Annotated in this window: 199 protein-coding genes, 1 tRNA gene and 3 pseudogenes (2 of these 203 running past the window's edge); 73 read left to right on the top strand and 130 right to left on the bottom strand. The window is 70.8% G+C overall.

Annotation, left to right across the window (positions count from 1 at the left end; translation table 11 throughout):
* Positions 1-518, bottom strand: partial view of a dihydroxyacetone kinase subunit DhaL gene (gene dhaL / locus HQQ85_RS02315; RefSeq protein WP_173180889.1) — the 5' portion only. 142 nt of this gene lie to the left of the window's left edge; 518 of the gene's 660 nt are visible here — the first part of the coding sequence; its start codon is at positions 516-518; the stop codon falls past the left edge of the window.
* A gap of 4 nt (positions 519-522) precedes the next feature.
* Positions 523-1,524 carry a dihydroxyacetone kinase subunit DhaK gene (dhaK, locus tag HQQ85_RS02310; RefSeq protein ID WP_173180888.1) on the bottom strand — a complete coding sequence of 334 codons (1,002 nt, stop codon included), beginning with the start codon at positions 1,522-1,524 and terminating at the stop codon, positions 523-525.
* A gap of 231 nt (positions 1,525-1,755) precedes the next feature.
* Here dhaK and HQQ85_RS02305 point away from each other — a divergent pair, with 231 nt between their 5' ends.
* Positions 1,756-2,526 carry an MIP/aquaporin family protein gene (locus HQQ85_RS02305; protein WP_371741729.1) on the top strand — a complete coding sequence of 257 codons (771 nt, stop codon included), beginning with the start codon at positions 1,756-1,758 and terminating at the stop codon, positions 2,524-2,526.
* A 112-nt stretch (positions 2,527-2,638) separates the two neighbouring features.
* Complete coding sequence (gene glpK / locus HQQ85_RS02300; protein WP_173180886.1) at positions 2,639-4,153, top strand: glycerol kinase GlpK; 1,515 nt, start codon at positions 2,639-2,641, stop codon at positions 4,151-4,153.
* Positions 4,154-4,166: 13 nt separating this feature from the next.
* Here the strand turns inward: glpK and trpD are convergent, their stop codons facing one another.
* Positions 4,167-5,219 (bottom strand): anthranilate phosphoribosyltransferase, encoded by a 1,053-nt coding sequence (gene trpD / locus HQQ85_RS02295; protein WP_173180885.1) that lies wholly within the window; start codon positions 5,217-5,219, stop codon positions 4,167-4,169.
* A gap of 141 nt (positions 5,220-5,360) precedes the next feature.
* On the opposite strand from trpD, the gene HQQ85_RS02290 reads away from it, so the two are divergent.
* The 7 genes from HQQ85_RS02290 (at position 5,361) to HQQ85_RS02260 (ending at position 12,934) form a co-directional block, all read left to right on the top strand.
* Positions 5,361-5,951, top strand: a complete 591-nt coding sequence (locus HQQ85_RS02290; protein ID WP_370545181.1) for a heme-copper oxidase subunit III — start codon at positions 5,361-5,363, stop codon at positions 5,949-5,951.
* A 57-nt stretch (positions 5,952-6,008) separates the two neighbouring features.
* A complete protein-coding gene (locus HQQ85_RS02285; protein WP_173180883.1) occupies positions 6,009-6,803 on the top strand; it encodes a c-type cytochrome in 795 nt (264 codons plus the stop codon).
* Positions 6,804-6,851: 48 nt separating this feature from the next.
* Complete coding sequence (locus HQQ85_RS02280) at positions 6,852-7,922, top strand: ubiquinol-cytochrome c reductase iron-sulfur subunit (RefSeq protein ID WP_173180882.1); 1,071 nt, start codon at positions 6,852-6,854, stop codon at positions 7,920-7,922.
* Positions 7,919-9,622, top strand: coding sequence for a ubiquinol-cytochrome c reductase cytochrome b subunit (locus HQQ85_RS02275; protein WP_173180881.1), 1,704 nt, complete (start codon positions 7,919-7,921; stop codon positions 9,620-9,622). Before HQQ85_RS02280 ends, HQQ85_RS02275 begins: the two co-directional genes overlap by 4 nt.
* 146 nt (positions 9,623-9,768) lie before the next feature.
* On the top strand, positions 9,769-11,076 hold the full coding sequence (locus HQQ85_RS02270; protein WP_173180880.1) for a cell wall-binding repeat-containing protein: 1,308 nt from the start codon (positions 9,769-9,771) through the stop codon (positions 11,074-11,076).
* A 128-nt stretch (positions 11,077-11,204) separates the two neighbouring features.
* Positions 11,205-11,456 carry a hypothetical protein gene (locus HQQ85_RS20720; protein ID WP_216851406.1) on the top strand — a complete coding sequence of 84 codons (252 nt, stop codon included), beginning with the start codon at positions 11,205-11,207 and terminating at the stop codon, positions 11,454-11,456.
* Between the two features lie 137 nt (positions 11,457-11,593).
* Positions 11,594-12,934 carry a cell wall-binding repeat-containing protein gene (locus HQQ85_RS02260; protein ID WP_173180879.1) on the top strand — a complete coding sequence of 447 codons (1,341 nt, stop codon included), beginning with the start codon at positions 11,594-11,596 and terminating at the stop codon, positions 12,932-12,934.
* A gap of 591 nt (positions 12,935-13,525) precedes the next feature.
* Here the strand turns inward: HQQ85_RS02260 and HQQ85_RS02255 are convergent.
* The 5 genes from HQQ85_RS02255 to HQQ85_RS02235 all read right to left on the bottom strand — a co-directional run bounded on the left by HQQ85_RS02255 (position 13,526) and on the right by HQQ85_RS02235 (position 18,644).
* Positions 13,526-13,945 carry a cytochrome c oxidase subunit 4 gene (locus tag HQQ85_RS02255; RefSeq protein ID WP_173180878.1) on the bottom strand — a complete coding sequence of 140 codons (420 nt, stop codon included), beginning with the start codon at positions 13,943-13,945 and terminating at the stop codon, positions 13,526-13,528.
* A gap of 4 nt (positions 13,946-13,949) precedes the next feature.
* Positions 13,950-15,698, bottom strand: a complete 1,749-nt coding sequence (ctaD, locus tag HQQ85_RS02250; protein WP_254069084.1) for a cytochrome c oxidase subunit I — start codon at positions 15,696-15,698, stop codon at positions 13,950-13,952.
* Between the two features lie 9 nt (positions 15,699-15,707).
* Entirely contained in the window at positions 15,708-16,580 is an 873-nt protein-coding gene (coxB, locus tag HQQ85_RS02245; RefSeq protein ID WP_271206570.1) for a cytochrome c oxidase subunit II, read from the bottom strand.
* 185 nt (positions 16,581-16,765) lie between these two features.
* A complete protein-coding gene (gene erpA / locus HQQ85_RS02240; protein WP_173180876.1) occupies positions 16,766-17,131 on the bottom strand; it encodes an iron-sulfur cluster insertion protein ErpA in 366 nt (121 codons plus the stop codon).
* Between the two features lie 61 nt (positions 17,132-17,192).
* A complete protein-coding gene (locus HQQ85_RS02235; protein WP_173180875.1) occupies positions 17,193-18,644 on the bottom strand; it encodes a dipeptidase in 1,452 nt (483 codons plus the stop codon).
* A 36-nt stretch (positions 18,645-18,680) separates the two neighbouring features.
* Between HQQ85_RS02235 and HQQ85_RS02230 the strand changes: the two genes are divergently transcribed.
* Positions 18,681-19,259 carry a DUF3043 domain-containing protein gene (locus HQQ85_RS02230; RefSeq protein ID WP_173180874.1) on the top strand — a complete coding sequence of 193 codons (579 nt, stop codon included), beginning with the start codon at positions 18,681-18,683 and terminating at the stop codon, positions 19,257-19,259.
* Between the two features lie 37 nt (positions 19,260-19,296).
* Here HQQ85_RS02230 and HQQ85_RS02225 read toward each other — a convergent pair whose 3' ends face one another.
* The 7 genes from HQQ85_RS02225 to dnaE all read right to left on the bottom strand — a co-directional run bounded on the left by HQQ85_RS02225 (position 19,297) and on the right by dnaE (position 28,040).
* Positions 19,297-20,328, bottom strand: a complete 1,032-nt coding sequence (locus HQQ85_RS02225) for a quinone-dependent dihydroorotate dehydrogenase (RefSeq protein WP_173180873.1) — start codon at positions 20,326-20,328, stop codon at positions 19,297-19,299.
* On the bottom strand, positions 20,325-20,816 hold the full coding sequence (gene nrdR / locus HQQ85_RS02220; RefSeq protein WP_173180872.1) for a transcriptional regulator NrdR: 492 nt from the start codon (positions 20,814-20,816) through the stop codon (positions 20,325-20,327). The genes HQQ85_RS02225 and nrdR overlap by 4 nt, the downstream gene beginning before the upstream one ends.
* A 148-nt stretch (positions 20,817-20,964) precedes the next feature.
* Entirely contained in the window at positions 20,965-22,272 is a 1,308-nt protein-coding gene (hisD, locus tag HQQ85_RS02215; protein ID WP_173180871.1) for a histidinol dehydrogenase, read from the bottom strand.
* Positions 22,273-22,338: 66 nt separating this feature from the next.
* Positions 22,339-22,602, bottom strand: a complete 264-nt coding sequence (locus HQQ85_RS02210; protein ID WP_173180870.1) for a hypothetical protein — start codon at positions 22,600-22,602, stop codon at positions 22,339-22,341.
* A 50-nt stretch (positions 22,603-22,652) separates the two neighbouring features.
* Positions 22,653-23,330, bottom strand: coding sequence for a hypothetical protein (locus HQQ85_RS02205; protein ID WP_173180869.1), 678 nt, complete (start codon positions 23,328-23,330; stop codon positions 22,653-22,655).
* Between the two features lie 76 nt (positions 23,331-23,406).
* Entirely contained in the window at positions 23,407-24,462 is a 1,056-nt protein-coding gene (locus HQQ85_RS02200; protein WP_173180868.1) for a hypothetical protein, read from the bottom strand.
* A gap of 116 nt (positions 24,463-24,578) precedes the next feature.
* Entirely contained in the window at positions 24,579-28,040 is a 3,462-nt protein-coding gene (gene dnaE, locus HQQ85_RS02195) for a DNA polymerase III subunit alpha (RefSeq protein WP_216851463.1), read from the bottom strand.
* Between the two features lie 232 nt (positions 28,041-28,272).
* On the opposite strand from dnaE, the gene HQQ85_RS02190 reads away from it, so the two are divergent.
* From HQQ85_RS02190 to HQQ85_RS02170, 5 genes are read left to right on the top strand one after another with little or no spacing between them, the layout of a single operon-like run.
* Positions 28,273-29,127, top strand: coding sequence for a MetQ/NlpA family ABC transporter substrate-binding protein (locus HQQ85_RS02190; RefSeq protein WP_173180866.1), 855 nt, complete (start codon positions 28,273-28,275; stop codon positions 29,125-29,127).
* Positions 29,115-30,197 carry a methionine ABC transporter ATP-binding protein gene (locus HQQ85_RS02185; RefSeq protein WP_173180865.1) on the top strand — a complete coding sequence of 361 codons (1,083 nt, stop codon included), beginning with the start codon at positions 29,115-29,117 and terminating at the stop codon, positions 30,195-30,197. The genes HQQ85_RS02190 and HQQ85_RS02185 overlap by 13 nt, the downstream gene beginning before the upstream one ends.
* On the top strand, positions 30,194-30,862 hold the full coding sequence (locus HQQ85_RS02180) for a methionine ABC transporter permease (RefSeq protein WP_216851405.1): 669 nt from the start codon (positions 30,194-30,196) through the stop codon (positions 30,860-30,862). Before HQQ85_RS02185 ends, HQQ85_RS02180 begins: the two co-directional genes overlap by 4 nt.
* Before the next feature lie 2 nt (positions 30,863-30,864).
* Positions 30,865-32,046 (top strand): aminotransferase class I/II-fold pyridoxal phosphate-dependent enzyme, encoded by a 1,182-nt coding sequence (locus HQQ85_RS02175; protein ID WP_173180864.1) that lies wholly within the window; start codon positions 30,865-30,867, stop codon positions 32,044-32,046.
* On the top strand, positions 32,046-32,519 hold the full coding sequence (locus HQQ85_RS02170; RefSeq protein ID WP_173180863.1) for an S-ribosylhomocysteine lyase: 474 nt from the start codon (positions 32,046-32,048) through the stop codon (positions 32,517-32,519). Before HQQ85_RS02175 ends, HQQ85_RS02170 begins: the two co-directional genes overlap by 1 nt.
* 19 nt (positions 32,520-32,538) lie before the next feature.
* Here HQQ85_RS02170 and HQQ85_RS02165 read toward each other — a convergent pair whose 3' ends face one another.
* Both HQQ85_RS02165 and HQQ85_RS02160 read right to left on the bottom strand, forming a co-directional pair.
* Positions 32,539-33,198, bottom strand: coding sequence for a VOC family protein (locus tag HQQ85_RS02165; protein WP_173180862.1), 660 nt, complete (start codon positions 33,196-33,198; stop codon positions 32,539-32,541).
* 115 nt (positions 33,199-33,313) lie between these two features.
* The gene (locus HQQ85_RS02160; protein ID WP_173180861.1) at positions 33,314-33,760 is read right to left on the bottom strand and encodes an Hsp20/alpha crystallin family protein; all 447 of its coding nucleotides are present in this window, start codon (positions 33,758-33,760) and stop codon (positions 33,314-33,316) included.
* A 179-nt stretch (positions 33,761-33,939) separates the two neighbouring features.
* Between HQQ85_RS02160 and HQQ85_RS02155 the strand changes: the two genes are divergently transcribed.
* Both HQQ85_RS02155 and HQQ85_RS02150 read left to right on the top strand, forming a co-directional pair.
* The gene (locus HQQ85_RS02155) at positions 33,940-35,034 is read left to right on the top strand and encodes an S-(hydroxymethyl)mycothiol dehydrogenase (RefSeq protein WP_173180860.1); all 1,095 of its coding nucleotides are present in this window, start codon (positions 33,940-33,942) and stop codon (positions 35,032-35,034) included.
* Positions 35,034-35,687, top strand: a complete 654-nt coding sequence (locus HQQ85_RS02150) for an MBL fold metallo-hydrolase (RefSeq protein WP_173180859.1) — start codon at positions 35,034-35,036, stop codon at positions 35,685-35,687. The genes HQQ85_RS02155 and HQQ85_RS02150 overlap by 1 nt, the downstream gene beginning before the upstream one ends.
* A 63-nt stretch (positions 35,688-35,750) precedes the next feature.
* On the opposite strand, the pseudogene HQQ85_RS02145 reads toward HQQ85_RS02150, so the two are convergent.
* Together HQQ85_RS02145 and HQQ85_RS02140 are read right to left on the bottom strand one after the other, a co-directional pair.
* Positions 35,751-36,521, bottom strand: a pseudogene (locus tag HQQ85_RS02145) (LLM class flavin-dependent oxidoreductase); the annotation flags it as partial.
* An 84-nt stretch (positions 36,522-36,605) separates the two neighbouring features.
* On the bottom strand, positions 36,606-36,779 hold the full coding sequence (locus tag HQQ85_RS02140; RefSeq protein WP_173180858.1) for a hypothetical protein: 174 nt from the start codon (positions 36,777-36,779) through the stop codon (positions 36,606-36,608).
* A 246-nt stretch (positions 36,780-37,025) separates the two neighbouring features.
* On the opposite strand from HQQ85_RS02140, the gene HQQ85_RS21545 reads away from it, so the two are divergent.
* From HQQ85_RS21545 to HQQ85_RS02125, 3 genes are all read left to right on the top strand, one after another.
* Complete coding sequence (locus HQQ85_RS21545; RefSeq protein WP_371741726.1) at positions 37,026-37,976, top strand: protein rep; 951 nt, start codon at positions 37,026-37,028, stop codon at positions 37,974-37,976.
* Between the two features lie 103 nt (positions 37,977-38,079).
* Entirely contained in the window at positions 38,080-38,658 is a 579-nt protein-coding gene (locus HQQ85_RS02130; protein ID WP_173180856.1) for a hypothetical protein, read from the top strand.
* Positions 38,655-39,125, top strand: coding sequence for a hypothetical protein (locus HQQ85_RS02125; protein ID WP_173180855.1), 471 nt, complete (start codon positions 38,655-38,657; stop codon positions 39,123-39,125). Before HQQ85_RS02130 ends, HQQ85_RS02125 begins: the two co-directional genes overlap by 4 nt.
* Before the next feature lie 956 nt (positions 39,126-40,081).
* Here HQQ85_RS02125 and HQQ85_RS21540 read toward each other — a convergent pair.
* Both HQQ85_RS21540 and HQQ85_RS02115 read right to left on the bottom strand, forming a co-directional pair.
* The gene (locus tag HQQ85_RS21540) at positions 40,082-40,699 is read right to left on the bottom strand and encodes a DUF4276 family protein (RefSeq protein ID WP_173180854.1); all 618 of its coding nucleotides are present in this window, start codon (positions 40,697-40,699) and stop codon (positions 40,082-40,084) included.
* Positions 40,696-42,021 (bottom strand): AAA family ATPase, encoded by a 1,326-nt coding sequence (locus tag HQQ85_RS02115; protein ID WP_173180853.1) that lies wholly within the window; start codon positions 42,019-42,021, stop codon positions 40,696-40,698. The genes HQQ85_RS21540 and HQQ85_RS02115 overlap by 4 nt, the downstream gene beginning before the upstream one ends.
* 215 nt (positions 42,022-42,236) lie before the next feature.
* Between HQQ85_RS02115 and HQQ85_RS02110 the strand changes: the two genes are divergently transcribed.
* Entirely contained in the window at positions 42,237-42,821 is a 585-nt protein-coding gene (locus tag HQQ85_RS02110) for a recombinase family protein (RefSeq protein ID WP_173180852.1), read from the top strand.
* Positions 42,822-42,899: 78 nt separating this feature from the next.
* Here HQQ85_RS02110 and HQQ85_RS02105 read toward each other — a convergent pair whose 3' ends face one another.
* From HQQ85_RS02105 to HQQ85_RS02090, 4 genes and pseudogenes are all read right to left on the bottom strand, one after another.
* The gene (locus tag HQQ85_RS02105; protein WP_173180851.1) at positions 42,900-43,337 is read right to left on the bottom strand and encodes a hypothetical protein; all 438 of its coding nucleotides are present in this window, start codon (positions 43,335-43,337) and stop codon (positions 42,900-42,902) included.
* The gene (locus HQQ85_RS02100) at positions 43,334-43,594 is read right to left on the bottom strand and encodes a hypothetical protein (RefSeq protein ID WP_173180850.1); all 261 of its coding nucleotides are present in this window, start codon (positions 43,592-43,594) and stop codon (positions 43,334-43,336) included. Before HQQ85_RS02100 ends, HQQ85_RS02105 begins: the two co-directional genes overlap by 4 nt.
* Positions 43,595-43,697: 103 nt before the next feature.
* Positions 43,698-45,371: a recombinase family protein gene (locus HQQ85_RS02095; RefSeq protein ID WP_173180849.1), complete on the bottom strand. Its 1,674-nt coding sequence runs from the start codon at positions 45,369-45,371 to the stop codon at positions 43,698-43,700.
* 19 nt (positions 45,372-45,390) lie between these two features.
* Positions 45,391-45,663: pseudogene (locus HQQ85_RS02090) on the bottom strand (LLM class flavin-dependent oxidoreductase); the annotation flags it as partial.
* Between the two features lie 130 nt (positions 45,664-45,793).
* On the opposite strand from HQQ85_RS02090, the gene HQQ85_RS02085 reads away from it, so the two are divergent.
* The 3 genes and pseudogenes from HQQ85_RS02085 (at position 45,794) to HQQ85_RS21530 (ending at position 46,917) form a co-directional block, all read left to right on the top strand.
* Positions 45,794-46,228, top strand: coding sequence for a VOC family protein (locus tag HQQ85_RS02085; protein WP_173180848.1), 435 nt, complete (start codon positions 45,794-45,796; stop codon positions 46,226-46,228).
* 52 nt (positions 46,229-46,280) lie between these two features.
* Positions 46,281-46,481 (top strand): annotated as a pseudogene (locus HQQ85_RS21535) (winged helix-turn-helix transcriptional regulator); the annotation flags it as partial.
* 271 nt (positions 46,482-46,752) lie between these two features.
* Entirely contained in the window at positions 46,753-46,917 is a 165-nt protein-coding gene (locus HQQ85_RS21530) for a hypothetical protein (protein WP_371741802.1), read from the top strand.
* 157 nt (positions 46,918-47,074) lie between these two features.
* Here HQQ85_RS21530 and HQQ85_RS02075 read toward each other — a convergent pair whose 3' ends face one another.
* Positions 47,075-47,374, bottom strand: a complete 300-nt coding sequence (locus tag HQQ85_RS02075; protein WP_173180847.1) for a helix-turn-helix transcriptional regulator — start codon at positions 47,372-47,374, stop codon at positions 47,075-47,077.
* A gap of 225 nt (positions 47,375-47,599) precedes the next feature.
* On the opposite strand from HQQ85_RS02075, the gene HQQ85_RS02070 reads away from it, so the two are divergent.
* Positions 47,600-48,568 (top strand): hypothetical protein, encoded by a 969-nt coding sequence (locus HQQ85_RS02070; RefSeq protein WP_173180846.1) that lies wholly within the window; start codon positions 47,600-47,602, stop codon positions 48,566-48,568.
* 34 nt (positions 48,569-48,602) lie between these two features.
* Here HQQ85_RS02070 and HQQ85_RS02065 read toward each other — a convergent pair whose 3' ends face one another.
* The gene (locus HQQ85_RS02065) at positions 48,603-48,851 is read right to left on the bottom strand and encodes a hypothetical protein (RefSeq protein ID WP_216851403.1); all 249 of its coding nucleotides are present in this window, start codon (positions 48,849-48,851) and stop codon (positions 48,603-48,605) included.
* A 151-nt stretch (positions 48,852-49,002) separates the two neighbouring features.
* On the opposite strand from HQQ85_RS02065, the gene HQQ85_RS02060 reads away from it, so the two are divergent.
* The gene (locus HQQ85_RS02060; protein ID WP_173180845.1) at positions 49,003-50,493 is read left to right on the top strand and encodes an FAD-dependent monooxygenase; all 1,491 of its coding nucleotides are present in this window, start codon (positions 49,003-49,005) and stop codon (positions 50,491-50,493) included.
* On the opposite strand, the gene HQQ85_RS02055 is transcribed toward HQQ85_RS02060, so the two are convergent.
* Positions 50,471-52,480, bottom strand: a complete 2,010-nt coding sequence (locus HQQ85_RS02055; protein ID WP_173180844.1) for an AarF/ABC1/UbiB kinase family protein — start codon at positions 52,478-52,480, stop codon at positions 50,471-50,473. The two genes, HQQ85_RS02060 and HQQ85_RS02055, sit on opposite strands and share 23 nt — an antisense overlap.
* Before the next feature lie 119 nt (positions 52,481-52,599).
* Here HQQ85_RS02055 and pnuC point away from each other — a divergent pair, with 119 nt between their 5' ends.
* Both pnuC and pgi read left to right on the top strand, forming a co-directional pair.
* Positions 52,600-53,268: a nicotinamide riboside transporter PnuC gene (gene pnuC / locus HQQ85_RS02050; RefSeq protein WP_173180843.1), complete on the top strand. Its 669-nt coding sequence runs from the start codon at positions 52,600-52,602 to the stop codon at positions 53,266-53,268.
* Between the two features lie 31 nt (positions 53,269-53,299).
* Positions 53,300-55,042, top strand: coding sequence for a glucose-6-phosphate isomerase (gene pgi, locus HQQ85_RS02045; protein ID WP_173180842.1), 1,743 nt, complete (start codon positions 53,300-53,302; stop codon positions 55,040-55,042).
* Between the two features lie 7 nt (positions 55,043-55,049).
* On the opposite strand, the gene HQQ85_RS02040 is transcribed toward pgi, so the two are convergent.
* Together HQQ85_RS02040 and HQQ85_RS02035 are read right to left on the bottom strand one after the other, a co-directional pair.
* Positions 55,050-55,982 (bottom strand): isoprenylcysteine carboxylmethyltransferase family protein, encoded by a 933-nt coding sequence (locus HQQ85_RS02040; RefSeq protein ID WP_173180841.1) that lies wholly within the window; start codon positions 55,980-55,982, stop codon positions 55,050-55,052.
* Positions 55,983-55,986: 4 nt separating this feature from the next.
* Positions 55,987-57,456, bottom strand: coding sequence for a GntP family permease (locus tag HQQ85_RS02035; RefSeq protein WP_173180840.1), 1,470 nt, complete (start codon positions 57,454-57,456; stop codon positions 55,987-55,989).
* 205 nt (positions 57,457-57,661) lie between these two features.
* On the opposite strand from HQQ85_RS02035, the gene HQQ85_RS02030 reads away from it, so the two are divergent.
* Both HQQ85_RS02030 and dacB read left to right on the top strand, forming a co-directional pair.
* Positions 57,662-58,858 (top strand): serine hydrolase, encoded by a 1,197-nt coding sequence (locus HQQ85_RS02030; protein ID WP_173180839.1) that lies wholly within the window; start codon positions 57,662-57,664, stop codon positions 58,856-58,858.
* Positions 58,855-60,447 (top strand): D-alanyl-D-alanine carboxypeptidase/D-alanyl-D-alanine-endopeptidase, encoded by a 1,593-nt coding sequence (gene dacB / locus HQQ85_RS02025; RefSeq protein ID WP_173180838.1) that lies wholly within the window; start codon positions 58,855-58,857, stop codon positions 60,445-60,447. Before HQQ85_RS02030 ends, dacB begins: the two co-directional genes overlap by 4 nt.
* On the opposite strand, the gene HQQ85_RS02020 is transcribed toward dacB, so the two are convergent.
* The 3 genes from HQQ85_RS02020 to HQQ85_RS02010 are packed head-to-tail and all read right to left on the bottom strand — an operon-like array spanning position 60,441 to position 64,005.
* Positions 60,441-61,103: a response regulator transcription factor gene (locus HQQ85_RS02020; protein WP_173180837.1), complete on the bottom strand. Its 663-nt coding sequence runs from the start codon at positions 61,101-61,103 to the stop codon at positions 60,441-60,443. The genes dacB and HQQ85_RS02020 overlap by 7 nt on opposite strands.
* The gene (locus HQQ85_RS02015; protein ID WP_173180836.1) at positions 61,091-62,815 is read right to left on the bottom strand and encodes a sensor histidine kinase; all 1,725 of its coding nucleotides are present in this window, start codon (positions 62,813-62,815) and stop codon (positions 61,091-61,093) included. The genes HQQ85_RS02020 and HQQ85_RS02015 overlap by 13 nt, the downstream gene beginning before the upstream one ends.
* A gap of 5 nt (positions 62,816-62,820) precedes the next feature.
* Positions 62,821-64,005, bottom strand: coding sequence for a hypothetical protein (locus HQQ85_RS02010; RefSeq protein ID WP_173180835.1), 1,185 nt, complete (start codon positions 64,003-64,005; stop codon positions 62,821-62,823).
* Between the two features lie 62 nt (positions 64,006-64,067).
* Here HQQ85_RS02010 and HQQ85_RS02005 point away from each other — a divergent pair, with 62 nt between their 5' ends.
* Together HQQ85_RS02005 and HQQ85_RS02000 are read left to right on the top strand one after the other, a co-directional pair.
* Positions 64,068-64,661 (top strand): TetR/AcrR family transcriptional regulator, encoded by a 594-nt coding sequence (locus HQQ85_RS02005; RefSeq protein ID WP_173180834.1) that lies wholly within the window; start codon positions 64,068-64,070, stop codon positions 64,659-64,661.
* 40 nt (positions 64,662-64,701) lie between these two features.
* Positions 64,702-65,727 (top strand): NADPH:quinone reductase, encoded by a 1,026-nt coding sequence (locus HQQ85_RS02000; protein WP_173180833.1) that lies wholly within the window; start codon positions 64,702-64,704, stop codon positions 65,725-65,727.
* 35 nt (positions 65,728-65,762) lie between these two features.
* Here HQQ85_RS02000 and HQQ85_RS01995 read toward each other — a convergent pair whose 3' ends face one another.
* Both HQQ85_RS01995 and HQQ85_RS01990 read right to left on the bottom strand, forming a co-directional pair.
* Entirely contained in the window at positions 65,763-70,598 is a 4,836-nt protein-coding gene (locus HQQ85_RS01995) for a glycoside hydrolase family 3 N-terminal domain-containing protein (RefSeq protein ID WP_173180832.1), read from the bottom strand.
* Positions 70,599-70,615: 17 nt separating this feature from the next.
* A complete protein-coding gene (locus HQQ85_RS01990) occupies positions 70,616-71,767 on the bottom strand; it encodes an ROK family transcriptional regulator (RefSeq protein WP_173180831.1) in 1,152 nt (383 codons plus the stop codon).
* 134 nt (positions 71,768-71,901) lie between these two features.
* Here HQQ85_RS01990 and HQQ85_RS01985 point away from each other — a divergent pair, with 134 nt between their 5' ends.
* Positions 71,902-72,552, top strand: coding sequence for an alpha/beta hydrolase (locus HQQ85_RS01985; protein WP_173180830.1), 651 nt, complete (start codon positions 71,902-71,904; stop codon positions 72,550-72,552).
* 74 nt (positions 72,553-72,626) lie between these two features.
* Here the strand turns inward: HQQ85_RS01985 and HQQ85_RS01980 are convergent, their stop codons facing one another.
* The 3 genes from HQQ85_RS01980 to HQQ85_RS01970 all read right to left on the bottom strand — a co-directional run bounded on the left by HQQ85_RS01980 (position 72,627) and on the right by HQQ85_RS01970 (position 74,105).
* Entirely contained in the window at positions 72,627-73,238 is a 612-nt protein-coding gene (locus tag HQQ85_RS01980; RefSeq protein ID WP_173180829.1) for a hypothetical protein, read from the bottom strand.
* A gap of 4 nt (positions 73,239-73,242) precedes the next feature.
* Positions 73,243-73,590: a DUF2200 domain-containing protein gene (locus HQQ85_RS01975; protein ID WP_173180828.1), complete on the bottom strand. Its 348-nt coding sequence runs from the start codon at positions 73,588-73,590 to the stop codon at positions 73,243-73,245.
* Positions 73,591-73,658: 68 nt separating this feature from the next.
* The gene (locus HQQ85_RS01970; protein ID WP_173180827.1) at positions 73,659-74,105 is read right to left on the bottom strand and encodes a DUF1801 domain-containing protein; all 447 of its coding nucleotides are present in this window, start codon (positions 74,103-74,105) and stop codon (positions 73,659-73,661) included.
* A 180-nt stretch (positions 74,106-74,285) separates the two neighbouring features.
* Between HQQ85_RS01970 and HQQ85_RS01965 the strand changes: the two genes are divergently transcribed.
* On the top strand, positions 74,286-75,002 hold the full coding sequence (locus tag HQQ85_RS01965; protein ID WP_173180826.1) for an RraA family protein: 717 nt from the start codon (positions 74,286-74,288) through the stop codon (positions 75,000-75,002).
* An 88-nt stretch (positions 75,003-75,090) separates the two neighbouring features.
* Here the strand turns inward: HQQ85_RS01965 and HQQ85_RS01960 are convergent, their stop codons facing one another.
* The 4 genes from HQQ85_RS01960 to HQQ85_RS01945 all read right to left on the bottom strand — a co-directional run bounded on the left by HQQ85_RS01960 (position 75,091) and on the right by HQQ85_RS01945 (position 79,580).
* Positions 75,091-76,125 carry a zinc-binding dehydrogenase gene (locus HQQ85_RS01960; protein WP_173180825.1) on the bottom strand — a complete coding sequence of 345 codons (1,035 nt, stop codon included), beginning with the start codon at positions 76,123-76,125 and terminating at the stop codon, positions 75,091-75,093.
* 63 nt (positions 76,126-76,188) lie between these two features.
* Positions 76,189-77,754, bottom strand: a complete 1,566-nt coding sequence (locus tag HQQ85_RS01955; protein ID WP_371741725.1) for a cryptochrome/photolyase family protein — start codon at positions 77,752-77,754, stop codon at positions 76,189-76,191.
* Entirely contained in the window at positions 77,730-78,806 is a 1,077-nt protein-coding gene (locus tag HQQ85_RS01950; protein ID WP_173180824.1) for a spore photoproduct lyase family protein, read from the bottom strand. The genes HQQ85_RS01955 and HQQ85_RS01950 overlap by 25 nt, the downstream gene beginning before the upstream one ends.
* Before the next feature lie 273 nt (positions 78,807-79,079).
* On the bottom strand, positions 79,080-79,580 hold the full coding sequence (locus tag HQQ85_RS01945; RefSeq protein WP_173180823.1) for an SRPBCC domain-containing protein: 501 nt from the start codon (positions 79,578-79,580) through the stop codon (positions 79,080-79,082).
* 142 nt (positions 79,581-79,722) lie between these two features.
* Between HQQ85_RS01945 and HQQ85_RS01940 the strand changes: the two genes are divergently transcribed.
* From HQQ85_RS01940 to HQQ85_RS01930, 3 genes are read left to right on the top strand one after another with little or no spacing between them, the layout of a single operon-like run.
* A complete protein-coding gene (locus HQQ85_RS01940; RefSeq protein WP_173180822.1) occupies positions 79,723-79,965 on the top strand; it encodes a DUF2188 domain-containing protein in 243 nt (80 codons plus the stop codon).
* Positions 79,962-81,107, top strand: coding sequence for an FAD-dependent monooxygenase (locus tag HQQ85_RS01935; RefSeq protein ID WP_173180821.1), 1,146 nt, complete (start codon positions 79,962-79,964; stop codon positions 81,105-81,107). Before HQQ85_RS01940 ends, HQQ85_RS01935 begins: the two co-directional genes overlap by 4 nt.
* Before the next feature lie 38 nt (positions 81,108-81,145).
* Positions 81,146-81,433 (top strand): hypothetical protein, encoded by a 288-nt coding sequence (locus HQQ85_RS01930; RefSeq protein WP_173180820.1) that lies wholly within the window; start codon positions 81,146-81,148, stop codon positions 81,431-81,433.
* Here HQQ85_RS01930 and HQQ85_RS01925 read toward each other — a convergent pair.
* On the bottom strand, positions 81,360-83,903 hold the full coding sequence (locus tag HQQ85_RS01925; protein WP_173180819.1) for a glycoside hydrolase family 3 C-terminal domain-containing protein: 2,544 nt from the start codon (positions 83,901-83,903) through the stop codon (positions 81,360-81,362). The genes HQQ85_RS01930 and HQQ85_RS01925 overlap by 74 nt on opposite strands.
* 144 nt (positions 83,904-84,047) lie before the next feature.
* On the opposite strand from HQQ85_RS01925, the gene HQQ85_RS01920 reads away from it, so the two are divergent.
* Positions 84,048-84,935, top strand: coding sequence for a glycosyltransferase family 2 protein (locus HQQ85_RS01920; RefSeq protein ID WP_173180818.1), 888 nt, complete (start codon positions 84,048-84,050; stop codon positions 84,933-84,935).
* Between the two features lie 9 nt (positions 84,936-84,944).
* Here the strand turns inward: HQQ85_RS01920 and HQQ85_RS01915 are convergent, their stop codons facing one another.
* The 3 genes from HQQ85_RS01915 to HQQ85_RS01905 all read right to left on the bottom strand — a co-directional run bounded on the left by HQQ85_RS01915 (position 84,945) and on the right by HQQ85_RS01905 (position 88,110).
* The gene (locus HQQ85_RS01915) at positions 84,945-86,189 is read right to left on the bottom strand and encodes an acyl-CoA dehydrogenase family protein (RefSeq protein WP_371741724.1); all 1,245 of its coding nucleotides are present in this window, start codon (positions 86,187-86,189) and stop codon (positions 84,945-84,947) included.
* Between the two features lie 90 nt (positions 86,190-86,279).
* Positions 86,280-87,395, bottom strand: coding sequence for a dimethylsulfone monooxygenase SfnG (sfnG, locus tag HQQ85_RS01910; protein ID WP_173180817.1), 1,116 nt, complete (start codon positions 87,393-87,395; stop codon positions 86,280-86,282).
* A 115-nt stretch (positions 87,396-87,510) separates the two neighbouring features.
* Positions 87,511-88,110: a TetR/AcrR family transcriptional regulator gene (locus HQQ85_RS01905; RefSeq protein WP_173180816.1), complete on the bottom strand. Its 600-nt coding sequence runs from the start codon at positions 88,108-88,110 to the stop codon at positions 87,511-87,513.
* A 92-nt stretch (positions 88,111-88,202) separates the two neighbouring features.
* On the opposite strand from HQQ85_RS01905, the gene HQQ85_RS01900 reads away from it, so the two are divergent.
* Positions 88,203-89,342, top strand: coding sequence for a zinc-binding alcohol dehydrogenase family protein (locus tag HQQ85_RS01900; RefSeq protein WP_173180815.1), 1,140 nt, complete (start codon positions 88,203-88,205; stop codon positions 89,340-89,342).
* A gap of 7 nt (positions 89,343-89,349) precedes the next feature.
* Here HQQ85_RS01900 and HQQ85_RS01895 read toward each other — a convergent pair whose 3' ends face one another.
* From HQQ85_RS01895 to HQQ85_RS01800, 20 genes are all read right to left on the bottom strand, one after another.
* On the bottom strand, positions 89,350-90,270 hold the full coding sequence (locus HQQ85_RS01895) for an RluA family pseudouridine synthase (RefSeq protein WP_173180814.1): 921 nt from the start codon (positions 90,268-90,270) through the stop codon (positions 89,350-89,352).
* A gap of 2 nt (positions 90,271-90,272) precedes the next feature.
* Positions 90,273-90,866, bottom strand: a complete 594-nt coding sequence (gene lspA / locus HQQ85_RS01890; RefSeq protein WP_254069080.1) for a signal peptidase II — start codon at positions 90,864-90,866, stop codon at positions 90,273-90,275.
* Entirely contained in the window at positions 90,856-91,500 is a 645-nt protein-coding gene (locus HQQ85_RS01885; RefSeq protein ID WP_173180813.1) for a DivIVA domain-containing protein, read from the bottom strand. The genes lspA and HQQ85_RS01885 overlap by 11 nt, the downstream gene beginning before the upstream one ends.
* Positions 91,501-91,650: 150 nt before the next feature.
* Positions 91,651-91,956: a YggT family protein gene (locus HQQ85_RS01880; protein WP_371741723.1), complete on the bottom strand. Its 306-nt coding sequence runs from the start codon at positions 91,954-91,956 to the stop codon at positions 91,651-91,653.
* Positions 91,957-91,963: 7 nt separating this feature from the next.
* The gene (locus HQQ85_RS01875; RefSeq protein ID WP_173180812.1) at positions 91,964-92,473 is read right to left on the bottom strand and encodes a cell division protein SepF; all 510 of its coding nucleotides are present in this window, start codon (positions 92,471-92,473) and stop codon (positions 91,964-91,966) included.
* Positions 92,474-92,513: 40 nt separating this feature from the next.
* Positions 92,514-93,200 carry a YggS family pyridoxal phosphate-dependent enzyme gene (locus HQQ85_RS01870; protein WP_173180811.1) on the bottom strand — a complete coding sequence of 229 codons (687 nt, stop codon included), beginning with the start codon at positions 93,198-93,200 and terminating at the stop codon, positions 92,514-92,516.
* Positions 93,201-93,216: 16 nt separating this feature from the next.
* Positions 93,217-94,440 (bottom strand): cell division protein FtsZ, encoded by a 1,224-nt coding sequence (gene ftsZ / locus HQQ85_RS01865; RefSeq protein ID WP_173180810.1) that lies wholly within the window; start codon positions 94,438-94,440, stop codon positions 93,217-93,219.
* Between the two features lie 148 nt (positions 94,441-94,588).
* Entirely contained in the window at positions 94,589-95,593 is a 1,005-nt protein-coding gene (locus HQQ85_RS01860; protein WP_173180809.1) for an FtsQ-type POTRA domain-containing protein, read from the bottom strand.
* Between the two features lie 107 nt (positions 95,594-95,700).
* Positions 95,701-97,116, bottom strand: a complete 1,416-nt coding sequence (gene murC / locus HQQ85_RS01855; RefSeq protein ID WP_173180808.1) for a UDP-N-acetylmuramate--L-alanine ligase — start codon at positions 97,114-97,116, stop codon at positions 95,701-95,703.
* 85 nt (positions 97,117-97,201) lie between these two features.
* Complete coding sequence (gene murG / locus HQQ85_RS01850) at positions 97,202-98,305, bottom strand: undecaprenyldiphospho-muramoylpentapeptide beta-N-acetylglucosaminyltransferase (RefSeq protein ID WP_173180807.1); 1,104 nt, start codon at positions 98,303-98,305, stop codon at positions 97,202-97,204.
* A complete protein-coding gene (ftsW, locus tag HQQ85_RS01845) occupies positions 98,302-99,516 on the bottom strand; it encodes a putative lipid II flippase FtsW (protein ID WP_371741722.1) in 1,215 nt (404 codons plus the stop codon). Before ftsW ends, murG begins: the two co-directional genes overlap by 4 nt.
* The gene (gene murD / locus HQQ85_RS01840; RefSeq protein WP_173180805.1) at positions 99,476-101,026 is read right to left on the bottom strand and encodes a UDP-N-acetylmuramoyl-L-alanine--D-glutamate ligase; all 1,551 of its coding nucleotides are present in this window, start codon (positions 101,024-101,026) and stop codon (positions 99,476-99,478) included. Before murD ends, ftsW begins: the two co-directional genes overlap by 41 nt.
* On the bottom strand, positions 101,023-102,117 hold the full coding sequence (gene mraY, locus HQQ85_RS01835) for a phospho-N-acetylmuramoyl-pentapeptide-transferase (RefSeq protein ID WP_173180804.1): 1,095 nt from the start codon (positions 102,115-102,117) through the stop codon (positions 101,023-101,025). The genes murD and mraY overlap by 4 nt, the downstream gene beginning before the upstream one ends.
* Positions 102,114-103,565, bottom strand: a complete 1,452-nt coding sequence (gene murF, locus HQQ85_RS01830; RefSeq protein WP_173180803.1) for a UDP-N-acetylmuramoyl-tripeptide--D-alanyl-D-alanine ligase — start codon at positions 103,563-103,565, stop codon at positions 102,114-102,116. Before murF ends, mraY begins: the two co-directional genes overlap by 4 nt.
* Before the next feature lie 4 nt (positions 103,566-103,569).
* On the bottom strand, positions 103,570-105,156 hold the full coding sequence (locus HQQ85_RS01825) for a UDP-N-acetylmuramoyl-L-alanyl-D-glutamate--2,6-diaminopimelate ligase (RefSeq protein WP_173180802.1): 1,587 nt from the start codon (positions 105,154-105,156) through the stop codon (positions 103,570-103,572).
* Between the two features lie 15 nt (positions 105,157-105,171).
* Positions 105,172-106,998, bottom strand: a complete 1,827-nt coding sequence (locus HQQ85_RS01820; protein WP_173180801.1) for a penicillin-binding protein 2 — start codon at positions 106,996-106,998, stop codon at positions 105,172-105,174.
* Between the two features lie 12 nt (positions 106,999-107,010).
* Positions 107,011-107,685, bottom strand: coding sequence for a hypothetical protein (locus HQQ85_RS01815; RefSeq protein ID WP_173180800.1), 675 nt, complete (start codon positions 107,683-107,685; stop codon positions 107,011-107,013).
* Positions 107,682-108,638 (bottom strand): 16S rRNA (cytosine(1402)-N(4))-methyltransferase RsmH, encoded by a 957-nt coding sequence (gene rsmH / locus HQQ85_RS01810; RefSeq protein WP_173180799.1) that lies wholly within the window; start codon positions 108,636-108,638, stop codon positions 107,682-107,684. The genes HQQ85_RS01815 and rsmH overlap by 4 nt, the downstream gene beginning before the upstream one ends.
* 137 nt (positions 108,639-108,775) lie before the next feature.
* Positions 108,776-109,207 (bottom strand): division/cell wall cluster transcriptional repressor MraZ, encoded by a 432-nt coding sequence (gene mraZ, locus HQQ85_RS01805; RefSeq protein WP_173180798.1) that lies wholly within the window; start codon positions 109,205-109,207, stop codon positions 108,776-108,778.
* Between the two features lie 281 nt (positions 109,208-109,488).
* Entirely contained in the window at positions 109,489-109,884 is a 396-nt protein-coding gene (locus tag HQQ85_RS01800; RefSeq protein WP_173180797.1) for a DUF3040 domain-containing protein, read from the bottom strand.
* A gap of 77 nt (positions 109,885-109,961) precedes the next feature.
* Between HQQ85_RS01800 and HQQ85_RS01795 the strand changes: the two genes are divergently transcribed.
* Positions 109,962-111,071 (top strand): polyprenyl synthetase family protein, encoded by a 1,110-nt coding sequence (locus tag HQQ85_RS01795; RefSeq protein ID WP_173180796.1) that lies wholly within the window; start codon positions 109,962-109,964, stop codon positions 111,069-111,071.
* A gap of 3 nt (positions 111,072-111,074) precedes the next feature.
* Here HQQ85_RS01795 and HQQ85_RS01790 read toward each other — a convergent pair whose 3' ends face one another.
* Positions 111,075-111,416: an Rv2175c family DNA-binding protein gene (locus tag HQQ85_RS01790; RefSeq protein WP_371741721.1), complete on the bottom strand. Its 342-nt coding sequence runs from the start codon at positions 111,414-111,416 to the stop codon at positions 111,075-111,077.
* A gap of 160 nt (positions 111,417-111,576) precedes the next feature.
* Here HQQ85_RS01790 and pknB point away from each other — a divergent pair, with 160 nt between their 5' ends.
* Positions 111,577-113,589, top strand: coding sequence for a Stk1 family PASTA domain-containing Ser/Thr kinase (gene pknB, locus HQQ85_RS01785; RefSeq protein ID WP_216851455.1), 2,013 nt, complete (start codon positions 111,577-111,579; stop codon positions 113,587-113,589).
* Between the two features lie 86 nt (positions 113,590-113,675).
* On the opposite strand, the gene HQQ85_RS01780 is transcribed toward pknB, so the two are convergent.
* The 3 genes from HQQ85_RS01780 to HQQ85_RS01770 form a co-directional block, all read right to left on the bottom strand.
* Entirely contained in the window at positions 113,676-115,019 is a 1,344-nt protein-coding gene (locus tag HQQ85_RS01780; protein ID WP_271206579.1) for a class II 3-deoxy-7-phosphoheptulonate synthase, read from the bottom strand.
* 61 nt (positions 115,020-115,080) lie between these two features.
* Positions 115,081-115,779, bottom strand: a complete 699-nt coding sequence (locus HQQ85_RS01775; RefSeq protein ID WP_173180792.1) for a lysophospholipid acyltransferase family protein — start codon at positions 115,777-115,779, stop codon at positions 115,081-115,083.
* 2 nt (positions 115,780-115,781) lie between these two features.
* A complete protein-coding gene (locus tag HQQ85_RS01770; protein WP_173180791.1) occupies positions 115,782-116,729 on the bottom strand; it encodes an ROK family glucokinase in 948 nt (315 codons plus the stop codon).
* Between the two features lie 103 nt (positions 116,730-116,832).
* Between HQQ85_RS01770 and HQQ85_RS01765 the strand changes: the two genes are divergently transcribed.
* A complete protein-coding gene (locus HQQ85_RS01765; protein ID WP_173180790.1) occupies positions 116,833-118,656 on the top strand; it encodes an AMP-dependent synthetase/ligase in 1,824 nt (607 codons plus the stop codon).
* Between the two features lie 63 nt (positions 118,657-118,719).
* Here HQQ85_RS01765 and def read toward each other — a convergent pair whose 3' ends face one another.
* Entirely contained in the window at positions 118,720-119,211 is a 492-nt protein-coding gene (gene def / locus HQQ85_RS01760; RefSeq protein ID WP_173180789.1) for a peptide deformylase, read from the bottom strand.
* 58 nt (positions 119,212-119,269) lie between these two features.
* Positions 119,270-122,683, bottom strand: coding sequence for a pyruvate carboxylase (locus HQQ85_RS01755; RefSeq protein ID WP_173180788.1), 3,414 nt, complete (start codon positions 122,681-122,683; stop codon positions 119,270-119,272).
* 76 nt (positions 122,684-122,759) lie between these two features.
* Here HQQ85_RS01755 and HQQ85_RS01750 point away from each other — a divergent pair, with 76 nt between their 5' ends.
* On the top strand, positions 122,760-123,569 hold the full coding sequence (locus HQQ85_RS01750) for a ParA family protein (protein WP_173180787.1): 810 nt from the start codon (positions 122,760-122,762) through the stop codon (positions 123,567-123,569).
* 16 nt (positions 123,570-123,585) lie between these two features.
* Here the strand turns inward: HQQ85_RS01750 and HQQ85_RS01745 are convergent, their stop codons facing one another.
* Complete coding sequence (locus tag HQQ85_RS01745) at positions 123,586-124,092, bottom strand: MarR family winged helix-turn-helix transcriptional regulator (RefSeq protein ID WP_173180786.1); 507 nt, start codon at positions 124,090-124,092, stop codon at positions 123,586-123,588.
* A gap of 80 nt (positions 124,093-124,172) precedes the next feature.
* Here HQQ85_RS01745 and HQQ85_RS01740 point away from each other — a divergent pair, with 80 nt between their 5' ends.
* On the top strand, positions 124,173-124,964 hold the full coding sequence (locus HQQ85_RS01740; RefSeq protein ID WP_173180785.1) for an SDR family NAD(P)-dependent oxidoreductase: 792 nt from the start codon (positions 124,173-124,175) through the stop codon (positions 124,962-124,964).
* A gap of 24 nt (positions 124,965-124,988) precedes the next feature.
* On the opposite strand, the gene HQQ85_RS01735 is transcribed toward HQQ85_RS01740, so the two are convergent.
* From HQQ85_RS01735 to HQQ85_RS01725, 3 genes are all read right to left on the bottom strand, one after another.
* Entirely contained in the window at positions 124,989-125,537 is a 549-nt protein-coding gene (locus HQQ85_RS01735; protein WP_173180784.1) for a MerR family transcriptional regulator, read from the bottom strand.
* Positions 125,538-125,676: 139 nt separating this feature from the next.
* Positions 125,677-126,378 carry a MerR family transcriptional regulator gene (locus HQQ85_RS01730; protein WP_173180783.1) on the bottom strand — a complete coding sequence of 234 codons (702 nt, stop codon included), beginning with the start codon at positions 126,376-126,378 and terminating at the stop codon, positions 125,677-125,679.
* Positions 126,378-126,860, bottom strand: coding sequence for an FHA domain-containing protein (locus HQQ85_RS01725; RefSeq protein WP_173180782.1), 483 nt, complete (start codon positions 126,858-126,860; stop codon positions 126,378-126,380). The genes HQQ85_RS01730 and HQQ85_RS01725 overlap by 1 nt, the downstream gene beginning before the upstream one ends.
* Before the next feature lie 100 nt (positions 126,861-126,960).
* Here HQQ85_RS01725 and HQQ85_RS01720 point away from each other — a divergent pair, with 100 nt between their 5' ends.
* A complete protein-coding gene (locus HQQ85_RS01720) occupies positions 126,961-127,776 on the top strand; it encodes a DUF1295 domain-containing protein (protein WP_216851400.1) in 816 nt (271 codons plus the stop codon).
* On the opposite strand, the gene HQQ85_RS01715 is transcribed toward HQQ85_RS01720, so the two are convergent.
* Together HQQ85_RS01715 and HQQ85_RS01710 are read right to left on the bottom strand one after the other, a co-directional pair.
* A complete protein-coding gene (locus HQQ85_RS01715; protein ID WP_173180781.1) occupies positions 127,769-128,599 on the bottom strand; it encodes an aldo/keto reductase in 831 nt (276 codons plus the stop codon). The two genes, HQQ85_RS01720 and HQQ85_RS01715, sit on opposite strands and share 8 nt — an antisense overlap.
* A gap of 9 nt (positions 128,600-128,608) precedes the next feature.
* Entirely contained in the window at positions 128,609-129,061 is a 453-nt protein-coding gene (locus tag HQQ85_RS01710) for a pilus assembly protein CpaE (protein WP_173180780.1), read from the bottom strand.
* Between the two features lie 75 nt (positions 129,062-129,136).
* Between HQQ85_RS01710 and HQQ85_RS01705 the strand changes: the two genes are divergently transcribed.
* The gene (locus HQQ85_RS01705; RefSeq protein WP_173180779.1) at positions 129,137-130,624 is read left to right on the top strand and encodes an FAD-dependent oxidoreductase; all 1,488 of its coding nucleotides are present in this window, start codon (positions 129,137-129,139) and stop codon (positions 130,622-130,624) included.
* Here the strand turns inward: HQQ85_RS01705 and HQQ85_RS01700 are convergent.
* Complete coding sequence (locus tag HQQ85_RS01700) at positions 130,563-131,234, bottom strand: Pr6Pr family membrane protein (protein WP_173180778.1); 672 nt, start codon at positions 131,232-131,234, stop codon at positions 130,563-130,565. The genes HQQ85_RS01705 and HQQ85_RS01700 overlap by 62 nt on opposite strands.
* A gap of 102 nt (positions 131,235-131,336) precedes the next feature.
* Here HQQ85_RS01700 and HQQ85_RS01695 point away from each other — a divergent pair, with 102 nt between their 5' ends.
* A complete protein-coding gene (locus HQQ85_RS01695) occupies positions 131,337-132,314 on the top strand; it encodes an alpha/beta fold hydrolase (RefSeq protein ID WP_173180777.1) in 978 nt (325 codons plus the stop codon).
* A 161-nt stretch (positions 132,315-132,475) separates the two neighbouring features.
* Here the strand turns inward: HQQ85_RS01695 and HQQ85_RS01690 are convergent, their stop codons facing one another.
* From HQQ85_RS01690 to HQQ85_RS01680, 3 genes are all read right to left on the bottom strand, one after another.
* Positions 132,476-135,394 carry an AAA family ATPase gene (locus tag HQQ85_RS01690; RefSeq protein ID WP_173180776.1) on the bottom strand — a complete coding sequence of 973 codons (2,919 nt, stop codon included), beginning with the start codon at positions 135,392-135,394 and terminating at the stop codon, positions 132,476-132,478.
* A gap of 2 nt (positions 135,395-135,396) precedes the next feature.
* Positions 135,397-135,597, bottom strand: a complete 201-nt coding sequence (locus HQQ85_RS01685) for a hypothetical protein (protein WP_173180775.1) — start codon at positions 135,595-135,597, stop codon at positions 135,397-135,399.
* 93 nt (positions 135,598-135,690) lie between these two features.
* Positions 135,691-136,272 (bottom strand): PadR family transcriptional regulator, encoded by a 582-nt coding sequence (locus tag HQQ85_RS01680; protein WP_173180774.1) that lies wholly within the window; start codon positions 136,270-136,272, stop codon positions 135,691-135,693.
* A gap of 102 nt (positions 136,273-136,374) precedes the next feature.
* Here HQQ85_RS01680 and HQQ85_RS01675 point away from each other — a divergent pair, with 102 nt between their 5' ends.
* Complete coding sequence (locus HQQ85_RS01675; protein WP_173180773.1) at positions 136,375-137,331, top strand: Dyp-type peroxidase; 957 nt, start codon at positions 136,375-136,377, stop codon at positions 137,329-137,331.
* Positions 137,332-137,348: 17 nt separating this feature from the next.
* Here the strand turns inward: HQQ85_RS01675 and HQQ85_RS01670 are convergent, their stop codons facing one another.
* The gene (locus HQQ85_RS01670) at positions 137,349-138,719 is read right to left on the bottom strand and encodes an NtaA/DmoA family FMN-dependent monooxygenase (RefSeq protein WP_173180772.1); all 1,371 of its coding nucleotides are present in this window, start codon (positions 138,717-138,719) and stop codon (positions 137,349-137,351) included.
* A 55-nt stretch (positions 138,720-138,774) separates the two neighbouring features.
* Between HQQ85_RS01670 and HQQ85_RS01665 the strand changes: the two genes are divergently transcribed.
* Positions 138,775-139,401 (top strand): helix-turn-helix domain-containing protein, encoded by a 627-nt coding sequence (locus HQQ85_RS01665; protein WP_173180771.1) that lies wholly within the window; start codon positions 138,775-138,777, stop codon positions 139,399-139,401.
* On the opposite strand, the gene HQQ85_RS01660 is transcribed toward HQQ85_RS01665, so the two are convergent.
* The 4 genes from HQQ85_RS01660 to HQQ85_RS01645 form a co-directional block, all read right to left on the bottom strand.
* Positions 139,376-141,136, bottom strand: coding sequence for a cell wall metabolism sensor histidine kinase WalK (locus tag HQQ85_RS01660; protein ID WP_173180770.1), 1,761 nt, complete (start codon positions 141,134-141,136; stop codon positions 139,376-139,378). The two genes, HQQ85_RS01665 and HQQ85_RS01660, sit on opposite strands and share 26 nt — an antisense overlap.
* 33 nt (positions 141,137-141,169) lie before the next feature.
* Positions 141,170-141,538, bottom strand: coding sequence for a response regulator (locus HQQ85_RS01655; protein WP_173180769.1), 369 nt, complete (start codon positions 141,536-141,538; stop codon positions 141,170-141,172).
* Positions 141,535-141,948 carry a response regulator gene (locus HQQ85_RS21275; RefSeq protein ID WP_173180768.1) on the bottom strand — a complete coding sequence of 138 codons (414 nt, stop codon included), beginning with the start codon at positions 141,946-141,948 and terminating at the stop codon, positions 141,535-141,537. Before HQQ85_RS21275 ends, HQQ85_RS01655 begins: the two co-directional genes overlap by 4 nt.
* A 192-nt stretch (positions 141,949-142,140) precedes the next feature.
* Positions 142,141-144,687, bottom strand: coding sequence for a cell wall-binding repeat-containing protein (locus HQQ85_RS01645; RefSeq protein ID WP_173180767.1), 2,547 nt, complete (start codon positions 144,685-144,687; stop codon positions 142,141-142,143).
* A 316-nt stretch (positions 144,688-145,003) separates the two neighbouring features.
* On the opposite strand from HQQ85_RS01645, the gene HQQ85_RS01640 reads away from it, so the two are divergent.
* Positions 145,004-147,640, top strand: a complete 2,637-nt coding sequence (locus HQQ85_RS01640) for a LuxR family transcriptional regulator (RefSeq protein ID WP_173180766.1) — start codon at positions 145,004-145,006, stop codon at positions 147,638-147,640.
* Positions 147,641-147,643: 3 nt separating this feature from the next.
* Here the strand turns inward: HQQ85_RS01640 and HQQ85_RS01635 are convergent, their stop codons facing one another.
* Positions 147,644-148,948, bottom strand: coding sequence for a glycosyltransferase family 2 protein (locus tag HQQ85_RS01635; RefSeq protein WP_173180765.1), 1,305 nt, complete (start codon positions 148,946-148,948; stop codon positions 147,644-147,646).
* A gap of 334 nt (positions 148,949-149,282) precedes the next feature.
* On the opposite strand from HQQ85_RS01635, the gene HQQ85_RS01630 reads away from it, so the two are divergent.
* The 4 genes from HQQ85_RS01630 to HQQ85_RS01615 are packed head-to-tail and all read left to right on the top strand — an operon-like array spanning position 149,283 to position 154,311.
* A complete protein-coding gene (locus HQQ85_RS01630) occupies positions 149,283-150,632 on the top strand; it encodes a nucleotide sugar dehydrogenase (protein WP_173180764.1) in 1,350 nt (449 codons plus the stop codon).
* A gap of 34 nt (positions 150,633-150,666) precedes the next feature.
* Positions 150,667-151,677: an NAD(P)-dependent oxidoreductase gene (locus tag HQQ85_RS01625; protein ID WP_173180763.1), complete on the top strand. Its 1,011-nt coding sequence runs from the start codon at positions 150,667-150,669 to the stop codon at positions 151,675-151,677.
* Positions 151,677-153,488, top strand: coding sequence for a glutamine--fructose-6-phosphate transaminase (isomerizing) (gene glmS, locus HQQ85_RS01620; RefSeq protein WP_173180762.1), 1,812 nt, complete (start codon positions 151,677-151,679; stop codon positions 153,486-153,488). The genes HQQ85_RS01625 and glmS overlap by 1 nt, the downstream gene beginning before the upstream one ends.
* A 7-nt stretch (positions 153,489-153,495) precedes the next feature.
* Entirely contained in the window at positions 153,496-154,311 is an 816-nt protein-coding gene (locus HQQ85_RS01615; protein ID WP_173180761.1) for a hypothetical protein, read from the top strand.
* Between the two features lie 71 nt (positions 154,312-154,382).
* On the opposite strand, the gene HQQ85_RS01610 is transcribed toward HQQ85_RS01615, so the two are convergent.
* From HQQ85_RS01610 to rplU, 10 genes are all read right to left on the bottom strand, one after another.
* Positions 154,383-154,455 (bottom strand) — tRNA-Ala (locus HQQ85_RS01610).
* A gap of 80 nt (positions 154,456-154,535) precedes the next feature.
* Positions 154,536-154,907: a ribosome silencing factor gene (gene rsfS, locus HQQ85_RS01605; RefSeq protein ID WP_173180760.1), complete on the bottom strand. Its 372-nt coding sequence runs from the start codon at positions 154,905-154,907 to the stop codon at positions 154,536-154,538.
* Positions 154,908-154,932: 25 nt separating this feature from the next.
* Positions 154,933-155,991 carry a hypothetical protein gene (locus HQQ85_RS01600; protein ID WP_173180759.1) on the bottom strand — a complete coding sequence of 353 codons (1,059 nt, stop codon included), beginning with the start codon at positions 155,989-155,991 and terminating at the stop codon, positions 154,933-154,935.
* The gene (gene nadD, locus HQQ85_RS01595) at positions 155,988-156,665 is read right to left on the bottom strand and encodes a nicotinate-nucleotide adenylyltransferase (RefSeq protein WP_256430624.1); all 678 of its coding nucleotides are present in this window, start codon (positions 156,663-156,665) and stop codon (positions 155,988-155,990) included. Before nadD ends, HQQ85_RS01600 begins: the two co-directional genes overlap by 4 nt.
* Before the next feature lie 9 nt (positions 156,666-156,674).
* Entirely contained in the window at positions 156,675-156,896 is a 222-nt protein-coding gene (locus HQQ85_RS01590) for a hypothetical protein (protein ID WP_173180758.1), read from the bottom strand.
* Between the two features lie 45 nt (positions 156,897-156,941).
* On the bottom strand, positions 156,942-158,192 hold the full coding sequence (locus HQQ85_RS01585; protein WP_173180757.1) for a glutamate-5-semialdehyde dehydrogenase: 1,251 nt from the start codon (positions 158,190-158,192) through the stop codon (positions 156,942-156,944).
* A 10-nt stretch (positions 158,193-158,202) separates the two neighbouring features.
* On the bottom strand, positions 158,203-159,009 hold the full coding sequence (gene proB / locus HQQ85_RS01580; RefSeq protein ID WP_173180756.1) for a glutamate 5-kinase: 807 nt from the start codon (positions 159,007-159,009) through the stop codon (positions 158,203-158,205).
* A complete protein-coding gene (obgE, locus tag HQQ85_RS01575; RefSeq protein ID WP_173180755.1) occupies positions 159,006-160,514 on the bottom strand; it encodes a GTPase ObgE in 1,509 nt (502 codons plus the stop codon). The genes proB and obgE overlap by 4 nt, the downstream gene beginning before the upstream one ends.
* Positions 160,515-160,608: 94 nt before the next feature.
* Positions 160,609-160,869, bottom strand: coding sequence for a 50S ribosomal protein L27 (rpmA, locus tag HQQ85_RS01570; protein WP_173180754.1), 261 nt, complete (start codon positions 160,867-160,869; stop codon positions 160,609-160,611).
* A 12-nt stretch (positions 160,870-160,881) separates the two neighbouring features.
* On the bottom strand, positions 160,882-161,190 hold the full coding sequence (gene rplU, locus HQQ85_RS01565) for a 50S ribosomal protein L21 (protein WP_173180753.1): 309 nt from the start codon (positions 161,188-161,190) through the stop codon (positions 160,882-160,884).
* Between the two features lie 157 nt (positions 161,191-161,347).
* Here rplU and HQQ85_RS01560 point away from each other — a divergent pair, with 157 nt between their 5' ends.
* Positions 161,348-161,650, top strand: coding sequence for a DUF4031 domain-containing protein (locus tag HQQ85_RS01560; RefSeq protein ID WP_173180752.1), 303 nt, complete (start codon positions 161,348-161,350; stop codon positions 161,648-161,650).
* A gap of 10 nt (positions 161,651-161,660) precedes the next feature.
* Here HQQ85_RS01560 and HQQ85_RS01555 read toward each other — a convergent pair whose 3' ends face one another.
* Positions 161,661-164,597: an Rne/Rng family ribonuclease gene (locus HQQ85_RS01555; RefSeq protein ID WP_173180751.1), complete on the bottom strand. Its 2,937-nt coding sequence runs from the start codon at positions 164,595-164,597 to the stop codon at positions 161,661-161,663.
* 307 nt (positions 164,598-164,904) lie between these two features.
* Between HQQ85_RS01555 and HQQ85_RS01550 the strand changes: the two genes are divergently transcribed.
* Positions 164,905-165,519, top strand: a complete 615-nt coding sequence (locus tag HQQ85_RS01550; RefSeq protein WP_370545174.1) for a vitamin K epoxide reductase family protein — start codon at positions 164,905-164,907, stop codon at positions 165,517-165,519.
* 1 nt (position 165,520) lies between these two features.
* On the opposite strand, the gene ndk is transcribed toward HQQ85_RS01550, so the two are convergent.
* From ndk to HQQ85_RS01525, 5 genes are all read right to left on the bottom strand, one after another.
* Complete coding sequence (ndk, locus tag HQQ85_RS01545) at positions 165,521-165,943, bottom strand: nucleoside-diphosphate kinase (protein ID WP_173180749.1); 423 nt, start codon at positions 165,941-165,943, stop codon at positions 165,521-165,523.
* A gap of 23 nt (positions 165,944-165,966) precedes the next feature.
* Entirely contained in the window at positions 165,967-166,365 is a 399-nt protein-coding gene (locus tag HQQ85_RS01540) for a DUF4233 domain-containing protein (RefSeq protein ID WP_371741719.1), read from the bottom strand.
* The gene (locus HQQ85_RS01535) at positions 166,362-167,837 is read right to left on the bottom strand and encodes a folylpolyglutamate synthase/dihydrofolate synthase family protein (RefSeq protein ID WP_173180748.1); all 1,476 of its coding nucleotides are present in this window, start codon (positions 167,835-167,837) and stop codon (positions 166,362-166,364) included. The genes HQQ85_RS01540 and HQQ85_RS01535 overlap by 4 nt, the downstream gene beginning before the upstream one ends.
* Positions 167,830-171,150 (bottom strand): isoleucine--tRNA ligase, encoded by a 3,321-nt coding sequence (gene ileS / locus HQQ85_RS01530; RefSeq protein ID WP_173180747.1) that lies wholly within the window; start codon positions 171,148-171,150, stop codon positions 167,830-167,832. The genes HQQ85_RS01535 and ileS overlap by 8 nt, the downstream gene beginning before the upstream one ends.
* A 231-nt stretch (positions 171,151-171,381) precedes the next feature.
* A complete protein-coding gene (locus HQQ85_RS01525) occupies positions 171,382-171,957 on the bottom strand; it encodes a TetR family transcriptional regulator (protein ID WP_173180746.1) in 576 nt (191 codons plus the stop codon).
* A 98-nt stretch (positions 171,958-172,055) separates the two neighbouring features.
* On the opposite strand from HQQ85_RS01525, the gene HQQ85_RS01520 reads away from it, so the two are divergent.
* From HQQ85_RS01520 to HQQ85_RS01500, 5 genes are all read left to right on the top strand, one after another.
* Entirely contained in the window at positions 172,056-173,711 is a 1,656-nt protein-coding gene (locus HQQ85_RS01520) for an ABC transporter substrate-binding protein (RefSeq protein WP_371741718.1), read from the top strand.
* Between the two features lie 7 nt (positions 173,712-173,718).
* Entirely contained in the window at positions 173,719-174,732 is a 1,014-nt protein-coding gene (locus HQQ85_RS01515) for an ABC transporter permease (protein WP_173180745.1), read from the top strand.
* On the top strand, positions 174,729-175,586 hold the full coding sequence (locus HQQ85_RS01510; protein WP_173180744.1) for an ABC transporter permease: 858 nt from the start codon (positions 174,729-174,731) through the stop codon (positions 175,584-175,586). The genes HQQ85_RS01515 and HQQ85_RS01510 overlap by 4 nt, the downstream gene beginning before the upstream one ends.
* Positions 175,583-177,256: an ABC transporter ATP-binding protein gene (locus HQQ85_RS01505; RefSeq protein ID WP_173180743.1), complete on the top strand. Its 1,674-nt coding sequence runs from the start codon at positions 175,583-175,585 to the stop codon at positions 177,254-177,256. Before HQQ85_RS01510 ends, HQQ85_RS01505 begins: the two co-directional genes overlap by 4 nt.
* A gap of 83 nt (positions 177,257-177,339) precedes the next feature.
* A complete protein-coding gene (locus HQQ85_RS01500; protein WP_173180742.1) occupies positions 177,340-178,725 on the top strand; it encodes a hypothetical protein in 1,386 nt (461 codons plus the stop codon).
* Positions 178,726-178,729: 4 nt separating this feature from the next.
* Here the strand turns inward: HQQ85_RS01500 and HQQ85_RS01495 are convergent, their stop codons facing one another.
* From HQQ85_RS01495 to HQQ85_RS01470, 6 genes are read right to left on the bottom strand one after another with little or no spacing between them, the layout of a single operon-like run.
* On the bottom strand, positions 178,730-180,094 hold the full coding sequence (locus HQQ85_RS01495; RefSeq protein ID WP_173180741.1) for an NtaA/DmoA family FMN-dependent monooxygenase: 1,365 nt from the start codon (positions 180,092-180,094) through the stop codon (positions 178,730-178,732).
* Positions 180,095-180,146: 52 nt separating this feature from the next.
* Positions 180,147-181,175: a LacI family DNA-binding transcriptional regulator gene (locus HQQ85_RS01490; RefSeq protein ID WP_173180740.1), complete on the bottom strand. Its 1,029-nt coding sequence runs from the start codon at positions 181,173-181,175 to the stop codon at positions 180,147-180,149.
* A gap of 9 nt (positions 181,176-181,184) precedes the next feature.
* Entirely contained in the window at positions 181,185-182,000 is an 816-nt protein-coding gene (locus tag HQQ85_RS01485) for an ABC transporter permease (RefSeq protein ID WP_216851398.1), read from the bottom strand.
* Positions 181,997-182,815 carry an ABC transporter ATP-binding protein gene (locus HQQ85_RS01480; RefSeq protein ID WP_173180739.1) on the bottom strand — a complete coding sequence of 273 codons (819 nt, stop codon included), beginning with the start codon at positions 182,813-182,815 and terminating at the stop codon, positions 181,997-181,999. The genes HQQ85_RS01485 and HQQ85_RS01480 overlap by 4 nt, the downstream gene beginning before the upstream one ends.
* Entirely contained in the window at positions 182,812-183,894 is a 1,083-nt protein-coding gene (locus HQQ85_RS01475) for a zinc-binding dehydrogenase (protein ID WP_173180738.1), read from the bottom strand. Before HQQ85_RS01475 ends, HQQ85_RS01480 begins: the two co-directional genes overlap by 4 nt.
* On the bottom strand, positions 183,891-185,027 hold the full coding sequence (locus HQQ85_RS01470; RefSeq protein WP_173180737.1) for an ABC transporter substrate-binding protein: 1,137 nt from the start codon (positions 185,025-185,027) through the stop codon (positions 183,891-183,893). Before HQQ85_RS01470 ends, HQQ85_RS01475 begins: the two co-directional genes overlap by 4 nt.
* 221 nt (positions 185,028-185,248) lie before the next feature.
* Between HQQ85_RS01470 and HQQ85_RS01465 the strand changes: the two genes are divergently transcribed.
* The 5 genes from HQQ85_RS01465 to HQQ85_RS01445 all read left to right on the top strand — a co-directional run bounded on the left by HQQ85_RS01465 (position 185,249) and on the right by HQQ85_RS01445 (position 189,839).
* Positions 185,249-185,671, top strand: a complete 423-nt coding sequence (locus tag HQQ85_RS01465; RefSeq protein ID WP_216851397.1) for a hypothetical protein — start codon at positions 185,249-185,251, stop codon at positions 185,669-185,671.
* A 133-nt stretch (positions 185,672-185,804) separates the two neighbouring features.
* Positions 185,805-186,917 (top strand): LLM class flavin-dependent oxidoreductase, encoded by a 1,113-nt coding sequence (locus HQQ85_RS01460; RefSeq protein WP_173180736.1) that lies wholly within the window; start codon positions 185,805-185,807, stop codon positions 186,915-186,917.
* Positions 186,914-187,561 (top strand): cysteine hydrolase family protein, encoded by a 648-nt coding sequence (locus tag HQQ85_RS01455; protein ID WP_173180735.1) that lies wholly within the window; start codon positions 186,914-186,916, stop codon positions 187,559-187,561. The genes HQQ85_RS01460 and HQQ85_RS01455 overlap by 4 nt, the downstream gene beginning before the upstream one ends.
* A complete protein-coding gene (locus HQQ85_RS01450) occupies positions 187,558-188,892 on the top strand; it encodes an NtaA/DmoA family FMN-dependent monooxygenase (protein ID WP_173180734.1) in 1,335 nt (444 codons plus the stop codon). Before HQQ85_RS01455 ends, HQQ85_RS01450 begins: the two co-directional genes overlap by 4 nt.
* 95 nt (positions 188,893-188,987) lie before the next feature.
* On the top strand, positions 188,988-189,839 hold the full coding sequence (locus HQQ85_RS01445; RefSeq protein ID WP_173180733.1) for an endonuclease domain-containing protein: 852 nt from the start codon (positions 188,988-188,990) through the stop codon (positions 189,837-189,839).
* 87 nt (positions 189,840-189,926) lie between these two features.
* On the opposite strand, the gene ispG is transcribed toward HQQ85_RS01445, so the two are convergent.
* The 5 genes from ispG to HQQ85_RS01420 all read right to left on the bottom strand — a co-directional run bounded on the left by ispG (position 189,927) and on the right by HQQ85_RS01420 (position 196,933).
* The gene (gene ispG / locus HQQ85_RS01440; RefSeq protein ID WP_173180732.1) at positions 189,927-191,078 is read right to left on the bottom strand and encodes a flavodoxin-dependent (E)-4-hydroxy-3-methylbut-2-enyl-diphosphate synthase; all 1,152 of its coding nucleotides are present in this window, start codon (positions 191,076-191,078) and stop codon (positions 189,927-189,929) included.
* A gap of 178 nt (positions 191,079-191,256) precedes the next feature.
* Positions 191,257-192,588 carry a site-2 protease family protein gene (locus HQQ85_RS01435; protein ID WP_173180731.1) on the bottom strand — a complete coding sequence of 444 codons (1,332 nt, stop codon included), beginning with the start codon at positions 192,586-192,588 and terminating at the stop codon, positions 191,257-191,259.
* A gap of 126 nt (positions 192,589-192,714) precedes the next feature.
* Positions 192,715-193,800, bottom strand: a complete 1,086-nt coding sequence (locus HQQ85_RS01430; protein ID WP_371741717.1) for a 1-deoxy-D-xylulose-5-phosphate reductoisomerase — start codon at positions 193,798-193,800, stop codon at positions 192,715-192,717.
* 410 nt (positions 193,801-194,210) lie between these two features.
* A complete protein-coding gene (locus HQQ85_RS01425) occupies positions 194,211-195,194 on the bottom strand; it encodes an FKBP-type peptidyl-prolyl cis-trans isomerase (RefSeq protein WP_173180729.1) in 984 nt (327 codons plus the stop codon).
* Positions 195,195-195,367: 173 nt separating this feature from the next.
* On the bottom strand, positions 195,368-196,933 hold the full coding sequence (locus HQQ85_RS01420; RefSeq protein WP_254069079.1) for a DHA2 family efflux MFS transporter permease subunit: 1,566 nt from the start codon (positions 196,931-196,933) through the stop codon (positions 195,368-195,370).
* A gap of 79 nt (positions 196,934-197,012) precedes the next feature.
* Between HQQ85_RS01420 and HQQ85_RS01415 the strand changes: the two genes are divergently transcribed.
* Positions 197,013-198,158: a glycoside hydrolase family 76 protein gene (locus HQQ85_RS01415; protein ID WP_173180728.1), complete on the top strand. Its 1,146-nt coding sequence runs from the start codon at positions 197,013-197,015 to the stop codon at positions 198,156-198,158.
* On the opposite strand, the gene HQQ85_RS01410 is transcribed toward HQQ85_RS01415, so the two are convergent.
* Together HQQ85_RS01410 and HQQ85_RS01405 are read right to left on the bottom strand one after the other, a co-directional pair.
* Positions 198,155-198,586, bottom strand: coding sequence for a hypothetical protein (locus HQQ85_RS01410; protein WP_173180727.1), 432 nt, complete (start codon positions 198,584-198,586; stop codon positions 198,155-198,157). The two genes, HQQ85_RS01415 and HQQ85_RS01410, sit on opposite strands and share 4 nt — an antisense overlap.
* A gap of 13 nt (positions 198,587-198,599) precedes the next feature.
* Positions 198,600-199,067, bottom strand: a complete 468-nt coding sequence (locus HQQ85_RS01405) for an OsmC family protein (RefSeq protein ID WP_173180726.1) — start codon at positions 199,065-199,067, stop codon at positions 198,600-198,602.
* A gap of 52 nt (positions 199,068-199,119) precedes the next feature.
* Here HQQ85_RS01405 and gabT point away from each other — a divergent pair, with 52 nt between their 5' ends.
* Together gabT and HQQ85_RS01395 are read left to right on the top strand one after the other, a co-directional pair.
* Positions 199,120-200,487, top strand: a complete 1,368-nt coding sequence (gene gabT, locus HQQ85_RS01400) for a 4-aminobutyrate--2-oxoglutarate transaminase (protein ID WP_173180725.1) — start codon at positions 199,120-199,122, stop codon at positions 200,485-200,487.
* Positions 200,488-200,528: 41 nt separating this feature from the next.
* Positions 200,529-201,533: an asparaginase gene (locus HQQ85_RS01395; RefSeq protein WP_173181671.1), complete on the top strand. Its 1,005-nt coding sequence runs from the start codon at positions 200,529-200,531 to the stop codon at positions 201,531-201,533.
* A gap of 105 nt (positions 201,534-201,638) precedes the next feature.
* On the opposite strand, the gene HQQ85_RS01390 is transcribed toward HQQ85_RS01395, so the two are convergent.
* From HQQ85_RS01390 to HQQ85_RS01340, 11 genes are all read right to left on the bottom strand, one after another.
* The gene (locus HQQ85_RS01390; RefSeq protein ID WP_173180724.1) at positions 201,639-202,442 is read right to left on the bottom strand and encodes an ABC transporter permease; all 804 of its coding nucleotides are present in this window, start codon (positions 202,440-202,442) and stop codon (positions 201,639-201,641) included.
* Positions 202,439-203,350 (bottom strand): ABC transporter permease, encoded by a 912-nt coding sequence (locus tag HQQ85_RS01385; RefSeq protein ID WP_173180723.1) that lies wholly within the window; start codon positions 203,348-203,350, stop codon positions 202,439-202,441. The genes HQQ85_RS01390 and HQQ85_RS01385 overlap by 4 nt, the downstream gene beginning before the upstream one ends.
* 9 nt (positions 203,351-203,359) lie before the next feature.
* Positions 203,360-204,559: an ABC transporter ATP-binding protein gene (locus HQQ85_RS01380; protein WP_173180722.1), complete on the bottom strand. Its 1,200-nt coding sequence runs from the start codon at positions 204,557-204,559 to the stop codon at positions 203,360-203,362.
* Entirely contained in the window at positions 204,559-205,785 is a 1,227-nt protein-coding gene (locus tag HQQ85_RS01375) for a PotD/PotF family extracellular solute-binding protein (RefSeq protein WP_216851396.1), read from the bottom strand. The genes HQQ85_RS01380 and HQQ85_RS01375 overlap by 1 nt, the downstream gene beginning before the upstream one ends.
* 166 nt (positions 205,786-205,951) lie before the next feature.
* Positions 205,952-206,566 carry an FHA domain-containing protein gene (locus HQQ85_RS01370; RefSeq protein WP_173180720.1) on the bottom strand — a complete coding sequence of 205 codons (615 nt, stop codon included), beginning with the start codon at positions 206,564-206,566 and terminating at the stop codon, positions 205,952-205,954.
* Positions 206,563-208,998, bottom strand: a complete 2,436-nt coding sequence (locus HQQ85_RS01365) for a transglutaminase domain-containing protein (protein WP_173180719.1) — start codon at positions 208,996-208,998, stop codon at positions 206,563-206,565. Before HQQ85_RS01365 ends, HQQ85_RS01370 begins: the two co-directional genes overlap by 4 nt.
* Positions 208,995-210,305, bottom strand: coding sequence for a DUF58 domain-containing protein (locus tag HQQ85_RS01360; RefSeq protein ID WP_173180718.1), 1,311 nt, complete (start codon positions 210,303-210,305; stop codon positions 208,995-208,997). Before HQQ85_RS01360 ends, HQQ85_RS01365 begins: the two co-directional genes overlap by 4 nt.
* A complete protein-coding gene (locus HQQ85_RS01355) occupies positions 210,302-211,273 on the bottom strand; it encodes a MoxR family ATPase (protein ID WP_173180717.1) in 972 nt (323 codons plus the stop codon). The genes HQQ85_RS01360 and HQQ85_RS01355 overlap by 4 nt, the downstream gene beginning before the upstream one ends.
* An 18-nt stretch (positions 211,274-211,291) precedes the next feature.
* Positions 211,292-217,546, bottom strand: a complete 6,255-nt coding sequence (locus HQQ85_RS01350; protein ID WP_173180716.1) for an Ig-like domain-containing protein — start codon at positions 217,544-217,546, stop codon at positions 211,292-211,294.
* A complete protein-coding gene (locus HQQ85_RS01345) occupies positions 217,543-218,910 on the bottom strand; it encodes a serine/threonine-protein kinase (protein ID WP_173180715.1) in 1,368 nt (455 codons plus the stop codon). Before HQQ85_RS01345 ends, HQQ85_RS01350 begins: the two co-directional genes overlap by 4 nt.
* A 23-nt stretch (positions 218,911-218,933) precedes the next feature.
* The gene (locus HQQ85_RS01340; protein ID WP_371741714.1) at positions 218,934-219,749 is read right to left on the bottom strand and encodes a PP2C family serine/threonine-protein phosphatase; all 816 of its coding nucleotides are present in this window, start codon (positions 219,747-219,749) and stop codon (positions 218,934-218,936) included.
* A 293-nt stretch (positions 219,750-220,042) separates the two neighbouring features.
* Here HQQ85_RS01340 and HQQ85_RS01335 point away from each other — a divergent pair, with 293 nt between their 5' ends.
* From HQQ85_RS01335 to HQQ85_RS01325, 3 genes are read left to right on the top strand one after another with little or no spacing between them, the layout of a single operon-like run.
* The gene (locus tag HQQ85_RS01335) at positions 220,043-220,510 is read left to right on the top strand and encodes an Lrp/AsnC family transcriptional regulator (RefSeq protein WP_173180713.1); all 468 of its coding nucleotides are present in this window, start codon (positions 220,043-220,045) and stop codon (positions 220,508-220,510) included.
* On the top strand, positions 220,507-221,946 hold the full coding sequence (locus HQQ85_RS01330; protein WP_173180712.1) for an aspartate aminotransferase family protein: 1,440 nt from the start codon (positions 220,507-220,509) through the stop codon (positions 221,944-221,946). The genes HQQ85_RS01335 and HQQ85_RS01330 overlap by 4 nt, the downstream gene beginning before the upstream one ends.
* Positions 221,947-221,961: 15 nt before the next feature.
* Entirely contained in the window at positions 221,962-223,428 is a 1,467-nt protein-coding gene (locus HQQ85_RS01325) for an FAD-binding oxidoreductase (RefSeq protein WP_173180711.1), read from the top strand.
* 59 nt (positions 223,429-223,487) lie between these two features.
* On the opposite strand, the gene HQQ85_RS01320 is transcribed toward HQQ85_RS01325, so the two are convergent.
* Positions 223,488-224,657 (bottom strand): DUF4192 family protein, encoded by a 1,170-nt coding sequence (locus HQQ85_RS01320; protein WP_173180710.1) that lies wholly within the window; start codon positions 224,655-224,657, stop codon positions 223,488-223,490.
* 425 nt (positions 224,658-225,082) lie between these two features.
* Positions 225,083-225,637 (bottom strand): YceI family protein, encoded by a 555-nt coding sequence (locus tag HQQ85_RS01315; protein WP_173180709.1) that lies wholly within the window; start codon positions 225,635-225,637, stop codon positions 225,083-225,085.
* A 187-nt stretch (positions 225,638-225,824) separates the two neighbouring features.
* On the opposite strand from HQQ85_RS01315, the gene HQQ85_RS01310 reads away from it, so the two are divergent.
* Positions 225,825-226,602, top strand: the 5' portion of a protein-coding gene (locus HQQ85_RS01310; RefSeq protein ID WP_173180708.1) for a hypothetical protein. Its footprint extends 467 nt past the window's final position; the window shows 778 of its 1,245 coding nt (coding positions 1-778); its start codon is at positions 225,825-225,827; its stop codon lies off the right edge, out of view.

Raw genomic sequence — 226,602 nt, 5'->3', positions numbered from 1 at the left:
TCGGTCGCCTCGGCGCCCTTCTCGGCGGCATCGGCGGCGGCGGCCAGGATCTCTGCCGGCGACCGCCCGTCGGCCTCGGCGGCGGCGGCCGCGTCGACCGCCGGGGTCCACGCGTCGATCATCGTCTTGTCGCCGCTCTCGGCCTTGCCGCGCAGCACGACGCCGTCGCGGGCCGCGGTGAGGAAGGCCACCACGGCCGCACCGTCGAGCTGCTCGTCCTTGCCCACGGCGGCCGCACCCTTGAGGTACGCGGTGCCGAGGAGCGGCCCCGAGGCGCCGCCGACCGTCGAGATCAGCGTGGTGGCGACGAGCTTCAGGGCGTCGCCCGGAACCGCGTCGTCGGCCAGTGTGTCGAGCTTCGCGATCACGGCGGTGAAGCCGCGGTCGAGGTTCTCGCCGTGGTCGCCGTCGCCGATCTCGCGGTCGAGCGTCACGAGCTCCACCCGGTGGTCGTGGATCACCTGCGCCGTGCGCCGGATCCAGTCCGTCGTCCAGTCGATGCCGAGAGCGTCAGCCATTCCTCTACCTTCCCCAGCGCAGTGCAGCCGTCTGCACCGGTGCGTCCCACAGTCCGGTCAGTTCCTCGTCGAGCTTCAGCACGCTGATCGACACGCCCTGCATCTCGAGCGACGTCACGAAGTTGCCCACGAGGGAGCGGGTCACCGTGATGCCCTTCTCAGCCAACACCTCCGCCGCGTGCTTGAACACGATGTAGAGCTCGACCTGCGGCGTGCCGCCCATGCCGTTCACGAGCAACAGCACCTCGTCGCCCGAGGCGAACGGCAGGTCCTCCAGGATGGGCCCGAGCAGGCGGTCGACGATCGCGTCGGCCGGCTCCAGCTTGATCCGCTCCCGGCCCGGCTCGCCGTGGATGCCGATGCCGATCTCGATCTCGTCGTCGGCGAGCACGAAGCTCGGCTCGCCCGCGTGCGGCACCACGCAGGGCGTCAGCGCGACGCCCATGGTGCGCACCTGGGCGTTGACCTTCGTGGCGACGGCGGCCACCGCGTCGAGGTCGTCGCCGCGCTCGGCGGCGGCCCCGGCGATCTTCTCCACCAGCACGGTGCCCGCGACGCCGCGTCGGCCGGCGGTGTAGAGCGAGTCCTTCACGGCGACGTCGTCGTCGACGATCACGGTGCGCACCTCGATGTCCTCGGCGGAGGCCAGGTCGGCGGCGGTCTCGAAGTTCAGCACGTCCCCGGTGTAGTTCTTCACGATGTGCAGCACGCCCTTGCCCGCGTCGACGGCCTTCGTCGCTGCCAGGATCGGGTCGGGGGTCGGGGAGGTGAAGACCGGTCCGGGAACGGCGGCATCGAGCATCCCGAAGCCCACGAAGCCGCCGTGCAGGGGCTCGTGCCCGCTGCCGCCTCCCGAGACCAGGCCGACCTTGCCGGCGACCGGAGCGTCTTTGCGCGCGATGTAGATGGGGTCGTGCGAGACGGTGACGAGGTCGCTGTGCGCGGCCCCGAAGCCGACGACCGCCTCGTCGACGACGTTCTTCGGATCGTTGATGAGCTTCTTCATTGAAATTCCCTCCGGTCACCGTTCGTCGGTGCGACGGGAGCCAGCGCCTGGCCGTCCGAGACGAATCTACGCCGTCGGCCGCGGGCACCGGTAGGTGCAGGACTGTCGGCGCCCGGGGCCGACACGGCGCGATCGGGCATGTACCTGGCAACTTCCTGGGGATACTGTTGGCTCAATCCGTTCACCCCGGAGGCCGCAGTCGGCGGCCGCTCAGTGCGAAGGAAGGTCATCGTGGACAATCTCGGTATCGATTTCTTGTCGGAGCTGGTGGGCACGGCGATGCTCGTGCTCCTCGGCTGCGGCGTCGTCGCGAACGTCGCCCTGGTGCGCACCAAGGGCTTCAACGGCGGATTCCTGATGGTGAACATCGGCTGGGGCCTCGCGGTCTTCGCCGGTGTGATCGTCTCGTACGCCTCAGGCGCCCACCTCAACCCCGCCGTGACGCTCGGCCTGCTGGCCAACGGCGCCACCTCGTTCGGTTCGGAGGCCACCGCGGTCGACGTGAACTTCCTGTCGGTCATCGCCTACATCGGCGCTCAGCTGATCGGTGCGATCATCGGCGCGGTGTTCGTCTGGCTGGCCTACAAGCAGCACTTCGACGAGGAGCCCGAGGCGGCCAACAAGCTCGGCGTGTTCTCGACCGGCCCTGCGATCCGCTCCTACGGCTGGAACCTCGTCACCGAGATCATCGGCACCTTCGTGCTGGTCTTCGTCGTGATCGGCTTCGGCGGCGGACGACAGGGAGACGGCGGCCTCGCGGCCCTCGGCGCCCTGCCCGTGGCGCTGCTCGTGATCGGCATCGGCGCCTCGCTCGGTGGCCCGACCGGCTACGCCATCAACCCGGCCCGTGACCTCGGCCCGCGCATCGCACACGCCCTGCTGCCCATCAAGGGCAAGGGCACGAGCGACTGGTCGTACGCGTGGGTGCCGGTCGTCGGACCGATCATCGGCGGTGTGCTCGCGGGCCTTCTGGCCATCCCCCTCCTGCCGATCCTCACCTAGCACCCAGCGGGCCGGTCCACGATGACGTGGACCGGCCCGCTCTCTCTTCCCGGCACCATCCCCGCCGATCCGGCGGAGGGCGTCAGCAGTCGTCTCACACAAAGGAGTTGTCATGACGGACTACATCATCGCGATCGACCAGGGCACGACGAGCACGAGGGCGATCGTCTTCGACCACTCGGGCTCAATCGTCTCCACCGGCCAGCTCGAGCACGACCAGATCTTCCCGAAGGCGGGTTGGGTCGAGCACGACCCGAAGCAGATCTGGGACAACACCCGCGAGGTGATCGGCCAGGCGCTCTCCAAGGCCAACATCACCCGGCACAACGTGAAGGCCGTCGGCATCACGAACCAGCGCGAGACCGCGGTCGTCTGGGACAAGAACACGGGCGAGCCCGTCTACAACGCCATCGTCTGGCAGGACACCCGCACCCAGGCGATCGTCGACCGCCTGTCGGAGGACGGCGGCGCCGAGCGCTTCAAGGACACCGTGGGCCTGCCCCTGTCGACCTACTTCGCCGGCACGAAGATCGTCTGGATCCTTGAGAACGTCGAGGGTGCACGCGAGCGCGCCGAAGCCGGAGACCTCCTCTTCGGCACCACCGACACCTGGGTGCTGTGGAACCTCACGGGCGGCGTCGACGGCGGCGTGCACGCGACCGACGTCACGAACGCCTCGCGCACCCTCTTCATGGACCTCGAGACGCTCGAGTGGCGCGACGACATCCTCGAGGTCTTCGGAGTGCCGAAGTCGATGCTACCGGCCATCAAGAGCTCCTCGGAGATCTACGGCACCGTTCACACCTCGTCGCTCCTGCGGGAAGTGCCCGTCGCGGGTATCCTGGGCGACCAGCAGGCCGCCACCTTCGGCCAGGCGGCGTTCGACGCCGGCGAGGCCAAGAACACCTACGGCACCGGCAACTTCCTCATCTTCAACACGGGCACCGAGATCGTGAAGTCCAAGAACGGACTGCTGACGACCCTCGGCTACAAGCTCGGCGACGCCGAACCGCACTACGCGCTCGAGGGCTCGATCGCGGTCACCGGCTCGCTCGTGCAGTGGCTGCGCGACAACCTCGGCCTGATCAAGTCGGCCCCGGAGATCGAGGAGCTCGCCGCCACGGTCGAGGACAACGGCGGCGCCTACTTCGTGCCGGCGTTCTCGGGCCTGTTCGCGCCCTACTGGCGATCGGATGCGCGGGGCGCCCTCGTGGGTCTGACCCGCTACGTCAACAAGGGCCACATCGCCCGCGCGGCACTCGAGGCCACCGCCTTCCAGACCAAGGAGGTGCTGGACGCGGTCAACGCCGACTCCGGGGTGCCGCTGACCGAGCTGAAGGTCGACGGCGGCATGATCGCCAACAACCTGCTGATGCAGTTCCAGGCGGACATCCTGGACGTGCCCGTCGTGCGACCCGTCGTCGCCGAGACCACCGCGCTCGGAGCGGCCTACGCGGCCGGCCTCGCGGTGGGCTACTGGGCCGACCTCGACGAGCTGCGCGCGAACTGGCAGGAGGACTCGCGCTGGACGCCCGACCTCGACTCGGCCGAGCGCGACCGGCTGTACCGCAACTGGAAGAAGGCCGTCACGAAGACCATGGACTGGGTCGACGAGGACGTGCAGTAGCCGTTCGGATCACCTACGCGCGGGTGGCCGCGATCCAGTCGTCGAGCTTCTGGGTAGCGGCCCCCGTGTCGATGGCGGTGGCTGCGATGGCCATCTTCTCCTCGAGGCGCTCCACCATGGCCCGGTCGACCTCCGCCGGGTCGGACGCCAGCTCGAACGCCACGAGCCCGGCCGCGGCGTTCAGCAGCACCATGTCGCGCACCGGCCCGGAGTCACCGGCGAGGGTGCGGCGCACGATCTCGGCGTTGTGCTCGGCGTCGCCGCCGCGCAGCTCGTCGATGGTCGAGGTGCGGATGCCCAGGTCGCGCGGGTTGAGGTCGTGCTCCTTGACCGACCCGCGTGAGACCTCCCAGATGTGGCTGTGGCCCGTCGTGGTCAGCTCGTCGAGCCCGTCGTCGCCGCGGAAGACCAGCGCCGTCGCGCCGCGGGTCTGGAACACGCCGGTGATCAGCGGCACCCGGTCGAGGTGGGCGACGCCGACCGCGGAGGCCTCGGCGCGGGCGGGGTTGCAGAGCGGGCCGAGGAAGTTGAACACCGTGGGCACGCCGAGCTCGGCCCGGACGGCCCCCGCGTTCTTGAAGCCGGGGTGGAACTTCGCCGCGTAGGCGAAGGAGATGCCGGTCTCCAGCAGCACGGCGGCCACGCGCTCGGGCTCGAGCTCGAGGTCGATGCCGAGGGCCCGCAGCACGTCGGAGGAGCCGGAGAGCGAACTCGCCGCCTTGTTGCCGTGCTTGATCACGGGGACACCGCTCGCCGCCGCCACGATGGACGCCATGGTCGAGACGTTGACCGTGCCGTAGCTGTCGCCGCCGGTGCCGACGATGTCGAGCGCGAAGGGATCGACATCCAGCGGGAGGGCGTGGTCGAGGATCGCGTCGCGGAAGCCGACGATCTCGTCGACCGTCTCGCCCTTGGCCCGGAGCGCCACCAGGAAACCGGCCAGCTGCGCCTCGGTCACCTCTCCCAGCATGATCCTGTCCATCGACCAGGTGGCCTGGGAGATCGACAGATCCCGCCCGGTCAGGAGTCGCGCGATCATCGAGGGCCAGGTGAGCGTTTCAGCCATGGGAGCGATCCTACGGGCCGCTCCGAACGGGACACGCCGGTGGTCGGCCCCAATGGTGCGCCGAATGCAAAACCACGCCCCGATATCGGACATAATGGAACAGTGACGAGCAGCTCATTGACCCATTCTCAGAGTGCCCCTGTGGTCCAGCGCCCCAACACCGTGGCGGTGGGCACCATCGTGTGGCTCGGCAGCGAGGTCATGTTCTTCGCGGGCCTCTTCGCCATCTACTTCACGCTGCGCTCCACGAACCCGGGTGCCTGGGCCGAGCAGGCCGGCGTGCTGAACGTGCCCTTCGCGGCCGTCAACACGATCATCCTCGTCATCTCGTCGTTCTGGTGCCAGTTCGCCGTCTGGGCCGCCGAGCGCGGCCAGGTCAAGCGCACCAGCTGGGCCCCGAAGGACTGGGGCCTGACCGAGTGGCTCTTCCTCACCTACGCCTTCGGCGCCGTCTTCGTCAGCGGTCAGGTGCTCGAGTACGCGACCCTCGTCTCCGAGGGCATCACCATCGACGGCAATGCCTACGGCTCGGCCTTCTACCTCACCACCGGCTTCCACGCCCTGCACGTCACCGGCGGCCTCATCGCGATGCTGCTCATGCTCGGCCGCGTGTTCGCGGTCAAGAACTTCGGTCACAAGGAGGCGACGTCGATCATCGTCGTCTCGTACTACTGGCACTTCGTCGACGTGGTCTGGATCGGCCTCTTCTTCGTCATCTACGTGCTGAAGTAGCGCTCCACCCCGATCAACCCGATGCAGCACCCGCAGTACCGAAAGAGAGTTGAGAGAATGGCCCGCAGGAGCAGGAAAGCAAACAGACGCCACCCCCTGGCGACTGTGCTGCTGATCGCTATCGGCCTCGTCGTCACGGGCGGCGGCTACGCCGCGTTCAGCAGCACCACCGCTGCGACCGCCGAGACGGACATGTCGAGCCAGCAGGTCATCGACGAGGGCGAGAAGCTCTTCGCCTCGAACTGCGCCACCTGCCACGGCATGAGCCTGCAGGGCACCGACGACGGCCCGAGCCTGATCGGCGTCGGCGCCGCCTCGGTCAACTTCCAGGTCGGCACCGGCCGCATGCCGCTCGCGATGCAGGGCCCGCAGGCCATGCAGAAGCCCGTGCAGTTCACCGACGAGCAGACGGCCGCGATGGCCGCCTACGTCGCCTCCATCTCCCCCGGCCCGGCCATCCCCGACGCCAGCCTCCTGCAGGCCGACGGCGACGCCGCGAACGGCGGCGAGCTGTTCCGCATCAACTGCGCCATGTGCCACAACGTCGCCGGCGCCGGCGGTGCGCTCACCGAGGGCAAGTACGCCCCCGAGCTCACCGGCGTGCTCGCCACGCACATCTACGAGGCCATGCTCACCGGCCCGCAGAACATGCCCGTCTTCAACGACGACAACCTCACGCCCGAGGACAAGCGCGACATCATCACCTACCTGAAGTACGTCGAGAACAACCCGTCGCCCGGTGGCTTCGAGCTCGGCAACCTCGGCCCGGTCGCCGAGGGCCTCTTCGCCTGGATCTTCGGCCTCGGCGCGATCATCGGACTGATGGTCTGGCTGACCGCCAAGTCCAACTGATCCGCGTGACCACAGCAATCACCAGCAGCAGCTCGAAAGGGATACACAATGGCACATGACGAGGTGAGCGGCATCGACTCAGCCGCCTCCGATTCGTCGGCCGTCGAGACGAGTCATCGCACTTCGGCGGGTACAGCGGTCATTGGCTCCGACGTGGAGAACCCGGGAGAGCCGCCGCACCGCGCGCGCGTCACCGATCTCGACCCGGCGAAGGCGAAGCACGCCGACCGCACGGTCTACACCCTGTTCTACCTCTCGATCGCGGGCAGCATCTTCGCCCTCGCGGCCTACATGGCCTTCCCGATCGAAGACGGCGACCCCGTCGCCCTGCGGCTGAACACCCTCTTCATCGGCCTCGGCTCGGCCCTCGCCCTCTTCGGCATCGGCCTCGCCGCCGTGCACTGGGGCAAGGCGCTCATGGTCGACAAGGAGGGCATCGACGTCCGCCACCCCGTGCGCGGCACCGACGAGACGCGTGCCAGGGCCGTCGAGATCTTCGACCAGGCCGACAAGGAGTCGGGCTTCGGACGACGCACCCTCATCCGGAACAGCCTGATCGGCGCCATCATCGCCTTCCCGCTGCCCGGTCTCGTGCTCTTCCGGGGCCTCGGTCCGCAGGATCAGGACCCGGTGGAGCTGCTCAGCCACACCATGTGGAAGAAGGGCTCGCGGCTCACGCTCGACCCGAGCGGCATCCCGGTGAAGGCGTCCGACATCACCATCGGATCGGTGTTCCACATCATCCCCGAGGGCCTGAACGAGCGCGAAGACCTGCTCGAGCAGAAGGCCAAGGCCGCGGTGCTGCTCATGCGCCTCGACCCGGCCGACCTGAACATCAGCCCGGAGCGCGAGGGCTGGTCGTACGACGGCATCGTCGCGTACTCCAAGATCTGCACGCACGTCGGATGCCCGGTGGCACTCTACGAGCAGCAGACCCATCACCTCCTCTGCCCCTGCCACCAGTCGACCTTCGACGTGGTGAACGAGGCCAAGGTGATCTTCGGGCCGGCCAAGCGGCCGCTGCCCCAGCTGCCCATCGAGGTCGACTCGGAGGGCTACCTCGTGGCGCAGAGCGACTTCCACGAGCCCGTCGGACCTAGCTTCTGGGAGCGTTCATGACCAGCACGATCGAGAGGACCGAGGCCGCAGAGGCCCCGGCGACTCCGAAGAAGGGCGGCGGCATCACCGGCGCCGCCGCGAACTACCTCGACGAGCGCACGAGCATCTCGGCGGTCGTCAAGGAGTTCGGCCGCAAGATCTTCCCCGACCACTGGTCGTTCATGCTCGGCGAGGTCGCGCTCTACAGCTTCGTCGTCATCATCCTGTCGGGTACCTTCCTGACGTTCTTCTTCCAGGCCTCGATGGTCGAGACGCACTACGACGGCGCGTTCGTGCCGCTCAAGGGCGTCGAGATGTCGGCCGCCATGGACTCGGCGCTGCACATCTCGTTCGACGTGCGCGGTGGCCTCCTGGTGCGTCAGATCCACCACTGGGCCGCTCTGCTGTTCATCGCCTCCATCGGCCTGCACATGCTGCGCGTGTTCTTCACGGGCGCGTTCCGCAAGCCTCGCGAGCTGAACTGGATGATCGGCTTCGTGCTGTTCGTCCTCGCCATGGCCGAGGGCTTCACCGGGTACTCGCTCCCCGACGACCTGCTCTCGGGCAACGGCCTCCGCATCATCGACGGCCTGATCAAGGGCATCCCGTTCATCGGCACCTGGACCTCGTTCCTGCTGTTCGGCGGCGAGTTCCCGGGCACCGCGATCGTGGGGCGCCTCTACACGCTGCACATCCTGCTGCTGCCGGCCATCCTGGTCGCCTTCCTGGCCCTGCACCTGGTGTTCGTGGTCGTGCACAAGCACACCCAGTTCGCCGGCCCCGGCCGCACCGAGAAGAACGTGATCGGCTACCCGATCCTCCCCGTGTACGCGGCGAAGGCGGGCGGCTTCTTCTTCCTGGTGTTCGGTGTCATCGCCCTGATGGCGTCGTTCTTCACGATCAACCCGATCTGGAACTACGGCCCCTACGACCCCTCCCCCGTCTCGGCCGGTACCCAGCCCGACTGGTACATCGGCTTCGCCGACGGCGCCCTGCGACTCATCCCGCCGGGCTGGGAGTTCGTCTGGCTGAACCACACCTGGTCGATCAACATCCTGGTGCCGGTCGTCGCGCTGGTGCTGCTGCTCCTGTTCGTCGCCATCTACCCGTTCGTCGAGAGCTGGGTCACGGGCGACAAGCGCGAGCACCACATCCTCGACCGCCCGCGGAACGCCCCGACCCGCACGGCCATCGGCGCGGCCGGTGTGACGTTCTACGCGGCGCTCTGGGCGGCGGCCTCGTCCGACCTCATGGCCACCCACTTCCAGCTCTCCATCGAGGGCGTCATCCACGTCGTCCAGGCGTGGGCGGTGCTCGGCCCGTTCGTGGCGTACTTCATCACGAAGCGCGTCTGCATCGGCCTGATGAAGAAGGACCGCGAGATCGTGCTGCACGGCTACGAGTCGGGCCGCATCGTCCGCCTCCCGGGCGGCGAGTACATCGAGGTGCACGAGCAGCTCGACGACTACGAGCGCTGGAAGCTGGTCGACTACGAGTCCTTCGAGCCGATCATGCTGCGCCCGAACGCCAACGGCAAGATCACCCCGGTGATGCGCCTGCGCTCGGCCATGTCGAACTGGTTCTTCGAGGACCGCATCGCCCCGGCCTCCCGCGCCGAGCTCGACGCGGCCCACGGCCACGGCCACGCCCCCGCGGTCGGCACCGGCTCCTCCGCCCGCGGCGAGCTCGAAGACCCCACCGGCGGCAACACGCACCACTGACCGGCTCACAGCCGATCCCGCTGAAGCGCTCGTCCCCCTCGGGGGCGGGCGCTTCGCCATTGGCTGAGTAGCAATTGCTCCTCACACCCTGTGCTTCCTAGGCATCAGTCTGAGATGACCGATATCACCGATCGAAGGACAGACCCGTGAAGATCTCCCCGCACCACCGACCTCGCAGTCGCGGTTCACTCATCGCCTCTCTGACACTCGCGGCCGTCGCCCTTTCGACATCTGCCGGAGCACCGCTCGCCGCCTCGGCGGCCGGTGGCCCGTGGCTGATGTGTCCGCCGGCAATCACCAAGATCGGCGCTGCGGTGCACTTCGAGATTGCAGACAACCATGAGGGATCGGGCTTCGACGCAAGCATCACGGCCGGCACACTCCCCGACGGTCTGACGATTGGCAAGAGCCCTCGTGGGGGTGCGCCGGAAATCACGGGCAATCCCACGAAGGTCGGCACCTTCCCATTCACCATGGAGGCGCGCAACAACGTCGGCAGCTTCAGCAGCAAGGCCTGCACGATCGACATCGTGCCCGCCACTTCGGTCGTGGAGCGGAAAGCCGGCGAAGACCGGTATGACACTGCCAGCCAGATCGCTGGGTATGAGAAGACTCCGCTGGTCTACATTGCGAGCGGCGAGAACTACCCCGATGCTCTGAGCGCAGCCGCCATCGCTGCGGAACGACAAGCTCCCCTTCTGCTGACCACGAAGAAGGAGCTGCCCTATTACATCCGAACCCAGCTCTCCGCCTACCTGAAGCCGGAGAACATCGTCGTCGTAGGTGGCGAAGCCGCCATCTCCGCCGACGTGATCACGGATCTCAACGGCCTGTCCATTCATCCGACTGTCACGCGCATCGCAGGCGTCGATCGTTTCGAGGTGTCACGCAACCTCATCACGCACCCGACCTTCGGAGCACCCTCCTCATCGTCGGTGTTCGTGGCGACCGGGCTAAAATTCCCGGATGCCCTGAGTGCGAGTCCGGCTGCGGCGCGGAATCAGGCTCCGGTGCTGCTCGTGAACGGACTCGCCGCTGGATTGACATCCCAAGAGAAGGCACTGTTGGTGGCCCGAGGGGTGACCAGCAGCACCTTGATCGGCGGCGACGACACAGTCTCGTCCGGAATTGCAGCAGATATCGCGACACTTGGGACCACGGTGACGCGGCTCGACGGTGACGATCGTTTCGCAACTTCAGCGAAGGTCGTGTCCGCAACCTTCACCTCGCCCGTTGATACCGTGTACTTCGCGACCGGCTCCGATTTCCCAGACGCCCTCGCGGGCGGAGTGCTCGCGGGAAGGAACAAGTCCCCCGTGCTGCTGGTCCGCAAGGATTGCGTCACCGCGGAGGTCGCCGCACAGGTTCGCGCTCTGGCGCCGAAGCACCTCGTCCTGCTCGGCGGACCCGCGGTCCTCGACGCGACGCTCGAGAACCTGCCACTATGCAGCTGATGGAGTGAGCAAGGCAAGGAGGAAGGCCCGTGCCCCCCAAGGGGCGCGGGCCTTAGGACCGCGAGATCGTACTGCACGGCTACGAGTCGGGCCGCATCGTCCGCCTCCCGGGCGGCGAGTATATCGAGGTGCACGAGCAGCTCGACGACTACGAGCGCTGGAAGCTGGTCGACTACGAGTCCTTCGAGCCGATCACGCTGCGCCCGAACGCCAACGGCAAGATCACCTCGGTGATGCGCCTGCGCTCGGCCATGTCGAACTGGTTCTTCGAGGACCGAATCGCCCCGGCCCACGGCCACGGCCACGCCCCCGCGGTCGGCACCGGCTCCTCCGCCCGCGGCGAGCTCGAAGACCCGACCGGCGGCAACACGCACCACTGACCGCGCGCGGACTCCCGCCCGCCGCCGCTCCGCCTAGCGCCCGTCCCCTCCCGGGGGCGGGCGCTTCGCGTTGCCCGTCGACTTTGAGTACCAACTGCTCATAACCGTCAGTCCGCTTGCGGCGCGAGCATGGCGTCATGACCCTAAAATCTCACCCTCGCCGCACGGCCAGCCTCCTGGCCTCGACCGTCGGCCTCGCGATTCTTACAGCAGGGGTTGTCGCCGGCCCCGCAGCCGCTGGAACGTCCATTTTCTGCATCCCCGACGGCGCACAAGCAGGGGTGGCGTTCTACAACCAGAGCGCCTACGACGCCGACGTCGGCAGCCCGAAGATCACACTCGTCGGCGGCGCACTCCCTGACGGCGTCTCACTGTTCGACGGAGGTTGGTACACCGACTACGTCGGTGCTCCGAAGACGCCAGGCGCGTACGACTACGTGCTGCAGGGGCAGGAGAAGAACGGCGGCGCGCCGTTCACCGAGGCCTGTCATGTGACGATCGTGGCCGATCTCCAGATCGTTCCTGGGATCACCGTCAGTCGGGTGCAGGGTCCCGATCGTTTCGCCGGATCGGTCGCGGCGTCTCGGGCGATGGTTCCGGGCACGGCGCCTCTCGTCTATCTCGCCAGCGGCGAGAACTTCGCCGACGCTCTGAGCGCCGGCAGCCCGGCTGCTGAACGGCAGGCGCCCCTGCTGCTCGCGACGAAAGCAGGGATCCCCTCAGTGGTCCTCGACGAACTGAAGCGCCTGCAGCCAGCGAACATCGTCCTCATGGGTGGCGAGGCCGCCCTCGGTGCGTCGGTTGAAGCTCAGTTGGCAGGTCTGCCCAGTCCCCCGGCTGTCACCCGCATCGGCGGAGCCGACCGCTTCGAGGTCTCGCGGAACCTTCTGACCAATACCTCGTTCGGTCCGACTGACCCGACGAAGATCCTGCTAGCTACCGGTCGGAACTTTCCCGACGCGCTCAGCGCTTCTCCGGCATTCGCACAAGATCGCATCAAAGGTGGTGTGCTGCTGGTCGACGGGGCGCAAGCCTCGCTTTCTGCGGGCGAGACCGCGGTACTCAGCGCCATCAAACCCACGTTCGTCGGCATCATGGGAGGGCCAGCGGCGGTCTCTGAGGGCATCGAGCAGTCAGTCACCGCTTTGACCCCCGTACCTCAGACCCACCGTCTGAACGGGTCAGATCGCTACTTCGTGTCGTCGCGGGTCGCGGAAGAGTACTTCACCCACCCGGGCTTCCCAGAGAGCAACCCCGACACCGTGTATCTGGCAACAGGAGCGAACTACCCGGATGCTCTGTCAGGAGTTCCGCTTGCGAAAGTAACGAACAGCCCGGTACTGCTCTCACGTCAGGACTGCATACCCGCTGATGCGGCATTCCGCATCAATCGTATGAACATCAAGAAGGTCGTGCTCCTCGGAGGCGACGACGTGCTCTCCCCAGACGTCGCCGCACTCACGGTCTGCCGCCCGTAGCGGCCCGTCGCTGGAGCGCCCGTCCCGCCTCGGGACGGGCGCTCTCTCGTCTCGCGGCGCGGGACCGAGCCACTCGAGGCGTGAGTGAACCCGTCCGACTTCCTGGGCCGGGGCCGCTCGGACCCCGCGCACCCTGGAGAGGTGCCACTCGCAAACTCACCGCACCGAAATCCTGCGTCACACTCACAACGGTAGACCCCGCGAAGTCGGCGCTGGGGTAGCGCATCGGTTATGGGCCATACCGGTGCCACCCTCCTCACGTGGTCACCGCCGCGGCATCGCACTCAGCCGGGGCAACCGACAATTCGCCTCCCGCCTTGGAAGCACGTGGCGCAGATTGGCGGCGAGGCTGTCGGCCTCGAATGGTGAACGGCGGGACCAAGACGACCTCGGCAGCTGGCGCACCTGAGCGAAGGCACCGCTACAAGACTCGCGCGGCGCCGGCCCTCACGTACGCAGGCCCGACGCGCTCGTGGCAAGGGCGCCAGGCGTGCGGGCCGGTGACCGCCCAGCCCATCGGCAGATGGAAGGCCGAAGGCCCGCTCCGGGTGGGAGCGGGCCTTTCGGGACGTGCGGGGTGGTGCGGCGGGATCAGCGGGCGAAGTAGCCGCGGTAGTACTCGTAGGTCCAGCCGACCACGGCCACGAGGACGAGGGCGCCGGCGAGGAAGCAGATCCAGAAGCCGACCGCGAGGCCGAGCATGAGGAGCGCGCCGCCACCCGCGAGGATGATGGGCCACCAGCTCCAGGGGCTGTAGAAGCCGATCTCGGGGTCACCGTCGTCGATGTTGGCGTCGAGGCGGTCTTCCGGGAGCTCCGCACCCTGCGCCTTGTGCACGCGGCTCAGGTAGAAGGCGAGGAACGCCGACAGCACCGCCGCGAGGCCGATGCCGACAGTTCCGACCCACTCGAGCTGGCCGTCGTACCAGATGAGCGACCACACGGTGTACGCCACGGCAGCCAGCACCATGAAGACGGTCAGGATCCAGAAGAGGTTGGTATTGGCTCTCATGGGGCTACTTCACCTTGTCGTTCACGATGTCGTACGTGGGTGCATCGGGGGCGTCCTTCGCCGGGCCCACTCCGACCGGGATGCCGGCCTCGGGGTGGTTCAGGTCGAACGCCGGCGACTCCGAACGGATGCGCGGGATCGAGGTGAAGTTGTGCCGCGGCGGCGGGCACGAGGTCGCCCACTCGAGCGAGCGGCCGTAGCCCCACGGGTCGTTCACCGTGACCTTCGGCGCCTTGCGGGCCGTGACGTACACGTTCAGGAAGAACGGGATCATCGAGGCCGCGAGGATGAACGATCCGATGGTGGAGAGCTGGTTCATCCAGGCGAAACCGTCTTCGGGCTGGTAGGTGGCGTACCGTCGCGGCATTCCCATGACGCCCAGCCAGTGCTGGATGAGGAACGTCGTGTGGAAGCCGATGAACAGCAGCCAGAAGTGCCAGTGGCCGAGACGCTCGTTGAGCATCTTGCCGGTCCACTTGGGCCACCAGAAGTAGAAGCCCGAGAACATCGCGAACACCACGGTGCCGAACACCACGTAGTGGAAGTGCGCCACCACGAAGTAGGTGTCGGAGACATGGAAGTCGAGCGGCGGCGACGCCAGGATGACACCGGTGAGGCCACCGAAGGTGAAGGTGATCAGGAAGCCGATCGCCCACACCATGGGGGTCTCGAAGGTCACCGAGCCGCGCCACATGGTGCCGACCCAGTTGAAGATCTTCACACCCGTCGGCACCGCGATGAGCATGGTCATCAGGGCGAAGAACGGCAGCAGCACCGAGCCGGTGACGTACATGTGGTGCGCCCAGACCGTGACCGACAGGGCGGCGATCGAGATCGTCGCGTAGATCAGGGTCTTGTAGCCGAAGATCGGCTTGCGACTGAACACCGGGAACACCTCGGAGACGATGCCGAAGAACGGCAGCGCGATGATGTACACCTCGGGGTGGCCGAAGAACCAGAACAGGTGCTGCCAGAGCAGCACGCCGCCGTTGGCCGCGTCGTAGATGTGGGCTCCGAAGACGCGGTCGGCGCCGAGGGCGAAGAGCGCGGCGGCGAGCACCGGGAAGGCCATCAGCACGAGGATCGACGTCACCAGGATGTTCCAGGTGAAGATGGGCATCCGGAACATGGTCATGCCGGGGGCGCGCATCGTGATGATCGTGGTGATGAAGTTCACGCCACCGAGGATCGTGCCGAAGCCCGAGAGGCCGAGGCCGAAGACCCAGAGGTTTCCGCCGTCACCGGGTGTGAACGTCGTCGACGACAGTGGCGCGTAGGCGAACCAGCCGAACGAGGCGGCGCCCTGGGGGGTGAGGAAGCCGGAGACCGCGATGAGCGAACCGAACAGGAACAGCCAGAAGGCGAAGGCGTTCAGACGCGGGAACGCCACGTCGGGCGCACCGATCTGCAGCGGCATGATCACGTTGGCGAAGCCCGCGAACAGCGGCGTCGCGAACATGAGCAGCATGATCGTGCCGTGCATGGTGAACAGCTGGTTGTACTGGTCCTTCGTCTGCAGCAGCTCGAGACCGGGCTCGAACAGCTGGGCACGGATGACCAGCGCCATCACTCCGCCCAGGCAGAAGAACAGGAACGACGCGATCAGGTACATGTACCCGATGGTCTTGTGGTCGGTGGAGGTGATCCACTTGACCAGGATGTTGCCCTTGCGTCCGACCGACTTGGAGGGGGTCGGAGTGGGCGCCGGGAGAGCTGCGCCGCTCGCGGGCGCAACGTCGACGGTTGCAGTCATGTCGCGTTCCTACTCTTCTTCGTGCGCGGGCTCGCCGATGCCCGGGAGGTTCTGGTTGCGGTCGTACTCGTGACCGAGCTGGCCCTCGTTGCCGGCGGCACGGAGGGTCTCGATGTAGCTGTCGTACTCCTGCTGCGAGACGACCTTGACGTTGAAGAGCATCATCGAGTGGTACTCGCCGCACAGCTCGGCGCACTTGCCGGTGTACGTGCCCTCCTTCTCGGGGGTGACGTACATGTAGTTCGTCTTGCCGGGCAGCATGTCCTTCTTGTAGAGGAAGTCGATGACCCAGAAGGAGTGGATGACGTCGCGCGACTCGAGCTGGATCTCGATCTGCTTGCCCACGGGCAGGTACAGGGTCGGGATCTCGGACTCGACGAGGTTGCCGTTGTCGTCGTCGGGGTCGTCCTGACCCTGGACACCGGCGTAGTAGACGTCGTCGTTCGTGTAGTTGAAGTCCCACGCCCACTGCTTGCCGAACACCTGGATGGTGTAATCGGGCTTCTCGTAGGCCTGCTCGATCGCGCTCTGGTCGCGGGCGGTGAAGGCGAAGAAGCCGAGCACGAGGATGAGAGGCACGACCGTGTAGAAGATCTCGATCGGCATGTTGTAGCGCAGCTGCGCCGGCAGGCCGGTCTGGCCCTTGCGGCGGCGGTAGACCACGATCGCCCAGATGGTGAGGCCCCAGGTGAGCACACCCACGATGAGCAGCACGATCCACGACGTGACCCAGAGGCCGATGACGCGGTCGACGTTGTTCGTGGTGCCGGGCTCGGTGGGAAGCCAGCCTTGGAGCTGGTCCTGCGTGCAGCCGGCGAGGACAACGGACATGAGCGCCGCGATAGGGATCGCGGCCCATCGGAGACGTCGGTTAGAGCGCACCAGAGACCTTTCGGGAAGCTACACCATCAGTGTATTTGACCTTCTCCTAGCCTACTGTGTCGATTTACCGGTCGGAGCCACAGCCACCCCGCATCCGAGGGTGGTAGCGCACGAAAAAAGGGGCCGTCCCGGTGTGGAACGGCCCCTTCTCGGATGCGCGTGGAGCTGCGCTGACGGCGTGGCGACTAGTGGAACGAGTCTCCGCACGCGCAGCTGCCCGAGGCGTTCGGGTTGTCGATCGTGAAGCCCTGCTTCTGAATCGTGTCTTCGAAGTCGATGGTGGCGCCCTCGAGGTAGGGGACGCTCATCTTGTCGACGATGACCTCCACGCCGTCGAAGTCGACCGCCGCGTCGCCGTCGAGCATGCGCTCGTCGAAGTACAGCTGGTAGATCAGGCCCGAGCAGCCACCGGGCTGGACGGCGACGCGCAGACGCAGGTCGTCACGGCCCTCCTGCTCGAGCAGGTTCTTGACCTTGGTGGCGGCGGTGTCGGTGAGACCCACCTTGTGCGCCGGCGCCTCGACGGCAGCCGTCAGGATCGTGTCGCTCATGTGCACTCCTTGTCGATCGGAAGTATGGAGGAAGTCTAACTCCGGAAACCCGGGACCCTGCTCAGGAATTCCCGACGCGCCCGTCGAGTCTCAGCAGCAGCAGCGCCTCGGTCTGGATGGCCCGCTTGAAGACCCCCAGGTGCAGCGACTCGTTGGGGCTGTGCGCCCTGGTGTTCGGGTCTTCGACCCCGGTCACCAGGATCTGCGCCTCGGGGAAGACTCGCGCCAGGTCGGAGATGAACGGGATGGACCCGCCGATGCCCGCCTCGACGGGCTCCGTGCCCCAGGCGTCTCGCATCGCGTCTTTCGCCGCGGTGACGGCCCAGCCCGAGGTGTCGACGAGGAAGGGGTCTCCGGTGTCGACGTCGTCGATGGCGACGTGAGCCCCGAACGGGACGTGGGCGCGGATGTGCCGCTCGATCGCCTCGAAGGCCTGCTGCGCGGGTTGCCCGGGGGCGATGCGGGCGCTGATGCGCACCGAGACGCTCGGGATGAGCGTGTTCGAGGCGTTGGCCACCGAGGGTGCGTCGATGCCCGTGACCGTGACGGTCGGCTTCGCCCACATGCGGGAGAGCACCGAGCCGGTGCCGAGCGGCGTGACGCCGTCGAGGAGGCCGGCGTCGTCGCGCAGGGAGTCTTCGCTGTAGGGCGGCGCGTCGATCTCGCGGCCCTCGAGCCCCGAGACTGCGACCGCGCCTGCGTCGTCGTGGAAGGAGGTGAGCAGGCGCACGGCGGCGACCATCGCATCCGGCGCCGCTCCCCCGAACATGCCCGAGTGCGAGGCGTGCGCGAGCGTCGACACGGTGAGGCGGAAGGTGACGTTGCCCCGGAGGCTGACGGTGAGGGAGGGCGTCTGAACATCCCAGTTGTCGGAGTCGGCCACCACGATGACGTCGGCCGCGAGCTTCTCGCGGTGCGCCTCGAGGAAGTTCGCGAAGGAGCGGGAGCCGAACTCCTCCTCCCCCTCGATGAAGAGCACGAGGCCGAGGTCGAAGTCGGGGCCCGCGACCTCGGTGAGCGCGCGGATGGCGGACAGGTGCGACTCCACGCCCGCCTTGTCGTCGGCGGCGCCGCGGCCGTAGAGCCGGTCGCCGCGGACGGTCGGCTCGAACGGCGGCGACTCCCACTCCTCGTCGCGCCCGGGGGGCTGAACGTCGTGGTGCGCGTAGAGCAGCACGGTGGGCCGCCCGTTGCGGGCCGCGCGGGTGGCGAGCACCGCCGGCTGGCCGAGCTCGCCCGGCTGCCCGTCGGCACCGGTCATGGGAGCACGGAGGATCTCGACCGACTCGAAGACGCCGAGCTCGCGAGCGTGGCCCGCGACGGCCTCGGCGCTGGCGGCCACGTGGGCCGGGTCGAACGCCGCCCACGACACCGAGGGGATGCGCACCAGCGCACTCAGTTCGGCGATGCTCGCGGGGAGCGCGAGCTGCACGGCCTCGACGAGAGCGGCCTCACGGTCGGTGAGACCAGCAGGAGCATTCTGAGGCAACGAGGAGTCTGGAGCGTCTGTCATGAAGGTAATCTTAAGAGACCGACGAACGAGGACACCGTGGCCAGAAAAAGCAGTGCAGCAGAACCCGTGATCGAGGCTCCTGTGGAGGAGCAGACCGGAACGGGCAAGGGGCACGCGACGCCGACCCGCAAGGAGCGCGAAGCAGCCAACAAGCGCCCTCTGGTTCCCAACGACCGCAAAGAGGCGACGAAAGACGCCCGCCGCCGCCAGCAGGAGCTGCGCGAGCGCGCTCGCGTCGGCATGGCGAACGGCGACGAGAAGTACCTGCCTCTCCGCGACAAGGGCCCCCAGCGCCGCTACGTGCGCGACTACATCGACGCCCGCTTCAACCTCGGCGAGTTCATCATCCCGGCGATGTTCGTCGTGATCCTGCTGACGCTCGTGCCCGCGCCCGAGCTGCAGGCCGGCGTCATGCTCGGCCTCTACGCCTTCGTGCTGATCGTGATCGCGGACTGCGTGTTCGTGAACTTCCGCTTGATGAAGAAGCTCCGCGTGAAGTTCGGCGCCGAAAACGTCGAGCGCGGCCTCCGCTGGTACGCGACGATGCGTGCCCTGCAGTTCCGTCGCCTGCGCCTGCCGAAGCCGCAGGTCAAGCGCGGCGAGTTCCCCAAGTAGGCGAACCCGCCCGCCGACGGCGGACTGTGGGTGCGGACTAGGCCCGCGACAGACCGCGGTTGATCTCTCGCGCCCAGAGCGGCCCGCGGTAGAGGAACGCCGTGTACCCCTGCACGAGCGTCGCCCCGGCGTCGAGCCGCGCCCGCACGTCGGCCGCGGTCTCCACTCCCCCGACCGAGATGACGCACATCGTCGAGGGCACGACCGAGCGGATGCTCCGCAGCACCTCGAGCGACCGCGCCGCCAACGGCGCCCCCGACAGCCCGCCCGCCCCGGCGGCCTCCACGACCGACGCCGGCGTGCGGAGCCCCTCGCGGGAGATGGTCGTATTGGTGGCGATGATGCCGTCGAGCCCGAGTTCGACCGCGAGCGACGCGATCTTCGCCACCTCGTCATCGGTCAGGTCGGGCGCGATCTTGACGAGGAGCGGTGTCGAGCCCGCCTCGCCCTTGACCGCCGCGAGCAGCGGCCGCAACCGGTCGAGCTCCTGCAGCCCGCGGAGGCCGGGCGTGTTCGGCGAGCTGACGTTCACGACCAGGTAGTCGGCCATCGGCGCCAGCGCCCGGGTGCTCTCTAGGTAGTCGTCGACCGCGTCGTCGACGTCGACGACCCGGCTCTTGCCGATGTTGACCCCGATGACGGGTCGCGGATGCTCGGCCGAGCGCACCCGCGCCAGCCGCAGCGCGGCCGAGGCCGCCCCGTGGTTGTTGAAGCCCATGCGGTTCACCACGGCACGGTCGGCGATCAGCCGGAACAGCCGCGGCTTCGGGTTGCCGGGCTGCGCCCGCGAGGTGATGGTGCCGACCTCGACGTGGCCGAAGCCGAGGGCGCCGAAGCCCCGGATGCCCTTCGCGTCCTTGTCGAACCCGGCCGCGAGGCCGAAGGGGGTGGGGAATCGGAGGCCGAGAGCCGTGACCGAGATGTCGGACGTCGGCCGGGTGAAGCGCGCGACCAGCTTCTCGAGGCCGATCCGCGGGATGCCCTCGATGACCGAGAAGGCGAGGTGGTGCGCCGCCTCCGGATCCATCTTCGACAGCACGTGCCGGAAGAGCAGGCCGTAGGCGCTCACTCGGCCGTGCGAGCGGTGTCGCCTCCGGCCGCGGCGGCCTGCTCGTGCTCGACGCGGAGCAGCGTGATGGCCGCCTCGAAGTCATCGAGTGAGTCGAAGCCCTGGTAGACGCTGGCGAAGCGGAGGTAGGCCACCTCGTCGAGTTCGCGAAGCGGCTGCAGGATGGCGAGGCCGATGTCGTTCGCCTCGATTTGCGCTGCTCCGCTCAGGCGCACCGTCTCCTCGACGCGCTGCGCGAGCACCGCGAGGTCGCTGTCGGTGACCGGGCGGCCCTGGCAGGCCTTGCGCACGCCGCTGACGATCTTCTCGCGGCTGAACGGCTCGACCACGCCGGAGCGCTTGATGACGTTGAGCGAGGCCGTCTCGGTGGTGCTGAAGCGGCGACCGCAGTCGGGGCACTGGCGTCGGCGGCGGATGGCGAGGCCGTCGTCGGTGGTGCGCGAGTCGACGACGCGGGAGTCGGGGTAGCGGCAGTAAGGGCAGAACATGGCCCCTCCAGGGTACCGGCTCGCACGGGTATCCCGGCCGCGCCGCACACGCCTGGGGAGAACACCGCCGCCCCGCGGCACGGTGCAGGACCAGAGCAGTGCCGGACCAGAGCAGTGCCGGAGCGGATGAGTGCCTGAGCGGCTGGGGCTACCGCGCGAACCGCGCCGTGACGGCCTCGCCGTGCGCCGGCAGGTTCTCGGCCTCGGACAGCGCGACGATGCGGTCGGCGACCTCCCGCAGGGCCGACGACGAGTAGCGGATGACCTGCTGCGGCCGCAGGAAGGTGTACGCCCCGAGCCCCGACGAGAAGCGCGACTGCCCGCCCGTGGGCAGCACGTGGTTCGAGCCGGCGAGGTAGTCGCCGAGGCTCACCGGCGAGTAGGCGCCCACGAAGATGGCGCCGGCGTTCGTCAGGAGGGTGAGCACCGCATCCGGATCTACGACCTGCACCTCGAGGTGCTCGGGGCCGTAGGCGTTGCTGAAGGCGGCGGCGAGCTCGATCGAGTCGACCAGCACCACAGCCGACTGCGGGCCATCGAGGGCGACGGCGACGCGGGCGGCGTGCTTGGTCGACGCTGCCACGGCGTCGAGCTGCGCGAGCACGGCCTCGGCCAGGGCGGGCGAGTCGGTGACGAGCACCGCGGCGGCGAGCTCGTCGTGCTCGGCCTGGCTGACCAGGTCGGCGGCGACGAAGGCGGGGTCGGCCGTGCCGTCGGCGACGATCAGGATCTCGGTGGGGCCGGCCTCGGAGTCGATGCCGACGACGCCGCGCACGACGCGCTTGGCGGCGGCCACGTAGACGTTGCCCGGGCCGGTGATGACCTGCACCGGGTCGAGTCCGATCTCGTCGACGCCGTGGGCGAGGGCGCCGATCGCGCCCGCTCCCCCGATGGCGTAGACCTCGGTGACGCCGAGGAGGCCGGCCGCCGCGAGGATCGTGGGGTGCACGCGGCCGTCGAACTCGCGCTGGGGCGGGGAGGCGATGGCGATCGATCCGACGCCGGCGAGCTGGGCGGGCACGGTGTTCATCACGACGCTGGAGGGGTAGACGGCCTTGCCGCCGGGCACGTAGAGTCCGACGCGATCGACCGGCTGCCAGCGCTGCTGGACCACGGCGCCGTCGGCCAGCTCGGTGGTGCGTGCATCCGGGATCTGGGCCGCGGTGGCCTGACGGACGCGCACGATCGCCTCGTCGAGGGCGGCCCGCACGGCGGGGTCGAGCCGGGCGACCGCCTCGTCGATGTGCTGCTGCGGCACCCGCACGTGCTCGGGCTCCACGCCGTCGAAGCGTCGCGCCTGGTCGCGGAGGGCGACGAGACCGTCGCTCCGCACCGCCTCGACCAGGGCGGCGGCGGCCTCGTGGGCCACCGAGACGTCGGTGTCGGCGCGCGGAACCAGCTGCACGAACTCGGATCGGGTGGGGGTCTGGCCGCGGAGGTCAATCGTTCGGATCATGGCCCTGCCAGCCTAGCGGCGGGCGGGTAGTGGTCGGCTCAGAACGGCGGGCGGGTGGTGGTCGGCTCAGAATGGCGGGCGGCCGTGCATCCGCTCGAACGCCCGGAACCAGCGCGCCCGCGCCCCGGCGATGACGAGGAGCATCACGCCGGCCCCGCCCGCCAGGATCAGCAGACCGACGCCGACCACGGCGGCGCCCGCGGACTCCTTGCCGATCGCCGACACCCCGAACAGGATGCCGACAACCAGCAGGAGCACACCCAGCAGCGCTTCGCTCAGCGGCTTCTTCAGCGTCATGCGGAAGCGTCCGGACGACGGGTTGGTGCTCATCCACGCGAACGGCTCCGGCGGGAGGCGGTCGGGACGGGGGCCCGGCGCGCTCATGCGGCCGGGAGCACGGTGAACGCGGCCAGCCGGTCGAGCAGTGCGGCGTCGCCGACGTCGTCGGTGCGGCCGTCGCCCGGCGCCTCGGCGTCGGCGAGATCCCAGCGGCGACCGAAGGGGTCGGGCTCCGCGCTCGGCCGGACGAAGAGGTGGTGCTTCGGCGAACCGAGCACCTCGGTGCCGAAGTACGCGGTGCCGAGCGGATGCCGGGCCGCGTTGTCGGTGACGAGTCGCGCGAGGAAATGGGCATCCGTGTAGGCCGGGGCCCGGACCACCATGGTCCACGTGCTCATCGCAGCCGGCGAGAGCAGCACCGACAGCTCGGGGGTCTGGAGGTAGACCGCCGCCTCGACGTCGCCCTCGTTCATCATCGCGATCTCGGTCCAGCGCACGGCCGTCTGAATCGCGACGATCAGCAGGCGGATGCCGCCGCGCGGCTCGAGCACGTCGCCGTCGACGGTCAGCTCGCCCCGGGCCACCAGACTCGACGCGCCGAGCGCCGCGGTCTGGTCGGTGACGAAGCCGGGCTTCACCTGCAGCACCTTCTCGGCCTGCGCGCGCGCCGGTCCCTCGGCCAGCGACAGGGCGTAGGCGAGCTCGCCGGCGCCGTAGCTGGGGGCGTCGACGGGCTGGGCGGCCGGCTCGGCGGCGTCCCGGGTGCGGGTGTCGGTCATCTCTGCTCCCTGATTGTGAGGCGGTCCCTGGTCATGAGGCGGGTGGACGGGGGAAAGCGGTCAGTCGCCGCGGCGCTCACCACGGCCACAGGTCCTCGGCCACGTCGGCGACGCCCTCGGCGAAGTCCTGGGCGCCCTCGGCGATGGCCTCCCCGGCGTCGCCGATGGCCTCGGCCGTGTTGTCGACCGCGTCGTGGAAGATCGGCACGTTGTCGTAGAGGAGGCCGCCGAGGGCCATTCCGCCCGAGACGGCGCCGAGCACGAGGTTCGCCGGCGGGGGCGTGAACAGGGCGACCGCACCGATGGTGGTGGCCACCCCGTCGTAGCCGGCGCGCACGTAGTCGCCGTTCTGGTAGCTGTTGTAGGCGCCGGCGTAGCCGAGCACGACACCCGCGGGGCCGAGCACCTTCCCGGCCGTGCCGAGGAACTCCGCCGCCGACCCGACCCGGCTGGCCAGGGCGCCGTCGCCCAGCACGTTGCTGAGGCCCTGGGTGAGCGAGCCCCAGTTCTCGCCGCCGAAGAAGTCGCTCGCCGTGTTGAAGCCGTTGGCGAAGGCCCGGAAGTCCAGCGCCGCGTCGAGGGAGGAGAAGGCTCCGCCGAGCCGCAGTTGCAGCAGATCGCTGATGCCGCCGACGACTCCGGACGCGTCGAGGTAGTCCTGCAGCGACCCGACCACGGGGCTGTTCAGAAGGTCGTCGAGCAGCGAGTCGTCATCGCCCGAGCCCGAGCCGGGGCCCGAGTCCGACCCGGGGCCCGAATCCGAGCCGCCCGGCTCCGAGCCGCTACCGCCAGGCCCCGACCCGCTCCCCCCAGGCCCAGTGCCACCAGGCCCCGATCCCCCGGGCCCGCCCTCGCCGTCCATCGCGCTGGCCTGCTCCTGCTGGTCCGCGTTCTTCACCAGAGCGGATGCCGCCGCGACGAGCGCCTGGTTTGCACTCGAGAGCGAGACCCGGTAGGTGCTGTTCCAGTCCTGCTTGAACAGCGCCGCATCCGGACCCGACCAGGCGCTGGTGCCGTTGATCGACGCGGTGAGCGTGCTCGCCATGCCCGACAGCTGCGTCGCCTTCTGGTCGAAGTCCTTCGCCAGTGCGCGGAGCTGGTCGGCGTCGGCCCCCCAGAACCCACCCGTCATCTCGGCCGTCCCCTCCCCCGGTGCATCGGGCCCTTCGAACCCACCCGAATCCTCGCACGCCCCGGCCGGGAGTGCAGCCTGCGAGCGTGGGGACTACTCCCCATTGCGCCGGGCGCTCAGACCAGGCAGTTGGGCCCGAGCAGTGACTTCAGCTCGCCGTACAGGTCGGCCGTGACGCGCACCTGGTAGGGCACCTCGAACACCCGCACGTTGTCGCTCTTCATCAGCCGGAGGCGCACCTCGGTGTCGCCCGCGTGCCGGATGAGCACGTCGTTCAGCGCCTGCACCGTGTCGGTCGTCGCGCGCGTCTCGGCCAGCGAGATGTGCAGCGGCCCCGAGCCGCCGACCTGCGAGAGCGCCGGCTGGAACAGGCTGTACGCGTGCAGGTTCATGCCGTCGTCGCGCATCGACACGCGCCCGCGCACCACCACGATGGCGTCGTTCGTGAGCGCCGGACCGAACTCCTGGTAGGTCTTGCCCATGAACATCGCCGTGATCTCGCCGCCGAAGTCTTCGACGGTGATCATGCCGTACTGGTTGCCCGACTGCTTGGCCACGCGGTGCTGCACGCTCGTGATCAGCCCGGCCACGGTGACCTGGTCGCCGTCGTTCACGTGGTCCGACTCGAGCAGGTCCAGGATGCTCGTGGACGCGTGCTTCGCCAGCTCCACCTCGAGGCCGGCCAACGGGTGGTCGCTGACGTAGAGGCCGAGCATGTCCCGCTCGAACGCGAGCTTGTCCCGCTTCGCCCACTCGGGGCGCGCCGGGATGTCGTGCACCTCCTCCGGCGCATCCCACAGGGAGTCGAAGTCGAAGCCCACCTGGCCGTTGGCCTCGTTGCGCTTCTGCGACACCGCGTTGTCGATCAGGCCCTCGTGCACCTCGATCAGCGAGCGGCGGGTGTTGCCGAGCGAGTCGAACGCGCCCGCCTTGATCAGCGACTCGATGGTGCGCTTGTTCGTGGCGCCGAGCGGGATCTTCTTCAGGAAGTCGCCGAAGGAGGTGAAGGCACCCTTCTCCTCCCGCGCCTGCTTGATCAGCTCGACGACGTTCATCCCGACGTTCCGCACCGCACCCATGCCGAAGCGGATGTCGGTGCCGACGGCGGTGAAGAAGCCGATCGACTCGTTGACGTCGGGCGGCAGCACCTTGATGCCCATGCGGCGGCACTCGGAGAGGTACATCGCCATCTTGTCCTTGGAGTCGCCGACGCTCGTGAGGAGGGCGGCCATGTACTCGGCCGGGTAGTGCGTCTTGAGGTAGGCGGTCCAGTAGGAGATGACCCCGTAGGCCGCGGAGTGCGCCTTGTTGAAGGCGTAGTCGGAGAAGGGCAGCAGGATGTCCCACAGCGTCTTGACGGCGGCCTCGGAGTAGCCGTTGTCGTGCATCCCCTTCGAGAAGCCCGCGTACTGCTTGTCGAGCTCGCTCTTCTTCTTCTTGCCCATCGCGCGGCGCAGCAGGTCGGCCTGGGCGAGCGTGAAGCCCGCGAGCTTCTGCGCGATCGACATCACCTGCTCCTGGTAGACGATCAGGCCGTAGGTGCCGCCGAGCACCTCACGCAGGGGCTCCTCGAGCTCGGGGTGGATGGGCGTGATCGGCTGGATGCCGTTCTTGCGGAGCGCGTAGTTGGTGTGCGAGTCGGCGCCCATGGGGCCCGGTCGGTAGAGCGCGAGCACCGCCGAGATGTCCTCGAAGTTGTCGGGCTTCATCAGCCGGAGGAGGCCGCGCATGGGCCCGCCGTCGAGCTGGAAGACGCCGAGCGTGTCGCCGCGGGCGAGCAGTTCGTAGGAGGGCTTGTCGTCCAGCGTCAGGTCTTCGAGCACCAGGTCTTTGCCGCGGTTCGCGCGGATGTTGTCGAGCGCGTCGTCGATGATCGTGAGGTTTCTGAGCCCCAGGAAGTCCATCTTGATCAGCCCGAGGGCCTCGGCGGCCGGGTAGTCGAACTGGGTGACGATCTGGCCGTCCTGCTCCCGCTTCATGATCGGGATGATGTCGATCAGCGGGTCGCTCGACATGATGACGCCGGCCGCGTGCACGCCCCACTGGCGCTTGAGGTTCTCGATGCCGAGCGCCGTGTCGAAGACCGTGCGGGCCTCCGGATCCATCTCGATGACGTTCCGGATGTCGACGGCCTCTTTGTAGCGCGGGTGCGCCTTGTCGAAGATGCCGGAGAGCGGGATGTCCTTGCCCATGATGGGCGGCGGCATCGCCTTGGTGAGCTTCTCGCCCATGCTGAACGGGAAGCCGAGCACGCGCCCGGAGTCCTTCAGGGCCTGCTTGGCCTTGATCGTGCCATACGTGACGATCTGCGCCACGCGCTCGTCGCCGTACTTCTCGGTGACGTACTTGATCACCTCGCCGCGGCGCCGGTCGTCGAAGTCGACGTCGAAGTCGGGCATCGAGACGCGGTCGGGGTTGAGGAACCGCTCGAAGATGAGACCGTGCACCAGCGGGTCGAGGTCGGTGATCTTCATGGCGTAGGCCGCCATCGAGCCGGCGCCGGAGCCACGGCCGGGGCCGACCCGGATGCCGTTGCGCTTGGACCAGTTGATGAAGTCGGCCACGACGAGGAAGTAGCCAGGGAAGCCCATGCCCTTGATGACGCCGACCTCGTAGTCGGCGCGCTCGCGCACCTCCTGGGTGACGCCGTCGGGGTAGCGCTCCTTCAGCCCCGCCTCGACCTCCTTCTCGAACCAGGTGGCCTCGGTCTCGCCCTCGGGCACCGGGTAGCGGGGCATGTAGTTGGCGTTGGTGTCGAAGGCGACCTCGCAGCGCTCCGCGATGAGCAGCGTGTTGTCGCAGGCGTCGGGGTAGTCGCGGAAGAGCTGCCGCATCTCGGCCGCGGACTTGAGGTAGAACTCGTCGGCGTCGAACTTGAAGCGGTTCGGATCGGACAGGGTCGAGCCCGACTGCACGCAGAGCAGGGCGGCGTGGCTCGTGGCGTCGTGGGCGTGCGTGTAGTGCAGGTCGTTGGTGGCGACGAGTTTCAGGTCGAGCTGCTTCGCGAGCCGGATCAGGTCGGGCATGATGCGCCGCTCGATCTCGAGGCCGTGGTCCATGATCTCGGCGAAGAAGTTCTCCTTGCCGAAGATGTCGCGGAAGTCCGACGCCGCCTTGACGGCCTCGTCGTACTGGCCGAGACGCAGCCGCGTCTGGATCTCGCCCGACGGGCAGCCGGTCGTGGCGATGAGGCCCTTGCCGTACTGGCTGAGGAGCTCGCGGTCCATGCGTGGCTTGAAGTAGTAGCCCTCGATCGACGCCTTGGAGGAGAGCCGGAAGAGGTTGTGCATGCCCTCGGTCGACTCGCTGAGCAGGGTCATGTGCGTGTAGGCGCCGGCACCCGAGACGTCGTCGCCCCCGCCGTTGCCCCAGCGGATGCGCGTCTTGTCGGTGCGGTGGGTGCCGGGGGTGAGGTACGCCTCGGTGCCGATGATGGGCTTGATGCCGGCCTCGGTGGCCGTCCTCCAGAAGTCGTAGGCTCCGAAGACATTGCCGTGGTCGGTCACCGCGACCGCGGGCATGCCCTGCTCTTTCGCGGCCTCGATCAGGGGTTTCACGCGGGCCGCGCCATCCAGCATCGAGTATTCGCTGTGGACGTGCAGGTGCACGAAGGAGTCGTTCGAGGGCACTGATTCTCCGGCTGTCTCGGCGTGGGGTCCAAGTCTAAACGCCGCCCGCACCGACCCGTCGGCGTGTCGCGGAGCAGGTCGCCGATGGACTGTTGCGATATGTGACCGGCCGAGTTCGGCAGGCGCTTACCCGCTGGCTAGCCTTGCTCCGCGGCTGCCGTACGCCGCAGAAGAGGTCATCATGAAAGCCGTTCGATTCGCACTCCTGGGGGCGGCCACCGCCGCACTGCTGATCGGCACGACCGCGTGCAGCAGCGGCTCGAGCGGCAGCGAGCCCGCCAAGAGCACCGGCGCCGCCGAGAAGACCGACATCGCGATCGGCTTCAACCCGGGCCCCTACAAGGAGATGTTCGACGGAGGCATCCTGCCCATCCTGGAGTCGGAGGGCTACAGCGTCCAGGAGCAGGACTTCACCGACGGGATCGTCACGAACGTGGCCGTCTCGGAGGGCGAGATCGACGCCAACATCATCCAGCACCCGGTCTACATGGACTTCGTCAACGCGCAGGAGGGTCTCAGCAACGTGGCGCTCGTGCAGGTGCCGACCCCGCGGATGGCCCTGTTCGGAGGCAAGTCGACGTCGCTCGACGACGTGAAGCAGGGCGCGACGGTCACGGTGCCGAACGCCCCGTCGAACCTGTACCGCGGCCTGCTCATCCTGCGCGACGCCGGGCTGATCGGCTTCGACGACGTCGACGACCCCAACACGGCCGACCTATCGATCATCACCGACAACCCGCACGACCTCCAGATCACCGCGATCGAGAACGCACAGCAGGTTCCGGCGCTGCAGGACGTCGACTACGCCACCATCCAGGGCAACTTCATCATCGCCGGCGGCCTCGACTACGACGACGCCCTGGCTGTCGAGGACCAGCCGATCGAGTTCTCGAACGTGGTGACGGTGCGGGATTCCGACGTCGACACCGACTGGGCGCAGGCGATCAAGAAGGCCTACGAGTCGCCGGAGTTCATCGACTTCGTCACCTCCGACCCGCAGTACGACGGGTACAACCTGCCCGAATGGTTCAATTGAGCGGATCGCCGGCGGGCGCCGGGGCCGTCGGGCTCGAGGCCGGCGGCCTCGGGGGCGGAATCGTCTTCGAGGGCGTCTCGAAGAGCTTCTCCCCCGACCGGAAGACGACGACCTCCGCGCTCCGCGACGTGCAGTTGGAGGTGCCGCCCGGCACCGTGTTCGGCGTGATCGGCTACAGCGGTGCCGGCAAGTCGACGCTCATCCGTCTCGTCAACGGCCTGGAACGGCCGAGCTCAGGCCGGGTGCTCGTCGACGGCGTCGACATGGGCGCCTTGCGCGGCCGGCAGCTGCGCACCGCCCAGAAGCGCACCGGGATGATCTTCCAGCAGTTCAACCTGCTCGACACCGTGCGGGTGCGCGACAACGTCGCCATGCCGCTGCGGCTCGACGGCGTCACAGCCGACCAGGCCCGCGCCCGGGCCGAGGAGGTGCTCGACTTCGTCGGACTCTCCGGCAAGGCCGGGAGCTTCGCGGGCGAGCTCTCGGGCGGACAGAAGCAGCGGGTGGGCATCGCCCGTGCCCTCGTGCGGAACCCGCGCATCCTGCTCTCGGACGAGGCGACGAGCGCCCTCGACCCGACGACGACCGCGCAGATCATCGAGCTGCTGCGGAACGTCAACCGCGAGTACGGAACGACGGTGCTCGTGGTCACCCATGAGATGGACGTCATCAAGGACCTCGCCGACCAGGTGGCCGTGATGGCCGACGGCGAGATCGTCGAGCAGGGGCCGGTGCTCGACACCTTCCTGCGGCCGCGCTCGCCGATCACCCGCGACTTCGTCACCACCGTCGTGCCGCAGGGACTGCCGGCGCGCGTGGTCGAGCACCTCGGCTCGGAGGGACTGTGGCGGATGCTCCTCGTCGACGACGAGGTGACCCAGCCGCTGCTCTCGGACCTCATCACCGGCTTCGGTGTCGCGGTGAACATGCTGCACGCCGACATGACCTCCATCCAGGAGCACACCGTCGGTCAGATGATCGTCAAGGTGACCGGCCCCGCCGAGAAGGTCGCGGCCGCCCGCGCCTTCCTCGCCGAGCGGGTCGTGCAGATCGAGGAGGTGCGCGCGTGAACGACGAGAAGTGGACCCTGATCACCCCCGAGCTGTTCCTCAAGGCGCTCGGCGAAACCCTGCAGATGCTGGGCGTCTCGCTCGTGCTCGGCTCGGTGCTCGGCGTGATCATCGGGGCCGTGCTCGCGCTCACCCGCGCAGGCGGGGTGCTCGAGAACCGGCCGATCAGCCTCGGGCTCGCGGTCGTGGTGAACCTCATCCGCTCGCTTCCGTTCATCATCCTGCTCGTCGCCATCCTCCCGTTCACGCGCCTGCTGGTGGGCACCAGCATCGGCGTCTGGGCAGCCATCGTGCCCCTCACAGTGATGATCGCGCCCTACATCGGACGACTTGTGGAGAACTCGCTGCTCGAGGTCCCCCGTGGAGTGATCGAGGCCGCCCGCTCGATGGGTGCCTCACCGCTGCAGGTGTTCTGGCGGTTCATGCTGCCCGAGGCCCGCGGATCGCTCATCCTGGCGGTCACGATCGCGTCGGTCGGGCTGCTCGACGCGACGGCGATGGCCGGCACCGTCGGCGCGGGCGGCATCGGCGACCTGGCCCTCTCCTACGGCTACCAGCGCTACGACGGCTTCGCGATGGTGATCACGGTGGTGACCCTGATCGTGCTGGTGCAGGGCATCCAGCTGCTCGGCACGGTCGTCGCCCGCCGCTACCGGAGGCGCTGAGCATGGTCCACTTCGAGCCGGCGGCACGGGTCAGGGCGCTGCCCGCCAACTTCTGGGGCGAGATGGACCGGGAGATCCTCCGGCTGTCCGCCGAACCCGGGCCGCGGATGATCGACGTCTCCAAGGGCAACCCCGACCTCCCGACACCCGAGCACATCGTCGCCGCGATGCAGCGCGAGGTCGCGCGGCCGATGAACCACCGCTACCCCGCGTACCGGGCGCGGGAGTCCTTCCGGCACGCCGTGGCGCGGCGCTACCTCGACGACCACGGCGTGAGGATCGACCCGGAGGCGGAGGTCGCGGTGTTCCACGGGTCGCACGAGGCCGTCATGGCGGCCGTGCTCTCCCGCGTCGACCCCGGGGAGACGCTCGTGCTGCCCGACCCCGGGTACCCGATGTACGCCTCCGCGGCTGAGCTCGCGGGCGGGCGGATCGTGCCGCTGCCGCTGGTCGAGCCGGCCTACCAGCCCGACTTCCGGGCGGTCGCCGATCTCGAGCACGCGGCGCTGCTGATGCTGAACTACCCGAACAACCCCACGGGCGCTCTCGCGACCCGGGGCGCGTTCGAGGAGGCCGTCGCGTTCTCGCTGCGCACCGGCGCCGCCTTCGTGCACGACTTCGCCTACGCCTCACTCGGCTACGACGGCCGGCGGCCCCTCTCGGCGCTCGCCGTCGATGTCGGGCACACGGTCACGGTCGAGACCCAGACGCTCTCGAAGACCTACAGCATGGCGGGCTGGCGGGTGGGTTTCGCAGCCGGGAACGCCTCACTGATCGCGGCCATGCGGCACTACCAGGCCGCCGCCTTCAGCACGATGTTCGGGGCCTCGCAGGAGGCGGCCGCCGCCGCGCTCGACGGCTCGCAGGACGCGGCCCGGGAGTTGATCGGCGTGTACCAGCGGCGACGCGACCTCGTCGTCGAGGGCCTCCGGCGGATCGGCTGGAACGTGGAGGCTCCGGAGGGTACGTTCTTCGTGTGGGTGCGCCTCCCGGCGACCACGGGTGAGGCTCCCGACGCGGTCGCCTTCGCCGACCGGCTCCGCACCGAGGCGCGGATCGCCGTCGCCCCGGGTGACGGCTTCGGCCCCCGGGGCGCCGGGCACATCCGCATCGGACTCGTCACCGACGACCGGACACTGCACGAGATGATCGAACGCCTCGACGCGTTCACGAGGAGGACCTGATGGCCGAGATCGAGAGCTTCACCCTGGACCACACCGCCGTGCTGGCGCCGTACGTGCGCCGCATCGGCGTCGAGCACGGTCCGGGCGGCGGAACCATCACGAACTTCGACGTGCGGCTGACGCAGCCGAACATGCAGGAGATCCCGACCGCGGGCATCCACACCCTCGAGCACATGCTCGCCGGGCTGCTGCGCGACCGCATCGACGGGGTGATCGACATCTCCCCGTTCGGCTGCCGCACCGGCTTCCACCTGCTGATGTGGGGCGAGCCCGAGGTGGCCGACGTGGTCGCGGCGCTGACCTCGAGCCTGCGGTTCATCGCCGACGAGGCCGTCGAGTCGGACATCCCGGCGGTGTCGGCCCTGGAGTGCGGCAACTACCGCGACCACTCGCTGCACACGGCGCGGGAGTGGGCGAAGGTCGTGCTGGACGCGGGCATCAGCCTCGACGCCTTCCGCCGCGTCGGGGTCTAGCCACCCGTCACCTCGGCCCCTACGACCAGGGGCTGTCGTCGCGCCAGGGGGCGAGGTCGACCTCGTTCCCCTCGGGGTCGGCGAGCGTCCACCACTCCGGAGCGTTCTCGTCGTTGACGACGCGGCCTCCCGCGGCGAGGGCGGCCGCGAGGCGTTCCTCGACGACGTCGGTGGGCACGTAGAGGTCGAGGTGCACCGTGTTGCGCTCGGGGCGCACGGCGTCGATCTGCTGGATCCAGACGTTGGGGAGGACCCCCAGTGGATCGCTGAGATCGGCGTCGTCGACCGGATCGTGGCCGAGCACCGCCTGCCAGAACCGCCGCACCGCCGCCACGTCGACGGCGTCGATCGCGATCTGCAGGCTCTGCACGGCCGTGGGGTCGGCTCCGACGCCCTGTTCCGCGGCCGCGGCCGAGATCGCGCGGGCCAGCGCCAGATCGCGCCGGCTGATGTCTCCGACGTCGTGGCTGATCAGCCGCACCGCGACGGCGCCGTAGCGCAGGTCGACGTCGGGGTGGTGATCGGCCGCGTCGGCCAGCTCGGCGATCGCGGCCACCAGGGCGGCACCGGTCGCGAACGAGCCGGTGCGGAACAGGGCCCGGGCGCCGTCGCCGACCACCCGCCAGTCCCCCGTGCCCTCGGACTGCCGGAACTCCCGCGGAGAGATCGCATCGCTCATCGTCCCGTTCTACCGCGCCGGCGGCACGGAGCGGAAGGATTTTCCGTGTGGGAGCAGCGGACGGGGCCGCCCGATCGAGTCGGACGGCCCCGTGACGATTCGGCGCCGGGAGCGCTCAGCTGGTGAGCGTCTTCTGCGGCTCGTCGGCGGAACGCGCATCCGCCCCCGAGCTCTGCACCGCGATCTTGCGCGGCTTCGCGCGCTCGCTGACCGGGATGACGACGCTCAGCACCCCGTTGTCGTAGCTCGCCGAGATGCCGGCTGTGTCCACGCCCTCCCCGATGCTGAACTGGCGCAGGTAGCTGCCGGCCGGTCGCTCCTGGGCGAGCCACTTGGCCCCCTCGGCGGTGCCGGCGGTACGCTGCGCCCGGATGGTCAGCAGCTGCCCGTCGACGTCGACGTCGACCGAACCCGGGTCGACGCCCGGCAGGTCGGCGTTCAGCACGTAGCGATCGGCGTCGCGGTAGAGGTCGACGGGCATCACGCGCGGCCCGGGACGCGACTGCAGCAGGTTCGAGGCGAGTCGGTCGAACTCGCTGAAAGGGTCAAAGGTCATAGCCATAACGATCAATCTCCTCTCGAATCATGGAGTTGAGCCGCATCGACTCAACTACGAACAATTATGCAGATCCGAGCCTCCTTGCCAAGTCAATCCAGCTCAGAGGAGGCTGAGAATCACGAGGCCGACCGGGGCGCGGGTAGGGTGAGAGCCGATCCGCCCGCCGACCCGAAGGAGCCTCCGTGCCCACCACCGTGACCGGCGTCATCGCCCGGAGCAAGGGCGCGCCCGTCGAGCTCACGCGCATCGTCGTGCCCGACCCCGGCCCCGGCGAGGCCGTCGTCGACATCGAGACCTGCGGCGTCTGCCACACCGATTACCACTACCGCGAGGGCGGCATCGGCGACGACTTCCCCTACCTCCTCGGACACGAGGCCGCCGGCCGCGTGAGCGCGATCGGCGAGGGCGTGACCCACGTCGCGGTCGGCGACTTCGTGGTACTGAACTGGCGGGCCGTCTGCGGCGAGTGCCGCGCCTGCGTGCGCGCCGAGCCCTGGTACTGCTTCAACACCTTCAACGCGACGCAGAAGATGTCCCTCGAGGACGGCACCGAGCTGAGCCCCGCGCTCGGCATCGGCGCCTTCGCCGAGAAGACCCTGGTGCACGCGAAGCAGTGCACGAAGGTCGACCCGGCCGCCGACCCCGCCGCCGAGGGCCTGCTGGGCTGCGGCATCATGGCGGGACTCGGGGCCGCGATGAACACCGGCAACGTCGGGCGCGGCGACTCGGTGGCCGTGATCGGCTGCGGGGGCGTCGGCACCGCCGCCGTCGTCGGTTCGGCCCTCGCGGGCGCCGGCACGATCATCGCGATCGACCGCGACCCCAAGAAGCTGACGGCGGCCGAGCGGCTCGGGGCGACGCACAGCATCGACTCCAGCGGCCTCGACGAGGACGGCGTGGTCGCCGCCGTGCAGGCGCTGACCGGCGGGTTCGGCGCCGACGTCGTCATCGACGCGGTGGGCCGGCCCGAGACCTGGCGGCAGGCGTTCTACGCCCGCGACCTCGCGGGCACGGTCGTGCTCGTCGGGGTGCCGACGCCCGAGATGACCCTGTCGATCCCGCTGCTCGACGTCTTCGGGCGCGGCGGATCGCTGAAGTCGAGCTGGTACGGCGACTGCCTCCCCGAGCGCGACTTCCCGATGCTGACCGATCTCTTCCTGCAGGGGCGACTCCCGCTCGACGAGTTCGTCAGCGAGCGCATCCGCATCGATGAGATCGAGCAGGCCTTCGATCGGATGGCGACCGGCGACGTACTGCGCTCGGTGGTGGTGCTCTGATGGGCGCCCTCGGCTCGGCCGGCCCCGCCGCTCGCATCGACCGGGTCGTCACCCACGGCACCTTCAGCCTCGACGGCGGGACGTGGGAGGTCGACAACAACGTCTGGATCGTCGGCGACGACTCCGAGTGCGTCATCATCGACGCCGCCCACGACGCCGGCGCCATCCTCGAGGCCGTCGGGCGGCGCACCGTGCGCGCGATCCTACTGACCCACGGCCACGACGACCACATCGACGCCGCGGCCGAGCTGCAGGCGGCGACCGGCGCGTCGCTCCACCTGCACGAGGGCGACCGGATGCTCTGGGCCGCCGTCCACGCAGACGCCGACGCACCCCTCCCCCTCGCCGACGGCCAGACCTTCAGCGTGGCCGGGGTCGAGCTCGAGGTGCGGCACACCCCCGGCCACTCCCCCGGCGCCGTGTGCATCTCGGTCCCCGCCCTCGGCACGGTCTTCACCGGGGACACGCTCTTCCAGGGTGGGCCGGGCGCGACCGGCCGCTCCTTCAGCGACTTCCCGACGATCATCGACTCGATCACGACGAAGCTGCTCGTGCTCCCGGCGGACACCGTCGTGCGCACCGGCCACGGCGACGCCACGACGATCGGCGCGGAGGCCCCGCACCGCGAGGAGTGGATCGCGCGCGGGCACTAGGCCGAGCATCCGTCGCCGACCCGGGCCTCGACGACGGGCCCGGGGTTCCTCACCGCCGCCGGATCAGCGCCAGCCGAGGGCCGGAGCCACCTCCGTGAGAATCGCGTCGATCACGTGAGCGTTGTACTCGACGCCGAGCTGGTTCGGCACCGTGAGCAGCAGGGTGTCGGCCTCGGCGATCGCCTCGTCCTTCGCGAGCTGCTCGACGAGGCGCTCGGGCTCGGCGGCGTAGCTGCGGCCGAAGATGGCGCGCATGCTCGCGTCGATGTTGCCGATCTGGTCCTCGCTGTCGCCGCCGCCCCCGAAGTAGGCGCGGTCGAGGTCGTTCGTGATCGCGAAGATGCTGCGGCTGACCGAGACCCGCGGCTGGAAGTCGTGGCCCGCCTCCGCCCACGCCGCCCGGAACTCGCGGATCTGCTCGGCCTGCTGCACGTGGAACGGCTGCCCCGTCTCGTCGACCTTGAGGGTCGAGGACTGCAGGTTCATGCCGAGCTCGGCCGCCCAGCGCGCGGTCGCGTTCGACGCCGCGCCCCACCAGATGCGCTCACGGAGACCCTCGGAGTGCGGCTCGAGGCGCAGCAGCCCCGGCGGGTTCGGGAACATCGGCCGCGGGTTCGGCTGGGCGAAGCCCTCCCCCTTCAGCAGTTCGAGGAAGACCCTGGTGTGCTCGCGGGCGAGGTCGGCGTCGTCCTGTCCCTCACCGGGCTGGTAGCCGAAGTAGCGGTAGCCCTCGATGACCTGCTCGGGTGATCCCCGGCTGATGCCGAGCTGCAGTCGGCCGCCCGAGATGAGGTCGGCGGAGCCCGCGTCCTCCGCCATGTAGAACGGGTTCTCGCTTTATCAATTACGCAACGGCCACCGACACCCCTTCTCGCCCGCAATCCCGGCAAATATGGGCATACGGATTCAGATCATTTCTCAGGCGCTCAGATCGGCGCTCAGCGCTTCCCGCTCGATCTTGCGCTGATTGATCTTGCTGGCCGCACTCAGAATCTCGATGGTCATTTCCGCGTCTTGCTCGAACGCCTTTACAGCCCGGTCAATGACGGCCTGGAATTCGGCCCGGTGCTCGTGCAGGTAATTGAGACTCAACGGCGCTCCAAAGACTAGGAAAGCCCCGGCTCACGGATCGGAACAGAGGCGGCACCGGCCACACCCTAGGAATGAACTGTCTTAGAACCGGCGCTGTACCTAGTTTAAGCTACGAAAGCTTGACAAATTTCGTATCCTGTGATTCGGGTACACTAGAACTAGCTCTACACAAAGGAAACCCCAGTCATCGTCGTGACTCGATGCTGGGGTGTGCGGCTACTTCGGACATTGAAAGCGCAGTAACCAATGAGTACTACTCTACCAGAGGAGAACACACTCTCCCACGAAGACACTAGTTCAAATCTAGAATCTTCGCAAAATCTAGAATCTTCTTCCCCTCCGGCGAGCGCCGATGCTCACCAAGGGACTGTTCATATACATCAAGAGGAAGCATCTTCATCACGTACAACGTCTCTGACGGCTTCTCTGAAGAGTTATCTCTTCGAGAACACCAGTAACAAGAACGTTAGAGACTGCCGTTACATCTACAGACCTCTACATGCTCTAGACACCTTCAACACCAAGCCGTGTCACAACAGCTTCTTGTGTGTGTCTTGCTCCAAGAGGGAACTACGACCCTGGCGTATACGACTACAGCGCGTAGCGCAGATCGTAGAGTCAGCCTCCTTCGTGACTCTCTCTGTCCCTACAGACAGTGATCTTGATACCGCATGGAGAAACCTAGAACTCGTCTGGTCAAAGCTCTCTAAGTCGTCATCGTTCTCACGACAGAAGAAGAGTCATGGTCTCCTACACAACGTACGAGCGGCTGAGGTCACCTACAACGAGAGCACCGGCCAATGGCACCCGCACCTCCACATCTTTCTTCTTTTTTCCACCGATGACCAGGACGCTACCCATGTCAGTGAAGACCTTCTACGACGATGGAAGATCGCGGCTGAGGCAATCGGGGTACCTGTATCAAGTAGTTCCCAGCACTGGAAGCTCGTACCTTACGAAGACCGTTACGACACCGCTGGCTATCTTGTGAAGCAAGGCCCTTGGCCTACCTCGATCAAGGCCGGGACACTGTTGGTCGGAGACATACTCCGGCAGGCGGCCACCGGCTCCCTAGAGCATAAGAAGCTCTGGACAGAGTACGAGAGAGCAGCATTCGGGAGGACGGCTGTACGCGGCTCCCAAGGATTCGACACATGGGCCGACAGCATAGCCAGCGAACTCGTACTAGCCGCATGAGCACTTGCGCCACGAAAATCCCAGTGACCACCACAGGCCTAAGGACAGCTATGGCCGGGATGGTAGCGCTCGTAGCGGTTTCGTCAACAAAGGACGATAGTATATGTATGAAACCTACAACGCTAGCTTGGCTTCTAGGCGCATGACAGGCCAGGTGTATCTCAGCACGCACCCTGATCGGGAGAAGATCGAGAACTCGCTAATCGAGGGTGCCAATGTCATGCAAATACATGCCAGTACTGGCATCAGTACAGATGCTTTGTATCGCCGTCGTCGTCAACTTCTAGCTGACAAGAAGTCTGAGAAGGACGTACAGGAAGACCTGTCCCGTCAGGGTGTAGTTCGTCGTCTACAGGCACTAGCAGCGAGTCACCGCACCATTCGTCTTCAGGCGGAAGAAACCGGATCAGCCCGTATCGCCACCGACGCCGGGGTAGCTGAAAGACGGGTGCTTGGCGACCTGTTGGCACTGGCACCAGATCACGAGCTTGAAAAGAAGTTGCGGGAATCTGACAAGCAAGCCGACGCCCTAGCAAGCGCACTAATGGCGGTGCTGAAGACCGTAAAGACCTCCACCGCCTACCAAACCGCGATAGCGCAGCTACTTGAAGACGGCTTCACGGAAGAGGACGTTCTACCGCTATCCAGAGCAGCCGAAAGCCTAGGAAAGGCAAGCGCATGACCACAAACACCGCAGTTGACACCGAGATAGACCAGCAGCAACTCAAGCCAGGCGATTGGGTGCATTTTCTTGTGAGCATGGCGATTCAGTCATCCGCCCTCGCATTCAGCACGCCGATCTACACAAGCTATGGTTCTGAACTTCAGTTGACGCAGAGCATCTTGGATGCGTACGAATATCCGGCGCATGAAAGCTGGCTCACGAAGCTGGGGGAGGCTGGCCGAAACGGCGTCGTCAAGGCCGACCGTGGCCGCTGGCCCGATGACGCCCTACGTACACTTCCAGGGTCACCAGAACGACAGGAAGAGCGTCACAAGGCACTGTCCGCAATCTGGGAAGAGTTTGGCCCTGAGTACAGCAAGGAGAAGGCCGACGCCCTGAAGACGCTTGACCACGTTTACGGCGAGCAACGCGATAGCTGGTCTGCCGTCAACGAAGCGTGGGCCGCGAACGGGGCACGTCGATGAGCGCCGGGGTTGTGTTGAACAACGAGACTCCCCAGAGCGTCACAGTTCGTTTCAAGAACAGCGTCAGCGGCTTTCTCACCGGAGCCTTGGGCCGAGAGATTCCCCTGGTAGATCGTGACGAGCGCGGCTCAGTCGGCAGTCACCTGAAGATTCCTGGCACGGCGACAAGGGTAACCGCTGGCCGGGGTCAGTCCATCCTCAGGGGATTGGAACAAGCCGAGGCCGCCGCAGAGGCAGAGGGTACGCCTTTGCAACTTGTGATCAGCGCTCGCCAGGGGAGAAGCGTGGCCGATGCATTGGCAGTCATGCCGCTGGCATCGTACGCACACTTGCTATCCCTCGCGCTTTCAAAGAAGCCAGACGATGCGTAAGGAAACTCTGCAAGGTCTTCTAGGCGCAACCGTTCGTGTGTCTCAGGAACCTAACCTTCCCGATACGTTCTACTGCCTTAGCGCCTCTGGTGACCTGTTCACGTACTCTGCCGGTCATCGTCGCTCTGTACCGGAATCGCTTATACCTCAACTGAAGCGAAATCACTTTCCCGAGCCACCAGCGCCAGCAGCACCAAAGCCGATCACCAGACCTACAATAATCGCTGAACTGGATTTCGAGACACGCGAGCGTTACGAAAGTTGCTCCGATGTGCTGGCAGGACTGAAGCCCGGTAGTACGAGAGAAGACCGTAGACGAGCCTCAACCTTCATGGGTTTAGTTCATGATCGGCTAGCGGCCAACAAGAACTCCAACGTGAGTTAGCTCCGCTGGATGGTGGGAAGCTCAGCAGCTCCCGCCCGGTGTTCCCTGGAATCTCATTTCGTCATGCGCCCAGGGAACACCAAACAAGAATTCTGATGCCGTCGTCGCGTCAGATGAGCGGGAGTTGTGACCCGTTGGCCCCGCACACTCTGGGTTCTGGTCAGCCCCTTCGCCCGGCGTGTGCGGGGGAACCTTCGTCGTCAGGCTGGCTGACGACACTGGTGCTGGAATTCAGAGTCCCCTAATACGTGTAGGAAGTGCCGAAAGCTCCGACTGTGCAGGGCCGCTCGACCCACGTCGAACTTCTCCAAAATGCGCTTGCTGTCCGTAGTCTTCTCGTATTGGCCGTCCTTCACTGCCCTATTGAGTATGTTGATTGCCTTAGTATGGTCGGCCTTATCGGGCTGGACTAGCCGTTCCATAGCCGGGGTTACCTCGAACCGCGCTCGCTGACTGGATAGTGCCTTAAGGTCTGCCACAAGCCAGTTCTCAAACATCTGATCCTTCAGGACTACCCGGACGGATGGCGAACTAATTTCCTGCCGAATACCCGCTTCAATGTCGCCAGCCAACTGACCAGGCCGGGTCTGCCGCCCCTCGCGATCTAGCACGATGACAACTAGGTCCGCGTTCTTTGATTGCACGATGCGAACGGCTTTGACACACGCCCTCACCATGACTGCAACGGATGCCTCCGGAGGAATTGGTGCGTATATCGGGGCAAGAACGACGTTGCCCGTTCTCGTTCTCAGCTGCGGGATGATCTTGGGGATACTCCCGACCTCGCTTCGTCCCTCAGTGACGATTGCTACCCTCATTCGAGAAGTTCTTCCCAGTCATCGTCCCTGAAACCCTGCGGAATAGCTTGCGGGAGCACGCCGCTGTCGTACACATCAAACAAGCTCAACTCACCCGCAACGATTTGTTGTTGAACCCCAGGAGAGAGGTCGATGAGGCGACTGAGGTAGCTTCTACCTTCGTTCATCCAGATCAGGCTGACTGAGGGAGCAGCTACATGATTGAGGAGTACAGGAGAGTGCGTCGTTAGGAGTACCTGTCGGTCCGTCATTGACAAACATAAGTCGAGGTACTGCCGAAGTATCCAGGGGTGGACGGCGTTCTCTGGCTCCTCAATGATGAGGATCGAATTCCGACTGTCAAATAGCGCTACGAGAAGCGCGACAGTCTGAATCGTTCCGTCTGAAACTTCGTTCGCGTTCCAGGCTCTGCCAACGCCGCGCTCCTTAAACTGCAAGGCCAAGCGGCGGTCTTCCGTCTGAACGATCCCAATCTCCGTGAGATGCGGAAGGATCGCACGCATCGCAGAATTGACCTGAAGCCAGGCGTCTTCGTCCCGCCGGCGCAAGTTATCGGCAGCGCCGGGCAGGTTCTCACCATGGGTAGAGAGCGCCGCGTTCGGAGTTGCCACTCCTGAACTCCTCGATAGGTGGGGTGACAGCTGAAAGACCGTGATGCGGGAAAGCTGGGACGTTACCAACCAAATGACGTTAGCAAAGTAGAGGCCCGAAACCATGAGGTTTGTGGGGGTCATGCCGCGCATCACCATCGATTCCTCGAACTTCATATCCCCGAAGGGCCGAATCAAGGAGTTAATTTCGTCTTCCGGAAATGCGCCGCTTGTCCCTCGAAGAGAGTGAACCTGGTTCTCTACGCGGTCGATGCGGAAGATGACTTCTCCGCGCTGATCGAGTACAAGGACTGACTCATGGGCTATCTCGAAGTCATCGAGCAGCTTCTGCGTAGCGGTCTTGATTGAAAAATCATGCTTGAAGATGACCCCAGGTCGTCCGGTGGTCATATGCTCACGCCCCTCGACGTGCATCTGATAGTCGTTCAGCAACCGATCAACGTCTTCGCCAGAAACAGAAACTTCGATGCTAAAGCGGATGGCTTTTTTCGCTCTGCGGGTCCGTCTATGCGCGATGTTCTCGAAACCACCCGAGTGACTTACCGCGAACTCAAGTCCATGACGGTAAACGTCTCCCAGAAATGACAGAGCGTCTACGAAGTTGCTCTTCCCCGACCCGTTTGGACCAGTGATCACCGAAAAATGGTCCAATCGGCACTCGAAGTTGTAGAGCGATTTGAACGCTTCGACGCGCAATCCCACAATTTGCATAGGTCAACCATGGCAGAGTCAACAAGCTCAGCTTGGGTTTCTCCAACACCTGTCACACCTGTTCTCTACATGTGCATCAAAAACGATGGTCTAGTGAGAAAAGCGGAGAGTACCGAAATGCCCTCCACAGAGTACTTATCTGACCTCATTCGCTCTCTCAAAACTCGTCGCGTATTGAGTTGCATAAACGTCCGGGTTAATGAGAGACTTGAGCCATGACGACGACCACCGGCACCCGCATAGGCTACCTAAGAATTTCGATGGGGAAGCAAGACGAGACGTTGCAGCACGACGCCTTGGACAAGGCCGGGGTTAAGAAGAAGGATCGCTACACCGACAAGGGTGTTAGTGGCTCTAAGACCTCACGCCCGGCCTTGGACAGCATGCTCTCCGACCTTGAGGAGGGAGACACCATCGTCGTGTACAAGCTCGACAGGTTGGGCCGTAGCACGGCTCACGTAGCCTCACTGATTGCCGACCTCACGGCTAAGGGTATTTTCATCGAGAGCATTTCGGATGGTCTGAACTCGTCCACTCCCACCGGCAGGGCAATGCTTCAGATGTTGAGCATTTTTGCTGAAATGGAACGGTCATTCATCATCGAGCGCACGACAGCCGGTCTTGCCTCTGCAAAGGCTCAGGGCCGTGTTGGTGGCCGTCCCAAGGTGACCGACAGCAAGAAGGCCAAGCAAGCTCAGGCACTCCGTGATTCTGGCGAGAGCGTGCCCGACATTGCTAAGGCTCTCGGCATCAGCATTGCCACGGTCTACAGGATCACCAGGGCACCGGCCAAGGCCTAAGCTGTAGTTCCCCCTTTAGCCCCTCAGTAGCCCGTACAAGGCCGCTGGGGGTCTTTCACTGTCTACGGCGGCGAGCGCCTAGGGAATCAAGTTGATGCCCAGAGCGGGAATCTGAAGCAGCATGTCGTTTACCCGAAAGCGGTCAAGCGATATGGAGTCTGCGTTCACATCGTAGGGGTGCTCTTGATCCCACTTCGTGTAGTAGTTCATTGCCCTTCTCAGGACTACGGGTGCCGGGTCGTTATCTGTCGGTGGCCCGATAACAACAGTCGTGAGTATGTGGTCTTCGGCGTCTCCAACGTCAACCATGAGGCTGGTACGCCAGTGGCCCTCCCTCTTCCAAAGGTGCACAACCGCGATCGGAAGTAGATGGAAGCCAACTGAGATAGGCGGTATTGACTCGGGAGAGGAAGAGGCGGCGTCAGACTCGTACACAGCCGGTAGAAGCCAGGGGCAGAGCTTATCGAATCTCTTCTGTAGCGTCTTGAACTCCCGCCGTTCTGATCTGAGGCTCATGAGGACTCGGCCTCTGGTGATTTCGCGTACGCGGCGAGCGCCTTCTCTGAAGATTCAAAAAGATCAACGTAGATCGGGCGTACCTTCCTATCTGGTGCTGGTTCGAGCGGTCGCAGCGTCCAGGTGTCCCCCGCCATTTTCTCGATAACCACGCCAGTGCTTGCAAACGCGCCCTGGGGCTTAGTCGGCTCCACGATGAGGAAGCTCTCTCCCCAAACTCCATCGTTGACTAGTGCGTAGAACTTCTTCTTCGTCATGTGACGACAGTACCCAACAAGGAGCTACGCGAGCTTGCTCCCCTTTCCGTAGGGTCTTGCTACCAAAATCGTTGTGTTTACTGGGCAAGAAGAATTCTGACCCTCAAAATCCGAGTGAAGCTAGGTATTCGTTTTGCTCGTCTGTGTTGAGGGTACGCACTACCCGGTGCAGAATGATCACCCGTCGTTCGGGGTCTACCTTCACACCTTGGCCCGGCATCACTTCTACGTATAGGAGCGACTTCACAAGCTCCCTACGCTGGTGCAGGGGTAGCTCATCGAACTTTTCCTTCAGAGCCGTCAGAGCCTTGCCAGCTTCTTTGAAACCAACCCGCTTGCCCTTGCCGAACATCTTTGTTCGGGCGTCAACCGCCATGGCTGCATGAGCACTCTTGGAAACGGCATCCACCCGTATGGCTTCAATCTCGTCCAAGCGCTTGTGAATCTCAAGAATGAGCTTCTTGGCTTTCGTAGCGGATGCGCCCCCGAGGAGCGCCACGTCAGAGGCGTTGTCTTCTGCCTCGCGTAGTTCCTTCGCCTCTGCCTCAAGCTCGCTCAAGTCGATTGCATCCGTGGGCGTCATCTTCGTTGGCCCAAACAGGAATGCTCTCGCTACCTCAGCCCTCAGCATGGGGTCTAGAACGTCGGAGCGCATGGATACGTGTTGCTTCACAGCAACGCGACTAGGGGCTTGGTTACGGTTCACGTCGCACCGCAGACCAGCTAGCTTGACCGGGGGGCTATCAGGCTCCCCCAACGGCTTTCCCTTAATCGTGGTGGCCCTCAGGGGTAGACCGCAGACACAGAGCACCAGACCAGAACCGAGGCTGTGTGGCTTCCTCCCGGCGTTAGTTCGTCGGCTGGGATCGTCCAGCTTGTCTACTACGTCTTGCCACTCCTTGGGGGTGACGATGGGCGGCCACTTGCCCTTGAGGGGATTACCCTCCGCGTCGACCTGCACCACACCCCCAACGGCTACCAGACCAGCAATCCGGGGGTTTCGTAGGATGCTACGCACAGAAGCGTTCGTCCAGTCACCAGTGAACTTGAGGTTCCCGGCAACAGGGGTCTTGCGTGCATACCCGGCCGCAGTGGACTTGACCTTGAACTCTTCGTTCCACTCTTTGATCACGCCGTAGATGGTGCTGCCGTTCTTGGGGAAGTACTCAACCGCCCACCTGATCGCAGCAGCTTCCTTCTCGTTCAAGATCATTGGTCGCTTGCTGGTCTTGCCATTCTTCGGACTCTTGGTCTCCTCGAAATCCCAGCCAAAGGGACGCCGACCCCAGAGGGGCATTCCCTCAAGGCGCTCCCCCACGTACCGGCGACGTTGAGCAAGCGACCTCTTACGAATCTCCTTGCGACCACCAGTGAAGAGATTCATGGCCTGGTCTTCACCTACAGGGGTGCGGGGGTCTATCGCTCCCTCGTCGGCCGTGAGGAGGGTAACGTCACCGTCCACACAGGCACTCACAATGTCTAGACCGTCAGGGTAGTTACGCGCGAGCCTGTCACCTGCTACCACGATGATCGTGGAGAACTCACCCTTCTCAGCAGCGAGCAAGAGTGCGTTGAAGTCTGGCCGCTTGCTACGGGTTCCCTCGCGGATCGTCTTGCCTGTAGCCGGGATGCCGTTGTCAACATAGACATGCTTGTCGGCCACGGTGAGCTTGTGCTCATCTGCCAGCACACGGCACGCAGCCTCTTGTGTCTCCACCTTTGGAACTGCCTCGTCTTCGAGGCTGATTCGGCAGTAAATTGCCGCCTGATTGGTCATTGCGTAATAGTAACTGCTAGTTCTCGTAGCGCATGTCGATCACGCCGGTGCCGATCTCGATCGTCGACGTGCGGGCGCCGACCGCGGCGAGCAGCGGGAACGGCGAGGCGAGCTGGCGCGCGAAGTGGTGCACGCGGAAGTAGGCGCCGTCGGCCCCCAGCTCCTCGGCCGCGACGGCCAGGTCGATCGACTGCAGCAGCACGTCGGCGGCGCTACGTGTCTTCGACTGGGGCGACGGCGTCCAGTGCCCGAAGGAGAGGAAGCCGATGTTCTTGGGGTTCTGTGCGGTCACGGGGTGTGCAACAGCGACGAGCGGATGCGCATTCCGCCCGGCCCCGACGGGTTACGCCTCAGGTCCAGCAAGGTGAGCCGCGGAGAATCGATTGTTGACCGCGCACTTGTTTTTTACAAGTATCGACGTCATGACCTCTCTTTTCGTGAACCTGCCCGTCACCGATCTCGAGCGCGCGAAGGCGTTCTACACCGCGATCGGCGGCACCGTGAATCCGCTCTTCAGCGACCACAACGCCGCCTGCGTCGTGATCGAGAAAGACCACAGCGCCTTCATGCTGCTCACCCGCGACTATTTCCAGACCTTCACCGAGCTGCCCATCGGCGACCCCTCGGTGAGCCCCTCGGTCTCGACCGCGATCTTCTTCGACACGCGCGACGAGGTGGATGCGCGGGCCGAGGCCGGTCTCGCGACGGGCGGCACCGAGGCGCAGGCCCCGTCCGACTACGGCTTCATGTACCAGCGCCAGCTCACCGACCCCGACGGCAACATCCTCGAGTTCGGCTGGATGGAGCCGGTGGCGGCCGAGAAGGGGCCCGAGGCGTTCCTCGGCCAGCAGGCCTGAGGCGATCGTGGCCGCGCGCGACTACGGGCAGTACTCCGGCATCACGCGGGCCATGGAGCTCGTCGTTGAGCGCTGGGCACTGCTGATCGTGCGCGATCTGCTCGTGGGACCGCGCCGGTACGGGGAGCTGGCGGCGGGGCTGCACCGCATCCCGAGCAATATCCTCGCCGCGCGGCTGAAGGAGCTGCAGGCCGCGGGCGTCATCCGCCGGGCACCTCGGTCGCGGGTCATCGTGTACGAGCTGACGCCCTACGGGCGCGAGCTCGAGCCGGTGGTGCTCGCGCTGGGGGCCTGGGGGTTCAAGGCGATGGACGAGCCGCGGGAGGAGCAGCTCATCACGGCCGAGTCGATGACGATGGATCTGCGGAGCGCCTTCCGGCCGCGAACGGCCCTCGAGCTGCCGACGACGTCCTACGCGGGGCGGTTCGGGGCGGTTCGGGGCGGTCGACCTGCTCATCCGGGTCGATGGGGACGCACTCGACGTGACGCCGGGCGGCGACGCGTCAGGGGGTGGACACCGTGGGGTGGGGCCGGTCGATCTCGCCTTCGCGGCGGGCCCGGGCATCCGGCGGCTGATCACGGGAGAGCTCGAGGCAGGCCGCGCCATCGAGACCGGCGTGGTCGAGGTGCTGGGTGGTCGCGGCGAGCTGCTCCACCGCTTCGCGAGCACGTTCCGCGTGGCGGCATGACCCACGCACCCGGGGCGGCGGCCACTTCGCCAGCACGTTCCGCGTGGCGGCATGACCCGCAGCACCCGGGGCGGCGTCCGCGACGTGCCGTGGAGCAAGGCGGGCCCTCGGTCGCGCGATGATCGGGCCGGCCGACCACCGGGCGGCCGGTGCCTGCTCAGATGCCGAAGCGGTCGATGTGGCGCCAGAGGGAGTGGAACATGGCCTCGATGGCGGTGGCGTCGGCCGTGAAGAGCCGCTCCCCCGCATCGGTGGTCTCGCGCACGAGGCCGGCGGCCACCAGCTCGTCGACGTCGCGCTGCAGGGCCGCACCGTCGCTGAGGCCCGCCGCAGCGGCGGCCGACTCCACTGTCGTCGGCCCGAGTGCGAGCAGCGTGCGCAGGAGCTCGGGACGCGCCGGGTCGATGCCGAGCACGCTGTAGACCACTTCGACGTCGCACACCGGTAGTCCGCCCATGGGTTGAGCCTTCCACCGCTCGGGTCGGCCGGGCGGAGCCTGTCGCGATGCGAACGGAACCGGTCGCCCCGGCGTCGGATGGGTGGCGTTCCCGGCGGAGGATGTCCGGAAACGGGCATCCGCACCCTGCTCGGCTTGCGCCCGTGGCCGCTGGAGGCCACGATGAGCCGACGGCGCCCGACACGCGGGTCACCGTCGGAGTGCACCGGGGCCACGAGGGGCGGCATGGACGACGAGACACTGCTGGCCGTGATCCTGCGGGGCCGCCCGACCACGATCGAGGAGGTGGCGGAGCTCGCGCACCTGCCCGTCGAGGAGGCACGCGCCCGCGTCGATTTGTTCCGTGCACGGGGGCTGCTCGGCGGTCGGGGGTCGGAGCTGGCCGTCGTGAACCCGGCGTCGTGGGCCGCGGAGACCGTGGCCGACCAGTCGGCCGAACTGCGCCGACGCGCGGAGACCGCCCTCGCCGACATGGAGGCGGTCGTCGCGGAGTTGCCCTCCCTGCTGCGGCACTGGGCCGTCGGCGAGGCGTCGGGCGACCCGGTACCGGTCGGGATCCGGCACGGCAAGCACGCGTCGGAGGACCTCTGGTACGACACGGCGCGGCATGACTCTGGGACCCTGAACGCGCTGCTGCCCGAGGTGGACCGCTTCCTGAAGCCCGACCCCGAGCGCGCGGCGCGCTTCGGCCGGGCGATGGCGGGCAAGGACCGGGTGCGCGTGATCATGCCGACCTGGGCCGGCGACGATCCGCTCGCCCAGCAGCGCATGGTCGCCTACCGCAGTGTGGGCGTCGAGTACCGCCTGCTCGACGCACCGCCGAGCTGGTTCTGGGTCGACGGCGATCAGCTCGCCCTGCCGTTCGAGTGGGGCGAGGGCCGGCCGACGAGCGTGCTCGGCGTGCGGAACGCGGCGCTCGCCGGCATGGCGGAGCAGTACTACGAGCTGCTCTGGCAGCGCGCGACCCCGGCCGAGCCCGCCGAGAACCCGTGGGCGCCGCTGCTCGTGCTGATGCGCCAGGGCGTCACCCTCGAGACGGCCTCCCGCCAGCTCGGCATCAACCCCCGCACGGGCCGCCGCCGCGTCGCCGCCGCGATGGAGCACTACGGGGTCTCGACCCTCTTCGCCCTCGGCGTCGCCTTCGGCGCCGACACCCCCCCGCTGACGCGCCCCAGCCCTCAGCCGAACCGCTGAGGAGCGCGCGAGGCGGGCCGCCGGAGGGGCGGGGTCAGTGGGAGACGTCGTTCTCGATGTCGTCGGCGATGTCGTCGATGGTCTCGGGGCGCAGGTGCACGCCGACCTCCTCGAGTCGCTCCTCGAGCACGTCGGAGATGTCGTCCTCCACCTCGCCGTGGCGGATGGCGTCGCGCACCTCCTCGGCGACCTCGTCGACGCTCGCCGCCGTCTCGATCTCGTCGAGCTGCGTGTCGTCGTCGGTGCCGTGGGCGGGGTTCTGGAACGGGGTGTCATCGGTCATGGGCCCAGCATGCGACGAGTGCGCCCGCCGGCCAACCCCTTGCCGCGCCCGCATCTCCAGGATAACGGAGGGCACCGGGCTTGCCGCAAGACCCTTCCGACCAGGCAGAATGGCGGGCCGCCCAGGCAAGGGGCGGCAGGAGGAGGAGCGGATGCACGACGTGATCATCAGCGGAGGAGGGCCCACGGGGCTGATGCTGGCCGCCGAGCTGCGGCTGCACGGGGTCGACGTGGTGGTGCTCGAGAGGGAGGCACAGCCGAACCCGGCCGTGCGCTCGCTCGGCCTGCACGCCCGGAGCGTCGAGGTGCTCGCGCTCCGCGGGCTGCTCGACCGGTTCCTGGCCCACGGGCAGCGCTACCCCGGCGCTGGCCGCGGTCTCGCGGGGCTCGAGGGCGCCGCCGTGGAGCTCGACTCCGACCACGACTACGTGCTGGGCATCCCGCAGCCCACGACCGACCGGCTGCTCGCCGAGCGGGCGGCCGAGCTGGGCGCCGAGCTCCGCCGCGGCGCCGTGCTCGACGCCTTCGAGCAGGATGCGGACGGCGTCGACGTGCTCCTCGCCCACGGCGAGAGGCTGCGCGCCCGCTGGCTGGTGGGCTGCGACGGCGGGCGCAGCACGGTGCGGCGCCTGGCCGGCATCGGCTTCCCGGGCGAGGCCGCCTCGACCGAGTGGCTGCTCGGCGAGGTCGAGCTCGACGGCTCGGTCGGGCCCGAGGAGGTCGCCCGCATCTCCGCCGAGGTGCGCCGCACCTACCGCGGCTTCGGAATCGGCCCCGCGGGCGACGGCCTGCACCGCGCGGTCGTGCCCGCCGCCTCGGTCGCCGAGGACCGCACCGTGCCGCCGACGCTCGAGGAGTTCCGCAACCAGCTGCGCGCCTACGCCGGCACCGACTTCGGGGTGCGCGAGCCGCGTTCGCTGACCCGCTTCACCGACGCCACGCGCCTCGCGGAGCGCTACCGGGCGGGCCGGGTGCTTCTGGCGGGAGACGCGGCGCACGTGCATCCGCCGCTCGGGGGCCAGGGCCTGAACCTCGGCCTGCAGGACGCCTTCGACCTCGGCTGGAGGCTCGCCGCCGAGGTCGCCGGCTGGGCGCCGGCCGGGCTGCTCGACGGCTACGAGGCCGAACGGCGCCCGGTCGCCGAGGGGGTGCTGACCCTCACGCGGGCGCAGAGCGAGCTGCTCTCCCCCGATCCGGGGCCGCAGGCGGTGCGGCAGCTGCTGGGCGAGCTGCTGCAGCTCGACGACGTCGCGCGGCTGGTCGCCGGGCGGGTCAGCGGCCTCGGCATCCGGTACGACCCGGGCGAAGGCGACGACGACCCGTTCGACCTGGTGGGGCGACGGATGCGCGACCTCCCGCTGGGTGAGAACCGACGCCTCTACGACCTCACGCACGCCGGCCGCGCCCTGCTGCTCGACGGCACGGGCACCCTCACGCTCGAGGGCTGGACCGACCGGGCCGACCTCGTTGCGCTGCCCGGAGACGACGAAGCGGCACTGCCCGCCCCCGCCCTGCTGCTGCGCCCCGACGGCCGGGTCGCGTGGGCGGGCGACGACGAGGCGGCGCTCGGACGCGCGCTCGGGCGGTGGTTCGGCGAGCCGCGGCCGGCGAGCGGGCCGGTCAGCGCCGGCGGCGGACGATGATCTGCCGCACGACCCGCAGCAGCCCCAGGAACCCGAGGAACCCGATGAACGCCCCGAACAGGTCGAACAGCCGCAGCCCCTCGGTGAGCAGCGGTCCCGAGTCGGTGACGATCAGCACGAGGGCGATGACGACGGCCGCGATCGAGATGAGCGTGCCCACCAGCTCCGAGGCGATCGACTGCACGAAGCCCTGACCGGCGTCGTCGCTGAACGCCTTGAGCTTGAGTGAGAAGGTGCCGTTCTCGACGCCGGAGAGCAGCGCGTCGAGGCGCCCGGGCAGGGTGCGCAGCCGCGCGGCGCCGACGGCGGCCTGCGCCTGCACGCTGGTGACGGTGCGGCGGAGCGACTGGTCGCGGCGCAGCAGCTTCGGCACCATCGGCAGCGCCTGCTCGAACATGTCGAAGCCGGGGTCGAGCACCTTGAGACAGCCTTCGAGGGTCGCGAAGCTGCGGAACGCCGAGGCGAGGTCCCCGGGCAGCGCGATGTGGTGCTGGCGGATGACGTCGAGCAGGCGGGTGAAGATCGACTGGCTGCCCTTCGGCCGGAACCGCTCGGTCGTGATCACCACGCCCACGTCGTGCCGCAGAGCGTCGAGGTCGGCGTCGGCGGGAACGTCGACGATGAGCAGCAGCGCCTCGGTCGCGGCGATGTCGTCCTCGCTGACGGCCGCGAGCATGAGCGCGGTGAGGTAGCTGCGCTGACTGCGCTCGATGATGCCGACGGCGCCGAAGTCGATCAGCCCGAGCGCTCCGTCGGGGGTGAGGATCACGTTGCCCGGGTGCAGGTCGGCGTGGAAGACGCCGTGCACCAGGATCTGCTCGAGCACGGTCATCATCAGCCCGTTCGCGAGGGCCTGCCTGGCCTCCGTCGAGAGCGACGAGAGCTCGTCGGCGGCGCTGCTGAGCGGGACGCCGGCCACCAGGTCCATCGTCAGCACCCGCGTGCCCGACGCCGCCGGGTAGACGTGCGGCACCGAGATCGTCACGTCGTGCCCGTGCCCGTCGTCGGCGGCGGCGTGCTCGAGGGTGCTGCGGATCATCTCGACGTTCGTCGCCTCGATGCGGTAGTCGAGCTCGTCGAGGAGCGTGCCGGTGAAGCCGCGCGCCACCGACTCCAGCCGCAGGTCGTGCCCCGCCTGGGTGCGCTCCTCGGCGCGGTGCGCGAGGCGCACGATGATGTCGACGTCGGCCTCGACCTGCGCCCGGGCGGCGGGCCGCTGCACCTTCACCACCACCGCCGTGCCGTCGAGCAGCACGGCCCGGTGCACCTGGGCGACGGATGCTGCGGCCAGCGGCTCGGGGTCGACCGACGCGAACACGGTCTCCAGCCCGGCGCCGAGCGCCTCCTCGATGACCGGCCGGATGGTCTCCCACGGCAGCGTCGTCGCCCCCGACTGCAGCGACGCCAGGGCGCTCAGGTAGGGCTCGGGCACGAGGTCGCGGCGGGTCGAGAGCACCTGGCCGAGCTTGACGAAGGTGACGCCCGACTCGTTGATCGTGGCGACCAGTGCCTGCGCCCGCTGCTCGCTCGTGGTCAGTTCATGCTGGATGCGCGAGTGGCCGTGGAACAGCCAGCCGGCGCCGTGGCGCGTGGCGATGCCCACGATCGCGAGGTAGCGGCGGGTCCGCTTCCGCCGGCGGATCGCGGCGCGCACCACGTCGATCGGGTTCGGCAGCGGACGCGTCGGCACGATCGCCTCGAGCGCGACCAGCACACCGACCCCCAGGGCGAACACCCACGCGACCCCGAGCAGCACGACGGCGAGCACGGTGAGGGCGACCCGGACGTCGGCGGTGCGCCCGTCGGTCAGGAGTCCCGTCTGATCGACGAGCCAGGAGGCGAACGGCAGCCCCGTGGCGAACACGATCAGGCCGACGACGATGCTGCGCGGCCAGCCGACCGGGGTGTCCAGGATGCGCCGGGCCACGAAGCCCACGAGCACCGCAGACACGACGGCCAGGAGAACGGTCAGTACGTCGGTGATCATGCGTCCGGTCCCCCTGCCGGCCGGGCACGGCCCCGGCGTCTGGTGCCCAGGGTAGCGGGCGGGCCGAGTTCGCCGCGCGGTGCGGGAATGCCCGGGCATCCGTCGCCGTTCTACGGCTCGTGAATGTGATCGAGTGGCTCTTCGACGCCCAGCTGCACATCGGCGACCAGACCGTGCTGTGGCGCGAGGTGGTGGGCAACGTGTTCGGCCTCGCCAGCGCGCTCGGCGGCATGCGCCGGAGAGTCTGGGCCTGGCCGGTCGGCATCGTCGGCAACGTGCTGCTGTTCACCGTGTTCCTCGGCGCCGTGTTCGGCACGCCGAACCCCGTGAACCTGCTCGGGCAGGCGGGGCGACAGGTGATGTTCATCATCGTGTCGGTCTATGGCTGGTACCAGTGGCAGAAGGCGCGCGGCGAGTCGGGAGCCGCGGTCGTGCCCCGCTGGGCGAGCGGTCGCACGCGCATCCTGCTCGCCGTCGGACTCGTCGGCGGCACGGCGCTGCTGACCCCCGTGTTCACGGCGCTCGGCTCGTACGAGCCGGTCTGGTCCGACGCCTGGGTGTTCGTCGGCTCGCTGCTCGCGACCTACGGCATGGCCAAGGGCTGGACGGAGTTCTGGCTGATCTGGGTCGCCGTCGACGTGGTCGGCGTGCCGCTCCTGATCGGCGCCGGCTACTACGCCTCGGCGTTCATGTACCTGTTCTACGGCGTGTTCACCCTGATCGGCTTCTTCGTCTGGGCGCGTGCCCGCACCGGCAGTAGATTCGAGAGCAAGCGCGTCCCGGTCTAGCCGGCGCGACGGACGATCCTCAGGAGAGAACATGGCCGAATCGGCGCCCCTCGACCCGACCTCAACCGACGCGTGGAAGGCCCTCCTCGGCACCGCCGACGGCTTCCAGCCCGACCTGCGGGGCTGGTTCGCCGCCGAGCCCGACCGTGCCGAGCGGTACACCTTCCAGGCCGCCGACCTGACGGTCGACCTGTCGAAGAACCTCATCACCGACGAGATCCTGGGGCACCTGCTGCGGCTGGCGGAGGACGCCGGGGTGGCCGAGCGCTACCGCGCCATGATCTCGGGCGAGCACATCAACGTGACCGAGAACCGGGCCGTGCTGCACACCGCGCTGCGGCGACCGGATGGCGGGACCGCGAACGGTGAGGGTCTCGAGCCGCCGGCGGGCTTCGTGGTCGACGGCGCCGACATCGACGCCGAGGTGCACGGCACGCTCGACAAGGTCTACGCCTTCGCCGACCGCGTGCGCTCGGGCGAGTGGACGGGTGTCACCGGCAAGCGCATCGCGACGGTGGTGAACATCGGGATCGGCGGCTCGGACCTCGGCCCCGTGATGGTCTACGAGGCGCTGAAGCCCTACGTGCAGGCCGGCCTCGAGGTGCGCTTCGTCTCGAACATCGACCCCTCCGACATCTACGAGAAGACCGCCGACCTCGACCCCGAGACCACGCTGTTCATCGTCGCCTCGAAGACCTTCGGCACGCTGGAGACGCTGACCAACGCGCGCCTGGCGCGCCAGTGGCTGTGGGAGCGGCTGACCGCATCCGGAGCCATCGACGACAGCGACGAGGCCCGCACGGGCGCCGTCGCCAAGCACTTCGTGGCCGTCTCGACCGCGCTCGACAAGGTCGCCGCCTTCGGCATCGACCCCGAGAACGCCTTCGGCTTCTGGGACTGGGTGGGCGGCCGGTACTCGGTCGACTCGGCCATCGGCACCTCGGTGGCGATCGCGATCGGGCCCGACGGGTTCCGCGACTTCCTGGCCGGCTTCCACGCCATCGACGAGCACATGCGCACCACGCCGCTCGAGCAGAACGTGCCCGTGCTGATGGGCATGCTGAACGTCTGGTACTCCAACTTCCTCGGGGCGCAGAGCCACGCGGTGCTGCCGTACGCGCAGTACCTGCACCGCTTCCCGGCCTACCTGCAGCAGCTCACGATGGAGTCCAACGGCAAGAGCGTGCGCTGGGACGGCTCCCCCGTGACCACCGACACCGGCGAGATCTTCTGGGGCGAGCCCGGCACGAACGGGCAGCACGCCTTCTACCAGCTGATCCACCAGGGCACGCGGCTGATCCCGGCCGACTTCATCGCCGTGGCGAACCCCGCGCACGGGCTGCGCGACCAGGTCGGCGACGGTGCGGCGGTGGCCCCGGGCGCCGACGTGCACGCGCTGTTCCTCGCGAACTTCTTCGCCCAGACCAAGGCGCTCGCCTTCGGCAAGACGGCCGAGGAGGTGCGGGCCGAGGGCACCGCCGAGTCGGTCGTGCCCGCCCGCGTGTTCAGCGGCAACCGGCCGACGACGTCGATCCTCGCGCCGGCGCTCACGCCCAGCGTCGTGGGCCAGCTGATCGCCCTCTACGAGCACATCGTGTTCACCGAGGGCACCATCTGGGGCATCGACTCGTTCGACCAGTGGGGCGTGGAGCTCGGCAAGCAGCTCGCCCTGCAGATCGCTCCGGCGGTCGACGGCGACCAGGCGGCGCTCGAGGAGCAGGACTCCTCGACGAAGTCGCTCATCGCGAAGTACCTGGCGCTGCGCTCCTCGTAGCGGGCGGTCACGGCTCCCGCGCGGCCCTCGGCACCCGCGGGAGCCAGCAGCGCACGGCGCTGCGGTAGCGGTCGAAGGCGGCGCCGAAGCGCTCTTCGAGGTCGGCCTCCTCGAAGGGGCGGATGGCGTAGTTCCAGACGAGGGAGCCCGCCAGGGCGTAGACCACCACGAGCCACGACGAGAGCACCAGGCCGACCGCGACGCCCTGGGCGATGCCGGCGATCGCCATCGGGTTCCGCACCCAGCGGTAGGGGCCCGCGATCACGAGCCGGTTCGTCGAGGCCATCGGCAGCGGTGTGCCGTCGCCGAGGGTCGACATCGTGACAGCCGACCAGATACCGAGGGCGCTGGCGAGCACCAGCAGCACGGCGCCGGCGCCCGACACGAGCGAGGTGGCGACCGGCGGGAGCGCCGGGGTCAGCTGCCAGCGCTCCTCGAGCGCGGCGATGACGAGCGGCAGGACGACGAGGCAGACGCCCCAGAAGACGACGATCTGGGCGAAGGTCGTGAGCACGTTGCGGGCCCGGCCGGGGCGGCTCGGGGCCGGGTGGAACGCGAACGGGCCCCGCACGAGCCACGAGGTGGGCACGCGGCCGAGCACGAGCACGCAGGCCGCCAGCACCGAGCCGGCCGCCGCGGGCACCATGGCGACGACGCCCCAGCCCGCCTCCCCCGTCACCGTGGCGTAGCCCGCGAGACCGACGGCGACGAGCACCGTCCACCCCGCGCCGACCACCGCGGCGACCCGGAGCCCGGTGGCGGCCACGGCCGAGGCGATGACGAACAGCGGCACGTCGAGCACCGCGACGACCACCGGGTCGAGGCCGCCGAGCGTCGCCTCCCGCACCCACGGCACGGTGAACACCATCAGCCACCAGGCGGCACCGGCCACCGCCTGCACGGCGAAGTAGGAACGCGCCCCCGCGCGCTGTCCGCTCATCGGGTCAGGGCAGGACGAGCGAGATCAGCAGGGTCATCCCGAGCGCGATAACCGAGGCGAGCGAGACGCCCACGGTGACCGTCTTGAGGGTGCCGCGCACCGACTGGTCGAGGAAGGTCTGCAGCAGCCAGAAGGTGTTGGAGGTGACGTGGATGCAGAACAGCGCCCCCGAGCCCGCGGCCAGCGCGATCAGCAGCGGGTCGAGCCCCATGGTCGCCGCCACCGGTGCGATGATGCCCGCGGCGGTGATGGCCGAGAGGGTCACCGAGCCGACCGCGATGTGCAGCACGGCCGCCATCGCCCAGACCAGCAGCAGCGGCGCGAACGAGGTGGCCGAGAAGTAGCCCTGCAGCACGGCGCCGAGGTCGCCCTTCGCGATCACGGCGGCGAGTGACCCGCCGATGCCGGTGAGCAGGAAGATCTGCCCGCCGTCCTGGAAGCCCTTGACGACGGCCTTCTCGATGCGCTTCGTGCCGACGGCCGCCCGCCCGATCACGCCGGTCGCGATGACCGCGAGCAGCAGTGCGATCACGGGGCTGCCGAGGAACTGCATCGCCGGCACCTCGACCTCGGCGACCGAGAGCACGGCCTGGGCCGCGATCAGCAGCAGCGCCACGAGCATCGGGGCGAACAGCAGCAGCAGGGGCTGCTCGCGCTCCTCGCGGTCGACCGAGCGGCTGCCCGCCGGGCCCCGGGGCACGCCGCCGACGCGGGTGCGCACCGACCCGGTCTCGGTGCTGACCAGAAGCGGGTCGTGGCCGGTCGCGACGGCCTGAGCCGTGCCTCCGGTGGAGACCGCGGCCACCGCCTCGTCGTCGTCGCGCACCACGACCTGCTCGTCCCGCTCCGGGTTCCAGAACCCCAGCCGGAAGAACAGCGACATCAGCAGGATGGTCAGCACCACGGTCGGCGCCACCACCGCGAAGCCGCCGAGCATCATCACGCCGAGCGGCACGCCGAGCAGGCCCGCGAGGGCGACCGCGGCGAAGCCGGGCACCATCATCACGATGCCCATCTCGAGCCCGACCGCGAAGGTGACGCCGACGATGCCCGTGCCGACCCGGCCGAGCCGCGGGGCGATGCGCCGGGCGAGCGGCGCCGCGATCACGATCAGCACGTCGACGAAGATCGTCTGCAGATAGGTGGCGAGCGAGAGCCCCAGAGCGTAGGGGATGCCCCGTCGGCCGAAGACCCGCATCAGGCTCTCGACGAGCCGGGTGATGGCTCCGAGCTCGTTCAGCATCGCACCGATCAGCACGCCCCAGCCGATCAGGATGCCCGCCTCCATCATCACGTCGCCGAAGCCCTGGGTCATCGTCGAGACGGTGTCGACGGGCCCGAGGCCGGTGAGCAGGCCGATCGCGGCGGCGCCCAGCGCGAGCGCGATGACGGGGTTGACGCGGAACCGCACGATCACGACGACGACCGCCACGATCACGAGTGCGACGACGCCGAGGGTGTACCACTCGGGCATGACGGGCCTTTCCGACGACGTCGCGCCCCCTGCGCGACTCGTCACAGGATAGGGCCGTCCGGAGCCTCGCCGGGTCTCCCCCCTTCGGGGAGCGCACTCCGAGGCTCCTCGACGGCCCCCGACCCAGGTCTATTGCGGCGCTCCTGCCCGGCTGGGACAGTGAGGGGCGCCACACGGGTGGCCGACGACGGCGGGAGACCAGCCCATGACGACGAGACCGAGCGGAGCGTCGCTGTTCTCGGCCGCGGCCGCCTCCACCGCCCTGGTCCTGCTGCTGGCCGGATGCGCGTCCCCCTCCCCCGGTCAGGCCGGCGCCACGGCCTCCGGCACGCCCGCGCCCACCGCCACCCGGCCGGCCGCCCCCGAGGGCGAGCTGCCCGCCGAGGTGCGGAGCGCGCTGCAGGAGGTCGTCGACCAGACGATGGCCGAGTACGCCGTGCCCGGTGCGGCCGTCGGCGTCTGGATCCCCGGAGAGGGCTCGTGGACGTCGGCCACCGGGCTCGCCGACGTCGAGAAGGAGCTCCCCGTCTCGACCGACATGCTCTGGCCCATCCGCAGCGTGACCAAGTCGTACACGGTCACCCTGCTGCTGCAGCTGGTCGACGAGGGCCGGGCCAGCCTCGACGACACCATCGACCAGTACCTCGACGGCATCACGAACGGCGACACGATCACCCTGCGCGAGCTGGCGGGCATGACGAGTGGCAACGCCGACTACACGAACGAGGACTTCCAGGACGTCTTCGCCGAGGACCCGACCCGCATCTTCACGCTCGACGAGCTGAACGCCTTCGCCCTCGGCCAGCCGGCCCTGTCGGCTCCCGGGACGAAGCGCGCCTACAACAACGCGAACATCAACTTCCTCGGCGCGGTGGTCGAGAAGATCACGGGACAGGCCTACGCCGAGGTGCTGCAGGAGCGCATCCTGGACCCGCTCGGGCAGACGGGCACCGAGTTCATCGTGGACACGACGACCTGGGGCGAACCGCACCCGACGGGCTACATCGTCGACGAGGGTGTGCCGGTGCCCCAGGAGGAGAACTCCTCGGTGCTGCAGGCCGCGGGCTCGATGTTCTCGACCCTCGAGGACGGCCGGGTCTGGGCCGACACGCTCGGCGAGGGAGCCCTCGTCGAGCCGTCGACCCAGAGCGAGCGCGAGCAGGGCGGACCGCTCGTCACGGGCCCGCCCTACGACCTCTACGGTCTCGGTATGGGCGAGACCGGCGGCTGGTGGGGCCACAACGGCGAAGGCCTCGGCTTCACGGCCGCGGTCTTCCATGACCCGAAGAGCGGAGCGAGCATCGTCGTGTACATGAACGAGTCCAACATCCCCGGGGTGCACCCCGCCGACCAGACCTTCCGCCGCCTCGCCGCAGTGCTGGCGACCGGAGCGGGCGCATGAACCGCGCGGCGCGGCGCACGGCCGGCGTGCTCGCGGTCGTCATCATCGCATCCGTCACCGCCGCCTGTGTCGGCGGGCCGGCGGCGCCGTCGCCGAGCGCCGCCGGCTCGGTACCCGGGCTGCCGGCCGCCGCCCTCGAGATGATGCAGCAGCCGCAGTACGCCCAGGGCCGCTGGCTCGTCTCGGTGCAGGACATCGACACCGGCGAGGTGCTGATCGACCTCGACGCCGACACGATGGCCGAGCCCGGGTCGTTCGTGAAGACCTACAGCGCCGGTGCCGCCTGGGTGAAGTGGGGGCCCGACCACACGGTCACCACGCCCGTCAAGCAGACCGGCACCCTCGCCGGCGGCACCCTCACCGGCGATCTGGTGCTCGTCGGCCAGGGCGATCTCACGCTCGGCGGCCGCACGAAGGCCGACGGCACGGTCGACTACGCGAACCTCGACCACAACGACGCGAACCCGCTGCCCGGTGCGACGCTCACCCCCGAGGATCCGCTGACGGGGCTCGACGAGCTCGCGGCCCAGGTGAAGGCCTCGGGCATCACGACGGTGAACGGAGACGTCGTGGTCGACGACCGGCTCTTCCAGGGCACGCTGGCCCGGCAGCCGATCACCCCGATCATCGTCAACCAGAACCTGCTCGACCTCCTGGTCACACCGGGAGCGGCCGCCGGCGACCCGGCGATCGTCGCGCTGACCCCGGCCGTGGCGCCCTGGACGGTGCGGAACGAGGTCACGACGGTGGCCGCCGGCGAGGCGGCGAAGCTGGAGGACCCCGTGCTCGACCCCGGCGACCCGCACACGATCGTGATGCAGGGCACCGTCGCCGCCGGCAGCGACCCGGCGCTGAAGGTCTGGGCCTTCGCCGACCCGGCCACCTTCGCCCGCACCGCCTTCATCGAGGCGCTCGCACGTGCCGGCGTGACCGTCTCGGCCGACCCGCTCGCCGACAACCCCGATGCGTCGCTGCCGGCCGAGGACGCCGTGACCGCGCTGCCGTCGGTGGCCGAACTCGAGTCGCTCCCCCTCGGCGAGGAGGTGACCTACGTGATGAAGATCAGCTACAACCGCGGGGCGCAGACGCTGATCTGCCTGCTCGCGGCCGCGGCCGGCGATCCCACCTGCGAGGAGGGGCTCGGTCAGGCCCAGGAGATCTGGGCCGACGCCGGCCTCGACACGCTCGGCGCGTCGCTCGTCGACGGCTCGGGGCTCGAGGGCAACTTCATCACGCCGCGGAACGCCGTCGACATCCAGACGATCATGGCCGACCGCCCCGACGCCGAGCGCTGGAAGGCGACCCTGCCGATCCTCGGCGTCGACGGCTCGCTCTCCGACGTGCAGCCCGAGAGCCCGGCCGCCGGGGAGGTCTTCGCCAAGACAGGCACGCTGCTCGCCGGCGACAGCTTCAACGGGCGCTACCGTCTCGTCACGAAGACCCTCGGCGGCGTCATGGACACCGCGGGCGGGCGGCATCTGGCCTTCACCATCATGGTGAACCAGGGGTTCGTGCCCACCCTGCAGGGCGTCTTCCAGGCCAACGACGACGTGGGCGCGGTGGCCGCGGCGATCCAGCAGGCCTACTGAGCGGCGGCCTCCGAGAGGAAGCGGATGACCGCCAGCACCCGCCGGTGGTCGTCCGCGTCGACCGGCAGCCCGAAGGCGTCGTAGATATTCGAGGTGTGCTGCACCACCGCCTTCTCCGAGGTGCCGAGCCGCGCCGCGATGTGCGCGTTGCTGCGGCCCTCCGCCATCAGCCCGAGCACCTCGAGCTGCCGCGGGGTGAGCGCCCCGACGGCCGGGCCGCCCGCCTTGGCGGCGCGGGTCAGCAGCACGGCGACCACCTCGGGATCGAGGGCCGTGCCGCCCGCCTGCACCCGGCGGAGGTCGGCGGTGAAGGTGCGCACGTCGGCGATGCGCTGCTTCAGCAGGTAGCCGACCCCGCCCTCCCCCGGCCCGAGGAGCTCGCCGGCGTACCGCCGCTGCACGTGCTGCGAGAGCACCACCACCGCGGTGCCCGGGTGGGCGCGGCGGATGCGCACGGCCGCCTGCAGGCCCTCGTCGGTGTGCGTCGGCGGCATCCGGATGTCGGTGATCACCAGGTCGGGCGCCAGGCGGTCGACCGCCGCCTCGAGCTCGATGGCGGTGCCGACCGCGGCGAGCACCTCGATGCCGTCGGCTTCGAGCAGGTGGGTCAGCCCCTCCCGCAGCAGCAGTTCGTCCTCGGCGATCACGACCCGCACGGCAACTCCGCCCTGACCCGGGTGCCCGCCCCGGGGGCGGACGTCAGCTCGAACGACCCGCCGAGGGCGTCGACCCGGTCGGCGAGGCCCTTGAGCCCTCCGCCCTCGGCGATCCGCGCTCCCCCGGCGCCGTCGTCGACGACGACGATCTCGAGCGTGTCCGACCGCATCCGCAGCCGCACCTCGACCGACCGGGCTGCGGCGTGCTTGACGGCGTTGCTCAGCGACTCGGCCACGATCAGGTAGGCCGTGCGGGCGGTGGCGGGCGGAAGCGCGGCGTCGTCGACGTCGCCGACGAGCGTGCCCGGGATGTCGAGGCGGTCGATCAGGTCCTCGGCGGCAGCGGTCAGGCCGCGCTCGATCAGCGCCGACGGCAGCACCGCGTGCACGAGGTGCCGCAGGTCGGCCGCGGCATCGTCGATCCGCTGCCTGAGCCCGGTGGCCGCGGCGGCCGTCGAGGCGGGCGTGCCCTCGGCGTCGGCCAGCTGCTGCGCCTCGAGGGCGAGCAGCACGAGCTGCACCTGCAGCCCGTCGTGCAGGTCGCGGGCGATCCGGGCCCGCTCGCGGTCGGCGGCCTCGACGAGTCGCACGCGCGACAGGCCCAGCTCGGCGTTGCTCGTCGAGAGCTCGGCAGTGAGCCGCTCGCGGTCGAGGGCGACGGCGAGCACCCGTCCGGCCCGGCGCACCGCCTCGGTGTCGGCGACCATGCGCCCGTCGTAGTCGATCGCTCCGACGAGACGGGCCTCCACCCGCACCTCCTCGCGGAGCCGGGAACCGCCGGGCCCGCCGAGCTCGTTCCCTGCGGCGTCGACGAGGACGCCCTGCGCCTCCGACCAGTACGAGACGCGCAGCGAGTCGTCGCCGAGCGAGCGGGCGAGCGCCTGCTCGACCGCCGAGCGCGGGGAGCCGGCCGTCCCGAGCCACGTGCTCAGGGCGTCCGCCTCGACGGTCGGCGAGAAGCCACCGGCCAGCACACCGATCAGGAACGCGATCGGGATGCCGCCCGTGATCGCGAGCTGGGCGGCGACGACCCCCACGGGGTCGGCGCCGAAGAGCGGAAGCAGGCTGCCTGAGACCGGGATGAGCAGCACCGCGAGGATGCCGTAGAGGTTCAGGGGCAGCAGCACCCGCCGGTTGCGCGGGTCGGCCGAGCGCAGGCGGCCTACGAGCAGCACGGCCGCAGTGACCACGACGACGAGCCCGAGCAGGCTCTGCATCGTGGACACGACGCCAAGCAGCGTCTCCTCGTCGGGAGGCAGGAGGAACAGCGGCGCCTGCAGCACGATCGAGTTGACGTAGCCCAGCACGACGGTGACGACCGGCACGCGTCCGCGCAGCCGGCCCGTCGGGAACGCGAGCAGCAGGTGCACCGTCACGGCGAGGAGGGTGGTGGCGAACACCGCGGCGATGGCCTCGAGCAGCGGGTGCCCGAGATTGCCGACCCCCGCGGCGAACAGGGCCAGCGACCCGAGCAGCAGCAGCGCTCCGAGGAACGAGGTGGGGCGCCGCCACCAGGCGGCGATGCCGGCGACCGCCCAGGTCCAGAAGAGCAGCGTGAAGACCGGGATCACCCAGCCCGGCACGCCCGGTGCCGCCCCGACGACGAGCTGGACCACGCCCAGCACGAGGGCGAACAGGGCGATCAGCAGCAGCGCCGCCCGCAGGGGTGCCGGGCGCACGGGTGCCGGGCGGGGCGTCCCGTCCCGCCGCATACGCCCTACCGCCCGTCGATGATCGACATGAGCCCGCCGAAGGCGAAGATGCCCGGCACCGGGTAGAGCAGCACGAGCAGGGCGAACCAGCCGACCGCGCCCGCGAGGGCCTTCGCGGCGCTCCAGCCGTCGCGCAGGGCGAGCCGGCGCCCGTCGGGTCCGATCCGGGGCACCGGTTCGATCCAGGGCAGCTCCGGATGCTCGCGCTCGGCCTCGAGGCGCGCGAGCAGCCGTGGCGTCTCCTGCCCGGGCACCCGCTCGTCGTAGAACCGCTCGGCCTTCCGCACGATGCGCGGCACGACCCCGGTGAGGAGCGCCCCGACGGCCCGCCACACCGCCGGGTCGTCGAAGTCGGAGGCGGCCCCCAGCCGGAAGAGCACCAGCCGATCATCGAGGATCTCGGCGTTGAAGGCCGAGGCGTCGTCGATCAGCGCCGCCATCACGTCGGGGGTGAGCACATAGAGGGCACCGGTGCGGTACTCGACCGGCGAGTACACGCGGAAGTGCGCGTCGAAGCCGCCCTCGAGCCGGATCAGCTGGCTGCGGTCGACCCCGGTCGGCAGGTCGGACTCGAGCAGACGGTCGTTCGCCGTGGCGTCGAGGACGAGATGCGGCAGCGGCGCCGGGAGCGTCACGGTGAGGTAGGTCCAGCGGTCGCCCGGGCGAGCGGCGCCGCCCCGCAGGGTGCCGAACTCTATCCCGGGGGCGGTGAAGCGCGGGAAGGCGGTCACGCGGCTGCCCGGCCCGCGGCCGTGCCCGCCCGACGACAGCGGTCGCCCGCCGGTCGTGATCAACGAGGCGAACCCGGCTCCCTGGGAGGGGCGCGGCTCGAAGCCGTTGGCCAGGGCGGTGAGCGTGCGCCGCCACTCGGCGAGCCGAGCGCGCGCCGACGGCGGGCGGGCGGCCCAGCGGCGCAGCAGCACGGTGCCGGCGAGCCAGATCGCCAGCACGATCGCGGCGCCCGCCAGTGTCCAGACGTCGGCGACCCGCACGCTGCCGTCCTGCGCCGTGTCGACCCGCACCCCGACGGTGAGCAGCACGATCGCGAGGTACCAGATCAGCAGGCAGGTGTTGACGTGCACCAGCAGCTGCCGCCGGCTCGGCAGCCAGCGCGGGCGGGCCGTGCGGCGCTCCGCGGCCATGGCCGACTCGACCGCTCCGGCGTCGGCCGACAGCCACGCGACATCCATCCCGCTCACACTCCATCGTGGCACGGCGCGAGGTGCCGCCGCGCGTCCGGTAGCGTGGGCGCATGGGACGGGCTCGGGCCTTCGACGAGGCGGCGCTCCTCGATGCCGCGATCGAGGTCTTCTGGGTGCGCGGCTACCGGGCCGCCTTCCTCAGCGAGGTGTCCGCCGCCTCCGGGGTCACCAACGGCAGCCTCTACCAGGCCTTCGGCAGCAAGCGCGGTCTCTTCCTCGCCGCCTACCGCCGCTACTGCGTCCGGCGGGCCGCCGTCGTGGAGTCGGTGTTCCTCGTGCCGCACGCCGGGGTGCGGGAGGCCGTGGCCGCCTACTTCGACACGATCGTCGACGACTGCCTGTCGCATCCGGATCGCCGCGGCTGCCTGATGCTGAACACCGTCTCCGAGCTCGGCACCGACACCGAGATCGCCGCCATCAGCTCCCGCACCGTCGACGCGATGGAGGCGGCGGTCGCCCGGGCCCTCGGCACGGTGGCGCCGCGCTCCCTCGACCCGGGCGAGCTCGCGCTGTCGGCGGCGCAGATCGTCGCGCTGTCGCAGGCGCTGATCCAGCTCTCCCGGATGGGACGGGACCCCGAGGAGCTCCGCCGGATGGGCCGTCGCGCCGCCTCGACGGCCGAGCGGGTGCTGCAAGCCGCCTGAAGGGGAATGCACCGGCCCCGTCCGGGAGTTGGATGAGGGCATGAGAGCGATCGTGTATTCCGAGACCGGCCCGTCCGACGTCCTGCGCCTGGAAGAGCGCCCCGTGCCCGAACCGGGACCCGGCGAGGTGCGCGTGCGGGTGGTCGTGTCGGCCGTGAACCCCACCGACTGGAAGAACCGCAGCGGCGGCGGCGCGGCCGTCGCCGCCGAGCAGACGCCGAACCAGGACGGGGCGGGCGTCGTCGACGCCGTCGGCCCCGGGGTCACCGCCTTTGCGCCCGGAGACCGCGTGTGGTCGTTCCTCTCGGCCTACCAGCGACCGGGCGGCACCGCGCAGGAGTTCACCGTGCTGCCGGTCGAGCGCGTCGTGCCACTGCCCGACAGCGCCTCCTTCGATGCCGGCGCCTCGATGGGTGTGCCGGCGATGACGGCGCACCGCGCGCTCACTGTGCACGAGTCCGGCCCCTCGAGGCTCGCGCCCGGCGCGCTGGACGGCCGCACGGTGCTCGTGGCGGGAGGCGCCGGGGCCGTGGGGCACGCCGCCATCCAGCTCGCGCACTGGGCCGGCGCGACCGTGATCACCACGATCTCCTCCGACGCCAAGGCCGAGCTCGCCCGGGCGGCCGGCGCCGATGTCGTCGTGAACTACCGCACCGACGACGCCGCCGACCGCATCCGAGAGGCCGCGCCCGACGGCGTCGACCTCGTGGTCGAGGTCTCCCCCGCCCGGAACGCGGGCCTGAACGCCCGGGTGCTCGCGAACCACGGCAGCATCGCGGTGTACGCGAACGACGGCGGCGACGAGGTCACCCTCGACGTGCGCGGCCACTTCGCCATCAACGCCCGCTACCAGTTCCTGCTGCTCTACACGGTGGGTCAGGATGCCCTGACCGCCGCCGCGGAGGACATCACCGCCGCCCTGTCCGACGGTGCCCTCGGTGTCGGTGAGGAGAACGGGCTCCCGCTCACGCGCTTCCCGCTGGAGCGCACCGCGGAGGCGCACGACGCCGTCGAACAGGGCACCGTGGGCAAGGTGCTCATCGACGTCGCGCCGGACGCGGGCTAGGCCCGGCCGGCGCGACGCCGAGGCGTCGTCCTCCGCTAGGCGCGGCGCCGGCGACGGCGGGTCAGCAGCAGACCGGCCCCGGCACCGAGCGCCAGCAGCGCGGCCAGCACGACCACGGCCGCCTGGCTTCCGGTGGCGGCCAGCCCGCCGCCGGGGCCGGAGCCTCCGGCCTCGCCCGAGCCCGGACCGCCCGTGCCGGGGCCCTGGCCCTGGCCGGGACCGGTTCCCGGCCCGGGGGCTCCGGGGTCACCCGGCGTGCCCGGCTCCCCGGGTTCCTCGCCGGGGCCCGGGTCGACAACCGTCACCCCGAACACCGAGGCGAGCAGCGTCACGGCCTGCACCGGATCACCGCCGAGCAGCACGTGCTCCGCGTCCGCCGTCACGGCCGCGGAGGCGTCGCCCGTCACCGCGCGGCCGGCGACGATCGCCGCCTGGGCGAGATCACGCACCACCGAGACCACCGGATCGGCCTGGCTGAAGGCGGCGGTGCCGGTCAGGTCCGCCGCGGCCTCGGCGGCGGCCTGGGCCACCGCGGCCCGCGCCTCGTCGGAGTCGGTCACCGCTCCGGCGTCGGTCCAGACCGGCAGGGCGACGAGCGCCTCGACGGTGGCCCGGGCGGCGGAGTCGGCGGGGAGCGCCTCGGCGAGGGCGGTGAGGCGCTCCCGCGGAGCATCCGTCCGCTCGCCCCAGCCGTAGGCGTAGAGGGGCTGGTAGTCGTCGTCGCCCACGTTGATCGGCACCTGTTCCGCGCTCGCCGGCCAGCTCAGCGGCAGCCGGCCGGTGAAGGGCACCTCGCCGAAGAGGGTGTCGGCGACGCCGGCGCCCTCGCTGCCCGGCAGGAACGAGGCCACGAGGCCGTCGATCTCCGCCAGCTGGTCGGTGACGAGCTGCGTACGGCCGGCGACGACGAGCACGACGCAGTCCATCGCCGCGCAGACGCGGTCGATGCTCGTGCGGTCGGCCTCGGTCAGCGACAGGCTGTGCCCGTTGTTGCCGACGTCGCCCTGCCCCTCGGCGTAGGGCGTCTCGCCCACGACCACGACGCCGACCTGGCCGGCCTGCATCGGGGCCGACGCGTCCTCGGAGAAGGTGACCGCCGCATCCGGAGCCACCTCGCGGATGCCCTCGAGGATGCTCGTGCCGGTGGTCGCCGTGGGGCCCGACGCGCCCTGCCAGGAGATCGTCCAGCCGCCCATCTGGTTGCCCAGGTCGTCGGCGTTCGAGCCGGCGACGTAGAGCGAGGCGTCGTCGGCCAGCGGCAGCACGTCGTCGTTCTTCAGCAGCACCTGGGACTCGGCGGCCGCCTCGCGGGCGTCGGCCCGGTGGTCGGCGCCGCCGAAGGCACCGGCCTCGCTGCGGTCGGAGAACGGGCTCTCGAACAGGCCGAGCTCGAACTTCTGGGTCAGGATGCGGCGCACCGCGTCGTCGACCCGGCTCTGCTCGATCGTGTGCGAGGTGGTCACCGCGTCGGTCACGCTCGTGATGAAGGCGCCGAAGTTGTACGGCGCCATCGCCATGTCGAGTCCGGAGTTGACCGAGCGCACGACCTTCTCGGCGTACGTCCCGCCGGGCAGCTTGTCGATGCCCTCCCAGTCGCTGATCAGGAAGCCCTCGAAGCCCAGCTCACCCTTCAGGAGGGTGGTGTTCAGAGCGGAGTTCTCGTGCATCCGCACGTCACCCGACCCGGCGATGTCGACCCCCGAGTACGAGGGCATGATGCTGCCGACCCCGGCGGCGATGGCCGGCAGGTAGGGGTCGACGTGCGTCGTCCTGAAGTCCTCGAGCGAGGGCGAGATCGTGAGGCCCTGGTCGATCGGGTAGCCGTTGCCGGCCTTCGAGGCGTCGTACTCGGTGCCGCCGTCGCCGACCCAGTGCTTCGCGGTCGCGAGCACCTCGTCGGCGGCGGACTTGTCGGTCGGGTCCTCACCCTGCAGGCCCACGATGCCGGCCTCCGAGAACGCGGTGACGAGCGCCGGGTCCTCGCCGAACGACTCGTAGCTGCGGCCCCAGCGCTCGTCGCGGGTGACGCACAGGCACGGGGCGAAGGCCCAGTTGACACCGGTGGTCTTCGTCTCGATCGCCGTGTCCTCGGCGAGGGTCTGCACGAGGGCGGGATCGCGGGTGGCGCCGAGCCCGATGTTGTGCGGGAAGATCGTCGCGTCGAGCACGTTGCTGTGCCCGTGCACGGCGTCGGCGCCGTACAGCAGCGGGATCTGCAGCGCCGTCGACAGCGCCTCGGCCTGGAAGCCGTCGACCATGTCGGCCCACGCTTCCGGGGTGTTCTCGGCGGGAGTGGATCCGCCACCCGAGAGGATCGAGCCGAGCCCGAGGTCGGCGATCTGGCTCGGAGAGGTCAGGCCGAGCCGCTCGGCTTGGGCCATCTGGCCGACCTTCTCGGCGAGGCTCATCCGGCCCATCAGGTCGTCGACCCGCGCCGCCGTCGGCAGCGACTCGTCGAGGTAGGGCAGCCCGTAGGCGTTCACGACGACCTTCGGCGCGTCCGGCGGCAGCTGCGCGCCGTCGGCGTCCAGCACCACCGGCACCGAGCGGGCCTGGTCTCCCGAGGCACCGGCGGGCAGGGCTGTCACGTCGAAGCTCTTCGTCTCGCCCGAGGCGGTTCCCGCCGGGAACTCCAGGGTGCCGCCGAACTCCGCGACGTGCGTGCCGATCTCGGCGGTGCCCGCACCCGGGCTGTAGTCGACCGCGACGGCCTGGTCGAGCGGTTCACCGTTCGAGGTCGACACGGTCACGCCCACCTGGGCGGTGTCGCCGGGGTTCAGCAGGTAGACGGCCTCCGAGGTGCCGATGGTGAGGTTCGCCGCCTGCTCGGGGGTTCCGTAGAGCTGGACGTCGTCGACGGCCCAGCCGGTGCTGGTCGCCTTGCCCGGGGTGAAGGTGACGGCGAAGCCCCAGGCGCTCGTCAGGTCGAGCGAGCCGTTCTGGGTCTCGGCGCTGCCCGGCTGGTACGAGCCGATCGAGAACGCGCTGAACGGCAGCTCCACCAGCTTCCAGCGGCTCGTCGAACTGCCCCAGTTGTCCTTGAACGTGGCGGTCCAGAGCTCGGAGTGCTCGCCGTCGGGGCCGCCGTCCTTCAGCTCGACCTTGATGTCGTCGCCGGCGGTCGGCGAGGCCGGGTTCGAGGCCTGCGAGGCGTACCACCAGAACCGGATGCCCTGGTAGCTGCTCCAGTCCTGCGACGAGGCGAGGTTGTCGCTGAAGCCGGCGTAGCCACCGGACGGGATCAGGTAGTCGCCCGACAGCACCCGGTTGTCCGGCACGTCGCCGCGCTCCTGCTCGGTCACGGCCATGCTGGCGAGCCCCTCGGAGGAGCCCCAGGTGAAGAAGCCGACGGGGTCGGCGGAGGTGCTGAGCGGCACGTCGCCCTGGAAGTCCTCCAGGGTCGTGACGCGCTCGAAGACGGCGACGTCGTCGAAGGTCCAGGTTCCGGCGCCGAGCCCGGTGAGGGTGACGGCGAAGCCGGTGGAGGCCGAGGGGTCGAAGCGCGCCGGGTCGTCCGGCGAGCCCTTGACGCGCAGCTCGGTGAAGAGCACGCCGATCCAGCGCCAGCCGACGCTGTCGTCGACGACGGTGCGGTCGAACAGCTTTCCGTCCGACTTCACCTCGTAGCCGAGGGTTCGGTCGCTGCCGGTGCCGAGGAACCAGAAGCCGAAGCCGTCCGCGGCCGACCAGTCGCTCGCGGCGGTGTCGTTCGTGAAGCCGAACCAGTCCGACGCGGTCGGCTCGCCCGACACGGTCGCGACGAGCACCTGGTTGTCCGTGGCGGCGCCGGGCACGGTGTCATCGGCGGCCGTCGTCAGAACGGGCTTCAGCGCATCCGTGCTCGACCAGGTGGTGAAACCGGCCGGCACGCCCGACTCGAAATCGTGCAGCACGGTGCGGGGGCCGTCGTTCGGCAGCTCGCCGGTGGGGCGGATGCTCACCACGGCGGTGTCCCGCGAGCCGAGCGTGATCCCGTCCGACGGGTCGGAGAGCTGCAGTGTGAAGGTGCGCACGGGCGTCAGCGGCCCCTGCGACACGGTCGGGATCGTGACCGCGGCCGAGGTCTCGCCGGCCGGTACGGTGACGAGCTGGTCGACCGCCGTGAAGTCGGTGCCCGCGACGGCGCTGCCGTCGGTGCTCGTGACACGCACGGTCTGATCGGTGTCGGCGGGGCTGTTCAGCGTGACGTCGAGCACGGCGTCGGAGCCGGCGGCCACGTCGACGGTCTGGCGGTCGAAGCCGGCGGTCGGCACCGCGACAGTGCCGTGCACGGCGAAGGTGTAGACGGAGTAGCCGTACCAATGCAGCACCGGCGCCTCCCACGTGGCGGCGGTGCGCTTCAGCATCGCGAGCCGCACGTAGCGGGCCTGGGCGGGGGCGTCGAAGACGACCTCCTCGGTGCCGCCCGCGCCCGCGGTCTCGGAGGCGGCCGTGCTCCAGCTCGCCTCGTCCTCGGGCGCGGAGGTCGCGACCTGCACGTCGTACGCGGCCGCGAAGGCGGCCTCCCAGGTGATGGTGACACCGCTGACGGTCGCCACCGAGCCGAGGTCGCTAGTCAGGCTCGCGGTGAAGGTCGTGTCCTCGTCGGGGCCGTTGCCGCTTGCCCAGCGGGTGCTGTCGTTCCCGTCGGTGGCGTTCGAGGCGGGGAAGTCCCCGTCCTTGTCGTTCTGCGAGGCCGAGGCGGTGGTGGTGCCCGAGCGGGCGAGGTCGGGCTCCGCGGCTCCGGCGGCGGCACCGCCTCCGGCGACGAGCCCGGCACCGAGCAGTGCGGTGACGAGAGCGGCGGCGAGAGCACCGCGGGCGAGCCGGGGGCGCGAGGGCCGACGTCGGGATTCTCGGATGGCGGCGGACCTCTGACCGACTGCGGGCACTGTCACTCCTTCATGACCTACGACACCCGTTCGCCTCTGAACGGATGCTCCAGTACAGCCGGTGAATTCGTCCGGTCCCAGGACGAATGCCCCGTCGATCCCGACAGTGCGGTTCCGGATGCCCACGCCGCCGACACCGTGCGGTCGACGATGCCCACCAGCTCCGCCCGCGCACCCAGCGCGGCGACCCTCACCTCGACCCGTGACTCCCCCGGAGGCGAGAACCGCGCCACCGCCTCCCGCACCCCCTGCACGAGCGCGCCGCCGGCGGCGCCGAAGCGCCCGCCCAGCACGACGGTGGAGGTGTCGACGAAGGTGCACAGCTGGGCGATGGCGCGCCCGACGCGGAGCCCGGCGAGGTGCTCGTCGGGCAGGCTCGCGGCGACCACGGTCTCGAGGCAGCCGTGCCCGCCGCAACGGCACAGCAGGCCACCCGGTTCGACCTGGATGTGGCCCATCTCCCCTCCGGTGCCGCGCGCCCCCGCGAGCAGCCGCCCGCCCACCACGAGGCCGGCGCCGATGCCGTCGCCGAGCTTGACGTAGAGCATGTCGTCGAGGGCCGCGCCGCCGTGCATCCGCTCGCCCCAGGCCCCGAAGTTGGCGTCGTTGTCGGCCACGATCGGCCCCGTGAAGCCGGCCGGCCGCACCGTCTCGGCCGTCACGCCCTGCCAGCCCGGCAGCGCGGCCGGGGCCCGGACGGCACCGCTCGGCCGCAGCACCGGGTAGGGGAACGACACCCCCAGGGCGGCCACGTCGCCGACGGCTGCTCCCGCCTGGGCGAGCGCGTGGGTGGTGAGCCGGCGCAGCGCACGGATGGTCGGGGCCGCGCCGTCGTCGACCATCAGGTCGATCCGGGGCTCGGCCACCACGCGGCCACCCAGATCGGCGACGGCGACGGTGACGTGCCGGTGCCCGATGTCGAAGGCCAGCGCCACGCCGGGCTGGCGGGCGAGCTCGAGCACCGCGGTCGGACGGCCCCGCCTCGTCGCGGCGGCCGGGCTGCGCTCCACCAGGAGCCCTCGCTCGATCAGCTCGGAGACGGTCTGCGCCACGACGCTTCGGGAGAGCCCCGTGTGCTCGGCGATCGCCCGCCGGGTCGTCTGGCCGGCTCGGCGGACGAAGTCGACGAGACCCGCGCGGCCCGCGCCGCCCGCCCCTGAAGCTGTCACCGTGCATCCCCTTCGATGACCGACGCCTACCCACGGCGCCACCCTCGAACAGGGGTCAGCGCCGACTGATCTCATTGAAGCACACCCCGGGCGGATGCGGACCCCGTCGTGCGCGGCTGGGCTAGCGTGGTCGGATGCCTGAGAACCACGTCATCGTGCTGCCCGGAGGCGGCTACCGCATGCTCGCCGACCACGAGGGCGAGCCCGTGGCCGAGTGGCTGCGCGGGGTGGGGGTGGCGTCGAGCGTGTTCCGCTACCCGGTGCTGACCGAGCACCCCGGGCCGCTCGAGGCGGTGCGCGCCGAGATCCGCCGGGTGCGCGCGGACGGCGCCTCACGGGTCGGGGTGCTGGGCTTCAGCGCCGGAGGCCACGCCGCGGGTCTCGCCGCCCTGGCACCCGAGGAGGGCGAGCCGGGGGGTGTCGCCGACCTCGCGATCCTCTGCTATCCGGTGGTGTCGATGGTGGCACCGAGCCACAGCGGCTCGCGGGACGTGCTCCTCGGGGAGGACGCGTCCGACGAGCTGCGGCGGGCGACCTCGCTCGAGCTGCTCGTGACGCCCGCCTCTCCCCCGGTCTTCGTCTGGCACACCGCCGACGACGAGGCGGTCGACGTGCGCCCGGTCTACGACCTCGCCCGGGCGCTCGCGACGGCGGGGGTGCCCCACGCGGTGCACGTCCACCCGTCCGGCGCGCACGGGCTCGGCCTCGCCGAGGGCTCGGGGCTGCCGTCCCGCTGGCCCGACGAGGCCGCCGCCTGGCTGCGCGACCTCGGCTGGGCGCGCTGAGTCGTCGGCTCCTGCCGTTCGCCCGTCAGCTCACCAGCCGGTGCTCGTAGGCGTGCAGGGGTGCGGGTGCTCCCTCAGAGGCGCGGTACGGGCGCCCATCGCTCTGTGGCACGCGCCCGGCGGCGGCGCACCGAGAACAGGATGGCCAGCGCAGGCAGCGTCACGACGGCGGCCCAGAAGACGACCACCGCCACGATCCAGACGACGCGGGTGCGGTCGACGCCCTGCTCCGCGTCCGCCACCGTGGCGGGGGTGACCGCGGCGACCGTGCCGACCGTGCCGTGCGCGACCGCGTGAGGCGGGTCGTCGAGCACCACGAGGAAGTCGAGCCGGGCCGGGTGGTCGGGGTCGGGTGGGAAGCCCCAGTGGTCGTCGCCGCCGAGCGTCACGGTCGTGCCGGGGCCGCCCCGCGCATCCGGGATCAGCGCTTCGTACTGGCCCTGGTTCGTCGGCAGGCCCGAGTTCGTCTCGACGTCGACGAGGGTGCCCGTGACCACGACGTTCCGGTCGACCACGTCGCGCACCTGGGCGAGGCGGTCGACCGCGGCGTCGTGGGCGGCGCCGAGGGCCGACAGGGCGATCAGCCCGGGCACGATCAGCAGCGCGAATGCGAGCCAGAACGGCCAGCCGGGCGGCGGGCGCCGGGCGGGGCGGGCGGCGGGGAACGGCGGGGCGGGGTTCGTCACCCGGTCAGCTCCGCAGGATCGAGGTCATCTTCTTGCCCCGGGCGACCTCGTCGACCAGCTTGTCCATCCACCGGATCCGCTGCATCAGCGGGTCGTCGATCTCTTCGACCCGGATGCCGCAGATCAGGCCCGTGATGAGCGGGGCGTTCGGGTTCAGGGCCGGCGCCTCGGCGAAGAAGGTCTCGAAGTCGGTCTGCTCGGCGACGGCGCGGTCGAGACCCTGCTGGTCGTAGCCCGTCAGCCAGCGGATCACCTCGTCGACCTCGGCCTTCGTGTGACCCTTGCGCTCGGCCTTCGCCAGGTAGTGCGGGTAGACGGCCGCGAACGGGGTCTGGAAGATGCGGTGCGCCATGGGTCTCCCGTCGCTCGTGCGGCACCGGTGCGCCACCCCTTCAGGGTAGAGCAGGCCGGTGCCAGGGGTCAGGAGGCCGCTGTGACGATCAGGTCGCGGATGCGCGTCGCCGCGGCGTCGTCGAGGCGCTCGAGGGCGTAGGAGGTGGGCCAGAGCCCCGTCTCGTCGTCGAGGGTCGCGTTCTCGCTGAAGCCGAGGGTGGAGTAGCGCGCCTTGTCCATCAGGCCGCTGCGGAAGAAGACGACCACCTTTCCGCCTTTCGCCCAGCCGGGCTGACCGTAGTAGAGCTTGGGCTGCAGCGCGGGTGCCGCCTCGACGACCAGCGCGTGCAGGCGCTCGGCCATCACCCGATCCGGCTCGGGCATCTCGGCGATCTTCGCCTCGACCGCCGCCTTCTCGGCCGCGGCCTTCTCGGCGGCCTTGCCGCTGCGGGCCTCGGCCTTCAGCTCGGCCGCCCGGCTCTTCATCGCCGCGCGCTCCTCGGCGGAGAAGCCGCCGTCCTGTGCTGCGCTCATCGCGCACCGCCCTTCGTCGTGCCCCCCACGTTAGCGACCGCCGGTCCCGGCCCGCTTCCCGATCCTGAATCCGGGTCTGCATGCCCGGTCCGGAATGGGCGGGCCGATAGCGTGGGCGCACCCTGCACCCTGCAGCCCGCACCCCGCACCCCGCACCCCAGCGAACCGAGGAGGGCCGTGATGGCCGTCGACGATGTCCCTGCTTCCGACTCCACCGCGTTCGGCGAGCTCACCACCGCCCACGTCGCCGACGCGCTCGTGCGGCTGGGGCTGCCGGTGCGGTGCGCGCCGCCCGGGGTCCGGCCGCTGCTGCCGGGGCGCCGGGTCGCCGGGCCCGCGCGACCGGTACGGCACTCGGGCAGCGTCGACGTCTTCCTCGAGGCGCTCACACTGGCCCGGCCCGGCGAGGTGCTCGTCGTCGACAACGGCGGGCGCGACGACGAGGCCTGCGTCGGCGACCTGGTGGCCCTCGAGGTGGCGCAGGCGGGTCTCGCCGCGATCGTGATCTGGGGCCTCCATCGCGACACCGCCGAACTGCGCGAGATCGGACTCCCGGTGTTCAGCGCCGGCAGCCTGCCGACCGGGCCGCTGCGGCTCGACCCGCAGGCGCCTGAGGCGCTGTTGTCGGCGCGGCTCGGCTCGCACCTCGTCACGGTCGACGATCTCGTACTGGCCGACGACGACGGCATCGTGCTCGTGCCGCGCGCGGCCGCAAGCGACGTGGCGGGGGTCGCGGCGGGCATCCGCGACACCGAGCGGGGCCAGGCCGAGCGGATGCACGGGGGCACGTCCCTGCGCGAGCAGACCCGCTTCGCCGCCTACCTCGATGATCGCGACCGCACCGGGATCACCTTCCGGCAGCACCTCCGCCGGCTCGGCGGCGCGATCGAGGAGTAGGGCCCGGCACCTAGCGGCGCCCCGCGCGCCGCGGCCGTCGGCGCACCGCGGCCGTCAGCGCATCGCGGCGGTCAGCGCACCCGGGCGGTCAGCGCATCGTCGTGAGGTCGAGCAGCACCTTCGGCCGGCGCCGCTCCCCCGCGGTGAGCGCGGCGAACGCCGCCTCGGCCTCGTGCCAGGGCAGCACCCGGTCGATCAGCTGCGGCGCCGGGAAACCGGGGGTGGCGATCAGCTCGGCCATCCGCCCGTAGTGGTCGAGGCCGTGGAAGATGCCGTGCACGGTGAGGCCCTTCATCGTGATCGGCGCCGGATCGAAGTCGGGCACGCCGCCCGCCACGACGCCCACCAGCGCCGCGCGACCCCCGGGGCGGAGGATGCGCCCGAGCATCGCCACCCCGCTCGCCCGGCCGGCCGCCTCGATGGCGACGCTGTAGGAATCGGCGACCACCGCATCCGCTCGCAGTGCCCGCTCGGCGCCCAGTTCGAGCGCCAGTGCGAGGCCGGCCTCGCTCGAGCCGATCACGTCGACGTGCGGGGTGACGCGCAGCGCGACCGCGAGCGCCAGCAGGCCGAGGGTGCCGGTGCCGAGAACCGCGACGCGGTCGTCGAAGCGGATGCCCGTGCTGACGACCGCGTTCACCGCCGTCACCCCGGGCTCGATCAGCACCGCCTCCGCGAGCGAGGCCCCCTCGGGCAGCCGCGTCACCGACGTGGACGGCATCGACACGTACCGCGCCGCCGCCCCCTGCCGCCCCACCAGCCCGACCTCCTGGCGGTGCTCGCAGCCGTCGCGGAACCCGGCTTGGCACGGCGCGCACGCGCCGCAGGTCACGACGGTCTGCCCGACCACCCGGTCGCCCGGCGCCACCGCCTCGACCCCGTCGGCCACGGCGACGACCGTGCCGGTGAACTCGTGCCCGAAGATCAGCGGATACTCGGCTAGCCCCTCCCGCACGAAGTAGCTGTCGCCCCGCAGCAGGTCGAGGTCGGTGCCGCAGATGCCGAGGAACGCCACCTCGACGAGCACCTCACCCGCGCGCTCGGGTGGCACGGCGGCGGTGCCGGGCGTCACCCGCCCCGGCTCGATCCGCAGCACGGGCATCTCACCGGTGGGCCAGGTCATCGATTGCGTCCCTTTCGATCGTCCGTCGTCGCACGCTGAGCCGAGGCTACCGGGTCGGCGAGCTCACCATCGCTCGCGGTGCCGCTCCTGGTCGACGACGGCATCGCGATCGGCCAGCCGGCGGAGCCCCGCGAGCGGCTGCGCCATGCGGTGGTTGCCCCGGATGCGCGGCTCGACCCGGTCGAGGAACGCCCAGTACCCCGCGGTGAACGGGCACGCGTTCTCACCGAGGCGCACCTTCGGGTCGAAGACGCAGCTGCCGCAGTAGTCGGACATCTTCGCGATGTACGCCCCGCCCGAGGCGTAGGGCTTCGTGGCGACGATGCCGCCGTCGGCGTGCTGCGACATGCCGATCACGTTGGCCGGCATCACCCAGGGCGTGCCGTCGACGAACATGTCGACGAACCAGTCGTTCAGCGCGACCGGGTCGTAGCCGTGCTGCAGCGCCCAGTTGCCGAGCACCATCAGCCGCTGGATGTGATGGGCCCAGCCGTGCCGCCGCATGCCGTCGATGGTCTCGTGCAGGCAGTTCGCCTCGATGGCCGCGGGGTCGAGGTGCCGGAAGGCCTCCGGGAGCGGCTGATGCGCCCCGAGCGCGTTGCTGCCGGTGCGGTAGCCCTCGCCGAGATGCCAGTAGAGGTGCCAGACGTAGTCGCGCCAGCCGATGATCTGCCGGGTGAAGCCCTCGACGCTCGACAGCGGGGCGTTGCCCGCGTGGTACTCGGCCACGACCGTCTCGACCACCTGCAGCGGGTCGAGCAGGCCGAGGTTCATCGGGGCGCTGAGCAGGGAGTGCGCCATCGTCCAGTCCCCGTCGAGCATGGCGTCCTCGAAGGGGCCGAAGTCGTTCAGGCGCGACTCGACGAAGTCGGCCAGGGCGTGCTCGGCCTCGGCGTGCGTGGCCGCGAAGCGCCGCGGCCCGTCGTCGCCGACGAGGGTGACGTGGCCGTCGCGCTGCCACGCGTCGAGGTCGGCGCGCACCTCCTGGTCGATCTCGTCCTCGACCGGCCACCACGGGTCGGGCAGGCCGAGTCGCGCCGCGTTCTTCGGCGGCGGGGTGCGGTTGTCGTGGTCGTAGTTGAAGCGGCCGCCCTCGGGCTGATCACCGCGCATCAGCAGTCCGGTGCGCTCGCGCACAGTGCGGTAGAAGTCCTCCATCAGCAGTCGCTTGCCCGCCCGTGTCGCGGCCCAGGCGGCGAAGTCGGCTTCGGAGGTGACGAAGCCCCGGCTCGGCAGCACCACGATGCCGCGGCGGCGCACGAAGCGACGGGCGGCCCAGCTCGTCGGGTCGATCACCTCGAGGTCGTCGTGGCCGTCGACCGCCTGGGAGTAGCGCTCGACCCGGTGGTACTCGACCCGTTCGCCGAGCTCGGCGGCACGGTGCCGCATCGCCGAGAGCAGCAGGTGGGCCTTCGCCCTGTGCATCGGCCGCCGCCCGAAGACCGACCGCGCCTCGACGATCATCATCGGGCCGCCGTCGTCGAACAGCGGCCCCAGCTGCCCCGCGAACACCCACCGCGTGCGCGCGCCCGCGACCTCGCCCGAAGTCGACACCGCGGCCGAAGCCGCACCCGCGGCCGGTGGCTGGCGCTCGTCGCCCGCCATCAGAACGCGTACCGGATGCGGCACGACGGCAGCTTCTCGGCGACGAGCGCGCGGAAGCGGGCCACCGCATCCGCCTTGAGCCCCCGCCGGTAGCGCACGTTCACCGCGCCGTTCTCGGACAGCTTCTGCTCCTGCAGCTCGGGCCGCCAGAGCAGCTGCTCGGCTCTGGGGTGCCAGCCGAGGTTGACCTCGTGCAGCCGCTCGTTGTGCGTGAGCAGGATGACCTCGGCCGCGAGCTGCGCCTTCGCCCGCTCGTGCAGCGTGTCGTCGAGCCGCTCGAGCAGCGCGCTCCAGTCGGCCACCCAGGTGGACGTGAGGATGACCGGCGAGAAGTTCAGGTGCACCTCGAACCCGGCGTCGACGAAGTCGTTGATCGCTGCGATGCGCTCCGCCACCGGGGTGGTGCGGATGTCGGTGAGCTTCGCCGTCTCGTCGGGCATGACCGAGAAGCGGATGCGCGTACGGCCCATCGGGTCCCACTCCAGCAGCTCGCGGTTGACGTACTTCGTCGCGAACGAGGCCTTCGCCGTGGGCGACATGCGGAACAGCTCGCACAGCTCCCGCACGTTCTCGGTCAGCAGTGCATCCGCCGAGCAGTCGCTGTTCTCGCCGATGTCGTAGACCCACGCCTCGGGGTCGCACTGGTTCGCCTCGGTCTTCGGCCCCTGCCGGTGGATGTGCCGGGCGAGGTGCGCCGTGATCTGCTCGATGTTCGCGAACACGGTGACCGGGTTGCTGTAGCCCTTGCGGCGGGGCACGTAGCAGTAGGCGCAGGCCATGGCGCAGCCGTTCGCGGTGGAGGGGGCGATGAAGTCGGCCGAGCGCCCGTTGGGCCGGGTGACCAGCGACTTCTTCACGCCGAGCACGAGCGCCTCGGTCTTGATGCGCACCCACCGGGCGACGTTCGCCTCGTCGCCGTGCACCTCGGGGATCTGCCAGTGCGACTCGACCGGCACGATCTCGGCGCCCGGCCAGCGGTCGACGACGTCGCGGCCGCGCGGCAGCTCGAGCGCCGCCGGCTCGGCGTAGATGCGCCGGATGTCGACGAGCGGCGCGGTGCGCACGGCGGAGGTCATGACCTCTTCCTACCCGGCACCACCGACATCGGCCCGGGCGGGGCACCCGGACAAGGCGCCGGACGATGCGCCCTGCCGACGGCCGCGTCAAGCCGCTCCCTCCACGATGTCGGGCTCGCCGCCTGGTTCGGCGGCACCCTGAAGGGCGTGCTGCAGTGGGTGATCCCGGTGCTCACCGGCACCCTGATCGTGATGGGCGCCCAGCAGGGCGAGCAGCAGCGGCCGGCCGCGGGCTGGCTGCACCGCGTCACGAAGCGCTGAGGCCGCACCGGGTCAGCTCTCGAAGAGCTCCCGGTAGTAGTCGCACTGGGCGGGGTGGTAGTCGGTGAAACGGATGTCCGCCACCTCGCCCCCCGCGAGGGCGACCGTGAGCCGGTCGAGGTAGTACTCCCAGCCGGGCCCCACGTCGGCCATGGCGGCGGGATCGTCGACCAGGTGGGCGAAGGTGAGCACGGTGCCCGGGGCGGCTGCCGCGAGTGTCAGCTCGAGGCGCCAGCCCTCGCCGAGGCTCACCGCGAGGCGTGACGGCGCCTCGCACACCGAGACCTCGACCGGTTCGGCGGGGACGTCCTCGCCCTCCGCCGTCATCGCGAAGTCGACGGTGCCGGTGGCCGGGTCACCCGACCAGGTGCCGATCCAGCGCTCGAGGCGGGCCGGCTCGGTGATCGCGGCCCAGACCGTCTCGGCCGCATCTGGGAACGCCCGCTCGAGCACGAGGGCGTCGGCCCCGCCACGGGGCTCGCGGCGACCGGTCGGGGTGCGTGCGGTGCTCATGCGTCGATCTTCGCGACAGCCGGCCCCGAAGTCCAGAGCGCGTTCCGTCCGGCCCGCCGGGGTGTGCACGCTCTTCCGACGACGGTCGGAAGACGCAGCCCGTCCCGCGGGGTAGACAGGAGCCTCCGATGAAGGAGGAACCATGTCGCAGGACGACGTCGAGACCTACCACCAGGACGGGTCCTGGTACAACCGCGAGGCCGGGGAGTCGCGCAACACGAGCGGCCCGTTCCGCTCGAAGGAGGAGGCCGTCGAGGCCGGCCGTCGCTACGGCGGACGCCGCCGCGGCGAGCACCACGAGCACCACGGCTCCGACCACCACGGCGCCGACCACGACGGCCCAGGCGACCACGGTTCGGCTCGCGACACCGACCGCCTGGAATGACCACGACGCCCGGCACCCCGCCGCGCCTGGACATCGCGGTCGTCGGCGGCTCGATCGGCGGCCTGTTCGCCGCCTCCCTGCTGACCAGGGCCGGCCACCGCGTCACCGTCTTCGAGCGGTCGGAGCACGGCCTCGCGCGGCGCGGAGCGGGCCTCGTCGCGCAGCAGGAGCTAATCGAGCTGCTGCACCTGATCGGCCGCGACGACGCCGGGCGGGTCGGCGTGGTCGCCCACGAGCGCATCACGCTGGACCGCGAGGGCGCCGTCGTGCACCGCGATCCCACCCCGCAGACCCAGCTCTCCTGGGATCACCTCTACGAGGTGCTCCGCGCGGCGGTGCCGAGGGACGCGTACCGGCTCGCCAGCCGGGTGCGCAGGGTGCACGGCACCGAGCAGCAGGCCGTGATCGAGCTGGACGGCGACCGGCGCGAGGCGTTCGACCTCGTCATCGGCGCCGATGGCCTCGGCTCCGTCGTCCGCGAGGCCGTCGCTCCCGGGCGCACCGCGAACTCCCCCGCCGGCTACGTCACCTGGCGCGGTCTGGTGCCCGAGTCGGCGCTGCCGGCCGCCGCCGGTTCGGTGCTGCTCGAGCGCTTCGGCTTCTTCACCGGCCCGCGCTCGCACATGCTCGGCTACCTCGTGCCCGGCCCGGCGGGCGAGATCACGCGGGGCGATCGGCGCTACAACTGGGTCTGGTACCGTCCGATGGCTCCGGATGCCCTCGCCGCCCTGATGGAGTCGGCCGGCCGTCCGGCCACCGACGTGTCCCTCGCTCCCGGACAGCTGCCCTCACCCCTCCGCGACGACCTCGTCTCGGCCGCGGCCCGGGAGCTCCCGCCGCCCTTCGCCGACGCCGTGGCCGCGGAGCCGCGCCCGTTCCTCCAGGCGATCTTCGACTACGTGCCGCCGCGGCTCACCCAGGGCCGGGTGGCGCTCCTCGGCGACGCCGCCGTCGTGGTGCGCCCGCACACGGCGATGGGGGCGGCCAAGGCGGCCGGCGACGCCATCGCGCTCAGCGCCCTGCTCGACGCACTGCCGCTCGGCCGCGCCCTCGCCCGCTACGACGCCGAGCGTCTGCCCGTGGGCCGGGCGATCTCGGACTACGGCCGCCGCCTCGCCGCGTCCCTCCCCTTCGCCCGCTGATCACCTTCACCTCTCACCCACCACGAATGGAGAACACCATGTCCCTTCCCAGCGACCCCGACCAGACCGCCATCGAGTTCGCGGGCGTCCCTGCCTCGCCCGACCCTGCGGGAGCCATCCTCGAGGAGGGCATCCCCAACCCGTCCGGTGAGGGCGACGACGGCGAGAGTGCCGATGACAGCACCGACGACGGTGCCGACGAGCCCGACGCCGCCGCCGCCCCCGGCGACGCGCGGCCCGACTGGCGCGACTTCAGCTCCGAGATCCTCGAGCCCGACGAGGGGCAGCCCTTCGGCGACAAGGCGCCCGACGACCTGCGCGACTGAGCGCGTTCACCACCCCGAGCAGCCACAGCGAGCGCCGGCGGCCGAGGAGGCCGTCGGTGACGGTCGGCAGCATCCGGAACGTCAGCTGAGCCACCACCTCCCCCGCCGCCGCGTGCACGCCGGGGGCGTCCGGCGCGCCGAGCGTCTTCAGCGCCTGCGAGTGCACGGCGCCGAGCAGCAGGCGGCCGGCGAGCGCGCCCTGCATGTCGCCCAGAGCGGTGTCGAGGGTAAAGCGGCCGGGCGGGGCGGAGCGGTTCGGCGGAAGCAGGCGGCCGAGCATCCGCTCGAAGTCGGCGCGCGGGAAGCCGAGCGCGCGTGACGGGGCACCGTAGGCCCGGGGCACCTCGGCGGGAGCGGCCGGGAGCGCCGGTTCGCCCGGCGCCGTGACCGCGAGCCGGTGCACGACGTCGCGCGAGGACCGGCCGAGCCGCAGCTCGAACGGGCCCGGCGAGAGCTGCCAGGCAGATATTCCGGGGTTCCACCACGAGAAGGCGCGGCGCCCGAGCGTCAGCGTGAGGGTCTCACTCGCTCCGGGCTCGAGCGTCGCCTTGGCGAAGCCGCGCAGCTCCTGCTCGGGCCGGAAGGTCTCGGCCGAGCCGTCGTGCAGGTACAGCTGCACGACCTCGGAGCCGGCCCGCTCCCCCGTGTTCGTCACGGTCACCCGCACCGTCACCTCGTCGTCGCCCCGCTCGATCACCGGCTCGCCCCAGGCGAAGCGCGTGTACGAGAGGCCCTGCCCGAAACAGAACGCCACGTCCTCGCCGGCACTGTCGAACCAGCGGTAGCCGAGGTACAGGCTCTCGCGGTACTCAACCGTCGCGGGGCCGTTCGGCAGGTGGGCGAGCGGATGATCGTGGTAGCGCTCGGGGAAGGTCTCCGCCAGGCGTCCGCCCGGTTCGGCCAGCCCGAGCAGCACCTCGGCGAGGGCGCTGCCGCCCGCCTGTCCGCCGAGGTAGCCCTCGAGGATCGCCGCGACGCCCCGGCGCCACGGCAGCTCGACCGGCGCCCCGTTCTGCAGCACCACCACCGTGCGCGGGTTCGCCGCCCGCACCGTCTCGACCAGCCGATCATGGTCGACGGGCAGCCGCAGGTGCTCCCGGTCGACGCCCTCGGTCTCGTAGGTCTCGGGCAGCCCCACCACCACGACGGCCACGTCGGCCGCAGCGGCGGCCCGCTCCGCTTCCCGCAGCTGCACCTCGCTGGCCCGGTTCGTGGCCCCGTCGTATCCCGTGGCGAACACCACGCCCCCGACAGCGGCGCGAAGGGAGTCGAGGAGGGTGTCGAGCCGGGTCGGCACGACGTGCGAGCTCCCCGCCCCCTGGTAGCGCGGCTCGGCCGCCATGGCCCCGATCACCGCGATGCTCACCCCCGCTCGGATCGGCAGCACCCCGTCGTTCTGCAGCAGCACGGTCCCGGCCGCCGCCGCCCGCCGCGCCAGCGCGTGGTGCGCGTCGAGGTCGGGCTCCGGCGCCTCCACCGCGGTGCCGGCATGCGCTTCGACGAGCCGCAGCACGCGCCCGACCGCCGCGTCGAGCGCACCCCGTCCGAGCGACCCCGGCCGCGCATCCGTCGCCGAGGCGCGCACCGCCGCAGCACCCAGCCCCGCCCCGCGCGGGTTCGCATCACGCGAGGCGCCCGGCCGCGCATCCGTCGCCAGCGACCGCAGCACGAGGGCGTCGTCGAACCGGCCGAGCCCCGGCATGCTCAGGTCGGTGCCCGCCGGGATCGACGCCGCTCGGTCCCACGACGCCCCCCAGTCGGACACGACCACCCCGTCGAACCCCCACTCCCCTCGCAGCACACCGGTCAGCAGCCACCGCGACTCGGTGCAGTGCTCGCCGTTCAGCCGGTTGTACGCGGCCATCACGGTGGCGGGCCGCGCCGACCGCACGATGTGCTCGAAGGGCGCGAGGTAGAGCTCCCGCAGCGCCCGCTCGTCGACCACCGCGTCGATGCCGTAGCGCCGATGCTCGGTGTCGTTCGCCGCGAGGTGCTTCAGCGACGCGCCCACCCCCGTGCCCTGCACACCCTGCACCCAGGCAGCGCCGAGCCGGGCCGAGACCAGCGGATCCTCCGAGAAGTACTCGAAGTTCCGCCCGCCCACCGGTGTGCGCTTGAGGTTCACCCCGGGCCCCAGAAGCACCCCGATGCCGTGCGCGGCGGCCTCCCGCCCGAGGGCCGCGCCGACCTCGCGGACGAGCGACTCGTCCCAGCTCGCCCCGAGCGCCGCCGCCGTGGGGAAGCAGGTCGCCGGGTCCGAGTCGAACATCGACAGCCCCGACCCGTCGCGCGGCCGCCGCACCCCGTGCGGTCCGTCGCCCAGGCGCAGCGCCGGGATGCCGAGCCGCGGCACCGCGACCGTCGTCCACGCGTCCGCTCCGGCGGTCAACGCGACCTTCTCGGCGTCGGTCAGGCGCGCGACCAGGGCACTCACGTCCTCCGACGTCATCCGATCGCCCGACTCGCCCACCCCGCCCACGCTACTGCTCCGGATGCCCGCCCCCGCGCACCCGCCGCCCGACGATCATCTGCACCTGTCGCCCGGTGCCCGCGCTCTGCCAGACTGACGGCACCGACCGGCGTCCCCGCCCCGCTCCCGATCGAAGGATCCGACGTGACCGACAGCCTCTCCCCGCTCCCCGCCGCCGCGCTGCCGACGGTGTCGATCGTCATCCCCGCGTACAACGAGGAGGCGGGCATCCGTCACTGCCTCGTCGCCGCGATCGAGCAGACCGTGCCCGCGCACGAGATCGTGGTGGTCGACAACCGCTCGACCGACGGCACGCGGGCGGCGGTCGAGGCGATGATCCAGGCGTTCCCCGAGGCGAACATCCGCCTGATCGAGCAGGACGCCGAGCAGGGCATCACCCCCACCCGGAACGCCGGCTTCGACGCTGCGACCGGCACCGTGATCGGCCGCATCGACGCCGACACCGCCCTCGCGCCGAACTGGGTGGAGCAGGTGCAGCTCGCCTTCTCGACCGGTGACTTCGTGGCGGCCAGCGGCCCGGTCGAGTACTACGACATGCCCATGCGGCGCTTCGGCCACCACGCCGACGACACCTTCCGGAAGCTGCAGGTGAAGCTCGCCGGCGACTACGTCTTCCTCTTCGGCACGAACATGGCGATCACGAAGGAGGCCTGGCTGGCCGTGCGCGGCGACGTCTGCGCCGACCGCGAGGATCTCATGCACGAGGACATCGACCTGGCCGTGCACCTCGCCCTCAAGGGCCTCAAGGTGGGCTACGTCTCGGCGATGACGGTGGGCATGTCGGCCCGCCGCCTCGACTCCTCGCCGCGGGACTACCTCTACTACGTCGAGCGATTCCAGCGCACCTACGCGGCCCATGGCATCCACGACGTGCGCCTGCTCGCGCCGATGGCCGTCTTCCTCGGCATCTACCCGGCGCTGCACGCCGAGCGCGCCCTGCACGAGCACCGCACGGCCCAGCGCTGGGGCGGGGTCCCCCACCCCGCCCCGGCGGTGACCCCCGCCGACTGACCTCTCGGATCAGGTGTACCAGGTGGGCTCGGGGATCTCGTTGAGCAGCACGTACTGCCCCACCTCGCGGCGCTTGTACGGCGCCGGGTCGTGCAGCGAGTGCGTGCGGAGGTTGCGCCAGAAGATGTCGAGGCCCACCGAGTTCGCCGTCGCCCGAGCCCCCGTCAGTTCGTAGACCTTGGTGGCGGTCTCGAGCCCGTCGTCCGAGATGCGCGCCTTCGCGGCGGCGATCCGCACGGCGATCTCGCCGCGCCGCCGCTCGGTGAGCTCCTCGCGCGGCGCGTGCAGCACGGCACTGATCTCCTCGCCGACCGCGTCGATCAGCGCCTCGTCGGCCCAGAGCTTGGACTGCAGCGACCCGTACCCCTCGAGCAGGTACCACTCGTCGGCGGCCCGCGCCTTGTCGTCGCCGCCGTACGGCCAGGGGCGCGTCGTCGACCGCGTGTAGGCCGCGGCGGTCGTCAGTGCCCCCTGCGCGATCCCGAGGTAGAAGTTCGCGAACACGAGCTGGATCGTCGGCACGTTCAGCGTGTTGTACGTCAGCGGCTGGAACACCCGGTCGACGAACCCCGCCGCCGACGCCCAGTCCACGCGCACGTCCTGGATCTCGACCGACCCCGACTCGGTCAGCCGCTGCCCGAGGCTGTCCCAGTCGTTCCCGAACACGATGCCCGGCTGGTCGGTCGGCACTATCGCGAAGATGTGCGTGTCTGTGCCCTCGAGCACGCCCTCGAGCACGGTCAGATCGCTGACGACCCCACCCGTCGAGAACGACTTGCGCCCCGAGAACACGAGGGTGTCCCCCTCCGAGCGGATGCTCAGATCCGAGTCCCGCGGATTCACCGCGCCCCCGAACAGCAGGCTCTGGGAGGTGTACAGCTCCTCGACGGCCGCGATCTGATCCTCGGTCGCGACGAGCCGCGCCGCCCACGCCCAGAGGTAGTGGTAGCCGAGCAGCTGCCCGATCGAGCCGTCACCGCGGGCGACCGCGCGGATCACCTTGTACGCCGTGGCCCAGGTCTGCCCGCCCCCGCCGTGCTCGACGGGTCCGAGCAGCGTCACGAGACCGGAGGCCTTCAGCAGCGCCACCTCCCGGTGGGGCGCGAGCCCGGCGCGGTCGCGCTCCACGGCGTCGGCGGCGAGGATGTCCGACACCTCCGCGGCGCGTTCGAGCCACTCGGCGCTAGTCTGTGGGCGGGCTGCGTCCCGCCAGCGGTCGGTCGAGGGGTCGGTCGTCTGGTCTGTCAGGGTCACGATGATGCTCCTTGTTCGGTGTGCTGGATCGCCCGGGGAACCGGGCGGTGGATCGCCGGGAGCCCGTTGCCGCGGGCTTCCGACGAGGAATCAGACGGTGGCGGGGCGCAGCTCGCCGGTGCGCTCGAGTTCGGCCTCGAGCTCCCGCACGATGGGGATGACGGTGGTGCCGAAGTGCTCGAGCTCCTCCTGGAAGTGCAGGAAGCCGAGCAGGAACAGGTCGACGCCGCGCTGCTTGTACGCGATGATCCGCCGCGCGACCTGCTCGGCGTCGCCGATCAGCTGGGTGCGGAAGCCGTCGTTGTACTGCACGAGGTCCTCGAACGACGAGTCGGCCCACATCCCCTTCCTGTCGGCCGTCGAGGCGCCCGCCTGCTGCACGGATGCGCGGAACCCCTCGACCGACGGCTTGTCGGCCTTCGCGATGATCTCCCGCAGCTGCTCGCGCGCCTCCGCCTCGGTGTCGCGGATGATCGTGAACGCGTTCAGGCCGAACCGCACCCGGCGCCCGTGCTCGGCCGCGATGCGCGTCACCTCGTCGTACTGCTCGGTGAACCCGTCGAAGTCCTTGCCGTTCGAGAAGTACCAGTCGGCGTGCGCCCCGCCGTTGAAGCGGGCGGCCGTCGAGTTGCCGCCCTGGAAGATCTCCGGATGCTCGCGCCCCTGCACCGGGAACGGCCCCGGTCGCAGAGTGAAGTCGTTCACGCGGTAGAAGTCCCCCGCGAACTCGACGTTCTCCTCGGTCCAGAGCTTCCGCAGCACCTCGATGAACTCCGCCGAGCGCCGGTAGCGCTCGTCGTGCTCGAGCCAGGGCAGACCGAGCTTCGTGTACTCGTCCTTGAACCAGCCGCTGACGACGTTGACGGCGGCCCGGCCGTGCGAGAACTGATCGGCGGTGAGGATGAACTTCGCGAGCACGGCCGGCTCCCAGAGCCCCGGGTGCACCGCGGCGATGACCTTGAGCTTCTCGGTCGCGAGCAGCAGCGCGAGGCTGATGCTCGTCGACTCGTGCTGCTGGGCGGCGCCGTAGCTCGACAGGTAGCGCACCTGGCTCAGCGCGTACTCGAAGCCCACCCGCTCGGCGGTCTGAGCGAGTTTGACGTTGTAGTCGTAGTCCCATGAGGTGCGCTGCTCGATCGTCGACACGACGAGCCCGCCGCTGACGTTCGGCACCCAGTAGGCGAACTTGAGGGGATCGGTGGTCATGGCGTCTCCAGGCTGCACTCGGGCGATGCTCCGCGGCTGCGGAGTGGTGCCACTGTAGGCAGCGCGATCCGGCCGCCGTGCTGGTCCTACGCTTTGTGACGCGGCAGCCCCGCGCTCACCCCTGGGGTGCGAGCAGGGCCTCGAGCTCGACCCAGGAGTCCTCGAGGAACCCGGCGAGGGGCCGGGTCGGCGGCGCGTCGAGCCAGGCGTCGAGCGCCCGGTCGAACACGAGCACGGCGATCGAGGCCACCAGCCGGGCCCGCTCCGGGGCCACCGACCGTAAGACGAGCCCATCCGTGATCGCATCGGCGAGGTGCGCCGACTTCAGCAGCTCGCGCTCCCGCAGCTGGTCCTCCGCCCGGATGATCGCCCTCCGCCGGAGGATCGGCTCCCGCCAGCCCTCCAGCGGCGACACCGCGCGGGCGAGCCCCTGCCGCACGACGTCGAGCGCGTCGGCCCCCGCGGATACTCCCCCGAGCCCGTCCCCCTGCGCCGCCACCCCCTCCAGCGCCTCTGCGATCACCCGCGGGAACTCGCGGTCCCGCAGGAAGAACACGTCCCTCTTGTCGGCGAAGTGCCGGAAGAAGGTGCGGGTCGTCAGCTCGGCCCGCGCCGTGATCTGCGGCACGGTCGTCGCCGCGTAGCCCTGCTCCTCCACGAGATCGAGCGCCGCCGCCTCGAGCCGAAGTGCCGCATCCGGTGCCCATCGCGTCATGCGCCCCACCTTACGACATTCCGTGTCATCATGGCCATGACACGCAATGCCATCACCCACCCCGCTCGACCCGAACACCTCTGGAGAACCGGATGCCCGACAGCACTCCCCCGAACACCGCAGCCTGGCTCGACACTGCCTATGCCGACGTGACCGTGCGCGAATCGCCCTTCCCGGTCGCCGGCCCGACCCAGCTCGTCGTGCGAGCGCGCGCCGTCGCGATCAACCCGCTCGACGCCGTCATCCAGTCCAACGGCCGGATGATGTACCGCTGGCTCGACGCCCCCGCCGTGCTCGGCACCGACGTCGCCGGCGAGGTCGTCGCCGTCGGTGCGGAGGTGACACGGTTCGCGAAGGGCGACCGCGTCGTCGGTTTCGCCCTGGGCGTCGAGAAGGGCCGCGACCACGTCGCAGAGGGCGGCTTCCAGCAGCACCTCCTGCTCGAAGAGGCGCTGACGGCCCCGATCCCGACCGGCTCGGCCTTCGAGGACGCGGCGGCACTGCCCCTCGCGGTCTCGACGGCGGCCGTGGCCCTCTTCCAGAGCGACCAGCTCGGGCTCGCGCATCCGCCTACCGCACCCGGCGAGGTGGTGGCGCGCGGGGAGACGGTCGTGGTGTGGGGCGGCGCCACGAGCGTCGGCCTGAACGCCGTGCAGCTCGCGGTCGCCGCCGGCTACCGCGTCGTCACGACCGCCTCCCCCGCCAACCACGCGCTGCTGCGCGACCTCGGCGCGGCCGAGGCCGTCGACTACCGTGATGCCGAGGTCGTGGCGAAGGTCGTGGCCGCCGTCGGCGGGCAGCGGGTGGCCGGCGTGCTCGCCATCGCGACGGGCTCGGCCGAGCCGTGCGTCGCGATCGCCGCCCTGACCGGGGCGAAGCGGGTCGCCCTCGCCAGCCCCTCGGTCTCGTTCTTCGACCAGCCCCGCCGTTCGGGCTTCTCCCGCCGCCGAGCCGTGATGATCGCACGGCTCGTGGCGGGCAACGTCGCGCTGCAGCTGCGCTGCCTCCGTCACGGCATCCGCGCGCGCTTCGTCTGGGGCAGCACACTCGTCTCGAACGAGGTGGGCCGGATGCTCTGGACCGACCACCTCCCGGCCGCCCTCGCCGAGGGCCGCCACCGGGTGCTGCCGCGGGCGGAGGTGGTGGGAACCGGGCTGTCGAGCATCCAGCCCGCCCTCGACCGGATGCGCGCCGGCGTCTCGGCGACGAAGCTCGTGGTGCTGCTGCCCTGAGGCCCGGCTAGTCGTCGCGCACGACGTCGAGCGCGTGCTGAAGGTCGGCCGGGTAGTGGCTCTCGAACGAGACGTACTCGCGGGTGCGCGGATGCACGAAGCCCAGCCGCATGGCGTGCAGCCACTGCCGGGCGAGCCCGAGCCGGGCCGACAGCACGGGGTCGGCGCCGTACATCGAGTCGCCCACGCACGGGTGCCGCTGGGCGGCCATGTGCACCCGGATCTGATGGGTGCGCCCGGTCTCGAGGTGGATCTCGAGCAGCGTCGCCGCCCGGAACGCCTCGAGCGTCTCGTAGTGCGTGATGGAGTGCTTGCCGTCGGCGGTGACCGCGAACTTCCAGTCGGAGCGCGGATGGCGGCCGATGGGCGCGTCGATGGTGCCCGCAAAGGGGTCGGGGTGGCCCTGAACCAGGGCGTGGTAGATCTTGTCGACCTCGCGGTCGTGGAAGAGGCGCTTCAGCCAGGTGTAGGCCTCCTCGCTCTTCGCGACGACCATCAGGCCGCTCGTGCCCGCGTCGAGGCGGTGCACGATGCCCGCGCGCTCGGCAGCGCCGCTCGTGGCGATGCGGTAGCCGGCGCCGGCGAGGGCGCCGAGCACGGTCGGCCCGTCCCAGCCGACCGACGGATGCGCGGCGACACCCACGGGCTTGTCGACCACGATGATGTCGTCGTCGTCGTAGACCACGTCGAGCTCGGGCACGATCACCGGCACGATGCGGGGCTCCTCCTTGGGAGCCCACTCGACCGAGAGCCAGGTGTCGCGCCGCAGCCGGTCGCTCTTGCCGGCCGGCCTGCCGTCGACGCTCACGCCGCCGGCGTCGACGACCTCGGCGGCGAAGGTGCGTGAGAAGCCGAGCAGCTTGGCGATCCCGGCGTCGACGCGCGTGCCGTCGAGACCGTCGGGGACGGGCAGGGTGCGGGACTCCATCGCTACGACTTCTCCGGCTCGGCCAGCGGATCGGCCCCGGGCTGGGCCCCGGGCGCGGCCTCGGGCTCAGGAGCAGCCGCCGGCTTCTCCCCGCGCGTGCCGTCGAGTCCCACCCCGCGGAGGGTCAGGATCAGGAACAGCACCATGGCGCCCGAGATGCAGACGTCGGCGCCGTTGAAGATCGCCGGCAGCAGCGGGATGGTGAGGAAGTCGATGACATGACCGACGCCGAAGCCGGGCTCCCGGAAGAGCCGGTCGATCAGGTTGCCGATGGTTCCGCCGAGCAGCAGCCCGAACACCCAGGCCCAGGCGATCGAACGGATGCGCCGGGCGAACCAGATGATCACCACGGTCACGGCGGCCGCCAGGATCGAGAAGATCCAGGTGTACGCGTTGCCGATCGAGAAGGCGGCGCCGGAGTTCTTCACGAAACGGAACTGGATGAGGTCGCCCACGACGGGGACGACCTCACCCAGTTCGAGGTTCGAGACCACGAGGAACTTCGTGAACTGATCGATGGCGATCGCCGCAGCTGCGACGACCGCCAGAACGATCAGTACCCGGGGGCGAGCCTTCTGGGTCCGACTATCCGCCAAAGCCGCTGAAGGTGGAGGACGGGGTCTTCTCGTTGTCGACGCTCGAGGAGGTCAGGTCTTTCAGCTGGTCCTCGATGTAGCTCTTGAGGCCGGAGCGGTAGTCCTTCTCGAAGGTGCGCAGCTCGTCGATGCGGTGCTCGATGCCGGCCTTCTCCTGGTTGAGACGGGCGAGCTCGTTGCGCTGCTTGGTCTCGGCCTCGGCGACGATGCGCGCGGCGGTGGCGTGACCCTCGGCGATGAGGGCGTCACGCTTGTCGGCACCCTCCTTGACGTGCTCGTCGTGCAGACGACGCGCCAGCTGGAGCAGGTTCGTGGTGGAGACCGCGTCGTCCTCGACCTCGGCGGCCGGAGCCGACGCGGAGACGGCGGCCGGAGCCGCGGCGACGGGTGCGGGCACCTCGGCGACGGGTGCGGGGGCCGGGGTCTCCTCGGCAGCGGCCGGGGCCGGGGCCGCGGCGACGGGAGCGGAACCGCTCTCGAGCTGGGCCTTGAGCTCCTCGTTCTCCTGCGTCAGGCGACGGAGCTCGACCACGACCTCGTCGAGGAAGTCGTCGACCTCGTCCTGGTCGTATCCTTCACGGAACTTGGTCTGAGAAAATCTCTTGTTAACAACATCTTCCGGAGTTAACGCCATGGTCTTCCACCTTTATTGCTCTGACAGACAGTGATAACGCGTTGCTAACCGTAGCAACATTCCTGGCGAACGTCCCATGAACGGGTCGATCGGGGCGGTGCGAGTGCTTTCAGACTACATGGGCCCCCGGTCGGGGCACATGGCCGAGCCTCAGGATGCGCGCAGGAAGCCCGCGACCGAGAGGCCGATGATCACGATGAGCATCACGATGCTCCAGCCGAAGTCGAGGGCCACGGGGCCCACGCGCAGCGGCGGGATGATGCGCCGGAAGAACCGGATCGGCGGGTCGGTGACCGTGTAGGCCGCCTCCGCCACCACCAGGAGCGCGCCGGTGGGCCGCCAGTCACGGCGGACCGTCCGGACGAGGTCGAGGATGAATCGACCCCACATCAGGAAGAAGTACAGCAGCAGCGCGAAATAGACGACGGTCGCGATGATCGCTACGAGTGAACCCACTCAGCAATTATGACTGGACGAAGAAGGACGACTCCGCACGAGCCTCGCCACCGGCGTCCCCGGAGACCGAGACGTGCGACGGCGAGAGCAGGAAGACCTTGCTGGTGACACGCTCGATCTTGCCGTAGAGGCCCTGCGAGAGGCCGCCGGCGAAGTCGATCAGACGGCGCGCATCGGCATCCGTCATCTGCGACAGGTTCATGATGACCGGGATGCCCTCGCGGAAGTTCTCGGCGATGACCTGGGCATCCTTGTACTGCTTGGGGTGCACGGTGAGGATTTCGTTCATTTCAGCAGGAGCCACATTCTTCGTCTGAGTGGTGTGCGAGGTCTTGCGGAGGGGGGTCACCGGCGCACGGGTGGCCTGGGGCGCGGGGGCCTGGCTGGGAGCTGCCTGAGGATGCGGCACGGGCGCGACGGGCGCCTGTCGCTGCGGCTCGGCGGCGGGAGTCTCGTAGTCGAGCTCCTCGTCGGCGAGTCCCAGGTAGACCATGGTCTTGCGGAGCGGGTTGGCCATCGGAACCTCCGGTTGGGTGCGTGTTCTTCCTACCCCGAGATTAATCGCGGGGCGGGCGATTTCCGGTGATTGCCGTCCCGATCCGCAGGTGTGTCGCGCCCTCGGCGATCGCCTCGGCGAAGTCGTTCGACATGCCGGCCGACATCCAGCGCGCCTCGGGCACGACGGTGCGCACGCGGTCGCCGACCGACCGCAGCCGGGCGAAGGCGGCGCGCGGCTCCTCGTCGAGCGGGGCGACCGCCATCACGCCGAGAAGGCGCAGGCCTGAAGCGCGGGCCACCCGCTCGGCGAGGGCCTCCGCATCCTCAGGTCGCACTCCCCCGCGTTCGGGGTCGTCGGTGAGGTTGACCTGCAGGAACGCGTCGAGCGGGCCGCTGCCCTCGGCCGGGACGGCCAGCGCCTCGACGAGCGCCTCTCGGTCGAGCGAGTGCAGCACCGAGGCGTACTCGCGGGCCTGGCGGGCCTTCTTGGTCTGCAGCTGGCCGACGAAGTGCCAGTCGAGCTCGAGGTCGGCGAGCTCCACGGCCTTCTCGCGCGCCTCCTGGTGCCGGTTCTCGCCGAAGTCGCGGAGGCCGGCGGCGTGCAGCTCGCGCACGAGCGACGCGGGGTGGAACTTGGTGACCGCGATGAGGGTCAGTTCGCCACGGTCACGACCGGCGGAGCGCGCCGCCTCCGAGATCTCGGATTCGACGCGCTCGACCCGCTCCGCGGGAGTTGGCTCGGTCACTACTGGAGGAGGTCGGTCACTTGAGGAAGTCCGGGACGTCCAGATCGGCGTCGTCGTCTTCCGAGGCCGGGTCGAGCGCCACGGCGCCGGTGAGGCCGAGGTCGGCCGACGGGGTCGACCAGTGCTGTGCCGGGGCCGGAGCGGCGGCAGGCGCCTCCTCGGCGGGCTCCGCACGCTGGTCGCGGCGCAGCGTCGCCGTGGGAGCGGCGCCGCGGCCGAACGGGTCGACCTCCTCGGCCTTGCCGACGAAGCTGCCGCGACGCGACTCGACCGCCGGGGTGTTGGCGTTCGGCTCGCCGCCGTCGAACCCCGCGGCGATGACGGTGACGCGCACCTCGTCGCCGAGCGTGTCGTCGATGACGGCACCGAAGATGATGTTCGCCTCGGGGTGCACCGCGTCCTGAACGAGCTTGGCCGCGTCGTTGATCTCGAAGATGCCGAGGTTCGAGCCGCCCTGGATCGACAGCAGCACGCCGTGCGCACCGTCGATCGACGCCTCGAGCAGCGGCGAGGCCACGGCGAGCTCGGCGGCCTTGATGGCGCGGTCGGCTCCCCTGGACGAGCCGATGCCCATCAGCGCGGAACCCGCGCCCTGCATGACCGACTTGACGTCGGCGAAGTCGAGGTTGATCAGGCCGGGGGTGGTGATCAGGTCGGTGATGCCCTGCACACCGGCGAGGAGCACCTGGTCGGCCGTCGAGAAGGCCTCGAGCATGCTGATGCCTCGGTCGCTGATCTCGAGCAGGCGGTCGTTCGGCACGACGATGAGGGTGTCGACCTCGTTCTTCAGGGTGGCGACACCGTCTTCGGCCTGGGCCGCGCGGCGCTTGCCCTCGAAGCCGAAGGGCTTCGTGACGACACCGATGGTGAGCGCCCCGATCGACTTCGCGATGCGGGCCACGACGGGAGCACCGCCGGTGCCCGTTCCGCCGCCCTCTCCGGCGGTGACGAAGACCATGTCGGCGCCCGCCAGGGCCTCCTCGATCTCCTCCGCGTGGTCCTCCGCCGCACGACGGCCGACCTCCGGGTCGGCGCCGGCACCGAGGCCGCGGGTGATCTCGCGGCCGACGTCGAGCTTGACGTCGGCGTCGCTCATCAGGAGCGCCTGCGCATCCGTGTTGATGGCGATGAACTCGACTCCGCGGAGCCCGAGCTCGATCATGCGGTTGACGGCGTTGACGCCGCCGCCGCCGATACCGACGACCTTGATCACGGCGAGGTAGTTCTGGTTTGAAGTCACGTCCGGCCTCCGCTGGAACCTTAAAGTTCGACTTGAAAGTTAAAGTTATTCCGAGTATGTATTTCCTACGACGACGCTACGGGAGGAAGCTCCCCAGGGCCGCGAATCCCACCGCGTGTCGCGATCGGATCCGGTGGATCCGCGTTCGTCAGCGGATGACCGGGCTCTGCGGGCTCGACACGTCGTACTCCACCGGCAGCGCCGGATCCTGCGTCGCGATCAGCTTCTGCAGGATCTGCGCCTTCAGTTCGCTCTCCTCGGCGTCGCCCCAGACGACCCGCTGGCCGGCTCCGGCGAAGACCATCGTGACGCTGTCGGGGGTGGTGCCGCTGATGCGGTCGACCTGCGCCAGCAGGGTGTCGGGCAGGGACATCAGCACGGCGGCGGCGGCCTGGAACCCCGGGCTGCCGATCTCGGTGCCGGTGAGGTCGAGCACGGGGAAGCCGGGAATGCGCTCCCCCGACTGCTGCACGACGACTCCCGCCGCGTCGATCAGGTCGAAGCCCGCGGCGGTCTGCAGCAGTGCGACGGGGCGACGCTCCACGACGCGCACGGCGAGGGTGTCGGGCGGACGCGCCTCCACCGAGTACGACTCGATGTAGGGGAAGCCGGCGAGGTCGCGCTCGATCGCGCCGTAGTCGACGAGGGCGAGCGGCTTGCCGAGCTGGTCGTCGAGGGCGGTGCTGACGGCCGCGGGGTCGAGCCGGGCGGTGCCCTCGACGGCGAGCTGGCGCACGGCGAGCAGCGGCGAGTAGGCCGTGAGCAGCACCACGAGCACGAGGCCGGCGAGCGTGCCGCCCGCGATCATCCAGGTGATGCGCCGACGCCGGGAGCGCTGGGTGAAGCGGCGGGCCTCGGAGCGCTCGAAGCGGCGCCGGGCGGCGGTGGCCTTGCGCAGCTGCCGTTTGGCGTCGGGGTTCGTCGCCGACGCGGGCGGCGAAGCGGGCTTCGCCGTGCTTGGCGCGGTCGTCGATGCGGGGCTCCCCGTGGGCAGCTTCACCGATCGCGTCCGGCCGAGCGGCTGGGTGAGATCGATCGGCTGGGTGAGATCGATCGGCTGGGTGAGGTCGATCGGCAGCGTCGCGTCCTGATCGCCGGAAGGGGCGGACGAGCGCGACGGGGCCGACGAGCGCGACGGGGCCGCCGGACGCACGTCCGGTGTCGCCCGCGGGGCACGTGGCGCCCGCTTCGGCCGCTGCGCCGGCGGCTCGGCGGCCGGCGGCGGCGGTGGAGGGGGCGGAGTGATGCCCGGAGGCCGCTTCACTCCCCGGCGACGCCCGCGACCGAGCGGGACTCCAGCTGCTCCAGCAGCTGCGGCACGATCAGGTTGACGTCGCCGCAGCCGAGCGTGACGACGAAGTCGCCCGGGCGGGCCACGCTCGCGAGGTGCTCCGCGGCGCGATCCCAGTCGTCGACGTAGGCGACCTTCGAGGCGTCGTCGAAGCGCGAGGAGACGAGCTCGCCGGTGACACCCGGGATCGGGTCCTCCCGGGCGCCGCAGACCTCGAGCACGATCGTGTAGTCGGCGGTGCGCTCGAGCGTCTCGGCGAACTCCCCCGCCATCAGCTTCGTGCGGCTGTACAGATGCGGCTGGTGCACGGCGATGATCCGGCCCTCGCCCACGACGGTGCGCGCGGCGGTCAGCGCCGCGTCGACCTCGGTGGGGTGGTGGGCGTAGTCGTCGTAGACGCTCACGCCGCCGACGGTGCCGTGCAGCTCGAACCGCCGGCCGGTGCCGCCGAACGCGCCCACCGCGGCGAGGGCCGCATCCGGGGCGAAGCCGAGACCCACCAGCACGGCGACCGCACCGGCCGCGTTGATCGCGTTGTGGTGGCCGGGAACCCGCAGGCCGGCCGGGTAGCTGACGCCCTCGTAGTCGAGGGTGAAGCGCACGGGCCCGTCGGTCTGGATCGAGTGCACCCGCAGGTCGGCGTCGGCGGCCTCGCCGAAGCTCAGCACCCGCTGGTGGGCGAGCCTGTCTTTCACGCGCAACGCACCGGCGTCGTCGGAGGAGATGACGACGAGCTCGGAGGCCGCGTCGGCGAACTGCACGAAGGCGTCCTCGACGGCCTCGACCGAGCCGTAGTGGTCGAGGTGGTCGGGGTCGACGTTGGTGATCAGGGCGACCGCCGTGTCGTAGAGCAGGAACGAGCCGTCGCTCTCATCGGCCTCGACGACGAACAGCTCCCCGTCGCCGAAGGCCGAGCTGGTGCCGAGCTCGGAGATGACCCCGCCGTTGACGAAGCTCGGGTCGGCGTCGAGCCCGATCAGACCGGTGACGATCATGCCGGTCGAGGTGGTCTTGCCGTGGGCGCCGGCGACCGCCACGAGGCGCTTGCGGTTGGTCAGCCAGGCGAGGGCCTGCGAGCGGTGCAGCACGGTCAGCCCGCGCTCCTGCGCGGTGAGGTACTCGGGGTTGTCGGGCCAGAGCGCGCTGGTGACGACGAGGGTGTCGGCCTCGCCGACGTTCGCCGCGTCGTGGCCGACGGCCACGGGGATGCCGAGCGCGCGCAGCTTGGACGCGGTCTTGGAGTCGCTGCGGTCGGACCCGGTGACGGTCAGGCCGGCGGCCTGGAACAGCCGGGCGATGCCGCTCATGCCCGCTCCGCCGATGCCCACGAAGTGCACGGCGCCGAGCGTCTCGGGGATGGGGAGGCTGAGGTCGGGCTTGATCACGGGTTCATGCCCTTTCTGATCGGGGCTCGGTGGGGCGGGGTTCTCGGATGCTCGGTGCTGCCGGACATCCGACACAACGTTACGCTCACCGGCGCCCGCCCCCGTCACCGGCCAGCGCGCGTCCGACGAGCTGCACGAGCCGCTCGGCCGCGTCGGGGATGCCGACCGAGCGCGCGGCGGCCGCCATCGCGTCGATGCGCGGCCGGTCGGCGAGGAGCGGCACGAGCTCCGCCACGACCCGCCCGGGCAGGAACTCCGCGTCGGGCACGATCGTCGCCCCGCCCGCGTTCACGAGGTCGAGCGCGTTGAAGCGCTGCTCGCCGTTGCCGACCGCGTAGGGCACGAGCACCGACGGCACGCCGACGACCGCGAGCTCGGACACCGTCGATCCGCCGGCCCGCGAGACGGCGAGGTCGGCGACTGCCAGGGCGAGGTCCATCCGGTCGCAGTAGTGCAGGAAGGCGTAGCCGGGCAGACCGGGATCGGCGACCTCGGCCTGGTTCCCGGCGATGTGCAGCACGTTCCACCCCGCGCCCACCAGGGCGGGTGCCGACGCCACGACGGTGGCGTTGATGCGGCGGGCGCCGAGCGATCCGCCGGTGACGAGGAGGGTCGGCCGGGCGGGGTCGAGTCCGAACGCGGCGGCGGCCTCGAGGCGGGCGGCGTCCCGCGCACCCGCATCGGCCAGGGCCGTCACCTCGCGCCGGAGCGGCATGCCGGTGAGCGTCGCGTTCGGCAGCCGGGTCGCGGCGAAGCTGACGCCGACGTAGGGGCTGAAGCGGGCGCCCAGCACGTTCGCGAGCCCGGGCTTGGCGTTGCCCTCGTGGATCACGAACGGCACCCGGGCGCGCCGCGCTCCGAGGTAGCCGGGCGCCGAGGCGTAGCCGCCGAAGCCCACCACGACGTCGACACCCCGGCTGCGGATGAGCGAGGCCACCTGCGCGATCGTGCGGCGCAGGGCATCCGGGAACCGCAGGGCGGCTCCGTTCGGCCGCCGCGGGAACGGGAGCTTGGGGATGGTCAGCAGCTCGTAGCCGCGCTCGGGCACGAGCCGGGCCTCGAGGCCCTCCGCGGTGCCGAGCACGAGCACGGTCGCGTCGGGCTCGCGTCGGCGCAGTTCGTCGGCCGTGGCGAGCAGCGGGTTCACGTGGCCCGCCGTGCCGCCTCCGGCGAGGAGGTACGTCGTCATCGGGCGGCCGCCTGCTCGTTCTGGGAGTTCTCCCGGGCGATGGCGAGGACGATACCGATCGCGGCGAGGGTCGTCAGCAGCGCCGAGCCGCCCGAGGAGATCAGCGGCAGCGGCACGCCGAGCACGGGCAGCACGCCGAGCACCACGGCGATGTTCACGAACGCCTGGCCGATCAGCCACACCATCACGGCGCCGGTGGCGACCCGCGAGAACATGTCGGTCGACGAGCGGATGATGCGCACGAACGCGATGGCCAGCGCGATGAACAGCAGCAGCACCACGACCGCGCCGATCAGCCCCAGCTCCTCGCCGATGATGGCGAAGATGTAGTCGTTGTCGGCCGCCGGCAGCCACGACCACTTGGCGCGGGAGTTGCCGAGCCCGACACCGAAGACGCCGCCGCTGGCGAGCGCCCAGAGGCCGTGCTGCGCCTGCCAGTCGGTGCCCTCGTAGTCCGCCCCGCCGCCCGTGAAGAAGGCCATGATGCGCGTGGTGCGGCTCTCGCTGGAGAAGGCGACGACCACGGCGATGAGGGCTCCCGCGATGACGGGGAGGAAGAGCATCCTGAGCTTGATGCCGGCGTAGAAGAGCGCGCCGAAGACGAGGCCCGCCATGATCATCACGGTGCCGAGGTCGCCGCCGAGGAGCACCAGCAGGATGGCGCCGCCCGCCACCGGGAGGATGGGGATGACGACGTGACCGAGCTGACCGAGCAGCGGCTCCTTCTTCGTCAGGATCGACCCCATCCAGATGACGAGGGCGAGCTTCACGAGCTCGGAGGGCTGGAAGTTGACGCTGCCGACGCCGATCCAGTTCAGGTTGCCGCCGACCTCGATGCCGAGCGGGGTGAACACGAGCAGCTGCACGCCGACCGCCACGAAGATCGCCACCCAGGCCCAGCGCTTGAAGAAGCGGATGGGCAGGCGCGAGATGACGAGCATCAGCGGGATGCCGATCAGGGCGAACATGCCCTGCTTCCAGAACACGCCGAAGAAGCCCTGACGGCCGACGTAGGAGTCGATCGAACTCGAGGAGAGCACCATCACCAGGCCGAGGAGCACCAGGAAGAGCGTGGTCCCGAGCAGCAGGAAGTAGTTGCCCGACTCGGCCGTGAAGACCTGGCCGAGCGAGATGCGGGCCGAGCGGGGGCCGCCGTCCAGGCGGGCGCGGTCAGTGGGCCGCGGGAGGCTCCGGGAGGGCGTCGTGGTCACCGTCTGTACCTCCCACGTGCTTGCGCACGGCCTCCGCGAATCGGTCACCGCGGTCGGCGTAGTCTGCGAACTGGTCCATCGATGCCGCGGCCGGGGCCAACAGCACGACGTCTCCGGGCAGAGCCGCACCGGCCGCCAGGGCGACCGCCGCGGTCATCACGTCCTCAGTCTCTTCGTGATCGACCTCGAACAGCGGAAGCTCCGGCGCGTGTCGCCGGATGGACGCGAGCACCTCGCTGCGGTCGACGCCGATCACCACGACGGCGCGCACGCGGGCGGTGCCGTCGGGGCCGCTGGAGGCCACCGAGGAGGCGACCAGCGGATCGATGTCGACGCCCTTGAGCAGCCCGCCGACGACCCAGACGACCGAGGGGTAGGCCTTGATCGAAGCGGCGGCCGCGTGCGGGTTAGTGGCCTTGGAGTCGTCGACCCAGGTCACTCCCCCGGCGCTCACCACGTGCTCGATGCGGTGGCGGTCGAGGCTGAAGCCCGCGAGGGCGGCGCGCACGGCCTCGACCGAGATGCCGTAGCTGCGGGCCAGGGCCGCGGCCGCCAGCACGTCGGCCACTGTGTGGGGTGCGCCGAGTCCGCGCAGGGCGAGCTCCTCGACCGTGGCGATCTCGAGCGCCGAGTCGCGGCGCTCCTCGAGGAAGGCCCGGTCGCAGAGGATACCGTCGACGATGCCGAAGTCGCTCGGGCCGGGCACGCCGAGCCCGAAGCCGATGGCCCGGGCGCCGTCGACGACCTCGGCCTCCTCGACCATGCGCATCGTGAGCTCGTCGGACTTGTTGTACACACAGGCCACCTGGGTGGCCGTGTAGACGCGCGCCTTGGCGGCGGCGTAGGCCTCGAAGGAACCGTGCCAGTCGAGGTGGTCGTCGGCGACGTTCAGCACGACCGACGCCCAGGGCGACATGCTCGAGGTGGAGTGCAGCTGGTAGCTGGAGAGCTCGACCACGAGCACGTCGAAGCCCTCGGGGTCGCGGATCGCGTCGAGCACCGGGATGCCGATGTTGCCGCACGGGGCCACGCGGTGCCCGGCGGCCAGCAGCATCGAGGCGGTGAGCTGAACGGTGGTGGTCTTGCCGTTGGTGCCGGTCACGGCGATCCAGTCGGCGGGCCTGCCGGTCTGCGGGTTCACGACCTTGTCGCGGAGGCGCCAGGCGAGCTCGACGTCGCCCCAGACCGGGATGCCGCGGGACTCGGCCCACGCGATCAGGGCGTCGTCGGGGTGGTAGCCGGGAGACGCCACGACCAGCTCGGGATCGTGCTCGACGAGCGCATCCGGGATCTCACCCGACGGCGCCAGCTCGAGCCGGGCCCCGATCACGGGGACGAGGTCGGAGTACTCCTTCGACGCCTTCGCGGCGACGACGAGCACCGAGGAGCCGAGCTCCGTGAGGGTGTCGGCCACCGAGAAGCCGGTCATGCCGAGGCCGAGCACGGCGACCCGCAGGCCGCTCCAGTCGGCGTGCCAGCTGGTCAGGCCCTCGAGGCGCTCGGCGGTCATCGGGAGAGCCACTCGAGGTAGAAGGAGCCGACGGCACCGGCGACGAAGAGGCCGGCGATGATCCAGAAGCGCACCACGATGGTGACCTCGGCCCAGCCCTTCATCTCGAAGTGGTGGTGCAGCGGGCTCGCCCGCCAGATGCGCTTGCCCTTGGTGAGCTTGAAGTAGGTCAGCTGCACGGCGACCTGGCCGGCGACGATCACGAAGATGCCGCCGATCAGGATGAGCAGCAGCTCGGTGCGCGACAGGATCGCCAGAGCCGCCAGCGCGCCGCCGAGGGCGAGCGAGCCGGTGTCGCCGAGGAAGATCTTGGCGGGGTTGGTGTTCCACCAGAGGAAGCCGATCAGCGCACCGACGATGCTCGCCGCCACGACCGCGAGGTCGAGCGGGTCGCGCACGTCGTAGCACTTGTCGAGCACGTCGAGGTCGAGCGTGGCGTTGGCGCAGGACTGGTTGAACTGCCAGAAGCCGATCACGATGAACGAGCCGATGGCCAGGATGCTCGACCCGGGCGCCAGCCCGTCGAGGCCGTCGGTGAGGTTCACGCCGTTCGAGGTGGCGATCACCATCACGCAGATCCAGATGACGAAGGCGATGGTGCCGACGATGACGCCCCAGGACAGGAAGTCGAACGGCAGGTCGCGGATGAACGAGATCTGCGTCGACGCCGGCGTCTCGCCCTGCGTGTTCGGGAACTGGATCGCGAGCAGCGCGAACACGACGCCGACGATCACCTGTCCGGTGATCTTGGCCCAGGGCGTGAGGCCGAGGCTCCGCTCCTTGTGCACCTTGAGGAAGTCGTCGAGGAAGCCCACGATGCCGAGCCCGGTCATCAGGAACAGCACCAGGAGGCCCGACATCGTCGGCATCTCCTGCGTGGCGATCGCCGAGACGAAGTAGCCGAACAGCACCGCCAGGATGATCACGATGCCGCCCATGGTGGGCGTTCCGCGCTTCACGTGGTGGGCGTCGGGGGTGTCGACGTTGATGAACTGGCCCCAGGCGAAGCGCTTGAACAGCCGGATGAACACCGGTGTCAGGAAGAGCGAGAACGCCAGCGAGATCGAGGCCGAGGCGAGAAGGGTGATCATGTGGTCGCCTCCGCGATCTTGTCGCCGAGGAAGCGCAGGCGCGCCGAGTTCGACGACTTCACCAGCACGAGGTCGTCGGGTCGCAGCTCGGCGGCGATCAGCGCGTAGGCCTCGTCGGCGTCGGCCGCGAAGACGGCCTCCCCGCCCCACGATCCCTCGTGCTCGGCGGCGAGGTGGATGGCGCGGGCGCCCTCGCCCACGACGAAGAGCTTGCCGATGTTCAGCCGCACGACCATCCGGCCGATGCGGTCGTGCTCCTCGACCGAGTACGGGCCGAGCTCGCTCATCTCGCCGAGCACCGCGACCGTGCGCTGCCCGGGGGCGGCGATCTGGGCCAGGGTCTTCAGCGCGGCCGCCATGGAGTCGGGGCTGGCGTTGTAGGCGTCGTTGATGACGGTGGGGCGGTCTCCGCCGCCCATCACCTCCATGCGCCAGCGCTCGGCGCGGGTCACGGTCTCCAGCGCGGCCACGATGTCGTCGATGCCGACGCCGAGCACGTGCGCGGCCGAGGCCGCGGCGAGGGCGTTCATCACGTGGTGCTCGCCGAGCACGGCGAAGCGCACGGGGCGCGACTGCCCGTCGGGCAGGTGCAGCGTGAAGGTCGTGCCCGAGGCGCTCGCCTCGATCTCGGTGGCGCGCACCTCCGCGTCGTCGCCGAGGCCGAACCAGAGCACGCGGGCGCGGGTCTTCTCGGCCATGCCGGCCACCCGGGCGTCGTCGCGGTTGAGCACGGCGACGTCGCTCTCGTCGAGGTCGATCACCATCTCGGTCTTGGTCGCCAGCGTGGTCTCGATGCCGCCGAACTCACCGGCGTGCGCGAGCCCGACCGTCAGCACGACGCCGACGTCGGGCTTCGCCATCCGGATCAGCCGGGTGATCTCGCCCTTGCCGCTCGCGCCCATCTCGGCCACGAGGAACCGGGTGGTCGGCGTCAGCTTCAGCATGGTAAGCGGCGCGCCCACCTCGTTGTTGAACGAGTCTCGCGGGGCGACCGTCTCGCCGACGCGCTCGAGCACGGCACGCAGCAGGTTCTTGGTGGTCGTCTTGCCGTTCGATCCCGTGATGCCGACGATCTTGAGGTCTCCGGATGCGCGGACCCGGCTCACGACGTCGGTGGCGAAGTGGCCCAGCGCGACCACCGAGTCGTCGACGACGATCTGGGCGACCGGCAGCTGCCGGCCCGCCTCGCGCTCGGCGTCGGCGAAGGCGTGCTCGACCACCACGAGAGCGGCGCCCGACTCGACGGCCGCGCCGACGAAGCGGTGGCCGTCGTCGAACTCGCCGCGCTTGGCGACGAAGACGTCACCCTCGCCGATCAGGCGGGAGTCGGTGTCGACGGTGCCGTTCACCACCGTCGCCGGGGAGTACCCGGCGTCGGCGGCCGCGTCGGTGATCACGAGTTCGCCCTGGAGCGCCTCCGCGATCTCGGTCAGTGTGAGATCGAGCATGTCGTCAGAGCCATCCGTGTTCGTGCAGCGCACTGCGCGCGTCGTCGCGGGCCGAGTAGGGGATGCGCTCCCCCGCGACCTCGTGGTAGTCCTCGTGGCCGGGGCCGGCGTAGAGGATGACGTCGCCCTCGCCCGCGAGGGAGAGCGCCGTGCGGAAGGCGGCCCGCGGGTCGGGCACCTCGTGGATCTCGCGATCGGGCACGGCCGCCCGCGCGCCCGCGATCAGCGCGGCGCGGATGGAGGCCGGGTCCTCGAAGCGGGGGTGGAAGTCGGTGACCACCACGGCGTCGGAGAGCCGGGCCGCGATCGCGCCCATCTCCTCGCGCTTGGAGGGGTCGCGGTCGCCGTCGGCGCCGAACAGCATGATCACGCGGCCGTCGGAGACGCGGCGGATCGACTCGAGCGTCGAGGTGAACGCGTCGGGGCTGTGGCCGTAGTCGATGTAGACGATGGGGCCCGACTCGCCGGAGACCTTCTCGGCCCGGCCCGGGATGTACACGTCGATGCCGGCGACGAAGCCGTCGTCGTGGATCTCGGTGCCCTCGGCGTCGTGCGCGATGTTCAGCGCGTGCGCGATGGCGTCGAGGTCGAAGCCCGACTCCACCAGCATCACGATGGCGAGGGCCGCGTTGGCGGCCATGTAGGCGCCGAGCAGCGGCACCGAGGTGGTCAGCGTGCGGTGGTCGGGCCCCCGCAGGGTGAATGTGGTGCGCTCGGGGCGCTCCTCGTCGATCGTCAGCGTCCACTCCGCGTCGGCGGCGGGGTCGGTGGCGATCGTGGTGATCGGGATGCGCGACTCCTGTGCGAGCCGGCCGCCCCAGTCGCCGTCGACCATCACGACGCCGCGGCGGGCGCGGTCGGGCTGGAACAGCTCCCGCTTCGCCGCGTAGTAGACGTCCATCGTCTCGTAGTCGTCGAGGTGGTCGTGGGTGAGGTTGGTGAACCCGACCACGTCGAAGACGATGCCGTCGACACGGTGCTGGGTGATGGCCTGCGCCGAGACCTCGAGCACGACCGAGCGCACGTCGGCCTCGCGCATCCGTGCCAGCATCGCGTGGATCTCGGTGGCCTCGGGGGTCGTGAGCTTGGAGACGATGACCTCGTCGCCGATGCGGCGCTCGGCGGTGGTGCTGATGCCGGCCACCACGCCGAGCTGGCGGAGGATCGCCTCGAGCAGGTAGGCCACGCTCGTCTTGCCGTTCGTCCCGGTGACGCCGAACATCGTCGGCGGCTCCTCGCGGGTGCGGTAGATCCACGCCGCGAGCTCGCCGAGCGCGAGCCTCGGCTCGGGGGTGACGATGATCGGCAGACCGGCGTCGGCCGCGATCTCGGCGCCCTCGTCGTCGGTCAGGATCGCGACGGCACCCGCCTCCCTGGCGGCCTCGGCGAACCGGGCCCCGTGGTGCCGCTTGCCGGCGAGCCCCACGTAGAGGTCGCCCGGAACGACGTCGTGCGAGGACAGAGTGATGCCCGACACGACCTCGGAGACGGGCAGGCCGCGCTGCTCGAGGCCGAACTCCTCCACGAGATGCGGCAGGGACCGCTCGATCGGATGCTCGGGTCGAAGCGCCGAAGAACCCCGATCAGCCACTGGTCTCCTTGGTGCTCAATACGTCGTCGGCAGGTCTGGCGAAGGAACGGTGGAGGGAAGCACGCGCTTCTCCTTCAGCACCTGCGACATGATCTTCTGGAAGACCGGTGCCGCAGCCAGGGCCGACTCAATGGTAACGGGCTTCGCGATGGTGACCGAAACGACGTACTGCGGGTCCTCGGCCGGAGCGAGTCCGGCGACCGAGGTGATGTAGCTGTCGCCGTAGGCCCCCGACCCGTCGCTCATCTGCGCCGTGCCGGTCTTCGCGGCCACCCGGTAGCCCGGAATCGATAGCTCCTTCGAGGCGTAGCCGCCCGAGACGACGGTCTCGAGCATGTTCACGACGTCGGTCGAGACGGTGCTCGGCACGATCTGCTCACCCGTCGCATCCGGAGCACCCGCCATCGTGCCGTCTTCGCCCTTGCAACCCTCGAGCAGCTGCACGGGCAGGCGCACGCCGCCGTTGCCCAGCGTCTGGTAGAGGCTCGCGATCTGGATGGCCGTGTTCGACACGCCCTGGCCGAACGTGGTGGTGAGGTTCGTCTGGTCGTCCCACTCGTCCCACGGCGCCAGGATGCCGCCCGACTCCGCCGGGAAGCCGACCTCACTGGGCTTCGTCATGTGGAACTTCTCGATGTAGTCGTAGCGCTGCTGGCTCGAGAGCAGCTCGCCCAGCATCGCGGTGCCCGTGTTCGAGGACTCCTGCATGACGCCGGCGAAGGTGAGCCGCAGCGGGTCGACGTGGAACTCGCTGTCGCGGGTCGACGCGCCGTTGGCGTCGGTGAAGATGAACGGCGCCTCGACCTGGGTGCCGACGTTCGCGAGACCGGCGTCGAGCACAGAGGCGGCGGTCAGCGCCTTGAAGGTCGAGCCGGGCTCGAACGGCGACTGGAAGGCGATGGAGCCGCGCTGGTCCGCCGGCGTGGCGTCGATGTCGTTGGGGTCGACGCTCGGGTAGTCGGCGACGGCGAGCAGCTTGCCGGTCTTGACCTCCTGCACCACCACGGTGCCCCAGGCGGCTCCGGTCTCCTGGATGCGCGCCAGCAGCGCCTGCTGCGAGAACCACTGCAGGTCGCTGTCGAGGGTGAGCACCGCGGTGCCGCCCTGCTTCGCCTGCACCACGGTCTCGCTCGAGCCGGGGATCGCGACGCCGTCGGCCCCGCGTTCGTAGGTCTCGACGCCGTCGGTGCCGGTGAGGCACTGGTTCTGCATCTGCTCGACGCCGGAGAGCCCGACCTCGTCCTCGGTGCCGGCGGTGTCGCCCGTCTCGGTGGCGCTCGGGTCGGCGTCGGGATCTTCGCCCATGAAGCCGACCACGCTGCCCGCCACGGCCCCGTTGGGGTAGGTGCGCACCGGGTTCGACTCGTAGTACAGCCAGGGGATTTGGAGGTCGCGGATGGCACGGAAGGCGTCGACGTCGATGCCCGTGACCACCACCACGTGGTTCGAGGACGGGTCGGCGGTCAGGATGCCGTACACCTGCTCCGGCGTCTGGCCGATGATCCCGGCGATCTCCCCCGCGGCCTGCAGCGCCGTCACGTCGACCGTCTTGCCGTCGTCACCCGTGCGCTCGAAGTCGGTGACCGACTTCGGCGAGGCGGTGACGTCGTAGCGCAGCACGGTCGTGGCGAGCACCGTGCCGTCCTCGTCGACGATGTCGCCGCGGAGGCCGTAGGAGGTGGTCTCAGCCGAGAGCTTGTCGAACGACTCGGCGTTCAGGGTGTCGGCCTGCACGATCTGGATGCTCACCAGCCGGATCACGAAGACCGCCACGACGGCCATCACGGCGACGACGGCCACGGCGGCACGACGCCGGGTGGTGCGGTTCGCGGCGGTGTTCACGAGCGCCGGGGATCAGCGGGTCGTCGGGGAGGGAAGAGCACCCGTCCACGGTACGTCGGCCGGAGCCTCGGCCACGGGAGGCGCGCTCGCCGTGTCGGCGGTGGCCGCGGCATCCGCCGCTGCTCCGGCCGCCGCAGCGGCCGCGGCGTCGGCCGGGGTCGCCGCGGTGCCCGTCACGGGGTTCAGCGAGGCGTTCGGGATGAGCGACTGCCCGCCGGTGACGGAGCCGGTGGCACCGGCGGCGACCGGCGAGCCGAGCACGGCGCCGTCGGAGAGGCGGAGGTAGACGGGCGCGCTGTTGGCGACCATGCCGAGCGACTCGGCGCTGGCGGCCAGGTTCTGCGGCGAGGACAGCGAGTCGTACTGCTCGCTCAGCGTCTGGTTGGTGCGGTCGAGCTCCTTCTGCTGCTGCTGCAGCGAGGAGATCTCGTAGGCGCCGTCGGAGAGGCCGATCGAGAGCATGAGCTGGGTGATGACGATGGCGAGCACCCCGGTGACCACGACGGCCGCGTAGGCGATCTTGGGGCGCGCCCGGCGCTGCTGACGGGTCGGCACGACCTGGATGCGCCGGGGCGCGATCGGGTGCTCGACACCGGGCAGGTCGAGGTCGAAGTCGGGCTCGACCGCGACCGCCTGGGCGAAGGCGGCACGGGGGCGGCTCATGGATGCACTGGCCAGGTTCGTCATGCGATCCTCCTGATTCGTTCTGCTGCACGGAGGCGGACGGGGATGGAACGGGGGTTGCGGGCGCGCTCGTCGTCGTCGGCGAGCTCGGCGCCGCGCACCAGGAGCTTCAGCTCGGGCCGGTGCTCGGGCAGCTCGACCGGCAGGCCGGCGGGGGCGGTCGAGGCGGCCCGCTTCATCAGCTCCCGCTTGACGATGCGGTCTTCGAGCGACTGGAAGGCGAGCACGACGATGCGGCCGCCGACGACCAGGGCGTCGATGGCTTTGGGCAGGGCCCGCTCGAGCACCGAGAGCTCGGCGTTCACCTCGATGCGGAGGGCCTGGAAGACGCGCTTGGCGGGGTGGCCGGAGTTCGAGAACTTGGCCGGCGTGGCGGCCTGGATGATGTCGACGAGCTGCCCCGACCGGAGGATCGGCGCCTCGTCGCGGGCCCGCACGATGAAGCGGGCGTAGCGGTCGGCCAGCTTCTCCTCGCCGTAGTCGCGGAAGATGCGGCGGAGGTCGGCCTCGGAGTAGGTGGCCACGATCTCGGCGGCGGTGAAGGCCGCCGTGTCGTCCATGCGCATGTCGAGCGGCGCATCCTTGGAGTAGGAGAAGCCGCGCTCGACCTCGTCGAGCTGCATCGACGAGACGCCGAGGTCGAACAGCACGCCGTCGACCTCGTCGATGCCGAGCCCCTCGAGGGCCTCGTCGATCTCGTCGTAGACGCAGTGCACGAGGTCGATGCGGTCGGAGAAGCGCTGGAGCCGCTCCCCCGCGAGACGGAGGGCGTTCGGGTCGCGGTCGAGGCCGACGAGGTGCAGCTCGGGAAAGGCCTCGAGGAAGGCCTCGGAGTGACCGCCGAGCCCGAGGGTGCAGTCGACGAGCACGGCGCCGGGGCGGCCGAGGGCCGGGCCGAGGAGCTCGATGGAGCGTTCGAGGAGAACCGAGGTGTGGATGCCGGAGTAGTCGGTCATGGTGATGCGGCCGGTGCTTCGCAGTCCCTGATCCCCGTCCGTTCCGACCTGCCGCCGGGGAAGTGCGGCAGGGCGTCCGACCTGGCACCGGGGAAGTGCGCCAGGGCGATGAACGGCTGGGAGTCAGGGACGACGACTCAGAAGAGGCCGGGGATCACCTCCTCGTCGGTGTCGGAGAACGCGGCCTCCTGGGCCTCGAGGTAGGTGGCCCAGGCCGTCGCGTCCCAGATCTCGGCGCGCGAGCCGACGCCGATGACGACGAGATCGCGATCGAGACCGGCGTAGTTGCGGAGCGGGGCCGGGATGGTGACCCGGTGCTGCTTGTCGGGCGTCTCGGCGCTGGCACCGGAGAGGAACACGCGCTGGTAGTCGCGAGCCTGCTTGCTGGTGACGGGAGCCTGCCGGATCTTCTCGTGCAGGTTCTCGAACTCGCGGGTGGAGAACACGTACAGACAGTTCTCCTGGCCGCGCGTCACGACCATGCCCCCGGCCAGCTCGTCCCGGAACTTCGCCGGGAGGATGATGCGCCCTTTGTCGTCGAGCTTGGGTTCGTAGGTGCCAAGGAACATCTACCTCCCCGTTCTCTCCGGCCAGATTGTGTGGGCTTGACCTCCACTTTACTCCACTCCCTTCCACATATCTACGACATTCGGGATCAATATGGGCCGAAACGGAAAAAATTCCGCGTCAGCCTGCGGAAGTTCGGGGTGGAGGGGAATGGAGGGAGATGGGCGGCGGGGACGGGCATCCGGGCACAAAAAAAGACCGGCCCGAAGGCCGGTCATGGGCAAAAGAAAAGACCGGCCCGAGGGCCGGTCTTCACAAGTGGAGGATAAGGGAGGGCTGAGCCCTACTCGCCGCGATCGTCGTCGCGTCGCTCCCAGCGGTCGTTGAGTCGATCCATGAAGCCCGACTTCGACGAGGCCGTGGCGCCGCCGCGACCCGCCGTGGGCGTTCCGCCGAGCGGGGCCTTCGGGGCCGGCCCGCGGGAGGTTCGTCGAAGGGCCAGCAGCACGCCGCCGAACATGGCGACGAAACCGGCCAGGCCGATCAGCGGCTGGTGCAGCACCACGCCGACGATGACGACACCGAGACCCAGGATTCCGACCAGGATCCCCAGCACGAGCGCGCCGTAGTTGAGTCGGCCTCGCGCCCCGCTGACGGCCGACACGAAGTCGGCGTCGTTGTGGTAGAGACTGCGCTCCATCTCATCGAGGAGTCTTTGTTCTTGCTCCGAAAGCGGCATCCTATTTCACCTCAGGCTCGGGACCGACGCGTGATACTTGCTGATTGTAGTGCGCGGGGTCTAGCTAGGCTAGGCGAGTGATGGAAAGCCCGCGCCTAGTCAATCTCGTCGATGCTCGGATCGTGGAGTTCCTCGCATCGCGCGAGTCCATTCTCGGTCGTGTGGCCCCCGACCTCGCCCCCTTCTCGCGGTTCTCGCGGGATCTTCTCAGCGGCGGCAAGAGGTTCAGAGCCCTGTTCTGCTACTGGGGCTGGCGGGCGGTCTCCCCCGCCGCCACCGCCTCGGCCGTTCCGGGCGAGAAGGAACTCGACTCCCTGATCGACCTGTGCGCCGGCCTCGAGCTCTTCCACGCCGCCGCTCTGGTGCACGACGACATCATCGACAACTCCGACACGCGCCGCGGCATGCCCTCGGCGCACCGCCGCTTCGAGTCGCTGCACGCCGACGGCGGCTGGCAGGGGTCGCGCCGCACCTTCGGCGAGGGCAGCGCCATCCTGCTCGGCGACCTGCTGCTCGCCTGGAGCGACGAGCTGATCGCCCGCGCCGTGCTCGGGGCCCCCTCGCTCGAGACCCACCTCGCCGCGCGCGAGGCGATCGACACCATGCGCACCGAGGTCACGCTCGGCCAGTACCTCGACCTGCTCGAGGAGCGCGCCTGGGCCACCACCGACCCCGAGGCCTCGCTCGAGCGCGCCGAACGGGTGATCGTCTACAAGTCGGCGAAGTACAGCGTCGAGGCCCCGCTCGTGATCGGGGCGTCCCTACGCGGCAGCTCGCCCGAGCAGACGGATGCGCTGCGGCGCTTCGGGCTCCCGCTCGGCATCGCGTTCCAGCTGCGCGACGACGTGCTGGGCGTCTTCGGCGACGCCGAGCTCACGGGCAAGCCCTCGGGCGACGACCTCCGGGAGGGCAAGCGCACGGTGCTCGTCTCGCTCACCCGCTCGCGGCTCGACCCGTCATCGCGGCGGCTCTTCGACGAGCTGATCGGCGACCCCGAGCTCGACGAGGGGCAGATCAGGATGCTGCAGCAGACCATGGTGGGCACGGGCGCCGTCACCGAGGTCGAGAGCATGATCTCCCGGCGCCTCCGCACCGCGCTCGACGAGCTCGACCGCGCGCCGCTCGGCGACACCGCGAAGGCGGAGCTGACGAGCCTCGCGAAGCGGCTCGTCAACCGCCAGGCCTAGCGGCTAGAAGTCCTGCGCCTGCGCGATCCGGCGCACCTCGGCCTTGCGGCCGGCGCGCAGCGCGGCGATCGGCGTCGCGTCGAGCAGCTCGTTCGGCGAGAGCAGCCACTCCAGGATCTCGTCGTCCGTGTACCGGTTGTCGGCGAGCACCATGATGGTGCCCCGCAGCTCGGTCAGCGGCTCGCCGTCGCGGATGAACTCCGCGGGCACCGAGAGCACGCCGTCGCGGCGGGTCGCCACCAGATGGTGGTCTTCGATCAGGCGCCGCACCTTGCTCGGCGTGAGCCCCAGCAGGTCGACGAGGTCGGGAACGGTCAGCCATCCGGTGGCGGGCAGATCAGTCACGAGTACAGATTGCCACGCGCCGGGGCACCGCCCGCAATCGGGTCTCATCACGAATGCATAAAAATGCGCATCCGGATGCCCGATCGGCCGGTGTCTATGCGGCCAGGGCGATGCCCCCCTCTCTAGACTCGGAACTGTGACAAGCGCCCCGCCCGACCCGATGATCGGACGTCTCATCGACGGCCGCTACTCGGTGCGTTCGCGGATCGCGCGCGGCGGCATGGCGACCGTGTACCTCGCCACCGACCTGCGCCTCGAGCGCCAGGTGGCCATCAAGATCATGCACGGCCACCTCGCCGACGACGCGGTCTTCAAGGAGCGCTTCGTGCAGGAGGCCCGTTCGGCGGCCCGGCTGGCGCACCCCAACGTCGTGAACGTCTTCGACCAGGGCCAGGACAGCGACATGGCGTACCTCGTCATGGAGTACCTGCCCGGAGTCACCCTGCGCGACCTGCTGAAGGACTACGGAAAGCTCACCACCGAGCAGACCGTCGACGTGATGGACGCGGTGCTCGGCGGTCTCGCCGCCGCCCACAAGGCCGGCATCGTGCACCGCGACCTCAAGCCCGAGAACGTGCTGCTGGCCGACGACGGCCGCATCAAGATCAGCGACTTCGGCCTCGCCCGTGCCGTCTCGGCCAACACCGCGACCGGCCAGGCCCTGCTCGGCACCATCGCCTACCTCTCCCCCGAGCTGCTCACCCGCGGCACGGCCGACGCCCGCAGCGACATCTACGCGGCCGGCATCATGATGTACGAGATGCTCGTCGGCGCGCAGCCCTACGTGGGCGAGCGGCCGATGGCCATCGCGTTCCAGCACGCGAACGACCCGATGCCCGTGCCGAGCGCCGCGCAGCCCGGCGTGCCCGAGCAGCTCGACGACCTCGTGCTCTGGGCCACCGCGAAGAGCCCCGACGAGCGGCCGAGCGACGCCCGCGAGATGCTCGAGCGGCTGCGCGAGGCCGAGCGCGAGATCGTCGGGGCGCGGCCCGTCAGCAACTCCACCGCGCGCACCGTGGTGCTGCCCGAGACCTTCGACGCCGACCTCGACCACGCGCAGACCCAGGTGCTCGAGTCGCGCCGCCGCACCGGCCAGATGGCCGCGGTCGGCGGGGCGACCGGTGAGACCACGGCGTACGCTTCGCCGCTCATCACGCCGACCGGTCCGATCCCGCCCGGCGCTCCCGGCTCGCCCGGCTCGCTCGCGGCGCTGAACGACAGCGGCTCGCACTCGGAGACCCGCCAGAAGCTCGCCACGAAGTCGGCGCGCCGACGCCGGCGGGGTCTCTGGGTGTTCGCGCTCATCCTCTTCGTCGCCGCCGGCCTCGGCACCGGCGCCTGGTACTTCGCCGCCGGCCCCGGCGCCATGCTCACGGTGCCCGACGTCACCTCGCAGACACCGGATGCGGCGGTCGCCACCCTGCAGGGTCTCGGCCTCGAGGCGTCGCAGACCCCCGCCACGAGCCCCACGGTGCCGGCCGGATCGGTGATCGGCACCGACCCCGCCTCGGGCAGCAGCGTGCAGACCGGCTCGGGCGTCTCCGTGCTCGTCTCGTCGGGGCCGGCGATGCTCGCGGTGCCGACACTGACCGGCATCCCTGAAGATCAGGCGCGCGCCGCGGTCGAGGAGGCGGGCTTCACGAACACCGACTCGGAGACGCAGTTCAACGGGGACGTCGAGGCCGGTGTCGTGCTCGCAGCGCTCGACGCGGCCGGCAACCAGCTCGGTGCCGAGTACGGCGAGCAGCAGCCGGTGACCCTCGTGGTCTCGCTCGGCGCGGTGCCCGGGGTGATCGGCCAGACCCTCGAGGAGGCGCAGGCGACCCTGTCCGCCGTCGGCCTCGTCGGCGTGGAGGGCTCCTCCGACTTCAACGAGGAGGTGCCGGAGGGCCAGGTCTACAACGCCGTGCTGCCGGCCGACATCGTGCACCAGGGCGATTCGATCACCCTGGACATCTCGCGCGGCCCCGAGCCGGTCACGGTGCCCTCCGACATCGTCGGCCAGTCCTGGGCCGACGCCAAGCCGAAGCTCGTCGAGCTCGGCTTCGACCTCCGCTACAACGCGGTCGCCGACGCCCTCCCCGACGCCTTCAAGATCAGCGCCACCGACCCGGCACCGGGCACGAGCCTCCCCCGCGGCTCGTCCCTCACGGTCTCCTTCAGCGTCTTCTAGCCGCGCACCCCAGGCGAGTTGCCGAAAAACGCCCTATCCGAGCTCCGGAAGGGCGTTTTTCGGCAAGTCGCCGGGTGGCCTGGGCGTCAGGCGCGGGCGGCGCTCGAGACCTTGAGCTCCTCGGCCACCAGGAAGGCGAGCTCGAGCGACTGCATGTGGTTCAGGCGCGGGTCGCAGAGCGACTCGTAGCGCGTCGAGAGGGTGGCCTCGTCGATGTGCTCCGATCCACCGAGGCACTCGGTGACGTCGTCCCCGGTGAGCTCGACGTGGATACCGCCGGGATGCGTGCCCGCCGCCCGGTGCGCCTCGAAGAAGCCCTTGACCTCGTCGACCACGTCGTCGAAGCGACGCGTCTTGTAGCCGTTCGGCGTGGTCAGCCCGTTGCCGTGCATGGGGTCGGTGACCCAGAGCGGCAGCGCGTCGCTCGACTTGATGGCCTCGAGCAGCGGGGGCAGCGCATCCCGGATCTTGCCGGCGCCCATGCGCGTGATGAACGTCAGACGCCCGGGCTCGCGCTCGGGGTCGAGCTTGTCGATCAGGCGCAGCATGTCGTCGCCGGTCGTGGTCGGGCCGAGCTTCACGCCGATCGGGTTGCGCACCCGCGACAGGAAGTCGACGTGCGCGCCGTCGAGCTCGCGCGTGCGCTCCCCGATCCAGATGAAGTGGCTCGAGGTGTTGTACGGCGTGCCCGTGCGCGAGTCGATGCGCGTCATCGGCCGCTCGTAGTCGAACAGCAGACCCTCGTGGCTGACGTAGAACTCGGTGCGCTTCAGCGCCTCGAAGTCGGCGCCGCACGCGACCATGAACTTCACGGCCCGGTCGATCTCGCCGGCGAGCTGCTCGTAGCGCACGTTGGCGGGGTTCGAGGTGAAGCCCTTGTTCCACATGTGCACCTGGCGCAGGTCGGCGAAGCCACCCTGCGTGAAGGCGCGGATGAGGTTCAGCGTCGACGCCGCCATGTGGTAGCCGTCGAGCAGGCGCTTCGGGTTCGCCGTGCGCGACTCGGGCGTGAAGTCGTAGCCGTTCACGATGTCGCCGCGGTACGCGGGCAGCGTGATGCCGTCACGGGTCTCGGTGTCGCTCGAGCGCGGCTTGGCGAACTGGCCGGCCATGCGCCCCATCTTGATGACGGGCATCGAGGCGCCGTAGGTGAGCACGACGGCCATCTGCAGGATGGTCTTCACCCGGTCGCGGATCTGGTCGGCCGTCGCGCCCGCGAAGGTCTCGGCGCAGTCGCCGCCCTGCAGTAGGAACGCCTCGCCCCTGGCTGCCGTGGCGAGCCGGGAGCGCAGGTTGTCGACCTCGCCCGCGAAGACGAGCGGCGGCAGCGTGGCGATCTCGCGCGAGACGGCCTCGACGGCGGTCTGGTCGGGCCAGGACGGCTGCTGCTTCACCGGGAGGGTGCGCCAATAGTCCAGACCCGCGATCACCGATTCATCCGCTTCGACGATTTGCTCTGTTGGATCTACCACTGGTTTGGATTCCCTGTATCTATTTGGCGGTGGCGCGCGGTCGCACGCGTTTCTCCTTGACCGAAGTCGCATAGACGTCCGCGTATTCCTGGCCTCCCAGGCGGTGCAGCTCGTACATGATCTCGTCGGTCACGGAGCGGAGGATGAACCGGTCTGATTCCAGTCCCTCGAACCTACTGAAATCTAGTGGCTCCCCGATGACGATGCCAATCCGGCGGATCTTCGGCAGCTTCGTGCCGATGGGCATGACCTTCTCGGTGTCGATCATGGCGACCGGGATGATCGGCACATGCGCCTCGAGCACCATCCGCGCGACGCCGGTACGGCCGCGGTAGAGCTTCGCGTCGGGGCTCCTGGTGCCCTCGGGGTAGATGCCCAGCAGGTCGCCGCGCGCCAGCACCCGGAGGCCCGTGTTCAGCGACGCCTCGGAGGCCTTGCCGCCCGCGCGGTCGATCGGGAGCTGGCCCGAGGCGATGAAGAACAGCCGCACCAGGAAGCCCTTGATTCCCTTGCCCGTGAAGTACTCGCTCTTGGCGAGGAACGACACCTGCCGGTCGACCACCACGGGCAGGAAGACCGAGTCGCTGAACGAGAGGTGGTTCGAGGCGAGGATCGCACCGCCGGAGGCGGGGATGTTCTCGAGCCCGATCACCCAGGGCCGGAACAGCGTCTTCAGCACCGGGGCGATCAGCAGGTATTTCGCGAGGAAGTAGAACACGCTCAGATCGATTCTGCGTACTGACGGGCGAGGTCGGCGGCGCCGACGACACCGGCGTCGTTGACGAGCTCGGCGATCGCGAACGAGGGTTCGGGGTGGTACCCGCGAGCCGGCAGGCTCTCGAGGAACGACTGGCGGATGGGGTCGAGCAGCAGGTCGCCGGCCTGGGCGACCCCGCCGCCGATCACGAACAGCTGCGGGTCGAGCACCGCGCCGAGACTGGCGCAGGCCTGGCCGATCCAGGTGCCGAGGGTGCGCAGGGCGGACAGGGCGCCGGGGTCGCCGATGGTCACCAGCTCGCTGACGTCGTGACCGGTGAGCACGCCCTTCCGCTGCCGAACCGAGGCCAGCACCTGACCGATGCCGCCCGCGTCGGCCAGCTCGTTCGCGAGCCGGAGCAGCGCTCGGCCGGAGCCGTACTGCTCGATGCAGCCGTGGGCCCCGCATCCGCAGGGCAGACCGCCCGGCACCACCCGCATGTGCCCGAGTTCGGCGCCGGCGCCGAAGCCCCCGCGGAACAGGCGGTCGCCGCTGACGATCGCGCCGCCGACGCCCGTGCCGATGGTGAGCATGACCATGTCGCTGACGAGACGGCCCGCGCCGAAGCGGAACTCGGCCCAGCCGGCGGCGTTCGCGTCGTTCTCGACGATGATGTGCATGCCGAGCCGGTCCTGGAGCTTCTCGCGGAACGGTTCGTTGCGCCAGTTGATGTTGGGGGCGTAGTAGACGACCGACTGCGAGGCGTCGATGAATCCCGCGGCGGCCACGCCGACCGCGGCGATCTCCTCGCCCTCGGCCAGGCTCTTCACCATCGCCACGACCGAGTCCTCGATGACCTGCGGCTCGGCGGCGATGGTCGGCGTGCGGTCGTGCTTGACGATCGTGCCGAACTCGTCGACGACGGCTCCGGCGATCTTCGTGCCGCCGATGTCGATGCCGATGGCGCGCATGGATGGTTCCTTCCGACCGGGCGAAACGTGCGCCCAGGGAAGCCCCGAGCGCACCAAGTAGAGTGTAGAGGAGAAGAACCTGACCGGTACCGAAGGAGCTGCCGTGGACCAGTACGAGAATCCTGCCGTCGTCGCCGCCGACCCGGGGGCGAACGTCACCGACCTGCTCGTCGAGCGGGTGCGCAAGGCCCCCGATCAGCCGCTGTTCGCGGTGCCCGAGAACGGCGGTTGGCGCGACATCACCGCCGCCGAGTTCCTCACCCAGGTGAAGGCCGTCGCCAAGGGCCTGATCGCGGCCGGCATCGAGCCGGGCGACAAGATCGGCCTGATGTGCCACACCCGCTACGAGTGGACGCTGATCGACTTCGCCACCTGGTTCGCCGGAGCCGTGCTGGTGCCGATCTACGAGACGTCCTCTCCCGCGCAGGTGCAGTGGAACCTCAGCGACTCGGGCGCGACCGCCATCATCGTCGAGACGGCCGACCACTTCGCCCGCTTCGACGAGATCCACGCCGACCTGCCGCTGGTCACCCGCGTCTGGCAGGTCGACCTGGGCGATCTCGACAAGCTCGCGGCGACGGGGGGTGCGGTGTCCGACGACGAGGTCGAGCGCCGCCGCAACCTCGCCCAGGGCTCCGACCTGGCCACGCTCATCTACACCTCGGGCACGATGGGGCGGCCGAAGGGCTGCGTGCTGACCCACTCGAACTTCGTCGAGCTGAGCCGCAACGCCGCGGTCTCGATGGCCGACGTGCTCGCCCCCGGGTCGTCGACGCTGCTGTTCGTCACCACCGCCCACGTCTACGCCCGCTTCATCTCGGTGCTGTCGGTGTACAGCGGTGTGAAGGTCGGCCACGAGTCGAACACGAAGAACCTGCTGCCGGCCCTGGGGTCGTTCAAGCCGACCTTCCTGCTCGCGGTGCCGCGCGTGTTCGAGAAGGTCTACAACTCGTCCGAGCAGAAGGCCGAGGCCGGTGGCAAGGGCAAGATCTTCCGGGCCGCCGCGGCGGTCGCCGTGCAGCACTCCGAGGCGCTGGACGCCGGGCACGTGCCGCTCGGCCTGAAGCTGCGCTTCGCCGTGCTCGACCGGCTCGTGCTGTCCAAGCTCCGGGCGGCCCTCGGCGGACGCGTCAAGTACGCCGTCTCGGGCTCGGCCCCGCTGGGTCATCACCTGGGTCACTTCTATCGCAGCCTCGGCGTCAAGATCCTCGAGGGCTACGGCCTCACCGAGACCACCGCGCCGGCCACCGTCAACGTGCCGGAGCAGTTCAAGATCGGCACCGTCGGCCCCCCGCTGCCGGGCGTCGCGGTGAAGCTCGCGGGCGACGGCGAGATCCTGATCAAGGGCGTCAACGTCTTCGCGGGGTACTGGAACAACCCCGAGGCGACCGCCGAGGTGATGGACGGCGAGTGGTTCAAGACGGGCGACATCGGCACCCTCGACGACGACGGCTTCCTCACCATCACCGGCCGCAAGAAGGAGATCATCGTCACCGCCGGCGGCAAGAACGTCGCCCCGGCCGTGCTCGAGGACCCGATCCGCGCGAACCCGGTCGTGGGCCAGGTCGTCGTGGTCGGCGACCAGCGCCCGTTCATCTCGGCGCTGATCACCCTCGACTCCGAGATGCTGCCCGTGTGGCTGAACAACAACGGCCAGGATGCGACGATGAGCCTCACCGAGGCGGCCGTCAACCCGGCGGTGCTGGCCGAGATCCAGCGGGCCGTCGACACGGCGAACGCCCTCGTCTCGCGGGCCGAGTCGATCCGCAAGTTCGTGGTACTCACCGACGAGTTCACGGAGGACAGCGGGCACCTCACGCCCAAGATGTCGATCAAGCGCAACGTGATCCTCAAGGACTACGCGGCGGTCGTCGACGGCATCTACTCGGCGGCCCCGGCCACCGAGGGCCAGTCCCTGGTCTTCTGACGCCGGAGGGTCGTCAGACCCTGGTGCAGGGGCCGCGCATCCGTCGCCCCTGCACCACCGAGATCAGAACCAGCTCGACTCGCGCACCTGCCGCATCGCCTCTCGGCGGGTGGGCTTGTCGAGCCGGTCGAGGTAGAGCAGGCCGTCGAGGTGGTCGGTCTCGTGCTGCAGCGCCTGGGCGAGCACGCCCGTGCCCTCGACGACGACCTCGTTGCCGTCGAGATCGGTGCCGCGGGCCTTCGCGTAGGGGTACCGACTCGTCTTGAACCAGAGCTCGGGCACCGAGAGGCAGCCCTCGTCGACGAGTTCGGGCTCGCCCGACGTCTCGACGAGCACGGGGTTCAGGATGTACCCGACCTGACCGTCGACGTTGTAGCTGAACGCGCGCAGGTTGACGCCGATCTGCGCAGCGGCCACGCCGGCGCGGCCGGGCACCTTCACGCTGTCGAGCAGGTCCTCGACGAGGGCGCGCACACGGTCGTCGATCTCCACGATCGGGTCGGACACGGTCTTCAGCACGGGGTCGCCGAACAGGCGGATCTCGCGAACAGTCACAGCGGTGGTTCTCTTTCGGTGTCTTCGGTCGGGGTGCGCAGGGACACCCCGGTCGGGGTCAGGATGCGGGGGTCACCACGGCGATCAGGTCGCCGGCCTCGACCTGCTGGGTGGTGGGGATGGCGAGCCGGGAGACGGTGCCGGCGATCGGGGTGGTGATCGCCGCCTCCATCTTCATCGCCTCGATGGTCGCGACCGGGGCCCCGGCGGCGACGGTGTCTCCGACGGCGACCTTGACGGTGACGACGCCGGAGAACGGGGCCGGCACCTGCCCGGGCTGGGCCGCATCCGCCTTCTCGGCCGTCTTGGTCTCGACCTTGACGGAACGGTCGCGCACGTTCACCGGGCGCAGCTGACCGTTGAGGGTCGTCATGACGGTGCGCTCGCCCTTGTCGTCGACCTCGCCGATGGCCTCGAGGCCGACGAACAGGCGCACGCCGCGGTCGATCTCGACCACGTGCTCGGTGCCCTGCTGGAGGCCGTAGAGGTAGTCGACGGTGTCGACCACGGACAGGTCGCCGAACAGTTCGCGCAGCTGCTCGAAGGTGCGGGTCGGGGCCGGGAACAGCAGCCGGTTCAGGGTCGCACGTCGCTCGCGGCCGGCCGCATCCGGTGCGATCGCGGCCAGGTCAGCGTCGTCGACCGGGGTGACCCCGACCTTCACGTCGCGGCCCGCGAGCACCTTCGTGCGGAACGGCTCGGGCCAGCCGCCGGGCAGCTCGCCGAGCTCGCCGGCCATGAAGCCCACGACCGAGTCGGGGATGTCGTAGTTGCCCGGTTTCTGTTCGAAGTCGGCCGGGTCGGCCTTCACCGCCGCGAGGTGCAGAGCGAGGTCGCCCACCACCTTCGACGACGGGGTGACCTTCGGGATGCGGCCGAGGATCTTGTTCGCCGCGGCGTACAGGTCCTCCACCCGCTCGAAGTCGTCGGCGAGGCCGAGCGCGATGGCCTGCTGGCGCAGGTTCGACAGCTGCCCGCCCGGGATCTCGTGGTTGTACACGCGGCCCGTCGGCCCGGCGAGGCCGGACTCGAACGGGCGGTAGACCTGGCGCACCGCTTCCCAGTAGGGCTCGAGGTCGCTGACGGCCTTCAACGACAGCCCCGTGTCGCGCTCGGTGTGAGCGAGCGCGGCGACCAGAGCGGATGCGCTCGGCTGACTCGTGGTGCCGGCCATCGGTGCGCTGGCCACGTCGACCGCGTCCGCGCCCGCCGCACTGGCGGCCAGCAGCGTCGCGAGCTGCCCGCCCGCGGTGTCGTGCGTGTGCACGTGCACCGGCAGGTCGAACCGCTCCCGGAGGGCCGACACGAGCTTCGCGGCGGCGGCCGGACGCAGGAGCCCCGCCATGTCCTTGATCGCGAGCACGTGCGCACCCGCCGCGACGATCTCGTCGGCCAGGCGGAGGTAGTAGTCGAGGGTGTAGAGGTCCTCGGCCGGGTCGAGGAGGTCGCCGGTGTAGCAGACGGCGACCTCGGCGATCGTCGTGCCGGTGGCGAGCACCGACTCGATCGCGGGGCGCATCTGGTTCACGTCGTTCAGGGCGTCGAAGATGCGGAAGACGTCGATGCCGGTCGCGGCGGCCTCGCGCACGAAGGCGTCGGTCACCTCGGTCGGGTACGGGGTGTAGCCGACGGTGTTGCGGCCGCGGAGCAGCATCTGGATCGCCACGTTCGGCAGGGCCTCCCGCAGCACGGCGAGGCGCTCCCACGGGTCCTCGCCCAGGAAGCGCAGCGCCACGTCGTAGGTCGCGCCGCCCCACGCCTCGACGCTCCACAGCTCGGGGGTGAGCCGGGCGACGTAGGGCGCGACCGCGACGAGGTCGCGGGTGCGCACGCGGGTCGCCAGGAGGGACTGATGAGCATCCCGCATCGTCGTCTCGGTCACCGCGAGGGCGGTCTGCGCCCGGAGCGCCTCGGCGAAACCGACCGGACCGAGCTCGAGCAGCCTCTGCCGGCTGCCGGCGGGGGCCGGGACGGTGAGGTCGACGGCGGGGAGCTTGTCGACGGGATGCACGGTGACCGTGCGGGGCCCGTTCTGCTGGTTCACCGTGACGTCGGCGAGCCAGTTCAGGATCTTCGTGCCGCGGTCTTTCGACGGATGCCCGGCCAGCAGCTGCGGCCGCTCCTCGATGAAGCTCGTGCTGAGGTCGCCGGCGGCGAACGACGGGTCGTCCAGCACGCCCTGCAGGAACGGGATGTTCGTGGACACGCCGCGGATGCGGAACTCCGCCAGCGCCCGCCGCGCCCGCCTGACCGCCGCGGGGAAGTCGCGGCCGCGGCAGGTCATCTTCGCCAGCATCGAGTCGAAGTGCGGGCTGATCTGCGCACCGACGTCGACGGTGCCGCCATCCAGGCGCACGCCCGCGCCTCCGGGTGAGCGGTAGGCGGCGATCTTGCCGGTGTCGGGGCGGAACCCGGCGGTCGGGTCCTCCGTCGTGATGCGGCACTGCAGGGCGGCGCCGTGCAGCACGATGTCGGCCTGGTGCATGCCGAGCTCATCGAAGGTGCTGCCAGAGGCGATGAGCATCTGCGACTGCACGAGGTCGACGTCGGTGACCTCCTCGGTGACCGTGTGCTCGACCTGGATGCGCGGGTTCATCTCGATGAAGACGTGCTCGCCTGCCCGCTCGCCGACCGTGTCGACCAGGAACTCGACCGTGCCCGCGTTGACGTAGCCGATCGACTTCGCGAACTTGATCGCATCCGCGTGCAGGGCCTCGCGCAGCTCGTCGGAGATGTTCGGCGCCGGAGCGATCTCGACGACCTTCTGGTTCCGGCGCTGCACCGAGCAGTCCCGCTCGAACAGGTGCAGCGTCTCCCCCGTGCTGTCGGCCAGGATCTGCACCTCGATGTGACGGGGCCGCAGCACCGCCTGCTCGAGGAACATCGTCGCGTCACCGAACGCGCTGTCGGCCTCCCGCATCGCCGCCTCGAGCGCACCGCGGAGCTCCTCACGGGTCTCCACCCGGCGCATCCCCCGCCCGCCACCACCCGCAACGGCCTTCACGAACACCGGGAACCCGATCTCATCCGCCGCCGCGACCAGCACGTCGAGGTCGGTCGTCGCCGGCGACGACTTCAGCACCGGCACCCCCGCCGCGATCGCGTGCTCCTTCGCCGTGACCTTGTTGCCCGCCATCTCCAGCACGTGCTCGCCCGGGCCGATGAACGTGATGCCGTTCTCGGCCGCGGCCTTCGCCAGCTCGGGGTTCTCCGACAGGAACCCGTAACCCGGGTAGATGGCGTCGGCGCCCGACTCCTTCGCGACGCGGATGATCTCGCTCACGTCGAGGTAGGCGCGCACCGGATGCCCGACCTCACCGATCTGGTACGCCTCGTCCGCCTTGAGGCGGTGCATCGAGTTGCGATCCTCGTACGGGAACACCGCGACGGTCTTCGCACCCAGCTCGTACGCGGCCCGGAAAGCGCGGATCGCGATCTCCCCGCGATTGGCGACCAGAATCTTCGTGAACATGGAGACCTTTCGAGGCGCATGCGCGTACAGCGAACAGTTAGGTAGTCAAAGCCTAGTGAAGGTAACGTTGTCGACTGTGCATGTACTCAGCGTCTCTTCCCTCAAGGGGGGTGTGGGCAAGACCACAGTGACGCTCGGGCTCGCTTCCGCCGCGTTCGCCAAGGGTCTCCGCACCCTCGTGGTCGACCTCGACCCCCAGTCCGACGTGTCCACGGGCATGGACATCCGTGTCGCCGGCCACCTCAACGTGGCCGACGTGCTGGCCTCTCCCAAGGAGAAGGTCGTGCGGGCGGCCATCGCCCCCTCGGGCTGGACGAAAGACCGCGGCGGCAAGATCGACGTCCTGATCGGCAGCCCCTCCGCCCTCAACTTCGACGGGCCGCACCCGTCGATCCGCGACATCTGGAAGCTCGAGGAGGCCCTGGCCACCGTCGAGAGCGAGTACGACCTCGTGCTGATCGACTGCGCCCCGTCGCTGAACGCGCTCACGCGCACCGCCTGGGCGGCATCCGATCGCGTCACGGTCGTGACCGAGCCCGGCCTGTTCTCGGTGGCCGCCGCCGACCGTGCCCTGCGCGCGATCGAGGAGATCCGCCGCGGCCTCTCCCCCCGTCTGCAGCCCCTCGGCATCATCGTGAACCGCGTGCGGTCGCAGTCGCTCGAGCACCAGTTCCGCATCAAGGAGCTCCGCGACATGTTCGGCCCGCTGGTGCTCTCGCCCCAGCTGCCCGAGCGCACCTCCCTCCAGCAGGCCCAGGGCGCCGCCAAGCCCCTGCACGTCTGGCCGGGCGAGGGCGCGCAGGAGATGGCCCGCAACTTCGACCTCCTCCTCGAGCGCGTCATGCGCACGGGCCGCGTCGGCGAGTACGCCGACCTCAAGGCGTAGCCGGCTGCTTCGCGGTTCAGTCGCGGACGGCGTGGGCGGTCGGTGGCTTCCACTCCGTGTCGGGGGCGATCGCGGGGAGGATGCGACGGGTGATGGCCTGGAGCTGGCGCTTCTGGGCGGCCGTGAGGCGGTCGAGGACGAGACGGTTCACGGTCTGCACGTGGCCGGGAGTGGCCCGGGCGCAGGTCTCCACGCCGGCCGCTGTCAGAACGCCCAGGGTGTAGCGCCCGTCGGCGGGGTCGGGGTGGCGGGTGACCCAGCCGCGATTCTCGAGGCGGGTGACGGCGCGGGACAGTCGCGACAGGGAGCTGTTCGCGAATCCCGCGAGCACGCTCATGCGCAGGGTGCGCTCATCGGCCTCTGCCAGTGCGAAGAGGATGCCGTACTCGAAATGCGTGATGCCCGAGTCGCGCAGCAGCTGCGCGTCGAGCGCAGACGGCAGCCATTCGAGCAGGGTGGCGAGCCCGGCCCACGTCTGCAGGTCGTCGCCGGCCAGCTCACCTGACGGGGTGTCGTCGATCATCCTTCGATACTACTGGATGACTTGACTGAGCAAGTCGATCTGCTAGCTTGTGACTTTACCGAGCAAGTAAGGAGCAGATCATGGACCTCGAACTGACCGGTCGACGTGCGTTCGTCAGCGGATCGACCCAAGGCATCGGATACGCGATCGCACGGGCGCTTCTCGCCGAGGGGGCGTCTGTCGTCATCAACGGCCGCCGAGAGGCAGCGGTGCAGGGTGCAGTGGAGCGCCTGCGCGACGAGCTGCCCGGCGCGGAGGCGTCGGGCATCGCCGCCGACGTCGAGCGTCCCGACGAGGTGGCCCGGCTCCTGGGCGCGCTCGGCGAGGTCGACATCCTGGTGAACAACGTCGGGCTGTTCGAGGTGGCGGCCTTCGACGATGTCCTGGACGAGGAGTGGCGACGCTACTTCGAGGTCAACGTGATGAGCGGAGTGGTGCTGTCCCGGCATCTGCTGCCCCGGATGCTCGAGAGCGGCTGGGGCCGGATCCTCTTCATCAGCAGCGAGGCGGGCGTGAACGTGCCGGCCGACATGGTGCACTACGGCGCCACGAAGGCGGCGCAGCTGGCCGTCGCCAACGGCCTGGCGAAGCTCACGCGCGGAACCGGGGTCACCGTCAACTCCGTTCTCGGCGGCCCCACCTACTCCGACGGTGTCGCCCAGGCGGTCGACCGCATCGCACGCGGCCAGGGTATACCGGCCGCGCACCTGAAAGCCGCGATCGCCGCCGAGAACCGCACGTCGCTGCTCGAGCGGTTCATAGAACCGTCCGAGATCGCGGCACTCGTGACCTACCTGGCGAGCCCGTTGTCATCGGCCACGAACGGAGCGGCGCTCCGGGCCGACGGCGGAGTGCTCACTACCGTCGTCTGAGCGGCAGGGAAGGCAGGAACCGGCTCAGACGGCTTTGCGGCTGGCGCGGCGGGCCGCGAGTTCGTCGGCCGGGTCGGTGACGACCGAGTCGAGGTCGACGAGGGAGTGCTCGACCTCGCGGAGGACCTTGCCGACGGCGATGCCGAAGACGCCCTGGCCGCGGCTGACGAGGTCGATGACCTCGTCGTTGGAGGTGCAGAGGTAGACGCTGGCCCCGTCGGACATGAGCGTCGTCTGGGCGAGGTCGTTGATGCCCGACTCGCGCAGCTGGTTGATGGCCGTGCGGATCTGCTGCAGCGAGATGCCGGTGTCGAGGAGGCGCTTCACGAGCTTGAGCACGAGGATGTCGCGGAAGCCGTAGAGGCGCTGCGAGCCGGAGCCGGCGGCTCCGCGGACGGTGGGCTCGACGAGCGCGGTGCGCGCCCAGTAATCGAGCTGACGGTAGGTGATGCCGGCGGCGCGGGCCGCGACGGCACCGCGATAGCCGTTCGCGTCGTCGAGGTCGGGCAGTCCGTCGGTGAACAGGAGGCCGAGGTCGTAGCGAGAATCGTCGCCTTGGCTGAGCTCGCTCATCGGGGCCTTCCGTCGTCGGGCGCACCCGGAACCGGATGCATCACGTCAACGCTATCGACGCAGACCCCCCGGGGCAACGACCGCGCCGTTTGCACCCCCGGCGTGTCGCGGAAGCGCGAGAGATCGTGACCGGATCGTGTCACGGGACGATGCGGCTGAGCGCCGAGCGGATGAGGCTCGACCGCACCACCTCGAGCTGCCCCGCGATCTCGACGGCCAGCTCGGCCGCCTTGACGCGGCTCGACGGGTCGCGGCGTCGCGCGACCGGCATCAGGGCGCTCTCGATCAACCCGAGCTCGCGCTCCGCCGCCTGCCGGAACCCGCGCAGGTGCCGCGGCTCGATGCCGCTGCGTTGCAGCTCGACGAGCGCCTTCAACACGATCAGCGAGTCTTCGCCGTAGGTCTCGGCGGGAGTGATCACCGAGGCCGAGAACGCATCCTGCACGAGCATCGGCGTCGCGCCGGCCTCGCGGGTGAGCTCCTCGCGGCTGAGCCGACGCCCCGTCTGCAGGATGGAGGCGCCGCCCGGCAGCGCCGCGCCCGGCATCGGCGGGTTCAACCCGGCGTCGACGTCGGCGAGGTAGTCCTTGATCACGGCGAGCGGCAGGTAGCAGTCGCGCTGCATCGTGAGGATGAGCTTCAACCGGCTCAGGTCGTTCTGCGAGAACTTGCGGTAGCCCGAGGGGGTGCGGGCCGGATGCACGAGCCCGCGCTCCTCGAGGAAGCGGAGCTTCGACGGGGTGAGGTCGGGGAACTCGGTGGTCAGCCTCGCGAGCACCTGACCGATGCCGAGAAGCGGCGTCGCGGGCTGCTGCCCGGGCGCGGGAGCGGCGTTCGGCACTACTCTCCCGCGGCGGTGACGACGTCGATGCGCGACGGGTAGAACGTGAGCCGGAACTTGCCGATCTGCACTTCTGCCCCGTCGTCGAGCAGCGCCTCTTCGACTCGCGCGCCCCCGACGTAGGTGCCGTTCAGCGACCCGAGGTCGCGCACGATGAAGGTGTGGCCGTGGCGGGAGAACTCCGCGTGCCGGCGCGAGACGGTGACGTCGTCGAGGAAGATGTCGGCGTTGGGGTGCCGGCCGACCGTGGTGGTCGAGGTGTCGAGCAGGAAGCGGGCGCCGGCGTTCGGCCCGCGGCGCACGATCAAGAGCGCCGAGCCCGACGGCAGCGCCGCGATGGAGTCGAGCTCCTCGCCGCTCACACCGCCCTCGAGCGCCGCCAGCTGCGCGGCGAACTCGCCGGTCAGCGAGAGTGTGGTGTCACCCGTCGGAGTGGGCACGGTGATCCGGGTCGTGCGGTCGTCGTTCACGTTGCTCGTCATCCTGCTGCCCTCCTTGCTCCGTCCAGCGTAGTCGATGGGGAGGGGTGCAGAACCCGCGAATTCCCCGTGCGGGCGGCCGCGGGTGCCCTACTATTCGAGCATGATCCCGTTGATGGCCTCGGTCTGGGTGCTGATCGCCAGCGTGCTGGTCACCTGGGTGCTCTCCCTGGTGACGCGTGAGTACTCCTGGGTCGATCGGATCTGGTCCATCGTCCCGGTGCTCTACGTCTGGATCTTCGCGGGCGCGACCGGCTTCACCGACCTCCGGCTGATGCTGATGGCCTCCGTCGTGACGCTCTGGGGCGCCCGCCTGACGTTCAACTTTGCGCGCAAGGGCGGCTATAGCCGGGGCGGCCAGGACTACCGCTGGAGCATCCTGAAGAAGCGGATGCCCGCCCCCGCCTTCCAGGTGTTCGACCTGCTGTTCATCGCGGGCTTCCAGAACCTCGTGCTGTGGCTCATCGCGATGCCGGCCTTCTTCGCCTACCAGCATCGCGCGACCCCGTTCGGGCTGCTGGACATCGTGCTGCTCGTGCTCTTCGCCGCCGCGCTCGTGGGCGAGACGATCGCCGACGAGCAGCAGTGGCGCTTCCACCGACGGAAGCACGCGGGTGCGGCCACCGGCGAGAAGCCGTTCCTGACCCACGGACTTTTCCGTGTGAGCCGCCACCCGAACTACTTCTTCGAGCTGGCCCAGTGGTACCTCTTCTTCGGTGTCGGCGCGGTCGCGGCCGGGACGGTGCTGCAGTTCTCGGCACTCGGGCCTCTGCTGCTGACCGTCGTCTTCATCGGCTCGACGATCTTCACCGAGAGCATCTCCCGCGGGAAGTACCCCCAGTACGACGCCTATCGCCGGACGACGTCGGCGCTCGTCCCGTGGTTCCCCCGCAGGACGAGCACCGACACCGCTAGTTGAACTCGAGCGGGTTCGTGCCGTTGCGGCCGTCCTCGCCGCGGTCGAGCGTGGCGATGGTGGCGATCTCGGAGGCCGACAGCTCGAAGTCGAGCACGTCGAAGTTCTGAGCCATGCGGCCCTTGTCGTTGCTCTTCGGGATGACGATGTTGCCGATGTCGAGGTGCCAGCGGATGATCGTCTGCGGCACCGACTTGCCGTGCGCCTCGGCGATGGCGGCGAGCTCGGGCGACTCGTTGATCTTGCCCTGGCCGAGCGGGCCCCAGGCTTCGATCGCGATGCCGTGCTCGGCGGCGAACGCCCTCAGCTCGGCCTGCTGGAAGTCGACGTGCAGCTCGACCTGGTTGACGGCCGGCACCACGTCGGTCTCGGCGATCAGGCGCTCGAGGTGGTCGATCGTGAAGTTCGACACGCCGATGGCCTTGGCCCGGCCGGACTGCGCGATCTCGATCAGCCCGCGCCAGGCGTCGACGTAGGTGTCGCGCTCGGGCGTGGGCCAGTGGATGAGGTAGAGGTCGACGTAGTCGGTGCCGAGTCGAGCGAGGCTCTTGTCGAAGGCCTCGAGCGGTTGCGTCTGGTCGTCGTTCCAGAGCTTGGTGGTGATGAAGAGGTCGTCGCGGGCGATGCCCGACTCGCGCACGGCCCGGCCGACGCCCTCCTCGTTGTGGTAGATGCGGGCCGTGTCGAGGTGGCGGTAGCCGACGTCGAGGGCGTCGCGCACCACGCGGTTCGTCTTGTCGGGATCGACCTTGAAGACGCCGAAGCCGAGCTGCGGGATGGTGGTGCCGTTGTTCAGGGTGACTGTGGGGACTGAGTTCTCCGTCATCCCTTCACCCTATGACTCCCTTCCGACACCCGCCTCGTCGTCAGCCACCAGACTGCGGACGATCAGGTCGAGCACAGCCTCACCGTAGGCGTCGACCGCGCTGAGCGCCTCGTAGCGGCGCTCGTCGCCCCGGATGACGGCGGTGACGAGATAGAGGGTGTCGCCGTCGACCCGCTCCGTGGTGAGCGAGACGAAGCCGTCGCGCAGCAGCTCCCGCAGCTGGTCCTCGCGCGGCAGCCAGAGCGTGTCGCCGAGGTCGACCGAGTCGAGCGCCCACTCCGTGGTGCCGTTGAAGCCGATCAGGCTTCCGCCCGGATGCTCGTGCACCTCGACGGTCATCTCGCTGACCGTGTACACCTCGCCTCCCGCCTCGGCCGTCTCGATGACGAAGCCGTCGCCCGAGCGGGGGTGCCAGCGGAGCCCGGCGGTGCGGAGCGCGCGGGCGAGCTCGATGGAGATCATCTCCCCATCATTACAGCGTCGGCTAACGTTGAGGTGACCGCACGGGCTCACCGAGGCAGAAACGGCACCGCAGAATTGGCAATCGAGCGACGAACCTTCCTCGCAGGGGCCGTGTCGGCCCTGTCGCTGGCCGCCCTGACGGCCTGCACGCCCGACGCCCCCCGGCCGGCGCCGTCGCCCTCGGCGTCGCTCGCGCCGACGCCGCTCTCCCCCGTCCCGCGCCCGGCCGCCTACCTCCGCAGCTCGTGGTCCTCCGACCCGTTCTCGCTCGGCTCGTTCAGCAGCACGCCGGTCGGCGCGGGGCCCGGCGACCGCGCGACGCTCCGCGAGACCGTGGGCGACCGGGTCGTCTTCGCCGGCGAAGCGGTGGCGTCGGAGCATCCGGGAACCCTGCAGGGCGCCCTCGAGTCGGGCTCGTCGGCGGCCGAGCGGGTGCGCGCGATCGCCGACGACGGTGAGCGCATCGCCGTGATCGGCGCGGGTCTCGCAGGAGCGACCGCCGCCCGGGCCCTGGCCGACGCCGGCTTCGACGTCGTCGTGCTCGAGGGGCGCGACCGGGTGGGCGGGCGCATCCTGACCCGTGAGGAGAGCGGATGGCCGTTCCCGGTCGAGCTCGGCTCGCCGACGGTCTCCGGGCCCGCGCTCGAGGCCGCGCTGCTCGCGTCCGGTGTCGACACGCTGGGCCTCGCGAACGTCACCGAGGTGCGCACGGCCTCGGGCGAGGTCGACCCGCCGAGCACGGTGGGGCCGGATGCGGTGGCCACCGCCGTGGCGTGGGCCCGCTCCCAGGCGGCCGACGTCTCGCTGGCCTCGGCGCTGTCGGCGTCGGGCGCCGAGGACGTGCCCACCGAGCCGGACGCCGACGGCGTCTCCCCCGCCGACCGGCTCGCCCACTACCTGGACACGGCCGTTGCCACCCGCGCGGGCGCGACCGCCTTCGAGCTCTCGGCCTCCTACGGGGCGGCCGAGCCCGCGGTGGCCGGGGGCGCCGACGGGTCTGATACCGATCCCGACGCCCCGCGGCTCGTGGTCGGCGGGCTCGACGCGATCGTGGAGGCCGCCCTCGACGACCTCGACGTGGTGCTCTCGAGCACGGTCATCCGCATCGGTTACGACGACGACGGTGTGAGCCTCAGGCTCGGCCGCGGCGAGTCCCTGAACGTCGATCGGGTCGTCGTCACCGTGCCGCTCGGGGTGCTGAAGACCGGGGCGATCGAGTTCGCCCCTGCGCTGCCGCAGCCGACCCTCGACGCCATCGATGCCCTGGGCGTGGGTGAGCTGGAGCAGCTCTGGCTGCGTTTCGACGAGCCGTTCTGGTCGACCGAGGCGACGGTGCTCTCGGTGATCGACGACACCGCCGTGGTGGCCGAGTGGATCAACCTCCTGCCCTCGACGGGTCAGGCGATCCTGGTGGGGCTGACCGCGGCCGACGACGTGCCCGTGGGTGCGGCCCTCGGCGACGGCGAGTTCGTCGAGGCGGCACTCGCGACCCTCGTGCCGTTCATCGACCCCGCCGCCGCAGCCACCGCGACCGCCACTCCGGCGCCGACGGCAGCCGGCTGAGCCAGGCGAGCAGCGCCGTGATGCCGGCGAACAGCGCGAGCGCGATGCCCGCGTAGAACACGAACTCCGGCGGGGTCACCTGGCTCGGGTCGAGGAAGAAGTACGGGTACCAGCCGACGATCGAGCCGCGGACGAGCGTGAAGACGCCCCAGACGATCGGGAAGCCGAGCGAGATCGGCACCGTGCGCCAGAGCAGGCGCGGTCGGCCGATGCCGACGATCCAGTCGAGGACGAGGTACGCCGGGATCCAGAAGTGCAGCACCTGACTGGAGAGCGGCACCTCGATGCGGTACTGGTGACTCGACGCCTGCGTGACGATGGTGCCGAAGACGATGCCCGAGACGATCACGTAGGTCGTGACGATGCCCCGGATGCTCCCCGCCCAGGCCGAGAGGCGCGTGCGCCCGCGACCGGGCGCCGGCCGCAGCGTCGCGAGGCCCGACGCGGCCAGCACCAGCACGTTCACGGCGTTGCTCTGGAAGGTGAAGTAGAGGAAGTAGTTCACCGTCGAGAAGGTGCTGAAGCCCAGCGTGTACTCGACGTCGAAGACCAGGGCCACCACCGCGACGACCGCCACCGCGAGTCGGACGAGGGCGGCAGCACGTCGCACGCGGGCTCCGATCGTCGGAAGGATGCCGGGGCCTCCGGCCGGTCGTCCATCTACGCTAGTCGCTCCGCCAATCCGATCCGCGCCCCGCTCCGAAGAACACCAGTGGCACCATCGCGATCGTCGTCCCTCCGCGAGGTCTACGCGCCCTTCGAGCTCGTCCACGACCCCGCGCGGGTCGGTCTGCGGCGCCGGGAGGTGCGGACGCGGGTGGGGCCCGTGGTGCTGCACGCCGGTGAGCGTCGCGACGACGGCCCGGCCACCGTGCTGCTGCACGGTGCCGCGGGGTCGTGGACGACGTGGACCCCGCTGCTCCTCGCCGCGGCGGCCGAGGGCTGCCGCCCGGCCAACCTCGTCGTGATCGACCTGCCGGGCTGGGGCGGGTCGCCGCTGCCCGACCGGCCGCTGTCGAACGGCCGCTCGGCTCTCACCGCCGACGCCTACGCCGGCGCGGTGCGGGATGCCGTGGAGGCCCTCGGCTACCGCTCCTGGAACCTCGTGGGCCATTCGATGGGCGGGCTGATCGCCCTGCATCTCGCCACCCGCGATCCGGCCCGCACCGAGTCAGTCGTCGTGGTCTCCCCCACCGGCCCGTCGGTGATGGAGGCCGCGCGGCACCCGCTCCGCTCCTTCGGCCGGGAACCCGCCTTCGTGGGGCTGCTCGGCGTGATGACCGCCTTCTCCCGCGCGGGCAGCACCGCCTCACTGCTGCTACGAGGGCTCGACCGGATGCACGTGCTGCGCCCCGTGGTCGCGCCGCTGTTCGCCCGCCCCGCCGAGATCCCGCCCGGCGTCGCCTCGGCCCTGGCCCGCGAGGTCAGGCCGGAGGCGTTCGCGATCGCCGCCCGAGTGGCGGCCGGCTACGACCCGGCCCGGTGGGCCGGCATCACGGCTCCGGTGCGGGTGCTGCGCGGCAGCCGGGACGCGTTCTCGGCCGAGGCCGACGACAGCCGCCTGACCCGGCTGCTGCCCGGGTCGTCGGTGACGGTGGTCGGCACGGCCGGCCACTTCGCCAACGTCGAGGCGCCGTTCGCGGTGCTCGACCAACTCGGCTCGTCGGTCTGCGCGGGCACGGGACGGTAGCCGTCGCGCCGGAGCGCCACGACGGTGGCGCCGACGGCCCAGACGATCAGGCCGGTGAGGACGATGGTGACGACGATCATGGGGGACCTGCCTTCGGAAGAAGTTGAACCGGTCTCCCGAGCGTGCGCTCTGAGGCGGTCACCCCTCATCGGGCATCTGCCCTAGATCGCTCCGCGACCCGCGAAGGAGCGCGCCAGGAACGCCGCCTCGGTGCGGGTGGAGGTGTTGGTCTTGCGCAGGATGTTCGAGACGTGCACGCTCGCGGTCTTCGCGCTGATGAACAGCGTCTCGGCGATCTGGCGGTTGCTGAGACCCCGGGCGATCAGCTCGAGCACCTGACGCTCACGCTCGGTGAGATCGTCTTCGACACCGCGGGCGGGCGAGCCGGCCGCCGGAACGGCCGACTGACGGCCGGAGGCCCGGACGAGCCCCATCCGCCGCTCGAGCTCCGAGACGCGCTGCACCACGAGCCCGAGCCCGATGGCGGCGCCGGCCGAGCGGGCCTCCTCGGCCCGCAGGCGCGCCTCGGCCCGCCCGCCCTCGCCCGCCAGCGCCTCGGCGAGGCGGAGCAGGGCGTAGGGGCGCAGGGCGGCCGGCGCCCCGGAACGGTGCAGGGTGGGCTCGGCCGCGCGCTCCCACAAGGCGACGTCGGACCCCGCCCCCTCGGATCCGCCGAGCTCGGCCTCGGCGAGGGCGACGTGCACCGCGGCGGTCGGCCACGACGAAGCTCCCGCCAGCACCCGGCGGAGCGCCCGCTCGGCCTCGGCGGGATCGTCGGGGAGCGCAGTGCCCGTCGCCCGGGCCCGGCCGAGCACCCGGGCCGCGATGGCGGCGAGCGGCAGGTCGTACGCGGCGAAGCCGCGCCGGCCGGGCTCGAGCAGCGGTTGCACCTCGGCCCAGGCCTCGGCCACCGCGCCGTTCTCGAGGGCGATCTCCCCGGCGACCGCCGCCAGCCCCAGCTGCGACTGCACCTCGATGCGCCGCTGCAGCCCCAGGCCGGGTCGCCAGCCCCGGAGCAGGCGGTCGGCCAGCTGCACGTCGCCCGACCAGAGCGTGGACTGCAGCTTCAGGCGCTGCAGGTGGGCGCTGAAGCCGATGGGCGGGTCGAGCTCGAGCGCGCGGTCGAGCACCTCGTCGGCCCGCGCCGTGCGCCCGAGCGCGAACAGCGGCGCGGCGACGTTGGAGAGCAGCATGGCGCCGGAGGTGCGCTCGACCCCGCGCTGCCTGGCCTGCTCGACCCCGCTCTCGGCCACCTGCACGGCCTCCTCGTAGCGGCCGAGCAGGCTCAGCGCGTCGGAGGCGTTGATCAGGTGCCGGATGGCCGCCGAGTCGTTGCCGTCGGCCAGCTCGCCGGCGAGCTCGAGGTCGGCCAGCCCCCGGTCGATGTCGCCGGCGGCCACGCGGGCGATGCCCCGGATGTTCGCCGCGACCGACATGCGCGGCCGGGACCCGACCTCCTGGGCCTCCGCGAACGCCGCGTCGGCGGTCTGGACGGCGTCCCCGAAGCAGGCCGCCAGCATCAGCCGCGCGGCGAGCTCTCCGAGGACGTTCGCCCGCAGCACGCTGCGTGGCCGCCCCTCGAGCACGCCGAGCGCCTGCCGCAGCAGCTCGATCGACCCCGTCTCGCCGATGTTGGCCAGGAAGGAGGCCTTTCCGCGCAGCAGCCGCGCGTACTCCTCGGCACGCTGGGGCGAGGAGGCGGCGATCGCCTCGTCGATCAGGTCGCCGGCCCGCTCGCTCTCGCCCGCGTCGCGGAGGGCGTACGCCGTCTCGGCGAGCAGCTCGATACGGCTGCGGCCGGCCAGCTGCTCGGCGTCGGGCACACGCTCCCAGAGCTCGAGCGCTCGCTCCCCGAGCCGGGCCGCCCCGGCGCTGGCGAAGCTCTGCCGCGCCTGCTCCATGGCCGTGAGGGAGGAGGTGAAGGCCGCGCGGAGGTCGCGCGCCGCCATCCAGTGGTAGGAGACCGCCGCCGCATCGGCGCCCGGCGTGGCCGCGCGCTGCTCGAGGGCCTCGGCGTAGCGGGTGTGGAAGCGCACGCGTTCGCCCGGCAGCAACTCGTCGTGCACGGCCTCGCGCACGAGCGCGTGGCGGAAGGAGTAGGCCGTCTCGTCGACCTGCAGCACCCCGGCCTGCACGGCCTCGCGGGCTGCCTCGTCGAGGCTCTCGGCCGGCACCTCGGCCACGGCGGACAGCAGCTCGTGCTCGACCCGCACTCCCCCGGCGGCGATCAGCCGCAGCAGCCGCTGGGTGGGGTCGGCGAGCAGTTCGTAGCGGGCGAGCAGCAGCTCGCGCAGGGTGTCGGGCAGGCTCTCGACGGGGCCGAGGCCGCCGCGCAGCAGCTCTTCGACGAAGAACGGCACGCCGTCGGTTCGCTGCACCACCTCGTCGAGCTCGGCCCCGTCGAGGGGTGCCCCGCGGAGCTCGGTGCTCAGCCGCCGCACCTGCCGGCGGCTGAGCCGGGCCAGCTCGAGGCGCTCCACCCGCCGGCTGCGGTCGAGCTCGGCGATCAGGGGCCGGAGGGGGTGCCCCCGGCCGAGCTCGTCGCTGCGGTAGGTGAGCAGCAGCACGAGCCCCGCGCGCTCGAGAACGCGGATGAGGAAGCGCAGCAGCCCGAGCGTGGCCTGGTCGGCCCAGTGCAGGTCTTCGATCACCACGACCAGCGGGTGCCGGCGCGACAGGGCCTCGAACGCGGTGGCGACCGCGTCGAACAGCCGGTCGGGCCCTCCGCTGCCCGCCGGCTCCTCGGCGGCCAGCTCGGGCAGCAGCACCGCGAGGGCGTCGCGCCCGGGGCCGGCCGACTCGCGTACGACCGCGACCCCGAAGGCCGCGACCAGCGCCCGCAGCGCGGCGATCAGCGGCGCGTAGGGCGGTGCGTCGCGATCGAGGTCGACGCACTGGCCGCGCACCAGCACGGTGCGCTCGGGCAACCGGGCGGCGAACTCCGTCACCAGCCGCGTCTTGCCGATGCCGGCCTCGCCGCCCACGAGCACGGTCGCGGCGTTGCCCGCGACGGCCCGGGTGAGGGCCGCCTCGAGCGAGGCGAGGTCGCCCTCCCGGCCGATCAGCGAACTGGACTGCATGCCTACATCGTGCCACCGGCCGGTGACACCCGTGCCGATCCCGCCGGGCGGCGGTCGTCGCGGGCCCGGCCGTGGGTGACCGGATGCTCGTGCCGCGCCTCCTCGAGCCGCTCGGCGATCACGCGCCGGCGCTCGAGCTCCTGCCGCAGCCTGTCCTCCTCGGCCTCGCGCAGCCAGGAGAAGCTGTACTCGCTGATCATCATGGGACCACCGCCTTCCATCGTTGTCGATGGATCGAGACTGCTCTCTGAGGCGGTGGGCGGACATCGGGAGGATGCCCTAGCCGCGGCCGCGGACTACTCGGCCAGGATGAGGTAGAGGGCGCGGCGCGCCTCGTCGATCTTCTCGACGGCCTGAGCGCGCTGCTCGTCGGTGGCCGCCGTGCGGAACTGGTGCAGCACGCCGAGGAGCTTCGCGGCGCTGGCCTGGAACTCCTGGTCGGCCGGCGATTGGCCGGCGGTGGCCTGCCAGGCGCGCTCGAGCTCCTCGCCGTGCTCGGCCACGTAGGCCCGCCCGGAGTCGCTCAGCTCGAACTCGGTGCGCCGGCCGTCTCCGGTGGAGACGATCAGCTCCTCGTCGACGAGCTGCTGCAGGGTGGGGTAGATGGAGCCGGGGCTGGGGCGCCAGACTCCGCCGGTCTTCTCGGCGATGGCCTTGATCAGGCCGTAGCCGTTCGAGGGCGACTCGGCGAGCAGCGACAGGATGGCCGCCCGCACGTCTCCGCGCTGGGCCCGGCCTCCACGACCGCCGCGCGGCCCGAAACCGGGGCCGAAGCCGCCGCCGAAACCGCCGGGGCCGAAGCCGGGACCGAAACCGCTGCCAGGGCCGTGCCCGTGGGGAGAGCGCTCGAAGGAGGGGGTGTGATGAATGCGTCGCATGAGCATCCGCCTTTCGTAGTACAAATCTGAATGTCGCGACTGTTCGCGATAGCTTTACGATATATCGGTACTATTCGGATGTCAAGCCAATAGGATTTCCGCATGCACGACGAAGCGTGGGACCGCACCCCCATCCAGCCGCAGAGCGTCGACGCGCCCCTGTCGACCTCGGCCATCTTCCTGGTGGTCTCGATCGCCGAGGGCGACGAGGCGGCCGGCCGCGTGCGGGACGTGATCTCCGACATCGGCGGCCTCGTGCGCGCCGTCGGCTTCCGCGACCTCAACGGGCACCTCTCCTGCAACGTCGGCATCGGCTCCGACGCCTGGGACCGCTTCGGTCAGGATGCCCGTCCCGCGCAGCTGCGGCGCTTCTTCGAGGTGCGCGGTCCGGTGCACACGGCCCCCTCGACCCCGGGCGACCTGCTCTTCCACATCCGCAGCGAGCGGGCCGACCTCGCCTTCGAGCTGGAGCGCCTGCTGCTCGGCAAGCTCGGCGACGCCGTCACGGTCGTCGACGAGACCACCGGCTTCCGCTACTTCGACTCGCGCGACCTGCTCGGCTTCGTCGACGGCACCGAGAACCCCACGGGCGCCGGCATGGCGCACTGGTCGATCGTCGGCGAGGAGGACGCGGCCTTCGCCGGCGGCAGCTACGTCGTCGTGCAGAAGTACCTGCACGACCTCACCGCCTGGAACACGCTGCCGGTCGAGCTGCAGGAGAGAATCATCGGGCGCACGAAGCTCGACAACGTCGAGCTGGAGGACGAGCCCGGCGCGCGCAAGTCGCACAAGGGGCTCGCGACCGTGGTCGACGCGAACGGGGTGGAGCACGACATCCTGCGCGACAACATGCCGTTCGGGCGGCCGGGCGCCGGGGAGTTCGGCACCTACTTCATCGGCTACGCCCGCGAGCTCTGGGTGATCGAGCAGATGCTGCGCCAGATGTACGTGGGCGACCCCGTCGGCTCGTACGACCGGATGCTCGACGTCTCGACCCCCGTCACGGGCACCACCTTCTTCGTGCCGTCGAACGACGTGCTCGAGGGCCTCGCGCCGTAGGGCTCAGCGGGATGCGGTCAGCGCCCCGCCCGGAAGGCGTGCCCCCGGTGCGTCGGAGGCAGGTGCGGCCCGCCCTCGGGGAAGAACCGCTCCCGCAGGGTGTCGCCCGCGTACTCGTCGCGGGCGAGCCCCCGCTCCCGCAGCACCGGCAGCAGCAGCTCGATCAGGTCGTCGTAGGTCTCGGGCGTGAGGTGCGGCTGGATCAGGAAGCCGTCGACACCGGTCGCGGCGACGAACTCCTCGATCTGGTCGGCGACCTCGTCGGGGCTGCCGACGAAGACGCTGCCGTTGATGCCGGTGCGCCGGAAGTTCTCGAGGATGTCACGCACGAGCGGCGCCGGCTTGCCGTCCTTGCCGAGGTAGCGCTCGAGGTTCGACTGCCCCATCTCGGTCTCGGTCTGGGCGATCGGCTTGTCGGGATCGAGCGCCAGGAGGTCGATGCCGGTGTTGCCGGCGTAGATCGCGGCCGCCCCCTCGTCGCTCGACATCGCCAGCATCGTCGCGTGCTTGGCCCAGGCCTCCTCGCTCGTCGGCGCCGTGATGAACAGGGCCCCGACCAGGATCTTGACGGAGTCGGCCGGGCGGCCCGCGGCCACGGCGCTCTCCCGGATGCCCGTCACGTTCGCCGCGACGGTGGCGGGCTCTCCCCCGCCGACGAAGACCGCCTCGGCGTTGCGGCCGGCGAACTCGCGCCCGCGACCGGAGGCCCCCGCCTGCACGAGCAGCGGCGTGCGCTGCGGCGACGGCGGGAGGTTCAGGATGCCGTCGGTGCGGAAGTACGGACCCTCGTGGTGCACGAGGTGCACCTTCTCCGGGTCGGCGTAGACGCCCGCCGCCTTGTCGAGCACGAGTGCGTCGTCCTCCCAGGAGCTCTCCCAGAGCGTGAGGCTGACGTCGACGTAGTCGTCGGCCATGTCGTAGCGGAGGTCGTGCCGGATCAGCTCCCTGCCCATCAGGGCCGCGGCGGTGGCGCCCGAGGAGCCGGTGACGATGTTCCAGCCGATCCGGCCGTCGGTGAAGTGGTCCAGGGTCGCGAAGCGGCGGGCGTTGGCCGCCGGAGGCTCCACGGTGGTCGAGGTGGTCAGGATGAAGCCGAGCTTCTCGGTGACGGCCGCGAGGGCGGAGACGAGCGGCATCGGGTCGCCGTGCGGGATGCCGCGACCCTCGCGCACCGACGCCGGGATCAGCTGACCCTCCAGGGCCGGGAAGCCGTAGCTGTCGGCCAGGAACAGGAAGTCCAGGCGCGCCTCCTCGAACTTCTTCGCGAGCGCGGTCCAGTGGGAGAGCTTCGTGAACTCCGCCGAGGTGTCGTCGGGGTGCTGCCACGCCGAGCCGACGGTGCCGTTGGGGCCGATGTACTGGAAGATGCCGAGGAGGAGGGGCTGCATGGCTATATTTATGCCATAAATATTTTTCGGCGGTGTTACCGGAGGTTTCGGGCGGATGAACAGAACGGGCGGGGCGGAGCGGTCGACGCGGCCGCTGGATGACGACGCCGTGGCGATGGGCGCGCGCATCCGGAGCCTGCGTCAGGACGCCGGACTGACGATGGTGCGCCTGGCCGAGGCCACCGGGGTGTCGCAGCCCTTCCTGAGCCTCGTCGAGCGTGGCCACGCCCGGCCGGGCCTCGCCACGCTGGCCCGCCTCGCGGAGGCCCTCGGCGTGCCGTCGGGGTCGCTGCTCGCCCGCCCGGCCGGGAGCCGGGTCACGGCGGCCGGCGTCGACGTCGTGCACGTCGAGGCGGAGGGCCGCGCATCCGCCGGTCTCCCCGGGGAGCTCACCGTGTGGCAGCTCGCCCAGCTGCCGGGCGGGCTGTTCGCGACCGAGATCGTGGGTGAGGCGGCGGTCGTGGGCGAGCCCCGCTTCGCCGAGTTCGCCGCGCACGACGAGGAGGAGTTCCTCTACCTGCTCGGGGGCGCGCTCGAGGTGGAGCTCGGCGACGGCACGGTGCATCGGCTCTCAGCCGGCGGCACGCTGGCCCTCGGCGCCGGCATCCGTCACCGCTGGCGGTCGACGGGCCCGGAGGGGTTCCGGGCGGTGACCGTCACGTCCGGGAGGCACTCGCACTGACGCCGCGTCCGCCGACGCCGGCCCTCGGCAGCGCGATGGTGATCGAGGTGCCCTCGCCGAGCACGCTCGCGATGTCGACGCGGCCGCCGTGCGCGGTCACGATCGCCTTGGTGATGGTGAGCCCGAGCCCCACGCCCTGCACGGCGTTCTTCGTGGCGGTGCTCGCCCGGAAGAAGCGCTCGGAGAGGCGGTGCAGCTCGTGCTCGGCGATGCCGTAGCCGGTGTCGCTGACGACGATGCGCACCTCGTCGGCCCCGGCCTCGAGCGACACGGTGACCGAGCCGCCGCGGGGCGTGAACTTCACCGCGTTCGAGAGGATGTTGTCGACGGCCTGGCCGAGCCGAACGGGATCGGCGCCGAGCACGAGCGCTCCCGGCGGGATCTCGGCGCGCAGCTCGACGCCGGCGGCCTCGGCGACGGGCCGCGCGCTCTCGAGGGCGGCCCGCAGCGCACCGGGCAGATCGGTCGGCACGGCCTGCACCCGGAAGCCGCCCGAGTCGACCTGGGCCGTGAACAGCAGGTCGCCCACGAGCTGGAGCAGCCGGCGGGCGTTGCGGTCGACCACGCCGAGGTACTTCTCCTGCAGCCGGCTGAGCGGCTCGTCGTCGTCGGAGCGCAGCAGCTCGACGTAGCCGAGGATCGAGCTGAGCGGCGTGCGGAGCTCGTGCGAGATGAGCCCGGCGAACTCGTCCTTCAGACGCTCGATCTCCTTCGCGTCGGTCTCGTCGGTGGCGACGAAGACGAAGCCGGCCGGCTCGCCCTCCTCGTCGAGCCGCTCGGCGATCGAGACCTGGGCGGGGAAGCCGGTGCCGTCCTTCCGCAGGTAGGTCCAGTCCCGCACGTCGCGGAGACCGGAGCGCGCGGTGTCCACCAGCCCGGCGAAGTCGCGCAGTTCCTCGCGGCGGTGCAGCTCGGTGATGTTCAGGCGGCCGATCGCCTCCTTCGCGGAGTAGCCGAGCAGCGACGCGGCACCCGGGTTCCAGACGGTGACGAGGCCGGCGCCGTCGGTGCCGATGATGGCGTGCCCGGTGATGTCGTTCCAGACGCCGTCGAGCAGGGCGTTCGCGTTGATGGCCTGCAGCTCGCGCTTGCGGGCTGCGCGGTTGGCCCGTTCGAGGGTCTCGACCAGGCGGTCGCGCTCGGCGTTCAGGTCCTCGAGCTGGACAAGCCGCCGGTTCACGACCCGGGCGATCTGGTTGATCAGCACGGCCGCGATCGTGAAGGCGACCGGGGTGAAGACCAGACGCACCGCGTCGGCCGGACTGACCAGCACGGAGACGCCGAAGAGGAACGGCAGCGAGATGGTCATGACGACCCCCGCAGAAGCGATGACCACTGACCGGAGCCCGGGCTCCGAGGCGATCCAGACCAGCGGGATGACCATCAGCGCGCCGAACGGGGACGCCTGCCCGTCGGTGCCGAGACGCAGCAGCGCGACGGCGACGAAGGTCGTGACGGGAACCGCGAGCTCCCAGCCCGGAGCCAGCCGCGTTCGCGGCAGCACGAAGGCGAAGGCCGCCGCGGCCAGCACTAGCAGGTCGGCGGCGATCACGAGCGCCGGAACGACCTCCACCACGACCGGCGAGAGCAGCACGAGGTTCGCCAGCACGAACGCGACGAGCGCCGCCACCTGCTTCAGCAGTGGCGACCACGAGCCGAAGGAGCCGCCGGTGCGGCGACCGGGTGCGCTGGACGCGGCGACCCGCACGGTCGCCGCGTTCCGCTGACCGTCCATCAGATCAAGCCGTCCATCAGATCAGGCCGTCCATTAGACCCGGTCGGCCACACCGCGCATGAAGTCGACCAGCTCGCGCACCTGGAAGGGCTTCGTGATGAGGCCGTTGGCCCCGGCGAGGTGCACCGCCTCCGCGGTGCTCGGCTGGGCGTTCGCGGTGATGATCAGCACGTGCTGCTCGCGCAGCTCGTCGTCGGCACGGATGCGCTCCACCAGTTCGAGGCCGGTGAGGCCCGGCATCGAGATGTCGAGCACGGCGAGGTCGATCTCCTCGGCCTTCAGGGCCTCCCACGCGGAGAGACCGTCACCGACCGCGGCGGCGACCTCGTAGCCCGCCTTCTCGACGGCTATCGAGACCAGGTCGCGCAGATCGGCGTCGTCGTCGGCAATCAGAACCTTCATCGTCCCTGTCCCCCATCGTGGTCGGACTCGCCGGTCGCGGATGCGGCCGGGAAGAGCAGTGCGAGCGTCTTCGCGACGTCGGCCGCGGTGAACGGCTTCGGCAGCACGCCGTCGACGATCGGGAACTCCTCGAGCCCCAGCACCGAGGTGACCACGAGTACGCAGTCGGGCACCTCCTGCTTCATCGTGCGCACCAGCTGCCAACCGTCGATGCCGGGCAGCATGAGGTCGATGATCGCCACGGCGGGAGCGAGGCGGCGGTAGGACTCGATCGCGGCCTCGGCCGTGACGACGAGGACGACCTCGTAGCCGAGGCGCTCCAGGTGCAGACGGAGCAGGTCGCCCTGGTCGGCGGAGTCGTCGACTACGAGGGCTGTGCGTCCGGTGACCGGGGCAGGGCTGGGGGTCACGCGGTGGTCCTCTCGCGCCCGGTTCCCCTGAATCCGGCGTGGACGCGGGCTGAGAGCGCTACCAGCATCCTGGCATGCGGGGGGGCCCCTGGTCCAACTGCTGTCGAGCAGAGGCGGGCCCCGACGCACGGACGCCGGCGGCACCCCCGCAGGGATGACCGCCGGCCGGCCGCGTCGCGCGAGCCGTGCGTGTCAGGACACGTACGACCCCGCGGCCGTGGCCACCGCCGCCGACACCGCTTGGGTGCCTCCGACGATGACGATCGTGCCCGGGTTCAGCCGGTCGAGCTCGGCCTTCACGGCCGCCGGGATGCTGTCCCGGGTGACGAGCAGCACCGGTCCGCCCTGCTTGGTCGCTGCGGCTGCTCCGGACAGGGCGTCGGGGAAGTTCTGGCCCGACACCAGGTAGACCGCGGGCACGCCCGGGGTGAACGTCGCCGCCGACACCGCCGCCGAGACGACGAACCGGTCGGCACCCGCGATGCGGGTCGTGGGGGCGATGGCCTTCAGTGCCTTCTCGACCGCGGGCGAGAGCGACACCGTGCCGCCGAGCATCACGATCTTCGCGGGCTTCAGCCGCCCCAGCTCCGTCGCGATCGCCGCAGGCACCGAGGTCGGCGTCACCAGCAGCAGCGGGGCCTTCTTCAGCCCGGCCGCGGCGCCGCCCGACAGGGCGTCGGGGTAGTTCGCGCCGGAGGCCACGTAGACCACGGGGGCGTTCGGGGCGAAGACCGCCTTCGACACGGCCGCCGAGACCGCGAAGCGGTCGGCACCCGCGATGCGGGTCGTGGGCGCCGTGGCCTTCAGCGAGGTGACGACGCCGTCCGCGATCGCCGCGGTGCCGCCGAGCACCACGATCTTCGCCGGCTTCAGCCGGGCGAGCTCGGCCGCGATCACCGTGGGAACGGCGTTCTTGGTGACGAGCAGCACCGGGCCGCCCTGCGCTCCGGCGGCGGGGCCCGCCGAGAGCGCGTCGGCGAACGTCTCGCCCGAGGCGATGTAGGCCACCGGCACCCCGGGGGCGAACACACCGGCCGAGACCGCCGCCGAGGTGGCGAAGCGGTCGGCACCGTCGTAGCGCACCGTCTTCGCGTCGGTCGGCTGCACCGCCGCGGTGGCGGCGGAGGTCGCGGTCAGCGGCGCGTATCCGGCCTTGGTGCCCGAGACGGCGATGGTGAGCGTCGCTCCGACGTCGGCGGAGGTGGGCACGTAGCTGAGCCCGGTGGCACCGGACACGGCCGTGCCGTTGCGCTTCCACTGGTAGGTCAGCGCCACCGGGGCCGGAGCCCAGGGGGCGACCGTCGCGGTGAGCACCGCGCCGACCTGCGCGGTTCCGGTCACGGTCGGCAGCACGGGACTGATCGCGAGCAGGGGCGCCCCGTTGCTGTCGTAGAGGGCGTAGTCGTCGGTGATCAGCTCGCCGTTGGCCGTGATGTTCAGTCCGAAGCTGATGCCGGTGACGTCGGCGGGGATGGCGGGGGTGGTGAAGTTCGCCTCGGTGTAGATGGTCGCCGGGGTGAACAGCGGGCTCGACGTCCAGTACTTCCAGACGCCCAGGGTGTCGCGGGTGTAGACGGCGAACTGCGTGTTCGCGGTGGACATGTAGAAGGCCCGGAGGGAGTAGGTCGCGCCCGGGGTGACGGTGGGCGAGCATCCGGATTCGTCGAACAGGGCGAGGAGCTTCGCGTCGCCGTCGACGTAGTTCGTCACGGTGACCTTCTCGGCGGTGGCGCCGGTGCGGCCCGGGGTGACGGTGCTGAACACGGGCGAGTTGGAGCCGAAGCTCGAGCCCCACCAGCACTGCGGGATGTTCGCGACGGCACCCGGGGTCTCCAGGCTCGGGTTGGTGACGCCGTTCTCGCCGGGGCCGGGCGCCGGGGCGAGCGGAGGGCCGGTGACGACGGGCTTGACCGCTCCGCCGACCGCCTGCTGCACCGTCTTGACCGTGCCGTTGCCGCCCGCCTGCCACTCCGCGAGCCAGGTGGTGAACTGGTCGAACAGCGCCGCACTGATCGTGGCGTTCTCGGGTGAGGTGTCGCACGACGAGGCGCAGATGTGGTGGAACGTCAGCTGCACCCAGCCCCCGGCCGCGTCGGCCTGGGTGACGGTGGACTGCAGACGGGCCAGGTCCCAGGTGCTGTCGACCTGGTCGGCCGCCGCGGTGAGCATCGGGTCGGCCGGAGGGAGGGTCTCCGAGACCGCGCAGTCGGCGCAGGGCGTGCCCGGAGCCGTCTTCAGGTCGCCGAGACCGCGGGCGGTGTTGTAGCCGCAGGCCGCCACCGCTTGCTCGACCGCCGGGTTCACCGAGGCGAAGGGGTAGGCGAAGCTCGTGATCGGGTAGCCCCAGTTCGTGAGGTTGACGCGGTCATTGCAGACCTCGCGCTTCACGTCGTCGGCCCCGAGGGTCGTCAGGTCGAGGTGGTGCACCGTGTGGCCGCCGATCTCGTTGCCGGCGCCGGCGATGGTTCCCACCTGGGGCCGGGTCAGGTAACCGGGCTGGTCGACGTAGCCCGAGATGATGTAGAAGGTGCCCTTCAGGCCCTTCGCGTTCATGGTGGCGGCGGCCGCCAGCTGGTCGGCGTTGCCGTCGTCGAAGGTCAGCGAGACGACCGTGCTGCCGGCCGCCTGGGCGGGTTCGGCCGGCGCCGCGACCACGGCGCCCACCAGGGCTGCCGCGGCCAGCGCGACGGAGAGCAGGCCGGCGGTGAACCGCCGGGAACGGATTGTGGACTCGGTCATCGTCGACCCCCTGTTGCGTCGGAGCCGGCGCCGGCCCCCCTGCGGCGGCGACGACGGCGGAACGCGAAGGGCGCTCCAGGGGCGACGGTAACAGCGGGTGAGCCGGCCGATCACGCATCTTTCCCGCAACCCGCACAGTGCGGACCCGGTGCGGTTTCCCGCATCAGTTCTGTGCAGGACCTGGGTTTTCCTTTCGCCGACACGCCCGAGCGAGCAGAATGGCGGAAACTTCGTGACGACTGTCTACCACTTCGCTGGGGGACGCTGGAGCACTCTCGACTCGATGTGACGCTCATCCGACCCATTGGAGCGCTGCATGCAATTCCTCGCCAGAGCCGTCGAGCTGGATTCGATCGCGCGTCTCGGGGTGTCCAGCGCGGGTGGGGCACTGGTCTTCACGGGCGAGCACGGCATCGGCAAGACGCGGCTGATGGCGGAGGCGCTCGCACGATCGTCGCTCCGCGCCGTGCTGGTGCAGACCAATCCCGCTGAGTCGGCCTGGCCGCTCTCCGGGTTCACCGCCGTCTTCGCGTCGATCGACGACCCCCGCGCGGTGGAGTTCGCCGGGCGGTTCACCCTGCGCTCCACCGAGCCGCAGCAGGTGTTCGCCGCGGCTCGCGATCTGCTGACCATGCTCCGCGGACTCGGGCTGCCGCCGCTGCTCATCCTGATCGACGACCTCGACCGCATGGACGAGATCAGCCAGACCCTGATCGGCTTCATGGCCGGCCGGCTCGCCGGCACCGGACTGCGCGTCGTCGCAACCGCCGAGCGGCTCGCCGGCGACCACATGCTCGCCTTCCGCGAGTCGCCGCTCGCCCCGCTGAGCTTCGCCGAGGCGGCCGAGCTGGTGCAGGGCGAGCTCGGACCGTCGGCCGACGCCGGCACCGTGCAGATCCTCGCCGCACGAAGCGGTGGCAACCCGCTCGTGGTCGAGCAGTCGGCGCACGCCCTCACCGCCGACCAGATCGCCGGCCGTGAGGCCCTCGTGCTGCCCATGCGGCCACCGCGGGCCATGAAGGCCGTGTCGGCGGTGCGCGTGGCCTCGCTCTCCCCCGCCGCCCGGGCCGTGGCCGAGGACGTCGCGATGGCTCCCCTCAGCGATGTCGGGCGGCTGACGGGCGACGACGTCGAGCGCATCGACGCGCTGGAGGAGCTGCTCTACTCCGGGCTCGTCGACGTGCACGGCCAGGTGGTGCGGATGCACGACCCCCTGCTGCGCTCCTACCTCTACTGGAGCCTCGAACCGCACCATCGGCGCGACCGCCACCGCGAGCTGGCCGCCCTCGGCGACGGACCGCGCGACCGCACCCGCGCCTGGCACGAGAGCTTCGCCCCCGCCGGCCGGACGGTCGTCGCCGAACTGCTGGAGGCCGCGACCGCCCTGACCGAGGCCGGCGAGAGCGACGCCGCCGTCGAGTTCGCGGAGCGCGCCCTGCTGATCGACCCCGACCTGACCACCGATCACGAGGGGATGCACCGCTTCGCGTCGGCGCTCGCGGCACAGGGGCTGCTCGACCTGGCGTCGCGGTATGTCGCCCGCGTGCATGTCGGGACTCCCACCGCCGCGGAGAGTCTGAGGCTCGCGACCACCCGCATCGGCATCGAGCTCTCCCGAAGCCACGTGGTGCCGACCGACGACGTCGAAGCCTCCGTGAGCCTGTACGGCGACGACGACCCCTTGGCTGCAGCGGTGCTCCTGAGCATGATCTCCTCGTTCCACAGCGGGCGCTGGGATCTCGAGGAGGCGAGGCGCTGGCTGCTCCTCGCCGGCCTGTTCGTCGAGAAGGCGGGCGAGACCCCGACGGGCTACACCGATGCGGCGCGCATGGTCGACGCCGTCGACGGCCGCTCCTCGGTGCGCCCGGTCGCCGCCCGGCTGAGCTCGGACGATCTGCAGGAGCTCTCCGTGTGGTCGCTGACCGCGTTCGCGACGGTGCTGTGCTACCAGGAGCGGTATGCCCAGGCCCGGCGCGTCGTGAACGTCGTCTTCCACGACCACCCCACCGCGCACCTCGCCCGCTCCTGGGCGTGGAGCCTGTCCCTGATCAACGAGATCCGCGCCGGCGACTTCCGCCGGGCGCACGCCGTGGTCGAGTACTGGAACGCCGAGCCCATCGACTCCGAACGCGACCATGCCGGCCGGGCACTCGCGATGACCTGGCACGCCCTCACCCTCGGTCTTCGGGACGAGGCGAACGAGCGGGCGGAGGAGTGCACGTCGCGAGGCTCGGCCGAGCGCAACCCGGCGGTGCTCGCACGGCTGTCGACCTTCCTCGGCACCGACGCGCTGCTCCGCCGCGACCTCGACGAGGCCGTTCGCCTGTTCACGCTCGCGGATGCCGGTTCGGCCCACATCGACAACCTCTCCCTGGTGCGTCACGCCGACGGCCTGATCGAGGCGCTGACGCTCTCCGGCCGCCCTGCGGAGGCCGAGACGGTGCTGCAGCGGATGCTCGTGCAGCAGCGCGAGCGCCCGAGCACGTGGCTGGACCTCGCCGTCGCCCGCTCCCGCGCCGTCCTCGCCCCCGACGAAGCCGCACCCGCCCTGTTCGACGCCGCGGTCGCCCTGCACGAGGAGCACGCCGGCGACTACGATCTCGGCCGGGCCCTGATCGCCCAGGGCGACCGGCTGTCGCGGCTGGGTCTCCGCGGGGCGTCGGAGACGGTGCTCGCCACCGCGGCCGCGGCCTTCGAGCGGGCCGGCGCGAGCCAATGGGCCCGCCGGGCCTCGGCGGGCGAGCCGGTCGTCGTGCGCGACGCCGACAGCATCATGACCCTGCTGAAGGCCGAGGAGCGCGTGATCGCCGAGCTCGTGCGACGGGGCCTCCGCAACCGGGAGATCGCGGGCGAGCTGTTCATCTCGCTGCGCACCGTGGAGCTCCGCCTCACCCACATCTACCGCAAGGTCGGGGCGCGCTCGCGCTCGCACCTGGCGTCGCTGCTGAACTGACGGTCAGCCCGCCGCCGAGGTGACCGGCCGCCGCGACGGGCTCGTCCACTGCCCCGTCGACCTCCGGAAGCCCGCCTTGTACAGCGCCACCAGGCACAGCAGCGCATCGATCACCCGCAGCAGAGGGAAGACGAGTCCGTAGGCGAGGTAGGCCGCCCGGCGCGACACGACGGCGGCGAGCAGCGTGAGGAGGTAGTCGGGGACGACGACACCCAGCACCAGCGCGAGCGGCGGCAGGGCATCCGCCAGCCCGCTCAGCACGCCACCGGGCACGAGACCCGCCTCGCCCGACAGGGTGATCGCCGTCGAGACCGCGATCGCCGGCAGCACGAGCACCAGCACCGCGCTCGAGACGAGCAGCTCGACGATGAACAGCGTCAGCGAGAGCCAGAACACACTCAGTCGGAAGCGGTGCCGCAGCACGGTCTGCCAGAACCCGAGGTTCCATCTCTCGACCTGCTTCACGTAGTCGACGAGCTCATCCGGGTCCTGGGTGTGGGCGATGGCGCAGTGCGGGTGGAAGGCGATGCGGCCGAGGTGCTTGGCGTGCACCTCGAAGGTCATGTTGTAGTCCTCGATCTTCAGCCCGGGTGCCGCGATGTCGATGTCGGCCAGGATGCGCGTGCGGTACATGCTCGCGAAGCCGGGCACGATCGGCACCGCGTCGGCGAACCGCCCCGCCTGACCGAACTTGAACAGGTACTGCATGGCGACGTACACCCGCTCCCGATAGGCCACCAGGATGCGCCCGGCCCGGGTGGCGGAGCGCGGGGTGAGCAGCGTCGTCGCGCGCCCCGCCACGGCCACCACCGCCGGGTCGTCGAAGGCCCGGAGGCCCGTCTCGAAGTAGTCGGGGGCGAGCCGGGTGTCGGCGTCCAGCAGCATCACGACGTCGAAGCGCTCGGCGAGCTCGAAGTGCCGGATGGCCTCCACCAGCGCTCCCGCCTTGCCGCGGTTCGGGTTCAGTTCGAGCACCGTCGCGCCGTGCTCGCGGGCGATCTCGGCGGTGGCGTCGGTCGAGCCATCGCTGACCAGGAAGAGCTGGACGCCCGACTGCAGCGCCTGCAGAGCGGCAAGGGTGCCGCCGATCACCGGCTCCTCGTCGTGCGCCGCCATCAGCACGGCCACGCGGTCGCGCTCGGGGCGCCCTGCGGCGAGCGCCGTCCCCTCCTCCCGCCCGGCGGGCAGGCCATCGGCGCGGCGGAGCGGGGCGAGGCGGGCGGCGATCACGCGGAGCACGCCGGCCGTCGTCCAGATGAGGGTGCTCAGTCCGAGGACGAGGAGCAGGGTGATCCAGAACGTCGTCATCGAGGGCTCCCTCCCGCCTCGCGCGGGGAGCGGCCTCCTCGCTGCCTCCACGGTAGGGGCGGGCGGTGGGGCGGGGGTGTCCGGATCCCGCCGTCGTGGGTGCGGGAAGCCGCAATCGCCGGCGGGGAGCCCGCAACCGCCGCCGGGCGGGCCGCAAGCCCACGCCAACCGCGGGAGGTAAACCGCACTCCTCGCCGATCGCGTTGACGGCCCCGGGCGCCGCCGCCGATGGTGAGGACCGGGGGCCAGAGTCGGACGTTCCGCTCATCCGCCCACCGGGACGACTGCAGCCGCTGCAGGACGGTCCGCATCACGGACAACGAGGGGAATGACGATGACGACGTTCGAGAGCATCAGCCGGCCGACCGACGAGGAGGCGTGGCTCGCCACCCTGGCACCGCCGCTGGCGGCTCCGGCCCGCCACGAGTTCGAGTTCGACGTCGCGATCGTGGGGCTCGGCTACGTGGGCCTTCCCACGGCGCTCGCCTACCACGCGGCGCACAGCCGGGTTCTGGCGCTGGACGTCTCGGCCCGCCGGATCGACACGATCCGCGCCCAGGGCGCCGACCTGCTCGACAGTGACCGGCTGCGGCTGGCCGAGGCGCTGGACCGCCCCGACTTCGTGCTGACGAGCGATCCCGAGGAGCTCCGCCGGGCCGCCGCCGTGATCGTCTGCGTGCCGACGCCGATCGACGAGCACCTCGTGCCCGACCTGTCCATCCTGCGGGCGGCGTGCACGACCATCCTGTCGACGGTCACTCCGGGGCAGACGCTGATGCTCACCTCGACCACCTACGTCGGCTGCACCGACGACCTGCTGGTGAAGCCGCTGACCGAGCTGGGCCTCAGCGTCGGCAACGACGTGTTCGTCGCCTTCAGCGCCGAGCGCATCGACCCGGGCAACGCGGCCTTCGGGCACGACGAGGTGCCCCGCGTGGTCGGCGGCGCGACGCCCCAGTGCGAGGAGGAGGCGACCCGCCTGCTGCTGCGGTACGTCACCACGGTGCACCGGGTACGCTCGCTCGCGGCGGCCGAGATGACCAAGCTCCTGGAGAACACGTTTCGCGCCGTCAACATCGCCCTGGCCAACGAGTTCGCCGACATCTGCACCTCGCTCGACATCGACGTCGCCGACGTGATCGACGCCGCCTCGACGAAGCCCTACGGGTTCATGCCCTTCCTCCCGGGACCCGGGGTCGGTGGGCACTGCATCCCGTGCGACCCGCACTACCTGCTCTGGCAGCTGAAGCGCTCACGCGTCTCAGCGCCGATGATCACGCAGGCCATGACCGAGATCTCGGCCCGGCCGCACCGCGTGGTCGACCGGGTGCAGACCGTCCTCTCCGAACGGGGCCGCGGCATGACCGGCGCCCGGGTGCTCGTGGTCGGCATCGCCTACAAGGCCGACGTGGAGGACCTGCGGGAGTCGCCCGCCCTCGAGATCCTCGACGAACTGATCCGTCGTGGGGCCCGCGTGGGCTACCTCGACCCGCACTTCGACAGCGTCGCGCTGGCGGGCGGGAGCTCCCTCGCCGGCATCGCCGACCCGGCCGCCTTCGACGCCGACCTCGTGGTGCTGCACACCCGTCACCGCGACACCGACCTCAGCTGGCTCGACGACCGCCAGATCGTGCTCGACACCACCTACCGCGGGGTCGACGTCGCCCACCGCGTGAACCTCTGACCCCCGCCGAACCGGCAGAAAGAACAGTGACCTGATGCGTACCATCGTGACCGGCGGCGCCGGCTTCATCGGCAGCCACCTCGTCGACCACCTGCTCCGGTCGGGCGACGAGGTCGTCGTGCTCGACGACATGTCGACCGGCTCCCCCCGCAACCTCCTCGACTCGCTCGTCGACCCGCGGCTCAGCATCGTGCACGGCTCGGTGCTCGACCGTGAGCTGCTGCTCGACACCGTGCGCGGGGCCGACCGGGTGTTCCACCTGGCCGCCGCGGTCGGCGTGAAGCTGATCGTCGACCACCCACTCGCGAGCCTCCGGGTGAACATCCACGGCACCGAGAACGTGCTCGACGCCTGCTCGGCGACCGGTGCCTCGCTGCTCCTGGTCTCGACCAGCGAGATCTACGGCAAGAACACCTCCGACCGGCTGCACGAGAACTCCGACCGGGTGCTCGGCTCGCCGCTGCGCTCCCGCTGGACCTACGCGGCGGCGAAGGGCATCGACGAGGCCTTCGCCCACGCCTACTGGAGCGAGCACGGACTCGACGTCACCATCGTGCGCCCCTTCAACACCGTGGGCCCGCGCCAGACGGGTCGCTACGGGATGGTCGTGCCGAACCTCGTGGGCCAGGCCCTCCGCGGCGAACCGCTCACGGTCTACGGCGACGGAGAGCAGACCCGCTGCTTCTCCTACGTCGGCGACGTCGTGCCCGCCATGGTGCGCCTGCTGGAGGAGCCGAGCGCGACCGGCCAGGCCTTCAACCTCGGCGGCGCGGAAGAGGTCTCCATCAACGCCCTCGCCCGTCGCGTGATCCAGGTCACCGGCAGCTCGAGCGACGTCGTGCACGTCGACTACGCCGACGCCTACGCGGCCGGCTTCGAGGACATGCGCCGCCGGGTGCCCGACTACGGCAAGGCCGCCGCCCTCGTGGGCTTCGACCCGGCCACGCACCTGGACGAGATCATCCGCCGTGTCGCCGAGCACCTGGGCGGCCCGTCGGACGCGCGTGCTGCAACCGGCCAGCGGGCCACCGCCGGGCGTCACTGATGTGCGGCATCGTCGCGGCCCGCACGGCGGAGCCGGTCGCGCCCATCCTGCTCGGCGCCCTGAAGCTGCTCGAGTACCGCGGCTACGACTCCGCGGGCGTCAGCATCCGCACGAGCGGCGGGCACAGCGCCACGACCCGCACGATCGACCGCGTCGAGTCGCTCCAGGCCCGGGTCGGCGCCTGGTCGGGCGCCGAACTGCCCGGTACGGGCATCGGCCACACCCGCTGGGCGACGCACGGGGCCGTGACCGAGCGGAACGCGCATCCGCACCAGGACTGCTCGGGGCGGCTCAGCCTCGTGCACAACGGCATCATCGAGAACGCCGCCGCCCTGCGGCACGAGCTCGAGGAGAAGGGGCACGTCTTCGCCTCGGAGGTCGACAGCGAGGTGATCGGGCACCTGGTCGAGGAGGGCCTGCGGCACGACGACGACCTCGCCCGGGCCGTCACCGGCGCCGTGGCGGCGCTCGAGGGGTCCTGGGCCGTGGTGGTGCTCGACGGGCAGACCGACCGCCTGGTGGCCGCGGCGCACCGCTCGCCGCTGCTGGTGGCCCGCTCCCCCCGCGGGGTCTTCGCGGCCAGCGACATCAACGCCATCGGCGAATGGGTCGAGCACTTCCAGGCCATGCGCGACGGCGACGTCGTCGAGCTCGCCGAGGAGCTCGTCTGGAGCCGTGGCGGACTCCCCGCCGAACAGCCGCCGATGGCCGATTCGGTCTGGACGGGTGCATCCATCGGCGTGGACGGGCATCCTGACTTCATGAGCAAGGAGATCGCCGAGCAGCCCGACGTCGCGGCGCGCATCGTCGACCGCCTGGCCCCCCACGTGCTCGACGGCTCGCTCTGGACCGACCTCGCCCTCCCGCGCTTCGACCGGGTGACGGTCATCGGATGCGGCACCTCCCTCAACGCGGGGCGGATGATCGGCGGCGCCCTCTCGTCGCTCGGCCGGGTTCCCGTGCGCACCCTCGTGGCCAGCGAGGCCGCCGACGCCGTGATGGAGCCGCGAACCCTGGTGCTCGCCCTCAGCCAGTCGGGCGAGACGGCCGACCTGCTGAACGCGATCGAGCACCTCGACCTGTCCCGCTCCTCGCTCGTCGCCATCACGAACAACGAGCACTCCACCCTCGCCAGGCGAGCCGACTCGGTGCTCACCTGCGACGCCGGCCCCGAGATCGGGGTGGCGGCCACGAAGACCTTCGTGGCGCAGGTGATCACCGGGGTGGCCGCCGCCCTGTCGGCCCTGGTGGCGAGCGAGCGGATGCTCCGCTCCGACGCCGTGCGCCACAGCGACGAGCTCCGGCTGATGCCCGAACTCCTCGCCCACGCCATCGCCGTGTCGCACGAGGTGCTGCCGTCGATCGTGGCCGGGGTGCTCGACGAACCGGGATTCCTCTTCCTCGGCCAGGGCACGGGCGTGGTGCTCGCCGCCGAAGGAGCCCTGAAGCTCAAGGAGCTGAGCTACCGGTGGGCCGAGCACCAGCCCGCCGGCGAGCTCAAGCACGGTCCGCTCGCCCTCGTCGATCGAGGCACCCCGGTGCTCGTGATCGACTCCGGCGACCCGAGGATCGACCGCAGCATCGCCGAGGTCGACGCACGGGGCGGGCGGATCGTGCGCATCGGCGGCCCGGGCAGCACCGTGCCGGTGGTCGGCCTCGGCCGCCCGGCCGGGCCGACGGCCGGAGCCCGGCGCTGGGGGCCCCTCGAGGCCGTCGTGCCGCTGCAGATCTTCGCCCGTGACCTCGCCCTCGCGCTCGGCCGCGACGTCGACAAGCCCCGCAACCTGGCCAAGTCGGTCACCGTCGAATGAGCGCTCCGTGAGCACTCTCCTCCAGCCGCGGTGCCGGGCGGTGACCAGTCGTCCCGGGCCCCCCACCGGCCGACGCATCGCCCGGCACCGCCTTCCCGCCGTCGTCGCCCTCGTGGCGGCGGCGGCACTCCCCCTCGGCGGCTGCAGCCTGCTGCCCGCCGCGGGCCTCTCCGGCGGATACCCGCTGCACACCGGTATCGTCGCGACGACGTTCTGGGTCGGTGAGGTCTTCGACCCGACCGCGTCCGACGGCAGCCAGGTCTACTCCACCTACGACTCGCTCTGGATGGAGAGCTTCGGTGGCTGCGACGGCACCGAGGTCGACGGGGTGTGCCAGACCGAGGCGCGCACGGAGGCGGAGGACTGGTTCCCCACCGAGACGGTGCCGCTCGAGAATCCGTTCTACCTCGACCTGCCGTTCGACGACGTCAACGACCCCGGGGCCTTCGCCCGGCGCGACGAGGTGGTGCCGTGGGCCGCGCAGGAGCCGTACCGCTCGCACCGCGGCGACCCGTTGTTCAGCTATCTGAAGAACCGCTGGGTGGAGCTGAGCTTCGACGGAGCGACCTGCTACGCCCAGATCCAGGACGCGGGGCCCGGCGAGTACGACGACGCCGAGTACGTCTTCGGCTCCGACGACCAGCGCCCGCTGAACGACCGCTACGGCGGAGCCGGGATGGACGTCTCGCCGGCCGTGGTGGGCTGCCTCGGCTTCGACGAGCTGAACGGCGAGCAGGCGGGCGTCTCGTGGCGCTTCGTCGACGAGGCCGACGTTCCCGAGGGGCCGTGGACCCGGATCGTGACGACCAGCCAGGTGCGCTGACGAGCTCGCACGGCGCCGCCCCCGCGAACGACGAAGCCCCCGGTCTCTCGACCGGGGGCTTCTCGTTTCGGTGGACCCGAGGGGATTCGAACCCCTGACCCCCTGCATGCCATGCAGGTGCGCTACCAGCTGCGCCACGGGCCCATTCTCATGGGCGCCGTTTCCACCTCACGGCGGAAACAACTTGTCTAGGTTACTACATCTTCAGAGCGGCTGTGACCACCTCAGGCCTCGGCGGCGGTGACCGCGAGGGGCACGACCGGGCAGTCCTTCCAGAGGCGCTCGAGCGAGTAGTACATGCGGTCCTCCTCGTGGAAAACGTGCACGACGAGGTCGCCGAAGTCGAGCAGGATCCAGCGCCCCTCCGACATGCCCTCGCGGCGCAGCACCTTGCTGCCGCTCTCGCCCAGACGGTCCTGGATCTCCTCGGCGATGGCGACGACGTTGCGCTCGTTGCGGCCGGAGGCGAGCAGGAACACGTCGGCGAGGGGCAGCGGGCCCGAGACGTCGAGGGCGACGAGGTTCTCGGCCTGCTTGGCGTCGGCGGCCTCGGCGGCCAGCTGGGCGAGTTCGATGGATGCGGTGGAAGCGGTCACGAAGACTTTCTGATGAGAGCGGGGTCTAGAAGACCTGGAAGACGAAGACGGCGAGCAGCAGCCCGACGACACCGACGGCGAGCACACCCGCCGTGATCGCGAGCACCACGGGCGCGTTGGCCCTGGCCCGCTTGGGAGGGGCGATCAGCGAGGTCGAGGAGGTGTTCGTGCTGATGGCACGGCTCGCGCTGACCGGAGCGACGTCGGAGCCGCTCTGCTCGACCTCGGAGCGCTCGAGGAGCGTGTCGAGGTCGTTGGACTCGAGACCCGTCGCCGGAGCGCCGAGCGAGCCGAAGCTCTTGGGCAGGTCGATCGACCCGGTGATGATGACCTCACCGGTCTCGTCGAGCGCCGTGCCGACGTCGCCCGAACCGGGCACCGTGGGCAGCACCAGGGCGCTGGTGGTCGAGATGGAGTTCGTCGCGGCGTTGTTGCGCAGCGAGATGAGGTCGTCGAACGAGGAGGGCAGCTCGTCACTCGTGGGGTGATCGCCGTCGGAGGGGCTCCGGAAGACCGGTGCGAGGGTCGGACCGGCGTCGGAACCCGACGCCTGCGGCGCGACGGCGGGCTCGTCGATCACCATCTCCTCGACGACCGTGTCGTCGTCGGAGTCGTCGGCCTCGGAGCTCGGCACGATCTCGGCGTGCTCGGCGGTGTCGTCGGGCTGCGCCTCGTCGGGCGGCGACTGCACGAGCACGGGGTCGGACATCGGGACGACCTCGATGATCGGCTCGGCGGAGCCGGCGGGCTCGGCGTCGTCGACGGCCTCGTCGGGCGAGACGACCTCGGGGACGATGGTGTCTTCGTCGACACCCTCGTGCTCGGTGTCACCCTCGTGCGCGGCGTCGGCGTCGGCGTCGGCCTCGTTGAGCGTGTCGGCCGGGCCCTGCTCGCGCACGACGCGACGGGAGCCGCCGGCGGAGACGGGGGCGTTCGACTCGGCGGCCTCGGCCTCGGCCGCGCCCTCCGCGGCGTCGGTGGGCGCGCCGTCGTCGCCCTCTTCGGGCAGGGGCGCCTGGCCCTGGCGCTCCATTTCACGCAGCTGACGCCGCGTGAGCGGCTGACCATCGTGTGACAAGCTCATTCAACACTCCGATATAGATGGTGCTTGGTGATGTACTGAACGACACCGTCGGGTACCAAGTACCACACCGGAAAACCCCGGCCGACCCGGCTGCGACAGTCAGTGGACGATATCGCAAGCGCCGGAACTTCCAGATAGCTTACGTCGTGCCGTGGCAAAGAGGAAACCGCGAAGGTGTGACCGGGCCGGGAGACCGCCACGAAATGGGCGAGATCCCACAACGCGTCGACGTCCTTCCAGTTGAGGATCTGCGCGATGGCGTCGGCCCCCGAGATGAAGAAGAGGTCGGCGTCGGGGTGGGCCGCCTGCAGGTCGCGCAGGGTGTCGATCGTGTACGTGACGCCGCCGCGGTCGATGTCGACCCGGCTGACGGTGAAGCGGGGGTTCGAGGCGGTCGCGATCACCGTCATGAGGTAGCGGTGCTCGGCGGGGGTGACCGGCTCCTTGTGCCAGGGGCGCCCGGTGGGCACGAAGACGACCTCGTCGAGGTCGAAGGAGGTGGCGACCTCGCTAGCGGCCACGAGGTGGCCGTGGTGCACGGGGTCGAAGGTGCCGCCCATCACACCGATGCGGCGTCGGCCGGAGCCCTCGCGGGCCGGCTCGCCCACAGGTCGCTCGGTCGGGTCGCCCGCAGGCTCCCGGGTCGGCTGCCCCGCGGGCATCGAAGACGTCATCTACCGGGTCTAGTGATCCGCACCCGTGCGGTCGGCGTGGCCGTGGACGTCGTGCGACGAGGCGTACTTGGCCGACTTGGACGGGTGGCGGTTCGCCACGTCGCGGTAGCTCCAGGTGACGAAGCCGAGCGCGATGAAGACGACGGCGGCGATCAGGCCGAAGACGATCGGGGGCATCGGAAGAGCGACGGGCTCGTTGACGGCGGCGAGCGTGCTCACGAGTACGGACATTGCTTCTCCCGGTGTTTCGAACGGAACGACCCTTCTACGATACCGCTAACCGCGGGACTGGCCCGACCCCCGCACCGTCCACTTCGTGCTGGTGAGCTCCGAGAGCCCCATCGGTCCGCGCGCGTGCAGCTTCTGCGTCGAGATGCCGACCTCGGCCCCGAAGCCGAACTCGCCCCCGTCGGTGAAGCGGGTCGACGCGTTCACCATCACCACGGCGCTGTCGACCTCGTTGAGGAACCGCTCGGCGTTGCCGAGGTCGTCGGTGATGATCGACTCGGTGTGGTGGGTGGAGTAGCGCCGGATGTGCTCCATCGCCTCCTCGAGCGAGGGCACCACGCGCACCGCCAGGTCGAGGCTCATGTACTCGGTCGCCCAGTCCTCCTCGGTGGCCGGCACGGCGTCGGGGAAGATCGCGCGCGTGGCGTCGTCCCCGTGCACGGTCACACCGGATGCCCGCAGCCGGCCGAGCACCGTCGGCAGCAGCCGCTCGGCCGCCGCCTCGTGCACCAGCAGCGTCTCGAGGGCGTTGCAGACGCTCGGGCGCTGCACCTTCGCGTTGTGCACGATGTCGACCGCCCACTCCTCGTTCGCCGAGGCGTCGAGGAAGACGTGCACGACACCGTCGCCCGTCTCGATCACCGGCACCTGCGATTCCGTGACGACCGCCTTGATCAGGCCGGCACTGCCGCGCGGGATGAGCACGTCGACGGCGCCGCGGGCGCGCATCAGGCGGGTGCCGCCCTCGCGCCCGAACTCGTCGACCGTCTGCACGGAGGCCGGCGGGAGGCCGGCCGAGGCCAGGGCATCCTGGATCAGCCCGACCAGCACGCGGTTCGTGCTCTCGGCCGCCGAGCCGCCGCGCAGCACGGCCGCGTTGCCGCTCTTCAGCGCCAGGGCCGCGATGTCGACCGTCACGTTCGGCCGCGCCTCGTAGATGACGCCCACGACACCGAAGGGCACCCGCACCTGGTCGATGCGCACCCCGTTGGGCAGCTTGCGGCCCCGGATGCTCTCGCCCACCGGGTCGGCCAGCACGACGATCTCGCGCACGGCGCCGGCCAGGGCGACGATGCGCTCGGGGGTGAGTCGCAGCCGGTCTTGAAGGGCGGTGGACAGCCCGTTCTCCCGGCCGTTGGCGAGATCGACCTCGTTGGCCTGGAGGATCTCGTCGGCGCCGGCCTCGAGTGCGGCCGCGATGGCCGTAAGGCCCCGGTTCTTGACGTCGGTGGTGGCGGTGGCGAGCACCAGGGAGGCCGTGCGGGCGGCGGCCAGCTTCTCGTCGAAGGCGTCGGACATGCCCGAGAGTCTACGGGGCGGGCGCGAAGAAGGTGCCGATGTCGGCGCCCGCGAGGGCCTCGGCCACGCGGCCCGTCGAGGTGACGAGCACGGCCGTGCCGGCGGCGGCGGCGAGGCGCGCGGCGCTGACCTTGGTGGCCGCTCCCCCGGTGCCGACCCCGGCCGCGCCGATGTCGCCGAAGGTGACCCCGGCCAGGTCGTCGCCGATGGGCACCTCGCTGATCATCACCGCGCCCGGCTCCTGGGGAGGGCGAGTGTAGAGGGCGTCGACGTCGGAGAGCAGCACGAGCGCGTCGGCCTCGACGAGCTGCGAGACGAGGGCCGCGAGCCGGTCGTTGTCGCCGAAGCGGATCTCGTGGGTGGCCACGGTGTCGTTCTCGTTCACGATGGGCAGGATGCGGAGGCCGAGCAGCCGGTCCATGGCGCGCTGGGCGTTGGAGCGGTGCGTCGGGTTCTCGAGGTCGCCCGCCGTGAGCAGCACCTGCCCGGCGGTGATGCCGAAGCGCCGCAGGCTGTTCTGGTAGCGGTAGATCAGCACGTTCTGGCCGACCGCAGCGGCGGCCTGCTGGGTGGCGAGGTCGTTCGGGCGGGCGTCGAGCTTCAGGAAGGGCATGCCCGTGGCGATCGCGCCCGAGGAGACCAGGATGATCTCGGTGCCGCGCGCGTGCGCGGCCGCCAGGGCGTCGACCAGGGGCTCGATCTGGCCGGCGTTGTCGCCGCTGATCGACGAGGAGCCGACCTTGACGACCACGCGCCGGGCCGACGGGATGCCGCTGCGCTCGGTGACCCGGGCGCGGAGATCGTGACCGTCGGTCACGACTCGTCCTCCTGGTTCCAGAGCCCCGCTTCCTTCTCGCGCACGAGCTCGGCCCGGGCCTCCGCCTTGGCGTCCATCAGGTCGTAGTAGTCGTCGCGGCGCTCGACGTTGGTGCGGCGGCGCCCGCCGTCCAGGCGCGGGTCGGAGCCACGCGGGGCGACGACGAGCTCGGCCGTGGAGGTGAGGGTCGGCTCCCAGTCGAACACGATCGCGTTGCCGCGGCCGATGACGACCGTCGAGCCCGAGACGGCGCCCTTCTTGAACAACTGGTCCTCGACGCCGAGCTTCGCGAGCCGGTCGGCGAGGAAGCCGACGGCCTCGTCGTTGGTGAAGTCGGTCTGCTGCACCCAGCGCTCGGGCTTCGTGCCGATGATGCGGAAGACGTCGCCGTAGCTTCCGCCCTCGACCTCGATGTGGAAGCCCGATTCGTTGACGGCCTTGGGGCGCAGCACGATCTTCGCGGGGGCCGGGTTCTCGGCGGCCTCGCGGCGCGCGCGGTCGACCAGCTCGGCGAGGGCGAACGAGAGCTGGCGGAGGCCCTCGTGGCTCGCGGTGGAGATCTCGAAGACCTTGTAGCCGCGCTCCTCGAGCTCGGGCTTGACGAACTCGGCGAGCTCGCGGGCCTCCGGCACGTCGATCTTGTTGAGGGCGATCAGCTGGGGGCGCTCGAGCAGCGGTACCTGGCCCTCGGGCACCGGGTAGGCGCCGAGCTCGCCGAGGATGACGTCGAGGTCGCTGATCGGGTCGCGGCCGGGCTCGAGCGTGGCGCAGTCGAGCACGTGCAGCAGGGCGCTGCAGCGCTCGACGTGGCGGAGGAACTCCAGGCCGAGGCCCTTGCCCTCGCTCGCGCCCTCGATGAGTCCGGGCACGTCGGCGATGGTGTATCGGGTGCCGCCCGACTCGACGACGCCGAGGTTCGGGTGCAGCGTGGTGAAGGGGTAGTCGGCGATCTTCGGCTTCGCGGCCGACATGGCGGCGACGAGGCTAGACTTGCCGGCGGAGGGGTAGCCCACGAGCGCGACGTCGGCGACGGTCTTGAGCTCCAGCAGCACGTCGCCGGTCCAGCCGTCGGTGCCGAGCAGGGCGAAGCCGGGTGCCTTGCGCTTGGTGGTGGCGAGCGACGCGTTGCCGAGACCGCCCTGGCCGCCCTCGGCGACCACGAAGCGCATGCCGGGCTCGCTCATGTCGATGATCTCGACGCCGTCGGCGTCTTTGACGACCGTTCCGACGGGCACCGGGAGCTCGAGCTCCTCACCGTTCGCTCCGGCGCGGTGGTCGCCCATGCCGGGGCCGCCGTTCTGCGAGGAGCGGTGCGGGGCGCGGTGGAAGCCGAGCAGCGTCGTGGTCTGCGGGTCGCTGACGAGCACGATGTCGCCACCGTGGCCGCCGTTGCCGCCGTCGGGGCCGGCCAGCGGCTTGAACTTCTCACGGCGCACGGACACACAGCCGTTGCCGCCGTTGCCCGCCTTGAGATGGAGGGTCACATGGTCGACGAAAGTCACCATTTGCGGTTACCTCACGATCTTTCTGGGAGACGAAACGACGATGGGCGGGCCGAAGCCCGCCCATCGCGCGAAGATGATGCCGAAGCGGCGGAGGTTACTCCGCGACCGCCGCGACGATGTTGACGACCTTGCGGCCGCCCTTCCGGCCGAACTCGACCGAACCGGCCGAGAGGGCGAACAGCGTGTCGTCGCCGCCACGGCCGACGTTCACGCCGGGGTGGAAGTGAGTGCCGCGCTGGCGGACGATGATCTCGCCGGCGCCGACGACCTGGCCGCCGAAGCGCTTGACACCCAGACGCTGAGCGTTGGAGTCACGACCGTTGCGAGTGGAGCTCGCACCCTTTTTGTGTGCCATGTTTCCTGATCCCTACTTGATTCCGGTGACCTTGACGCGGGTGAGCTCCTGGCGGTGGCCCTGGCGCTTCTTGTAGCCGGTCTTGTTCTTGAACTTCTGGATGACGATCTTCGGGCCGCGGAGGTCGTTGAGGACCTCGGCGGTGACCTTCACCTTGGACAGCGACGACGCGTCGGAGGTGATGGTGTCACCGTCGACGAGCAGCACGGCCGCCAGCTCGATGTTGCCGTTCTCGTCGGCCTTGATGCGATCGAGGGTAACGATCGTGCCGACCTCGACCTTTTCCTGCCGACCACCGGCGCGCACAACTGCGTAAACCAATTTACGTACCTAACTCTTCTTCGGGGCCCTCACGAGCGCACTCTGCAGCTCATGGAAGTCTTGGCAAACGGCGGAGCGACGCTCCACGCACACCAGCGGTCAAGCCTACTCGACGGAGTGATTTCGGTCAAACCGGGGCGAGTGGGATACTCGCACCATGACCGTGCTGATCGACGAGCCGATGTGGCCAGCCCACGGTACCATCTGGGGCCACCTCGTCAGCGACGACTCGCTGGAGGAGCTGCACCGCTTCGCCCGGGCGGCCGGACTGCCGGCCCGCAGCTTCGATCTCGACCACTACGACGTGCCCGTCGACCGGCACGACGAGCTGGTCGCCGCGGGGGCCGTGCCGGTCAGCTACCGGGAGCTCGTGGTCCGGCTGCGCTCCAGCGGGCTGCGGGTGCGCGGTCGGGACCGCGACGCGGAGCGCGCCCACCGGGGGACGCGCTCCGCGCACTAGCGGGGGCGGCTCAGGAGTCGCTCGACTCCGCGGGCGCCGAGACGACGGCGGTCGTCGACACGCGACGGCTGCGCGAGCGGCCCTGTCCGGGCTGCTTCGGCGCCGGCAGGGCGTCGAGCACCGAGTCGAGCAGGTGCGAGGCCTCCTCGGGCTTCACGCGCGGGGCGCGGGCGGCCTTCGTGACGGGGATGTCGAGGATCGCGATGGCGGGCTCGGCCTCGGCGGGCTCGGGGTCGGAGGCGGGCGCCTGGGGGGCGGCCTCCGGCTCGACCGGTGCCCCGGTGGACACCGGGGCGGCGACCTCGTCGAACGAGGGGGCCGAGGCCGGCTGGGCCGGCGTGGTCTCCCCCGCCGCTGCTCCGGCGGCGGGCGCTTCGGCCGGTGCGGCCGCGGGTGCCTCCGTCGTGGGTGCCTGCTCGGCGTCGCCGCGCGAGTGGCGCGACTTGCGGCGCCGGGTCGAGCGCTCGGCCGCGACCGCCGCGTCGGGGCCGCGGGCGGGCTCGGCGGCGGGTGCCTCGGTGGCGGCCGCCGGAGCGTCGGACGGGGCGGCGACGGCCTCGGTCACGGGTGCGGAACCGGCATCCGGAACCTCGTCGGCGTGCTTGGCCGCGGCGATCGTGGACGCGGCGATCTGGGCGAGGGCGTTCTTGGCGTTCTCGGTGATGGCGTGCGTGCCGCCGACCGGGGGCGTCTGCGAGCCGTTGCCGTTCGAGCCGTTGCCGGAGCCGGAGCCGTTGCCGGTGGAGCTGCTGCCGTTCGAGCCGCCCCGGCCGTTGCGGCGGCCGGCGCCGTTCGAGCCGTTCGACCCGCCGTTGCCGGTGCCGCCGTTCGAGCCGCCCGCGGGCTGCTGGCTCGAGCGGTGCTTCACCACGGGGTCGTGGTGCACGATGATGCCGCGGCCGGCGCACTGCTCGCAGGGCTCGCTGAACGACTCCAGGAGACCGAGGCCGAGCTTCTTGCGGGTCATCTGCACGAGGCCGAGTGAGGTGACCTCGGCGACCTGATGCTTGGTGCGGTCGCGGCTGAGGCACTCGATCAGGCGCCGGAGCACGAGGTCGCGGTTGGACTCGAGCACCATGTCGATGAAGTCGACGACGATGATGCCGCCGATGTCGCGCAGGCGCAGCTGGCGCACGATCTCCTCGGCGGCCTCGAGGTTGTTCTTCGTGACGGTCTCCTCGAGGTTGCCGCCCGAGCCGACGAACTTGCCGGTGTTCACGTCGACCACGGTCATGGCCTCGGTGCGGTCGATCACGAGCGAGCCGCCCGAGGGCAGCCAGACCTTGCGGTCGAGAGCCTTCTCGATCTGCTCCGAGACGCGGTACTCGTCGAACGCGTCCTTCTCGCCCTCGTACTTCTCGACGCGGTCGAGGAGGTCGGGAGCGACGGCGGCGAGGTAGTTCTCGATGGTCGCGCGGGCGTCGTCGCCCGAGATGACGAGCTTGTGGAAGTCCTCGTTGAAGACGTCGCGGACGATCTTGATCAGGAGGTCGGGCTCGGAGTGCAGCAGGTGCGGGGCCTGCTGCTTCTGCACCTGCTCGCTGATGTGGGCCCACTGCGCGGTGAGGCGGTTGACGTCGAGCGTCAGCTGCTCCTCGGTGGCGCCCTCGGACGCGGTGCGCACGATGACGCCCACGTTCTCGGGCAGCACCTCCTTGAGGATGCGCTTCAGGCGGGCCCGCTCCGTGTCGGGGAGCTTCCGCGAGATGCCGTTCATCGAGCCGTTCGGCACGTAGACGAGGTAGCGGCCGGGGAGGCTGACCTGGCTCGTGAGCCGGGCGCCCTTGTGGCCCACGGGGTCTTTGGTGACCTGCACGAGCACGGTGTCGCCCGACTTCAGGGCGAGCTCGATGCGGCGGGGCTGCGAGCCCTTGCCCTCGTTGTTCTCGGCCGCGGCGTCCCAGTCGACCTCGCCGGAGTAGAGCACCGCGTTGCGGCCTCGCCCGATGTCGACGAAGGCGGCCTCCATGCTCGGCAGCACGTTCTGAACCTTGCCGAGGTAGACGTTGCCGATCAGCGAGGCGTCCTGCGCCTTCGCGACGTAGTGCTCGACCAGCACGCCGTCTTCCAGCACGGCGATCTGGATCTTGTCGTTCTTGGCGCGCACGACCATCTGGCGGTCGACGGCCTCGCGCCGGGCGAGGAACTCGGCCTCGGTCACCACGGGGCGCCGGCGGCCGGCGTCGCGACCGTCGCGGCGGCGCTGCTTCTTGGCCTCGAGGCGGGTGGAGCCCTTGATGCGCTGCGGCTCGGTGATGAGCTCGGGCTGACGCTCCTCGCGCTCGCGCGGGGTGCGGACCTTGACGACGGTGTTCTCGGGGTCGTCCTGGCCTCCGCGGGTCTCCTCGCCGGAGCGGCGACGGGATCGGCGGCGCACCGAGGACTCGGCGGCCTGCTCGTCGCGGTCGCGCGGGTCGCGGTCACGGGGGTCGCGGTCGCGGGGCTCACGGTCGCGGTCTCGCGGCGGCAGCGGCGGGAGGTCGGGCAGGTCGGGCGCCTGGAAGATCAGCGAGGTGGTGCTGAGCGCGCGCGGGCGCTCAGGTGCCTGGAAGGCCGAACCGGCCGCGCTGAACGGGGCGAGGCCCGGTTCGTCGTCGTGCGGGCCGGCCTCGAGCACGGGAGCTTCCGGCTCGTCGGCGGGTGCCTCGGCGGGTGCCTCGGGCGCATCGGCGGGGGCCTCGGGCGCATCCGCAGGGGCGTCCGTCGCATCCGCGGACGCCGCGGCGACGGGCGCCTCGGCGGGGGCCTGAAGAACGTCTGCGGGCACCTCGCGCTTGGCCGGCGTCGCGGGCTCCGGCTCGGGCGACGTGGGGGCGTCGCGGTAGGAGGTCACCGGAGCATCCGTCTTCTTGCCTGCCCGGCGACCGCCGAACAGCCGCGTCTTGCGCCGGCCCGTTCCCTCCTGGTTGTTCGCGTCGTTGTCATTGTGTGAACTGTTCTCCACCATCTCTGGTGCACTCCTTGCCAGCCAGGGGCTCTCACCCACCGGCAGGTACTCTCACGAGCGAAGGTCCGCCTGCGCGTCTCCTCCGCTGATCTCGCTCATGCGCCGGCCCGCCTGCTGGCGGACCCGGTCGCTCTGTCTGTCTTCGTGTCGGGGTCTGACGCCTCGTGGGGCAGCGCGTCTGCGGTGCCCGGGGACGATGAGCCCGGAAAGCCTTCGTTGGCGGTTTCGCTGACGATCACCGAAACCTCCGTCGATTATCGCACGCATTCCCAGAATGCTCGCGAACGCGCTCTGCGATACTGGCCGGGTGCCTGCCGAAACAGCTGAATACCGCCGCCCGATCGGCCTCGCCGTTCTGCTCATCGTGGCGGGGGTACTGGGCTGGTACTCCTCGTTCGATCTGACGCTCGAGAAGATCCAGACGCTGATCAACCCCGACTACGTGCCGAGCTGCAACATCTCGCCGCTCGTCACCTGCGGGCCCAACATGGCGAGCGAGCAGGGCTCGGTGTTCGGCTTCCCGAACCCGATCATCGGCGTCGCGGCGTTCATCGCGCCCATCGTGGTGGGAATGGCCATCCTGGCCGGAGCGCGCTTCGCGAAGTGGTTCTGGGTGCTGTTCAACCTCGGCTTCGTGGGTGCCGTGGCCTTCATCGTCTGGCTGATGGGCGTCAGCATCTTCGTGCTCGGCACCCTCTGCCCGTACTGCATGCTCGTCTGGGCCTCGGTGATCCCGATGTTCTGGTACGTCACGGCCTACAACGTCAAGCAGGGCCACTTCGGCAACGGGCGGAGCAGCCGCGAGGTCGGGGCGCTCGTCTACCCGTGGATGTGGACGCTCGTGCTGCTGAGCTTCCTGGTGATCGTGGTGCTGGCGCAGCTGCGGCTGGACGCCGTCACCACGATCCTCCGGATGCTCTAGCTCAGCCGAACCAGAGGGCGAGCTCGCGCTGCGCCGACTCGGGCGAGTCGCTGCCGTGCACGAGGTTCTGCTGCACGGCGAGGCCCCAGTCGCGGGCGAGGTCGCCGCGGATGGTGCCGGGAGCGGCCGTGGTGGGGTCGGTGGTGCCGGCCAGCGAGCGGAAGCCCTCGATCACGCGGTTGCCCGTGATGCGCAGGGCGACGATCGGGCCCGACTCCATGAACTCCACGAGGGGCTCGTAGAACGGCTTGCCCTGGTGCTCCTCGTAGTGCGACGCCAGCAGCTCCCGGTCGGGCTCGATCAGCTTGATGTCGACGAGCTGGTAGCCCTTCGCCTCGATGCGGCGCAGGATCTCGCCGGTGAGGTTGCGGGCGACGCCGTCGGGCTTGACGAGGACGAGGGTTTCTTCGACGTAGGTGGTCATGCCGTAAACCCTAGCGAATGAAGCTAGACGGCCGCCGCCGGGGAGCCGCCCTGCTCGTCGCCCTCCTCGGCCTCCTGCGCGACCCGCCAGGCGGCGCGCTGGCGGTCGATCTGGGCGCCCTTGACCATGCAGTAGATCCACAGGCCGATGAAGATCGCCGCGACGATCGCGAGCGAGGGCACGAGGAAGCACGCCGCCACGATCACCGCCTGCAGCGCCCAGCCGAGCCAGTAGCCCCAGCGGAAGCGCAGCAGCGCGACGTTCACGACGAGCAGCAGGCAGAGCACCGCGCCGCCGATCAGCGCGGCGGGCGCGGGCAGCGCCTTCAGCCCGAAGATCACCAGCGCAGCGAAGAACATCACGATCGACTCGAAGCCGAGCACGATCGAGGCGAGGCTCTGGCGAACGGATGCTCCCCTCACTCGGTCGCGCCCTTCCAGCCCTCGCGAGCGGCCAGCGTGATGACCTCTCCGACGAGGGTGATCGAGCCCGTGACGAGCACGGCCCCCTTCTCGGTCTCGCCGGCCGACTCCCGCGCCTGCTCGAGCGCCTCCTCCAGCGAGGGCTCGACGAGCACGCGATCGGCGCCGGCGATGCCGACGACCACCGAGGCGAGCTCGTCGGGATCGATCGCCCGGTCGGAGGAGCTCGTCGTCACGACGAACTCCGAGACGACGGGGTCGAGGGCGCGGATGATGCCCGCCACGTCCTTGTCGGCCAGGATGCCGACGACGGCGACCACCTTGTCGAAGGTGAAGTACTCCCCCACGGCTGTGGCCAGCGCCTCGGCGCCTCCGGGGTTGTGCGCGGCGTCGACGAGCACCGTCGGCTCGGTGCCGACGAGCTGCAGGCGTCCGGGCGAGGTCGCCGTGGCGAGCCCCTCGGTCACGACGTCGTCGGCGAGGGCCTGGGTGCCGCCGCCGAGGAAGGACTCCACCGCCGCGACGGCGACGGCGGCGTTGTGGCCCTGGTGGGTTCCGTAGAGCGGCAGGAAGACGTCGCGGTAGGTGCCGGCGAGGCCCTGGATCGTGACGAGCTGCCCCCCGACCGCGACCGTGGAGTCGAGCATCCGGAACGCCGTGCCCTCGACGGCGAAGGTCGCCTCGGAGAGCTCGGCGGCGCGCTGGAGCTCGGCCAGCGCCTCGGGCGGCTGGACCGCCGTGACGACCTGCGCCGAGGGCTTGATGATGCCGGCCTTGGTGCGCGCGATCTCGGCGACGGTCGAGCCGAGCCGGTTGGTGTGGTCGAGCGAGATCGGAGTGATCACGGCGACCTGGCCGTCGCCGACGTTCGTCGAGTCCCACTCGCCGCCCATGCCGACCTCGATCACGGCCACATCGACCGGCGCCTCGGCGAACGAGGCGAAGGCGAGCACCGAGAGTGCCTCGAAGAAGGTCAGGTGCGGTTCCCCCGCGGCCTCCAGCTCGCTGTCGACGAGCTCCAGGAAGGGCTCGATGTCGCCCCAGTTCGACGCCAGCGCCTCGTTCGTGATCGGCACGCCGTCGATCATGATGCGCTCGTTCAGGCGCTCGAGGTGCGGGCTGGTGAAGAGGCCCGTGCGGAGGCCGAGTGCACGCAGCAGGCTCTCGGTCATGCGGCTCGTCGAGGTCTTGCCGTTGGTGCCGGTGATGTGGATGATCGGGTACGCGTGATGCGGGTCGCCGAGCAGCTCCACCACCCGCCGCGTGGCCGAGAGCCGAGGCTGGGGCTGCGCCTCGCCGAGGCGCGAGAGCAGCGCCTCGTACACGGCGTCGCCCTGCTCGACGTACTCGTCGGGCGCGTCGAGGCCGACGCGGTCGAAGTCGTCTCCGGGCGAGACGCCCGCCTCGACCTCGTTCTCGTCGGGGTCGTCTGCGGGCGGGCCGAAGTCGCCGCCGAAGAAGTTGTCAGACAAGTGCGTTCTCCAATTCGATCGACACGCGGCCCGAGGCTCCCACCGGGACGGGCTTCACCCGCTCCTCGTCCGAGATCTCCGCGAGCACGGGGACACCGGCGGCGAGCACCTCGCGGCCGACGAGCTCCAGCAGCTCGGGGAACTCGGCGAAGCTGCTGCGCGAGTCCTCGTCGAGCTTGAGGGTGAGACGGATGCGGTCGGTCACGAGCAGGTTGCTCGACTTGCGCTGGCTCTGCACCGCGCGGATGACGTCGCGGGCGAGGCCCTCCGCCTCGAGCGCAGGCGTCAGCGTGGTGTCGAGCAGCACGAAGCCGCCGGCGGGCAGGAGCGCGAGCGCGGTGCTCTGCCCCGACTCCCCCTCGGCCGAGTCGGCGGCGGCCTCGAGCACGAGCTCGTACTCGCCCTCGAGCAGGTCGATGCCGCCGGCGTTCACGACGCCGTTGGCCTCGTTCCAGTCGCCCGAGCGGGCGCCCTTGATGGCCTGCTGCACGCTCTTGCCGAGGCGCGGGCCGGCGACGCGGGCGTTCACCGTGAGGCGCGAGGTGATGCCGAACTCGGCGGCGCTGGTGGCGTGCTGGTCGACGAAGCTCACGCTCTTCACGTTCAGCTCGTCGCGGAGGATGGCCTCGAACTGCTCCAGGTTCGACGCGTCGTCGGTGACGATGGTGAGGCCGGCGAGCGGGAGGCGCACGCGCAGCCCGTTCTGCTTGCGGAGCGACAGCACGGTGGAGGAGATGGCGCGCACGGTGTCCATGGTGTGCACGAGGCCGGCGTCGGCCGGGAAGTCGTTCTCGTCGGGCCAGTCGGTGAGGTGCACGCTGCGTCCGCCGGTGAGGCCCTTCCACATCGCCTCGGCGACCAGCGGGATGAGCGGCGCGGCCACCCGGGTCACGGTCTCGAGCACGGTGAAGAGCGTGTCGAACGCGGCGTGGTCGTCGCCCGACCAGAAGCGGTCGCGCGACCGGCGCACGTACCAGTTGGTCAGCACGTCGGCGAAGTCGCGGAGCTTGGCCGAGGCGACGGTCGCGTCCAGCGCCTCGAGGTCGGCGGTCACCGACTGCACGAGCTCCCGGGTCTTGGCCAGCAGGTACCGGTCGAGCACGTCGCTGGAATCGGTGCGCCACTGCGCCTCGTAGCCGGAGTCCGACGCGCTGTTCGCGTAGAGGGTGAAGAAGTAATAGGTGCTCCAGAGCGGCAGCAGCAGCTCGCGCACCCCCTGGCGGATGCCCTCCTCGGTGACGACGAGATTGCCCCCGCGCAGCACCGAGCTCGACATCAGGAACCAGCGCATCGCATCCGAGCCGTCGCGGTCGAAGACCTCGGACACGTCGGGGTAGTTGCGCAGCGACTTCGACATCTTCTGCCCGTCGGAGCCGAGCACGATGCCGTGGCTGATCACGTTGCGGAACGCCGGGCGGTCGAACAATGCGGTCGAGAGCACGTGCATCACGTAGAACCAGCCGCGGGTCTGCCCGATGTACTCGACGATGAAGTCGGCGGGGCTGTGGGTGCGGAACCAGTCCTGGTTCTCGAACGGGTAGTGCACCTGGGCGAACGGCATCGACCCCGAGTCGAACCAGACGTCGAAGACGTCGGGGATGCGGCGCATGGTCGAGCGCCCGGTGGGGTCGTCGGGGTTCGGCCGGGTGAGGTCGTCGATGAACGGGCGGTGGAGGTCGGGCTCGCCGTCGCGGTTCAGCGGCAGCGTGCCGAAGTCGGCCTCGAGCTCGGCCAGCGAGCCGTAGACGTCGACGCGCGGGTACTCGGGGTCGTCGCTCTTCCACACCGGGATGGGCGAGCCCCAGTAGCGGTTGCGCGAGATCGACCAGTCCCGGGCGCCGGAGAGCCACTTGCCGAACTGACCGTCCTTGACGTTCTCGGGCACCCAGTCGATCTGCTGGTTGAGCTCCTCCATGCGGTCACGGATGCTCGTGACCCGCACGAACCAGCTCGACACCGCCTTGTAGATCAGCGGGTTGCGGCAGCGCCAGCAGTGCGGGTAGCTGTGCTCGTAGCTCGCCTGGCGCATCAGCCGGCCCTCGGCCTTCAGCAGCTGCGTGAGCGGCTTGTTCGCCTCGAACACGTGCTGCCCGGCCACGTCGGAGACGGTGGAGAGGAAGCGCCCGCCGTCGTCGACCGAGATGATCACCGGGATGCCGGCGGCCTCGCAGACCTTCTGGTCCTCCTCGCCGTAGGCGGGGGCCTGGTGCACGATGCCGGTGCCGTCGGTGGTCGAGACGTAGTCGGCCACGAGGATCTGCCAGGCGTTCTGGGTGCCCCACTTCTCGGTGTCGGCGTAGTAGTCCCAGAGCCGCGCGTAGGCGACGCCCTCGAGCTCGCGGCCCGTCAGGGTGCGGGTGACGGATGCGCGGGCCTCGTCGGCCGAGTCGTAGCCGAGCTCCTTGGCGTAGTTGCCGACCAGGTCGCTCGCGAGCAGGTAGTCGGCGACGAGTACCGTCTGGCCGCCCTCCCCTTCGCGCGCCACCTCGGCGTCGGCGGTGCCGTTCGGACCGGCCGGCACGAGGGCGTAGTCGATGTCGGGACCGACCGCGAGGGCCATGTTGGTGGGCAGCGTCCAGGGCGTGGTCGTCCAGGCGAGAGCCCGCACCGCGGTGAGGCCGAGCGCCTCGGCGCGCGATCCCACGAGCGGGAAGGTGACCGTGACCGTCTGGTCCTGGCGCATCTGGTAGACGTCGTCGTCCATCCGCAGCTCGTGGTTCGAGAGGGGCGTCTCGTCCTTCCAGCAGTACGGCAGCACGCGGTAGCCCTCGTAGGCGAGGCCCTTCGTGTGCAGCTGCTTGAAGGCCCAGAGCACGCTCTCCATGAACGTGGTGTCGAGCGTCTTGTAGTCGTTGTCGAAGTCGACCCAGCGGGCCTGGCGGGTGACGTAGGCGCGCCACTCGTCGGTGTACTTCAGCACCGACTTGCGGGAGGCGGCGTTGAAGACCTCGACGCCCATCTCCTCGATCTGGCTCTTCTCGGTGATGCCGAGCTGCTTCATCGCCTCGAGCTCGGCCGGCAGGCCGTGGGTGTCCCAGCCGAAGCGGCGGTCGACCTTCTTGCCGCGCATCGTCTGGAAGCGCGGGAACACGTCCTTGGCGTAGCCGGTGAGCAGGTGCCCGTAGTGCGGCAGGCCGTTGGCGAACGGCGGGCCGTCGTAGAAGACCCACTCGGCGCCGCCCTCACGGTTCGCGATGGACGAGCGGAAGGTGTCGTCGCCCTTCCAGAAGGCGAGCACGCCCTCCTCCACCTCGGGGAAGCTCGGCGACGGGACGACGGAGCTGAACTCGTCGGAGTCTTTGGGGTACGTCATGGTTCTCCTGGACGGCCTGATCGGTGCTGCCTGTTCCACGAGGACGGTGGGCTCTCACCCGCCGTGGTACCACCTCGCTTGCCGCCCGGTGCGTTCGCCCCGGATGACCGCTCGTTCTTAGGCTGTGACGGGCCCGACCCGTTCGGTTCTACTTGGCCTCCGGTCGCCCGGCCGCCGTTCTTCCGAAGACTCCCCGGTGATGGCCGGTTCACAGTCGTTCAGTAGGCGATTCTAACCGATGCCGAAGCCCGAGAGCACAGGATGCACGACCTTCTGCAGATACGTCTCGAGCGGTGCGCGCTCCGGTCCGTCGGCGGCCCACCGCCCCACGGCGGCCGAGGCCGCGCCGACCACCGCGAGGGCGATCCCCCGCGCGGTCAGGGCGTCGAGGCCGCGACCGAGGAGGAAGGCCTCGACGACTCCGGCGTGGGCGAGCGCGCGGGCGAGTCCGGCGGCCTTCAGCTCCTCGTCGATGCCCATCACCTCCCACTGGGTGAGTGCGAGCGGCGCTCGGCCGGGGGTGAGGGCGGCGGCCGTCGTGACGAGGGCCGCCTCGACGGCGGCCAGGGGGTCGGTGCTCGCGGGGGCTGCGGCGAGAGCATCCGTCAGCACCGCCCGGCTCGCGTCGAGCTCGACCCAGAGGAGGTCGGCCTTGCCGGGGAAGTAGTTGAAGAAGGTGTTGCGGCTGACCCCGGCGCGGCGCGTGATCTGCTCGATGGTGGTCTTCGCGTAGCCCTGCTCGAGGAAGAGCTCGGAGGCGGCCTCCTCGAGCATCCGCTCCGACGACGCCCTCGGCCGACCGGCCATTCTTGCTCCCGGGGAATAAATAGATCGCGTACAAGAATTAGACTGGTGACGATCACAGCAGATCGCCCTCCCACCATCCCATACAGAACGGCTCCGTCGTGCCCCTGCGTCACCGCTCCCTCGCCCTCTCCCTCGCCGGGCTGGCCACCGCCTCCGCCCTGCTGCTGGCCGGATGCTCGGCCGACGCCGCTCCGTCGGACACCCCCGCGACCCCCACAGCCGGCGGCACCCTCACCTACGCGACCGGCTTCGGCGAGCCCACCTGCCTCGACCCGCACGTCGGAGGCAACATGCCGCAGGCCCTCGTCGGCACCAACGTGCTCGAGTCGCTGTTCTCGCAGGATGAGACCGGCGCGATCGTGCCGTGGCTCGCCGAGTCGGGCGTCGCGGCCGACGACGGGCTGAGCTGGGACGTCACCCTCCGCGACGGCATCACGTTCACCGACGGCACGCCGATGGACGCCGCCGCGGTCGCCGCGAACGTCGCGCACATGAAGGACCCGGAGACCGCCTCCTCGACCGCGATCCTCGCGCTCGGCAAGGTCTCCTCCGTCGAGGTCGTCTCCCCCACCGTCGCCCGCTTCGTGCTGAGCGAGCCCGACAGCGCGCTGCTCGAGTCGCTCGCCCAGACCTGGCTCGCGATGGAGTCGCCCGCCGGACTCGAGCGGGGCATGGAGGCCAACTGCGAGGCGCCGATCGGCACCGGCCCGTTCGTCTTCTCGGAGTGGGTCAAGCAGGACCACGTGACCCTCACCCGCAACGACGACTGGACCTCGGCGCCTGCGGGCGCGACCCACGAGGGCCCGGCCTACCTCGACACGATCCAGTGGCGCTTCATCCCCGACCCGGCCACCCGCTTCGCCGCGCTGCAGTCGGGCGAGGTCGACGTGATCGACGAGATGCAGCCCGACAACGTCGTGGCCGCGACCGCCGACGGCAGCGGGCTCGACGTGCTCACCGGTGCGCTGCCCGGTGCCTCGATCCGGCTCGAGCTGAACTCGGGCTACGCGCCGTTCGACGACGAGAAGGTGCGCAAGGCCTTCATCGCTGCGGCCGACGTGAACCCGGGCATCCAGAGCCTGTTCTTCGGCACCGTCGAGCGCTCGTACTCGGTGCTGTCCTCGTCGACGCCGTTCGGCGCCTCGTTCGAGGACGACTACGCCATCGACGCCGACAAGGCGAACCAGCTGCTCGACGAGGCCGGCTGGACGTCGCGCGATTCCGAGGGCTACCGCACCAAGGACGGCGAGCGGCTGACGGTCGACTTCCCCGTGTCGACGAACCAGTCGATCCCGGCCGAGGTGTCGCTGTTCGAGCAGATCCAGGCCACCACCAAGGCGGTCGGCTTCGACGTCGAGCTGCACCCGATGGACCTGTCGAGCTGGTACGCCGCGCTCGGCTCCTGGGACTTCGACCTCACCAGCGCGATCTACACGAAGAACTCGCCCGACGTGCTGCGCATCCTGTACGACTCGGCGAACATCATCCCGGCACCGAGCGGGTACCACCCGAACAACGCGCACGTGTCGATCCCCGAGCTCGACGACGCCGTGACCGCGGCGGGTCAGACCACCGACCCCGACGAGCGGGCCGCGCTGTACGAGAAGGCGCAGCAGCTGCTGGCCGACGGCGCGTACGTGCTGCCGCTGTACGACCACCTGCAGAAGATCGGCTACGGCGACCGGGTGCAGGGGCTGTCGCTCCTGCCGACGCTGCAGATCCCATACTTCGGCGACACCTGGGTGAGTGAGTAGCGGGCGGATGCGCGGCGGTGCCCGGCGGGTCGGCACCCTGCGGGTCGGCGCCGCTCTCGGCGGGGCCGTGTTCGTGCTCTGGGCGGCGGCGACGCTGACGTTCTTCGGGCTGCGGCTGATCCCGGGCGACCCGGCCCAGGCCGTGCTCGGCGGGCCGGGGTCGCAGGCGAGCGCCGAGGCGCTGGCCGCCGTGCGCGCCGAGTACGGCTTCGACGAGCCGGTCTGGGTGCAGTACCTGCGCTACCTCGGCCGGCTCGTCACCGGCGACCTCGGCTCCTCGTACTCGCAGCGGCAGTCGGTGGCGTCGATCATCGGCAGCCAGATCGGCGGCACCCTGCTGCTGGCCGTGCTGGCCCTGACCGTCGCCTGGCTGCTCGCGCTCGGGCTCGCCGTGTGGTCGACCCGCGGGGGCCGGGTCGCTGCCGCCGTCGGCTCGGGCCTCGAGATCGTGGCGGCCGCGGTGCCGCACTTCTGGCTGGCGACCGTGCTGGTGCTCGTGTTCAGCACGACGCTGCGCTGGTTCCCCGCGGTCAGCACCGACGCGCTGGCCGGGCTGGTGCTGCCCGTGCTGACCCTCGCGCTGCCGCTCGCCGGATTCCTCGGGCAGGTGATGCGCGAGTCGGTGCTCGACGCGCTCGAGGCGCCGTTCGTGCTCTCGGCCCGTGCGCGCGGCGAGAGCGAGGCCGGGGTGCGCTGGCGACACGTGCTGCGGCACGGCGCCCTGCCCGGCATCGCCCTCTCGGGCTGGGCGTTCGGCTGGCTGATCTCCGGCGCAGTGGTGGTCGAGACGATCTTCGCCCGGCCGGGGCTCGGGCGCACGCTGCTGAACGCGGTGCAGCTGCGCGACGTGCCGCTCGTGATCGGCGTGGTGCTGGTCGTCGCGGTGGGGTACGTGGTGATGACGCTGCTGACCGACGTGGTGTCGCGGATCGCCGACCCGCGGCTGGCCGCCTCGCGGCCCTCCCGCCCGTCGCGACGGGCCTCCGCGCTGCCGGCCTCCGCCGAGGAGGCCCGGGCATGAGTCTTCCTCCCGTGTCGACGGTTGCCTCCGTCGCACCGGCCGACCGGCGGGGCCGACGGATGCTCGGCCCCGCCCAGTGGGTCGCCGTCGCCGTGCTGGCGCTGCTGCTTCTCGCGGCCGTGGCACCCGCGGTGCTCGCACCGGGAGACCCGTTCGCGATCGCCCCGGTGGACGCGTTCCTCTCACCGCGGTGGGGGCATCCGCTCGGCACCGACGAATCGGGCCGGGACATCTACACCCGCATCGTGCACGGCGCCGGCACCTCGCTCGTGATCGGCGTCGCCGCCACCGCGATCGGCATCTCGCTCGCGCTGGTGCTGGGTCTCGCCGCCGCCCTCGGCGGCCGGGTCGTCGACTTCGGCGTGAACCGGCTGCTCGAGGTGCTGTTCGCGTTCCCGGGGCTGCTGCTGGCATTGCTCGTGATCACGGTCTACGGACCGGGGATCGTGACCTCGACGATCGCGGTGGGGCTGGCGACGGCGCCGGGGTACGCGCGGATCATCCGGGCCCAGGCGCGGTCGGTGGCGACCTCGCCGTACGTGGAGGCGGCGGTGGGGCTCGGACGGTCGCGGGGGCGCATCCTGGTGCGGCACATCCTGCCGAACGCCCTGCTGCCCGTGTTCGTGCTGGTGACGCTCGGCGTCGGCCAGGCGATCGTCTGGGCCGCCGCGCTCAGCTACCTCGGCCTCGGCGCCGAGCCCCCCGCCGCCGAGTGGGGCGCGATGCTCTACGCCGGCAAGAACTACCTGGCGACGGCCTGGTGGATGACGTTCTTCCCCGGGCTCGCGATCGTGCTGGCGGCCGCCGCGACGACCGTGCTGGGGCGGGCGCTGCAGAAGCGGGGGGCGCGATGAGCGAGACGCTGCTGCGGGTCGAGGAGCTGCACGTCGGCTTCGGCGGGCGCGGGTCCCGGCGCGGTCCCGCCGTGGTCGACGGGGTGTCCTTCACGCTCGAGGCGGGTCGCGCGCTGGCGATCGTGGGCGAGTCGGGCTCGGGCAAGTCGGTGACCGCGCGGTCGTTGGTGGGGCTGGCGGGTGCCGGGGCGTGGACGTCGGCGTCGGCGCTGGAGGTGGGCGGAGCATCCGTTCTCGGACCCGTCGGAGCGGACGGCCTCGCGCGGGGCCTCTCGGCGTCGGCCTGGCGACGGCTGCGCGGCCGGTCGATCGGGCTGGTGGTGCAGGACGCGCTCGTGTCGCTCGACCCGCTGCGGCCCATCGGGCGCGAGATCGGCGACGCGCTGCGGCTGCACACGCCGCTCTCCGCGACCGAGCGGCGCGCGCGGGTGCTGCAGCTGCTCGAGTCGGTCGGGATGCCCGACCCCGGATCGCGCGTGCACCAGCGCTCGGGCGAGCTCTCGGGCGGCCTTCGCCAGCGCGCGCTGATCGCTTCGGCCCTGGCCGCTTCCCCGCGCCTCGTGATCGCCGACGAACCGACGACGGCGCTGGACAGCACGGTGCAGGCGCAGATCCTCGCGCTGCTCGAGAGCGTGCGCGACGCCGGCACCGGCCTGCTCTTCATCAGCCACGACCTCGCGGTCGTCTCGCGCATCGCCGACGACGTGCTCGTGATGCGCGCCGGCCGCGTCGTCGAGTCGGGGCCGGCGGCACAGGTGCTCGGCGACCCGCAGCACGAGTACACGAAGGCGCTGCTGCGGGCGGTGCCGACGGGGGTGCCGCGCGGGGTGGCGCTGAGCGCGGCGGCAGCGTCGCCGGCGCGACCCGTGCCCGCCGCCGCGTCGACGGCCGCTCGGCCGGTGCCGCCTGTGTCGACGGTTCCCGTGCTGGAGATCTCGGGCGTCTCGAAGCGGTTCGGCGACCGGCTCGCGGTCGACGACGTGACGCTGTCACTCCCCGCGGGCACCACCCTCGGCCTCGTCGGCGAGTCCGGATCGGGCAAGACCACCCTCGCCCGCATCGCCCTCGGCCTCGCCGACCCCGACGCGGGCACCGTTCGCCTCGACGGGCTCCCCTGGGCGCCCGGGCCCGAGCGCGACCGCCGCGCCCGACGTCCGCTCGTCGGCGCCGTCTACCAGGACGCCCTCTCGTCGTTCGACCCGCGGATGACCGTGCGGCAGATCCTCGCGGACGCCCTCCGGGGAGCATCCGCCCCCCGCCCCGTCGACGAACTGCTCGCCGAGCTGCTCGACAATGTCGGGCTCTCACCGTCGCTGGCCGGAGCCCGCCCCCTCGAGCTCTCCGGCGGACAGCGCCAGCGCGTCTCCATCGCCCGCGCCCTCGCGCCGTCGCCGCGCGTGATCGTGCTCGACGAGCCGGTGTCGGCGCTCGACGTGTCGATCCAGGCGCAGATCCTCGACCTGCTCGACCGGCTGCAGCGCGAGCACGGCGTCGCCTACCTCTTCATCTCGCACGACCTCGGCGTGGTGCAGCACATGAGCGACACGCTCGCCGTGATGAAGGACGGTCGCGTGCTCGAGCAGGGACGCGCATCCGCCGTCTTCGACAGCCCGGCGCACCCGTACACGCAGGCGCTCCTGGCAGCGGCCCCGCGCATCCGCCTCGGCTGAATCCGCCGTATCCCCGGGGGTCTTCCGCCGCTACACTCTCGCGCAACACGCGCGACGTGCGCGTGCCCGCCACGGAGGTCGCCATGCCCGAGAACGTCAGCTCCACCGCCCTCACCACCGATCCGGTCTCGCCGGAGTTCGAGCGGCGGTTCCCCCGCCGCTTCCTGTTCGCGGGAGCGGCGGCCGGCGTCGCCGCCCTCTCCCTCGCCGGCGCCCCGGCCGCCGAGGCGGCTCCCGCCACGACCCCGTGGACGCTCGGCGGCAACACCGGCGTCACCACGAGCAACTTCCTCGGCCCGACGAATGCGGGTGCACCGCTGATCTTCAAGACGAAGAACGACTCCGCCTCGAGCCTGAGCGAGAAGATGCGGCTCTCGGCCATCGGCCGGCTCGGACTCGGCGTCACCGACCCGAAGGCCCGGCTGGACGCGGTCGGGAGCACGATCGCGGTGCAGGGCACGAGCACCGCCACCACAACGGCGGGCCGGGCGCTCTCGGGCATCGCCAAGGGCGGGTACGGCGTGTTCGCGAAGTCGAACGAGACGGCGGCCTACTGCGACGGCGGAAGCCTCGGCGTCTATGCCCGGGGGGCCATCGCCGTGCGCGGGGAGGGAACGACGTACGGGGGCGCCCTGTCAGGGGCCGACACGGGCCTTCAGGCCGACGGAGCGGTCTTCGGCGTGCGGGCGTTCGGGGCGACCGCGGTCTACGCGTCGGGCACCGACTACTCCGTGCGCGCCACCGGAGGGAAGTACGCGGTGCTCGCCGAGAACGGCGGCACGGCGAGCGTGCGCGGCAACAGCCCCTATGTCGGCGTCTGGGGCGACGGCGCCACCTTCGGGGTCTACGGGCGCGCGACCGGCGCCGGCGGAGAGAACTACGGCCTGTTCGGCTCGTCCGCGAGCCCCCAGGGCTACGCCCTCTACGCCTCGGGGAACGCCCGGGTCACGGGAACCCTCTCGAAGTCGGCCGGCTCGTTCCAGATCGACCATCCGCTCGACCCCGACAACAAGTGGCTCTCGCACTCCTTCGTCGAGTCGCCCGACATGATGAACGTCTACAACGGCAACGTCACCACCGATGCGAAGGGCGACGCGACCGTGACGCTGCCCGACTACTTCGAGGCACTCAACCGCGACTTCCGCTACCAGCTGACCGTCATCGGCGGCGGGTTCGCGCAGGCGATCGTCTCGCGGAAGATCGCGAAGAACAGCTTCGCGCTGAAGACCGACAAGCCCGGCATCGAGGTGTCGTGGCAGGTCACGGGCATCCGTCACGACAGCTACGCGGAGGCGCACCCGATCGTCGTGGAGACCGCGAAGACCCCGGCCGACACGGCGCGTCGCGGCTCGGGCGCCGAGCCGGGCAGCGGCCCGGTCGAGGCCCCGGTCGCGCCGCTCCCCGACGCGGCCGTCGTCCCGCCGGCACCCACCGCGCCCAAGGCCTCGGCTTCGACGACGGCCCCCTGACGGCTCAGGCGCCCTGCTCGAGGTTCTTCGTGGAGGGGCGGAAGCCCGGGTGCGGGCCGGCGAAGCCGAGGCGTTCGCGCAGGGTGAGCGAGCGGTCGGGCTGCCGCCACGCACCGCGGGCCTCGAGTTCGGGCAGCACCAGGGCGATGAACTCCTCGTAGGCCCCGGAGTCGCCGAAGGTGGGCTCCAGCAGATAGCCGTCGAGGTCGGCGGTCTCGGCCGTGGCGATGAGCTCCTCAGCGACCTCGGCCGGCGAGCCGGTGATCACGAAGCCGCGCTCCTGCACCCGGAAGGCGTCGAGCACGTCCTGCACCGTCTCGATGCCGGGCATGGAGCGGTACCGGTCGAGCGGGGTGTGACCTTGGTCGGTGCCGGCGATCTCCGCGATAAGCATCGAGCGGTCGAGGGCGCGGAGGTCGATGCCGGTGAAGCCCGCGAACAGCACCGCCGCGTCGTCCATCGAGAACTGCTCCTCGAGCTCGCGGCGCTTCGCGAGCGCCTCCTCGCGGGTCGGGGCCACCGTGACCGTGACGCCGCTGATGATCTTGAGGTCGTGCGGGTCGCGGCCCGCGGCGGCGACCCGGGAACGGATGTCCTGCGAGGCCGTGCGCGCCTGCTCGGCGGTCTGGCCCTGGATGAACATCGCCTCGGCGTTGCGCGCGCCGAAGTCGCGGCCCCGCCCCGACATGCCGGCCTGGAACAGCACCGGCGTGCGCTGACGCCCCGGCGGCACCTTGAACAGCCCGTGGCTGGAGAAGTGCTCGCTGCGGTACGACACGGGGCGGATGCGCGCGGGGTCGATCAGCGTGTTGCTCTCGCGGTCGAAGACCCAGGCGTCGTCGTCCCAGACGTCCTCGAGCAGGCTGCGCGCGAGGTCGACGAACTCGTCGGCCACGTCGTAGCGGGCGTCGTGGTCGAACTGGGTGATGCCGAACAGCTGCTCGGTGACCTGGGCGGTGCTGCCGGTGACGACGTTCCAGCCGATGTGGCCGTTCGTGAAGGCATCGAGGGTGGCGAAGCGCCGGGCCGTCGGGAACGGCTGCTCGAGCGAGGTCGACGAGGTCACCACGATGCCGAGCGAGGGGGCGGCCTGCGAGAGCGCGGCGACGAGCAGCATCGGGTCGTAGCCCGGGAAGAGGATGCCGTGCGTCAGCACCTCCTCCGGCACGTCGCCGTCGATCTGCGGGTAGCCGTAGCTGTCGGCGAAGAGGATGAAGTCGAAGCCCGCGTCGTCGAGCGTCTTCGCGAGCCCGGTCCAGTACTCAGGGCTGCCGTACCGGTCCCCCCGGCCGTTCGGGTGCCGCCACGTCGGGACGCCGTTGGAGGGGGTGAGGATCTCGAACACGCCGAGGGAGAGAGGCTTGACCATGCCTCCAGCATCGCCGAGGCGGTCGGGCCGCCGCGAGCCGCCCTAAAACGTTTTACACAGTCGTAACGCGGCGCGTCGACGCCCGTTCCACGAGGGTCACGGGGAAGACCGTGACCTCGGGCTCTCCCCCGTGGGTGACGAGTTCGACCAGTTGCACGAACGCACGGCGGGCCATGCCGGCGGAGTCCTGGCGCAGCGTGGTGAGCGTCGGAGTGATTCGGGACGCCCAGCTGATGTCGTCGAATCCGCAGACCAGGAGGTCGTCGGGGACGACCCGGCCGAGGTCGTGCGCCTCGAAGGTGGCACCGATGGCCTGGTTGTCGGTGCACGCGAAGAGGGCGTCGACCTCGGGGTGCCGGGCGAGCATCCGGCGCACCCCCTCGCGGCCGCCCTCGAAGGAGTACGGAGCGGTCACCCGGTGGAGGCGGGAGGGATCGACCCCGCGCCCGGCGAGCCCCGCTGCGAAACCGGCGCTGCGCTGAGCGGCCGTGGTGAGGCTGGCGGGGCCGGCGAGCAGTCCGAAGACCGTGCCGCCGGCGTCGACGAGATGCTCCGCGGCGAGCCGTCCCCCGCCGGCGTTGTCGGAGTACACGCCGCCGACGCCCTCCAGCTCGAAGCCCTCGTCGACGGCCACGATCGGCAGCCCGCCGGCGAGAGCCGGAGCGAGCATCGTCGCCCTGGGGTTCGTGGAGAACAGCAGCACGCCGTCGACCGCCCCGGCGAGCCGGGTCAGCGACGCCGACTCGCGCCCCGCGTCGAAGCCCGTGTTGACCAGCGAGAGCTGGAAGCCCGACTCGTCGGCCAGCCCCTCGATCACGCTGACCATCCCCGCCCAGAAGGGGTTCGTCACGTCGGGGATGACGAGGCCGATGCTCCGGTGGAGCCCCGTGCGGAGCGACCGCGCGACCCCGTTCGGCCGGTAGCCGAGCTCGGCCGCCGAGCGGAGCACCCGTTCCACGGAGTCGGGGCCGACCCGCCGCGCCCCGGTGAGAGCGTTGCTCGCGGTGGCGATGCTCACCCGCGCGTGCTCGGCGACGTCGCGGAGCGTGACCGGGCCGCGGCCGGGCGGGACGATCTTCATGTGCCGACGCTACCAGCGCACCACCAGGCGTTCGAGGAGCCCGACCAGACCGAGCAGCGCCAGCGTGGTGAGAGCCGAGAAGAAGATCGCCGCCCACATCTGCGGCAGGTTGAGGTACGTGGTCGCCATCACGATCACCGCACCGATCCCCTTGCTCGATCCGGTGAACTCCGACACCACCGCGCCGATCACGGCCGCCGCCACCGACAGACGCGCCCCGGCGAAGAGGTAGGGCAGGCTCGACGGCACCCGGAGCCGGAAGAACACCTCCGTGCGCGACGCCGACATCGCGTCGAACACCTCCAGGGCCTGCGGGTCGACCGCGCGGAGCCCGGTGATCGAGTTGATCAGGGTCGGGAAGAAGGCGCTGAGCGCCGCGACGATCACGTGCGGGATCTGATTGAACCCGAACGCCACCACGAGGGCAGGAGAGATCGCGACGATCGGCGTGACGTTCAGCAGCAGCGCCACGGGCATGATCGCGGCCCGCAGGAAGCGGAAGTGCACGATCGCGGCGGCCAGCAGCAGCGCGACGACCACGCCGATCACGAAGCCGAGGAGCGCGGCCTCGAGCGTCACGAGGAGGTTCTCGAGGTAGAACTCCGGCCGCCCCGCGATGTCGGTCACGATGTCCTGGATCGGCGGGAGCACGCTCTTGAACGTCGCCGCGGTCCACTGCCAGGCGATCGCGAGCAGCACGAACAGGGCCAGCGGGGCGCCGACCGTGAGCAGGGCCCCTCCCGTGCGCGAGGACATCCGCGGGCGGCTGCGGCGCGCGGGCGCGACGGCCACCGCGGGGTTCAGGGGATCGATTCCGACGGTCATTCGTCACCCTCCCAGGCGCTCCAGAGGATCTGTTTGACCTGCGCGACCTTGGCGGTGAACTCCGGCGTCTCCGTGAGCTCCCAGGTGCGCGGCCGGGGCAGGTCGATGTCGACCACCTCGCGGATGCGGCCCGGCCGCGGGCTCATCACCACGACCCGGTCGCTCAAGAGCACCGCCTCCATCGCCGAGTGGGTGACGAAGACGATCGTCTTGCGGTGGTGCTCCCAGAGCTCCAGCAGACGGATGCGCAGGGTGTCGCGGGTGAGCTCGTCCAGTGCCGAGAACGGTTCGTCCATCAGCATCAGCGGCGCCCCCTGCGCGAATCCGCGCGCGATCGAGGCGCGCTGCCGCATCCCGCCGGAGAGCTGGTCGGGGCGGGAGGCGCGGAAGTCGCCGAGTCCCACCTCCTCGAGGATGCCGACGGCGGCCTCCGGCCGCCGGGTGGTCGCACCGCTGCGGTCGGCGCGGGTGTTGACCACCGACGACAGCGAGGCGTTCGACTCGATGTCGAGCCAGGGCAGGAGCGCCGAGGACTGCGGGATCCACGCGATGTCCTTTCGCGCTGAGGCCTGTTTCGGGGTGCTGCCGAAGATCGAGATCTCACCCGTGGTCTGGGTGTCGAGCCCGGCGATCAGCCGCAGCAGCGTCGATTTGCCGCAACCCGACGGGCCGAAGAGGGTGATGAACTCCCCCTGCTCGATGGTGAGGTCGACGCCCGTGAGCGCCTCCACGGTCTTCTTGCCGCGGGTGTAGGTGCGGCCGACCCCGGTGAGTTCGATCTGCGCGGTCGTGTCGCTCATGGCTGTGTCGCTCATGCGGCGTCCTTCCGTTCGGGTGCGGTGGAGGTGGAGAACGACGGGCCGAGCACGACGATCTTGCCGAAGAAGGCGTCGCTCTCCAGCCGCGCCTCCGCCTCGGGAAGCTGCTCGAACCCCCACACGCTGTCGATCACGACCTCGAAGCGGCCGGTGCCGAACGCCGCGACCGCCGCCGCCATGTCGGCCCGGCTGTAGCTGCCGTGCCCGATGATGCTGCGGCCGCGCTGGTAGAGGTCGGGCAGGTGCAGCTCGGTGTCGAGCCCGTCGGTGGTGCCCGAGAGCACGACCCGGCCGCCGGCCCGGGTGGCGCGGAGGGCCTGGCCGAGGAAGCGGCCGCCGACGTGGTCCCAGACCAGGTCGGCACCCCGGCCGTCCGTGGCGCCGAGCACCTCGGCGACCCAGTCGTCGGTGGCCGTGCGGTCGATCACGAGCCGGGCGCCGCTCTGCTCGGCCCGCGTCTTCTTGGCGGGGCCCGAGACGAGGGCGATCACGTCGGCCCCGTGGGCGAGCGCGATCTGGATGCCCGCCGCCCCGAGACCCGAGCCGGCGCCGGGGATGACGACGGTCTCCCCCGCGCGCAGCCCGCCGGCTCCGAGCAGCCCTCGCCAGGCGGTCGCGCCGGCGACCGGCACGGCCGCGAGCCGCGCGAGCGAGTCGGAGTCGTCGGTCGCCACGTCCACCACGGTGCAGTTGCGCGCCGGGACCGTGACCAGTTCGGCCATCCCCCCGTCGCGCGTGGAGCCGATGGTCTGGAACGCCTCGCAGTACGTCGGCGTCTCGGCGAGGCACAGCTCGCAGCGTCCGCAGCTGACGACCGGATCGATCAGCACCACGGCACCGAGCAGGTCGTCCGCCGCTCCCGCCGCCACGACCTCCCCGATCAGGTCCATCCCCGCCACGTGGGGCACGGTCATGCCCGGGATGACGGGCTCCCGCCGCTGCAGCACGTCCAGACGATTGAGGGCGACCGCGAGCATCCGCACAGTCACCTCGTCGTCGGCGGGAGCGGGTGCGGCGACCTCGGTCAGCCGCCGCACCTCCGGCCCCCCGAACCCCGTCTGCAGCCAGGCTCTCACGGAGCGGGCCAGATGAGCTCGGTGCCGTCGTGGATGGCCTCGATGAAGCTCGGGTCGATCGCGGCCTCGACGTCGGGCTCGGCCTTGACGAGGTCGAACTGCACGAGCATGTCGGCCTCCGGCGTCCACTGCTCGACGGTCTCGCCGCCGATCGGCAGGCCTTCGGGCTGGCTCTCGTCGATCAGGCCGACCTCCGTGGCCCAGCGGGCGCGGCTCGACTCGAGGTCATACCCGGCATCCGACAGCGCCTCGGCGTACGACAGCGCCTCGTCGAGGTTCGCGTCGGACTCGTTGATCCAGTCGTAGGAGTACAGGCTCGCGCGCAGGAAGTCCTCGACCGCGGTGGGGTGCTCCTCCTTGAAGGTGTTGTTGACGATCTGGGTGTTGAAGGCCGACTCGATGCCGTACTCGGCCGGGTCCCACTCCGTGATGTCGTAGTCCTGGGCCTTGAGCGCCAGCGGCTCGTTCGACTTGTAGCCCGTCAGCGCCTGCACCTGGTCGTTCGGCAGGATGGTCGGGTCATAGCCCACCGACACCCAGTTGATCGTCGCCGGGTCGACGTCCTCGGCGAGGAACATCGCCTGGATCTGCGGCGGGATCGCACCCTTGTAGCCGGCGGTCAGGCCGCTGAAGTCCTTGAGCGACGCCGGTCCGCCGTCGGTCATCGTCATCAAGGTGATCGCCACGGTGTTGCCGTAGGTCGCGACTCCCGAGATGTCGGCGCCGTTGTCGATGGCGACGAGCACGTCGGAGGGGCTGCCGACCCCGGCGAACTGGGCGGTGCCGGCGCTCACGAGCTGGGCGTTGTTCGAGCCGGGCTGGAGGGTGACGTCGAGGCACAGGTCCTCGAACACCCCCCGTTCCTTGGCCGTGATCACGTCGAGGAGGCCGGCCGAGGCGACGTAGCCGAACGAGGTCAGGAAGGTGATCGGGCCGGCCGCCTCGTTCTCGGCGCAGCGCTCGGCGCTGATCAGGTCGCTGCCGCCCGAGGCCGAGGCGCTCGGCTCGGAGGCGGTGCTCGAGCCCGAGCATCCGGTGAGCACGAGGGCTGAGGCGGAGAGGGCCGCGAGGGCCACGAGGGGCTTGGTCTTCAGGAGCGAGGGCTTGGTCTTCAGGAGCGGTGCAGGTGACATACGAGGCCTTCCGAGAGGCGCCGGGGAGGTCCCGGCTGACTGGGGGGGGAATTTCGTGGAGCCGGCGTGCCCGTGATGGAGCTGCGTGAGCGATCGCGTGTTCGGCACACTAACAACACCCCGCGCCCCGATGTAAATCGTTTTATTTCGAGCGTGTAAAAGGTTCGTCACGGACTCTTTGCGCCGCCCGCGGCACTGGCATCCTGATCGCGGGTGGTGAGATGAACGAGACGGACAGCACGCGCTACGGCCCCGGGAGCCCGGAGGCCGAGGCGGCCGCGGCCCTCGCGGAGCACCTCGGCACCGCCCTCCGGCCCCGTCGGCTGACCCTCCCCGACGGCACCGCCGTCGAGGTCGAGGCGATGGACGCCGAGGGCACCGTCGTCGCCCAGTTCGTGCTCAACGGCGGGGCGGTGAAGTCGACCCTGCGCAACAAGGTGGCGGCCGATCTGTTCAAACTGGTCTGGGTGCGGCAGGCCCTGGTTCCGGATGCTCGCGCCGTGCTCTGCGTCAGCCCCACCGTCGCCACCCTCCTCGCCCGCCGCGGCTGGCTCGCCGCGGCCGCGCGCGACCTCCGCGTCGCCGTCCTCGTGGTGCTCGGCCCCGGGCGTGTGGAGCCGCTGACGGAGTCGTCCGCGGCGTAACCCGCCCGAAACGCGGGGTTCCTATACTCGGACCAGGCTGGACTCCGCGACGCAACCACGGTTCGCATCGCACGCTTCCCACCGTGTCCTGGTTCGTCGGCGTCCGCCGGCGCACTCGAACTGGAGGAGCACCATGTCCGCATCACCTGTTTCGCCCGTGCCGCCCGCGTCGCCTGCGTCGCCCGTGTCGCCCCGCGAGTACGGCGTCTTCCTGCCGAACGCTGCCGGCGGGTGGCTCGTCTCGACGACGGCCCCGTATCCGCCCGCCGACTACGACCACAACAAGCAGATCGCCCGCCTCGCCGAGGAGATCGGGCTCGACTTCGTGATGGCCATGGCGAAATGGCGCGGCTTCGGGGGCTCGACCGACCACTGGGGCGAGACCATCGAGTCGATGACGATGATGGCGGGCATCGCCGAGGCCACCGAGCGGGTGAAGGTCTGGGCCACGATCCATGCCAACATGCAGAACCCCGCGTTCGCCGCGAAGGTCTTCACGACCCTGCAGCAGATCAGCCACGGCCGCGCCGGCATGAACATCGTCAACGGCTCCTACGCCGACGAGTTCGAGCAGATGGGCATCTGGGACGCGGGAATGACGAAGGACGAGCGCTACCGCATGACCGCGGAGTGGGCCCACCTCGTCACGCGGCTCTGGAGCGAGGACTCGGTGACGCACGCCGGTGAGTTCTACACCCTCACCGACTGCCAGTCCCGGCCGCATCCGGTCACGAGGCCCGAGATCATCAACGCCGCGACCTCGCCGGCGGGCCGGGCCTTCCAGGCGCAATACGCCGACGGCGCGTTCCTCGGTGCCGACACGCTCGAGGACATGCGGGCCTCCTCCCGCGACGTGCACGACCGCGCGGCCTCGCTCGGGCGCTCGGTCAAGACCTACGCGATGCTCACGGTCGTGCTCGGTGACACGGATGCCGACGCCACCGCCCGGGCCACGGAGTACGGCCGCGGGCTCGACCGGGTCGCCCTGGCGAACATGCGGAAGTCGTGGGGCATGCCCGAGGAGCGGGCGCTCGCCTGGGCGGAGGGAGCCGACGGCGAGCAGGCCTTCCAGACCGTGTACGTCGCGGGCGGTCCGTCGAGGGTCGTGGAGCACATCGCGACCGTGATGGACACCGCCGAGCTCGACGGGCTGATGCTGATCTTCCCCGACTACCTGGCGGATCTTCCGGTGTTCGGGGAGTCCGTGCTGCCGGAGCTGCGGAGCCTCGAGGGGGTGCGGGCATGAGCGGGGACGAGGACGTGCGGGGGGCCGGGTTGCGTGCCGCCGGGCATCCGGTGCTCGTGCTGGTCGACGTGCAGCGGGACTTCGCCGACCCGGCGCTCTTGGCCGAATGGGGTGTCGACGAGGCGGGCCTCGCCGCGGTCGACGCCGCAGTCACCCGGTGCGGCGAGCTCGTGGACACCGCGCGACGGCTCGGCGTGCCGGTGGTCTGGGTCGAGCTCGCCTACGACCCGGCCCGGCCGTGGCGCGCGAGCGCGTGGCTGCAGACCGGGAGCCTCGACTCCCCCACCGACGCCTTCCCCTGCGTGGCCGGGAGCCCGGGCGCCGAATGGTGGCGGCTCGCGCCGGCGCCCGGAGAGCCGCAGGTGCCGAAGCGGTTCTACAGCGGCTTCGCGCAGACCTCCCTCGCCGGCGTGCTCGACGAGCTGCAGGCCGGCTGGCTGGTGGTCGCCGGGCTGACGACCGAGTGCTGCATCCAGGCGACGGCGACGGATGCGGCCCAGCACGATCTGCCGGTCGTCGTCGCCCGGGACGCGACGGCCGCCTACGACGTCGCCCTGCACGAGGCGGCGCTCGCGAGCATGGCGCTGAACGTCGCCGACGTGCGGAGCGTCACCGACATCGAACGACTCTGGAGCGCCGCATGACCGGGATGCACACCGCCTTCGACCTGTCGTTCGCCCACACCGAGGGGCGCTGGGCTCGGCCCGGGTCGTGGATCGGCGCCGGCTTCCCCGACGTGCGGATCTACCAGGAGATCGCCCGCACCGCCGAGCGCGCCGGGGTCGACCTGCTCTTCTTCGGCGACGGCAGCGGCATCCCCGACACCTGGCGCGGTTCGATGGACGCGGCGCTGGAGTGGGGCATCCAGTGGCCGCGCCACGACATGAGCCCGGTCGTGACGTCGATGGCCGCGGTCACCGAGCACATCGGCTTCGGGCTGACCTACTCGTCGACCTTCCTGCATCCGTTCACCGTGGCCCGGCTGCTGAACTCGCTCGACCACGTGACGAACGGGCGCATCGCCTTCAACGTCGTGGCGTCGGCGCGCGGGGCGGACGCCGCCAACTACGGCTTCGACGAGCGGATGGACCACGACGAGCGCTACGACCGGATGAGCGAGTTCATGTCCGTCTGCCGGGCGCTCTGGGCATCCGTACCGGCCTCGGCGATCATCGCCGACCGCTCGTCGGGACGGTTCGCCGACCCCTCGCAGATCGCCGCGATCGACCACGTCGGGCGGTACTTCCGCGTGAAGGGGCCGCTGGCCAGCATGCCGAGCCCGCAGGGGTCGCCGGTGCTCGTCCAGGCGGGCAACTCGCCGAAGGGCATCGCGACCTCGGCGGAGTTCGTGGAGCTCGTGTTCGGCTTCGGCGGGAGTGTCGCCGGCCAGCAACGGCACCGTTCTGCCCTGGACGCGGCGCTCGTCGCCGCGGGGAGGGACCCCGCCTCGGTCGGGATCCTCTGGGCGACGCAGGCGATCGTGGGGCGGAGCGCCCGCGAGGCGGCCGCTCGGCGCGACGAGGTCGCGGCGTTCTGGCACGAGGAGGCGGTGGGGGCGTTCCTCTCGCACAACGTCGGCTTCGACTTCTCGACGCTGCCCGGGCGCTTCACCCTCGGCGAGCTGATGGACGAGGTCAAGCGCGTGCAGGGCGCCCAGGGCGGCTTCGTCGGGGCGCTCGTCGCCGAGCTCGGGCCGTCGGCGTCGCTCACACGGGCGGAGCTGTTCGAGCACGGCTGGCGGCACGCGACCGGGCTCGACCACACGCTCTGCGGAACGGCGTCCTCCCTCGCCGACGAGCTCGAGCAGAACTTCGCCGCCACCGGTGCGCGCGGCGGTTACATGTTCGCCAGCCCCCTCGCCGCGCCCTCGGGCGTCGCCGACCTCGCGGAACTCCTGGTGCCCGAACTCCGCCGCCGCGGCGCCCTCGCGCCCCGCTACCCCGGCCCCACCCTGCGCGACAACCTCCGCCCCTGACCCGCCCGCTCCTGCACAGACGCGGCCGGCGTTCGGCCGTCCACCACCTGCGTGTCGCCCTCACCGGCCGTCGCTTCGGCCACCATCCTCGGTGGATGATCGAGCAGCTGGCGGCGGCGGGAGGGGTGGCGTCAGTGTCGGCGCTTGCCGGGCGCGGGATCTCTCCGCGGGAGGTCGACGCGGCCGTGCGGGCCGGCACGATCCGCCGACTGCGACGCGGCTGGGTAGCCCTGCCCGACGCCTCGGCCCTCCTGGTCGATGCGGTCACCATCGGCGGCGCTCTCAGCTGCACCTCGCTCCTCGACCACCGACAGGTCTGGACGGCCCATGATGACCGGCTGCACGTGCGGGTCGCGCCGCATGCCGGCCACTCCCGCTCGGTGGATCGCGCTGCACGGTTGCATCGCTCGGCGCTGATCGCCCCACCGCGCACCGCGTTCGACGACGTCGCGACCGCGCTCGCCTGCGCATCCCTGTGCCAGTCGAGGCTGGATGCGGTCGTGTCGCTCGACTCGGCGCTCGGCCAGGGCCTGGTGACGATAGCCGAATTGCGACGGGTCTTCGCGCCTCTGTCGGCGGTGCACCGCGACCACCTGCTGCTGGTCGACCCCGCCTCCGGCTCGGGCCTCGAGACCAAGGCCAGGTTGCGCATCCGGAGTCGGCGGGTGCGCCTGCGGAGCCAGGTTCAGATCGAGGGCGTCGGCCGGGTCGATCTGCTGCTCGGCGACCGTCTGGTGCTCGAGCTGGACGGGTACCGCTGGCACTCGTCGAGGACGGCATTCGAGGAGGACCGACGCCGTGACCTCGAGCTCGCTCGGCGCGGGTACCGCGTGCTCCGGCTCAGCTGGCGGCAGGTCACGTTCGACTGGGACGCGTGCGAGCGGGTGATCCTGCAGCTCGTGCGGGCGGGCGAGCACCGATGGCCGCCGGGCGGCCGCCGCGCGTGACCCGGCACGTCGGTACGGGAGGAGAATCGGGCCCTTGACCCGTATATGGGGTCAACGACAGCATTCTCCTCCCGTACCGACCGTCGGTCAGACGGTGACGACCTCGGGGGCGCCGAGCTCGCCCGGGGGCATCTCGGCCGCGAGGCGGTTGGCCTCCTCGATCAGGGTCGCCACGATCTCCGACTCGGGGACGGTCTTGATGACCTCGCCCTTGACGAAGATCTGGCCCTTGCCGTTGCCCGAGGCGACGCCGAGGTCGGCCTCACGGGCCTCGCCGGGGCCGTTCACGACGCAGCCCATCACGGCGACGCGGAGCGGCACGGTCATGCCCTCGAGCCCGTCGGTGACGTCGTTCGCGAGCTTGTACACGTCGACCTGCGCGCGCCCGCAGGAGGGGCACGACACGATCTCGAGCTTGCGCTCCCGCAGGTTCAGCGACTGCAGGATCTGCAGCCCCACCTTGACCTCCTCGGCCGGCGGGGCCGACAGCGAGACGCGGATGGTGTCGCCGATGCCCTCCGACAGCAGGATGCCGAACGCCGTCGCGCTCTTGATCGTGCCCTGGAACGACGGCCCGGCCTCGGTGACCCCGAGGTGCAGCGGCCAGTCGCCGCGCTCGGCGAGCAGACGGTACGCCTTCACCATGACGATCGGGTCGTTGTGCTTGACCGAGATCTTGAAGTCGTGGAAGTCGTGCTCCTCGAACAGCGACGCCTCCCAGACGGCGCTCTCGACGAGCGCCTCGGGGGTCGCCTTGCCGTACTTCTCGAGCAGGCGGGGGTCGAGCGAGCCGGCGTTCACGCCGATGCGGATCGAGACCCCGGCGGCCTTGGCCGCGGCGGCGATCTCGCCCACCTTGTCGTCGAACTTGCGGATGTTGCCGGGGTTCACGCGAACCGCCGCACATCCCGCGTCGATCGCGGCGAACACGTAGTTCGGCTGGAAGTGGATGTCGGCGATCACCGGGATCTGCGACTTCTTCGCGATGATCGGCAGCGCCTCGGCGTCATCGCGCGAGGGCACGGCCACGCGCACGATGTCGCAGCCCGAGGCGGTGAGCTCGGCGATCTGCTGCAGGGTGGCGTTGATGTTCGGCGTGGGCGTCGTGGTCATCGACTGCACGCTCACCGGGGCGTCGCCGCCCACGAGGACCTTGCCGACCTTGATCTGGCGGGACTTCCGACGGGGAGCGAGGGTTTCGGGCGGGGGTTTGGGCATCCCCAAGTTGACTGCAGGCACGGGTTCAGTCTAGATCCGTCGGCTGGATGCACGGTCAGCGCGGTCCGTATCCTGGGTGTTCGCCGAGCCTCGGCCGATAGGCGGCAGGCCCCGGTGACGAGCGGATGCGCGGCCGGAGCGGTCGGCGCCGACGACGTGGCGGGTCACGGTGACGAGCGGATGCGCATCCGCTCGCCCGTCAGCCGAAGAGGTCGATCGGCTTCACGATGTCGGCGTACACGAGCAGCGCTGTCATGCCGCCGAACAGGATGACGACCGCGAACGTCAGCGGCATCAGCTTCGCCGCGTCGACCGGTCCCGGGTCGGGGCGCTTGAAGAGCTTGGCGACGAAGCGGCGGATGCCCTCCCAGAGCGCCGACACGACGTGACCGCCGTCGAGCGGGGTGAGCGGTACGAGGTTGATCACGAGCAGCGCGATGTTCAGCGAGCCGAGGAGGCCGAGCAGGCTCGCGGCCTTGGAGGCGAGCGGGATCGTGTCGATCGAGGCGATCTCGCCGGCGACCCGGCCGACGCCGACGACGCTGATCGGGCCGTTCGGGTCGCGCTCACCCGAGCCGAAGGCGGCCTGCGCGACGTCGTAGAGGCGCTGCGGGAGGTTTGCGACGAGGGCGACCGTGTGGCCGATGTTCTCGCCGATGAACGCGGGCACCGCGGTGATCGGCTGGGGCACGAGCTCGCTGGCGGCGCCGATGCCGACGAAGCCGACCTCCTCGGTGAGCTCCTGTCCGTCGGGGCCGGTGGCGATCTTGCCGTCGTCGCCGTAGACGTAGCGCTCGGTGAGGAGCGGCGTGAGGCTCAGGGTCTGCTCAGCGCCGTCGCGCTCGACCACGACCGGGAGGGTCTCGCCGGCGGCGTCGCGGATGATCGCCGTCGACTGCTCCCAGGTGTCGATCGGCGTGCCGTCGATGCTGACGAGGGTGTCGCCCGGCTGGAGCCCGGCCGCGGCACCGGGCGAGGGCTGGTCGCCCGTCTCGCAGCTCTGGCGTTCGCTGGTGGCGGGCAGCACGCAGGCCGAGACGCTGCCGATGGTGGTCGAGGACTGCGCCGTGCCGAAGCCGACGAGCGTGATCGAGAAGAAGAGGACCGCGAGCACGAGGTTCATGAACGGCCCGCCGAGCATCACGATGACGCGCTGCCAGACGGGCTTCCGGTAGAAGGCGCGGTCGTCCTCGTCGACGCCGATGGTGAGGTGGGACTGCTCGCGTGCATCCTGAGCCATCGACTGGAAGAAGCCCGTGCTGTTCGCCACCGCCTTCTGGCCCTGGCGGCGCGGCGGGAACATGCCGATCATCGAGATGTAGCCACCGAGCGGGATGGCCTTGAAGCCGTACTCGGTCTCGCCCTTGCGGCGCGAGAACACGGTTGGGCCGAAGCCGATCATGTACTGCGTCACCTTGATGCCGAACAGCTTCGCGGGCACCAGGTGGCCGACCTCGTGCAGGCCGATGGAGACGGCGAGCCCGACGGCGATGATGAGCACGCCGAGAATGAACTGCAGGACCGTTTCCACACGAGGACACTACCCGCCGCTCCGATGGCGGCGCTGATCGTTGGCTGAACGGATGCTCGACGCGCGTGCTTCTCTCTCGCCTCCGCCCCTTCGGGGTTGCTCGGCGGCCGGCTGCCCGACGGGCGGCTAGTGCGCGGCGATCAGCTGGTCGGCGGTAGACCGCGCCCAGAGCTCGGACTCGGCGAGGGACTCGCGCGTGACCGTCTCCCCCGGCATCTCGTGCGCGTCGACGACCCGCTGCACCGTGTCGACGATGTCGAGGAAGCCGATCCGCCCCGCGTGGAACGCCGCCACCGCCTGCTCGTTCGCCGCGTTGAACACGGCCGGGAAGCTGCCGCCCGCGCGCCCGACCTGCTTCGCCAGGGCGACGGCGGGGAAGGCGACCTCGTCGAGCGGGGCGAAGGTCCAGTCGTGCTCGGCGGTCCAATCGAGCGGGGTGCCGACGCCGGCGACTCGGTTCGGCCAGTCGAGACCGAGCGAGATCGGCAGCCGCATGTCGGGAGGCGATGCCTGGGCGATCGTCGACCCGTCGATGAACTCGACCATCGAGTGCACGACCGACTGCGGATGCACGGTCACCTCGATGTCGGCGTAGGCGACGTCGAACAGCAGATGCGCCTCGATCACCTCGAGACCCTTGTTCACCAGGGTGGCGGAGTTGGTGGTGACGACGAGGCCCATGTCCCAGGTGGGGTGGGCGAGGGCCTCGCCGGGCGTCACGTCCTTCATCTGCTCGCGGGTGCGGCCGCGGAAGGGGCCGCCGGAGGCGGTGAGCACGAGCCGGGAGACCTCGTTCGCCGTACCCGACCGGAGCGCCTGGGCGATGGCCGAGTGCTCGGAGTCGACGGGCACGATCTGCCCTGGACTCGCGGCGCTGCGCACGAGGTCGCCGCCGACGATGAGGCTCTCCTTGTTGGCGAGGGCGAGGGTGCGTCCGGCTTCGAGGGCGGCGAGGGTCGGGCCGAGGCCGACGCTGCCGGTGATGCCGTTCAGCACGACGTCGGCGTCGATGTCGCGCACGAGCTGCTCGGCCTCGATCTCGCCGAGGCCGGTGTCGGCGACGCCGAACTCGGCGGCCTGGGCGTCGAGCACCGTGCGGTTGGATCCGGCGACGAGGCCGACCACCTCGAAGCGCTCGGGATTGGCCCGGATCACATCCAGCGCCTGAACGCCGATGGAGCCGGTGGAACCGAGGATGATGACGCGTCTCACCCCGCCATCATGACGCATCCGCCCTGGTTGCGCTGGGGCGGGTCGCCGATGGGCCGCCTGCTGCCGTCGCGCACGCCCGGCGGGTGCCGAGCGCATGGTGAGGTCGCCAGCCGGCTCCCGTGCGCGAACGCCCCACCGGTCGCAGAGGGGCGGACGACCGGCGACCGTGGGTGGGCTGCGACCGCGGGTGGACCGCGACCGTGGGGTGGACCGCGAACGCGGGTGGACCGCGACCGTGGGTCGACCGCGACCCCGGGCGGACCGCGACCCCGGGTCGACCGCGACCGCGGGTGGACCGCGACCGCGGGGTGGACCCTGACCGCGGGTGGAGCGCGATCTCGGCCGCGACCGCAGACGGGGCCGGCCTCGGTGGAGGTCGGCCCCGTCGGGGTGGTGCGGTTGCGGGCGGGCTACGCCGAGGCGCTCGCCAGGATGTCGACGACGAAGACCAGGGTGTCGGTGCCCGAGATGCCGGCGGCCGTGTTGCCCTCGCTGCCGTAGCCGAGCTCCGGCGGGATGACGACGAGCACCTGGGATCCGACGGTCTGGCCGACGAGAGCGGCCGAGAAGCCCTTCACGACGCCCGTGGTCTGGAACGTGGTTGGGCCGCCGGTGCCCCAGCTCTGGTCGAAGACCTTGCCGGTGCCCCAGATGACGCCCTGGTACTGCACGGTGACGTTGTCGCCGTCGCCGACGACCGCGCCGTCACCCTTCTTGAGGGTCTCCATCTCGAGCTCGGTCGGCGGGTCGGCGTCGGGGATCGTGACCGTCGGGGCGCCGTCGTCGGCGAGCTCGACGGTGGGGAAGCCGTCCTGGGCGGGCTGGTCGACGCCGTTCGCGCGGTCGGGGATGATCGCCTCGACGTCGGCCACCATGACGAGCGAGTCGCTCGCCGCGACGCCGAGCGACTCGTTGCCGGTGTCGCCGAACGCCTCGGCCGGCGGGATGACCGCGACGACGCGCGAGCCGACCGTGCTGCAGAGCACCGCCTTCAGGAGCCCCGGGATGTACTGGGTGTCGTCGGTGCTGAGCTGCAGCGCCGTGCCGCCCTCGTCGAGGGTGGAGAAGACCTTCGTGCCGCTGGTGCCGTTGTACACGGTGAAGTCGACGGTGGCGGTCATGCCGGTCTCGATGGTCTCGCCGTCGCCCTCGATGGCGATGCTGCGCTCGGTGGTGTCGACGTTCAGCGGGCCGGTGAAGCTCGTGGTCGGCAGGGCGCCGAAGTCGCCGGTGACGGTGACGGCCTTCGAGGCGCTGCCATCGGTGGCGCACTGGACGGCGTCGGCGGCCGGCGACGACGTCGCGTCGTCGGACGAGGGGGTCGAGGCCGAGCAGCCGGCCAGAAGGAGCGTGGCGGCGACGGCTGCGGCGGCGAAGGCCGGGAGTGAGCGCATGAGTCCTCTTCGTGACAATGGGGGGATGCGCCCAGTCTCGCCCAGCCTCCTTGCAGCAAGCTGGTGACGCGCTGGGAGCGGCCGTCGCCGTGGGCGCATGCCGACCGTTTTCGGCGCCACGTCGAACTCGCGGGCGCGGCGCGCTGCCCCGCGGCAGGCGCCGACCGATGGGGTCAGGTGATGGGCTCGCCCGGGGCGGGCGCGTGAGTCGGTGCTGAGGCGGGCGCAGTCGACGCCGAGGCGGGAGCGGCGGGGGCGGGCGCTGGCGACGTAGAGGCGGGAGCGGTCGACGCCGAGGCGGGAGCGACGGGCGTGGGCGCCGGCGACGTCGGCGCGGGAGCGACGGGGGTGGGTGCATGCGACGTCGGCGCGGGGGCGGCGCGCTTGGGGTTCTGGATGCCTGCGAGGGAGACGAGGCCGCCCGCCACGAAGAAGATCGCCGTGACGAGCACCACGCGGTGGAAGCCCTCGAGGTCGAGCACTGCAGTGCCGGCGATGAGGCTCGCGAGCGCGACCGCGATGAGGCCCGCGACCCGGGAGACCGCATTGTTCACCGCCGAGGCGATGCCCGAGCGCGCCGGATCGATGGCGCCGAGGATGGCCGCCGTCAGAGGCGCGACCGTGATCGCCATGCCGAGCCCGAAGACCACGATGGCCGGCAGCACCTGGGTGAGGTAGTCGGCGCTCTCGTCGACCCGGAGCATCAGCAGGAATCCGGCACCGGCGAGGATCGGCCCCACCGTCATGAACAGCCGCGGCCCGATGCGGCCCGACAGCCGCCCGAACAGGGAGGAGAGGCTGATCAGCAGCAGGCTCGTCGGGATCATGGCGAAGCCCGCCTCGGTGGCGGTGTAGCCGGCGACCTGCTGCAGGAACACGGCGATGCTGAAGAAGCCGAGCGAGAGCGCCCCGTAGATGAGGAACGTCGACACGTTGCCGACCGAGAAGTTGCGCACCCGGAACAGCGACAGCGGCAGCATCGGCTGCGACGCCCGCCGCTCGTGCACGAGGAAGGCGGCGAAGGCCAGCACGCCGACGATCAGCGGCACGAGCACGACCGGCGAACCCCAACCGAAGTTCGCCTGCTCGATCAGCGCGAACACCGGCAGCCCGAGCCCGAGGATGCCGAGCACGGCGCCGAACACGTCGATGCGGGCGCCCGTGGTGTGGTGGGCGTCGTTCGGCAGCTTCGCCACGAGCACGACGGCCACGATGATCGGCAGCACGTTGATGCCGAACACCAGCCGCCAGGTGAACTGGTCGACGAGCACGCCGCCGAGGATCGGGCCGGCGATGTTGGCCACGCTGGTGAACGCCGTCCAGGTGCCGATGGCTCGGCTCTGGGCGGGCCCGCTGAAGTTCGCGAGGATGAGCGCCAGAGACGACGGCACGAGCAGTGCCCCGGCAACGCCCTGCAGCCCGCGCGACACGATCAGGAACTCGATGGTGGGCGCGAAGGCGCAGGCCAGCGATGTGACGCCGAACCCGAGCAGCCCCACGAGGAGCACCCGCTTGCGCCCGAACACGTCGCTCAGCGACCCCGCCAGCAGGATGACCGCGCCGAGGGTGATGAGGTAGGCGTCGACCACCCACTGCTGCGACGACAGCTCGCCGCCGAGCTCGCGGCTGATGGCGGGCAGCGCGACGTTGATGACCGTGGCGTCGAGGAACGAGATGAACGCGCTCAGGATCGCCACGACCAGCACCAGGCGCTGGGGGGAGGACATCTTCTCGGCCATCTGCACAGTCTCGTGCATCCGTGCCCGGCCGACGACAGCAGGATGTCGAATGTGCACCGATCCGCCGTAGGGTGTGGCTGTGCAGGAGGAGACGCGAACCGCTGCCTCGTACGCCGCCGACCGGGCCCAGCGCACCCTCGACCACCACTTCCAGGCGATCCTCATCCCGGGCCTGGCGCTGAACATCTCCCCACCCCGGCTGCGGCATGCGTTGCAACTTCTCCCCCTCAACCACTGGTGGCTCTCGCACCTCATCGACGCCCGCCTCGACGCCTTCCACCGCACCGGCGACGAGCGCCGCCTCCGCCAGGCCGAGAGCGTGCTGCGCCTGCTGAGGATCCGCAACCGCGGCCTCGCCAACGACTACTTCGACGACATGGGCTGGCTGACCCTCGCCCTGATCGGCCTCTTCGACGCCACCGCCGACGCCCAGCACCTCCGCGACGCCGCGTCGCTCTGGCAGCGCATCCGCACCCGTGGCTGGAACGACCTCGAGGGCCCGAGCGTCGCCTGGCGCGAGCAGCAGCCCGCCTACAAGAACGCACCCAGCAACGGCACCTTCGCCCTCGCCTCGGCCCGCCTGCACGCCCGCACGGGTGAGCCGCGCTACCGCGACGCCGCCGACGAGACCGTCGACTGGCTCGAGCAGCGCCTCGTCGCCGACGACGGCACCGTGCTCGACGGCGTTAACCGCCAGGGCGACCACCGCGTCGACGCCGACTGGGTCTTCAGCTACAACCAGGGCGTGGTCGCCGCCGCGATCCTCGAGCGTGCCTGGGTTCCGGATGCTCCGGCCGCCGCCGCCCGCGTCACCCGCGCCGCGCTCCCCCGCCTCGCACCGCACGGCCTCGTCGAGAACGAGACGGCCCGGGCCGACCACCCCGGCGGAGGCGACGCCGGCCTCTTCAAGGGCATCCACATCCGCTACCTGACCGAGGTGGCTGCCGCGCTGACTGCCGGGCCAGATCGAGAGGCACTCATCCACTTCATCACCGGGTCCACGGATGCCCTGATCCGCACCCAGTCCGCTGAGAAGACCGGCCGCGTCGGCGACGACTGGAGCCGCCCTGCCCCACCGGTCACGTTCCTCTCCACGCAACTCGCGGCCACCCTCGCGCTCGAGGCGCGCTGGCGCCTGGACCGCGCGGCACCGGCCGCGACCCCGGCACCGACCGCGGCACCGGAACAGGCCCAGACCACCGGCCTGCCTCCGACCCGCGCCTAGCCCCGCTCCACCACGTGCACCTCGAGCCGAGGCCGCGCGCCGTCAGGCGCAGCGACCTCCACCGTCACCGTCCGCGCGAGATCCACCCCGGGCGGCCCGACGAGCGGCCGGATGCCCGCCACCTCCTCCACCGCGACGACGAACCGCTGCCACCCCGGCCGATCCGGCGCGGCACCCGCGCCCACGTCCGCACCCGCACCCGCACCGCCCCCGCCGGGAAACGACGGATCGGCGATCGACGCCCGCACCCGCACCGCCCCGGCAGAACTCACCGCGACCGCCGTCAGCTCCACCGTCCGGCTGATGGCCGACTCCGCAGCGTCCCCGGCGCCGACCAGAGCCACGGCCTCCGCCCGGAACGCCTCCCCGAGGGTCCCCCGAAGCGTCCGCCCGACCAGGACGAGGTGCACCGCATCCAGGCCGCTCATGCCGTCGGAACAGTCAGCCGACGACGACGCGCGGCTCGTGCCGCACCGGGAAGTTCACCGAGTTGGCGATGAAGCACGCCTCGCCCGCCTCGTGATGCAGGGTCGCGAACAGCTCGTCGTCGAGAGGCGCCGAGACGGTGACGACGGGACGGAGCGTGACGGAGGTGAACCGGCCCCCGTCGCCCTGCTGCTCCATGGTGCCCTGCGCGGCATCCGTGTAGTCGGTGACGATCACCCCGTGCTTCACGGCGACATGCAGGAAGGAGAGCATGTGGCACTCGGCGAGGGCGGCGAGCAGCAGCTCCTCGGGGTTCCAGCGGTCGGCGTCGCCGTGGAAGGTGCGGTCGGCCGATGCTTCCAGGTCGTGCTTGCCGGCCGCCGTGATGACGCTCTGCCGGCCGTACTCGCGGTAGCCGCTCGTGCCGCTGCCGCGATTGCCAAGCCAGGCGACATCGACGCTGTAGTGATGCTCACGATTCACCCGGCCATGCTAGCGCGGGGCCGCAGGAAGGCTGGCCTAAACTCAAAGGACTATGACTGACATCCTCGACACCCCGGTCGCCACCCCCGTCTACACGGTCCCCCAGGAGCGGAAGATCGTCACCGCCGTTCCCGGCCCGAAGTCCGAGGAGCTGCACCGGCGACGCCTGGAGGTCGTGCCGCCCGGTGTGTCGAGCGCGCTGCCGGTGTACATCGCGAAGGCGAACGGCGCCATCCTGGTCGACGTCGACGGCAACCAGTTCATCGACCTCGGCGCCGGCATCGGCGTCACCACGATCGGCCACACCGAGGCCTCGGTCGTCGCGGCCGCCGCGGCCCAGCTGCAGGACGTGACGCACACGCTGTTCACCATCACGCCTTATGAGGAGTACGTGCGGGTCGCCGAGCTGCTCGCCCAGCACACCCCCGGCGACTTCGCCAAGCGCACCGTGCTCGTGAACTCGGGCGCGGAGGCCGTCGAGAACGGCGTCAAGATCGCCCGCAAGCACACCGGCCGCAACGGCGTCGCGGTGCTCGAGCACGCCTACCACGGCCGCACCAACCTCACGATGGCCATGAACTACAAGGCCTCCCCCTACGCCACCGGCTTCGGCCCCTTCGCCGGCGACGTCTACCGGGCGCCGAACTCCTACCCCTACCACGACGGCCTCTCGGGCGCCGAGGCGGCGGCCCGCACCATCGCCTACCTCGAGAAGACCGTCGGCGCCGCCGACCTGGCCTGCCTCGTGGTCGAGCCGATCCAGGGCGAGGGCGGCTTCGTCGTTCCGGCCGACGGCTACCTCACCGCGCTCCAGGAATGGTGCACCGCCGAGGGCATCGTGTTCATCGCCGACGAGATCCAGTCGGGCATGGCCCGCACGGGCGAGTACTTCGCGAGCACCCACTTCGGCCTCGTGCCCGACATGGTGCTCTCGGCCAAGGGCATCGCGGGCGGCCTGCCGCTCGCCGGCGTCACCGGCCGCGCCGAGATCATGGACTCCGCCCAGCCCGGCGGCCTCGGCGGCACCTTCGGCGGCAACCCGGTCGCAGCCGCCGCCGCGGTGGCCGTGTTCGAGTCGATCGAGTCGAACGGACTGCTCGCCGAGGCGGCCCGCATCGAGACCGCCCTCGTCGGGGGCCTCACCGAGCTGCAGCGCAAGTACGACATCATCGGCGAGATCCGCGGCATCGGCGCGATGATCGCGATCGAACTCGTGCAGCCCGGCACCGCCGAGACCACGAAGGCCCCCAACACGGATGCCGTCAACGCCATCGTGTCCTACGCGACCCAGCGGGGCGTGCTCGTACTCACGGCCGGCACCTACGGCAACGTGCTGCGCTTCCTGCCGTCGCTCGCCACGAGCGACGCGCTGATCGCCGACGCGCTGTCGGTCATCGACGAGGCGTTCGCGCAGCTGTGAGCGGGCAGCACGCGCGGGTCGAGCCGGTGAGCGAGGCCGGGATGCGCGGGGCCGACACACCCGGAGACGGCACCCCCGGCACCGCCGATTTCGCCGAGTCGGTCGAGCTCGCCGTGCTCGAGCGCAACGGCTTCGTCGAGTCGCGCCACATCGGCTCGGCCGTCGTGCTCGACGCCGCCGGCGAGGTCGCGATCGCGGTCGGCTCCCCCGAGCTGCCCGTCTACCCGCGCTCGTGCATGAAGCCGTTCCAGGCCCTCGCCGTGCTCGAGTCGGGCGTCGAGCTCGACCCGGTGCAGACCGTGCTCGCCACGGCGAGCCACGCGGCCACCCCCGAGCACGTGCGCGTGGTCGACTCGATCCTCGAGAAGGCCGGACTCGACGCCGACGACCTCGGCTGCCCGCCCGACTGGCCGGGCGACTCCGCCGCGCGTGACGGCGTCATCCGGGCGCACGGGCATCAGGAGCGCATCCTGATGAACTGCTCGGGCAAGCACGCCGCCATGCTGCTCGCCTGCGTGCAGAACGGGTGGGACACGGCGAGCTACCTCGACCCGGCGCACCCGCTGCAGCAGCGCATCCTCGCCGTGGTCGAGCGCGAGACCGGCGCTCCCGTCGCGCACTCGGGGGTCGACGGATGCGGTGCTCCCGTGCACGCGATGTCCCTGGTCGCCCTGGCCCGTGGCATCGGCCGTCTGCGCCGGGCCACCGAGGGTCCGGCGAAGCAGCTCACCGAGAGCATCCTCGCGAACGGGTGGGCGATCGACGGGCCGGGGCGCGCGAACACCGTCGTGATCGACCGCCTCGGCGTGGTGGCCAAGCTCGGCGCCGAGGGCGTCATGGTGATGGCGACGCCGGACGGCGCATCCGTCGCCCTGAAGATGCTCGACGGCAGCCTGCGTGCGGCCACGGTCGTGGCGCTCGAGCTGCTCGCCCGGCACGGCTCGCTCACCCGCGAGCAGGTCGCCGACCTGACGCCTGAGCTCGGCCTCGCGGTCTACGGCGGCGCGAACCCCGTGGGCACCATCCGCATCTCCCCCACCCTGTAGCCCGGCCTCGCGACCCATCGAGCCGTCGCAAGTCGCCCTTTCGAGCCTAGGAGAGGGCGATTTGCGACGGCTCGATCGACGAGCGGGGTAACCCGAGAGAAGGCGTCAGCCCATCTGGCGCGCGAGGCGCTTCGCCCGCGCCGCCCGCGAGACCTGCGTCACCACGACGATCACGATCGCCAGCAGGAACACCGCCGACGCGATCACGTTCACCTGCGCCGGGATGCCGCGGGCCGCCGCGATGTAGATGAACTTCGGGAAGGTGTCGACCGCGCCCGAGTTGAAGTTCGTGATGATGAAGTCGTCGAACGAGAGCGCGAACGACAGCAGCGCCGCCGCCGCGATGCCGGGGATGAGCAGCGGGAACGTGATGCGCCAGAACACCTGCCCGGGCGAGCCGTAGAGGTCGCGGCCCGCCTCCTCGAGCGCCGGGTCGAGCGATGCAACACGCGCCTTCACCGTCACCACGACGAAGCTGATGCAGAACATGGTGTGGGCCAGGATGATCGTGCCGAGCCCCTTCTCGGCGCCCACCGTGAGGAACTGCGCGGCGAGGCCGGCGCCCAGCACCACCTCGGGGGTCGCCATCGGCAGGAACAGCAGCAGGCTGATCGCCGACCGCGCCTTGAACCGGTAGCGCACCAGCGCGATCGCGATCAGGGTGCCGAGCGCGGTGGCGAGCACCGTCGCGACGAGACCCACGAGGATGCTGTTGCCGAACGCCTCGCAGAGCCCCTGCGTGTTGCAGACCGTGAGCCACTTGTCGAGCGTGAAGCCCTGCCAGGCGATGTTGAGCTTGCCCGAGTCGTTGAACGAGAACACGAAGGTGTACGCGATCGGGATGAGCAGGAAGACGAGGGCGATGATCGTGTAGATCCAGAGCCCGAGGCCCTTCGTGCGGCGGTTCATACGAGGTCCTCCGTTCCCGAGCGGCGCACGTAGACGCCGACGATCACCAGGATGACCGCCATCAGCACGATCGACAGAGCCGCGGCCGCGGGGTAGTTCTGCAGCACCAGGAAGTTCGCCTCGATCGCGTTGCCCACCATCGCCGTCGACGACGAGCCGAGGAAGTCGCGGCTCGCGTTGATGTAGTCACCGGCCGCCGGGATGAAGGTCAGCAGCGTGCCCGACACGATCCCGGGCATCGACAGCGGGATGGTGACCTTGCGGAAGACCGTGAACGGGCTCGCGTAGAGGTCGGCGCCCGCCTCGATGTACCTGAGGTCGAGCCGTTCGAGCGTCGCGTAGAGCGGCAGCGTCATGAACGGGATGAAGTTGTACGTCAGACCGAAGATCACCGAGAAGGTGGTGCCGGTGAGATGCCCGTCCGAGGGCAGGATCGCGACCGCCTTGAGCGCCTGCACGATCGGCCCCTCATCCGACATGATCTGCTTCCAGGCCAGGGTGCGCAGCAGGAAGCTGATGAAGAACGGGGCGATCACGAGCGTCAGCAGCAGGCTCTGCAGAAGCGGCCAGCGCCGCGCCTTCACGCCGATCACGTAGGCGATCGGGTAGCTGATCACGAGCGCCAGCACGGTCGCGACGAGCGCATAGCCGAACGCGCGCAGGATGAGCGGCCAGTACTCCCCCACCGAGTCGGTGTAGTTCTGCCAGTTGAAGCCGGCCTGGTACTCCCCGATGTCGCCGTCGAGCACGGGCTGCTGGAACGAGGTGAGCACCAGCGAGATCAGCGGGGTGAGGAAGAAGAGAACGAGGTACAGGATGCCCGGCAGGAGCAGCACGAGCGCGATGAAGCTCCGCTTCCTCGGCGCCTGTTCGACGGCCGGGGTGGAGGCGAACGCGGTGAAGGCCATGCCCGCGCCCTACGCCTGCTCGAGCTCTTCTTCGAGCGCGATGCGGCGCTGGATGGCGATCGACTCCGTCGAGTCGTCGGCCACGAACCGCGGCACGGTGCCCGGCTCGTCGTCGAGACCGAAGCCGTGCTCGACGTTCCACGACAGCCACACCTCGGCACCCACGTTCACGACCGGCCCGAACACCATGTTCTGCGCGAAGACCACGAGCTCGCCCACGTGCGGCACCTCGACGAGGTACTGCGTGCTGACGCCCGAGAACGACACGTCGGTGACGCGGCCCGGGCCGAGCACGTTCCGCCCGGTCTCGGCGGCCGGCGCCGCGGTGAGCAGCGTGACCTTCTCGGGCCGAACACCGATCGCGACCTCGCCCGCGTGACGACGGCTCCGGATGCGCGGCACCACGATCGGCACCCCGGCCACGTCGACCGTGATGTGGTCGGGCCCGCTCGCGACGACGTCGCCCGTGAACAGGTTCGACTGGCCGAGGAAGTTGGCGACGAACGCCGTGCGGGGCAGCTCGTAGAGCTCCTCGGGGGCGCCGAGCTGCTCGATGCGGCCCTTGTTCATCACCGCGACGGTGTCGGCCATGGTCATGGCCTCCTCCTGGTCGTGGGTGACGTGCAGGAAGGTCAGGCCGACCTCGGTCTGGATGGTCTTGAGCTCGAGCTGCATCTGACGCCGGAGCTTCAGGTCGAGGGCGCCGAGCGGCTCGTCGAGCAGCAACAGGGCCGGGCGGTTGACGATGGCCCGGGCCAGGGCGACGCGCTGCTGCTGGCCACCCGAGAGCTGGGCCGGCCGGCGGGACGCGAGGTGGTCGAGCTCGACCAGCTTCAGGGCCTCGTGCGCCTTCGCGACCGCGTCGCCGATCTTGCGGCGCTTCAGCCCGAAGGCGACGTTCTCGAGGATCGTCATGTGCGGGAACAGCGCGTACGACTGGAACACCGTGTTGACCGGCCGCTGGTAGGGCTTCGTCTCGGTGACGTCCTTGCCGCCGATCAGGATCTTCCCCTCGGTGGGCTCCTCGAGCCCGGCGACCAGCCGGAGCGTCGTCGTCTTGCCGCAGCCGGACGGGCCGAGCAGGGCGAAGAACGAGCCCGCCGGAATGGTCAGATCGAGGTCTTCGATGGCGGTGAAGCCGGGGAACCGCTTGGTGATGCCGGTCAGCTGGAGGTCGGCGCCGCTCTCGGCGAAGGATGCGATGGCCATCAGCTGCCCAGCAGCACCTTCTGGAACTGGGCCTGGTAGTCGTTCTCCTCCTGCGGGGTGAGGGTGCGGAACACGTGCACCGTGCTCAGCGTGTCCTCGTCGGGGAAGATCAGCTGGTTCGCCGCGAGCTCGGGGTCGATGGCGTCCATCGCCTCCTTCGCTCCGTTGACCGGGGTGACGTAGTTGACCCAGGCGGCGAGCTCGGCCGCGACCTCGGGCTCGTAGTAGTAGTTCATGACGGCCTCGGCGTTGGCCTTGTGGGTCGCACCCATGGGCACGACGAAGGTGTCGTTCCAGAGCGTGCCCCCCGCATCCGGGATCGCGAACTCCCACTTGTCGCCCGCCTGCGCGTTCAGCGAGGTGATGTCGCCCGACCAGCAGATCGCCGCGTAGGTGTCCTCCGACTGGAGGTCGTTGAGGTAGGCGTTGCCCTTGATGTTGCGGATCTGGCCGTTCTCGACCTGCTCGGTGAACGCATCCATGGCGTTGGCGAACTCGTCGTCGCCCCACTCGCCGGTGATGTCGGTGCCCTGGCCCAGCATGATCAGGCCCATCGTGTCGCGCATCTCGCTGAGCACGCCCACGCGGCCCTTGAGGTCGGCGGCCCAGAGGTCGTCGACCGACTTCAGGCCGTTCGGCACCTTCTCCTTGTTCCAGCAGATGCCGGCGAAGCCGCCCTGCCACGGGAGCGAGAGGTTGCGGCCCTTGTCGAAGTCGGGGTTCGCGAAGCTGTCGCTGAGGTTGGCGATGTTCGGGATGTTCGCGTGGTCGAGCTCCTGGAGGTAGCCGTTCCGGACGAGGCGGGCGACCATCCAGTCGGTGAGGCAGACCGTGTCGGCGCCGATCGCCTGGCCGAGCGCCAGCTGGTCCTTGACCTTGGCGTAGTAGCTGTTGTTGTCGTCGACGGCCACGTTGTAGGTGACCGTGATGCCGGACTGGTCCTCGAAGCCCATCAGGGTCGGGTAGTCGCCGGCGTCGTCCTCGTCCATGTAGGCGGGCCAGTTGTCCCAGGTGAGGGTCTTCTCGGTGGCACTGACGTCCTTCGCGGGGGTCAGTTCCTTCTTCTCGCCCGGGGCGCACGCGGCCAGGGCGAGAGCCGTGGCTCCGACGCCCGTGGCGCCGAGGAAGCCGCGTCGAGTGAGCTGAAGAGCCCGGGCACGCTGCAGTGCCTGGGAGTGTTTGATCGCCTGCAGGATCTGGGGGTCTCGCGGAGTGCGCACGGTCATCATCCTCCCTGAAATGAGTGTCTCGATACTGGCACACGGGTGCTTCAGGGGGTTAGCGCGAACGACGAAAAACACGCCCGCGAAACATACTCGTTACGAAATCAGTGTTCGAAACGGCGATCGACGTGTCTTTTCGGCATTCAAGGCGACGGATGCGCGGCGCGCGTCAGCGCACGTCGAACCATTCGTCGCCGATGCCGACGCGGCTGCCGCGGGGCACCGGGATGCGCACGCCGGGCTCGAGCTCGGTGCTCCTCGGGCGGCCGGCGGGGTCGCCGGGGGCCGCGTCGAGGTCGGGCGGGGTGACCAGGCGGGTGCCGTTGGAGGAGCGGCGGTCGGTGATCGAGAGGGTGTCGCCGTCGACGTCGAAGGCGAGGTGGGTCTTGGAGACGCTGCGCTGGGGGTCGATCAGCTGGACGAGGTAGTCGACGTGCTCGCCGTCGGCGGGCTGGGGATTGCGGCCGACGAGGCCCGGGCCGTGCACGCGGATGCTCTCGCCGGTGCTGAAGACGAGGGTGAACGCCGTGGGCGGGGCTGGCGTGGCGGCGGCCGGGGGTGCCGGCGGGGTCGCGGCTCGGGGCGCTGGCTGGGTTGTGGCTCGGGGCGCGGGCGGGGTCGCGGCGCGGGCGGCGGCTTCGGCTGTGAGCGCCGCGAGGAGGGCGCGGCGGTCGTGCCGGGCGGTGTCGCCGAGGGTGGGGCGGGGGGCGATCGCCGAGGTTCCGCACTCGCCGCAGAGCACGGCGCCCGCGCTCAGGGTCGTGCCGCAGGTTCTGCACTTCACCGCTGGGTCCGCCTGTTCATCTCCTTGCCATGATAGGTGCGCAGCGACCGCAGCGAGAGCCGGGCCCTCAGGCGCGCGAGCCCGCGCTCCCGGCCGAGCAGGCGGCGGCGTTCGGCATCCGACGCGGCCCAGAGGGTGTCGAGCTCGGCCGCCGAGGGATCGCCCGGCCCGTACAGCGCCGCGTCGACGCGCTCGGCGAGCAGCAGGCCGCCCTCGGACTCGAGCGCCGCCGCGGCCTCGCGCCGGGTCGCACGCGGCGGAGGCGGGCCACCCCGATCGCGGGCGGTGTCGACGAGCTCGGCCCAGCTGCCGGCGGCACGCTCGCGCGCGCTGCCGCTGGTCCGGCGCCGGACGCGCCGTCGCGCCTTGAGCGCCAGCACCGTCGCGAACGGCGCCAGCAGCACCGCGAGCACGAGCAGCCCGAGGCCCACTCCCAGTGTGATCGCGAGCAGGGGGCCGGCGTCGTCGTCGCGCGGGGCGGGGTCGTCGTCGCTCTGCTGCGCGGGTGTGCCCGGATCCGGGTCGGCGAGCCCCTCCGACGCCGGCGGCAGCACCTCGGGAGGCTGCACGGAGCCGGCGCTGTCCTCGAGGGCGCTCGGCGGGATCGGCTTCACCTCGGGGGTCGGATCGATCGCGACCCAGCCTCCGGTGGTGAGGACTTCGACCCAGGCGGTGGCGTCGCTCCCCCGCAGGTCGACGGGAGAGCCCTCGGTGTCCGCGTCGGTATCCGCGAGTGCCGGGACGACGAAGCCGACGGCGACCCGCGAGGGGAAGCCGGCCGCGCGCGCGAGGAGGGCGGCGGCCGCCGCGTACTGCTCCGGGTCGCCGAGCATGGGCGAGGCGGTGAGGAGCTCCTGCAGGCGGTCCGCGCCGTGACCGGACCGGCTGAAGACGTCGCTGTCGGAGGCGCCGGAGCGGTAGCCGCTGCGGAGACCCGCCACGACACCGGCGAGGCGCTCACCGGGCGGCCGGGAATCGGGGGCCCACTCGGCCAGGCGCTCGGCCTGGGCATCCGGAGCCGTCGCCGCCGGGGACGCCGCCGCCCCCGGTTCGAGCTCGGACAGCCGATCGACCGCGACGAACGGCGCGGACGCGGTGCCCGTGACCACGTAGCCGTCGCCCCGCCGGAGCGCGACGAGATCGGCGACCGTCGAGAGCCGCCGGCTGGCGAACAGCGCGTTCTGCAGCGTTGCCGCATCCGGCCCGGTGAACGCGACGGCGGACGCCCCGTCGGGGACCGGGACCCACACGCCCGAGTACCCCTCAACGGCGACCGTCACGTCGCGGACACCGTCGGCCGTGCTCGCGGGGTCCGCGGTGGCGCCCAGACGGCCGGTGACGCGCTGGAAGAGGTCGGTCGGAGGGGCGGCGGTTTCGGCGGAGGCGGCCGCGGCGGGCGGGGCGTCAGTGCCGGCCGCGGTGAAGACGACGCCGTCGTAGGCGTCGAGGCGGGCGAGGGCCAGGCGGGATCCGGGCTCGGCGCCCGTCACCGTGAGCAGGGTCGCATCGGCGGCGGGCTGCTTGAGCAGGGCACGCAGCCCGGACAGCGGGCTGGCGTAGTCGCGGGCGTCGAACACCGGCGCGACCGCCTCGCGCACCACGCGTCGATCGGGGGCAGGAAGCGCACCGGCCGCGAGCACCGCCACCGCGGCGGCCGAGGCGACGAATGCCACCGCGACCCCCCGACCCCGCCCGGCCGACGGCTTCGACGACCGGGGACGGACGAGGACGAGCCAGAGGAGTGACGCGACGGCGAAGGCGCCTCCGAGGGCGGCCGGCGCGAGACCTCGCGGGGCGCCGAGCGCGATTCCTGCGACGAGCACCACCGCCGGGAGCAGCAGGGCGGCTTCGGGACGGCGCGTGCGGGTCGCGACGGTGGTGCCCACGACCGCTGCGGCGAGGGTCAGCGAGAACACCGGCACGAGGAGCGCCTGGTAGTCGCCGACGGGAAGCTCGATGGTGACGAGCTGACGCCAGCCGGTCGCGGTGGTGACGATCAGGTCGAGGAGGCCCTCACCCGTCGGCAGCACCCCGCCGAGCGCCTTGCCCGGCACCGCGAGCGGCACACCGAGCACGAGCCACGCGACGACGGTCGCGCCGAGCACCACGGGCCCACTCCATCGGAACGCCGCCCCGAGAGCGCCGATCGCGACCCCCACGACGATCGCGACTCCCGCCGCGACCACGAAGGACAGCGACTCGTGCACCGGCCACCAGGCCGCCGCCGCGATCCCGACGAGCAGCAGCATCCCCGCCGCGCGGTTCCGGATGCTCCGGGCGGCCTCCCGCCCCCCGCCTCCGCGCCGCGGCCGCCGAGCCGGCAGCGGCGCCCTGCCCTCCGCGTGCGGGACGGCCGGACGTGCCGACGCGATCTCGGCCGTCGACCGGGTCACCCCCGGTCGACGCATCGACGGCCGGGCTGCGGCGCTCACGCGCCCACCGCCCGGGCCAGTCCCCGCACGAGGTCGTCGAGGTAGCCGATGCGCGTGATGCGCAGCGATTCGATGCGGACGAGCGTCGGCGGCGACTCGGGCCGGGCGACGACGGCCATCACCTCGACCCCCGGCGCGAAGTTCGCCGCGGCGGCCCGGAGCCGGCGGGCGGGCACGGTCGACCCGCAGACGGCGAAGACGAGCGACGCATCGGGCGCCTGCTGGGCGACGGTGCGCGCCAGCCCGGTGACCGGGGTCGCTCCGGGCAGCTCGTGGATGCCGCTGAGGTCGTCGAGCAGCTCCCGCCGGCCTCGCGAACGCAGCCGGCCGGCCTCGCCCCGGGTGCGCGGGGCTCCGGCGAAAACCGACAGGGTTGTGCCGTCGGCGATCGCCCGCGCGCCGATCGACCCGACCGCGCTCACCGCGAGCTCGAACTCCTCGTCCGAGGCGTAGTCGGCGGCCGCGAGCGACTGCAGCACGATCAGGTGGCTGCGCCGCGTCTGCTCGAACTGCCGCACGAGGAAGGCGCCGGTCTTGGCCGTGCTCTTCCAATGGATGTGCCGCCGGTCGTCGCCCGCGACATAGGGCCGCAGGGCGTGGAACGCGATGTCGCTGTCGGTCAGGTCAGTCGTGGCGATGCCCTCGAGATCCCGCAGCAGGCCGCTCGTGGCGACGGTGAGAGCAGCGGTCGGCGGATGCACGTACAGCAGCGCCCGCCCGCTCCGCGCCGACTCGCGCCGGGCGAACCCGAACGGGTCGCGGCGCACCAGCGTCACCGGGCCGAGCTGCACGACGCCCCGGCGCGCGGCCGGCACCCGCAGCTGCACCTCGCGGGTCTCCCCCGCGGCGACGGCGGGCAGCCGGATGCTCTCGACCCGGTCGCCCACGGGGAGCTCCGCGTCGCGGGCCCGCTGCCGCGAGCGGCCTTCACCGGTCACCCGCACCACGACGGTCGCGGTGCCGCCCGCGACGACCTGGCGTTCGAGCACGGAGACGGCGACGCCGACCGAGCTCCGGCCGACGAGGAACAGGGCGGCCACGAAGACGAGGAGGGCGGCGGTGAGGCCGACGACGACGAGCTCGGTCCAGCCGAGGGCGACGCCGAGTGCGAGGCCGAGCACGGCGACTGCCAGCACGGCCCACCCCGCGGCCGACACGGCGACCGGGCGGGACGGGGCGGCGGCGGTCGCGGCGGGGGCGGGCTGCCGGGCATCCGTCGTCGACCGCCCCCTCAGGCCGGGACCACCCCGGCTCTGCGCGGCACCCGGGTCACGTGAACGGGCGGAGTCGGGCGGACCGCCGGTCATGCGCCCGGCGCATCCCCGGGAGGCGCGACGTCGAGGAGCACGCGCGAGATGACGCCGAGCGCGGTGACCCCGTCGAACTCGGCCTCGGGGTCGAGCACGAGGCGGTGCGCGAGCACGGGGCCCGCGAGCGCCTTGACGTCGTCGGGGATGACGTAGTGGCGGCCGTCGGACGCCGCGTAGGTCTTGGCGGCCCGCACCAGGGCGAGGGCGGCGCGCACGCTGCCGCCGAGCCGGGTCTCCTCGGCGTCACGGGTGGCCTGCACGAGGCGCGAGACGTAGTCGTTGATGGCGGCGTCGACGTGCACCGTGCGGGCCTCGGACGCGAGCAGCACGACGCCCTCGGCCGTGATCACCGCCGGCTTCGGCTCGCCATGGGCGCGCTCGGTGGCCCCCTCGAGGATGCGCAGGGTCGTCGCGTGGTCGGGGTAGCCGATGCTCGTCTTGATCAGGAAGCGGTCGAGCTGGGCCTCGGGCAGGCGGTAGGTTCCCGCCTGCTCGATGGGGTTCTGCGTGGCGATCACCATGAACGGCTCGCCGACCGGGTGGGAGACGCCGTCGACCGTGACGCGCCCCTCCTCCATCACCTCGAGCAGCGCGGCCTGGGTCTTCGGGCTGGCCCGGTTGATCTCGTCGGCGAGCACGACGTTCGCGAACACCGGCCCCGCGTGGAAGTCGAAGGCTCCGGTGCGCTGGTCGTAGACGCTGACGCCGGTGATGTCGCCGGGCAGCAGGTCGGGGGTGAACTGGATGCGGCTCGACGACCCGCGCACGCTGTCGGCGATCGCGCGCGCGAGCGAGGTCTTGCCCGTACCGGGCGCGTCTTCGAGCAGCAGGTGGCCCTCGCTGAACAGGGCGACCAGCGCGAGCCGGATGACGTGCGCCTTGCCGTGCAGCGTCTGCTCGATCGTCGCGGTGAGGCGGTCGAAGACATCGGCGAACCGGGTCGCCTGCTCGCTCGTCATCGTCATCGTGGTGCTGCCTCTCCGTTAGCCACGGTACACATAGTGGTGATCGCCGATCTGCACCGAGAGGCCCGCGTCACCGGGCGCGGCAGGGGCCCCGGGTGTGCAGGAGCCGGGCAGCACGACCTGGCCGCCGGGCTCCCCCGCGGGCGTGATGTCGGCCGAGCCGCAGGTGTAGGCCGGGGTCAGGGCGCCGTTGGACGGCTCGCCCGCCCAGGTCCAGCGGGTGCCGTCGTAGTCGGGCCCCCGGTCGAACGCGAAGGTGAGGGAGGGCTCGGGCGCCGTGACCGTGTCGGAGAACGCGCCGCAGACCTCCGCTCCGCCCCAGCGGTTGCACGCCTGAAGCTGGAAGCGGTAGGCCTCGCCGAACGCGCCGCCGGTGAGAGAGCGCGGGAAGCCGCCGAGGGTGAACGCCTGCGCCTCTCCCACCGGTGCCCCACCCGCGTCGACCTGGCGGACGCGGTACCGGGTGTCTCCCGAGAGGGTGCCGGGAGTGGGGGCGGAGAGCACCTGGGCGTCGAAGGCGGTCCCGGACTGCACCACGGCCACCGAGACCCCCGCCGCCTGCACCTGGCCGGGGCTCGGGTAGGCGACCGCCGTCACGACCGACGAGGCCACGCAGCCGGCCGCGTTGTAGCCCCAGACGACGAAACCGTAGGCCGCGTCGACGTCGGTCAGGCCGGTGAAGCTCGCGCTCCCGGCGTCGGCGCCGAGCGCCTGCTGCGCGATCACGTCGCCGCCCGCCTCGGGTGCCGTCGGGCGTCCCGGCGCGGGTGTCGAGACCGAGCAGGCCTGCGCTCCGGCGGGCTGCCCGGTGCCCGGGCGCAGGGCCTGGGCGTAGTAGCCCGCGACCGCGCTGCCGTTGCCCTCGAAGCCCGGCCAGCTCAGTACGACCGTGCCAGGGCCGGCCTCCGGGGTGGCGACGGCCGTGACGGCGGATGCGGCCGGCGCTCCGTACGGCGTGCCCGTCGCACCGGCCGACGGCCAGGCCGCGAGGGGCGGGTACGCCCCGTTGCGGGCAGTGACGACCACGTCGACCGAGGCGCCGTTCTGGAGGCCTGAGACGGTGGTCGAGCATCCGTCGCCCGCGCAGCTCGCCGCATCGACGGTGGCGACCGCCACGCCGTTCGCCGTGACGTCGTACTGCCGCACGGCCGAGCCACCGGCGGGCACCGAGGCCGGCGCCCAGCGCACGGCGAGGGCGCCGTCGAGCGGGGCGAGCTCGGGAGTGCCGGGAGCTGCGGGCAGGAGGTCGGACCAGACCGGCACCCCGTAGCTCCGGGCATCCGACGAGCCGATCGCGTTGACGGCCGAGACGCTGAGCGTGACGGCGTCGCCCGGGCCGTTGCCCGGGGTGCCGACGTCGCAGCTCGTGCTCGCGCAGCGACTGGTCGTCACCGCACCGGCTGCCGTGCGGGCCTCGACGTCGAAGCCGGTGATGGGCGAGTTGTTGGCGGGCCCCGGTGAGAAGGCGACGGTGATGCTGCGGTCGCCGAAGCCGGTGACGGACAGGCCGGTCACCGGGGACGGCCGGTCGGCGACGGAGATGCGCACGGTGCCCCAGGCGGCGCGCGAGGGATCGCCGGTGGCGTCGAGCACCTGGTACTGCACCGCGATGTCAGCTGCCGGCGCATCGGGGGCGACGGTCACCTCGAGCACGCTGTCGCTGCTGCCCGCGGCGATGCTCACACCGGCCGGGAGCCGGGAGCGGTCGAGGCCCCGCACGGCGACGACGCGGAGGGGCGTGGCCGGGAACGGGTTCGTCGCGGCGTCGTTGGCGAGCACGTCGACCGTGGTGGTGCGGCCTCGCGGCGCCACCACGGCGTCGACCGCCGGCACCGCGATCGGGCGGGTCGAGGGCACCACCGACACCGCGATGGTGCCCGAGGTGCCGGCTGCCGCGTCACCGTTCGCGGTGACCTGCACGCCGAGCTCGCCGGTCGTGCCGATCGGCGCGCCGGGAGCGGCGGTGACGGTGAGCGTGCTGCCGATCAGCACCGCCTGGAAGCCCTCGGGCCGCGCGTCCTGCAGGGCGAAGGCGAGAGGGCCGGGCGTCGCTGAGGTGGTGAGCCGGGCCAGGTCGATGGCCTTCTGCTGCCCCGGCTCGAACTCCACGACGGCTCCGGCGAAGGCCGGGGGCTGGTTCTCCCGGGGCGTCACGGTGACGGGCAGCACCAGGGTGACGCGCCGAGCCGACGGTCCGTCGCCGTCGGTGACCTCGAACGACAGCGAGGCGGGGCCGAAGTAGCGGTCGGCGCTGCGGAAGGCGAGCGTGTCGTCGCCGACCACGAGCGGGCTGCCGTCGGCGTGCGTGGCTCGCACGGAGTTCGCGTCGGCAATCCGCACCGGCCGGTCGCCGACGGCCACGACGACGTCGTTCACGTCGATCTCGAGCAGGGCACCCGACTCGACCTGGAGCACCGGCGCGCCCTGGCGCAGCTGGGGCAGGGCGTCGTCGGTTCCGGGAACCCAGACGAAGCCCGACGATCGCACTGCGGGGTCGTCGGGATGGGCGACGGTGAAGGGGATCACCTGTGCCGCCGCCGCGATCCGCACGCGGATCCGTCCGTCGACCACGCGGGCGCTCTCCGCGAAGCCGTCCGGCACCGTGAGGGTGAGGTCGCTCGGCGGCCCCTCGGCGAAGAACACGTTCTGCAGGACGTCGACGTCGACGACGGAGCGGTCGAGGATGTCGCTGAGCGTGAGCAGGGTGTCGTCGACGACAGGCCGGGCCAGCGGGGCGTCGGGGTCGACCTCGATCGTCGCGAAGCTCGACCCGGTGCCGCCGCGCTCGTCGGCGACCGTGTAGACGACGCTGTACCGGCCGGGCTGCTCGGGCGCACGGATGCTCAGCAGCGCCCCCTCGATCGACACCGTCTCGGCGGCGGAGGCCGACCCCGGCCCACCGCCCGGCGCCGCCCCACCCGGCCCCGTCAGAGGCTCGACGGCGGCGATGCTCAGCGGGCTGCCTCCGGGCGAGGAGTCGTTGTCGAGCACGCGGAGGAGCACGGTGCGCCCGGGGCGCACGCGCACCTCGTCCGGGGTGGCGACGGGGTTCCGGGCGCTGTCGAGGCGCGGGCTGATGCCGACGCGGACGGTGCCGCTCGCCTTGGCGCCGAGGCGGTCGGCGACGGTGTAGCCGAAGGTGTCGGTTCCCGAGGAGTACTCCCCCGCGGCGAACTCGATCCAGTCGGGCCCGGTCTGGACGACCTGCCCCTTCGCCGGCACCGAGTCGATGCCGAGGAACTGCACGGAGTCCCCGTCGGGGTCGATGCCCTCGATCGGCACGCTGATGCGGACGGTCTCGCCGGCGATCACCCTGGCGGTGACCAGCGCGGGCACCGGGGCGGCGTTCACGGTCGCGTCGGCCTCGCGCACGCTGATCGTGACCGCGGCCGTCGCCCACTGCCCGTCGGGCGCGTCGACGCGGTAGACCGCCGTGACGTCACCCGGGGTCGGCGGGGCGAGGAAGCGCAGGCGGTCGCCCGAGGCGAACAGCAGACCGGCCTCACGGGCTTGCCCGGCGGGGGCCGCGACGAGAGCCGGGTCGAGGCTCAGGCGGTCGCCGTCGGGATGGACGTCGTTCGCGAGCACGGGGATGTCGACCACGTCGCCGACGCGCACGGCCGCCCGGTCGGGCACGGCGACCGGGGGCTGCCGCACGACAGGCTCCGGTATCTCGACGACCGTCACGGTGCCCTGCGCCGCCGTGAAGCCGTTGGTGACGGTGTAGGCGGCGGTGGCGCGCCCACCGTTGAGTGGACCGGTGAGGGTGACGCGGAGCATCCGCTGCTCGATCACCTCGACCCGGAGCGCGGGATCGCTCGCCGAGTCGGCGCCCGTGACGATGAGCACACCACCCGCCGGGTCGAAGTCGCCGGCCAGCACGTCGACCGGCACCTCGGAGCCTTGGCGGACGAAGGCGGAGTGCGGCACCGTGACCGGGCGGGCGTTGGCGTCGGGCGGCACCGTCGCCACCACGCGGATGACCCCGGTCGCACTTCGGCTGCCGTCGCCGACGGCGTAGTCGAGCGTGGTGCTGCCCACCGTGTCGGCGGTGACGCGCACCGTGCCGCCGGTGAAGTCGGGCGCGATCGTGAACCCCTCCCGCGCGGGCACGGCGGCGAGCCGGAGCCCGGAGTCGCCGCCCGTGACGTGCGCGAGCGGGGAGAGCTCGACGGCCTGACCCACCCGCGCCAGCACGACGAAGCCCTCGGCCCGGAGCGGCACCTGGTCGGGCGTATGGACCTCGACCGTGAACGAGCCGGTCGTCGAGGTGACGCCGTCGCCGACGGTGACGGTCACCTCCTTCGTGCCGGTGGTGGCGCCGGCGTCGGTGACCGTGACCACACCCTCCGGCGTCCAGCTGACGGAGTCGGGCGCCGCGACGGCGGCGGACTGCAGGTAGAAGGCGTCGCCGTCGGGGTCGTACCAGTCGCCGCGCAGGTCGAGCTCGGCCCGGCCGCCGAGCGCCAAGTCGAGCGTCTCCCGGGTGCTCTGCACCGGCGCGGTGTTCTCGCCGTCCGCGCGCAGCGTCACCCGCGCGACGGCGTCGTCGGTGCCGCCGCGGCCGTCGGAGACCGTGTAGCCGAACTCGAGCACGGCGCCGGCCTCTCCGCCGGGGCCCGCGGCTGGGGTCGTGAGCTGCAGCTGCTGGTCGTCGGAGACGAGGTCGACCGTGTAGCCGGCTCCCTCGGGCAGGGCGACCGAGTCGATCACGATCACGTCGTCGTTCGGATCGAAGTCGTTCTGCAGCACCGGCAGCACGACCGAGCGCCCGGGGCGGGCACCGAGCTCGTCGTCGCCCGCGACCGGCGGCTGCTGGTCGGGGTCGGGGGCCTGGTCGTCGTCGGCTGCCGTCCGGGCGCTCGTGGGCTGGGCCGGCTTCTCGGGCAGCAGCGCGTTCCAGTCGTCGATGGGGGCGTTGCCGCGGGTGACGTCCCACGAGCGGCCGCTGGCCGCGTCACTCAGCAGCACGCCGCCGGTTCCGTTGGTGCGGAAGACGAGACGGTCTCCGGATGCTGCTCCCGGGAGCACCCCGTCGGCCCCACCCGAGGCGGCCGACGGGCGGGCGGTCGCGGAGGGCTCGTAGGGCTCGGCGGTCTCGGCGGGCTCCGCCGGTTCGGCGTTCGTGCCGGGCGTGCCGGTCGTCGCTCCGAAGCCGACGCCGTCGGCGAGGCCCGGGCCGCCGACCGTCGTGCCGCCCTCGCTCCGGCCCTCGGCGCCGGCGCCGGCGCAGCCCGTCCAGCTGCGGCCGTCCGTCCAGGCCGCGAACCAGCAGCCGTCGATCTGCACCGGCGCGGTGGAGGTGCCCGAGTGGCCGTCGGAGAGCACCTCCACCGTGCCGTCGGCGAGCGTGACGGACAGGAGGGCCGCCGGGGTCGCCGCGATCACGCTGTCGGCGTCCCCTGACGGGCTCTGCAGCCAGACGGGCCGACTCTCGGCACCGGGCGGGTTCCCAGCGGGATCGAAGGTTTCTTCGTTCGGTTCATCGCCCGGCTGCGGGCTGCCTCCGGCGTCACCCGCGCCCGTGCCGGCCGCGAGATCGACGGGCACGGTGCCATCGGCGGTGATGAGGCGCCCCGCCGAGCGGTCGAGGACGACCCAGCGGTCACCGACCGCGGTGATCGCCAGCTCGTCGTCCGTGGCGACGTCGAGCGGTCGGGCATCCGCTCGCTCGCCGCGCGCCAGGCCGTCGGGGTCGACGCTGAACACCGACCCGCTCGCTGCCGACACGGCGAACACCGTGCCACCCTCGGAAACCGCGGTCGCGCCGCCCGCCCCGAGAGTCAGGTCGGGTGGGCTCGCCGGGTCGAAGGCGGCGAGGGACGCGACGGACGTGATCCAGACGTCACCCGAGGCGAGAGCGGTGACGACGGCGACGTCTCCGGCGAGCGCCACCTCGACGTCGCCGGCCGGCAAGGGAAATGTGTCGGAGACCTCCGCCGACGCGGTGTCAACGAGGCGCCCCTCTCCGCCGCCCTCGTCGAGCACGACGACGTTCTGGCCCGACTGCGCGACCGACAGGGACCCCGACTCCATGCGGATGGCCGTATTCAGCTCACCGACCTGCGGGTTCGCCCGGCCGACCGCCTGGTGCAGGTCGCTCGTCACCCAGACGGCGGCGTCGTCGAGGTCGACCTTCTGCGCGCTGTACCCCGACGAGACGACGGCCGTCACCGCGACCACGGCCGCGATCAGGGCCCCGACCCCGATGCTGGCGGCCAGCGAGCGACGGTGCCGGCCTCCTCCGTCGCGCCCCCGGATCGCCCGGATCACGGCAGGCTCGCGCACTTCTCGGTGCCGGCGTCGCCGGAGCGGCCCGCGTGCACGACGGTGACGGTGATGCAGACCGGCGTGCCGTCGGCAGGGAACGCCGCGAACTCGCTGCTGCGCTGCACCGAGGTCTCGCCCGTCGACGTCTCGACGCGGAAGCTGTCGCCCTCGGCGAGACCCGGATCGTTCCAGCGGAACAGGATGCGCCCGCCGTCGACCTCCGTGCTGATCGCCCCGACGGCGGGGATGTCGTCGCCTCGCGGCAGCAGCACCAGACCCGCGGCCACCGCTCCCCCGGCGACGACGACCGCTGCGGCGACGAGTCCCGCGACGACTCGCGTCCGCCGGCCGTTTCCGTCTGCTCGTGACGTGGTTCCGGATGCTCGGAGCCCTTCCTTCCCGCCGCCCTGGCGAGGACGACGGGTCTCTCCGGACGGCGCTTGCAGCACGGTCCGGTCGGTGTGGTCTCGACTCGAGTCGGCGGCCCACTCGGCCCGGGCGATCTCGACCTCGGTCTGAGGGAAACCGAGCCCGATCTCGATCGACTGCAGCTCGCGGAGCAGCTCCAGCGCCGAGGCCGGGCGGTTCTCGGGCTTCTTCGACAGCCCCCGCAGGAGGGCTCTCTCGAGGGACTCCGGCACATCGCTGCGGCCGATCGGCGCGGGCCTGGTCTTGACGATCCGCGATGAGAGCTCCGACGACGACGTCGACGCCGCGCCCGGAACCTCGAACGGCGACCGCCCTGCCAGCAGCGAGTGCAGGGTCGCCGACAGCCCCCACACCTCGGAGGCGATCGTGCCCTGCGTCTCTTCGGTCACCACCTCCGGAGCCGACCACGGGATCGACAGCCCGACCGCGTCGGCACCCGCGACCCGCCCGCGGGTGGACTGCGCGATGCCGAAGTCGGAGAGCACCGGCGCCCCGTAAGCCGTGATCAGGATGTTGGACGGCTTCACGTCGCGGTGCAGGATGCCCTGCTGGTGCGCGGTGTGCAGCGCCCCGGCGATCTTCACGCCGATGCGCAGCACCTCGGCCACCGGCAGCGGCTCCCGCCGGTAGCGCTGGCCGAGCGAGGAGGAGCAGAGCTCCATCACGAGATACGGCCGGCCGTCACCGGACACGCCCGCCTCGTACACGGTCAGGATCGACGGATGCGCGCTCAGCCCCGCCATCAGGTCGGCCTCGACCTGGAACATGCGGCGCACCTGCTCGTTGACGACCTCGGGCAGCATCACCTTCACCGCCACCTGGCGGCGAGGCATGTTCTGCTCGAACAGGAACACGTCGGCGAAGCCGCCCGAGCCCAGCACGCGCACCGGGGTGAACCCGGGGAGCGTGGGGGGCGATGAGGGGAGGCGGCGCGGCACGGTGCGGTTCGGTGCGGTTCGGTTTAGGGCTGCGAGGTGCCGCGGTCGCCCGCGCGTTCATCGGCGTCGCCCGCGGGCGCACCGTCGTTCTCGTCGGACTCCACGTCCACCACCACGACCGTCACGTTGTCGCGCCCGCCGTTGGCGAGCGACGCGGCGACCAGCTCGTTCGCGGCCCGCTCGGCCGTGGGCGAGATGGAGAGGTAATGGCGGATGCCGACGTCGGTGAGCTCCTTCGTCAGCCCGTCGGAGCAGATCAGCACCCGCTGCCCCGCGACGACGGGCATCGTGGAGTAGTCGGGGATCGGCTTCTCGTGGAACCCCACAGCGCGGGTGATGACGTTGCTGTCAGGGTGGCGCTCGGCCTGCTCGGGCGTGATCAACCCGGCGTCGATGAGCTCCTGGACGACGGAGTGGTCGACGGTGAGCTGCTGGAGCTCGCCGTCCTGCAGCAGGTAGACGCGCGAGTCGCCGATGTTGAACACCATCCACGCCAGATCGTCGTCGACCTCGACGAGCGCCACCCCGGTGACCGTGGTGCCCGTGCCGAGCACGGACTCGTCGCCCACCCGGTCGATGTCGGTCAGCGCCTCGGCGAGCGCCTCCTCGATGCGGTCGGCGGTGGTGACGGCGTCACCGATCTCCCCGAGACGGTCGACGACGGCGGCGCTGGCCACGTCGCCGGCCGAGTGGCCGCCCATGCCGTCGGCGACCGCGAAGACGGGGATGTCGGAGATGGAGCTGTCCTCGTTGCCCGCGCGCTTGTTGCCCTTGTCGCTGATGGCCGCCCAGGAGAGGGTGACCTGCCGGGGCACGGCGCCCTCGCGCGTGACGCTCACGCGCGCACTCGTTCGACCGATCTGGGTCACGGTGACAACTCCTGACGACTTTCCGGAACCCTACGGTGTGATCCCGGTGCTTGTTCGGCCTTGCGGCGGGGTGCGGATGCGGTTCCCGACGCCGATTTCGACGATAGCCGACCGGCCCGCGACCGCCGAATCCCCCTGCAGGGATTCGCTCGCTCTCATGTGCCGGCGAGAGGTACGGCGATAACGACGGATTCCGCGCTGTTCAGGGCTGTCCACCTACGGATTCGCTTGCCCGAGGGCCGGTCACCTGACAGGATCGAAGCATGAGCACGAAGCCGAAGCCCTCCGCTCTCGACGACACCTCCAAGGCGATCATCGAGCAGCTGCAAGACGACGGGCGCCGTTCCTACGCCGAGATCGGCAAGGCGGTCGGGCTGTCGGAAGCGGCGGTGCGCCAGCGGGTGCAGAAGCTCACCGAGTCGGGCGTGATGCAGATCGTGGCCGTGACCGACCCGCTGCAGCTCGGCTTCTACCGTCAGGCCATGATCGGCCTCAAGGTCTCCGGCGACACCCGCGAGGTCGCCGACGCCCTGGCCGCCATGCCGGCGGTCGACTACGTGGTGCTCACCGCGGGAACGTTCGACATCCTGGCCGAAGTCGTCTGCGAGGACGACGACGACCTCATCGCCCTGCTGAACTCCGAGATCCGGAAGCTCGACGGCGTGCAGTCCACCGAAACATTCGTCTATTTGAAGCTGCACAAGCAGCTCTACAACTGGGGTACACGATGACCACCACCGAACAGCCCGTCACGACCACCGGCACCGGCGCACCCCTGGGCGGGCGGGCCGCGCGCTCCGACGCCGAGTTGCAGCAGATGGCGAAGGACCACCTATGGATGCACTTCTCCCGCCAGTCGGTGATGGAGTCGGGCGGTGGCGTGCCCATCATCACCAAGGGCGAGGGCCACCACATCTGGGACTCCACCGGCAAGAAGTACATCGACGGCCTCTCGGGACTCTTCGTGGTGAACGCCGGGCACGGGCGACGGCGCCTCGCGGAGGTCGCGGCGAAGCAGGCCGAGGAGCTCGCCTTCTTCCCGATCTGGTCGTACGCGCATCCGTCGGCCATCGAGCTCGCCGACCGCCTGGCCGATCTCGCGCCCGGCGACCTGAACCGCGTGTTCTTCTCCACCGGTGGCGGTGAGGCCGTCGAGACGGCCTTCAAGCTGGCGAAGCACTACTGGAAGCTGCAGGGCCGGCCCACCAAGCACAAGGTCATCTCGCGGTCGATCGCGTACCACGGCACCCCGCAGGGTGCCCTGGCGATCACGGGCATCCCCGCGATGAAGGAGATGTTCGAGCCGGTCACCCCCGGTGGTTTCCGTGTGCCGAACACGAACTACTACCGCGCACACGAGATGGGCTTCGAGGGCACCGAGGAGGCCTTCGGACTCTGGGCGGCGAACCGCATCGAGGAGATGATCCAGTTCGAGGGGCCCGAGACCGTGGCGGCGATCTTCCTCGAGCCCGTGCAGAACTCCGGCGGCTGCTTCCCTCCGCCCCCCGGCTACTTCCAGCGGGTGCGGGAGATCTGCGACAAGTACGACGTGCTGCTCGTCAGCGACGAGGTCATCTGCGCCTTCGGCCGCATCGGCAACTACTTCGCCTGCGACACCTACGGCTACCAGCCCGACATGATCACCTGCGCCAAGGCGATGACGAGTGGTTACTCCCCCATCGGCGCCACCATCGTGAACGAGCGGGTCTACGAGCCGTTCAAGCACGGTCAGACGGCGTTCTACCACGGGTACACCTTCGCCGGGCATCCGGTCTCGGCGGCCGTGGCCCTCGAGAACCTCGACATCTTCGAGGAGGAGAAGCTGAACGAGCGTGTGCGGGAGAACTCGCCGCTGTTCCGCCAGACGCTGGAGAAGCTGACCGATCTGCCGATCGTCGGCGACGTGCGCGGCGACGGCTACTTCTTCGGCATCGAACTGGTGAAGGACAAGGCGACGAAGGAGACCTTCGACGACGACGAGTCGGAGCGGCTGCTGCGCGGGTTCTTGTCGAAGGCGCTCTTCGACGCCGGGCTGTACTGCCGGGCCGACGACCGGGGCGACCCCGTCATCCAGCTGGCACCGCCGCTGACGATCGGGCAGAGCGAGTTCGACGAGATCGAGCAGATTCTCCGCGGCGTGCTCTCCGAAGCCTGGACAAGGCTCTAGGCCCCGCCGCCCCGCATGGCTGAGACCGACTACCGCGACCTCTCGTTCTGGTTCGACTCGTTGGTCGGGTCGGGTCGTGACGACCTCACACCGCGGGCCGGCCTCGTCGGCGACCAGCGCACCGACGTGTGCATCATCGGCGGCGGACTCACCGGTCTCTGGACGGCGTACTACCTGAAGCGGGCGAATCCGGAACTCGCGATCACCATCGTCGAGAAGCACATCGCCGGGTTCGGCGCGTCGGGGCGGAACGGCGGCTGGTGCTCGGCCCTGTTCCCCACCTCGACGGATGCGCTCCGTCGTGCCTACGGGGACGAGGCGGCGATCGCCATGCGCCGGGCGATGATCGACACGGTCGACGAGGTCGGCCGCGTGGTCGCGGCCGAGGGAATCGACTGCGACTACGTCAAGGGCGGAACGCTCACCTTCGCCCGGAGCGAGGTGCAACTCGCGGCGGCGCGCGGCGAGGTCGCTGCGGCGAGCGCTTTCGGGCCCGACCACCTGCAGCTCGTCACGGCCGCCGCCGGCAGCGGCGCCGGTGGTTCCGCCTCGGGCACCGGCGACGCCGTCGAGCTGGATCGGTCGGCTGCGCTGGTGCGGGCGCTCGAGGCGACGAGGTCGTCGGCCGCGGCGTTCGATCCGTCGTGCGCCCGGCTTCATCCGGCGAAACTCGTGCGGGGGCTCGCCGAGGTCGTCGAGAAGATGGGCGTGGTGATCGCCGAGCAGACGGAGGTCGTCGAGTGGGCGCCGCGGCGTGTGCTCTGCCAGGGTGAGGCCGGTCAGTCGTTGGTGCACTGTGACACCGTCGTGATCGCCACCGAGGGCTACGGGGCGAGCCTGCCGGGGGTTCGGCGGCGCATCCTGCCGCTGTATTCGCTGATGATCGCGACCGAACCCCTTCCGGCCGAGCTCTGGGACGAGCTGGGGATCGAGCACGGCACCACCTTCTCCGACTTCCGTCACCTTCTGGTCTACGGGCAGCGCACCGCCGATGACCGCTTCGCCTTCGGCGGACGTGGGGCCCGCTACCACTGGGGCAGCAGCATCACCCCGGGCCACGACCGCTCGGCTCCCGTGTTCGCCCACCTGGAGCGCGCACTGGCCGACCTGTTCCCGGCCGTCGCCGATGCCGAGATCACCCATCGCTGGGGCGGGCCGCTCGGGGTTCCCCGGGACTGGCACGCGACGGCGAGCTTCAACCCGCGCACCGGCGTGGCCTTCGCGGGCGGGTACGTGGGCGACGGGCTGAGCACGACGAACCTGGCAGGCCGCACCCTGGCCGACCTGATCGGCGGTCGGAACACCGAACTCACCGCGCTGCCCTGGGTGAACCACCTCTCGCCGAAATGGGAGCCCGAGCCCCTCCGCTTCCTCGGCGCGAATTTCGGCCTGCTCGGCACCACCGCCGCCGACGCGGAAGAGGCCCTCACCGGCCGCCCTTCCCTCGCGGCCCGCGTGCTCGGGCCCCTCACCGGCCACTGACCCCGCCGCCGCACCGCCGGCCCGCTCGGCACCGTCGACGGCCGGCTCCCACGGGCGGGTCAGTCGAGCCATTGCGGCACCAGGCCCTGGTCGAGGATCTGGCGGAAGAGGTGCGCCAGGGAGCAGGCCGGATCGGCCGTGAGGCACTCGTCGAGGTAGGCCGCCGCCACCGTTCCGCGACCCCGGCACCATTCGAGCCAGGCCAGCATCACGAGCGGGGAAGCGGCGAGCGAGGGCGGCACGCACTCGGCCACCCGGCGCAGCACCTCGACCGAGCGGCAGAGGATCTCCGGGTGCGGCGCGTCGGCGGCGGCACCGAGGAAGGTCGAGAAGACGGATCCGGCTCGGGAGTCGCTGCCGTCGAGGGACTCGGCCAGCGCGGTGACAGCACCGTCGAGCCCCCAGGCGCACTGCATCAGCACCAGGTCTCGGAGCAGCCGTCGCCTCAGGGGCCACGCCAGGCGGATGGCGCCGAGCTCGGTCGGCAGACCACCCGCCGGGTCGAGGGCCGTGCACCACAGCTGGAGCGCCCGCATCGGATCGACCTCGGCGCGTCCGTGGTCGTCGGCCGGCAGCCCCAGCGCGGCCAGAGCTGCGTTCGTCAGTTCCTCGGGGGCCCGGTGCAGGGGCACGAAGGCACCGCGGTGAGGATCGCCGGAGGGTTCGCAACCCGGTCGATCACCCCCGGGGAGGTGATGAGAGGCAGCATCTGGCACCCTTTCGGCGGGGAGCAACGATTCGGGCAGTGGAACAGGTGCCCCCGCTCGCGGTCGCCGAGGCCGGTCGCCACGCCACGAGCCGGGCTCGAGGCGGCGCACGGAGCTGTCGGACACCTCGAGCAGCGCTCCGACGGAGAAGCCCGCCGCGTCGAGGCGGGCCGCCAGCGCCACGAGGGCCGCGCCGCTGCCGGCAGAGACTTCCGGACGGCGTGGTCGCCGGGGTGGACCAGAGGGGGAATCGCCGCCACCGGGCGGCGCGAAGGAGACGAGGTCGATGCGTGCGACACCGGTCAGGCGGGAGAGCAGCGTCGTGAGGGTGTCGGCCACGTGCAGGACCGCGTGCGACTCGGCGTCGGATTCGACGGCCGGGTCGGGTTCTGCACCGCCATCGGCACCGGTGGCCAGCGGGAGATCGAGTCGCAGCACCGCGAAGGGGCGCCGTCTGCGTCGGATGCGCAGCGCCAGACTCCCGCGCGGGACGAAGCCGAGTGTGCCGACGATGTCGGCCACGATCTCCACCTCGGGAGGTCGGTCGGGCTCGGGCGACTCCGCCGGAGCTGATTCGCGATGCCGCAGCGTGCGGTGACCTACTGCGGGCGGCTGGCCGGCACCGGGCGGTGGAGGCGGAGCCTGATCGAGCGTCACCGCACCTGGCGACGGGTGACGAGGGGCAGGAGAGAGGGTCGTGGGGAGGGCGCTCGGGGCGGTCGACGGTGTCATGGCCACAGTGTGAGCGGCGGGGGCGGCGGCGACCCGCTTCGTGGGGTGATCTGTGGAGGGCCCGGGCGCATCCGGGATCTGTGGAGGAGGCACCACCGGACACGGCAGAAACCGGCGAGGGGAGCGGACGCCGATGGCAGAGCCGCACGCAAGGCCGCGGACGCACGACGGCCCGACATGCGCAGAGCGCAGCCGGGCCGCCGGTACGGGGTAAATCAGGCGGAGAGCACGGCCTGCACGTCGAGGGTGATGGTGACCTTGTCGCCGACGAGGACGCCGCCGGTCTCGAGCGCGGCGTTCCAGTTGACGCCGAAGTCGTTGCGGTCGATCTCGGTCTTGGCCTCGAAGCCGGCCTTGTAGTTGCCGTAGGCGTCGGTGCCGAAGCCGCCGAACTCGAAGTCGAAGGTGACCGGCTTGGTGACGCCCTTGATGGTGAGGTCGCCGTCGATCTTGTAGTCGCCGTTCTCGACGCGCACACCGGTGGAGACGAACTTCAGCTCGGGGTGGGTGGGGGCGTCGAAGAAGTCGTTGGTCGCGAGGTGGCCGTCGCGGTTCTTGTCGTTGGTGTTGACCGAGGCGACGTCGGCGGTTGCCGTGACCTTGGTCTCGAGCGGGTTCTCGGTCGTGACGAAGGTCGCGTCGAACTTCTCGAACTTGCCCTTGACCTTGCTGATCAGCATGTGGCGGACGGAGAAGGCGACCTCGGAGTGCGAGGGGTCGACGGTCCAGGTGCCGGCCTTGTACCCGGGGATCTCGATGGTGTCGGTCATGTGTTCCTCTTTCGTGAGTGTGAGCGATGGCGGGGAGCGATCACCCGTCCCCACGGTCTATACAAATGCATGAAAGCACAGCTTTATTCCGGGCTCGTGACGCGAAGCTCCGAATCGGCGTGGAAGCGGGCGGACGCGCCCGGTGTGATCGTCCCATCTTTCACTTTCGTCACATACCCTGGAGGCCATGTGGAAGCCGTCCGCCCGCAGCTGGGGCACCGTCGCCGTCGTGACCGCGCTCGTCGCGTGCGCCGGGGTGCCGGCCAGCGCCGCCGCCGGAACGTCCGCTGCCGCGACGCCCGCTGCCGCGAAGACGAGCTCAGCACAGACCGGCTCGGCACAGACCGGCACGGCCCAAGCAGCCGAGGCTGCCGCAGCGATCGCCCCCCGCATCGACTACCCCAGCTGGGACGAGGTCAACGCCGCGAAGCAGAACGAGCAGGCGACGGCCGACGAGGTCACCAAGATCACCTCTCTGCTCGACCAGCTCTCCGCCGTCTCCGCCCAGCGCGCCGACGAGGCGCTGCAGCGCGGCCAGGAATACCTCCAGGCCAAGGCCGCCGCCGAGGCCGCGAGCGCCTACGCCGCCACCCTGCAGACCCAGGCCGAGGACGCGACCGCGAAGGCCGACACCGCGACCGCCCAGGTCGGCGCCCTCGCCGCGCAGCTCTACCGCTCCGGCGGCGACACGACGATGAACCTCGTGCTCAACCAGAACGACTCCGACTCGCTGCTCTACCAGCTCGGCACGATGACGAAGCTGACCGAGCGCACGGGCCAGATCCGGGATGCGGCCGAGGCGGCGAAGAACACCGCGCAGGCGCTCGAGAAGCAGGCGCAGACCGCGAAGAACGAGCGCGACACCCTGCAGACGGCCGCCGACGAGCGGCTGCAGGCCGCCAAGGACGCGCAGGCCGCCGCCGACGCCCAGCTCGCCGAGGAGCAGGACCGCAGCGACTTCCTCG

The sequence above is a fragment of the Herbiconiux sp. VKM Ac-2851 genome (genome assembly GCF_013205105.1).
Lineage (GTDB): Bacteria > Actinomycetota > Actinomycetes > Actinomycetales > Microbacteriaceae > Herbiconiux > Herbiconiux flava.
This window is presented reverse-complemented; position numbering and strand designations above follow the sequence as displayed.

What these genes read in the sequence shown, in the direction of transcription:
- HQQ85_RS02175 (WP_173180864.1), top strand. Translation starts at nt 30,865, where the DNA reads ATGGTCCACTTCGAGCCGGCGGCACGGGTCAGGGCGCTGCCCGCCAAC.
- HQQ85_RS01815 (WP_173180800.1), bottom strand. Translation starts at nt 107,685, where the DNA reads ATGACGAACCTGGCCAGTGCATCCATGAGCCGCCCCCGTGCCGCCTTC.
- HQQ85_RS01755 (WP_173180788.1), bottom strand. Translation starts at nt 122,683, where the DNA reads ATGTTCACGAAGATTCTGGTCGCCAATCGCGGGGAGATCGCGATCCGC.
- HQQ85_RS01800 (WP_173180797.1), bottom strand. Translation starts at nt 109,884, where the DNA reads ATGCCGCTTTCGGAGCAAGAACAAAGACTCCTCGATGAGATGGAGCGC.
- HQQ85_RS01420 (WP_254069079.1), bottom strand. Translation starts at nt 196,933, where the DNA reads ATGGCCGAGAAGATGTCCTCCCCCCAGCGCCTGGTGCTGGTCGTGGCG.
- HQQ85_RS02280 (WP_173180882.1), top strand. Translation starts at nt 6,852, where the DNA reads ATGGCACATGACGAGGTGAGCGGCATCGACTCAGCCGCCTCCGATTCG.
- HQQ85_RS01425 (WP_173180729.1), bottom strand. Translation starts at nt 195,194, where the DNA reads ATGCGCTCACTCCCGGCCTTCGCCGCCGCAGCCGTCGCCGCCACGCTC.
- HQQ85_RS21540 (WP_173180854.1), bottom strand. Translation starts at nt 40,699, where the DNA reads ATGAGGGTAGCAATCGTCACTGAGGGACGAAGCGAGGTCGGGAGTATC.
- HQQ85_RS02010 (WP_173180835.1), bottom strand. Translation starts at nt 64,005, where the DNA reads ATGGATGTCGCGTGGCTGTCGGCCGACGCCGGAGCGGTCGAGTCGGCC.
- obgE (WP_173180755.1), bottom strand. Translation starts at nt 160,514, where the DNA reads ATGGTGACTTTCGTCGACCATGTGACCCTCCATCTCAAGGCGGGCAAC.
- HQQ85_RS01390 (WP_173180724.1), bottom strand. Translation starts at nt 202,442, where the DNA reads ATGAACCGCCGCACGAAGGGCCTCGGGCTCTGGATCTACACGATCATC.
- HQQ85_RS01745 (WP_173180786.1), bottom strand. Translation starts at nt 124,092, where the DNA reads ATGATCGACGACACCCCGTCAGGTGAGCTGGCCGGCGACGACCTGCAG.
- HQQ85_RS02165 (WP_173180862.1), bottom strand. Translation starts at nt 33,198, where the DNA reads ATGAGCGATGCGATCTCTCCGCGGGAGTTCCGGCAGTCCGAGGGCACG.
- hisD (WP_173180871.1), bottom strand. Translation starts at nt 22,272, where the DNA reads ATGATCCGAACGATTGACCTCCGCGGCCAGACCCCCACCCGATCCGAG.
- HQQ85_RS01715 (WP_173180781.1), bottom strand. Translation starts at nt 128,599, where the DNA reads ATGACGGAGAACTCAGTCCCCACAGTCACCCTGAACAACGGCACCACC.
- HQQ85_RS01960 (WP_173180825.1), bottom strand. Translation starts at nt 76,125, where the DNA reads ATGACCTGGCCCACCGGTGAGATGCCCGTGCTGCGGATCGAGCCGGGG.
- ileS (WP_173180747.1), bottom strand. Translation starts at nt 171,150, where the DNA reads ATGACGTACCCCAAAGACTCCGACGAGTTCAGCTCCGTCGTCCCGTCG.
- HQQ85_RS02100 (WP_173180850.1), bottom strand. Translation starts at nt 43,594, where the DNA reads ATGACGAAGAAGAAGTTCTACGCACTAGTCAACGATGGAGTTTGGGGA.
- HQQ85_RS02160 (WP_173180861.1), bottom strand. Translation starts at nt 33,760, where the DNA reads ATGGCTATGACCTTTGACCCTTTCAGCGAGTTCGACCGACTCGCCTCG.
- HQQ85_RS01930 (WP_173180820.1), top strand. Translation starts at nt 81,146, where the DNA reads ATGTCCCTTCCCAGCGACCCCGACCAGACCGCCATCGAGTTCGCGGGC.
- HQQ85_RS01560 (WP_173180752.1), top strand. Translation starts at nt 161,348, where the DNA reads ATGACCGTGCTGATCGACGAGCCGATGTGGCCAGCCCACGGTACCATC.
- HQQ85_RS01485 (WP_216851398.1), bottom strand. Translation starts at nt 182,000, where the DNA reads ATGACCGTCGGAATCGATCCCCTGAACCCCGCGGTGGCCGTCGCGCCC.
- HQQ85_RS01380 (WP_173180722.1), bottom strand. Translation starts at nt 204,559, where the DNA reads ATGGCCATCGCATCCTTCGCCGAGAGCGGCGCCGACCTCCAGCTGACC.
- HQQ85_RS01360 (WP_173180718.1), bottom strand. Translation starts at nt 210,305, where the DNA reads ATGACCGGCGGTCCGCCCGACTCCGCCCGTTCACGTGACCCGGGTGCC.
- HQQ85_RS01495 (WP_173180741.1), bottom strand. Translation starts at nt 180,094, where the DNA reads ATGGTCAAGCCTCTCTCCCTCGGCGTGTTCGAGATCCTCACCCCCTCC.
- HQQ85_RS01660 (WP_173180770.1), bottom strand. Translation starts at nt 141,136, where the DNA reads ATGGACGGTCAGCGGAACGCGGCGACCGTGCGGGTCGCCGCGTCCAGC.
- HQQ85_RS01720 (WP_216851400.1), top strand. Translation starts at nt 126,961, where the DNA reads ATGATCCCGTTGATGGCCTCGGTCTGGGTGCTGATCGCCAGCGTGCTG.
- HQQ85_RS02255 (WP_173180878.1), bottom strand. Translation starts at nt 13,945, where the DNA reads ATGAGAGCCAATACCAACCTCTTCTGGATCCTGACCGTCTTCATGGTG.
- dacB (WP_173180838.1), top strand. Translation starts at nt 58,855, where the DNA reads ATGAACCGCGCGGCGCGGCGCACGGCCGGCGTGCTCGCGGTCGTCATC.
- HQQ85_RS02115 (WP_173180853.1), bottom strand. Translation starts at nt 42,021, where the DNA reads ATGCAAATTGTGGGATTGCGCGTCGAAGCGTTCAAATCGCTCTACAAC.
- HQQ85_RS02070 (WP_173180846.1), top strand. Translation starts at nt 47,600, where the DNA reads ATGGACGACGAGACACTGCTGGCCGTGATCCTGCGGGGCCGCCCGACC.
- dnaE (WP_216851463.1), bottom strand. Translation starts at nt 28,040, where the DNA reads ATGCTGGATGGCGCGGCCCGCGTGAAACCCCTGATCGAGGCCGCGAAA.
- nrdR (WP_173180872.1), bottom strand. Translation starts at nt 20,816, where the DNA reads ATGTTCTGCCCTTACTGCCGCTACCCCGACTCCCGCGTCGTCGACTCG.
- rpmA (WP_173180754.1), bottom strand. Translation starts at nt 160,869, where the DNA reads ATGGCACACAAAAAGGGTGCGAGCTCCACTCGCAACGGTCGTGACTCC.
- nadD (WP_256430624.1), bottom strand. Translation starts at nt 156,665, where the DNA reads ATGACGTCTTCGATGCCCGCGGGGCAGCCGACCCGGGAGCCTGCGGGC.
- HQQ85_RS01460 (WP_173180736.1), top strand. Translation starts at nt 185,805, where the DNA reads ATGTCCGCATCACCTGTTTCGCCCGTGCCGCCCGCGTCGCCTGCGTCG.
- HQQ85_RS01490 (WP_173180740.1), bottom strand. Translation starts at nt 181,175, where the DNA reads ATGAAGATCGTCCCGCCCGGCCGCGGCCCGGTCACGCTCCGCGACGTC.
- HQQ85_RS01770 (WP_173180791.1), bottom strand. Translation starts at nt 116,729, where the DNA reads ATGCGCGCCATCGGCATCGACATCGGCGGCACGAAGATCGCCGGAGCC.
- HQQ85_RS01940 (WP_173180822.1), top strand. Translation starts at nt 79,723, where the DNA reads ATGTCGCAGGACGACGTCGAGACCTACCACCAGGACGGGTCCTGGTAC.
- glmS (WP_173180762.1), top strand. Translation starts at nt 151,677, where the DNA reads ATGTGCGGCATCGTCGCGGCCCGCACGGCGGAGCCGGTCGCGCCCATC.
- HQQ85_RS01735 (WP_173180784.1), bottom strand. Translation starts at nt 125,537, where the DNA reads ATGAGCGAGCTCAGCCAAGGCGACGATTCTCGCTACGACCTCGGCCTC.
- HQQ85_RS02035 (WP_173180840.1), bottom strand. Translation starts at nt 57,456, where the DNA reads ATGCCCGAGTGGTACACCCTCGGCGTCGTCGCACTCGTGATCGTGGCG.
- HQQ85_RS02055 (WP_173180844.1), bottom strand. Translation starts at nt 52,480, where the DNA reads ATGATCACCGACGTACTGACCGTTCTCCTGGCCGTCGTGTCTGCGGTG.
- HQQ85_RS02125 (WP_173180855.1), top strand. Translation starts at nt 38,655, where the DNA reads ATGACCACAAACACCGCAGTTGACACCGAGATAGACCAGCAGCAACTC.
- HQQ85_RS01500 (WP_173180742.1), top strand. Translation starts at nt 177,340, where the DNA reads ATGCCCGAGAACGTCAGCTCCACCGCCCTCACCACCGATCCGGTCTCG.
- HQQ85_RS01455 (WP_173180735.1), top strand. Translation starts at nt 186,914, where the DNA reads ATGAGCGGGGACGAGGACGTGCGGGGGGCCGGGTTGCGTGCCGCCGGG.
- HQQ85_RS01875 (WP_173180812.1), bottom strand. Translation starts at nt 92,473, where the DNA reads ATGGCCAACCCGCTCCGCAAGACCATGGTCTACCTGGGACTCGCCGAC.
- HQQ85_RS01625 (WP_173180763.1), top strand. Translation starts at nt 150,667, where the DNA reads ATGCGTACCATCGTGACCGGCGGCGCCGGCTTCATCGGCAGCCACCTC.
- HQQ85_RS02085 (WP_173180848.1), top strand. Translation starts at nt 45,794, where the DNA reads ATGACCTCTCTTTTCGTGAACCTGCCCGTCACCGATCTCGAGCGCGCG.
- HQQ85_RS01690 (WP_173180776.1), bottom strand. Translation starts at nt 135,394, where the DNA reads ATGCAGTCCAGTTCGCTGATCGGCCGGGAGGGCGACCTCGCCTCGCTC.
- HQQ85_RS02150 (WP_173180859.1), top strand. Translation starts at nt 35,034, where the DNA reads ATGGGCGCCCTCGGCTCGGCCGGCCCCGCCGCTCGCATCGACCGGGTC.
- mraY (WP_173180804.1), bottom strand. Translation starts at nt 102,117, where the DNA reads ATGATCACCCTTCTCGCCTCGGCCTCGATCTCGCTGGCGTTCTCGCTC.
- HQQ85_RS01740 (WP_173180785.1), top strand. Translation starts at nt 124,173, where the DNA reads ATGGACCTCGAACTGACCGGTCGACGTGCGTTCGTCAGCGGATCGACC.
- HQQ85_RS01600 (WP_173180759.1), bottom strand. Translation starts at nt 155,991, where the DNA reads ATGAGCTTGTCACACGATGGTCAGCCGCTCACGCGGCGTCAGCTGCGT.
- HQQ85_RS02185 (WP_173180865.1), top strand. Translation starts at nt 29,115, where the DNA reads ATGGTTCAATTGAGCGGATCGCCGGCGGGCGCCGGGGCCGTCGGGCTC.
- HQQ85_RS02110 (WP_173180852.1), top strand. Translation starts at nt 42,237, where the DNA reads ATGACGACGACCACCGGCACCCGCATAGGCTACCTAAGAATTTCGATG.
- HQQ85_RS02105 (WP_173180851.1), bottom strand. Translation starts at nt 43,337, where the DNA reads ATGAGCCTCAGATCAGAACGGCGGGAGTTCAAGACGCTACAGAAGAGA.
- HQQ85_RS01665 (WP_173180771.1), top strand. Translation starts at nt 138,775, where the DNA reads ATGAACAGAACGGGCGGGGCGGAGCGGTCGACGCGGCCGCTGGATGAC.
- HQQ85_RS02210 (WP_173180870.1), bottom strand. Translation starts at nt 22,602, where the DNA reads ATGAGCACCAACCCGTCGTCCGGACGCTTCCGCATGACGCTGAAGAAG.
- HQQ85_RS01395 (WP_173181671.1), top strand. Translation starts at nt 200,529, where the DNA reads ATGCGCGGGGCCGACACACCCGGAGACGGCACCCCCGGCACCGCCGAT.
- HQQ85_RS01965 (WP_173180826.1), top strand. Translation starts at nt 74,286, where the DNA reads ATGGCCGTCGACGATGTCCCTGCTTCCGACTCCACCGCGTTCGGCGAG.
- HQQ85_RS02060 (WP_173180845.1), top strand. Translation starts at nt 49,003, where the DNA reads ATGCACGACGTGATCATCAGCGGAGGAGGGCCCACGGGGCTGATGCTG.
- HQQ85_RS01640 (WP_173180766.1), top strand. Translation starts at nt 145,004, where the DNA reads ATGCAATTCCTCGCCAGAGCCGTCGAGCTGGATTCGATCGCGCGTCTC.
- HQQ85_RS01950 (WP_173180824.1), bottom strand. Translation starts at nt 78,806, where the DNA reads ATGACCTCCGCCGTGCGCACCGCGCCGCTCGTCGACATCCGGCGCATC.
- HQQ85_RS01385 (WP_173180723.1), bottom strand. Translation starts at nt 203,350, where the DNA reads ATGGCCTTCACCGCGTTCGCCTCCACCCCGGCCGTCGAACAGGCGCCG.
- HQQ85_RS01470 (WP_173180737.1), bottom strand. Translation starts at nt 185,027, where the DNA reads ATGTCACCTGCACCGCTCCTGAAGACCAAGCCCTCGCTCCTGAAGACC.
- HQQ85_RS01655 (WP_173180769.1), bottom strand. Translation starts at nt 141,538, where the DNA reads ATGAAGGTTCTGATTGCCGACGACGACGCCGATCTGCGCGACCTGGTC.
- HQQ85_RS01935 (WP_173180821.1), top strand. Translation starts at nt 79,962, where the DNA reads ATGACCACGACGCCCGGCACCCCGCCGCGCCTGGACATCGCGGTCGTC.
- murD (WP_173180805.1), bottom strand. Translation starts at nt 101,026, where the DNA reads ATGACCGCCGAGCGCCTCGAGGGCCTGACCAGCTGGCACGCCGACTGG.
- HQQ85_RS02260 (WP_173180879.1), top strand. Translation starts at nt 11,594, where the DNA reads ATGACCCTAAAATCTCACCCTCGCCGCACGGCCAGCCTCCTGGCCTCG.
- HQQ85_RS01515 (WP_173180745.1), top strand. Translation starts at nt 173,719, where the DNA reads ATGCGCGGCGGTGCCCGGCGGGTCGGCACCCTGCGGGTCGGCGCCGCT.
- HQQ85_RS02065 (WP_216851403.1), bottom strand. Translation starts at nt 48,851, where the DNA reads ATGACCGATGACACCCCGTTCCAGAACCCCGCCCACGGCACCGACGAC.
- HQQ85_RS01505 (WP_173180743.1), top strand. Translation starts at nt 175,583, where the DNA reads ATGAGCGAGACGCTGCTGCGGGTCGAGGAGCTGCACGTCGGCTTCGGC.
- ndk (WP_173180749.1), bottom strand. Translation starts at nt 165,943, where the DNA reads ATGACCACCTACGTCGAAGAAACCCTCGTCCTCGTCAAGCCCGACGGC.
- murF (WP_173180803.1), bottom strand. Translation starts at nt 103,565, where the DNA reads ATGCTCGATCTCACACTGACCGAGATCGCGGAGGCGCTCCAGGGCGAA.
- HQQ85_RS01710 (WP_173180780.1), bottom strand. Translation starts at nt 129,061, where the DNA reads ATGATCTCCATCGAGCTCGCCCGCGCGCTCCGCACCGCCGGGCTCCGC.
- HQQ85_RS01335 (WP_173180713.1), top strand. Translation starts at nt 220,043, where the DNA reads ATGAGCACGAAGCCGAAGCCCTCCGCTCTCGACGACACCTCCAAGGCG.
- HQQ85_RS01645 (WP_173180767.1), bottom strand. Translation starts at nt 144,687, where the DNA reads ATGACCGAGTCCACAATCCGTTCCCGGCGGTTCACCGCCGGCCTGCTC.
- murG (WP_173180807.1), bottom strand. Translation starts at nt 98,305, where the DNA reads ATGACGACGTACCTCCTCGCCGGAGGCGGCACGGCGGGCCACGTGAAC.
- HQQ85_RS01725 (WP_173180782.1), bottom strand. Translation starts at nt 126,860, where the DNA reads ATGACGAGCAACGTGAACGACGACCGCACGACCCGGATCACCGTGCCC.
- HQQ85_RS02005 (WP_173180834.1), top strand. Translation starts at nt 64,068, where the DNA reads ATGGGACGGGCTCGGGCCTTCGACGAGGCGGCGCTCCTCGATGCCGCG.
- HQQ85_RS01945 (WP_173180823.1), bottom strand. Translation starts at nt 79,580, where the DNA reads ATGAGCACCGCACGCACCCCGACCGGTCGCCGCGAGCCCCGTGGCGGG.
- pgi (WP_173180842.1), top strand. Translation starts at nt 53,300, where the DNA reads ATGGCCGAATCGGCGCCCCTCGACCCGACCTCAACCGACGCGTGGAAG.
- HQQ85_RS01905 (WP_173180816.1), bottom strand. Translation starts at nt 88,110, where the DNA reads ATGACGCGATGGGCACCGGATGCGGCACTTCGGCTCGAGGCGGCGGCG.
- HQQ85_RS02285 (WP_173180883.1), top strand. Translation starts at nt 6,009, where the DNA reads ATGGCCCGCAGGAGCAGGAAAGCAAACAGACGCCACCCCCTGGCGACT.
- HQQ85_RS01510 (WP_173180744.1), top strand. Translation starts at nt 174,729, where the DNA reads ATGAGTCTTCCTCCCGTGTCGACGGTTGCCTCCGTCGCACCGGCCGAC.
- HQQ85_RS01315 (WP_173180709.1), bottom strand. Translation starts at nt 225,637, where the DNA reads ATGACCGACACCATCGAGATCCCCGGGTACAAGGCCGGCACCTGGACC.
- HQQ85_RS01480 (WP_173180739.1), bottom strand. Translation starts at nt 182,815, where the DNA reads ATGAGCGACACAGCCATGAGCGACACGACCGCGCAGATCGAACTCACC.
- HQQ85_RS02170 (WP_173180863.1), top strand. Translation starts at nt 32,046, where the DNA reads ATGGCCGAGATCGAGAGCTTCACCCTGGACCACACCGCCGTGCTGGCG.
- HQQ85_RS01375 (WP_216851396.1), bottom strand. Translation starts at nt 205,785, where the DNA reads ATGACCGTGCGCACTCCGCGAGACCCCCAGATCCTGCAGGCGATCAAA.
- HQQ85_RS01465 (WP_216851397.1), top strand. Translation starts at nt 185,249, where the DNA reads ATGAACGAGACGGACAGCACGCGCTACGGCCCCGGGAGCCCGGAGGCC.
- HQQ85_RS01680 (WP_173180774.1), bottom strand. Translation starts at nt 136,272, where the DNA reads ATGCGACGCATTCATCACACCCCCTCCTTCGAGCGCTCTCCCCACGGG.
- HQQ85_RS01670 (WP_173180772.1), bottom strand. Translation starts at nt 138,719, where the DNA reads ATGCAGCCCCTCCTCCTCGGCATCTTCCAGTACATCGGCCCCAACGGC.
- sfnG (WP_173180817.1), bottom strand. Translation starts at nt 87,395, where the DNA reads ATGACCACCGATCCCCTCAAGTTCGCCTACTGGGTGCCGAACGTCAGC.
- HQQ85_RS01630 (WP_173180764.1), top strand. Translation starts at nt 149,283, where the DNA reads ATGACGACGTTCGAGAGCATCAGCCGGCCGACCGACGAGGAGGCGTGG.
- HQQ85_RS01410 (WP_173180727.1), bottom strand. Translation starts at nt 198,586, where the DNA reads ATGAGCGGCCTGGATGCGGTGCACCTCGTCCTGGTCGGGCGGACGCTT.
- HQQ85_RS02200 (WP_173180868.1), bottom strand. Translation starts at nt 24,462, where the DNA reads ATGACGGGTGGGTTCTGGGGGGCCGACGCCGACCAGCTCCGCGCACTG.
- HQQ85_RS02095 (WP_173180849.1), bottom strand. Translation starts at nt 45,371, where the DNA reads ATGACCAATCAGGCGGCAATTTACTGCCGAATCAGCCTCGAAGACGAG.
- glpK (WP_173180886.1), top strand. Translation starts at nt 2,639, where the DNA reads ATGACGGACTACATCATCGCGATCGACCAGGGCACGACGAGCACGAGG.
- HQQ85_RS01325 (WP_173180711.1), top strand. Translation starts at nt 221,962, where the DNA reads ATGGCTGAGACCGACTACCGCGACCTCTCGTTCTGGTTCGACTCGTTG.
- mraZ (WP_173180798.1), bottom strand. Translation starts at nt 109,207, where the DNA reads ATGTTCCTTGGCACCTACGAACCCAAGCTCGACGACAAAGGGCGCATC.
- HQQ85_RS01445 (WP_173180733.1), top strand. Translation starts at nt 188,988, where the DNA reads ATGATCGAGCAGCTGGCGGCGGCGGGAGGGGTGGCGTCAGTGTCGGCG.
- HQQ85_RS01900 (WP_173180815.1), top strand. Translation starts at nt 88,203, where the DNA reads ATGCCCGACAGCACTCCCCCGAACACCGCAGCCTGGCTCGACACTGCC.
- HQQ85_RS01330 (WP_173180712.1), top strand. Translation starts at nt 220,507, where the DNA reads ATGACCACCACCGAACAGCCCGTCACGACCACCGGCACCGGCGCACCC.
- HQQ85_RS01585 (WP_173180757.1), bottom strand. Translation starts at nt 158,192, where the DNA reads ATGTCCGACGCCTTCGACGAGAAGCTGGCCGCCGCCCGCACGGCCTCC.
- HQQ85_RS01525 (WP_173180746.1), bottom strand. Translation starts at nt 171,957, where the DNA reads ATGGCCGGTCGGCCGAGGGCGTCGTCGGAGCGGATGCTCGAGGAGGCC.
- HQQ85_RS01985 (WP_173180830.1), top strand. Translation starts at nt 71,902, where the DNA reads ATGCCTGAGAACCACGTCATCGTGCTGCCCGGAGGCGGCTACCGCATG.
- erpA (WP_173180876.1), bottom strand. Translation starts at nt 17,131, where the DNA reads ATGAGCGACACGATCCTGACGGCTGCCGTCGAGGCGCCGGCGCACAAG.
- trpD (WP_173180885.1), bottom strand. Translation starts at nt 5,219, where the DNA reads ATGGCTGAAACGCTCACCTGGCCCTCGATGATCGCGCGACTCCTGACC.
- HQQ85_RS02040 (WP_173180841.1), bottom strand. Translation starts at nt 55,982, where the DNA reads ATGAGCGGACAGCGCGCGGGGGCGCGTTCCTACTTCGCCGTGCAGGCG.
- HQQ85_RS01355 (WP_173180717.1), bottom strand. Translation starts at nt 211,273, where the DNA reads ATGACGATGACGAGCGAGCAGGCGACCCGGTTCGCCGATGTCTTCGAC.
- HQQ85_RS01555 (WP_173180751.1), bottom strand. Translation starts at nt 164,597, where the DNA reads ATGGTGGAGAACAGTTCACACAATGACAACGACGCGAACAACCAGGAG.
- gabT (WP_173180725.1), top strand. Translation starts at nt 199,120, where the DNA reads ATGACTGACATCCTCGACACCCCGGTCGCCACCCCCGTCTACACGGTC.
- HQQ85_RS02000 (WP_173180833.1), top strand. Translation starts at nt 64,702, where the DNA reads ATGAGAGCGATCGTGTATTCCGAGACCGGCCCGTCCGACGTCCTGCGC.
- HQQ85_RS02130 (WP_173180856.1), top strand. Translation starts at nt 38,080, where the DNA reads ATGTATGAAACCTACAACGCTAGCTTGGCTTCTAGGCGCATGACAGGC.
- HQQ85_RS02205 (WP_173180869.1), bottom strand. Translation starts at nt 23,330, where the DNA reads ATGACCGACACCCGCACCCGGGACGCCGCCGAGCCGGCCGCCCAGCCC.
- HQQ85_RS02030 (WP_173180839.1), top strand. Translation starts at nt 57,662, where the DNA reads ATGACGACGAGACCGAGCGGAGCGTCGCTGTTCTCGGCCGCGGCCGCC.
- HQQ85_RS01635 (WP_173180765.1), bottom strand. Translation starts at nt 148,948, where the DNA reads ATGACGACGTTCTGGATCACCCTGCTCCTCGTCCTCGGACTGAGCACC.
- HQQ85_RS02190 (WP_173180866.1), top strand. Translation starts at nt 28,273, where the DNA reads ATGAAAGCCGTTCGATTCGCACTCCTGGGGGCGGCCACCGCCGCACTG.
- HQQ85_RS01970 (WP_173180827.1), bottom strand. Translation starts at nt 74,105, where the DNA reads ATGAGCGCAGCACAGGACGGCGGCTTCTCCGCCGAGGAGCGCGCGGCG.
- HQQ85_RS02075 (WP_173180847.1), bottom strand. Translation starts at nt 47,374, where the DNA reads ATGGGCGGACTACCGGTGTGCGACGTCGAAGTGGTCTACAGCGTGCTC.
- HQQ85_RS02275 (WP_173180881.1), top strand. Translation starts at nt 7,919, where the DNA reads ATGACCAGCACGATCGAGAGGACCGAGGCCGCAGAGGCCCCGGCGACT.
- HQQ85_RS21545 (WP_371741726.1), top strand. Translation starts at nt 37,026, where the DNA reads ATGAGTACTACTCTACCAGAGGAGAACACACTCTCCCACGAAGACACT.
- HQQ85_RS02015 (WP_173180836.1), bottom strand. Translation starts at nt 62,815, where the DNA reads ATGCGGCGGGACGGGACGCCCCGCCCGGCACCCGTGCGCCCGGCACCC.
- pknB (WP_216851455.1), top strand. Translation starts at nt 111,577, where the DNA reads ATGATCGGACGTCTCATCGACGGCCGCTACTCGGTGCGTTCGCGGATC.
- HQQ85_RS02235 (WP_173180875.1), bottom strand. Translation starts at nt 18,644, where the DNA reads ATGACAGACGCTCCAGACTCCTCGTTGCCTCAGAATGCTCCTGCTGGT.
- HQQ85_RS01450 (WP_173180734.1), top strand. Translation starts at nt 187,558, where the DNA reads ATGACCGGGATGCACACCGCCTTCGACCTGTCGTTCGCCCACACCGAG.
- HQQ85_RS01590 (WP_173180758.1), bottom strand. Translation starts at nt 156,896, where the DNA reads ATGTCCGTACTCGTGAGCACGCTCGCCGCCGTCAACGAGCCCGTCGCT.
- HQQ85_RS01675 (WP_173180773.1), top strand. Translation starts at nt 136,375, where the DNA reads ATGCACGACGAAGCGTGGGACCGCACCCCCATCCAGCCGCAGAGCGTC.
- HQQ85_RS01885 (WP_173180813.1), bottom strand. Translation starts at nt 91,500, where the DNA reads ATGGCGTTAACTCCGGAAGATGTTGTTAACAAGAGATTTTCTCAGACC.
- HQQ85_RS01685 (WP_173180775.1), bottom strand. Translation starts at nt 135,597, where the DNA reads ATGATGATCAGCGAGTACAGCTTCTCCTGGCTGCGCGAGGCCGAGGAG.
- rsmH (WP_173180799.1), bottom strand. Translation starts at nt 108,638, where the DNA reads ATGACCGACTACTCCGGCATCCACACCTCGGTTCTCCTCGAACGCTCC.
- ctaD (WP_254069084.1), bottom strand. Translation starts at nt 15,698, where the DNA reads ATGACTGCAACCGTCGACGTTGCGCCCGCGAGCGGCGCAGCTCTCCCG.
- dhaK (WP_173180888.1), bottom strand. Translation starts at nt 1,524, where the DNA reads ATGAAGAAGCTCATCAACGATCCGAAGAACGTCGTCGACGAGGCGGTC.
- HQQ85_RS01975 (WP_173180828.1), bottom strand. Translation starts at nt 73,590, where the DNA reads ATGGCGCACCGCATCTTCCAGACCCCGTTCGCGGCCGTCTACCCGCAC.
- HQQ85_RS01895 (WP_173180814.1), bottom strand. Translation starts at nt 90,270, where the DNA reads ATGGAGTCCCGCACCCTGCCCGTCCCCGACGGTCTCGACGGCACGCGC.